Here is a 225,223-nt window from a genome sequence, read left to right on the forward strand (position 1 = left end):
AACCCCTGAAACACCGGCCCATAGCCATAACCCCGCCCGGCCAGCTCCCCATACAGGCCCGACACATCCACCGCCTCAGCCCCCTCCGGCGGCCAGACGTCGAAGGAGTGGCCGGGGGCCGGTGCCTCGCTCGCGAGCTGGCCGCTGGCGTGGCGAGTCCACGGTGTCTCGGACACCGCATCGTCGGGCCGCGAGTACACCGCAACCGAACGCACACCGTCGGCCTCAACCCCGCCGACCGAGACCTGTACGCGTACCGCACCCGAGTCCGGCACCACCAACGGCGCCTCGATCACCAACTCCCGCAAAGACCCCGCGCCCACCTCATCCCCAGCACGGACCGCCAGCTCCACGAGCGCCGCACCCGGCAGCAGCACCACACCCGACACCGCGTGATCAGCCAGCCACGGCTGAACAGCCAACGACAACCGACCACTGCACACCACACCACCGGTGTCCGGTACGGGCATGACCGTGCTCAGCAACGGGTGCTCCGCCGCCAATGCTCCATCGGCCGCCGGGACGCCAGAGGTCAGCCAGAAGCGCTGCCGCTGGAAGGCGTACGTCGGCAGGTCGACGCGACGCGCGCCCATCCCCGCGAACACCTGCTCCCAGTCCACCTCGACCCCGCGGACGTGCAGTCGTCCTACGGCGGTCAGCAGCGCGCGGGGCTCGTCGGTCACATCGCGGCGGAGGGTCGGCACACCGTCCTCCCCCACCATCGCAGTCAGCACACCATCGGGACCCAGCTCCAGGAACGTGGCCACCCCCTCCGCCCGCAGAGCCTCCACCCCATCGGCGAAACGGACCGTGCCACGCACGTGCTCGACCCAGTACTCCGGCGAACACAGACGCGCAGCGTCGGCCACCTCACCGGTCAGGTTCGACACCACCGGCAGCTGTGGCTGGGCATAGGACAGACCAGCCGCGACCTGACGGAAGTCATCCAACATCCCGTCCATCAGCGGCGAGTGGAAGGCGTGCGACACCCGCAGCCGCTTGGTCCGGCGCCCCTCAAAGCGCCCCGTCACCGCAAGAACCGCGTCCTCGGCTCCGGAGAGCACCAGCGACGTCGGCCCATTGATGGCCGCGATGCTCACGCCCTCGGTCAGCAGCGGGACCACTTCGTCCTCGGCAGCCTCGACCGCCACCATGGCCCCGCCCGCCGGGAGCGCCTGCATCAGCTGGCCCCGGGCCACCACCAAAGCCGCCGCATCCTCCAAGGACCACACACCGGCCACATACGCGGCCACGACCTCACCGATCGAATGCCCCGCAACGAAGTCGGGCCGCACACCCCACGACTCCACCAGCCGGAACAGCGCCACCTCCACCGCGAACAAGGCAGGCTGCGCGAAACCCGTCTCGTCCAGCAGCTCGGACTCGCCGAAGACGACCTCCTTCAACGACCGGCCGAGCAACCCATCCACGGCAGCGCACACCGCATCGAACGCCTCCGCGAACACCGGGTACGCCGCGTACAGCTCACGCCCCATACCGATCCGCTGCGACCCCTGACCGGTGAACACCACACCCAACCGGCCGGAGGCCACCTCCTCACCACGCACCGTGGACAGCGCACCTCGCGCCTCATCCACGGAGTCCGCCACCACCACCGCACGGTGATCAAAGTGCGCCCGCGACACCGCCAACGAGTAAGCAACATCCGTAAGGCTCACCGCGTCATGGGCCTCCAGATAGGCCGCCAGCCGCTCCGCCTGCGCACCCACCGCCTCCGCAGACTTCCCCGACACCACCAGCGGCACCGCACCACCGGAAACGACCCGCTCGGCGGCAGGCTCCTCCACCACCTGCTCCAGCACCACGTGCGCGTTCGTCCCGCTGATACCGAACGACGACACCGCCGCACGCCTCGGCCGATCCACATCCGGCCACTCACGCGCCTCCGTCAGCAGCTCCACCGCACCCGCCGACCAATCCACCTTCGGCGACGGCGCATCCACATGCAGCGTCTTCGGCAGCACACCCCGCCGCATCGCCTCGACCATCTTGATCACGCTGGCGACACCCGCCGTCGCCTGGGTGTGGCCGATGTTGGACTTCAACGAGCCCAGCCACAGCGGAGAGTCAACCGGGCGCCCCTGGCCGTACGTGGCCAGCAGCGCCTGCGCCTCGATCGGGTCGCCCAGCGACGTACCCGTACCGTGCGCCTCCACCGCATCGACATCCGTGCCGATGAGACCGGCGTTGGCAAGGGCCTGCCGGATCACCCGCTGCTGCGAAGGACCATTCGGCGCCGTCAGACCATTCGACGCACCGTCCTGGTTCACCGCCGAACCCCGCACCACAGCCAACACCTGGTGACCGTTCGCCCGAGCATCCGACAACCGCTCCAGCAACAACAGACCGACGCCCTCGGCCCACGCCGTACCGTCCGCACCGGCCGCGAATGCCTTGCACCGGGCGTCCATCGCCAGACCGCGCTGCCGGGAGAACGCGACGAACGCGCCCGGGGAGGCCATCACCGCGACACCTCCGGCCAGCGCCAGCGAGCATTCGCCCGAGCGCAGCGCCTGCGCGGCCAGGTGGATGGCCACCAGGGCCGAGGAGCACGCCGTGTCGATGGTGACCGCGGGGCCTTCGAAGCCGAAGCTGTAGGCCACGCGGCCCGAGGTGACGGCGCCCGCGCTGCCCGTGAGCGCATAGCCCTCGGCGCCCTCCTCGCCCTCCTCCAGGCGGGGGATGTAGTCCTGCGGCTTGGCTCCGGCGAAGACGCCCACGCTGCGGCCGCGCAGTGTGGCCGGGTCGATACCGGCCCGTTCGAAGACCTCCCACGACGTCTCCAGCAGCAGCCGCTGCTGCGGATCCATCGCCAGCGCCTCACGCGGGCTGATGCCGAAGAAGGCCGCGTCGAAGTCCGCGGCGTCGGCGACGAAGCCGCCTTCCCTGACGTACGACGTCCCGGAGCGCTCGGGGTCCGGGTCGTAGATGCTCTCCAGGTCCCAGCCCCGGTCCGACGGGAAGGGGCTGATGCCGTCGGTGCCACCGGCGACGAGCCCCCACAGGTCCTCGGGCGACGCCACCCCGCCCGGCAGGCGGCAGCCCATGGCGACGATCGCGATCGGGTCCGTCTTCTCGGACTCGATCTCGCGCAGCCGCGTCCGGGCCTGGGAAAGGTCGGCGAGCGCACGCTTGAGGTAACCGCGGAGCTTGTCGTCGTTCGTCGTCATGGAAGGTCTCCCCATCAGGAGGTTCGGGCGGTGGTGCCGGCGGTCACGAGGAGCCGAGCTCGCTCTCGGCGAAGTCGAAGAGCTCGTCGTCGGAGGCGGAGTCGAAGTCGAACTCCTCGTCGGCCTCGAAGGCGCCGCCGGACGACGCCCACCTGGTGGCCAGGGCCTGGAGGCGCTTGACCACCTGGGATTTCACCGTGTCCTCCAGGGCCGTGGAGCCGAACGCCGCTTCCAGGCGGTCGAGTTCGGACAGCACGGACGCCTCGGGAGTGACCAATTGACCCAACAGATACTCGGCGAGGGCGGCAGGTGTCGGATGGTCGAACACCGCGGAGGCGGGCAGTGCCAGCCCCGTGGCCGCCGTGAGCCGGTTGCGCAGCTCCACCCCGGTGAGGGAGTCGAACCCGATGTCCTTGAAGGCACGGTCCGGCGCGATGACGTCCTTGCCCGGTCGGCCGAGGACGGTCGCCGCGTCGCCGCGTACCAGCTCCACCAGGGTGCGCCGCTGCTCCGCCACCGCCATCGACGCCAGCCGGTCGGCCAGGGACACACCGGCCGCAGTCGGGGTGCCGCCGGGCGCGCCCGCGGTGCGGCGAGGCCGACGCACCAGCCCCCGCAGCATTGGCGGGAGGAGGTCGGCCGCCGCCTGTTCCGTCAGGGCGGCGACGTCGAACTTCACCGGCGCCAGCACCGCCTCCTCACCCCGCAGACCGACGTCGAACAGGGCCATGCCCTCTTCCGAGGAGAGCGGTTCGACACCGGCGCGGCTCAGCCGGGCCAGATCCGCGTCGCTCAACTTCCCTGTCATGGTGCTCGATTCGGCCCACTGGCCCCATGCCAGGGACACCGCGGGCAGCCCTTGCACCCGACGCCACTGCGCGAACGCGTCCAGGAAAGCGTTCGCCGCCGAGTAGTTGCCCTGCCCCGGGCCGCCGATCATTCCGGACGCCGACGAATACAGGACGAACGCGTCCAGGCCCAGATCGGCGGTCAGCTCGTGCAGTACCCGCGCCGCATCGACCTTCGGCCGGAACACCGCGCCCAGCCGGTCCGGGGTCAGGCTCGCGATCACACCGTCGTCCAGCACCCCGGCGGTGTGCACCACACCGGTCAGCGGCCGGTCATCGGGTACGGCGTCCAGCACCGTACGCAGGGAATCCCGATCCGCCACGTCACACGCGACCAGCGCGACACTCGCCCCGAGCCCTTCCAGCTCGGCCTTCAGCTCCTCGGCACCCGCCACCGCCGGTCCACGACGGCTGGCCAGCACCAGATGGCGGACACCGTGGGCGGACACCACATGGCGGGCGACGACGCCGCCCAGTGTTCCGGTGCCACCGGTGATCAGCACCGTGCCCTCGGGGTTCAGCACCCGCTCCGCACCGGCCCGGGCGAACGCCGCGGAGCTCCTGGCCAGCCGCGGTGCGTAGACGTTCCCCGCCCGCACCGCCACCTGCGGCTCACCCGAGGCCAGCACGGTCGCGATCAGCTCATCGGACGGCTCGCCACCGTCCACGTCCAGCACCACCACACGGCCCGGGTTCTCCGCCTGCGCCGAACGCACCAGCCCCCACACCGCGGCACCCGCGGGGTCGGTCACCTCCGCGTCGCCGAACACCCCGACCGCGCCGCGCGTCACCACGACCAGACGGTGCGCGGCGTCTGCGGACGAGCCGAGGAATGCCTGAAGCCCGGTGAGGACGTGTGCGACCAGCGCGTGGGCGCCCTCGGCTCCGTCCTCGGACGACATCGCTTCCAGCGATGTCACTTCTCCCGAACCGGCGGTGCCTACACGATCGTCCGCAGGCCGCATCGCCACCTGCGACCACTCGACGCGGAACAGCGCGTCATGTCCGGCCGTCGTCCTCAGTTCCTCGTTCGCGATCGCCCGCAGTACGAGCGAGTCCACGGACGCGACCGGCGCACCCGCGCCATCGGCGATCTCCAGCGACATCGACGCGGGGCCGGTGGGCGAGATCCGCACCCGCACCTCCGACGCGCCGGTGGCGTGCAGGGTCACGCCAAACCATTCGGCGGCCCGGCCCGGCAGCCCGGCAGCCTGTGCCGCGGCCTCCAGAAGCGCCGGGTGGATGCCGAAACGCCCGGCGGTGGCCGTGTGCTGCTCGCCGAGTCCGATGTCGGCGAAGACATCGGTGCCGCGCGTCCACACCCGCCGCAGGTCTCCGGGGAGGGCATCGACCGGGGCGGGCTCCGCGTCGGCCGGAGGCCATACGTCCACGTTCACCGGCGGGTTCGCCCCGGCGGCCGCCAGCGACCCGGTCGCATGGCGGGTCCAGGGCGCATCGCCCTTCTCGGGCCTGGAGTAGATGTCCACCGGACGCCGACCCGCGTCGTCCGAGGCACCCACCGAGACCTGCACCCGCACCGAGCCCGTTTCCGGCAGCACCAGCGGCGCCTCGCTCACCAGCTCCGGCAGGGAGCCGACGCCGACCTCGTCACCGGCGCGGAGTGCCAGCTCGACCAGCGCCGACCCGGGTACGACGGGCACACCCGACACCACGTGATCGGCGAGCCATGGCTGCGCGGCCAACGACAACCGGCCGGTGCACACCACACCGCCCGTGTCCGGAACGGCCACCACGGCGCCGAGCAGCGGATGGTCCATCGACACGTCGCTCATGGCGGGTGCGGTCGCGGCCAGCCAGAACTTCTCCTGCCGGAAGGCGTACGTCGGCAGGTCGACGCGACGCGCGCCCATACCCGCGAACACCTGCTCCCAGTCCACCTCGATCCCTCGGACGTGCAGTCGTCCTACGGCGGTGAGCAGCGCGCGGCGTTCGTCGGTCACGTCGCGGCGCAGGGTCGGCACCCCGTCCTGTCCGGTCATCGCGGTCAAGACGCCGTCGGGGCCCAGCTCCAGGAAGGTGCCCACTCCCTGCTTCCGCAGGGCCTCCACACCGTCGGCGAAGCGGACCGTGCCACGCACGTGCTCGACCCAGTACTCCGGCGAGCACAAGCGCTCCGAGTCAGCCGGCTCACCGGTCAGGTTCGACACCACCGGCAGCTGCGGCCGGGCATAGGACAGACCGGCCGCGACCTGGCGGAAGTCCTCCAACATCCCGTCCATCAGCGACGAGTGGAAGGCGTGCGACACCCGCAGCTGCTTGGTCCTGCGGTCCTCAAAGTGCTCCGTCACAGCGAGGACCGCGTCCTCGGCTCCGGAGAGCACCAGCGATGTCGGCCCGTTGATCGCTGCGATGCTCACGCCATCGGTCAGCAGCGGGGCCACTTCGTCCTCGGTGGCTTCGACGGCCACCATCACGCCGCCCGCCGGGAGCGCCTGCATCAGGCGGCCCCGAGCCACCACCAATGCCGCCGCGTCCTCAAGGGACCACACACCAGCCACGTACGCGGCCACGACCTCACCGATCGAATGCCCCGCAACGAAGTCAGGCCGCACACCCCACGACTCCATCAGCCGGAACAGCGCCACCTCCACCGCGAACAGAGCAGGCTGCGCGAAACCCGTCTCATCCATCAGCTCGGAGTCGCCGAAGACGACCTCCTTCAACGACCGGCCGAGGAGAACGTCCACGGCCGCACACACTTGGTCGAACGCCTCCGCGAACACCTGGTACGCCGCGTACAGCTCACGCCCCATACCGACCCGCTGCGACCCCTGACCGGTGAACACCACACCCAACCGGCCGGAAGCCGCCTCCTCACCACGCACCGCGACCAGGGCCTCTCGCGCCGCATCGGCGGAGTCCGCCACCACCACCGCACGGTGATCAAAGTGCGCCCGCGACACCGCCAACGAGTAAGCAACATCCGTCAGGCTCACCGCGTCATGGGCCTCCAGATGGGCCGCCAGCCGCTCTGCCTGCGCACTCACCGCCTCCGGCGACTTGCCCGACACCACCAACGGGACCACACCACCGGAAACAACCCGCTCGGCAACGTCCTCCTCAACGGCGGCCTCCAGCACCACGTGCGCGTTCGTCCCGCCGATGCCGAATGCCGACACGCCCGCGCGCCTCGGGCGATTCGCCTCCGGCCACTCGCGCGCCTCCGTCAGCAGCTCCACCGCACCCGCCGACCAATCCACCTTCGACGTCGGCGCGTCCACGTGCAGTGTCTTCGGCAGCACACCCCGCCGCATCGCCTCGACCATCTTGATGACACCGGCGACACCCGCCGTGGCCCCGGTGTGGCCGATGTTGGACTTCAGGGCTCCCAACCACAGGGGGCGGTCGGCCGGGCGTTCCTGGCCGTACGTGGCCAGCAGCGCCTGCGCCTCGATCGGGTCGCCCAGCGACGTACCCGTACCGTGTGCCTCCACCGCATCGACATCGGCGGACGAGACACCCGCGTTGGCGAGGGCCTGGCGGATCACCCGCTGCTGCGAGGGACCGTTGGGAGCCGTAAGACCGTTCGACGCACCGTCCTGGTTCACCGCGCTGCCCCGCACCACAGCCAGCACCTGGTGCCCATTCGCCCGCGCGTCCGACAACCGCTCCAGCAACAGCAATCCGACGCCCTCGGACCACCCCGTACCGTCCGCGCCGTCGGCGAACGCCTTGCAGCGGCCGTCCGGGGCGAGTCCGCGCTGCCGGGAGAACTCCACGAACACACCCGGAGTGGACATCACGGCGACGCCTCCGGCCAGGGCCAGCGAGCATTCGCCGCTGCGCAGGGCCTGGGTCGCGGAGTGCAGCGCCACCAGGGACGACGAGCATGCCGTGTCGATGGTGAGCGCGGGCCCTTCGAGTCCCAGCGTGTAGGAGATGCGCCCGGAGGCGACGCTTCCCGCGCTGCCGGTCAGCGCGTATCCCTCGGTGCCCTCGGCGCCGCCGCCGAGGCGCGGGGTGTAGTCCTGCGATCCCATGCCGGTGAACACGCCGACGTCCTTGCCGCGCAGGGACGTCGGGTCGATACCGGCGCGTTCGAAGACCTCCCAGGAGGTCTCCAGCAGCAGCCGCTGCTGCGGGTCCATCGCCAGCGCCTCGCGCGGGTTGATGCCGAAGAATCCGGCGTCGAAGGCGGCGACGTCGTGCAGGAAGCCACCGCGGCGGACGTACGACGTGCCTGCGGCGTCCGGGGCGTCGGAGAACAGATTGTCCAGGTCCCAGCCCCGGTCGGTCGGGAAGTCGCAGACCGCTTCGCGTCCCTCGGAGAGCAGGGTCCACAGCTCCTCCGGGGACCGCACCCCGCCGGGCAGTCGGCAGCTCATCGCCACGATCGCGATGGGGTCGTGGGCGGACGCGCCCGGCTCGGCCGCGGGCGCGGCGGCGACGGCCGTAGCGGTCGCGGCAGCGGCGTCGGTCGCCTGATCGCCGAGGAGTTCGGTGCGCAGGTGGTCGGCCAGCGCCACCGGGTTCGGGTAGTCGAAGACCAAGGTGGCGGGGAGCCGCAGCCGGGTGGCGCCCACCAGGCGGTTGCGCAGCTCCACGGCCGTGACCGAGTCGAACCCGATCTCCTTGAACGCCCGCTCCGCCACCACGGTCTCGCGGTCCGCATGCCCCAGTACGGAACCCGCTTCCTCGCGCACCAGATCGGTCAGTGTCCGGCGCTGCTCGGCCTCGGGCAGTTCCAGCAGCCGGGCGCGGAGCGCGGAGGCGGCGGCGTCCGGGGTGTCATCGCTGGTGGCGGCCAGCAGGTCGGTGACCTCCGGAAGACCGCGCAGCAGGGGGCGCGGCCGCGCCATGGTGAACGTCGGGGCGAAGCGGTTCCAGTCCATTCCGGCGACGACCAGGTGGGTCCGGTCGTGCTCGACCGCCTGCGCCAGTGCGGAAACGGCGAGGTGCGGGGCCATGAGGGTGACGCCGAGCCGGGTCATCTCGGCGGCCATCGCCTCGTCCACCATGCCACCGCCGTCCCAGGCGCCCCAGGCGATCGAGGTGGCGGTGCGGCCTCGGGCGCGGCGGCGGTGGGCCAGGGCGTCGAGGTAGGCGTTGGCACCGGCGTACGAGGTGAGGCCGGAGCTGCCCCAGGCGGTGGCGCCGGAGGAGAAGAGCACGAACGCGTCCAGCTCGTGATCGGCCAGCAGCTCGTCGAGATGCCGGGCCCCGGCGATCTTGGCGTTGCCCATCTCGACGAATCGCTCCACGTCGAGTTCGGACAGGGGTGCCTCGGTCTGGTTCGCCCCGGCGAGGTGCAGTACGGCGGTCAGGGGGTGTTCGTCGGGGACGAGGCCGAGCAGCGCGGCCACGGCGTCCCGGTCGGCGACGTCGCAGGCGGCGATGGTCACCCGCGCGCCCCGTTCCTCCAGCTCGGCGCGGAGGTCGGCGGCGCCCGGGGCGTCGTCGCCCCGGCGGCTGGTGAGGATCAGATGTGCGGCACCCTGTTCGGCCAGCCACCGGGCCACGTGTGCGCCGGTGCCACCGGTGCCACCGGTGATCAGTACGGTCCCGGACGGTGTCCAGGGGGTGGTGGGCGGGCCGTCCAGGGGTGCGCGCAGCATGCGTCGGGCGTAGAGGCCGTCGGTGCGGATGGCGAGCTGGTCCTCGCCGTCCGCCGCCGCCAGCGCCGCGCAGAGCAGGCCGATCGTGTGGCCGTCAGCGTCGCCGTCGGTGTCGGCGGGCAGGTCGACCAGCCCGCCCCAGGTGTCCGGGTGGTCCAGCGCCAGTACGGTGCCGACCCCCCACATCATGTGCTGGAGTTCGCTGGTCAGCTCGGCGGAGTCGGCCACCGCGACGCCGCCGGAGGTGACGGCCCAGAGGGGTGCGGTGATGCCCGCGTCGCCGAGTGCCTGCACCAGGGTGACGGTGTTGATCGTGCCCCGTGACCAGCTGGAGTGGACGGGGTGGGGGCGGTCGTCGAGCGCGAGGAGGGACAGGACACCGGCCACGGGCTCGTCGGGCAGCAGTTCGGCGAGTTGCTTGCGCTCGCTGTCGTCGGCCTCGACGCGGAGGATGCGTACGCCGCGCTCGGTGAGGCCGTCGAGGATCGCGTCGGTGAACGGGCTCGGCCCGGCGCCGAGCGCCACGAGCCAGGTGCCGGAGGCCGTGTGGGGGCCGGGGTTCACCCGCTCCCAGTCGAGGCGGTATCGCCATCCGTCGACGACGGACTGTTCGTGCTGTCGCCGCCGCCAGGACGACAGCGCGGGCACCACCTGGTCCAGCACCGAGGCGTCCAGGTGCAGATCGTCGGCGAGGGCGCCGGTGTTCCCGGAGTCGATGGCGGCCCAGAACGCCGCGTCGGCCGGGTCGGCTGCCTGCTTCGGCTTGTCGCCCGCGTCCAGCCAGTAGCGCTGGTGCTGGAAGGGGTAGGTGGGCAGGGTGACATGGCGGGTGTTGTCCTGGTCGAACGCGGCCGACCAGTCCACCTCCACCCCGGCCACGTACGCCTCGCCCACCGACCGCAGGAAGCGCTCCAGTCCGCCCTCGCCACGCCGGAGCGATCCGACCGCCGCGCCCTCGACGCCGGCCGCGTCCATCGACTCACCCAGCACGAACCCCAGCACCGGATGCGGGCTCATCTCCACGAACACCCGGCGCCCGCCGTCCAGCAGCGACTGGGTCACGTCCCCCAGCAACACCGTCTGCCGCAAGTTCCGGTACCAGTACGCGGCATCCAGATCGGCGGTGTCCATCACCTCACCGGTCACCGTCGAATGGAACGGAATCCGCGAGGACACCGGACGCACCGCGCCCAGTACCTCCAGCAACTCCGCCTCGACCTGCTCCACCTGAGCCGAATGCGACGCGTAGTCCACCGGAACCCGCCGGACCCGCACCCCCTCCGACTCCAACGCCTCCATCAGCGCGTCCAGTGCACCGGCCTCACCGGCCACCACCGTGGACGACGGACCATTGACCGCCGCCACCGACAGCCCCTCGCCCAAACGCCCCGCCACCACATCCGAGGGCAACGCCACAGACGCCATACCCCCGCCACCGGCCAGCCGCGACGCGATCACCTGACTGCGCCGCGCCACCACCAACGCGCCATCCTCCAAAGACAGCCCGCCCGCCACACACGCCGCCGCGATCTCCCCCTGCGAATGCCCCACCACGCCCACCGGCTCCACGCCGAACGACCGCCACAACCCCGCCAGCGACACCATCACCGCCCACAACACCGGCTGGACGACATCGACCCGCTCCAGCATGGCCTCATCGCCCAGCACATCGCGGAGCGACCAGTCCACGAAGGGCGCCAGCGCCGTTTCACACGCGGCCATGTGCTCCGCGAACACCTCGGACGACGCGATCAGTTCGCTCGCCATACCCACCCACTGCGCCCCCTGCCCCGGGAACACGAACACCACATCCCCGGACCCCGCACCGCCCGCGCCCGTGCCCGTCAACCCCGACAGCCCACCCGCAGCCTCACCACACGAACCCGCGACCACCACACCACGGCAGTCGAACTCCACCCGCGATCGCACCAGCGACGCCGCCACGTCGCGCAGCTCGACCTCAGGGTTCTTGGCCAGGAAGGACGCCAGACGCCCGGCCTGCGCGGTCAGCGCCTCCGGCGACTTCGCGGACAGCACCAGCGGCACCACACCCTCCGGCACCGGCCCCCGTTCGACGACCTCGCTCTCCGCCGCTTCGAGAACCACATGGGCATTGGTGCCACTGAGCCCGAAGGAGGAGACGCCGACGCGGCGCGGCTCCTCGCGCCGCGGCCACGCGCGGGCCTCGGTCAGCAGCTCCACCGCGCCCGCGGACCAGTCCACTTCCGGTGTCGGCGCGTCCACGTGCAGCGTCTTCGGCAGCACACCGTGCCGCATGGCCTCGACCATCTTGATGACCGCGGCCACACCGGCCGCAGACTGAGCGTGGCCGATGTTGGACTTCAGCGACCCCAGCCACAGGGGGCGGTCCTCCGCGCGCTCCTGCCCGTACGTCGCCAGCAGCGCCTGCGCCTCGATCGGATCACCCAGCGACGTACCCGTACCGTGCGCCTCCACCGCATCCACATCCACCGCCGACAACCGCGCATTCGCCAACGCCTGACGAATCACCCGCTGCTGCGCCGGACCATTCGGCGCCGTCAACCCATTCGACGCACCATCCTGATTCACCGCACTGCCCCGCACCACAGCCAACACCTCATGGCCAAGACGCCGCGCATCCGACAACCGCTCCAGCAACAGCAGCCCGACGCCCTCGGAGAAGCCGGTCCCGTTGGCGCCCGCCGCGAACGCCCTGCACCGGCCGTCCGGGGAGAGCCCGCGCTGGCGGGAGAACTCCACGAACATCTGGCTGTCGGACATGACGGCCGCGCCACCGGCGAGCGCCATCTCCGACTCGCCGGAGCGCAGCGACTGCACGGCGAGGTGGATGGCCACCAGCGACGACGAGCAGGCGGTGTCCACGGTCACCGACGGGCCTTCGAGGCCCAGGGTGTACGAAACCCGGCCCGAGGCGAAGCTTCCCGCGCTGCCCCGCCCCAGGTAGGCCTCCAGGTCCTCGGGGACCTCGTGCACCCGGGGGGCGTAGTCGTGGTGCATCACGCCGGTGTAGAAGCCGACGTTCCGCCCGCGCAGCGAGGTCGGGGGGATTCCGGCGCGTTCGAAGACCTCCCACGAGGTTTCCAGCAGCAGCCGCTGCTGCGGGTCCATGGCAAGGGCCTCACGCGGGGAGAGCCCGAAGAACGCCGCGTCGAATCCCGTGGCGTCCTCGATGAAGCCGCCCTCGCGCACGTAGGACTTCCCGGGCACGTCGGGGTCCGGGTCGTACAGCCCCGCCACGTCCCAGCCGCGGTCCGCGGGGAACTCCGAGATGGCGTCCACACCCTCGGACACCAGCCGCCACAGGTCCTCGGGAGAGGCCACCCCGCCCGGCAGACGGCAGGCCATGCCGACGATCGCGATGGGTTCCCACGACTTTTCCTCGATCTCGCGCAGCCGCCGCGTGGCCTGACGCGCGGTGGCGACAGCCTTGTTGAGGTAGTCGCGGTACTTCGTGTTGTCCACCATGGAAGGTCAGCTCCTCGCGGGAATCCAGCGGGCCGGGGCGTCAGGAATCACTGAATTCGTCAGGAAATACTGAATTCGTTGTCGATGATGTCGAAGACCTCGTCGTCACTCACCGAGGCGAGATCGTCGTCGGTCTCGCCGGTGCCGGTGGCGGTGGCGTCCGGGCTCCACTTGGCCGCGAGGGCCTGGAGGATCGTGGTGACCCGGCCGCGTACGGCGGGGTCGTCGGCCACCGAGGCGAGCGAGGCCGCCAGCTTCTCCGCCTCGGTCACCGCGTGGTGGACGGCGGGACCGCTGTCCGGGACCAGTCCTTCCCGCAGGTGGGGCACCAGGACCTCGGGGGTCGGGTGGTCGAAGAGCAGGGTGGCGGGCAGCCGCATCCCGGTGGCCGCGGACAGCTTGTTGCGCAGTTCGACGGCGGTGAGCGAGTCGAGCCCCAGCTCCTGGAAGGCCCGGCCCGGCTCGATGGCCGCCACGCCGGTGTGTCCGAGCACCACCGCCGCCTCGGCCCGCACCAGTTCCAGCAGGACGGCCGTCTGCTCGTTCTCGGCGAGTCCGGCGAGGCGTCGGCGGAGCGAGTCGGCCGTGGCGAGGTCGGTGCGCCGGGCCCTGGCCTCGGCGGCGACGATGCGGCGGGCCTCGGGCAGGCCCTGGAGCAGTGCGCTCGGCCGGGCGGAGGTGAAGGCCGGGACGAACTTCTTCCAGTCGATGCCGGCGATGGTCATCGTGGTCTCGCCGCCGGTCAGCAGCTGCTCCAGCGCGGAGAGCAGCGGCTCGGGCGGTACGGGTCCGATGCCCTGGCGGCGCAGCTGGGGCGCCGAGGTGGCGTCGACCATGCCACCGCCCGCCCAGGCTCCCCAGGCCACCGAGGTGGCGGGCTTGCCGAGGCCGCGCCGGTGCTGGGCCAGGGCGTCCAGGGAGGCGTTGGCGGCGGAGTAGGCGCTCTGGCTGCCGCTCCCCCACACTCCGGCGATCGAGGAGAACAGCACGAACGCGTCGAGGGAAGCCCCGTCGAGCAGTGCGTCGAGGTGTGCGGCCCCGGCGACCTTCGCGGACACGATGTCGGCGAATTCCGCCACGGTGGTGTCGGCGAGGGCGCCGAAGCCGTTGACTCCGGCGGCGTGCACCACCGCACGGACCGGGTCCCCGTCGGCCTCCAGCCGCCGCAGGAGTTCCGCGAGCGCCTGCCGGTCCGCCACATCGCAGGCGCCGAGGGTCACGCGGGCGCCCATCGCGGTGAGTTCGGCTTCGAGTTCGGTGGCACCGGCGCTGTCCGCGCCCCGGCGGCTGACGAGTACGAGGTGTTCGGCGCCCTTCCCCGCGAGCCACCGCGCGACATGGCCGCCGAGCGCTCCCGTACCGCCGGTGATGAGGACCGTGCCCGAGGGCTGCCACGCGGGCTGGTCAGCGGGGATGTCGAGCTGTGCGCGCTCCAGGCGGCGTACGGACGCCCCGTCCTCGCGCAGCGCGAACTGGTCCTCGCCCTCGCAGCCCCCGCCCAGTACGGCGGCCAGCCGCGCACCGGCCGGTGCGTCGAGCTTTTCGGGCAGGTCGACCAGTCCACCCCAGCGCGCGGGGTGTTCCAGTGCGGCCACCTGGCCGAGGCCCCAGTGGGCGGCCTGGGCCGGGCACCGTACGGGGTCAGTGGCATGGGCGGCATCGGTGGTCACCGCGCCCTGGGTGGCCGACCACAGCGGTGCGTCGATCGCGGCGTCGCCCAGCGCCTGGACCAGGGTGAGCGCCGCCGCGAGCCCCCGGGTGACGCCCGGCCGGTCGGGGAGCGCGGTCTCGTCCAGGGCGAGCAGCGACAGTACGCCCGTGACGTCGTGCCCCTCGGCCTGGTCACCGATCCGCCGGGTGAGCGCGGCACGGTCGGCGTCGGCCACCGGCAGCAGCAGGGGCTGTGCGCCGTGCTCGCTCAGGGCGGCGAGGCTCGCCCGTACGACATCGCCGTCCGCGTGCGCGGCGGGCGCCGCGACCAGCCAGGTGCCCGTGAGCGAGGGTGCGTCGGGCAGGTCGGCCGGGACCCAGCTGGTCCGGTACGTCAGGCTGTCGAGGCCGGACGCACGGTTCTGCCGCGCCAGCCGGGCTTCGGCGAGCTGTTCCGGTGTGACCTGCCGCCCGATGAGCGCGTCGATCCGTGCGACGGGCATGCCACCGGCGTCGGTGACGGTCACCTGCCACACGTCGTCGCCCTGGGGGACGAAGTGTGCGCGCAGCCGTGCGGCGCCGTGCGCCCACAGCGTGACCCCGTTCCAGGAGAACGGCAGCCGGGGAAGCCCGGTGCCGTAGATCAGCGGGGCGTGCAGCGACGCGTCGAGGAGCGCGGGGTGCAGGGCGAACCGGGAGGCGTCCTCCCGCTGCTGTTCCGGCAGGGCCACCTCGGCGAAGATCTCCTCGCCGCGGGTCCACACCGCTCGCAGCCCCTGGAACGCGGGCCCGTACTCGTATCCGCGCTCCGCGAGTCGCGCGTACACCGTGTCGACGTCCAGCGGTACGGCGGTGGCCCCGGCCGGTGGCCAGACCGCGGGCGGTTCGGTGGGTTCCGGGGTCTCGGCCACCAGGGTGCCGCTGGCGTGGCAGGTCCACTCCGCGTGGGCGCCCTCCGCCGCCGTCCCGGGCTCGGGCCGGGAGTACACGGACACGGCCCGGCGGCCGGTCCCGTCCGCCCCGCCGACCTCGACGCGCACCTGGATGTCGGTGTCCACCGGCAGGATCAGGGGCGCCTCGATGACCAGTTCCTCGATGACACCGCAGTCGACCTCGTGGCCCGCGCGGAGGACCAGGTCCACGAAGCCGGTGCCGGGCAGCAGAGCCGTGCCCCACACCGCGTGGTCGGCCAGCCAGGGGTGCGTACGGGTGGACCAACGACCGCTGAACACAAGGGCGTTGGAGCCTGGCAGCTCCACTGCCGCGCCGAGCAGCGGGTGGTCCGGCGCGGACAGTCCCGCCGTCGCCACATCGCCCCGCGGACGCTCGGCCCGCAGCCAGTAGCGCTCGTGCTGGAAGGGGTAGGTGGGCAGGGTGACATGGCGGGTGTTGTCCCGGTCGAACGCGGCCGACCAGTCCACGTCCACGCCCGCCGCATACGCCTCACCCAGTGATGACAAGAAGCGCCGCAGACCACCCTCGTCGCGCCGCAGCGAACCCACCACCACGCCGTCGACGCCCGCCGCGTCCATCGATTCACCCAGCACGAACCCCAGCACCGGATGCGGACTCATCTCCGCGAACACCCGACGTCCGCTGTTCAGCAGCGACCCGGTCACCTCACCCAGCAATACCGGCTGCCGCAAATTCCGGTACCAGTACCCCGCATCAAGGTCAGCGGTGTCGATCAATCCGCCCGTCACCGTGGATTGGAAGGGAATCGAGGAGGACACCGGGCGTATCGAGCCCAGCACCTCCAGCAATTCGGTCTCGATCTGCTCCACCTGAGCCGAATGCGACGCGTAATCCACCGGAATCCGCCGGACCCGCACCCCCTCCGACTCCAGCACCGTGGTCAAAGCCTCCAGCGCGGCCACCTCGCCCGCCACCACCGTGGACGACGGACCGTTGACCGCCGCCACCGACAGCCCCTCGCCCAAACGCTCCGCCACCACGTCCGACGGCAACGACACCGATGCCATCCCGCCCCCACCGGCCAGCCGCGACGCGATCACCTGGCTGCGCCGCGCCACCACCAACGCACCATCCTCCAAGGACAGCCCGCCCGCCACGCACGCCGCCGCGATCTCCCCCTGCGAATGCCCCACCACGCCCACCGGCTCCACGCCGAACGACCGCCACAGCCCCGCCAGCGACACCATCACCGCCCACAACACCGGCTGCACCACATCCACCCGCTCCAACGCGAACTCATCGCCCAGCACATCGAACAGAGACCACCCCACATACGGCGCCAACGCCTCACCACACCGCTCCATCCAGCCCGCGAAAACCTCGGACTCCCCCAACAACTCGACCGCCATACCCACCCACTGCGCCCCCTGCCCCGGGAACACGAACACCACATCCCCGGACCCCACACCGCCCGCGCCCGTGGCCACCAACCCCGACAGCCCACCCGCAGCCTCACCACACGAACCCGCCACCACCACACCGCGGCAATCGAATGCCGGACGTGCGGCCAGCGACGCCCCCACATCGGGAAGCGCGACCGTGGGGTTCTCGGCCAGGAAGGACGCCAGACGCCCGGCCTGCGCGGTCAGCGCCTCCGGCGACTTCGCGGACAACACCAGCGGCACCACACCGTCCGGCGCCGCCCCCCGCTCGACGACCTCGCTCTCGACCGCTTCGAGAATCACATGGGCGTTGGTGCCACTGATGCCGAACGAGGACACCCCCGCCCGGCGCGGGCGACCCGTCTCCGGCCACGCACGCGCCTCCGTCAGCAGCTCAACGGCACCCTCGGACCAGTTCACCGCCGATGTCGGCGCGTCCACGTGCAGCGTCTTCGGCAACACACCCCGGCGCATCGCCTCGACCATCTTGATCACACCGGCGACACCCGCCGCAGCCTGCGCATGGCCGATGTTCGACTTCAGCGAGCCCAGCCACAGGGGACGGTCCTCGGCGCGCTCCTGCCCGTACGTCGCCAGCAGCGCCTGCGCCTCGATCGGATCACCCAGCGACGTACCCGTACCGTGCGCCTCCACCGCATCCACATCCACCGCCGACAACCGCGCATTCGCCAACGCCTGACGAATCACCCGCTGCTGCGCCGGACCATTCGGCGCCGTCAACCCATTCGACGCACCATCCTGATTCACCGCACTGCCCCGCACCACAGCCAACACCTCATGGCCAAGACGCCGCGCATCCGACAACCGCTCCAACAACAGCAGCCCGACACCCTCGGCCCACCCCGTGCCGTCGGCGGCCTCCGCGAACGCCTTGCACCGGCCGTCCACCGCCAGACCGCGCTGCCGCGAGAACTCGACGAAGCTCCCCGGCGTGGACATCACGCACACGCCACCGGCCAGCGCCAGCGCGCACTCGCCCGAACGCAGCGCCTGCGCGGCCAGATGCATGGCCACCAGCGACGACGAACACGCGGTGTCCACCGTCACCGCCGGGCCCTCGAAACCGAAGGTGTACGACACCCGGCCGGACACCACGCTGCCCGCACCGCCGGTCAGCACATAGCCTTCGATCTCCTCGGACCCCGTGCCCATGCGGGGCGCGTACTCCTGACCGGCGACACCGGCGAACACCCCGACGTGGCGGTCGGGCAGCTCGGCGGGGTCGATCCCGGCCCGTTCGAAGACCTCCCACGACGTCTCCAGCAGCAGCCGCTGCTGCGGGTCCATGGCCAGCACCTCGCGCGGGCTGATGCCGAAGAATCCCGCGTCGAACCCGGCGACGTCGTCGAGGAAGCCGCCCTCGCGCACGTACGACGTCCCGGACGCGTCCGGATCGGGGTCGTACAGGCCCGCCAGATCCCAGCCACGGTCGGCCGGGAAGTCCGAGATCCCGTCCACGCCCTCGGACACCAGCCGCCACAGCTCCTCGGGATTGCCCACCCCGCCCGGCAGACGACAGGCCATGGCGACGATCGCGATGGGTTCCGTCCGTGCGCTCTCGGCCTCGCGCAGCCGCTCACGGGTCTTCTGGAGCTCGGTCGAGACCCGCTTGAGGTAAGCGAGGGACTTGTCGTCGTTCGTCATGGTTCCTCGTCTCGTATGTCCGGAGGGCGGCGGGTCAGGCGAGCCCGAGTTCGTTGTCGATGAAGGCGTAGACGTCGTCCGCCGTGGCCGAGGCGAGCTGGTCCGCGTCGGTGCCGTTCGTCTCGCCCGTGGCCTCGTCGAGCCGCGCGCCCAGGACGCGCAGACGGGTGCTGATCCGCGCGTCGGTGAGGTCCCGGGTGAGGAGCGCCGCCACCGCGGCCTCCAGCGAGTCGAGCGTGTCCAGGGTGGCCGCGACCGGGTCGGTGTCCTGGGACAGCTCCTGGTGCAGGTATCCGGCGAGCAGGGTGGGGGCCGGGTAGTCGAAGACCGCGGTCGCGGGCAGGCGCAGACCGGAGGCCCGGCCGAGGCGGTTGCGCAGTTCCACCGCGGTCAGCGAGTCGAATCCGGCGTCCTTGAACGCGCGGTCGGGCACGATCAGCTCGGGGTCCCGGTGCCCGAGTACGGTGGCGGCCTCCTTCCGCACCACCTCCAGCACCTGGTCCGCCCACTCCTCGGCGGGGAGGGTGGCCAGCCGCTCGGCGAGGGTCCGGCCGGTGGGCGCGCCCGCGCGCGCCGCGCGCCGCGGGGGGCGTACGAGGCCGCGCAGCAGCGGATGCAGTTCGCCGTGCTCGGCCAGGCCGCGGAGCGCCGTCGGATCGAGCCGGGTGGGCACCACTGCCGCGTCGTCACCGAGGAGCGCCGCGTCGAACAGGGCCGTTCCCTCGTCAGCGGTCAGGCCCACCATGCCGTCGCGCCGGGTGCGCTGGAGGTCGGCCTCGGTCAGCCCGCTGGTCATCTCGCTGGCCAGCGACCAGAAGCCCCAGGCGAGGGAGACGGCGGGCAGGCCCTGGGTGCGGCGCTGCCGGGCAAGGGCGTCGAGAAGGGCGTTCGCGGCGGCGTAGTTGGCCTGGCCGGGGTTGCCGAGGACGCCCGCGGCCGAGGAGAAGAGCACGAAGGCGGCGAGGTCCAGATCGCGGGTCAGCTCGTGCAGGTGGAGCGCGGCGTCGGCCTTCGGCCGGAACACTCCGGCGACACGCTCGGGGGTGAGCGCGGGCACCACTCCGTCGTCGACGACGCCCGCGGTGTGCACCACGCAGGTCAGCGGGGCGTCGGCGGGGACGGACGCCAGCAGGCGGGCCAGCGCGTCGCGGTCGGCGGCGTCGCACGCCTCGATGCGGACGGTGGCGCCGAGGCGGGTCAGTTCGTCGCTGAGGTCCGCGGCGCCGGGTGCGTCGGGGCCGCGCCTGCTGGTGAGCAGCAGGTTTCGGACGCCGTACGAAGTGACCAGGTGGCGGGCGAGCAGGGCGCCCAGGGTGCCGGTGCCGCCGGTGATGAGCGCGGTGCCGTCGGGGTCCGGGCGGCGGGGCACGGTGAGGACCGCCTTGCCGGTGTGGCGCGCCTGGCTGAGGTGGCGGAAGGCTTCGGGGGCGTGGGTCACGTCCCACGCGGTCACGGGGAGCGGGGTCAGGGTGCCGTTCTCGAAGAGTTCCAGCAGCTCGGCGAGCATCTGCCGGGTGCGCTCGGGTCCGGCTTCGGCGAGGTCGAAGGCGCGGTAGGCGACATCGGGGTGGTGTGCGGCGACCTCGTCGGCGTCGCGGATGTCGGTCTTGCCCATTTCCAGGAACCGGCCGCCGCGGGGCAGCAGGCGCAGCGACGCGTCGACGAATTCCCCGGCCAGGGCGTCGAGTACGACGTCCATCCCACGGCCCTGGGTGGCGGTGAGGAATTCCCGCTCGAAGGTGAGGGTGCGGGAGTTGGCGATGTGGCGGTCGTCCAGTCCGGTGGCCCGGAGCGTCCGCCACTTGCCGGGGCTCGCCGTGCCGTACACCTCGGCGCCGAGGTGGCGGGCCACCTGGACGGCCGCCATGCCGACACCGCCGGTGGCGGCGTGGATGAGCACCGCTTCGCCGGGCTGGATGGCGGCGAGGTCGTGGAGTCCGTAGTAGGCGGTGAGGAAGGCGATGGGGGTGGCGGCGGCCTGCGGGAAGGTCCAGCCCTCGGGGATGCGGACGAGGGTGCGGTGGTCGGCGACCGCCTCGGGGCCGAAGGCCCGGCCGGGGAAGAGGCCCATCACGCGGTCGCCTGGGGCCAGTCCGGTCACCCCGGGGCCGGTCTCCAGGACGACTCCGGCGCCCTCGCCGCCGATGGCGGCGCTGCCGGGGTACATGCCGAGCGCGATGAGGACGTCGCGGAAGTTCATGCCCGCGGCGCGGATGCCCACGCGGACGTGGCCTTCGGGGAGGGTTTCCACCGGGTCGGCGGGCACCAGGGCGAGATGGTCGAGCGTGCCGGGTCCGGTGGTGTCCAGGTGCCAGGCGCGGGCGCCGGTGGGGACGGTGAGTCCCTCGGCGGTGGCCCTGACCAGCCTGGGTGTGACGGCAGCGCCCTCGCGGACGGCGAGTTGCGGTTCCGCGGTGGCGAGCGCGCCGGAGAGCGCGCTGTGCGAGGCGGGGTCCTCGTCGAGGTCGGCCAGGACGATCCGGCCCGGGTGCTCGGACTGCGCGGAGCGCACCAGACCCCACACGGCCGCCCCGGCCGGGTCCGCGCTCTCGCCGTCGCGTACGGCGACCGCGCCGCGGGTGAGCACGACCAGTTGGGCCGTGTCGTCGTCCGGCTTGGCGAGGAACGCCTGGAGTTCGGCGAGCACGCGGGAGGTCAGCGCGTGGGCCTGGGCGGCGCCCGGGCCCTCGGCGACGGCTTCGACGACCTGGGCCGCCTCAAGACCGCCGGGCCGCGCTCCGGTGGACCCCACTTCGAGGGCGCCCGCTTCGGTGGACAGGGGGGTCCACGCGGTGCGGAACAGCGCGTCGTGGAGGTGTTCGGCCGCCGGGCGCAGCCGTTCGGCCGCCACGGGGCGCAGCACGAGCGAGTCGACGGTGGCGACCGGGGCGCCGGTACGGTCGGCGATGCGCAGCGACACCGCGTCGCCGCCCACGGGTTCCAGGTGGACGCGGAGGGCGGAGGCGCCGGAGGCGTGCAGCCTCACCCCCGTCCAGGCGAAGGGCAGCAGGCGCTCCCCGCCATCGGGTTCGGCGACGGCGCCGAAGGCGCTGAGGTGCAGCGCGGCGTCGAAGAGGGCGGGGTGGAGGCCGAACAGCCGGGCGTCGTCGTGGTGTTCCTCGTCGAGGGTGACCTCGGCGAACACCTCCTTGCCGCGGGTCCAGACCGCTCGTACGCCCTGGAACACCGGGCCGTACTCGTACCCGGCGGCGAACCGTTCGGAGTAGAAGTCGGTCACCGGGCGGGGCTCGGCGTCCGCCGGTGGCCATGAGGTGAGGCCGGGCCCGGGGTCCGGTGCGGCCGCCATCAGGGTGCCGGTGGCGTGCCGGGTCCACACGGTGTCCGCGGGGTCCGCGTCGGCGGGGCGGGAGTACACGCCCACCGGGCGGTCGCCGGTGTCGTCCGGGCCGCCGACGCAGACGCGCACGTCCACGGCGCCGGTGTCGGGCAGCGGCAGGGGCGCTTCCATGACCAGTTCGCGCAGGCAGTCCGCGCCGACCTCGTCGCCCGCGCGTACGGCGAGTTCGACGAGCCCGGTGCCGGGCAGCAGGACGGTTCCGGAGACGGCGTGGTCGGCGAGCCAGGGGTGGGTGGCCAGGGACAGCCGCCCGGTGCACACCACACCGCCGGAGTCGGGGAGCTGGACGGTGGCGGTGAGCAGCGGGTGCTCGGCGGGGCTGATGCCCGCCGCGCTCATGTCGCCCGCGAAGCCGCCGGTGTCCAGCCAGTAGCGCTGGTGCCGGAAGGCGTAGGTGGGCAGGTCGACGCGGTGTGCGCCGGTGTCCGCGAACATCGCCCGCCAGTCCACGTGGGCGCCGCGTTCGTACGCCCGGGCGACGGCCGTGAGCAGGGCGTGGGGCTCGGTCCTGTCGTCGCGCAGGCTCGCCACGCACTCCGTCCCGGCGGGCAGGTACTCCTGCGCCATGGCGGTCAGCGCCGCGCCGGGGCCGAGTTCCAGGACGGTGGTCACGCCCTGCTCGCCCAGGGCGGCCATTCCGGCGGCGAAGCGCACGGTGGCGCGTACGTGGTCCACCCAGTACGCGGCGGTGCACAGCCGCTCGGGCTCGACGACCGTGCCGGTCAGGTTGGACACGACGGGGAGGGCGGGCGCGGTGTAGCGCAGGCCCCGGGCCACGTCGGCGAACGCGTCCAGCATGGGGTCCATCAGCGGTGAGTGGAACGCGTGGGACACCCGGAGCCGCTTGGTCCTGCGGCCGCGGGCCGCGAACCCGGTCGCGAGGTCGGTCACCGCCCGCTCGTCGCCGGAGATCACCACGGAGTCGGGCCCGTTGACCGCCGCGACGGCCACCAGGTCGGACAGCTCCGGTGTGATCTCCTCCTCGGTGGCCTGGACGGCCACCATGGCCCCACCCGGGGGCAGTTCCTGCATCAGCGTGCCACGGGCCGCCACGAGCGTCGCGGCGTCCTCCAGCGACCACAGGCCCGCCACATGGGCGGCGGCCAGCTCGCCGATGGAGTGTCCGGCGACGAAGTCCGGTCGTACGCCCCAGGATTCGACCAGCCGGTAGAGCGCCACTTCGACGGCGAACAGGGCCGCCTGGGTGAAGCGCGTCTGGTCCAGCAGCGCGGCTTCGGGGGTGTCCGGCCCGGCGAACACCACCTCGCGCAGGGAGTGTCCGAGCCGGGCGTCCAGGGCGGCGCACACCTGGTCGAAGGCGTCGGCGAAGACGGGGTACGCGGCGTGGAGCCGCCGTCCCATGCCCACGCGCTGGGAGCCCTGGCCGGGGAAGACGACGGCGAGCCGCCCGTCGCCGGGGGTGGCGTCGGAGCGCTCCTCTCGGAGCGCGGCGAGCGCGGTCAGCGCCTCGGCCCGGGACGCGGCCACCGCCACACCGCGGTGGCCGAAGCGCGGCCGTGCGGCCAACGAGGCGCCGACGTCGGCGAGTTCGGCGGCCGGGTGGTCGGTCAGGAAGGACGCGAGGCGTTCGGCCTGGGCGGTCAGCGCCTCCGGCGACTTCGCGGACAGCACCAGCGGCACCACACCGTCCGGCGCCGGAGCCCGCTCGGCGACCTCGCCCTCGCTCTCGACCGCTTCGAGGATCACATGGGCGTTGGTGCCGCTGATGCCGAACGAGGACACCCCCGCCCGGCGCGGACGGTCCGTCTCCGGCCACGCACGCGCCTCCGTCAGCAGCTCCACCGCGCCCGCCGACCAGTCCACGGCCGACGTCGGCGCGTCCACGTGCAGCGTCTTCGGCAGCACACCGTGCCGCATGGCCTCGACCATCTTGATGACCCCGGCGACACCCGCAGCCGCCTGCGCGTGGCCGATGTTCGACTTCAGCGAGCCCAGCCACAGGGGGCGGTCCTCGGCGCGCTCCTGGCCGTACGTCGCCAGCAGCGCCTGCGCCTCGATCGGATCACCCAGCGACGTACCCGTACCGTGCGCCTCCACGGCGTCGACGTCGGCGGGGTCCAGCCCGGCGTTGGCGAGGGCCTGCCGGATGACCCGCTGCTGCGAGGGGCCGTTCGGCGCCGTCAGTCCGTTGGAGGCGCCGTCCTGGTTCAGCGCGGACCCCCGTACGACGGCCAGCACCTGGTGGCCGTGGCGCCGGGCGTCCGACAGCCGCTCCAGCAGCAGCAGGCCGACGCCCTCGGACCACCCCGTGCCGTCGGCGGCCTCGGCGAACGCCTTGCACCGGCCGTCCACCGCGAGGCCGCGCTGCCGCGAGAACTCGACGAAGCTCCCCGGTGTGGCCATCACCGCGACGCCACCGGCCAGGGCGAGCGTGCACTCGCCCGAGCGCAGGGACTGCGCCGCCAGGTGGATCGCCACCAGCGAGGACGAACACGCGGTGTCCACCGTCACCGCCGGGCCCTCGAAACCGAAGGTGTACGACACCCGGCCGGACACCACACTGCCCGCGCCGCCGACACCGAGGTAGCCCTCGATCTCCTTGGACGGCCGACGCACACCCGACGTGTAGTCGTGGTACATCACCCCGGCGAACACCCCGGTGTGGCTGCCGCGCAGCGTCCCGGGGTCGATTCCCGCGCGTTCGAAGACCTCCCAGGAGGTCTCCAGCAGCAGCCGCTGCTGCGGGTCCATCGCCACGGCCTCGCGCGGGCTGATCCCGAAGAACTCCGCGTCGAAGCCCGCCGCGTCGTCGAGGAAGCCGCCCTCGCGCACGTACGACGTCCCCGCCGCGTCCGGATCCGGGTCGTACAGCCCCGCCAGATCCCAGCCACGGTCCGCCGGAAACTCCGAGATCCCGTCCGCGCCCTCGGACACCAGCCGCCACAGGTCCTCGGGAGAGCCCACCCCGCCCGGCAGACGGCACCCCATGCCCACGATCGCGATCGGCTCTTCGGCGAGCGGCGTGGCGGCCCGGGTGGCGGCACTCGGCGCGGTGTGTTCGCCGAGCAGCTCCGCGCGCAGGCGGCGGGCCAGGGCGAGGGGGGTGGGGTGGTCGAAGGCGAGGGTGGCGGGCAGGCCGAGTCCGGTGGCCGTCTGGAGCCGGTCGCGCAGCCGGACGGCCGAGGCCGAGGTGAACCCCAGGTCGCTGAAGGCCCGTTCGTCCTCGATCCGGTCCGCCGCCGGGAGTTCGAGCACCACGGCGGCTTCCGCGCGCACCATCGTGAGCAGCGCGGCAGTCCGTTCGGCCTCGGGGAGCGCGGCGATCCGCGCGCGCAGGCCGGACCCGTCGGTGTCGCCGGACGCGCCGGACCGGGCGGGGGTGTCGATCAGGCCGCGCAGGACGGCGGGGACCGGTCCTTCGCGCAGCGCCGCGTGGTCGAGCCGCAGGGCGACGAACGCCGCTTCGTCCCTCGCGCAGGCGGCGTCGAATGCGACGAGCGCCTGCGCTTGCGCGAGCGCGCCCGCGCCGGGCGGTACGGCGCCGCCGGTCGGCCCGCCCTGCCACGGTCCCCAGCCCAGGGACAGCGCGGGCAGGCCGTGGGCGCGGCGGTGGTGTGCCAGGGCGTCGAGCGTGGCGCTCGTGGCGGCGTCCCGGTGGTTTCCGGTGGCGCCGAGGGTGCCGGTGGCGGAGGAGAGCGTCACGAACAGGGACAGGTCGCGGTCGCGGGTCAGCTCGTGCAGGGCGAACGCACCGGCCACGGCGGCCTCGGGCCCGGTGTCCCCGGCGGTGTGCACCACCGCGGCCAGGGGTGGCCGCGCGGCGTCCAGGACGGCGCGCAGGGCGGTGTGGTCCGTCGCGTCGCAGACGGCGACGGCCACGTCGGTGTCGTGGCCGGTCAGCTCGGCACGGAGGGCTTCGGCCACCTCGACCCCGGGTCCGGGGGCGGTGAGGAGCAGCAGGTGGCGTACTCCGTGCGCGGCCACCAGATGGCGCGCGACGGCCGCGCCCGGCGCGGTGTCCGGTCCGCTGACGACCACGGTGCCCTCGGGGTCGAGGGGCGGCGCGGACACCTCGTCGGGGTCCACGGACACCCGGGCGAGCCGGGGCAGCAGCACGACACCGGAGCGCACCGCGAGCTGCGGTTCGTCACAGGCCACGGCAACCGCCAGCGATGCCGCGCCCGTCGGTCCTTCCGCGTCGAGGTCGACCAGTGCGATGCGGCCGGGGTGCCGGGTCTGGAGCGAGCGGACCAGTCCCCACAGGGGCGCGGCCGTGAGGTCGGTGACGTCCTCGTGTCCACCGGTGGCCACCGCGTGGCGGGTGACGACGACCAGCCGCACGGGGTCGAGCCGGTCATCGGCGAGCAACGACTCCAGGTCGGCGGCGGTTTCGGCGGCGCGCCGCATGGCCGGGTGGGGGTGGGCGGGGCTGCCGGTCAGGTCCAGCAGCAGCACCTCGGGCAGCGTGCCGTCCGCGGCCCGCGCCAGCTCGGTGCGCGCGGCCGCGAGATGGGGGTGGACGTCGTACGCCACGCCCTCGGCGTCCAGATGCGCGGCCAGGCCGGCCGGTCCGCCGACCAGGGCCCAGCGGTGGGGCGGTTCCGCCGTGGGCGACAGCGGGGTGCGCGGAATCCAGTCCAGGCGGAACAGGTTGTCGTGGTGGCCGCTGCTGGACGCGCGCAGCCGGGCACGTACCTCCAGCAGCTTATGGCGGGTGATCTTGCCCGACGCGGTCCGCGGGATCGCGTCGATCTCGTACAGCTCCTCGGGCACCTTGAAGTACGACAGCCGGTCGCGCCACGCGGTGAACAGCCGCTGGGTGTCGATCCCCTCGGGCCCGGGCACCACGAACGCCACCGGGACCTCGCCGAGCAGATCGTGCGGCTTCCCGACCACCGCGATGTCGGCCACGCCCGGGATCGCGCGCACGGCCTCCTCCACCTCACCGGGGTGGATGTTCTCGCCCGCGCGGATGATGAGTTCCTTGATGCGGCCGGTGATGGTGAAGTACCCGGCCGCGTCGCGGCGGGCCAGGTCGCCGGTGTGGTACCAGCCGTCCTTCAGGGCGGCGGCGGTGGCCTCGGGCTGGTTGTGGTAGCCCGCCATGACGCTCGGGCCGCGCACCCACACCTCGCCCTCCGCGCCGTCGGCGACGTCCACGCCACGCTCGGGGTCGACGAGCCGTACGCCGAGGCCGGGCACCGGAAGCCCGCACGAGCCCTCCACCCGGGCGCCGACGGGCCAGTTGACGGTGATCGAGCCGCAGGTCTCGGTGGATCCGTAGGCGTCGATCAGCGGAACCCCGAAGACCTCCTCGAACGAGCGGCGGAGCGCGGCGGTGGTCACGGCGCCGCCGACGAGGGCCACCCGCAGGTCGGGCGCGGTGAAGCCGTGGTCGCGGGCGGCGTCGAGCAGATAGTGCAGCAGGGTGGGCACCCCGGCGAGGAGGGTGGCCCGCTCCTCGTTCAGGGCGCGCAGGACGTCCTCGGCGGAGAGCCCGTCGACGATGCGGGCGGTGGCGCCGACGGAGGCCACCGAGAGCACACAGGCGATGTGGGACAGGCTGTGGAACAGGGGCAGCGGCCACACCACGCGGTCCTCGGGGCCGAGCCCCGGCACGGGCACGTAGCAGGCGGCGACCGACCACAGGCAGTTGCGCTGGGTGGACAGCACGCCCTTGGGCTTGCCGGTGGTCCCGGAGGTGTAGAGCATCCACGCCAGGTCGTCCAGGCCGAGGTCGTCCCGGGCGGGGGTGGCGGGGTCGGTGGCCACGAGGGTGCCGTAGGGCACGAAGCCGGACGGGGTGGCGGTCGCGGTCTCGTCGTGGACCATCACCACCGTCAGATGCGGCCGCCGGGGCAGCAGTCGGCCGAGTTGCCCGGCGTGGGCGTGATCGGTGATGACCACGCGGGCGCCGCTGTCGTCGAGCAGATGGGCCAGCTCGGCGTCGGTGCTGCGGGGGTTGATGGGTACGCCGACCGCACCGGCCCTGGCGATGGCGTAGTAGCTCTCCACCGTCTCGACGCGGTTGCCGAGGCAGATCGCGGCCCGGTCGCCGGGCTGGAGGCGCAGTTCGGCGAGGTGTCCGGCCAGGCGGCGGGTGCGCAGCTCCAATTCCCGGTAGCTCACGGTGCTTCGGGAATCGCGGTAGGCGGGTTTGTCGCCGAAGCGCCGGGCCTGCGTAACGAGCAGCTCGTGCAGCGGGCGGATCAGCTCCGTGCGCAACATGTCGTTATCCCTCCGGACGGATAAGAGACGGGCATGCCGCGGTGGCAGAAGGGCGCCTCACCCGTCCCAGTCTCACCACGGCAGGCCCCGAATTACCCCCTGAACACCCCCCTATGTCATCCCTAACTTGATGAGTGGTGCAGGTAATGTCCGGGGTTCTTGGATGGCCCCGGTACACCGGCACTAGATTCGGCCGCGGGGAATTCCCGGCCATCCTCATGGAGGGACTGAGAGCGCATGACGACGCCCGCTCATCCGCATACCCGCGTCACGGTGGAACTCGGTGACCGTTCCTATCCCGTCGAAATCGGGCCGGGTGTCCGGAGTTCGCTGTCCGAAGTGATCGCGGGACTCGGCGCACAGCGCGTGGCAATGGTCTCCGCGCGGCCGCAGGAGTGGCTTCCCGACCCCGGGGTGCCCTCGGTGGTGCTGCCCGCCCGCGACGGCGAAGCGGACAAGACGCTGTCAACGGTGGAAGAACTGTGCCGCGAATTCGTCCGTTTCGGCCTGACCCGGTCGGACGCGGTTGTCTCGTGCGGTGGCGGGACCACGACCGATGTCGTCGGACTGGCCGCGTCCCTGTATCACCGGGGCGTCCCGGTGGTGCATCTGCCGACGTCGCTGCTGGCCCAGGTCGACGCCAGCGTCGGCGGGAAGACGGCGGTGAACCTCCCCGAGGGGAAGAACCTGGTGGGCGCCTACTGGCAGCCCGCCGCCGTGCTGTGCGACACCGACTACCTGCGGACGCTGCCTGCGGCCGAAATGCTCAACGGTTACGGGGAGATCGCCCGCTGCCACTTCATCGGCGCCGGTGACCTGCGCGGACTCACGCTGCCTGAGCAGATAGCGGCGAGCGTGGCGCTCAAGGCGTCGGTGGTTTCCGCTGACGAGCGGGACTCCGGGCTGCGCCATGTGCTCAATTACGGCCACACCCTGGGCCATGCCCTGGAAATCGTCACGGATTTCAGGCTGCGGCACGGTGAGGGGGTGGCGATCGGCACCGTTTTCGCGGGCCGTCTCGCCCTGGCCCTGGGCCGCATCGACGAGGCGCGGGCGGCGGAGCACCTGGAGGTCGTACGGGGGTACGGACTGCCGTACGCGCTGCCCGCCGACATCGATCCGGGGCGGCTGATCGACGTGATGCGGCTGGACAAGAAGGCGACGGACGGGCTCACCTTCGTCCTCGACGGGCCCGGCGGTCCGGAGCTGGTCTCCGGACTCGCCGAGGAGACGGTCACCGCCGCGCTCGCCGCCATGGACCGGGACACCGCGTGAGGCGACACCGTAGAGCGGGACACCGCGTGAGGCGGCGGGCGTCAGCCCGGTAGTCCCCTGGCCAGCAGGACGGCGCCGTGCAGCGAGGACAGCCCGCCGAGCCGCGCCGGGCGGACCGGTGGCAGCGGATGCCCGGGGCGCTGGAGCGCCGTCGTCCGCTCGGCCACCATCGTCACCAGCTCCGGCATCGCCGCCGCGAAGCCCCCGCCGATCAACACCAGCGACGGGTGCAGCAGTTCGGATACGCCGGTCACGGCCGCCGCCAGGGCCGCGCCGCTCTCCCCCAGCGTCGTCACGGCCCACCGCTCCCCTCGCTCCACGGCGCCGCGCAGCCCGGTGAACGTCACCTCGCCGCCCCGCCGCCGGGCCGCCCGGCGCAGGGTGGCCGGGCCCGAGGCCACGGCCTGGAGGCAGCCGCGACGGCCGCAGTCGCACGGCGGCCCGTCGCGGTCCACCACCATGTGGCCGACCTCGCAGGAGCCACGCCCCACCCCGGGGAGGGGCGCGCCGTTCAGCACGATGCCCCCGCCGACGCCGGTGCCGACCCCGAGGTAGAGCAGGTCGGGGCAGCCCGCTTCGTGCGCTTCGGCGAGCGCGGCCAGATCGCCGTCGTCGGCGCAGCCCACCTCGACGCCGTCGCCGAACAGCGCGGACAGCGCGCCGCGCAGGTCCACCCCGGTCCATGCGGGGCGGCCGGGCCAGGCGAGGACCGTGCCGGTGGCGTCGAGGGTGGCGGGCATGGCGACCCCGACGCCGGTGAGCCGCCCGGGGTCGCCGCCGGACATCTCCTTGACGTGGTGCGCCAGCAGATCCAGGTCATGACCGGCGTCGCCGTCGGACCAGCGGAAGCCGGACTCGGCGATGCTCAGGTCTTCGCGTTCGAGGCGCAGCGCCACCTTGGTGCCGCCGACGTCGATTCCCAGGTAACTGATGGTTTCCTCCCGGACGCAGCGCCGGATTGATATCCGGTCAATTCATCGACGGGTGCGGTTGGCCGAATTGCGGCGGCTGAACATGGCCGTGCCATTTGTAGCACGGCGGCCGCGGAGACGACGTCAAAAACCAGCCGAGCAGGATTGTAAGGGGGGATATAGGGGGGTCCTCAGGGGAATGACGATTCCCCTTCGGCCGGTTAGCGTGCTATGGCAACCACCGGGGGCGTCTCCATAACGCAAAAAGGAGCAGGGAAATCATGGGTAATGGTGTGCGACTGGGATCAGAGCTCCCGGCGTGGCCGCAGTTCGGCGACGAAGAGCGCGACGGTCTGATCCGGGCCCTGGACCAGGGGCAGTGGTGGCGCATCGGGGGCGGTGAGGTGGACGCCTTCGAGGCCGAGTTCGCCGAGGCCCACGGCGGCGGGCACGCGCTCGCGGTCACCAACGGAACGCATGCGCTGGAGCTCGCCCTTGAGGTGCTGGGGGTCGGCGCCGACACCGAGGTCATCGTGCCCGCGTTCACCTTCATCTCGTCCTCGCAGGCCGCGCAGCGCCTCGGCGCCGTGGCCGTCCCCGTGGACGTCGACCCGGACACGTACTGCATCGACCCCGCGGCTGTCGAGGCGGCCATCGGGCCGAAGACCCGCGCCATCATGCCGGTGCACATGGCCGGTCAGATGTGCGACATGGACGCGCTGGACAAGCTGTCCGCCGACGCGGGCGTGCCGCTGGTCCAGGACGCGGCCCACGCACACGGCGCCCAGTGGCGCGGCAAGAAGGTCGGTGAGCTGGGCTCGGTCGCGGCGTTCAGTTTCCAGAACGGGAAACTGATGACCGCCGGTGAGGGCGGCGCCGTGCTGTTCCCCACCACCGACCTGTACGAGAAGGGCTTCGTACGGCACAGCTGCGGGCGTCCGCGCACGGACCGCGGCTACTTCCACCGCACCTCGGGCTCCAACTTCCGGATGAACGAGTTCTCCGCGTCGGTGCTGCGCGCCCAACTGGCCCGCCTGGAGGACCAGATCACCACGCGCGAGCAGCGCTGGCCGGTGCTGAGCCGACTGCTCGCCGAGATCCCCGGTGTGGTGCCGCAGGGGCGCGACGACCGTGGCGACCGCAATCCGCACTACATGGCCATGTTCCGGATCCCGGGCATCACCGAGGAGCGGCGCGCCAAGGTGGTGGACACGCTCATCGAGCGCGGGCTGCCCGCGTTCGTCGCCTTCCGCGCCGTCTACCGCACGGACGCCTTCTGGGAGGTCGCGGCCCCTGACCTGTCGGTGGAGGAACTCGCCCGCCGCTGCCCGCACTCCGAGGAGCTGACCCGCGACTGCGTGTGGCTGCACCACCGGGTGCTGCTGGGCAGCGAGGAGCAGATGCACGAAGTGGCCGCAGTCGTCGCCGACGTCGTCGCGAGCGCATGAGCGTCCCTTCTCATCGCGAGCGGCCGATCCGGACCGCGGTGGTCGGGCTGGGCTGGGCGGCCGCGTCGATCTGGCTGCCCCGGCTCACCCGCCACCCCGCGTTCACGGTGACCGCCGCGGTGGATCCCGACGAACGCAGCCGGGCGGCCATCGCCGCGACGGCGGCCGGAGCCGAGGTGCCGCTGCTGGCCGCGGTCCACGACATCGACCCCGCCACGGTGGACCTGGCCGTGGTGGCGGTGCCCAACCATCTGCACTGCACGGTGGCCGCCGAACTGCTGGCCAAGGGCATCCCGGTGTTCCTGGAGAAGCCGGTGTGCCTGACGTCGGATGAGGCCGAGCGGCTGGCCGACGCGGAGCGCTCCGGTGGCGCGGTACTGCTGGCGGGCAGCGCGGCCCGCTACCGCGCCGATGTGCGCGCGCTGTACCAGATCGGCGCCCGGCTGGGCCACATCCGCCACATCGAGCTGGCCTGGGTGCGCTCGCGCGGCGTACCCGACCGGGGCGGCTGGTTCACCCAGCGGGCGCTCGCGGGCGGTGGGGCGCTGGTCGACCTGGGCTGGCACCTGTTCGACATCGCGGTTCCGCTGCTCGGCTCGGCCACGTTCCGGCACGCCGTCGGCACCGTGTCCTCCGACTTCATCACCCAGAACACCTCGGGGGCCGCGTGGCGCGGCGACGACGGCGGTGCACCCCGCTCGGGCGACACCGACGTCGAGGACACCGCGCGCGGATTCCTCATCACCGAGGACGGCCGCTCGGTCGTCCTGCACGCGAGCTGGGCGTCGCACGAGGCGCTCGACACCACCCGCATCACGATCGACGGCAGCGGGGGCAGCGCGACGCTGCACTGCACCTTCGGGTTCAGCCCGAACCGTCTGGAGCGGTCCACCCTGACCCGCACCGTCGACGGCAAGACCCGTCCGGTGGCCGTGCACACCGAGCCGATCGGCGCGGAGTACGACCGGCAGCTCGACGCCCTTCCCGCGCTGCTGGCCGATCCGGCCGAGCGGGGCCGGGCGATCGAGGAGGTCCGGCGGACCATCGGCGCCATCGAGCGGGTCTACACCTCGGCCCGGGTCGCCCGGGAGCCCCGGCAGCGGGAGTACACATGAGCAGCCAACCGACCAGCCACGGCCGTCCACCCTCCGACGTGGCCGCCACCCCGGTCACCTCGGTGGTCTTCGACCTCGACGGAGTGCTCGTCAACAGCTTCGCTGTGATGCGCGAGGCGTTCACCCTCGCCTACGCCGAGGTCGTCGGCGAGGGCGAGCCGCCCTTCGAGGAGTACAACCGGCATCTGGGGCGCTACTTCCCCGACATCATGCGGATCATGGACCTGCCGCTGGAGATGGAGGCCCCGTTCGTCCGCGAGAGCTACCGGCTCGCCCACCGCGTGGAGATGTTCGACGGTGTGCCCGAGCTGCTGTCGGAGCTGCGCGAACGCGGGCTCGGGCTCGCCGTGGCGACGGGCAAGAGCGGGCCCCGGGCGCGTTCGCTGCTCGAACAGCTCGGCATCCTCCCGCTGTTCGACATCGTCCTCGGCTCGGACGAGGTGGCCCACCCCAAACCCGCGCCGGACATCGTGCTGAAGGCGATGGCGGCGATGGGCGCACAGCCCGAACGGACCGTGATGGTCGGCGACGCGGTCACCGACCTGGCCAGCGCGCGCGGCGCCGGGGTCACCGCCGTGGCAGCCCTGTGGGGTGAGACGGAGGAGGAGACCCTGCTCGCGGCGGAGCCCGATGTGGTGCTGCGGAAACCGGCCGAACTGCTGGAGCTGTGCCCGGCGGTGGCGGTGCGTTAAGGCCCGGACTCCCCGTGCCGGGGCGGTGTGCACACACCGCCCCGGTCAGCCGTATCAGGCCCGCGTCAGGCCCGTTTGGCGATGTCGGCCCGCAGGCAGTCCGGCAGTCCCCGCCGGCTCTTGATGTCGAGCTTGCGGTAGACCCGGGTGAGGTGCTGCTCCACCGTGCTGGGGGTGATGAAGAACTTCTCCGCGATCTCGCGGTTGGTGTATCCCATCACCGCCAGGGAGGCGATGCGCCGTTCCGAGTTGGTGAGCGAGGCGATCGCCGACGTCAGCTCAGGCTCGGCACGCTCGTCGTAACCCCGCATGTCGGGAAGGAGTTCCTGGCACAGCGGCACCGCCTTGCACATGTTCGCCACATGCCACGCCCGGCGCATGACCATGCGCGAGCGGCGGTGCTTGCCCAGGGTGTGGTGGGCGCGGCCCAGATCGGCGAGGGTCCTGGCCAGTTCGAAGGTGTCACCCGCCGTCTCGACGATGTCGGCGGCCTCGCTGAGCAGCTTGGGGCGCTGACCGGGCGAGCTGAAGGTGGCCAGCAGCCGCAGCGACAGCGCGCGGGTGACGGTGTCGTTGACGCCCGGCAGCGCGAGCTGGTCCTTGACCAGCCGCTTCGCCTGGTCGCGGTTGTTCTGCCGCAGCCACGCCTCCGCCGCGCTGGTGCGCCACGGCACGATGCCGGGCAGGTCCAGACCCCAGCCGCGCATGAGTTCACCGCAGGTGAGGAAGTCGGCGAGGGCGGCGTGGGTGCGGTCGGTGGCGAGGTAGTAGTGGCCCCGCGCCTGGAGATAGTGCAGTCCGTAGCGGCTTTGGAAGAGCGTCACCGGGAAGGACTGGCTGACCAGTTCGGCGGCCTCGTCCAGGTTGCCCATCCTGGTGTGCGCCAGGATCAGACAGCCGAGCGGAAGCCCGACCGCGGTGCCCCAGCCCCGGGCGGACACCAGATCCAGCGCCGTCCTGGCCTGTTCCGCCGCGGTCGGCAGATCCCCCTTGCGGAGCGCGATCTCCGCCTCCACGGCGGCGTAGATGGCCTGCCGGGTCGGCGCGGCGGTGGCATCGCGCCTGCCGTCGGCGTTTTCGCAGCGGGCCGCGGCGGCGCTCAGTTCGCCGCCGTAGACCAGGCTGAGCAGGGCGAGCAGCGTGGACTCCTCCGCCCAGGGGGAGTCGTGGTGCAGATCGGACTGGCCCAGCGCCCGGGTGGTCCGCTCCCGCGTCTCATGGCTGTGCCGGTGGATGAGGCCGCTGGAGAGGACGGCGACCGTACGCAGCCCCGGATCCGCCCCCTTGGCCGTCGGGGCGCTGTGCGGACCGGCCGGTACGGCGCCGCCGTGGAGTCGGCCCGCGAGCGGCGGATACGAACAGGCCAGCCACATCTCCAGGTCCCGCACCTCGTCCGCGACCTCGCCGGACGGCTCGCGCGCGGTGTCCCGTACCAGGCCCAGGAGGTCGCCCGCCTCCTGGGCGCGGTCCAGCCACAGGAGCTGGCGTATGAGGGAGAGGGTGTCCCGGAGGCCGAGCCCGCCTGCCCGCGCCGCGGCCGTCAGCGCGGTGAGGTGGCGGGCGGAGGCGGACGGGTTGAGCTGCCATTCGGCCTGGGCGAGCTTGGCGCGGATCGCCGTACGGGCCTTCTCGTCCGGGCTCGACCGCCGGGCCAGCTCCAGGCAGTCCACCGTCAGGCGCACCTCGCCGTGGAGCGACGCGTGTCCCGCGGCCTCCAGCAACAGGGCGGCCGCCCACGGGTCCCGGACCTCGCCCGCCCGGAGGAGGTGGCGGGCGACGACGATCGGCGGGGCGCCCTGTCCGTGCAGCAGCCGGGCGCACCGGTGGTGCATGCGCGCCCGCTCCGGTGCGGGCAGGTCGTCCAGTACCGTGCGGACGATGCCGGGGTGCCGGAACCGGCCGTCCCGGAGCATCCCGGTCTCGGCCATGACCTGGAGAGCCCGTGCGACGGTCGTGGTGTCGGTGTCCGCGTCGGCATCGGCATCGGCCTTCGTTTCGGCGTCGCCGCCGAGCAGGGTGACGAGATCCTCGGGCCAGACGTCGTCCCCGTGGACCGCCATGGCCCGGGCCACGGACAGCATCACCGGATCGCTGCGGTACAGACAGGCCAGCACGGCCCGGCCGTACGCCCCCTGAGAGCCGTCGCCGCCTCCGGTCTCGTCCTCGATCAGCGCGTGGAGCAACAGCGGATTGCCACCGCTGAGGTCGTGAAAGCGCTCGACGGTGCTTTCGTCCATCTCCTCGGTGTGCTTCCGCTGGAGCACTTCGCGTACGCCCGCGAAGGTGAGCGGCGCCAGCGGGAGGCGGACAGTATGGGGCTGCCGGACGATTTCCGCGTGAAAGGGCGAATGCGCCGTTGTCGGCTCGGGCTGTTCGGCGAGCACAAGGAGCATGCGCGCCGAGCCGAGTCTGCGGACCAGATGCAGCAGACATTGCCGCGAGGCGTCGTCGGCGTGTCCGATGTCGTCGACCGACGCCACGATCGGGATGTCGGCCGATAAGTCGATGAGCGGGCCCAGCAGGTCGTAGTGGATCTGCGCCCGATTGCGGTCCACGGCCTCCCGCGGGGAATGCACGGCCGCGGAGACCATGAGTTCGCGCAGTACCGATGCCGCCCGTTGACGCAGTCCGGACGGCAGGCCGGGGCTGTCGAACAACTGGCTGAGAACGCCGAAGGGCAGATCACGCTCTCCCGGAGAGCACGTGGCCGACAGCGGGACCATGCCGGTCCCCGCCGCACGATCGGCGACCTCACGCAGGATCGCCGTCTTCCCGAAACCGACGGCCCCCTCCAGCAGGACAACCCGGCCCGTCCCCACGGCGCAGTCCCTGAGCCAGCCATCGACCCGCATGAGCTGCTCATTTCGTTCGACCAGCACCCATAACCTCCTGATTCACTCCGGGCTCGATGATATGAATCCAGTAGGGCCAAATTCCCCTAGTTTCGAGTACCAGACAGTGGGCGCCTTCTTGCGTCATCCGGTCCCATCGGTGCATGACGTGAATGGGACATGGCGGGAATTGAGCCCCGGCATGAATGGCCGAAAAGGGGCTCGCACGAGCCGTATCCGGGAAAATACTGCGGAAGGCGGCGGACGAGTCGGCCATATACGCCGGGTTCTGTCTCCCGTGGGCCTTACGGCCCGCGGGGAGGCGGCCATCCATCTAGGGCCGACGTTGCCGCCGGCCTCGTGCGGTCTACCCGCGAACTCGGGCGGGCAGCCCTCGATCGTCCGCGCAGAGCCACCTCGCGATGGCTCCTCTTGACCTTGCTCCGGGTGGGGTTTACCTAGCTGCCCAGGTCACCCTGGGCACTGGTGGTCTCTTACACCACCGTTTCACCCTTACCGGGCGCCTTGCGGCCCCGGCGGTCTGTTTTCTGTGGCACTGTCCCGCGGGTCACCCCGGGTGGGCGTTACCCACCACCCTGCCGTGTGGAGCCCGGACGTTCCTCGGCGGGATCCCGAAGGACCCCGACGCGACCGCCCGGCCGGCTCGTCCGCCGTAGTGACCATGGTACCGGCCCGGGCGGGGCGCGTCGGACGAAGGCGGTCCGGTCCCACTCTCCCTACCCCCGGCTCTCTCGACAGACCGCGGCGCGGCCGGGGACACTGCCTCGACGGCTGGGCCGCGTACCGCACACCCCACCACCGCGAGGACACCGTGAGCGACGACCCCGTGAACAGCGACCCCGTGAACGGCGACTGGTGGCGGCAGGCCGTCGTCTACCAGGTCTATCCCCGCAGCTTCGCCGACTCCGACGGCGACGGCATCGGCGATCTGCCCGGGTTGACCGATCGGCTGCCGTACCTCGCCGGGCTCGGCGTGGACGCCGTCTGGCTGAGCCCCTTCTATCCGTCCGCGCTCGCCGACGGCGGCTACGACGTGGCCGACTACCGCGACGTCGATCCGCGGCTCGGCACCCTCGACGACTTCGACCGGCTGGTCGCGGAGGCGGACCGGCTCGGCCTCAAGGTGATGGTGGACATCGTCCCCAACCACACATCCGACGGCCACGCGTGGTTCCAGGAGGCCCTGCGCGCGGGCCCCGGCGATCCGGCCCGCGAGCGGTACGTCTTCCGCGAGGGGCGGGGTCCCGGCGGCGGGCTGCCGCCCACCGACTGGATCTCGTGCTTCGGCGGGCCCGCGTGGACCCGGGCCGCCGACGGGCAGTGGTATCTGCACCTCTTCGCCCCCGAACAGCCCGACCTCAACTGGGACCACCCCGAGGTGCGCGCCGACTTCCTCACCACACTGCGCTTCTGGTCCGACCGGGGCGTGGCCGGGTTCCGGGTGGACGTGGCGCACGGGCTGGCCAAGGACCTGGCCGAGCCGCTGCGCGACATCGGCGAGGTGCCCGGCTACGAACCGGAGGACCTGCCGGAGGACGGCAGCCATCCGCTGTGGGACCGCGACGAAGTGCACGGCATCTTCCGCGAGTGGCGCGGGGTGTTCGACGAGTACGACCCGCCGCGGAGCGCGGTCGCCGAGGCGTGGGTACGCGACTCCCGCCGGGTGTCCTACGCCCGCGCGGACGAGTTGGGCCAGGCGTTCAACTTCGACTTCCTGCTCGCCCCGCTCAACGCCCCCGCCCTCCACTCCGTCATCGACGGCGCGCTGTCCACCGCCCGGGAGGCGGGCGCCACGGCCACCTGGGTGCTCTCCAACCACGATGTGATCCGGCACCGCAGCCGGTTCGCCCTGCCGGACGACCTGACGGGCGCGGGCCGGGACGCCTGGCTGCTGGCCGACGGCCGCGAGCCACGCGCCGACCTCGCGCTCGGGCTGCGGCGGGCCCGCGCCGCGACGCTGCTGATGCTGGCGCTGCCCGGTTCGTCGTATCTCTACCAGGGCGAGGAACTGGGACTTCCGGAGGTCGCCGACCTGCCCGCGGACGTGCTCCAGGACCCGACGTGGGAGCGCAGCGGCCACCGCGCCAAGGGCCGCGACGGCTGCCGGGTGCCGCTGCCGTGGACGCGCACCGGCCCGTCGTACGGCTTCGGCCCACGCGGCGGCGCCGCCGCGTGGCTGCCGCAGCCGGAGTCGTTCGGGGAGCTGTCGGTCGAGGCGCAGGACGGGCGGGCCGGTTCGACGCTGGAGCTGTACCGGGAGGCGCTGCGGCTGCGCCGGGAGCGCTTGCGGGCCGGGGCGGACGAGACGGTGGAGTGGCGGGGCTCGGTCGCCGAGCTGAGCGCCGGGCTGCTGCACTTCCGCCGCGCGGGCGGCTGGCACAGCGTCACCAACCTGTCGGCGGCGGCCGTACCGCTGCCCGCCGTGGGCGAGGTGGTGCTGAGCAGCGGGCCCCCGGTCGACGACGCGGCCGGACTGCCGCCGTACACCACGGTGTGGCTGCGGGAGGCGGGCGCATAGGCCGTAGGCTGCGGGCCGGGGCGGCGCCGCCGGTGCCGCCCCGCAGCCGTACCGCCGAAGCTTTCGAGGAGAGAACGTGCTCGTCCTGCTGCCGCCGTCCGAGGGAAAGGCCACGGGAGGCTCCCGATCCCCGCTGGACCTGGGATCGCTGTCGCTGCCGGGCCTCGGCGAGGCCCGGGCCCGGGTCCTGGACGAGCTGGTCACGCTGTGCTCGGGCGACGAGGCGAAGGCGGCCGAGGTGCTGGGGCTCAGCGCGGGGCTGCGCGGCGAGGTCGCCAAGAACGCGGCGCTCCGGTCGGCCGGGACGCGGCCCGCCGGGGAGATCTACACCGGTGTGCTGTACGACGCGCTCGGCCTCGCCACCCTCCCGACCGCCGCCCGGCGCCGCGCCGAACGCTCGCTGCTGGTCTTCTCGGGCCTGTGGGGCGCCGTACGCATCGGCGACCGCATCCCGTCGTACCGCTGCTCGATGGGCGTCAAGCTGCCGGGCCTCGGCGCGCTCGGGGCGTTCTGGCGTACGCCCATGGCCACCGTCCTCCCGGAGGCAGCCGCGAACGGCCTGGTCCTGGACCTGCGGTCGTCGGCGTACACGACGGCGTGGAAGCCGAAGGGGGAGGTCGCGGAGCGCACGGCCACGGTGCGGGTGCTCCAGTCGAAGATCGTGGACGGGGTGGAGAAGCGGTCCGTGGTGAGCCACTTCAACAAGGCGACCAAGGGCCGCATGGTGCGCGACCTGCTGACGTCCGGCGCCGAGCCGAGCGGCCCGGCTGAGCTGGTGGAGGCGCTGCGGGGCTTCGGGTACGTGGTGGAGGCGACGGCTCCGGAGCGGGCGGGGCGGCCGTGGGCGCTGGATGTGGTGGTGACGGAGCTGTAGCCCTCGTCGGTTGGACGTTCGAGGGCGCGGCACGCCCGCAGCATGCATCATTGCACCCTCCGCAACGGTCGTTGCGGGTCATGCCACCCGACCGCAGAATGGTCCCGTGACAGACGACAACGCGCCCTCCCGCTCCCTCCTCGACCTCGCCCCCGTCATCCCCGTCGTCGTCATCGACGACGCGGCCGAGGCGGTGCCGATGGCCCGCGCCCTGGTCGCGGGCGGCCTTCCGGCGATCGAGGTCACCTTCCGGACCCCGGCCGCCGCCGATGCCATCCGGGCCATCGCGGCGGAGGTGCCCGAGGCGGTCGTCGGCGCGGGGACGGTGCTGAACCCCGGGCATGTGGACACCGCCGTCGCGGCCGGGGCGCGGTTCCTGGTCAGCCCGGGCTGGACGGACCGGCTGCTGGGGGCCATGCGGGACTCGGGGATTCCGTCGCTGCCGGGCGTGTCGACCACCTCGGAGGTCGTGGCGCTGCTGGAGCGCGGGGTGACCGAGATGAAGTTCTTCCCGGCGGAGGCGGCCGGCGGGACGGCCTACCTCAAGTCCCTCGCGTCCCCGCTCCCGGACGCCCGCTTCTGCCCCACCGGCGGCGTCGACGCCGCCCGCGCCCCCGGCTACCTCTCGCTCCCCAACGTCGGCTGCGTGGGCGGCACCTGGATGCTTCCGGCGGACGCGGTGGCGGCGGGCGACTGGGCGCGCGTGGAGTCCCTGGCCCGGGAGGCGGCGGCCCTGCGGTAGACACCGCCGCAGGCCGGTAGCCACCCCCGCAGGCCGCCTACCGCAGGTGGGACGTGTCGTTCAGGAGGCGGACGGAGGCGTTGCCGTCCGCGTAGTAGGCCACCGCCGACAGCGAGGCGGCCGAGAGTTCCATGCGGAACAGGGACTCCGGCGGGGCGCCGAGGGCCAGGCGGGTCAGGGTCTTGATCGGCGTGACGTGGGTGACGAGCAGCACCGTGCGGCCCGCGTAGCGGGCGATCAGCTTGTCGCGGGAGACGGCGACGCGCCGGGCGACCGTGGCGAAGGACTCGCCGCCGCCCGTGGGGGCGGCCTTGGCGGAGCCGAGCCAGGTGTCGAGGTCGTCCGGGTAGCGCTCGCGCACCTCGGCGAAGGTCAGGCCCTCCCAGGCCCCGAAGTCCGTTTCGCGCAGCCCCTCGTCGACGCGGACGTCGAGGCCGAGGCGGGCGGCCACCGTGCCGGCGGTCTCGCGGCAGCGCTTCAGGGGCGAGCTGACGACGGTCTGGATGGTGCCGCGCGCGGCGAGTGAAGCGGCGACCAGTTCGGCCTGGCGGTGGCCGATGTCCGAGAGGCCGGGGTCGGTGCCGCCGCTGCCGGAGAAGCGCTTCTCCGGGGTGAGCGGCGTCTCGCCGTGCCGCAGCAGGACGAACGTGGTCGGCGCGCCGAGGTCGGCGGAGCCCCAGCCCACGGCCGGGGCGGCGGGGGCGGCCACGACGGGAGAGTCGGCAGGCTCGGCCGTCGAGAGGGAACCGCCCAGCGGCTCCTTGGGCTGCCACTGCTCGCCCCGCTTGCCCGCGTCCATGGCCTCGTTGGCGAGCCGGTCAGCGTGCTTGTTCTTCTCGCGCGGAATCCAGCCGTACGTCACCTGGCCGGGCGGCACGAGCCCCTTGGCCTCGGCGGCGAGCGGCCGCATGTCCGGGTGCTTGATCTTCCAGCGCCCTGACATCTGCTCGATGACCAGCTTGGAGTCCATCCGGACCTGGACCTCCGCCTCCGGGTCGAGGCCGTGGGCGGCCCGCAGTCCGGCGATCAGGCCCTTGTACTCGGCGACGTTGTTGGTCGCGGTGCCGATGTACTCGGCGACCTCGGCGAGCGGTTCGCCGGTCACCGCGTCGAGGACGACGGCGCCGTAACCGGCGGGCCCCGGGTTGCCCCGGGAGCCGCCGTCGGCCTCGACGATGAAGCGACGCCGTGCCATTGGTCCTACAGCCCCGACTCGGGCGTACGCACCAGGATGCGGCGGCAGTTCTCGCACCGCACGACGGTGTCTGCGGCGGCCGACCGGACCTCGTTCAGCTCGGTGATGGCCAGCTCCTGGCGGCAGCCGTCGCAGCGCCGCTGGTAGAGCCGGGCCGCGCCGACGCCGCCCTGCTGCTCGCGCAGCTTGTCGTAGAGCTTGAGCAGATCGGCGGGGATGGTCCCGGCGATGACCTCGCGCTCCTTGGTGACGGTCGCGACCTCGGCGTCGATCTCCTCCGCCGCCGTGTCGCGCCGCGCCGTGGCGTCGGTGATCTTGGCCGCGAGGGACTCCACCCGCCCGGCCAGCTCGGTGGCGCGCTCCTGGGCGGCCTCGCGGCGCTCCATGACCTCCAGGACGACGTCCTCCAGGTCGCTCTGGCGCCGGGCGAGCGAGGCGATCTCGTGCTGGAGGTTCTCCAGGTCCTTGGGCGAGGTGACGACCCCGGAGTCGAGGCGCTTCTGGTCGCGGGCGGCGCGCTGGCGCACCTGGTCCACGTCCTGCTCCGCCTTCGTCTGCTCGCGGGCGGTGTCGCTCTCCTCGGTCTGGGACGCGACGAGGAGGTCACGCAGCTGGGTGTGGTCGGCGTTCAGGGTGTCGAGCTCGGCGTGCTCGGGCAGCGTCCGGCGCTTGTGCGCGAGCTGCGAGAGCCGTACGTCGAGGCCCTGGACGTCGAGCAGGCGGATCTGGTCTGCGGGCGCGGCGTTCAGCGGGGGGCTCCAGAGGTGGTCGTAGGGGACGGAAGTGGCGGGGCCTAGACCTGCGAGGCCGAGGCGGGGTCGGGCACGAAGGCCCGGAACGGGGCGGCGGCCGCGGCGTGGGCCGTCCACGGGTCGGTGACCTTACGGGACACATGGGTGCGCAGGTCCCAGCCGTGCCGGTCGGAGATCTGGTCGAGCTGCGCCGCGGCCTGCTCGGTCCACGGCCATTCGGTGGCCCAGTGGGCCGCGTCCACCAGCGCGAGGTCGCTGTGTTCGCGCGCCTCGGAGGCCGGGTGGTGGCGCAGGTCGGCGGTGAGGTACGCGTCGACCCCGGCCGCGCGCGCCTCCGCGAACAGGCCGTCCCCGGAGCCGCCGCAGACGGCGACGGTACGGATCGTACGGTCCGGGTCGCCCGAGGCGCGGATGCCCTGCGCGGTGGCGGGCAGCCGGGCGGCGGCGCGCTCGGTGAACTCGCCCAGCGTCTCGGGGCGGTCGAGTTCGCAGATCCGGCCGAGGCCGCGGCGCCCGGCGGGGTCGGTCGCGTCCGGGACGAGCGGGCGGACGGTCCGCAGGCCGAGCGCACCGGCGAGGGCGTCGGAGACGCCGGGGTCGGCGCGGTCGGCGTTGGTGTGCGCGACGTGCAGCGCGACATCGTTCTTGATCAGGGTGTGCACCACCCGCCCCTTGAAGGTGGAGGCGGCGACCGTGGTCGTGCCCCGCAGGTAGAGCGGATGGTGGGTGATCAGCAGATCGGCGCCGAGCGCCACCGCCTCGTCGGCGACCTCCTGCACGGGGTCGACGGCGAACAGCACGCGGCTGACCTGGGCATCGGGGTCCCCGCAGACCGTCCCCACGGCGTCCCACTGCTCCGCCCGCTCGGGCGGCCAGAGGGCGTCGAGGGCGGCGAGGACATCGGTGAGAGCGGGCACGGGGGCAAGGCTACCTCCCGGATCACCGGGAAGCCTTGCCCCCGCCTTCACGCAGCGCGACGGCCCGACGGGTGGTCCTGAGGAGGGATCAGCGGACCAGGTAGCCGCGGAGGTCGTCCAGCACCCGGTCGGCGGCGGTGACGCCGAGGCCCAGGTACCAGGTCTCGTCCTTGACGTTCCTGGCGTGGCCCGCCTTGACCGCCTTCAGCTTCTTCCACAGCGGGTTGGACTCCGCCTGGTCCCGCTTGGTGGCCTTGGGGTCGCCGTAGACCCCGGTGAAGATCCAGTCGGCGTCGGCCTCCTTGATCCGCTCCGGGCCGATCTCCGTGGCCAGGTCGTTCACCTGCTGGTTCTTGGGCCGGGGCAGTCCGACGTCCTGGAGGATCGTGCCGATGAAGGACGCCTTGGCGTAGAGCCGGGTGAACTCCGGCATGAAGCGCAGCATGGTGACGGTCGGCTTCTCCGGGCCGATGTCCTCGCCCAGCCGCTTCGCCTTCTTCTCGTACGCGTCGAGCTTGCGCTCGGCCTCGGCGGTGCGGTCCAGTGCGGCCGCGTTGAGGCGGTAGTTCTCCTTCCAGGTGAAGCCGGGGCGGATGGAGAAGACGGTCGGGGCGATCTGCTTCAGCTCGTCGTACAGCGGCTCGGCGCGCAGCTTGCTGCCGAGGATCAGGTCGGGGTGGAGGGCGTTGATGGCCTCGAGGTTGAGGTTGTTGATGGTGCCGACGTTCTTCGGGTTCCCGGCCTCCTTCTCGAGGTAGCCGGGGATCGCCTGGTCGCCCTCGGAGGGTGCGTAGCCGACCGGCTTGATGCCGAGCGAGACGACGTTGTCCAGCTCGCCGACGTCGAGCACCACGACCCGCTTCGGCTTGCTCTTGATCTCCGTCTTCCCCATGGCCTGGGTGACGGTGCGCGGGAACTGGCCGGGCTTCGCTTCGGTGCCCAGCTTCGCGGTCTGCTCGGCGGCCTCGCCGAAGTCCTTGCCGCCCTGCGCGACGGACTTGCCCCCGCCGCCGTTGCCCTTGGCGCCGTCCTCGCCGCCGTCGGACGCGCCGCAGGCGGCGAGGGTGAGGGCCCCGGCCAGGGCGAGGGCGAGGGCGGCGGGGCCGCGGCGGCGTATGGGCATGGCGCGCTCCAGGGAGTGTCAGATGAGGCTGAGGCACTTAGGCGTGCCTTACTTTAATCGCACCGACGAGCGGACCCTTACAGCACATTCATCCGCGACCTCTCAGGCGAATCGGTCAACAGCCACACGTAAGGGTGGAGTCGACCCCTTATGGGCTGCCGGGAGGCGGTACGAAACCTACGTTCTGTGGCCGGAGGTGACTGAACGATGACCGCCTGTGCCTTCGATGCCACCCTCACCACGGGAGTCAGCACCCGGCCACGAGAAAGGTCCACGGATTTCACCATCACGCCGGACCGTTCGTACGGTGCGCGGCTCGCGCTGAGCGGCGACACCGGCTGCTGGTTCCCCGAGCGCTGGACGCTGGACGGGCCCGAGCCGTACGCCGTGCCGCTGCCGGGCACCCAGCCCGAGGAGCCGGACAGCGACGTGCTGCCGCTGTCCGACGGGCAGGTGCTGATCCACCGCCGGGTGGCCGGGCACCACGCCTTCTCGCTGCTCTACCCCACCGGCCCGGGCACGGGCGAGCGGGTGCTCGGCGGCATCGACCGCGCCGACGTCTCGCTGCTACCGCCCGCGCCCGGCGGCACCTGCGCGTACGCCCTGGGGCGCGGCCCGCGCTCCACCTCCGTGTGGCTGATCCACGGCGGCGCCCGCGGGCTCCAGCACCTGGCCGAGGTGCCGGGGCGCTGCACGGGCGGCGCCTGGCTGGACCGCATGGGGCGGCTGCTCGCCCTCGACCGCGAGCTGGACGGCCGTACGAAGACCGTCGTCGTCGACCTCGGGCGCGGCGGCGAGACCAGCCCGCTGCTCCAGATCACCGAGCGCAGCAACGACCGGCTGCTGCTCGCCGACCCCGACAGCGGTCTGCTGCTCGTACGGTCCGACGCGCCCGGTGACGAGCGGCTGGGCTGGGGCGTCCTGGGCAGCACCCTCCCGGTCCGCTTCCCGGACTGCCTCCGCCCGCCCGCGCACGCGACGGCCACCCCCTTCGCGATCCAGCCGGGGCAGATCCTCACGCCGGAGGCGTGCGCGGTGGCGTTCCGCATCGACACGGCGGCGGGCGGGCGCCCGTGGGTGGGCGTATGGCGGCCGTCCGAGCGGCGGTTGCGCCAGTTCTCGGCCCCGGAGGGCTGGCTGGCAGGGTCCGGCCTGTGGAGCCGCGACGCCGAGCTGTGGCTGCCGTACGCGACGCGGCAGGTGCCGTGCGGGCTGGCGGCGGCGTGGCTGCCGGAAGCGGCGCCCCCGCGGCCGCCCGCCGGTTCCCCCGCGCCGCCGCGGGTGATCCGCCGCGCCCCACGCCACCCGGCCCGCCCGTCCCGCCCGGCGGATGCGGCCGCGATCACCCCGTGGCGTCAGGTGCACGGCGCCGGGGAGGGCGAGGGCCCGGAGGCGATCACGCCCGCCCGCCCGCGCGCGGGCACGAGCTTGGGCATGCCCCCGGATACGGGCTCCCGCGCGGACGCCGGCGCGGGAGCAGGTGTGAACTTGGGCAAGGCCCCGGGTGCGCGCCCGGGCACGGCCCCCGGCACGGGCGAAGGCATGAGCGTGGGTGCCGCCCCGGGCGCGGGCGCGCGCGCAGGCGCGCGCTTGGGCACCGACGGGGGTGCGGCCCTGGGACGGGGCGCGGGTGCCGGCGTGAGCTTGGGCAAGGACCCGCGGGTCAGCCTGGCCACGGGCGCGAGGGGGCGCCACGTGGAGACAGGCAGAGCCCCGGACGCGGGCCCGGACGGGAGCCTGAGCGTGCGCCTGGGCGTGGGCACCGACCCGGGTGCGGACCTGGGCGGAGGCATGCGCCTGGGTGCGGGCCCGGGCGGAGGGACGGACCCGGGGACGGGCTTGAGCGTGGGCGTGCGCTTGGCAGGCCCCGGCGCGGGGGCGAGACCAGGCATGGGCGCGGGCACGGGCATGAGCGCGGGCTCGGGCACGGGTGCGGGGCGGGGGGAGAGCGGGGTTGAGCCTTGGGTGGGGACCGGGTCGTGGCCCGGGGTCGAGCAGGAGACCGGGCAGGAGTCCGGGCTGACCGTGGTCGCGCCACGGCCCGTACCGCTCCAGCAGGCGCCTCTCGCCAGGTCAGCGGAGCCCCGCCCACCCCGCTGGGTACGGGATCACCGCCCTGGTTAGACTCGGTCGCTGGGGCTGCGCCGCCGGTTTCGGGGGGCGCGTATCGACGTTGTGGCGGGCCCCTCGCGCAGAGTACGGAGCGAGCGAACTTACCGGGGTGACTTCCCACATGTCCGAAGCCCGAACCGACATGACCCAGGCACGCCCGCAGGAGGCGGCCGAGGCCGATGCCGCCGCAGGCGCGGGCAAGCACCGGGGTCAGCAGGCCGCGTCCGAGGAGCCGCAGGCTCCGGTGCACGGCCGCCACCGCCGCCCGAGCGAGAACGCCTCGTAAGGCGGTCGGGAACACGCACCATCCCACCCCTCCCTTTCCCGCAGCACCGGCTCAAGGCTGCGAGGAAGGGAGGGGTGGGTCGTGCAGCCCCGGGGCGTTCCGCCCCCGCCCCGTTCAGCCCCGCTTCAGGCTCAGTACCTCCAGCGCCGCGAACCCCTCCCCGCGCCGCTCGTCGAAGTACGGCGTGAGCAGACCGTCCAGCTCCTCGAAGCCGAAGACGTCCCCCGCCGCGTCCAGCTTCGCGGCCACCCGTGGCCGTTCCACGATCGCCACCATGCCCCCGTGGGCCACGAACACCTGGCCGTTCACCGCCGTCGCCTGCGGAGAGGCGAGGTAGCCGACGAGCGGGGCCACGTGCTCGGGGGACAGGGGGTCGAGGTGGTCTTCCGCGAGGTCGACGTCCGGGAAGACGTCCTCGGTCATCCGGGTGCGGGCCCGTGGGCAGATGGCGTTCGCCGTCACGCCGTACTTGGCGAGCGCGCCCGCTGTGGAGAGGGTCAGGCCGACGATGCCGCCCTTCGCGGCCGCGTAGTTCGGCTGGCCGGGCGATCCGGCGAGGAACGCCTCGGACGAGGTGTTCACGATGCGGCCGTGGACCGGCCCGCCCCCCGCCGCCTTGGAACGCTCGCGCCAGTGGGCGGCGGCGAAGCGGGTGGTGTTGAAGTGGCCCTTGAGGTGGACGCGGATGACCGCGTCCCATTCGTCCTCGGACATCGAGAAGACCATCCGGTCGCGGAGGATGCCCGCGTTGTTGACCAGGATGTCCAGCGCGCCGTACGTGTCGACCGCGAGCCGCACCAGTCCGCGCGCCGTCTCGAAGTCGGCCACGTCGCCGCCATGGGCCGTGGCCCGGCCGCCCGCCGCGCGGATCTCCTCGGCCACCTCCTCGGCGGGGCCGGAGGACGCCTCGCCCGAGCCGTCGCGACCGCCCTGCCCGTAGTCATTGACGACGACCGCGGCGCCCAGTCGGCCCAGCTCCAGCGCCTCGGCACGGCCGAGCCCCCGCCCCGCGCCGGTGACGATGGCGGTCTTCCCGGCCAGCGGACGCGTCAGATCTCGATGCATGTGCGCAGCGCCTCCCCCGTCCGCATCTGGCCGAGCGCGTCGTTGATCTCGCCGAGCCGCACCCGGTGGGTGATGAGTCCGGCGAGGTCGATGCGGCCCGCGCGCCACAGCGCGATGGTCCGTTCGTACGAGCGCAGCACATCGCCCCCGCCGTACAGGGACGGCAGGATCCGCTTCTCGTCGAAGAACAGCTCGAACATGCTGAGTTGGAGGAAGTCGTCCACCGCGCCCGCTCCGACGACGCACAGCGTGCCGCCGCGCCGCGTGGTCTCGTACGCGCGGCGCGCGGTGGCGGATTTGCCGACGACCTCGAAGACGTAGTCGAAGCCCTCGCCCGCCGTAACGCTGTTCTTGGCGTCGTCCAGCCCCTCCGGGGCGACCGCCTCGGTGGCGCCGAAGCGCAGCGCCGCCTCGCGCCGCGAGGTGACGGGGTCGACGGCGACGATATGGGCAGCGCCCGCCGCCCGGGCGCCCTGCACCACGCTGATGCCCACGCCTCCGCAGCCGATGACCGCGACCGACGAACCGGCCTCCACCCGGGCCGTGTTGAGGGCGGCGCCGAGCCCGGTGGTCACGCCGCAGCCGATGAGGGCGGCGATGTCGTACGGGACGTCGTCGGGGATCGGCACGGCGCAGGACGCCGGAAGGACGACCTCCTCGGCGAAGGTGCCGGTCCCGGCCATGCCGAAGACCTGGTCGGCGCCGTCGCCCGCGCGCTTGAAGTTGGCCGTTCCGGCGTTCATGAACCCGGACAGGCACAGCTGGGTCTGGCCGCGCTTGCAGGACGGACAGCCGCCGCACGCGGGCAGCCAGCACACCAGCACCCGGTCGCCGGGACTCAGCCCGGTCACCCCGTCGCCGACCTCCATGACCTCGCCCGCGCCCTCGTGGCCGGGCACGAAGGGCACGGGCTGCGGCAGGACGCCGCTCATCGCGGAGAGGTCGGAGTGGCACAGCCCGGTGGCCCGGATGCGCAACCGGACCTTGCCGGGGCCAAAGCCCACCGCCTCGATGCCGTCGAGTACTTCGAGCTTGTCCTGTCCCGTCTCGTGCAGTACGGCTGCGCGCACGGCGCCTCCTCATTGAATAAGTGGGATCACCAGGTCAGGCGTGTTCGACGACCGTGTCGCCGAGGACGGGCGCGTCGTCCCGCTCGACGGCGCTCGCCGTCACCTGGACACGCCCCTCGTCCCGCCACATCCGGATGCGCAGGGTCTCGCCCGGGTACACCACCCCGGCGAAGCGCGTGGTGCACGAGCGCACGCGGGCGACGTCGCCGCCCAGCTCGGTGTCCACGACGGCCTTGAGGACCATGCCGTACGAGCACAGCCCGTGCAGGATCGGCTTCTCGAACCCCGCGACCTTGGCGAACCCGGGGTCGGCGTGCAACGGGTTCCAGTCCCCGGAGAGCCGGTAGAGCAGCGCCTGGTCCTCCCGGATGGCCCGCTCCACGGTGCGGTCGGGCGCGCGGTCGGGGACCGCCGGCCGCTCGGACGGACCGCGCTCGCCGCCGAAGCCGCCCTCGCCGCGCACGAAGATGCGGCTGTCGCAGGTCCACAGCGGCCCGTCCGCGTCGGCCGCCTCGGTGCGCAGCACGATGACCGCGGCCTTGCCCTTGTCGTACACCGCCGCGACCCGGGACGTCTGGGTGGCGTCCCCGGCCACCGGGATCGGCCGGTGCACCTCGACGGTCTGGCCGCCGTGCAGGACGGCGGCCAGGTCGACGTCGATCCCCGGGCCGTTCAGCCCCCCGGCGAGCGCCATGCGGCCGCCGGCGACGGTGGCGAAGCTGGGCAGGACGTGCAGCTCGCTCTCCAGGGTGTAGCGCAGCTCATCGGGGTCGGTGGCCGGGATTCCGGCGCCGATGCCCAGGTGGTAGAGCTGGATGTCCTTGTGTCCCCAGGCGAGGGCGGTGGTCCGGGGCTCGGCCGAGACAGCCCGGGCGGCGTCGATGGGCATAGGCGACAGCACTCCTTGGCGGGAGAGGCCGGGGGACCCCCGGCTGGCGGGAAGACCCCGGCCCGCCCGTCCGCACCGTCGGCCGCGCCGGGGTCGTCACTGGTCGGCAGGGCCGCGCCGCGTTTAGAACGCGTTCTAGCCGATGGCACCCATGTATAGCCCAATCCACCTGACGGGGGAAGACTGCTGACGGTTCGTCAGCTCCAGCCCAGGGGCAACCTTCTGGCGCCCCCGCCGTGGCCGTTCATCACCGCCCCTCGGGACAAATGTCACGGCCATCCCCCGACATCCGCATCTGCCCAGCTCCTCCCGGCCTCCGTAAGGTCGGGGCCATGGACGTCACCGCCGCGGAAATCGAACGGCTCAAGCTACCGGGCCGTGGGGCCTTACTGCCCTGGCTGTTCATGCTCAGCGGCAATGTGCACGCCCTCGTCCGGGGGGAGACGCCGCTGCCCTGGCTCGGCGCCCTCGGCATGCTGGCCTTCACCACGCTCTACATCGCCACCGTCTACACCGGCCTCGACCAGCGCCGACGCCACACCAGGACCCCGCTCCTCCTGCTCGCCGGGCTGGCCTCGGTCACCTACGCCCTGGGCATCGGCTACGCCAAGGACTGGCTGCTGTGCTTCCCGCTGCTCTCGCTGGCCACCGGGGTCGTGCTCCGGGGGCCGGGGCGGCACCTGGGGCCCGTCATCCTCGCCTTCTCCGTGTCAGCCGGGGCCATCGCCGCCCTGCGCGGCGGGGCCTCGGACTCGCTGACGGTCACGTACGGCACCGTCCTGTCCGGTCTGGTCACGGCGGCGATCCTGGGGCTGTTCGAGACCGTCGTCCAGCTCCGCGCGACCCGCCAGGAGCTGGCCCGTACCGCGGTGGAGAAGGAGCGGCTGCGCTTCTCCCGCGATCTGCACGATCTCCTCGGGCACACCATGTCGGTCGTGGTGGTCAAGGCGGAGGCCGTACGACGGCTCGCCCCGCGCGACCTGGAGGCCGCGCTGGGCCAGGCCGCGGACATCGAGGCGGTCGGCCGCCAGGCCCTGACCGAGATCCGCGAGGCCGTCACCGGCTATCGCGAGGGCAGCCTGGACACCGAGCTGGACCGGGCCCGCTCGGCGCTCGACGCCTCCGGCATCGAGGCCGAGATCCACCGCTCGGGACCACCGCTGTCGCCGCAGGCGGAGGCACTGCTGGGCTGGGTGGTGCGCGAGGGCGTCACCAACGTGGTGCGGCACAGCGGGGCGACCCGCTGCGAGATCGACGTCCGCGGGGGCGTCGACCGGGTACGGCTGATGATCAACGACAACGGGCAGGGCGTAGGCTCCGGTCCGGCCCGCGAGGACGGCAGCTGCGGCGGTACGGGCCTCAAGGGGCTGGCCGAACGGCTGTCGGCGGCGGGCGGTTCGCTGGAGCCTGGCCCCGACGGGCGCCGGGGCTTCCGGCTCGTCGCCGAACTGCCCGTGGATACGGAGGATCTCATGGAGACCACGCAGGCCGAGGGGGTCCGCACGGCGTGATCAAGCTGCTGCTCGCCGAGGACCAGGGCATGATGCGGGGCGCGCTGGCCCTGCTGCTCGGCCTGGAGGAGGACTTCGAGATCGTCGCGCAGGTGGGCGACGGCGACGAGATCGTGCCGCACGCGCTGGAGACCGGACCCGACGTCGCGCTGCTGGACATCGAACTGCCGGGCCGCAGCGGGCTGGACGCCGCCGCCGACCTGCGCCGGGCGCTGCCGGGCTGCCAGGTGCTGATCCTCACCACCTTCGGCCGCCCCGGCTATCTGCGCCGGGCGATGGAGGCGGGGGCCGCGGGGTTCCTGGTCAAGGACGGTCCGGTGGAGGAGCTGGCGGTGGCGATCCGCCGGGTGCTGGCCGGTGAGCGGGTGATCGATCCGGGCCTGGCCGCGGCCGCGCTCAGCGCGGGCCCCAACCCGCTGACCCAGCGCGAGCGCGATGTGCTGTCGGCGGCGGTGGACGGCGCGACGGTGGCCGACATCGCGGTCAAGGTGCACCTCTCCCCCGCCACCGTGCGCAACTACCTGTCCTCGGCGATCGGCAAGACCCAGACCCGCAACCGCATGGAGGCCGTCCGGGCCGCCCGCCAGAACGGCTGGCTATGAACCCGTAGGGGGCGCGGCGGGCGTACGCGGCAGGGCCACGGCCATCAGCGCCACCGACGTCGCGATGATCCCGGTGGCCACGACGAACGCATGGCCGTACCCGGCCGCCAGCGCCTCAGGACCGCCCCCGCCGCGGGCCGCGATCCGTTCGGCGGCGATCGTCGCCAGTACGGTCAGGCCGAGCGCGCCGCCGATCTGTCGCGAGGTGTTGACCAGCCCCGACACCAGCCCCGCCTCGGACGGGGCCGCGCCGGAGGTGGCGGAGGCGGCGAGCGGGGTCATCATCAGCCCGGACCCGAACGACATGATGATCGCGGGGCCGAGCACCGTGCCGACGTAGGTGCCGTCCGCCGTCATCCGGCTCTGCCACGCGTAGCCGATGACGGCCAGCGTTCCGCCCACGATGGCCAGCAGCTTTCCGTCGAACCGGGCCATCAGCCGGGGTGCGAGCTTCGAGCCGAGGACGATCGACAGGCTGTGCGGGAGGAAGGCGAGACCGGCCTTGACCGGGCTGAAGTGCAACACGTTCTGCAGGTAGAGCGACATGAAGTACCACATGGCGAACATGCCGCCGCCGCACACCACCATCACCGCGTTCGCCGCCGTGACCGCCCGGACGCGGAACAGCCGCAGCGGCATCAGCGGTTCCTCCGTACGCGCCTCGACGGCCACGAAGACCGCGAGCAGCGCCAGCCCGGCCAGCAGCGGCCCCAGCGAGGCGGCGGCGCCCCAGCCGTGCGGCTCGGTCTGCACGATGCCGTACGCGAGCGCCGTGACGCCCGCCGTGACCAGCACCGCGCCCGGGACGTCGAGCCGTCGTACGACCCCGGAGCGGCCCTCGGTCAGCCACACCACCGCGGCCATCAGCACCACCACGCCCACCGGCACGTTGACCAGCAGCACCCAGCGCCACGACAGGTACTCGGTGAGCACCCCGCCCACCAGGCCGCCCGCCGCTCCCCCGCCCGCGCCGACCGCCGTCCACGTGCCGATGGCGCGGGTGCGGGCCGCGCCGTGCGGGAAGGCGGTGGTGAGGATGGTGAGCGTGGCCGGGGAGAGCACGGCCGCGCCCAGGCCCTGGAGGGCGCGGGCCGCGACCAGTTGCCAGGGCTGCTGGGCGAGGCCACCGGCCAGGCTGGCGGCGGTGAACAGCCCGAGCCCGGTGAGGAAGACCCGCTTGCGTCCGAAGAGGTCGGCCGCGCGGCCCCCGAGCAGCAGGAACCCGGCGAACGTCAGCGCGTAGGCGTTGACCACCCACTGGAGCGCGGTCTCGCCGAGCCCCAGGTCCAGGCGCATGGACGGCAGGGCGACGTTGACCACCGATATGTCGAGGACCACCACGAACTGTCCCGAGCAGGCGGCCAGCAGCACCGCCCACACCGGTGGCGAGGCACGCGGCGGGCGCGTGGCGGAGGCGGCGGTGGAGGGGAGGGCGGACGGAGGGGGTATCGGGGTGGACATGGCGGCGATGCTCGCATTACGTGAGGGCCCCACGCATCGGCAATTCTGCGCATTTGCGGACAGCGCCGAGTCCTAGGACCGCCCTGCCCTTATACGGACGGCCTTACGCGGAGGGCTTTACCCGTTCGGTGCCGGATCGCGGGGCAGCCCGAGCAACCGCTCCGCGACCACGTTCAGCTGCACCTGCGTCGTACCGCCCGCGATGGTCAGACAGCGGGACATCAGGAAGCCGTGCAGCGCCCGCTCCCCCGCGCCCTCGCGCACCGCGCCGCCGGGCCCCAGCAGCTCCAGGGCGAGTTCGGCGGCCTTCTGCTGATGGGCGGTCTGGATGAGTTTGCGGACGCTCGCGCCCGCGCCCGGCTCCACACCGGACACCTGACGCAGAGTGGTGCGCAGCCCGATGCAGGCGAGCGCGTGGGCCTCGGCCATCAGCCCGCCGACGCGTTCGCGCTCCGGGCCGGTGTCCGGGACGTGGGCGATCAGCGCCTCCAGACCGGTGTCGAAGGTCAGCTGGTCGGCCATGTGGACGCGTTCGTTGCCGAGGGTGTTACGGGCGACCGCCCAGCCCGCGTCCGCCTCGCCCACCACGGCGTCCGGCGGCAGCAGCACATCGTCGAGGAACACCTCGTTGAAGAGCGATTCCCCGGTGATCTCGCGCAGCGGGCGGACGGTGATCCCGGCCGTCCGCTTCATGTCGACCAGGAAGTAGCCGAGCCCCTTGTGCTTGGGCGCCCCGGGGTTCGTACGGGCCAGCAGGATGCCGTAGTCCGCCGTCCGGGCCCCCGATGTCCACACCTTCTGCCCGTTGACGCGCCACCAGCCCTCCGTCGTCCGCTCGGCGCGGGTGCGCAGGGCGGCGAGATCGGAGCCCGCTTCGGGCTCGGAGAACAGCTGGCACCAGCGCAGTTCGCCGCGGAGCGTCGGCAGCAGGAAGCGTTCGCGCTGGGCGTCCGTGCCGTACGCGATGAGCGAGGGCACCACCCAAGTGGCGACGCCCAGATCGCTGAGCGCCACGCCCGCGTCGCGCAACTCGTGCGCGACGGCGAGCTGATGCAGCGGGTTCGCGCCGAGGCCGTACGGGGGCGGCAGATGCGGTGCGGCGTACCCGGTGGGCGCGAGCGCGCGCCGGGCGGCGCCCGGGTCCAGCCCGCGCGCCGTCGCGATCACGGCGCGGGCGGCGCGGCGGTGGGTCTCCGCCTCGGGCGGAAGGTCGAACCGCAGCTCGCGGCGGGCGCCGTCGGCGGCGAGGCGGGCGGCCCGCAACCGGTGGTGCGCGCCGCTGCCCAGCAGGGCGCGGGCCGCTGTGGCGCGGCGCAGATGCAGATGGGCGTCGTGTTCCCAGGTGAAGCCGAGGCCGCCGAGGATCTGGACGCAGTCCTTGGCGCAGCCGTACGCGGCGTCGAGCGCGGTGGCGGCGGCGAGGGAGGCGGTGAGCCCGCGTACGTCCCGCGCTGCGTCCTCCGCTTCGTCCTGCGCTTCGTCCGCCGCGCGGGCCGCGTCCCAGGTGAGGGCGCGGGCCTGCTCGACGCGGACGAGCATGTCGGCGCACAGGTGCTTCACGGCCTGGAACTGCCCGATCGGCCGCCCGAACTGCTCCCGCACCCGGGCGTGCCCGGCCGCCGTCTCCAGCGCCCAGCCCGCGGTGCCGCACGCCTCGGCGGCGAGCAGGACGGACGCCAGGTCCGTCACCAACTCGGGGTCGACGTCCAGCACCCGGCCCGCGGGGACGGCCACGCCGGAGGCGCGTACCTCGGCGGTCGGGCGGGTGGGGTCGGCGGCGTCGTGGACGCGGAGGGTGAGGGCCGCGCTATCCACGGCCAGCCAGACGGTGTCCGCGCCGCGGGCCGCGGCGAGGACGATCACATCGGCGTCCCCCGCGCCGAGCACCGGCGGGGCGCATCCGTCGAGGACCAGCCCGCCGTCCGGGCCGGGCGTGGCGGTGAGCGCCCCGGTGCCGAACGCGACGGCGCCCGTGCGGCTGCCGTCGGCCAGGCCCGCGATCAGTTCGTCCCGTCCGGCCCGGTGCAGTGCGGCGGAGGCCAGCACGGTGGGCAGATACGGCCCGGGCAGGGCGGCCCGCCCGGTCTCCTCCAGGACGACGGCGAGGTCCACCAGCCCTCCGCCACCTCCGCCCTGCCCCTCGGGCAGATGCGGCCCGAGCAGCCCCTGCGCGGCCATCGCGGGCCAGTACGCGGACCGGGCGCCGCTGCCGGGTGCGGCGTCGAGCACCTTGCGCACCGCCTCCGGCGGGACCGCCCGCCCCAGCCACCCTCGCACCGCGCGGGCCAGTTCCTCATGGTCTTCCGTGACGGCGATGCCCATGGGCGGATGGTAGAACCTGTTCCAATCTGACGGAAGGTCAGGTGCGCGCCCGGGCTCATTCCCCACCCCGCCCCTCCCCGAACCCGGGGCTCCGCCCCGGCCCCCACTGAGGCTCCGCCCCAGACCCCCGCCGGGGCTCCGCCCCTGGACCCGCGCTCCACCCGGCCCCGCCGGTTTCACGGGCACGACCCCGCCGGTTCACGAGCACCGAACCGGCCGCCTCCCGGGCGCCGCACCCCGCCGGTTTGTGGGCAATCGCTCCGCGGGGCGGAACGGGTGGGCACAAACCGGCCACCGGCCCGCACCCGGCAACGAAACCCCGCCCCCCATACGGCAGGATGACCGCGTGACCCGACCCACCACCGCAGTCCTCGACGCCTTCGAAGCGGCCAAGGGCTTCATGCCCACCGACGAGGGCCTGGCCCTCCACGCGGCCGCCATCGAGGCCGCCAGTCGACTCGGCCTGCCCCTCCTCGAAGTGGGCACCTACTGCGGCCGTTCAACGATCCTCCTCGCCGACGCCGCCCGGGCGACGAACACCGTGGCCATCACCGTCGACCACCACCGCGGCTCCGAGGAACAGCAGCCCGGCTGGGAGTACCACGACCCGGAGGTCGTCGACCCCGAGGTCGGGCGGATGGACACGCTGCCCACCTTCCGCCGCACCCTGCACGCCGCGGGCCTCGAAGAGCACGTCATCGCCGCGGTCGGCCGCTCCCCGCAGGTGGCCGCGGTGTGGGGAAGGCCACTCGGGCTCGTGTTCATCGACGGCGGTCACACGGACGAACACGCGGCAGCCGACTACGAGGGCTGGGCGCCCCACGTCGCGCCCGAGGGGCTGCTCGTCATCCACGACGTGTTCCCCGACCCGGCCGACGGCGGCCAGGCCCCGTACCGGATCTACCGCCGCGCCCTCGCCTCCGGCGCGTTCACCGAGGTGTCACAGACCCGCTCACTGCGCGTCCTGCGCCGTACCGGGACGAACCCACTCAGCTGACCCGCAGCCGCTACCATCGCGGACGTGTCGAACGGCAGCTTCTTCTCCGCATCCGGCCGCCGCGGCGGCACCCTCGCCCTCGTGCTGGCCGCCCTGGCGCCCGTCGGCCTGGGCGGCTGGCTGCTGTGGGACAACCTGGGGCATAACGACACGGAGCAGAACGGCGGCGGCGCACCGGCCTCCTCCTTCCCGACCGTCTCGTCCACTTCCTCACCTCTGCCCCCACAAGCACCACAAGCTCCCCAGGCCCCGTCGGGCTCGCCCAAGAACAAGACCGACGGCAAACCGCTCACCGGCAAGGTCGTCGTGCTCGACCCCGGCCACAACCCGAACAACCGCGATCACACCTCCGAGATCGCCCGCCGCGTCGACATCGGCACCAACAAAAAGGAGTGCGACACCACCGGCACCGCCACCGAGGCGGGCTACTCCGAGGCGTCGTTCACGCTCGACGTCGCCCGCCACGCCCGTACGCTCCTCGAAGCACGCGGCGCCACCGTGAAGTTCACACAGGACGGCGACCGCCCGTTCGGGCCGTGCGTGGACGAGCGCGCGCGGATCGGGAACAACGCGCACGCGGACGCCGTGGTGTCCGTCCACGCGGACGGCGCGCCCGCCGGGGCCCGTGGCTTCCACGTCATCCTGCCCAAGTCCGTACGCGGCGGCGGCGCCGACACCGAGAAGATCGCCGCGCCCTCCCGTCTGCTCGGCGAACGCGTGCGCAGCGAATTCATGGATGCCACCGGCAGTGAGCCCGCCGACTACATCGGCGACGGCAGCGGGTTGAATGTGCGCGGCGATCTCGGCGGCCTCAATCTCTCCACCGTTCCGAAAGTGTTCATCGAGTGCGGCAATATGCGCGACTCCAAAGACGCTGCGGAACTGATCGATCCGAAGTGGCGTGAGCGCGCGGCGCTCGGGATCGCGCAGGGCATTACGGACTTCTTGAACCGCTGAGTCCCCCACTGAGTCTCCAACAACCGAACGCGAGGTCACGACCGGGATACCGATGCCCCACCCCCGGTCTCATCAGCTTGATTCCCCCGTACGATGGGTCCACCCCCGACGCCTTCGCGCCACCGCGCCTGGCGGCAGCGTCCGTATACGAGAAACAACAAAGGACTCACGTTGAACATCCGCTCGCTCACTCGAGGCGACGGAGTGGTGATCGGAGCAGCGGTGTTGCTCTTCATCGCCTCCTTCCTCGACTTCTACTCGGCCGATTGTGACGGCTCGTTGTGCGACAGTATCGACATGCCGAATGGCTGGGACACGGACACGCTCCTGGTTGTCCTTCCGTCGGTGTTCCTGATCGGGCTGATCGGCGCGGGGCTTGTCATCGCCGGGCGTTTCCAGCCCGAGAGCCGTAAGGTCAGCGGGCTCACCCTCGACCAGTGGGGCTCCGGCTTCGTCGTGGTCGCCGCCTGGGACTCGCTGTGGTCGCTCATGGTCACGCCGGACAAGGGCAGCCCGGGCGTCGGCGCCATCCTCGCGCTGCTGGGGACCCTGGCCATGGCCGCGGCGGTCATCGCGACGCCGCGCGTCCCGGCCCTCAAGGCGCCGCTGATGAACGCCTCCGGTCCGGCGGCCCCGTCCCCGTACGGCGCCCAGTCGCCGTACGGTGCGCAGGCCCCGCAGCCGGGCTACGGCTACCCGGGCCCGGGCGGCGCCCAGCCCGGTCAGCCGGGGCAGCCCGGTCAGCCGCAGGGCGGCCAGCCGGGTCAGCCCTCCTTCGGCGGTCAGCCGGGCCAGCCCGGCCCGGCCCCGGCGAAGGTCGGCTCCGACTTCGCGCCGTTCTGGTTCGCGGTGCCGGTGGCCCGGCCGCTGTACGCCGAGGACGGCTCGTCCAGCACCATCGCCGAACTGGCCCCCGGCACCTGGTACCTCGCGGTCGAGCAGCGCGGTCAGGCGCTCGTCGCGCAGACCCAGGACGGGCGTCGCGGCGTCCTCCAGGACACCACGGGCATCCAGCGCGGCTGACACACAGCAAGGCGACGGCCCCCACCCAATACCGGGCGGGGGCCGTCGCCTTTCCCGCCCGTTGCCATGTGCGCACCCGGGCCGTACAGTCCAGGCGGCAAGCAGCCTGACGTCACGTCAGAGAGGGGTTGTCATGCGGCTCGGCCTGGCGCTCGGCTACTGGGGCCGCGGCCCCGACCCCCGCCATCTGGAACTCGCCCGGCAGGCCGAGGACCTGGGCTACCACTCCGTGTGGACGGCCGAGTCCTGGGGTTCGGACGTCTTCACCCCGCTCACCTGGATCGCCGCCCACACCTCCCGCATCAAGCTGGGCACGGCGATCGCGCAGATGGCCGCGCGCACCCCCACCGCCACCGCGATGCAGGCGCTCACCCTCGACCACCTCTCCGGGGGCCGCATGATGCTCGGCCTCGGTCTGTCGGGGCCGCAGGTCGTGGAGGGCTGGTACGGGCGGCCGTTCCCCAAGAGCCCGCTCACCGCCACCCGGGAGTACGTGGACGTCATCCGGCAGGTGCTGCGCCGCGAGGCGCCCGTACGGCTCGACGGGCGCTACCACGCGCATCCGTACGCCGGGCCGGACGCGACCGGCCTCGGCAAGCCGCTGAAGCCGATCGTCCACCCGCTCCGCCCCGACCTTCCGGTGCTGCTCGGCGCCGAGGGGCCGAAGAACATCGCCCAGACCGTGCGCATCGCCGACGGCTGGCTGCCGCTGTACTGGTCGCCGCAGCGCACCCCGCTGTACGAAGCGGCCCTCGCGGAGGCGCCCGAGGGCTTCATGGTGGCGCCGATGGCCCAGGCGCGGGTGTGCGACGACATCGCGGAGGGGCTGCTTCCGGTGAAGGCGATGCTCGGCTTCTACATCGGCGGCATGGGCCACGCGGCCCGCAACTTCCACGCCGATCTGATGGCCCGCATGGGCTACGAGGACGAGGCGCGCCGGGTGCAGGAACTGTTCCTCGCTGGCCGCCGCGAGGAGGCCATCGCGGCGGTGCCGGACGCCTTCGCCGACGAGGTGTCGCTGATCGGCCCGCGCGAGCGCATCGCGGAGCGGCTGGAGCTGTGGCGCACGGGCCCGGTGACGGACCTGCTGGTGATCGCGCCGGACCCGCGGACGCTGCGGGTGCTGGCCGACCACGCAGCGTAAGGCGTTTGGGAACGGTTGCCGGGGCAATCCGTTTCGCATGTCCCGAACTTATCGCTACGGAAACAATCAGGCGGCGGCCGTCGTGATGGTCGTCGCGGACGTCGCGGCCGTGATCCTCGGTCTGTGGATCCTGTTCGCCCTTCTGGACGCCAACCCCGCCAATGACCTCGTGAGCGTGGTCCGCGACGCGGCGGGCTGGCTCGCCGGCTGGTCCCACGACCTGTTCACGATGGACACGGACTGGGTGCGGACGGTCCTCAACTACGGTCTGCCCGCGGTGGTCTACCTGTTCATCGGCCATGCCGTGGCGGGCCGCATCCGCCGGGGCTGAGGCCCCGTACGGCCGCCTAGGTCCTGTCCGGCGGATCTTCGTGGATCAGCCCGCGGCGTCTGGTGCAGGGGGCACCTCCCAGCGGTAGCTGGGGGAACATCGCAAGACGGAGGGTCGTCCTCGTACCGGGTCGTACTCGGACGATCCCGACAACGCAGCGAGGTGCCGTGCCAGGCGTCGCGGGCCCGCGAAGATCCGCCGGACAGGGCCTAGCCGCAGCAGTCCGAGTCCAGCCCGCGCGGCAGGTGCTCCCCGCCGAAGACGGCCGTGGTCGCCTCGTCCCCGCCCAGCGCGGCCACGGCCAGCAGCAGCGAGCCCGCCGTCCAGGCGGTGCGCTCCTCGGGCCAGATGGCGTCGTCCTCGTAGACGTACCCCGTCCAGTACATCCCGTCGTCCGCGCGCAGCCGTGGCTGGATCCAGCGCAGGATCTCCACCGCGCGGTCGGACTCGCCCATCACCCACAGCGCGAGCGCCAGTTCACAGCTCTCGCCGCCGGTGACCCACGGGTTGGGCGCCACGCAGCGGATGCCCTGGCCTGGCACGACGAAGCGGTCCCAGCCCGCCTCGATGCGGGCGGTGGCGGCGGGGCCGGTGAGCGCTCCGGCGAGGACCGGGTAGTACCAGTCCATCGAGTAGCGGTTCTTGTCCAGGAAGCGCTCGGGGTGGTGGCGTATCGCGTGCCCGAGCAGCCCCGCCGACAGCTCCCAGTCCGGCTGCGCCTCCTCGCGGTGTTCGGCGATGGCGAGCGCGCAGCGCAGCGCCTGGTAGATGGAGGAGGAGCCGGTGAGGAGGGCATCCGGGTCGATGCTGCCGTCGGCCTTGCGCCGCCAGCCGATCTGGCCGCCGCTCTGCTGGAGCCGCAGCACGAACTCGACGGCGGCGAAGACGGTCGGCCACATCCGGTCGAGGAACGGGTCGTCGCCGGTGGCCAGATAGTGGTGCCAGACGCCGACGGCGACGTACGCGCAGAAGTTGGTCTCGCGGGCCCGGTCCGTGGGGGCGTCGGCGGCCACCCCGGACGGGGTGTCGGGGTAGGCGGCGTACCAGGAGCCGTCCGGGTTCTGGTGGTCGGCGAGCCAGCGGTAGGCGGCCTCGGCGCGCTCGTGCTCGCCCGCCGCGTCCAGCGCCATCGCCGATTCGACGTGGTCCCACGGGTCGAGGTGGTGGCCGCGGAACCACGGTATGGCGCCGTCCGCGCGCTGCACGGCGGCGATGCCCTCGACGGTGCGCAGCGCCTCGTCGGCGGTGAGGACGCCCGGCAGCGTCAGCCGTTCGGTACGGGGTCCGGGGCGCGGGCCGCGCGCCGTCACGCCTGGTCCTCGCGGGAGGCGTGGGGCTTGGTCGCGTACGCCACGAAGCTCTTCCCGATGAGCGGGTTCAGCGCCTGTTCGGCGAGGCGCGTGGCGAGCGGCTTCTTCATGATGTCCCAGACCAGCAGCTGGTGGTACGCGCGCACCGGCAGCGCCTTGTCGTTGTCGACCCCGAAGGCGCACTTGAGCCACCAGTAGGGGCTGTGCAGGGCGTGCGCGTGGTGGGTGCCGTACGGGCGCAGTCCGGCCTCGCGCATCCGCTCCAGGAGTTCGTCGCCGCGGTAGATGCGGATGTGGCCGCCCTCCACCTCGTGGTACGCGTCGGACAGCGCCCAGCACACCTTCTCGGGCCCGTAGCGCGGCACGGTGACGGCGATCCGGCCGCCGGGGCGCAGCACCCGCACCATCTCGGCGAGCACGCCCTTGTCGTCGGGTATGTGCTCCATCACCTCGGAGATGATGACGACGTCGAAGCTGTCGTCGGGGAACGGCAGGGCCAGCGCGTCGCCCTCCATGGCGGTGGCGGTGGCCCCGGCCGGGGCCTCTCCGGCCTCCTCCATGGCGGCGAACCACTTCGCGACCTCGCGTATCTCGTCGCCGTTGCGGTCGAGCGCGACGACCCGCGCACCGCGCCGGTAGCACTCGAAGGCATGGCGCCCGGCGCCACACCCCAGATCGAGGACGCGATCGCCGGCGGCGAGCGGGAAGCGGGAGAAATCGACGGTCAGCACGGGGGTCTGCTTTCGTCCGGCGGGGGGCGTGGGGTCGTTCCAGATCGGGTCGGGTCGTGGCGGTCAGCGCGCGGCGCGGGTCCGGGCGGCGCGGGCCTGTGCGCCGATCGCCGCGCGGTAGTGCTCGACGGTGCCGCGGGCGGCCTGCTCCCAGGTGAAGCGGCGCAGCACCCGTTCCCGTCCGGCGGCGCCGAGGCGCCCGCGCAGGTCCGCGTCGGCCAGCAGCCGGTTCAGGGCGGCGGCGAGCGCGCCCGCGTCGCCGGGCGGTACGGCGAGGCAGGTCTCGCCGTCGGTGCCCGCGACCTCGGGGATCGCGCCGCCGGTGGTGGCGACCAGCGGGGTGCCGGTGGCCATGGCCTCGGCGGCGGGCAGCGAGAACCCCTCGTACAGGGAGGGCACGCAGGCGATCTGGGCACCGCGGATGAGGTCGACCAGCTCGGGGTCGCTGATGCCCTTGACGAACTCGACGGCGCCCTGGAGCCCGTAGCGGGCCATGGCGGCGGCCACCGGCCCCTCCTCGGGGCGCTTGCCGACGACCACGAGATGGGCGTCGGGGTTCTCGGCGCGGACCTTGGCGAGCGCCTCGACCAGGTGGACCAGCCCCTTGAGCGGCACATCGGCACTGGAGGTGGTGACGATCCGCCCGGGGACCACCGGCACCGCGGGGTCGGGCGAGAACAGCCCGGTGTCCGCGCCGATGTGGACGACGTGGACGCGCCCCGGCCGTACGCCGAGGTGCTGGACGATCTCCCGGCGGGAGGAGCCGGAGACGGTGAGCACCGAGGGCAGCCGCCGGGCCACCCGCTTCTGCATGCGAGTGAAGCCGTACCAGCGCTGCACGGAGAGGCGGCGCTTCCAGCCCTCTGCGGCGTCCAGTTCCAGCTGGCGGTCCACGGTGATGGGGTGGTGGATGGTGGTCACCAGCGGGAAGCCGGTCCGCTCCATGCTGAGCAGCCCGTAGCCGAGGGTCTGGTTGTCGTGGACGACGTCGAACGCGCCGCGCCGGGCGGCCAGATGGCGGCGGGCGCGCAGGCTGAAGGTGAGCGGTTCGGGGAAGCCGCCGGTCCACATGGTGGCGACCTCCAGCGCGTCGACCCAGTCCCGGTACTCCTGGAGCCCGGGGTTACGGAACGGATCGGGCTGGCGGTAGAGGTCGAGGCTGGGCAGCCGGGTGAGGGTGACGCCGTCCTCGGCGTCGAGCACCGGGTACGGCTGGGCGCCGATCACCTCGACGGTGTGGCCGAGCCGGGCGAGTTCGCGGGAGAGATGGCGTACGTAGACGCCCTGGCCTCCGCAGAACGGGTTCCCCTTGTAGCTCAGCAGCGCGATGCGCAGCGGCCGGTCGCCGCCCTGGGCCCGGCCCGCCGCGGCGGCCGCGGGGGGCGCCGTCCGAAGCGGGTCGACTCCGGTCTCCTGCGCGGCCTCTGCGGTCACTCGCGCCCCCTCCTTGATGCACGTCAGCGGGAGCGTAGCCGCTCACGATTATCTAGAACAAGTTTCACTAACGGATAGCCCGAGAAGTCTCGAAGATACCTGGCGAACCCCGCGCCCCCGGCGCCGGGACGGGTGATCCCTACCACTCGGTAGCCCCTTGCGCGCGGCGCCCTGTCGAGGAGACACGGCCATATCCGCGCGAGCCGGGCAAACGCGGCGGACGGCGGGCTCGAGCGACACGCGACCCTAGAACGAGTTTCACTGACTCGCGCCCCTAGGCCGACCCTGCCATCATGCACGGTGTCCGTTTGTCAACCGCAGCGCAGACACTATGCATCCGAAGTGAGACAAATGACCGCAGAAGTCAAGCCGGCCTCCTTGCAGCTGACCGAGCGGCAGGAGGCGCGCCGTCGGCGCATCCTGCACGCGAGTGCCCGGCTGGCCAGCCGCGGCGGCTTCGACGCGGTCCAGATGCGCGAGGTGGCCGAGCAATCCAGCGTGGCGCTCGGCACCCTCTACCGCTACTTCCCGTCCAAGGTCCATCTGCTGGTCGCGACCATGCAGGACCAGCTTCAGCACATGCACGAGACGCTGCGCAAGCGCCCGCCGACCGAGGAGGACCCGGCCACCCGCGTCGCCCAGACGCTGATGCGCGCCTTCCGCGCGCTCCAGCGCGAACCCCATCTGGCGGACGCGATGGTGCGGGCGCTCACCTTCGCCGACCGCTCGGTCAGCCCCGAGGTGGACATGGTCTCCCGGCTCACCACCGCGATCATCCTCGACGCGATGGGCCTGGAGGGCCAGCCGACCCCCGAGCAGCTGTCCGCGGTGCGGGTCATCGAGCACACCTGGCACTCGGCACTGATCACCTGGCTGTCCGGGCGGGCCTCGATCGCCCAGGTCAAAATCGACATCGAGACGGTCTGCCGGCTGATCGACCTGACGGCGCCAACGGCACCTTAGGGGCGCAGACGGCGCACGATGCGCCCAGGGGGCGCGCGACGGCAGCAAGAAGTGCGCCCGCGCGCCCCCCTTTGGCGCAAATTTCGCGTTCACGGGTTGGGCAATCCCGGTATTCATGAACGGCGCGCGACAGAGCGACGACGGCGTGCGACGAATCAACGTCTACAGGGGGTGAAGAACTCCGTGATACGGGTTCTTCTGGTACATGATTCATACCTGCTGCGGTCCGCGTTGGCCGCACTGATACAAGCCGAACCTGAGTTCGAGGTGGATTCCGCCGCCTGGCGTGACGCGCGTAGCAGAGCCCGCTCCTTACGACCGCACGTCTGCGTGGTCGACACGGACTGCCCCGGCTCCGACAAGGCCGCGCGCAAGGGCGAGTTGGGCAAGCTCATGACCGAGGCCCCGGCGGCCGAGAGCAGCCCGGAGTCCGGGCTGCTCGTGCTGGCCAACGCCGGGCGCCCCGGCCAGCTGCGGCGCGCGCACAAGGCGCGGGCCCTCGGCTACATCGACAAGAACGCCCCGCCCCAGCGGCTGCTGGACGGCATCCGGCACGTGGCGAAGCACGAGCGGTTCATCGACGACTCGCTGGGCTACGGCTTCCTCAAGGCGGCCGAGATCCCGCTGACCGAGCGCGAGCTGGGTGTCCTGTCACTGGCGGCCGACGGCGCCTCCATCGCGGAGATCGCCCGGACCCTGCACCTGTCCAACGGGACGATCCGCAACTACCTGGCCGCGATCACCCGGAAGACCGGCGCACGGAACCGAGTGGACGCGATCCGCATCTCACGGTGTGAGGGCTGGGTCTGACGGCCGGTCCGGGGTCTTGACGGCGGCGGCGCCGGTCCCCGTATCGGTGCCGTCGTAGCCGCCGCCGGGACCGATGTCGCGCCGATGGTGGAGGTCGTCGCGGACGGATGCCGGAGAAGCCGTACGCCTTTCAACGGACCCCCTCATAGACGCCCCCCGCAGTCCTGCTCATCACGTGGGCCTACTCATCAGGTGGGAAAACTTGTTCGCCGCTTCCGAGCAGCCGGATGGCGATGGCCTCGACCGGGCACCCCTCGGCCGCCACCAGCACCGCCTCGGACGCGTCCGCCTCCGGCTCGGCCGGATGCGACTGCCGCGCCGCGTCCAGCCGGAACCCTTCGGGCGCGCTGCTCACGCAGAACCCCGAGCCGATGCAGACGCCGCGGTCGACCTCGATCCGCCAGCGGTCCCCCATCAGCCCCGCTCCCCGTCCCACCCCTGCGGCAGGTGGATCATCTTGTGCTCCAGATACGCCGACAGCCCCTCGGGGCCGAACTCCCGCCCCAGGCCGGAGTTCTTGTAGCCGCCGAACGGGCCGAGCATGTCCAGGCTGAAGGTGTTCACCGAGTACGTACCGGTACGGATGCGGCGCGCGAAGTCGATGCCGCGCCCCACGTCCGCCGTCCACACGCTGCCGGACAGCCCGTAGTCGGAGTCGTTGGCGATCCGGGCCGCCTCCTCCTCGTCCCCGTACGGCAGCAGGCAGATGACCGGGCCGAAGATCTCCTCCCGGGCGATCCGCATCGTATTGGTGACGTCCCCGAACAGCGTCGGCTCCACGTACCACCCGGTGTCCTGGGCCTCGGGGCGGCCGCCGCCCGTCAGCACCTTGGCACCCTCACGCTGCCCGAGCGCGATGTAGTCCAGCGACCGCCGCTGCTGCCGCCGCGCCACCAGCGGGCCGACCTGGGTCGCCGGGTCCAGCGGATCGCCGACCACCAGGGCGGATGCGGCGGCCGCGAAGCGCTCGGCCAGCTCGTCGTAATGGCTGCGCGGGGCGAGGATGCGGGTCTGGGCGACGCACGCCTGCCCGTTGTTCATCCACGCGTTGGGCACGATGCCCGCGACCGCCGCCTCCAGATCCGCGTCGGGCAGGATCACCGCGGCCGACTTGCCGCCCAACTCCAGCGTCACCCGGGTCAGATGGCGCGATGCCACCTCCATGACGCGCTTGCCCGCCGTCACCGACCCGGTGAACGACACCTTGTCGACGCCCGGATGCCCGACCAGGTACTCGCTGACGTCCCGGTCCGCCGGAAGGATCGACAGCACCCCCTCCGGCAGCCCCGCCTCGGTCGCGATCTCCGCCAGCAGATACGCGTCCAGCGGCGTCTCGGGCGACGGCTTGAGGATCACCGAACATCCCGCCAGCAGCGCAGGGGCCAGCTTTGCGCCAGCCACGAACTGCGGCACGTTCCACGGCACGACAGCCGCCACCACCCCGACCGGCTCCCGCCGCACCAGCAGCGGCCCGAGCACCCCGGCCCGCGGCTCCTCGAAGGTGAAGTCGCGCGCCACCGTGATCGCCGCGTCCCACACCATCATCGCGCCGAGCGCCTGGGCGAGGACGCTCCAGGAGTACGGGGAGCCGTTCTGCGCGCTGATGACCTTCGCGATCTCCTCGTGCCGTACGGCGATCGCGTCCTTGATGCGCGTGACGACGGCGATCCGCTCCTCCAGCGGGGTACGCGGCCACTCCCCCTCGTCGAACGCCCGCCGCGCCGCCGCGACCGCCCGGTCCACATCGGCCCGCGCGGCGTGCGGCACCCGCCCGATGGCCTGTTCCGTATGCGGCGAGACGACCTCGATGGTCTCCGCCCCGGCCGGGTCGACCAGCGCCCCGCCGATGAAGAGCTGCCCGTACTCGATGAGGTCGCCCATCGCTGATGCCTCCCGCCGATACCTGACGATGCATCAGAACTGATACCAGTTCCAGTTATAGTCGGCAATGCATGCGCTGCCGGTGGTGCGGGCCGGTGATCCGGCCGCACTCGCGGAAAGGGGACCCCGTGCCAGAGGCGACCGATGTCATCGACCACGGCGGCGGGGTGTGGAGCATCCCCGTCCCCATCCCGGACAACCCGCTCGGCCACACCCTCGTCCATCTCCTCGACACCGACCGCGGGCCGGTCCTCATCGACACCGGCTGGGACGATCCGACCGCCTGGGACACCCTCACCGCCGGGCTGACCGCGTGCGGCACCGAGGTCTCCGCGGTCCACGGCGTCCTCGTCACCCACCACCACCCCGACCACCACGGGCTCTCCGGCCAGGTGCGGGAGGCATCGGGCGCGTGGATAGCCATGCACGGCGCCGACGCCCACGTCGTACGCCGCACCCGGGAGGCCGACCCCGCCCTCTGGCTCGACTACCTCGCCGAGAAGCTGGCCGCGGCCGGTGCCCCCGAGGACCATCTCGCCCCGTTGCGCGCCGCCCGAGCCGCGGGCCGTACGGACCTCCCGGGGCAACGGGCCGCCCTTCCCGACCGCGAGATCGCCCCCGGCGAACTCCTCGACCTCCCCGGCCGCCGCCTGCGCGCCATCTGGACCCCGGGCCACACCCCAGGACACGTCTGCCTCCACCTCGAAGAGGCCCATCCCACCGCGACCCACGACGGCTACGGCAGGCTCTTCTCCGGCGACCATCTGCTCCCCGAGATCAGCCCGCACATCGGGCTGTACGAGGACCCGACCGACGCCCACCGCACCGACCCGCTCGGCGACTACCTGACCTCCCTGAAGCGCATCGCCGCCCTCGATCCGGCCGAGGTCCTCCCGGCCCACCAGCACGCCTTCACCGACGCCCCCGGCCGCGTCCGCGCCCTCCTCCAGCACCACGAGGCGCGCCTGGCGAACCTCCGCGCCCTCCTCGCGACCCCGCACACCCCCTGGCAGCTCGCCGAGCGCATGGAGTGGAACCGCCCCTGGCCCGACATCCCCTACGGCTCCCGCAACATCGCCGTATCAGAGGCCGAGGCCCACCTCCGCCGCCTGGTGAACGAGGGCCGCGCCGAGCCCGTCCCCGGCACCGATCCGGTCACCTACCGGGCCCGCTGAGATCATGGGCGGACCGACGAACGAGAGGGCCACGGATGTCCCGTCACCACGGCCGCAAGCACCGCATCGTCACGACCTTCCAGCGCCGCGTCGGCAACCCGCTCCTCTCCCGGTTGCCGTTCCAGACCCTCCTGGAGACCACCGGCCGGGTCTCCGGCCTGCCCCGGCGCACCCCGGTCGGCGGGCGTCGCGTCGGCGACGCGTTCTGGTTCGTGTCGGAGTTCGGCGACAAGTCGCAGTATGTACGGAATCTCCGGGCCGATCCCAGGGTCCGGGTCCGCATCAACGGCACCTGGCACACCGGCACCGCGCACCCGCTCCCCGAGGACGACCCCCGCGCCCGCCTCAGGTCCCTCCCCCGCTACAACAGCGCCGCGGTCCGCGCCCTGGGCAACAACCTGCTGACCGTGCGCGTCGACCTCGACCCCACCGGCTGAGCGGCGCCCTCCGCGCTCTCCGCGCGCGGGCGGTGGCGGGCCCGCGCGCGGAGGGGCGGGGTCAGGGGGTGTTGTCGGTGACGGTGACCGGCTCGTCGTTGTTGAGCTGCTGCACCAGCTGCTTGACCTTGGCCTGGTCCCACTGGAGGTTGCCGCCGACGCTGCCCGCGGTCGGCATGTTCAGCGACTTGCCCCCGTTGCTGGTGACGTCCTTCATGGCGAGGAACATCCGGGCCAGGTAGTAGGGGTTCATGTCCTTGTCGACGATCAGGGTGTCCAGACCGGCCCCCATGGCGGGGTAGAGCTTGAACGGGTTCAGCAGCGTGCCGGGCGAAGCGGTCTGGGAGGCCAGCGCGGACAGGAACTTCTGCTGGTTCTTCGTGCGCTCCAGGTCACTGGCGGCGAACGCGTGCCGGCTGCGGACGAACGCGAGCGCCTGCCGCCCGTTCATCGTCTGCTCGCCCGCCTGGAAGTCGGCGCCGGCCTGCTTGTCCTTGAAGCCCTTGCTGAGGTTCATGTCGACGCCGCCGATGGCGTCCACGATGTTGGCGAAGCCGGAGAAGCCGACCTCCGCGTAGTGGTCGATGTGCAGACCGGTGTTGGCCTCGACGGTGCGGACGAGCAGCTGCGGGCCGTCCATGGCGTACGCGGCGTTCAGCTTGGTGGCACCCAGGGGACCCTTGATCTTCCCGGACTCGGAGCCGCGGAACTTCGGGATGGTGACGTTGGAGTCCCGCGGCAGGGATATGAGCGTCGGACCGGAGGAGCCGTCGTGCAGGATCATCATCGAGTCCGTGCGCTTGCCGTCGGCGGAGCCGGTGTGCAGGTCCTTCTTCTGCTGGTCGGACATGCCCTCGCGGCTGTCGGACCCGACGATCAGGTAGTTGGTGCCGTCGCCCGCCTGGGGGCGGTCGATCACCTGGCTGAGGTCGACTTCCTTGCGGAGCTTGGAGTCGGCCCAGAAGTACGTGGCGACCGAGGCGACCAGCAGGACGACGACCAGGGTGATCAGGACGCGCTTCACGGTCCGGCCGCGGCGGCGTGGGCGCCGGTACGGCTCATCGTGGCCATAGCCGTCGTCGTAGCCGTCGTCGTACTGGGACGGGACGCCGTACTGAGGCTGGAAATCATCGTTTCTGCTGTCGTTCCATTGGCGCATGCCCGGCAGTCTGCATTACCTATGGGGAGTAAATGCAAGTCGCCGGGAAGGCCATCCTCACCAGAACAAGATCAGAACAAGATCAAGGCAAGGAAAATACCGCCGCATCACCCGAGACATCATCTCTGGGTTGCGGTGCGATTCCTTTTCGTGACTACCCAGGGAAGAAATCAGCGTGATCTTCGCCCATCGCGAGCACGCCTGCGATCTTCCGTTCTTCCGCCTGTTCGGTGACCCTCCGGTGGTCATGTGATTACGCTGCCGGATTCCCTTCGGGCAGCCTCATCGTCGTCAGCGCCGACCGGCCGGAAAGTGTTACCCGGGACTACGGGGCATCCCCGCCGGGCGGGGGATGCCCCGGCGGGCGCGGGGTCAGAGCCGACGCACCCACGCCGCGGCTCCATGGCCGATAGCGAGGTAAATCACCGCAGGCAGGGCGTAGTTGAAGAAGACGCGAACACCTTCGGGTTCCATGGTGAAGATGTCCTGCGACCATGCGGCGAGCCAGTTCGCCACGCCGTGCACGAAGTCGACAAAGACATTCGCCTGGTTGGCGTCGAGCAGGTACAGCAGGAGCCACAGCCCCAGGAAAACGGCGGCGATGTCCGCGAGGCTGTGAATGATCAAGGCTGTCCGATCCGCCCCGCGACCACTCGAATTGCCTGCTCGGCGTCGGGGGGCGGAGGGACCGGGATCTCCCTGATAGGGAGCATTCGGGTTGTGCTGGTACGGAGAAGCGTTATCCGCGATGTGGCCATGGGGGTTGCTCATGGGCCTCTCTTTGCCGGGCCGAACCTGCCGAAACGACCTTCACGCTCGTTTCACAACGATGTTTTCGACGCGTTACCAATTCTGTTGGCGAGGCTGGCGGCCCGATTTTTCAACTTGGCCATTCCCCATTGGAGTTGCCACGGCCGGGCCGGGCGGGGCGGACGGGACCGCGGCGTCGTCAGCGGGTGAAGCGTCCGGTTAAAGTGGGCGGGAGAACTTCATCCGCGTTCGATCAGGGGAAGTCGGTGGAAGTCCGGCGCTGACCCGCAACCGTGAGCACGCGCCCGCGCGGGCGAGTGCGAGCCGGAGCACCTGGGCGGGCGCGACGCAGGAGGCTCCCGCCGTCCGGGTGTCCGGCGGCGGCACCGTCGTGGGATGCGGAGCTGAGCCCGGTGCCACCGCGTTCCGATACGTGGGTGGGCGGCCGTGCGTGGCTGCGTCACGCCCCTGATCGAGAGGCACGCCCGCCATGAACGTACGCCGCAGCGTCGCGGCCCTGGCCATCTCCGCCGCCTTGTGCGCGACCGCCGCGCCCGCCGCTCATGGCGACGACGCCAAGCGCCCGGAGGGGCTGTACGGCACCAAGGACCCCAAGTTCGACGGGGTGTGGCGGCAGTCGCTCGCGCTGCTCGCCCAGGACGCGGTCAAGGTGAAACCGGCCAAGTCGGCCATCGACTGGCTCGCCGGGCAGCAGTGCGCGGACGGCGGCTTCGCCGCGTACCGGGCGGACACCGGGAAGGCGTGCGACCCGAAGAAGGGCGAGTTCACGGACGCGACCGGCGCCGCGATACAGGCGCTGGCCGCGGTGGGCGGCCGGTCGGCGGCGGTCGAGAAGGGCATCGGCTGGCTCAAGCGGACCCAGAACGACGACGGCGGCTGGGGCATGAACCCCGGCGGCACGAGCGACGCCAACTCCACCTCGGTCGCGGTCGGCGCGTTCGCCGCGACCGGTCTGGATCCGGTGGAGGTCGCGGCCCCGGCGAGCGGCAAGACCCCGTACGACGCGCTGCTCGGGCTCCAGCTGGACTGCTCGGCGAAGGCCGGGCAGCGGGGCGCGTTCGCGTACACCGCGGGGAAGGGCGCGCCCGCCGCCAACGATCTGGCCACCGTGAGCGCGGCGCTGGCCACCCGGGGCTCGGGCCTCGCCATCGACCCGGTCGGCAAGGACGACGGCAAGAAGCCCGAGCCGCTGGCCTGCGGAGGGAAGGGCGGCGGTGCGGACCGTGCGCCGGAGGACGCCTCCGAGGCCGCGCTCGCCTATCTCTCCACCACCATGTCCGGCAACGGCATGCACCTGAAGTCCGCGACGCCCGGCGCCGCCAAGGCCCAGCCCGACTTCGGCGCCACCGCCGACGCGATCACGGCGCTCGCCGCGGGTCAGCACAGCGCGGCGGCCGCCAGGCCGTTGCAGTGGCTCCAGGGCAAGGACAGCGGCGCGGCGGCCTGGGCGAAGGGCGACCCGGGCGCGCTGGCCAAGCTGGTGCTCGCGGCACACGCGGCAGGTGCGGACCCCCGGCACTTCGGCGACGCCGACCTCGTACAGCAGCTCAACGCCACGGGCCCGAAGCCTGCCGAACAGCAGGGCGCGAAGGACGAAAAGGACGACGACGGCAAGGGCAGCGTCTGGTGGATCGTCGGAAGCTGCGCGGTGGCCGGTATGGGCATAGGTTTCCTGTTCAGCGGCCGTAAGCGGCAGCAGTCCTGATGGTCGGCCGCGCCGTACTGCTGCCGCTCGCGGCCGTACTCACCGTGCTCGCCGTCGCCGCGCCCGCGCAGGCCGAGGGATACCGCTACTGGTCGTTCTGGCAGCGGGGCGGGGACGGCGGCGGCTGGACGTACGCGTCGCAGGGCCCCTCCGCGGCCCGCCCAGGCGACGGCGACATGATCGGCTTCCGCTTCGCCGTCAGCGAGGACTCCCAGGACGCCGCCCGCCCCCGCGGCACGGCCCGCTACGCCGCGATCTGCGACGCGGGCACGCCCGCCAAGGACGGCACGAAACGGATCGCGGTCGTCCTCGACTTCGGCGCCCCGAAGGACGCGCCGGACGGCCGTACGCCCCCGAAGTCCCGCACCGCGTGTGCCCGCGTCGGCGAGGACGCGACCGCCGGGGAGGCCCTGGCGGCGGTGGCGAAGCCGCTGCGCTACAACTCCTCCGCGCTGCTGTGCGCCATCGCGAACTACCCGAAGTCGGGCTGCGGTGAGGCGGTGACCGCGCGGAAGACGGCGGACGGCACGAGCGACGACGGCGGCCCGTCGACCGGCCTGATAGGCGGCGCGGCCGTGGTCGTGGCCCTCGCCGCAGCGGCGGCCTGGCAGACCCGCCGCCGCCGGACGTGAACGGGGTGGGGTCGGCCGCGGTCCGCGCGGTCCAGCGCGCCCCCGGACGGGGGCGCGGCGCGCCCACCCCACGCCGCGGGGGCGCATTGCACGCCGGGGCGTGGTGGGTGTGGGCGCTGGGGCTGGGCACCGCCGCTTCCCGGACCACCAATCCGCTGCTGCTCGGGCTGATCGTCGCCGTCGCGGGCTATGTCGTGGCCGTGCGGCGCACCGACGCGCCCTGGGCGCGCTCGTACGCGGCGTTCCTCAAGCTCGGGCTGGTCGTGCTCGCGATCCGGCTCCTCTTCGCGTTGTTCTTCGGCTCGCCGATCCCCAGCACCCGTGTGCTGTTCACGCTGCCCGAGGTGCCGCTGCCCGACTGGGCGCAGGGAGTGCGGATCGGGGGGCGGGTCACGGCCGAGGGGCTGGTGTTCGCGCTGTACGAGGGGCTGAGGCTGGCCACCCTGCTGGTCTGCGTCGGCGCGGCGAACGCGCTGGCCAGCCCGGCGCGGCTGCTCAAGTCGCTGCCGGGCGCGCTGTACGAGGCGGGCGTGGCGGTGGTCGTGGCATGCACGTTCGCGCCGCATCTGGTGGCGGACGTCCAGCGGCTGCGCGCGGCGCGCAGGCTGCGCGGCCGCCCCGACCGCGGGATGAAGGCGCTGCTCCAGGTGGGACTTCCGGTGCTGGAGGGCGCGCTGGAGCGGTCCGTGGCCCTCGCGGCGGCGATGGACGCGCGCGGTTACGGCCGCACCGCGCAGGTCCCGCCCGCGGTGCGCCGTACGACGGCCGCGCTGACGCTGGGCGGGCTGCTCGGCGTCTGCTGCGGTACGTACGGGCTGCTCACCCCGGAGGGCGCGGCCTACGGGCTGCCGCTGCTGCTCGCCGGGCTCGCCGCCGCGCTGGGCGGGCTGTGGCTGGGCGGGCGCCGCTCGGTCCGCAGCCGCTACCGGCCGGACCGCTGGGGCGTGCGGGCCTGGCTGGTGTCGGGATCGGGGGTGGCGGTCGCGGCGCTGATGGTCCGGGCCGCCTCGTACGCGCCCGGGTCCCTGAACCCGCCCGCCGTCCCGCTCACCGCGCCGGACCTGCCGCTGTGGCCGGCGGCGGGCGTGCTGCTGGGGCTGCTCCCGGCGTTCGTCGCCCCGGCCCCTGCCCCCGACCGCACGACCGAGGAGGTCACGAAGTGATCCGCTTCGAGCAGGTGTCCGTCGTCTACGACGGCGCCGACCGGCCCGCCCTCCACGGGGTGGAACTCACCGTTCCGGAGGGTGAGCTGGCCCTGCTCGTCGGCCCCTCCGGAGTCGGCAAGTCGACACTCCTGGGCGCCGTCTCCGGGCTGGTGCCGCACTTCAGCGGGGGCACCCTGCGCGGCAGGGTCACGGTCGCGGGGCGGGACACCCGTACCCACAAGCCCCGCGAACTGGCCGACGTCGTCGGCACCGTGGGCCAGGACCCGCTCGCCCACTTCGTCACCGACACCGTCGAGGACGAACTCGCCTACGGAATGGAGTCGCTGGGCCTGCCGCCCGACACCATGCGCCGCCGCGTCGAGGAGACCCTCGACCTCCTCGGCCTCGCCGAGCTGCGCGACCGGCCCATCGCGACCCTCTCCGGCGGGCAGCGGCAGCGGGTCGCGATCGGCTCGGTGCTCACCACGCATCCGCGGGTCCTGGTGCTGGACGAGCCCACCTCGGCGCTCGACCCGGCCGCCGCGGAAGAGGTGCTGGCCGTGTTGCAGCGGCTGGTGCACGACCTGGGGACGACCGTGCTGATGGCCGAACACCGGCTGGAGCGGGTGGTGCAGTACGCGGACCTGGTGATCCTGCTGCCCGCCCCCGGCGCGGCCCCGGTCGTCGGCGAACCGGCCGAGATCATGCCGGTCTCGCCCGTGCAGCCGCCGGTGGTGGCGCTCGGCGGCCTCGCGGGGTGGACGGCCCCCGTCCCCCTGTCCGTACGGGACGCGCGCCGCAAGGCGGGGGCGCTGCGCGAGCGGCTGGCCCCGCTCACCCCGTACGCACCGCCCGCACCACAAGAAGCGGCACCCACCGCCCAGACCGACCGGCTCTCCGTACGGCACGGGCGCGTCGAGGCGCTGCACGACGTGGGCCTGTCGGTGCACCCCGGCGAGACGGTGGCGCTGATGGGCCGCAACGGGGCCGGAAAGTCGACGCTCCTCGCCGCGCTCGTCGGGATGCACGAACCGGCCGCCGGAACCGTTCGCGTCGGGCCGGACGGCAGCGCGCCGCACCGCACGCGCCCCGCCGAACTCCTGCGCCACGTGGGCCTCGTACCGCAGGAGCCGCGCGATCTGCTGTACGCGGACACGGTGGCGGCCGAGTGCGCGGCCGCCGACCAGGACGCGGGCGCGGCGCCCGGCACCTGCCGGGAGCTGGTCCGGGGCCTGCTGCCCGAGGTCGCGGACGGCACCCATCCGCGCGATCTGTCCGAGGGGCAGCGGCTCGCCCTCGCGCTGTCCGTCATCCTCACCGCCCGCCCGCCGCTGGTGCTGCTGGACGAGCCGACGCGCGGCCTGGACTACGCGGCGAAGGCCCGGCTGACCCGGGTGCTGCGCGGGCTGGCGGCGGACGGCCACGCAATCGTGCTGGCCACGCACGACGTGGAACTGGCCGCCGAACTCGCCCACCGGGTCGTCATCCTGGCCGACGGCGAGGTGGTCGCGGACGGTCCGACGGCGGAGGTCGTGATGTCCTCCCCCGCGTTCGCCCCGCAGGTCGCGAAGATCCTCGCGCCGCTGCCCTGGCTGACCGTGCCGCAGGTGCGCGACGCGCTGGAGCGGGCGCGATGACCGGGCTTCAGGCACGGGCACACGTACGCGCCGTCCGGCTCGGACCGCGCTCGGTCGTCGCCCTCGCGCTCGTCTCCGCGATCGGCGTCGCCGCGTTCACCTGGCCGCTCCTCGCACCCGCCCACTCCGGGGTGGCCGCCCGCGCCGCCGACGCGCCGTGGCTGTTCGCCGCGCTGCTGCCGCTGCTGCTGGCGGTGGTCGTGGCGACGATCGCCGACACCGGTCTGGACGCGAAGGCCATCGCGATGATCGGGGTGCTGGCGGCGGCGGGCGCCGCGCTGCGGCCGCTGGGCGCGGGCACGGCGGGCATCGAGCCGATGTTCTTCCTGATGGTGCTCTCGGGGCGGGTGCTGGGCCCCGGTTTCGGGTTCGTCCTCGGCTCGGTGACGATGTTCGCGTCGGCGCTGCTCACGGGCGGCGTCGGGCCGTGGATGCCGTATCAGATGCTGGCGATGGGGTGGGTCGCTCTTGGCGCGGGGCTGCTGCCCGGCGCCGGACGGCTGCGCGGCCGCCGCGAGCTGGCGCTGCTCGCTGCGTACGGGGCGGTCGCGTCCGTGGCGTACGGGACGGCCATGAACCTCCAGGGCTGGACGCTGATGCAGGGCATGTCGTCGGGAATCGCTTACGTGCCGGGCGACGCGCTCGGCGCGAACCTGGCCCGCTTCGTCGCGTACTGCCTGGCGACCTCGCTCGGCTGGGACCTGCCGCGCGCGGTGGTGACGGTCGTGCTGACCCTGACCCTCGGCGGGCCGATCCTGGGCGCGCTGCGGCGCGCCACGCGCCGGGCGGCGTTCGAGGCGCCGGTGGCGTTCGAGCGGCCATGACGGCGTAGGGCGTACGACGGGGCGGGCCCGGTGCGCGACGCACCGGGCCCGCCCGTCAAAGGTCCCTTACTGGTGGAAGATCCTGGCCCCCCACTGGGCGGCCCACCTGCCGTCACCGAACTGGAGGTTGGCGGTACACAGGCCGGTGTCGCCGTCGCAGTTCAGGGCCGTCACCGGAACCGGCGCCTTCACCGACTTACCCGCCTCTGCCGACCTCGCCGCCGCCTGGTGGAAGATCCGCGCGTCCCACTGCGCGACCCATCGGCCGTCGCCGAACCGCAGCCCGGCCGTGCACTTGTAGGTGTCACCGTCACAGTTGAGGGTCGTCACCGGGACCGGCGCCTTCACCGACTTCTCCGACTCGGCGGACACCGCCCGGGCCGCGCTCTGGTGGAACACGTTCGCATTCCAGTCCGCGAACCACCTGCCGTCCCCGAACTGGAGCCCGGCCGTGCACTTGTAGGTGTCGCCGTCGCAGGCAAGCGTGGTCACGGGGACCGGCGCCGCGCCGGCCGCCGGGGCGACCGTGGCCGACACCATGAGCAGGGCTCCCAGCCCCAGGAACGTACCGGTGAGCATTCGGCGAGCTGACATGTCGTCGCTTCCCTTCGACTCCGACCGCATGACGTGCCGCATCATGTCGCCCACCGGTCGAAGGTCACTTGAAGCGCAGAAGCCCCAATCCCTAAAGCCGCTGAATGATCGTCCCCGTCGCCAGCGCCCCGCCCGCGCACATCGTGATGAGCGCGAACTCCTTGTCCGCCCGCTCCAGTTCATGCAGCGCCGTGGTGATCAGCCGCGCGCCCGTCGCCCCCACCGGGTGGCCGAGCGCGATGGCGCCGCCGTTGACGTTCACCTTCTCCAGATCCTGCTCGAAGACCTGCGCCCAGGACAGCACGACCGACGCGAACGCCTCGTTGATCTCGATCACGTCGATGTCCTTGAGCGTCATCCCGGCCTTCCCCAGCACCGCCCGGGTCGCGTCGATCGGACCGTCGAGATGGTAGTGCGGATCGGTGCCGACCAGGGCCTGGGCCACGATCCGGGCGCGGGGCCGCAGCTTCAGCGCGCGGGCCATCCGCTTGGACGCCCACAGCACCGCGCACGCGCCGTCCGAGATCTGGGAGGAGTTGCCCGCCGTATGGACGGCGGTCGGCATGATGGGCTTGAGCCCACCCAGCGCCTCCATGCTGGTGTCGCGCAGCCCCCCGTCCCGGTCGACGGCCCGCCACATGCCCTCCCCGGCCGCCTGCTCCTCCTCGGTCGTGGGCACCTGCACCGCGAAGGTCTCGCGCTTGAAGCGCTCCTCGGCCCAGGCGCGGGCGGCGCGCTCCTGGGAGACCAGGCCGAGGGAGTCGACCTTCTCGCGGGTGAGCCCGCGCCGCCGGGCGATCCGCTCGGCGGCCTCGAACTGGTTGGGGAGGTCGACGTTCCACTCCTCGGGGAACGGCTTGCCAGGACCGTGCTTGGAGCCGCTGCCGAGCGGCACCCGCGACATGGCCTCGACGCCGCACCCGATGCCGATGTCGATGACGCCGGTGGCGACCATGGTGGCCACCATGTGGTTGGCCTGCTGGGAGGAGCCGCACTGGCAGTCCACGGTCGTCGCCGCCGTCTCGTACGGAAGCCCCATGGCCAGCCAGGCGGTGCGCGCGGGGTTCATGGACTGCTCTCCCGCGTGGGTGACCGTGCCGCCGACAATCTGTTCGACGCAGTCGGGCTGGATGCCGGTGCGGGCGAGGAGTTCGCGGTAGGTTTCACCGAGGAGATACGCGGGGTGGAGATTGGCGAGCGCGCCTCCGCGCTTTCCGATCGGGGTGCGTACGGCTTCGACGATGACGGGTTCCGCGGCCATGACTCGTCCTCTTCTCCATCGCGTCCGCGGGGGCTCCCGGCAGCGCGCCCGCGTCAGAACTAGTACGCGTTCTAGTTCTTCTCTCAGTCTGCTGAGGCCCGGCCTGACGGCGCAAGGGTTGTGCACAGGGCGAGTTGAGGCGTCCGCCTCAAGAAGACGTGCCGTGGCCCTTGCTACTTGTAGAACCCGTTACTACCTTCTGGACACTTTCTGATAGGCCGTCAGATCCGGAGGTGGCCGATGTCCTGTCCAGCGCTCCCCGAAGGCTTTGACTTCACCGACCCCGACCTCCATCAGCACCGGGTGCCACTCCCCGAGTTCGCCCAGCTGCGACAGACGGCCCCCGTGTCCTGGATTCCCCAGCGGCATGGCATCGCCGGGTACGACGACGACGGCTACTGGGCCGTCACCCGGCACGCCGACGTCAAGGAGGTCTCGACCCGGCCCGAGATCTTCTCCTCCCACCGCAACACCGCGATCATCCGCTTCAACGAGCACATCCAGCGCGACCAGATCGAGGTCCAGAAGCTGATCATGCTCAACATGGACCCGCCCGAGCACACCCGGGTCCGCCAGATCGTCCAGCGCGGCTTCACCCCGCGCGCGATCCGCTCCCTGGAGGACGCCCTCCACGACCGCGCCGTACGCATCGTGGCCGGCGCCAAGGAGAACGGCACCGGCGACTTCGTCACCGACATCGCCTGCGAACTCCCCCTCCAGGCCATCGCCGAACTGATCGGCATCCCCCAGCAGGACCGGTCCAAGATCTTCGACTGGTCAAACAAGATGGTCGCGTACGACGACCCGGAGCTGGCCATCACCGAGGAGATCGGCGCCGAGTCGGCCATGGAGCTGATCTCGTACGCCATGAACCTGGCCTCCGACCGCAAGCAGTGCCCCGCCAAGGACATCGTCAGCGCGCTGGTCGCCGCCGAGGACGAGGGCAACCTGGGCTCCGACGAGTTCGGCTTCTTCGTCCTGCTGCTGGCCGTCGCGGGCAACGAGACCACCCGCAACGCCATCAGCCACGGCATGCACGCCTTCCTCACCCACCCCGAACAGTGGGAGCTGTTCAAGCGCGAGCGCCCGGCCACCGCCGCCGACGAGATCGTCCGGTGGGCCACCCCCGTGATGTCCTTCCAGCGCACCGCCACCCAGGACACCGCCCTCGGCGGCCAGGCCATCCGGGCGGGCCAGCGGGTCGGGGTGTTCTACTCCTCCGCCAACAACGACCCCGAGGTCTTCGACCGCCCCGAGGTCTTCGACATCACCCGCGACCCCAACCCCCACCTCGGCTTCGGCGGCGGCGGACCGCACTTCTGCCTCGGCAAGAGCCTCGCCGAACTGGAGATCCGGCTGATCTTCAACGCGATCGCCGACACCCTTCCCGGCATCCGCCTCACCGGCGCGCCGCGGCGGCTGCGGTCGGCGTGGCTGAACGGGATCAAGGAGCTGCGGGTGAGCTACGCGTAGCCCTCACCGACCGCGCTACTTGAACGGGACGTTGATGCAGGCCACCCGGTTTCCGGCCATGCCCGCCTTGCCCATCTGCGTGGCGGTGCCATGCTCGTGGATCACCACCGAGCGCGCCTCACCGGCCCTGAAGTGCCACTTCACCAGCGACTTGGCGCGGGCGTCACCGCTGCTGTTGGTGGTGGCCCCGAGCCACATCTCGTTGCGCGGGTTGGCGTACTTGGGGTTCGTGGAGGGCTGCTTCGGGTCCTTCACGTTCTGGTAGTGCGGGCCGGACGAATCGGGCTTGGTGCCGCACGACCTGGTGTGCACGTGTATCCCGAAGTGGTGGTTCGGCGCGACCCCGCGCAGGGCCAGGAAGACGAACGTGCCGTTCGGCGGCATCCCGTGCTTCCAGTGCTGCCCGTGCTCACCGTGCTCCTGCATCTCGTGCTCCCCCATCTCGCCGTGCCACTTCCCGTGCGGAATCCGCACCTCCGCGACGAGCACCACCGCGGACGTGGGCACCAGCTTCTTGTCGTACGTCACCGCACCACTGGTGCCGTGAGCCTCCGAAGCCGGCCGGAACTTCTCCAGGACGAACGCCGTGGGGTTCGGCGACGGGTGCGGGTCGGCCGTGGCGCTGGGCGCCGCGACCGCGGGAGAGATGACGGTCATCGATGCGGCCAGCGCTGCGGCTGCCGCCGTTACCAGGGACATCCTCAGATCCCTCCTCGGTCGGGACCCCCGAGACTTCCTGGCGTTTTATACCGCTTTTCCCCACGCTAGACCGGTGCACCGGCCCCTTCAACGCGAGGCGTCGGCCGCTTCCGCGCTCTCCGTCGGATGGGGGATCTCCGCGACCTGCGACGTTGCGTCCGGCTCCCCGGCGCGTGGCCTCCGCAACCGCGCCCGCGCGCGCTCCCGTACGCCCCGGGCGCCCGCCGACAGCATCTCGCCGACTGGGCCGTTCGCCTCCTCGGCGGGCTTCCGGCCGACCCCGAGCAGCACGTACTGAAGGCCGAATCCCGCCGCGACGACCGCCGCGCCGCCGACCGCGTCCAGCACGTAGTGGTTCGCCGTGCCGACGATCACCGCGACCGTGAACAGCGGATACAGCATGCCGAGGATCTTCATCCAGAGGTACGGCGCCACCAGCGCGATCACCACCCCGCACCACAGCGACCAGCCCACGTGCAGCGACGGCATCGCCGCGTACTGGTTGGACAGCTTGGTGAGCGCGCCGAAGTCCGGGTTGTTCAGATCCTGCGGGCCGTGCGCCGTGTCGACGTACCCGAGGCCCATCAGCCGCGGCGGGGCCAGCGGGTAGAGCCAGAAGCCGACCAGCGCGAGCATCGTGCCGAAGGCGAGCGGGGTGCGGGCCCAGCGGTAGGTCGCGGGGCGGCGCAGATACAGCCAGCCCAGCAGGGACAGCGGGACGAGGAAGTGGAAGGTGCTGTAGTACCAGTTCATCCAGTCCCTCAGCCACGGGGTGTCCGCGACCAGCCGGTTGAACCAGTGCTCGATGTCGATGTGCAGGAAGCGCTCGACGGCCAGCACCTCATGGCCGTGGCCCTCGGCGACGCTGCGCTCGTCGGGCGCGTGCGCCCGGATCCACGAGTACGCGAAGTAGCCGACGCGGATGAACATCAGCTCCAGCAGCAGATTCGGCCGGGACAGCGGCCGCCGTACGAAGCGCAGCAGCGGCATCCAGGCGAAGCGGCCGCGGTGCGGCTCCTGGACCGGCGTCGGCTCCGGGCTGTCCCACTGCGGGGAGGTCCGGGAGACGAACGGCACCAGGCAGGCCGCGGCGAGCGCGGCCAGCAGCGGCGCGTTGTAGCCGATGTGCCCGGCGATCTGGAGGTCGGGCAGCAGCGCGGTACGGCTCAGCGTCATCACCAGCACCACCAGCACCGGCCACACCAGCCGGTCGGCGGCCCGGCGGCCCACCCGGCCGACCACCGCGAGCAGGATCCACAGCTGCTGGTACTGCCACGAGGTGGGCGAGACCGCCAGCGCCACACAGCCGGTGATCGCAGCGGCCAGCAGCAGCTGCCCGTCCCGTGCGTACCGCACCGCGCGGCGCAGGCCGACGACCGCGACCGCCACCGCCAGGACCGCGAGCAGCACCAGCTCGACGGGCCCCTCAAGACCGATGCGCAGCAGCAGCCCGTGCAGCGACTGGTTGGCCAGGCTGTCCGCGGGCTCGCCGAGCCCGGCGCCGCCGAGGTGATGGACCCAGTACGACACGGAGTCGCGCGGCATGACCGCCCACGCCAGCGCGGTGCACACGGCGAACGTCGCGCCCGCCAGCCCGGCCGAGCGCCGCCGCCCCAGCAGCCACAGGACGGCGCCGAACAGCAGCAGCGCGGGCTGGAGGGCCGCGGCCACGCCGATCAGCACGCCCGCCTGCCGCCCTGAGGTCCGCGGCAGCACGGTGAGCACGACCAACAGCACCGGAATGATGCTCGTCTGACCGAGCGTGAAGGTGTTGCGGACCGGAAGGGACAGCGTCAGCAGGCAGATCGCCAGCGGCGCGGCCAGCAGCGCGGTGCGGCGGGAGACCGGCCCCGGCAGGGCGCGCGCGGCGGTCAGCCCGAGGACGACGACGAGCAGCAGGGTGCCGAACGTCCAGGCGACGCCCAGGCTCTGCTCGGCGGCCCGGGTCAGCGGCTTGAGCACCAGACCGGAGAACGGAGTGCCGGTGAACGCGTCCCCGTGGTACAGCGAACCGCCCACATGGAGGACACCCTCCTCACCGATCCAGGTCTCCAGGTCGGTCAGCCGCTCGTCCGGAGGCAGCCGCAGCACCGCCGCCGCCTGACGGACGGCGAGCAGACCGGCCAGCAGCCAGAGGGCCCCGAGGCCCATCATCGTCCGCGACGTCCGTGCCCCGAGGGCGCCGGAGCCCGGCCCCGTACCCGAGGTGCTCCCCAGTCCGCCTCGCTCCGCGTTCACCACGCCCTGCCGCTCCCCCACTCGCCCTCTTTACCTGTTCAGCATGCCGGAGACCCTACTGAGCCCCTTACTCAGACGCGCCACATCTCGCCTTCACCTGACTGTCGCCCGTGGTTGTCCGAAAGCTGACACCCTTTGGCGGGAGTGTGTCTGTACGGAGGGGCTCGGCACGATCCCGGCCAATTTCATCAGGGCTGCGGGGTACGCCGCGAATCGGGATCCGCGGCGTGCTGGAACGCCCCCGGGGTGATTCCGAAACACCGTACGAACCAGCGGTGGAAGTGACTCTGGTCGGCGAACCCCGCCGCGGCCGCCGCCTCCGCCGCCGTGACGCCCGCCACCAGCAGCCCGCGCGCCTGACGCAGCCGCAGCTGGCGCTGGAAGTCGCTCGGCGCCATCCCGTACTCCGCCCGGAACGCCCGGTACAGGGCGAACCGGCTGCACCCCGCCGCCTCCGCCAGCCGCTCCGCCGAGATCTCCGTCGCGTACTCCGCCTCCAGCAGCGCCCGCGCCCGGCGCGCAGCCCACGCCTGCGCGCCCCCGGTCGGCAGCGCCGTGGCCCGCACCGGGCGGGTCGCGCTGCGCCGCACCATCGCGCCGACCGCCGCGGTCAGCCGCTCGTCGCGGACGAGCGGACCGGCGCCGCCGATCAGCGCGGTGTGCAGCCGCAGCAGCGCGCGCCCGAGCACCGGGTCGTCCAGCACCGGCTGGTCGAACAGCGGCAGCGCCACCGGCCCGTCCGCGCCGCCCCCCACATCGGCGAGCACGTCCCGCACCACATCCGGCCCCATGTGCATGATGCGGTACTTGTACCCGAGTTCGGCGGCAGCCTCCCCGTCATGCGGATCGTCCGGGTTGAACACCATCACCATCCCCGCCCCGCTGGTCCGCAGCGCGCCCCGGCAGCGGAAGCGCTGCGCGCCGATCTCGGTGACGGCGAAGGAGTACGTGTCGTGGCTGTGCGGATGGAAGCGATGGCTGAAGAAGTGCGCGTGCATGGCTTCCACGGACCGCTCCGGGTCACGCCAATACCGGGCCCAGTCGCCCGAACCCCCACCACTGTGCGTGCCTTCTGCACCCATCACCCCATTCTGCCGTCTCGCACCAGCGTTCAATACGGGGCCTCGGAACCCGGGCGAAGGTGACGGCATGCGATTCGACACCAAGATCGCCGTCATCGTCCGGGACGACCTCGCCGACTGGCAGAAGCTGACCGTGACGGCCTTCCTCTCCAGCGGACTCTCCCGCGTCAGCGACGACATCGTCGGCAAGCCGTACGAGGACGCCTCGGGCAACACCTACCTCCCGATGTTCCGCGAACCGGTCCTCGTCTACGCCGCTGACACCCCCGGCCTCTTCCGCGCCCACACCCGCGCCCTCACCCACGGCCTCCCGATCGCCCTCTACACCGAGGAGCTGTTCGGCACCGACAACGAGGACGACAACCGCGCCGCGGTCCGCCCGGTGGAGGCCCCCGACCTCAACCTGGTCGGCCTCGCCCTCTACGGCCCGCGCGGCCAGGTCGACAAGGTGACACGGGGTTTGCGGCCGCACCGCTGAAACGATTAATTCGGACAACGGTTCCCAGGGTGAACGTGCGGCTCTGGCGCGGCATTCGGGCTCGACGACTGACACCCTGTTTCAGGGGCGCAGGGGCGTGATGGTCGGAGCCGGGGGGCTGGCGTGACAGTTGGGCACACCGCGGGCGACGCGTTCGCCGAAGTCGCTCCCGCTGGTGACCGGTCGCTCAGGGTGCCGCGTCACGTGGCGTGTGTGATGGACGGCAACGGACGGTGGGCGGCCCAGCGGTCGCTGCCGCGTACGTCAGGTCACCGGGCGGCGGAGACGACCGTGATCGACGTCATCGAGGCGGCCCGCGCCGCGGGCGTGGAGTGGCTGAGCCTGTACGCGTTCTCCACCGAGAACTGGAGCCGGCCGAGCGCCGAGGTCGACTACGTCATGCGGTTGATGCGCGGGGCGGTGCGCAAACACGCGCCGCTGCTGCACGCCCGCGGCATCCGCTGCCGCTTCCTCGGGGTGAGCGACCCGAGGATTCCTCGGGCGCTGGCACGCGACGTCGCCGACCTGATGACACTGACCGGCGACAACCGAGGGATGACCTTGACCGTCGCGTTCGATCACGGCGGGCGCGGCGACATCGTCGCGGCCGCGCGGTCACTGATCCGCGCGGGTGTGGCGGCCGATGCGGTGGACGAGCGGACTTTCGCCGCCCATCTGCCCTTCCCCGACACACCCGACGTGGACCTGGTCATCCGCACCTCGGGAGAACAGCGCATCTCCAACTTCATGCTCTGGCAGGTCGCCTACGCGGAATGGGTCTTCCCGACCGTGCTGTGGCCCGACTTCCGCGCGCCGCACTTCCTCGAATGCCTGCACACCTACCGGCGGCGCGATCGCCGTTTCGGTGGTGTGCGTTCCGAGCAGAACGGAGACTCCCCATCGTGACCACCGCAGATGGCGGCGCGGGCGCGCGGTTCCAGGGACTCGTCAACGATCCGCGCTGGGCGCTGGCCCTGGTCCGGGCGACCGTGCTGGAGGCCGCGCACCCGCAGATCGGCGCCGCGCTGATCGACAACTCGACGTTCGTCACCCACCCGTGGCGACGGCTGCGCAACACCTTCCGCAGCTTGCAGCGCATGTTCGGCGACGACGAACAGGTACGGCTCCGGGAGGCGGCGCGGCTGAACCGCCTCCACGCACGGATCAACGGAACCGACCCGCAAGGCCGTCCCTACAGCGCGATGGACCCCGCCGTACGGGCCTGGGTGGTGGCGACCATGTTCGAGAGCACCGTGACCATGTGCCGACTGAGCGGACAGCCTCTCGAACAGCACGCCATGGAGGGGCTGTACGCCGAGTTCCGGGCCTACCTGGCCGCCATGGGAGACGAGCCCGGCCACCTGCCGCCCGCCCTCTCCGAGTTCTGGCCCTACTACGACCATGTGGTGGCCCAGGAACTGGAGAACACCGAGGCGATGCGGATCATCCTCTACAAGCTGTTCGACCATCTGCCCGCTCCGGCCCTGCTGGGCGGGGTTCCCACGCTGTGGGCCACCGGCCGGGCCATCGCCGGCCCGCTCATCGGGGCGATCACCGTCGCCTCGCTCCCGGAGCCCTTCCGCCGACGTGCCGGGCTGCCCGAGATGCCCGGCGCCCAGACCCTGATGCAGGGGTCCTATCTGGCCGTCGGTCTGGCCCGGTTCCTGCCGGACGGCTGGATCCGGGCCGACGCCATCGCCGACCTGCTGGCCCTCTCGCCCGACAGTGACGACCCGCGAGCCCGGGCGGTCACCGCCCTGCACGACAAGGTGCGGCGGGCCGGTGCCCTGATCCGCCTCGTCACGCCGCTCCCTCCGCAGCCGGAGCCCTCCCCCCGCACCGGCACCGAACGCAGTGCGGAGGAGTTCTTCCGCGAGGTACTCGACCAGACCGGCGACGGGTACCTGGACTGGCCGGACCTCGCCGCCATGGCCCGCGAACTGTCCACCCGTCTCGACCTGGAGGAGCCCGAGGAAACCAGGCTCTACGACGCCTACGCCGACTGGTGGCGTGAACTCCAGACGGCACTGGACACCGACGGTGACGGCCGCGTCAGCGCCCGCGAGTACGCGACCGCCGTCCCCTCCCTGGCCGGACCCGCACTGATCAAGGTCGCCGAGGTCCTCTTCGACGCCACGGACAAGGACGGCGACCAGCACATCGACGCGGACGAATACCGGACGCTGTTCCGGACCGCGTTCCACCGCGACACGGTCGGCACCGCCGACGCTGTCGGCACCGACCGCACATACACGCGCGGCGCCTTCATCGGGGACTTCCTGTCCTTCATGTCCGGCCGCCGACGATCGGCAGCCTACGGCCCTCTCCTCACCCAGCCGTGAGCCGCTCAGGAGCAGGGGTCAGGGAGCCGACGCCGTGGCGGCGTCGTAGGTGGCGCGGGCGGCGGTGATGTCGGCTCGGTGGCGTTCCGCCCAGCCGACGAGCCCGGTGAGGGTTGCGTGGAGTTCGCGGGCCATGGGCGTGAGGCTGTATTCCACCTTGGGCGGCACGGTGGGGTAGACGGTCCGGATGAGCAGGCCGTCGCGTTCCAGCTTGCGCAGGTTCAAGGTGAGCATGCGTCGGCTGATGCCCGCGATGGCCCGTTCCAACTCGGTGAAGCGGACCGGTCCGTGTGCGGCGGCGACAAGGATTCCGATGCTCCACTTGCCCGCGACGTGGTCGAGGACCTCGGTGAGTGGGCACGCCTCATTGCTGACCTGGTCGGACACATCTGTGTGACTGCGTGACACGAAAGTGCCTCCTTCCGGCGCGCGTCATGGTTACAGAAGATGACTGCTGTAACAAGTCGTGCACCTTTGGAAGGAACCCCCGTGCGAAGAACCGACGCATCAGCACAAACATCACGTTGGTCGGCACTGGCCGTCCTCTGTGCCGGGCAGTTGATGGTCATCCTCGACGGGACCATCGTGAACGTGGCCCTGCCATCCATCCAGCGGGACCTCGGCTTCTCCTCGCCGGGCCTGGCCTGGGTGGTCAACGCCTATCTGGTCCCCTTCGGTGGTCTGCTGCTGCTCTCCGGGCGGCTCGGTGACCTCATCGGGCGCAAGCGCGTCTTCGTCAGCGGACTGGGCGTTTTCACAGCTGCCTCGCTGCTGTGCGGTGTGTCCCACAATCCGGCGATGCTGCTCGCCTCCCGGTTCGTCCAGGGCATCGGCGGCGCGGTGACCTCTGCTGTCACCCTCGGCATGGTCGTGGCCCTGTTCCCGCAGCCGAAGGAGCGGGCCAAGGCCATCGGCGTCTACAGCTTCGTCCAGTCCGCCGGTGGCTCGATGGGCCTCCTCGCCGGCGGCGTCCTGACGCAGACCATCAGCTGGCATTGGATCTTCTTCGTCAACGTCCCGATCGGCATCGCGGCCGCGCTGCTGGCCGGGCGGGTGCTCGCGCCCGAGCGCGGCGTCGGCCTGCACAAGGGGACCGATGCCGTGGGCGCGCTCCTGATCACATCCGCACTGATGCTCAGTGTCTACACGATCGTCGAGACCGCCCATTACGGCTGGACTTCCGCACACACACTCAGCTCGGGTGCCGCAGCACTCGCCCTGCTCCTCGCGTTCGTCGCCCGCCAGGCGAAGGCGGCTCCCCCACTCCTGCCGCTGCGCCTGTTCCGCTCGCGCAATGTCTCAGCAGCGATGGGCGTCCAGGCCCTCATGGTGGCCGGGATGTTCAGTTTCCAATTCCTGTGCGTGCTCTACCTGCAGAAGGTGCTCCGCTTCGACGAGGTACACACCGGCCTCGGCATCTTCCCCGTCTCGGTCGCGATCGGCGCGCTGTCCCTCGCTCTCTCGCCCAGGCTGATCACGCGCTTCGGCCCCCGTGCCGTACTCCTTCCCGGACTCACGCTCATCACGGCAGGCCTCGCCGCACTCGGCCGCGTACCGGCAGACGGGAGCTACGTGATGGACGTCCTGCCCGCGCTGCTGCCGCTCGGCATCGGCTTCGGCCTCGCGATGCCGTCGCTGGCCACGCTAGCGATGTCAGCAGCCACGCCCCAGGACTCGGGGATCGCCTCCGGCATGTTCAACACCATGCAGCAGATCGGCAGTGCCTTCGGCCTCGCGGCCCTCAGCACACTCGCCACCGCGCGTACGAGGGTTCTGCTGGGCGACGGGGCGAGCACGACCTCAGCACTCACGGGTGGATACCAGCTCGCCTTCCGCATCGGCTCGGGCCTCGTCGCTGTCGCTCTCCTCCTGGCCACCGCCCTGTTGAGATCCCCCACCCCAGCCCAACGCCCAGCGGGCGGCAACAAGCCGGTCACCGAGACCGTCGCTCGCTGACCCTTGGCCCTCTGGCCCCTTGTGATGCGGCAGGATGGGCCCATGAGCATCGTCAAGATCAATGTGCTGACCGTTCCCGAGGAGCAGCGCGAGGTGCTGGAGAAGCGCTTCGCCTCCCGCGCCGGGAGCGTCGAGAACTCCGACGGTTTCGAGTGGTTTGAACTCCTGCGCCCCATCGAAGGGACTGACACCTACCTGGTCTACACAAGGTGGCGCAGCGAAGAGGACTTCCAAGCCTGGATGGAAGGCCCCATGAAGGCGGCCCACCAGCGCGGCGGTGAGGACGCCCCGCAGCAGAAGCCCGCCGCGTCCGGCTCGACGCTGTGGTCGTTCGAGGTCGTCCAGCAGGCCGCGCCGAAGCAGGGCTGAGCCGGGGCATCCGGCAGCCGTCGTCAGCCCTTTGGCCTCGGCCGGAGGGCTGACGGTCACCGGGGCTCGGTGTGGTCGTCGGGCGCCGGGGCATGGCCGTACCGCGGCAGCGCGATGGCCCCGGCCTTGGCGAATTGCGCGGCGAGCAGGTTCCGCATCGGCCAGCGTGTCATCGACCGCATCGAGAGGTCACGCAGGAGGATGCCGAGCCGACCTGAGGGTGCGTAGCCGGAGACACCGCCCGGCGGCAGTTCCTGCGCCTGGGCGACGTACGGGCGCATCACCTCGTCGTAGCGGCGGAAGGCGATGCGGTGGTCGCCGTCGGCGGCGGCGAGTTCGCCGGCCAGGACGTACGCACCGACCAGGGCCAGGCTGGTTCCCAGGCCGGTCAGCGGGGTCGCGCAGTATCCGGCGTCGCCCAGCAGCGCCACCCGTCCGCGCGACCAGTGGTCCAGGCGGACCTGGCCGATGGAGTCGAAGAAGAAGTCCTGGGCGGAGCCCATCGCGCGCAGCAGGCGGGGGGCTTCCCAGCCGACGTCGGCGAAGCGCCGGGCCAGCAGTTCCTTCTGGGCCGCGACGTCGCGGCGGTCGTAGGTGATCGGCGCCGAACAGAAGCTCAGGCCTGCCTTGATCTCCCCGGGGAGGCGGCCGGGCCGTGCGGAGGCGACGAGCCCGCCGGGCGCGTTGTGCATCAGGTACCAGCCGTCGAGTTCCAGGTCGTCGGTGGCGGTGAACCAGGCCGTGTAGAGGCCGATCGGATGGACGAACTCCCGCTCCGGGCCGAAGGCCAGCGCTCGCACCACGGAGTGCGGCCCGTCCGCGCCGACGACCAGGCCGAACCGGCGTGGCGTGGCCTTCTCGAAGGTGACGGTGACCCCGTCCGGGTCCTCGGTGAGCCCGGTGACGGTGTCGTCGAAGAGGTACTCGGTGTCCGGCAGGGTGGCCTCGTACAGCAGACGGGCGAGATCGCCACGGAGGATCTCGATCTCGGAGACGATCCCCTCGCCGCCGAAGCTGTCGGCGGGCAGCCGCGCGGTGATCCGGCCGGAGGCGCCCACCAGTGCGAGGCCGCGCTGGTCCACGCTGTCCGCCCTGGCCCGACCCATCAGGCCCATCCGCTCGATCACGGTGCGGCCGGCGCCGCGCAGATCCACGGTCTGGCCACCCGGCCGGGGGGCCGGGGCGCGTTCGACGACCGTGACGGTGAAGCCTGCTCTGCGTAGCCAGTACGCCAGCGCGGGTCCTGCGACGCCTGCGCCGGAGATCAATACGTCGGTGTTCTGCATGACGCGAAAATACGGCGTACGCATCGCGACCACAAGCGCCAAAAGCCTTCGTTTCCTGCATTGTTGAGTTTTGCTGCACTAGTACACAGGTAGTGCACCGACGCCCACGGCAGCGGGCATCACCCCCGGTCGGTGGCTAGGATGGCGCCCGTCCAGGTGCACTAGTGCGGGAGGGCTCTCGATGGGCGGGCAGGCGGTACCGCGCTACAGCCAGATCGTCGCCGAACTGCGGCGGCGGATCGAGAGCGGCGACCTGCCGCCGGGCGCGCGCGTGCCTTCGACTCGCGAGATCACGCGGCGCTGGGGCGTCGCGATGGCGACCGCGACCAAGGTGCTCACCGAACTGCGCCGCGAGGGCCTGGTCCGCGCCGTCCCCGGCGTCGGGACGGTCGTCGAGACCCGCCCGGAGCCCCCGCGCCGCCCGGTCCCCGCCACCCGCCCCCCGGGCGCGGGCGCCGAGCCGCGATCGGCCCAGGCCCACGCGCTCACCCTCGAACGGATCGTCACCGCCGCCGTCGCGGTCGCCGACGCGGAGGGGCTGGACGCGGTGTCGATGCGCAGGGTCGCCGTCGAACTCGGGGTGGCGACCATGTCCCTCTACCGGCACGTGGCCGACAAGGACGACCTGCTGGCACGGATGATGAACACGGCCTTCGCCGCGCATCCCCTGCCCGCCGACCTGCCGGAGGGCTGGCGCGCCCAGATCGAGTGCGCGGCCCGGGCGCTCTGGGAGCTGTTCCGCCGCCACCCGTGGCTCGCACCGGCCCTGTCCGTGACCCGCCCGCAAATGCTTTCCGCGGCGCTGCCCTTCAGCGAGTGGATGCTCGCCGCCCTGCACGCGCGGGGTCTCGACCTCTCGACCGCCTTCACCGCACATCTCATGCTGCTCAACTACGCCCGCGGCATCGCCGTCAACCTGGAGACGGAGCGGGAAGCGGAGGCGCTCAGCGGCCTCGACAGCGAGGAGTGGATGGGCACCCAGGAACCGGCCCTCCACGAGATCCTGGCCTCCGGCCGCCTCCCGATGCTGTCCCGCCTCGCCACGGATGGTTACGACCTCGACCTCGACGAACTCTACGACTTCGGCCTCCAGCGCCTCCTCGACGGCCTCGCCGCACTCCTCAGCGAGAAGTCTCCCGGCGGCCGGTGAGGGCCGTCTGGAGCAGATCGGCGAGCAGAACCGCGCAGGAGCCGTCGGGGTCGAGGTCGGGGTCGTAGATGGTGAGGTTGAGGCCGACGCAGCGCTCGGACCGCACCAGGACGCGCAGCAGCGGGCCAAGTTCTACGGGCAGCAGTCCGCCGGGGTCGGGGCTGTCGACGGCGGGCATGACGGACGGGTCCAGCACGTCCGCGTCCAGATGCACCCAGAAACCCCGGGTCGCGGATGCCTCGAGGCTCCGTACCACCGTGCCCGCCGCTTCCTCGGGCCCCGGCTTCCGGATCTCCTCGACCGTCATGTTCGCGATCTTCAACGCGGTCAGCTCGGCCCGCTCCGCGTCGTACTCCCGGATTCCGAGGACCTGGATGTCCTCGTCCCTGAGGTAGGGACGAAGCCCCTCGATATCGGCCAGGTCGGCCTGGCCACGGCCGGTCGCGAGGGCCAGTTCCTCGCCGCCCGCGGCGCCGATACGGCCGGAGTTCCCGGGATGCCGGAAGTCCGAGGAGCCGTCGATGACGGCGAGTCCGTACCGCCCGATGCGGCGGAGGGCGACCGAGGCTCCGAGCTGGATGGAGCAGTCCCCGCCCAGCACGACCGGGAAGTCCCCTGCCCGGACATGGTGTTCGATGCGGTCGGCGAGCCTGCGGGTGTAGCCGGCGATGGCATCGGCGTTGAACACGCCGTCGCCCTCCCGCCAGTCGCCACGGTCATAGCGGGGCGGCACGACGACCCCGCCCTCGAACGCCCCGAGCCGCCGCACCAGCCCCTGCTCCCGCAGCGCACCCGCCAGCTTGTAGCACCCGGGCACGGTGCCTTCGGAAGGCGGCCGGAGGCCGAGGTTGGACGGGGCGTCGATGACCACGATGCGGCGCATCCGGCCATTCTGGCCGTGCGGTCCCACCCGGGCCAACACGGTCCAACGGCCCTGTCCTGATCTCATCGGTCGGGGTCAGGGCCCCGGTGCCGTGGGGCGGGGGGTTCATCTAGGGTCTTCTCGTGTACGGGAGCGTCAGCGAGAAGCCGGGGCCCGCCCGCGGGGGCGGGGAACGCATTCTGGTCGTGGACGACGAGTCCAGGATCGCCGAACTGCTCTCGACCACCCTGGAGCTGGCCGGTTATCAGGTCGGCACCGCGGCCACCGGGGGTGAGGCGCTGGACCGGGTGGGGCGGGAGCGGCCGGATCTGGTGATCCTGGATGTGATGCTGCCCGATGTGGACGGGTTCACGGTGTGCCGACGGCTGGTGGCCGCGGACGAGGATCATCCGCCCGTTCTCTTCCTCACCGCACGCGACTCGCTGGATTCACTGGTCACGGGGCTGGGCATCGGCGCGAACGACTATGTCACCAAGCCGTTCCGGATCGCCGAGGTGCTGGCCCGGGTGCAGGTGCTGCTGCGCGGGCGGCGGCGCGGGGTGGCGGAGGAGGCGCCTCCGCGGTACGCGGATCTGGTGCTGGACGATACGACCCGGCAGGCCCGGCGGGGCCGCCGCGCGCTGGAGCTGACCCCGGCCGAGTACCGGCTGTTGCGCTATCTGCTGGTCAACGCCGGGCGGGTGGTGTCCAAGGAGCAGATCGGCGAGCACCTGTGGTTCAAGGACCACCGGGCTTACGGGGACAACGCCATCGAGAAGCTGATCTCCCGGCTGCGGCACAAGGTCGACGAGGGCGGCCCGTCGCTCATTCACACCCGCCGTGGCTTCGGCTACTGGCTCGGCCGGCTCACCGCCGTATGAGCGGCCACATGAACGGCCGCATGAACGACGGCCTGTACGGCGACGAGCGCCAGCAGTTGGTGGAGGTGCTGCTGCACGAGCTGCGCACCTCCCTGACGACCATCCGCGGCTGGGCCGAACTGCCGCTCCAGGGGCTCAGCGACGACCCCGCGCTGATGGTGCGCGCCCTGCGGCGTATCCAGGACGAGGCCGACCACATGTACGAGGGCCTGCAGCGGGTGTTTCCCCGTTCGGACGTCTCGTGGGAGCGGCCGCCGCGCCTGGGGCCGGTGGACCTGCGGGACGTGGCGGACGAGGCGGTCGCCGACCTGGGGCTGCTCGATCCGGAACGCCCCATCACCCGGGAGGACTCCGGCCGGACGACGCTGGTCGCGGATGCCCGGATGCTGCGGCACGCCGTCCGCAATCTGCTGGGCAACGCGCTCCAGCACACCCCCGCGGGCTCCCCGGTGACGGTGGCCGTGCGCGGTCCGGTGAGCGGGCCCGGCGGGGAGCCGCGGGTCGAGCTGTCGGTCAGTGACCGGGGCCCGGGCATGGGCCCGCGGGCGGTCGCCCGGCTGACCGCACCGTTCAACAAGGACGGCCGCGAGGACGACTGTGAGGAGGACGGCCTCGGCGAGCCGGGCGGCGGCCTCGGGCTGACCATCGTGCGGCGGGTCGTCGAACGGCACCGCGGCGAGGTGACCGTGAGCAGCCCGCCCGGCGGCGGTACGACGGTCACTGTGGCCTTGCCCACAGTCAGCGTTTCGTCAGGCAACTGACCGGGCGGCGTCAGGTCGGGGAGGTTCGCTGGTCATCACGTCCCCGCTGCACACAGGTTCACGCTCCGCTCTGTCGGAATCCCCCACCCGAGGAGAGACATGACCGAGACGCTGGCAGAGAACACCACGATCCCGGCGTACCCGATGCCGCGGGCCGCCGGTTGCCCCTTCGACCCGCCGCCCACCGCGCAGGCGCTGCACGCCGAACGGCCGGTCGCCAAGGTGCGGATGTGGGACGGCAGCACCCCGTGGCTGGTGACCCGGTACGCCGACGCCCGCGCCCTGCTCGCCGACCCGCGCGTCAGCTCCGAGTCCACCCGGCCCGGCTTTCCGCACCCGAACGCGGGCTTCCGCGCGAACGCCTCGCGGCGGCGTTCGTTCATCGCCATGGACGACCCCGAGCACGCGCGGATCCGCCGCATGGTCACCGCCCCGTTCGCCATCAAGCGGGTCGAGGCGATGCGGCCCGCCATCCAGAAGATCACCGACGATCTGATCGACGCGATGCTGGCCGGGCCGACCCCGGCCGATCTGGTGCGCTCGTTCGCGCTGCCGCTGCCGTCGCTGGTGATCTGCTCCCTGCTCGGGGTGCCTTATGAGGACCACGAGTTCTTCCAGCAGAACAGCTCGCTCATGATCAACCGCACGTCGTCGGCCGAGGACGTGATCGGCGCCAGTGACGCGCTGACGGACTATCTGGACGGGCTGGTCGGGGCCAAACTCGCCGAACCCGGCGACGACATGCTCTCCGAGCTGGCCGCCCGCGTCAGGTCCGGTGAGCTGACCCAGCGCGACGCCGCCAGCATGGGCCTCCTGCTGCTGGTCGCGGGCCATGAGACCACCGCCAACATGATCGCCCTCGGCACCGTCGCCCTGCTGGAGAACCCCGGCCAGCTCGCCGTCCTGCGGGAGACCGACGACCCCAAGGTGGTCGCCAAGGCCGTGGAGGAGCTGCTGCGCTATCTGACGATCGTGCACAACGGCCGCAGCCGGGTCGCGCTGGAGGACATCGAGGTCGGCGGCGAGACGATCCGCGCCGGGGACGGCATCATCGTCTACACCGGCACCGGCAACCGGGACGCGGAGGTCTTCCCCGACCCCGACCGGCTGGACATCGGCCGCGACGCCCGCCGCCACATGGCGTTCGGCTTCGGCGTCCACCAGTGCCTCGGGCAGCCGCTGGCCCGGGTGGAGCTCCAGGTCGTCTACAGCACCCTGTACCGCCGCATCCCCACCCTGCGGCTGGCCACCGGCGTCGACCAGCTGTCTTTCAAGCACGACGGATTGGTGTACGGCGTCTACGAGTTGCCCGTCACCTGGACCTCGTGAACGGAGGAGGAATCACCATGCGAGTGGAAGTCGATGTTCCCAAGTGTGTCGCGTCCGGGCAGTGCGTGATGATCGCGCCCGACGTCTTCGACCAGCGGGACGAGGACGGCGTCGTCGTACTGCTGGAGGAGCGGCCCGGCGCCGAACTCCACGAGGACGTGCGGGAGTCCGCGATGATCTGCCCGGCCGCCGCGATCCGGGTGGTGGAGCAGGAGTGAGGCGTGTCGTCGTGGTCGGCGCCTCCGCCGCCGGACTCGCGGCGGCGGAGACGCTGCGCCGGGAGGGGTACGACGGCGCCGTCACCCTCGTCGGCGACGAGCCGCACGCCCCGTACGACCGGCCGCCGCTGTCCAAGCAGATCCTCGAAGAGCGGTGGGACGCCGGACGGCTCCCGCTGCGCGGCCGGGACGAGCTGGACGCGCTGGGGCTCGATCTGCGGCTCGGCACCGCGGCGACCGGGCTCGACCCGGCCGGGCGTACGGTCGCGCTCGCCGATGGGGCTGAGGTGCCGTACGACGGGCTGGTCGTCGCCACCGGCGTACGTCCGCGGCGGCTGCCCGGCGGCCACAAGGGCGCCCATGTGCTGCGCACCCTGGACGACGCGCTGGCGCTCAAGGAGCGGCTGGCGGCGGGGACGCGGCTGGTGGTGGTCGGCGCCGGGTTCCTCGGCGCCGAGGCGGCCGCCGTCGCGCGCGGGCTGGGCGCGGAGGTGACCGTACTGGAACCGGCGCCGGTGCCGCTGGCGCCCGCGGTCGGCGAGGACGTCGGCCGGGTGCTGTCGCGGGCGCACCTCGACCACGGCGTGGACCTGCGCACCGGCGTGACGGTGACCGAGGTGACCGGCGACGGGGTGCGGCTGGCGGACGGCGGCCGGGTCGCGGCGGACGAGGTGCTGGTCGCGGTCGGTTCGGTGCCCAACACCGAGTGGCTGGAGGGCAGCGGCCTGACCTTGGGCAACGGGCTGGAGTGCGACGAGTTCAGCGCCGCCGCGCCCGGTGTGTACGGCGCGGGGGACGTCGCGTGCTGGCACAACCCGCTGTTCGGCACGGCGATGCGGATCGAGCACCGTACGAACGCCACCGAGCAGGGCATGGCGGCGGCCCGCAATCTGCTCGCCCCGGCGCCGGAGGCGCGGCGGCCGTATCAGCCGGTGCCCTACTTCTGGTCGGACCAGTACGGGATGCGCATCCAGGCGTACGGCTATCTGCGCGGCCACGAGGAGGTGGCCGTGGTCGAAGGCTCCCTGGACGAGGGGGCGTTCCTGGCCGCGTACCGCCGGGGCGACCGGCTGACCGGCGTCCTGGCCGTGGGTATGTCGCCCCGGGTGCTGCGCGGCTGGCGGCGGGAGCTCGCCGCCGGGGCGCGATGGACGGACGCGGTGCGGCAGGCCACGACGGCGGCGTGACGACCGCGGGGTGCCGGGCGCGGGTCAGACCGCGTCCGGCCCCCGCTCCCCCGTGCGGACGCGTACGAAGTCGTCCACCGGGACGGCCCACACCTTGCCGTCGCCGATCCGCCCGGTGCGGGCGGCGTTCACGATGGCGTCCATGACGGCGTCGGCCTCGGCGTCCTCCACGACCACCTCGATGCGCGCCTTGGGCACGTAGTCGATGCGGTACTCGGCGCCGCGGTAGACCTCGGTGTGGCCGCGCTGGCGGCCGAAGCCGCTGGCCTCGGTGACGGTGAGGCCCTGCACACCGATCTCCAGCAGCGCCGTCTTCACATCGTCCAGCTTGAACGGCTTGACGATCGCCGTGATCAGCTTCATGGGGTGGGGGTCCTGTCGGGGTGATGCGGCGGGCGATGGGTGGCGTTCTGCGGCACGCCATGGCCCAGAACCCCGTGATCATAGGCGCTCTCGGCGTGGACGGCGAGGTCGAGTCCCGACCGCTCGTCCTCCTCGGCCGCGCGGAAGCCCATGACCTTGTCGATGGCCTTCCCGATGCCGTACGTCATGACGAACGCGTACGCGCCCACCGCCAGCACCGCCACGATCTGCTTGCCCAGCTGTCCCGCGCCGCCGCCGGACAGCAGCCCGGCCGGGCCGTCGGTCATGGCGGAGGTGGCGAACACGCCGATCAGCACGGTGCCGACGATCCCGGCCACCAGGTGGACGCCGACGACGTCGAGGGAATCGTCGTAGCCGAATCGGAACTTCCAGCTCACCGCGTACGAGCAGAGCACCCCGGCCGCGAGCCCGATCAGCAGCGCCCCGGCGACGCCCACCGAACCGCACGACGGGGTGATCGCGACCAGCCCGGCCACCGCGCCGGACGCGGCGCCGAGGGTGGTGGCGTGGCCGTCGCGGACCTTCTCGATCACCAGCCAGCCCAGCAGCCCGGTGCAGCCCGCCGCCTGGGTGTTGAGGAACGCGGCGGCCGCCAGGCCGTTCGCCCCCATCGCCGACCCGGCGTTGAACCCGAACCACCCGAACCACAGCAGCCCGGCGCCGAGCAGCACCAGCGGCAGGTTGTGCGGCCGCATGGCCTCCTTCTTGAAGCCGATACGCGGCCCGAGCAGCAGCGCCAGCGCCAGCCCGGAGGCCCCGCAGTTGACCTCCACGACGGTGCCGCCCGCGAAGTCCAGCGCCCCCAGCTTGTCCAGGATCCAGCCACCCGGCGCGAACACCCAGTGCGCCACCGGAACGTATACGAGCAGCGTCCACACGGCGACGAACGCCACCCACGCCCCGAACCGGGCCCGGTCCGCGATCGCCCCGCTGATCAGCGCGGCCGTGATGATCGCGAAGGTGAGCTGGAAGGCGGCGTGGAGGAACGTCGGAACGCTGCCGGTCAGATCCGTCGGCCCGATCCCGCGCATCCCCACGTGGTCGAGCCCGCCGAGCAGCCCGGCGCCGCCGAGGTCCTTGCCGAAGGCGAGGCTGTAGCCGGCGAGCAGCCAGACCACGGTGACGACGGCGATGGAGACGAAGCTCATCATCAGCATGTTCAGCGCGCTCTTGGCCCGCACCATGCCGCCGTAGAACAGGGCGAGCCCCGGCGTCATGAGCAGCACGAGCGCGGTGCTGGCCAGCAGCCATGCGGTGTCCCCGGCATCAAATCCGGTCGGCATGTCGATATGTCACCTTCCCAGTCGGCATGGCACGCGCCGACAGGTGCTCGACGGGCCACCAGGGAAGGTTCACCTTCGGTCGTTACCGCTTGCGCACGGACGTGTTTCCCCGATGTTTCATGTTGCGTCGGCGTTTCCCTCCGCTCACCGCCCGGATCTCACCTTCTACGCGCGCCGGGCCCGCCGGGCGGCGATCCGGCCCGCCGCGATGTCCACGGCCAGGAAGGCGGCCAGCGGGATGCCCAGCAGCGGCAGGTAGTAGCCCACCACGGCGGTGCCGACGGCCAGCGCGGCCAGGACGTACGGCGGCACCTGCCGCCAGGCGCCGCGCGGGAGGGGGCGGCCGAAGGCGCCGGTGCGGCCGCGCTGCCACCACATGCGGTAGCCCCACACGATGAGCAGGATCAGGGAGAGGGCGAGCGCCGCGAGGGCGAGCTGGTTGACGATGCCGAAGAGGATTCCGGTGTGCAGGTCGATGCCCCACCGGCTCAGCTTGGCCAGCAGCGGATAGTCGGCGAACCGCACGGTGTCGGTGACCTCGCCGGTGGCCGGGGCGACGGCGACCGCGTCCTGCTTCTCCGGCCAGCTGCGCTGGATCTGGCTGACCGTGTACGCGTCGCTCGGGCCGGACGGCGGCACGATCTCCACCGGGTCGCCGAGCCCCTTCGCCCGGGCGGCCCGCAGCACGGCGTCGTAGCCGACGTCGGTGGCGTGCCGCCCGCCGTCCGCACCGCCCATGTCCATTCCCGGCATGCTGCCGTGGCCCGCGTGTTCCCCGGTGAGCCCGGAGGCCACGGCCGGGGTGGACTGGCCGGCCGCGGCGCGCAGGTCGGTGACGTTCGCCCCGGCGTACGTGGACCAGGTGAGCCCGGTGGCGGACAGGAAGAACAGCCCGGCGGCCACCCAGACGCCGAGGCCGCCGTGCAGGGCGAGGGCGCGGCGGCGGCCGGTGGCGGTCTTCGCGGCGCCCTCGGCGGTGGCTTTGGCGGTGGCGCGGCGGTTACGGCGGCGGGCGAACCAGAGCAGCAGTCCGCCGCCGGTGATCACCCACAGCCAGCTGGCGGCGAGTTCGCTGTAGAGGCGGCCGCTCTCGCCGAGGTGCAGATCGCGGTGGAACTCGTCGATCCAGGTGCGCAGCGGCAGGGCGCCGGTGCTGCCGTAACTCTCCAGCGCGCCGCGCACCTTCGCGGTGTACGGGTCGACGAAGACGGCACGGGTGTGGCCCTCGGCGACCCCCTGCACGCCGGAGAGCAGCACCCGGGTGGTCGCGGTGTCGTCCGGTGACGGGCGCACCGCGCTGATCGTGCCCTCCGGGTATGCCTCGCGGGCGGCGTCGATCTGCCGGGAGAGGGGCAGCTTGGTGTCCCCGGCAGGGACGCGCAGCTCATGGTCGTACACGAGCTTCTCGGCCTGATAGGAGCCCGCGTACAGCAGTCCGGTGGTGGCCGCGATCAGCAGGAACGGGGCGACGAGGACACCGGCGTAGAAGTGCAGCCGCAGCACCAGGGGGCGCAGCACGGACCAGGCCGGGCGTGCGGGGGCGTCCCGGTCGGCCACGTCGGCGGCGGCTTCGGCGTCAGCGGTGCCGTCGGCCGGGGCGACGTGTTCGTCGGTGGACATGGCGGCCCTCCTGGCTCGGGGGTGGTGCGAGGCGTGCTCGTCCAGTAGTCGGGGCGGAGGGGAGCCGAGTTCCGGCGACTTCTGTGGCCTGCGTCACATGGCTGCGCGTTTTATCAACTTGATACGAGTTCGCACCATCACCCGAGGTGGGTGGCACGATGACCGGCATGACACCCGGCCCAGCCCTGCGCACCACACGTGCCGCGATCTTCGCGGTGGTGTGCGTGGTGATGGCGGCCCTGGGCCATGCGGTGATGTCCGGCGGAACCGTGCCGGGCTGGATGCTGGGCGCGGCGCTCCTCGCCACCGCCTCCGCGGCATGGTGGCTGACCGGGCGCCAGCGCGGGGCCGCGGTCGTGACCGGGGCGACGGTGGGGGCGCAGCTCGTGCTGCACCTGCTGTTCCACTACTCACAGTCCGCGCGGCTCACGCACCCGTCCATGGGGCACGGCGCCCATGGTGCGCACGGCGGGGGCATGCACGGCGGCTCCGGCATGGACGGCATGGCCGGGATGGCCGACGCGCACATGGCGTCGGCGGCGGACGGCATCAGCCCCGGCATGCTGCTGGCCCACGCGCTGGCCGCGCTGGTGTGCGGGCTGTGGCTGTGGTGCGGCGAGGCCGCCGCGTTCCGGCTGGGCCGTACGCTCGCGGCCGCCGTCTTCGTACCGCTGCGCCTGGTCCTGCGGCTGCTGGGCGCGGACGCCCTGCCGCTGCCCGCCCGCCGCCTTCCGGCGCGGCCGGGAGCCGTGCGGGCGCTGCGCGCGGCGCTGCTGCACTACGTGGTCGCCCGCAGAGGTCCTCCGATGAGCGCGGTGCCCATCTGACCCGCCTGTCCCGACCGGTGACGGGCGGAAGCCCGTCACTTCCGGAGGACATCAGGCGATGGCTCCTGCCCTCGTACAGGATCGCGATCAGCAGATCACCGCATGGGCGCTGGCCGCCCGCGACGGCGACTCGGACGCGATCGAGCACTTCATCCGCGCCACCCATCTCGACGTCTGGCGCTTCGTCGTCCATCTGAGCGCCGATGTGCACGGCGCCGACGACCTGACCCAGGAGACGTATCTGCGGGCGCTGGCCGGGCTGCCCCGGTTCGCCGGACGCTCGTGCGCGCGCACCTGGCTGCTGTCGATCGCCCGCCGCGCGGTCGCCGACCGCTACCGCGCGGCGGCGGCCCGCCCCCGTATCGCCGACACGACCGACTGGCGGACGGTCGCCGAACGGGCGCAACCCGCCGGGCTGCCCGGCTTCGAGGAGGGCGTGGCCCTGCTCGAACTGCTGGCGACGCTGGACGCCCCGCGCCGGGAGGCGTTCGTCCTCACCCAGCTCCTCGGGTTCCCCTACGCCGATGCCGCCTCGGCCACGGGCTGCCCCGTGGGGACCGTACGGTCCCGGGTGTCCCGCGCCCGCGAGCACATGACGGCGCTGCTGCGCGACAGCTGACGGCTGACGGCTGACGGCTGACGGCTGACGGCTGACGGCTGACGGCTGACAATCGTCAACTGACAGCCACCCGCTGACACATTTCACTATCTGTTATCTGTTCTGAGGAGTCTCGCTGATGTCAACCCTCCGTACGCTGCGCCGACTCGGTGCGGTGAGCGCCACCGCGATCGCCGCGACGATCGCCTTCGCCGGTCCCGCGTCCGCCCATGCGGAGGTCACGGCCTCCAACCCCCGGGCGCTGGCCAAGGACGTCACCCTCACCTTCGAGGGCGAGGCCGAGTCGGAGTCCGCGGGCTTCACCGAGGTGCGCGTGGTGCTGCCCGAGGGCATCGCACCGGGGGACGTCACCCTCGACGAGGCGCCCAAGGGCTGGAAGATGAAGCCCACGAAGGACGGCTACACCGTCAGCGGGCCGAAGCTGGCCGTGGGGACGAACGCCGTCCACAAGGTCACGGTGCGGCAGCTGCCCGACGCCAAGTCGCTGGCGTTCAAGACCATCGAGACCTACAGCGACGGCAAGGTCTCACGGTGGATCGAACTGCCCGGCGACGGCCCGGAGCCGGAGGAGCCCGCCCCGGTCCTCGAACTGAAGGCGGCGGCCGCGGGCTCCAAGCCGTCGGCCTCCTCGGCCCCTCCGTCGAAGGACGCCGACAGGACGTCCGACAAGGCGTCCGGCGAGAGCGGCAAGAGCGAGAAGAAGGCGGACGAGGAGGAGAACAGCAACGCGGGCGCCGCCACCGCGATCGGCATCAGCATCGGCGTCCTGATCGTCGCGGGCGCGGGCCTGTGGGTGTTCAAACAGCGCCGCTCGTCCTGACGGAACAGCGCCCGGGGCGGCTTCGGGCTACGTGTTCTTCTTGAAGCAGATGACGAACGACTCGGCGCCGACCTGGGTGAGGGAGCCCGTCGCACCGGGCGCGTCCTGACACGCGAAGGTGTCGACGACCGCGTCCTTGTCCATCTTCACCACCTGGTACCCGGCGTCCGAGTCGCCGCAGTCGAGCTTCTCCACGGTCTGATCGTCCTTGGAGCCGGTCTTCTTGAAGCAGTCGCCCGCCTTCAGGGTGCTGGGATCGCTGTCGGAGGAGTGCGGCCCGAAGACGCTGACCGCCACCGCGCCCGTCAGGGCGATGACCATCGCCAGGAAGAGCCGACGGTTGCGCTTGATGCGGCGCTCGTCCGCTTCCGTCTGGGGGAGATGGGACAGGTGCGAAAGAGCGGGCACGGGTGAGAAACCTCGGGGCGAAGGGACGGAGGGACGCGCCACGCGGGGCGCGGCCGCATGACCTTAGCAACCAGGCTCGTCAGCCGCTTGTGTTCGTCAGCCGCTTGTGTTCGTCAGCCGCCCGCCTCCGCCTCCAGTCGCTTGTAGAAGAAGCTGCAATCCTCCAGGGCGCCTCCCGGGGCGGCGGCGTAGTCGGGGACGATGCCGTAGCGCGTCCAGCCGTCGGCGAGGTAGACGCGCTCGGCCGGGCTGGCCGTGACGGTGTCCAGCATCAGGAGGGTGACCCCGGCGGCGCGGGCGGCCGCTTCCGCGGTGGCCAGCAGCTCCCGCGCCAGCCCCCGGCCGCGGGCGGTGCGGTGGACGGCCAGCTTGATGAGCTCGGCGCGATGCCGGGCGTTGGGTTTGCGGGACAGGGCCAGGCTGACGGTGCCGACGATGCCGCCCGCGCTCTCCGGGTCGCGGCAGACCCAGACGAGCAGGCTGCCGTCGGTCACCGCCGGGGCCTGCGCGTGCCACCACGCGGCGGCGGCCTCGTGGCCGAAGGGGGCGAGGAAGCTCATGGAGGCGCCGTCGTCGACGGCGTCGGCCAGGACCTCGGCGAGGCCCTTGACGCTGTCGGGGAACGTCTCGGCGGACAGGAGGTCTATCGGGGGCACGCGAGCTTCCTCTCCCGGAACCGGCGAACGGTGACCGCCGCATCATCGCAGGCCAGCCCGCGCGCGAAGAAGGCCGCCGCCCGGAGCGAGGGCCGGGCGGCGGCCGGGGAGGGGAGGCGGAGGGCTCAGACGCTGAGCAGCCGCTCCAGAACGTTGCGGTAGCCGCGCATGGCCAGGCGCAGCTCCTCCGTCTCCTCGGTGCCCACGGCGCCGTCGTGCCAGGCGTCGCGGAGGGTTCGGCGGCGTTCGGCGAGGAGGTCGACCAGCCGGGCGGAGACCTCTTCGAGGAGGGCGTCCGCCTCTTCCACCGAGCCGCGCGGGGCGTCCACGAAGCTGCTGACCGCGTACCGCAGGCGCTGGTTCAGCTTGTCGTGCTCGCTCGTCGGCAGGACGGGGAAGCTGGGCCCGTCCGGGGTGGTCGTCTGCTCCAGGCCGCCGTCCCTCGGTTGCGGCACACCGCCCATGCCGCCGCCCATCGGCTCGCCGCTGGGCGGCGGTGGCACTTCGTGCTTCTCCAGGCCGTGCCCACGGTGCCCGTTGGCGTGCTCGGGGCCGTGGTCCGCGTCGAGTCCGTGCTTCCGCTCGGGTCCGAAGTCCGTCATCACGCACCAGCCTTCCCGATGTGCCAGGAGTGGCCCTTCCCGCCGGCCCTCCCGGTGTGTCCCTGGTGCCCCTCGGACGCGTGATGGGGTGGCTTCACCAGGTCCTCGAAGAAGGGCCGGGCGTGCACCACGGCCTCGCGCAGCTCCTCGGTGTCGGCCCGGCCCTCACGGGCGCGGGCGGCCGCGACGTGGAGCTGCCGGTAGCCCTGCACACAGTCCGCGTGGTGCACGGACAGGGCCGCGACCTGCTCCTCGTAGCGGTCGGACGGATAGCCGCGGTCCCGCGCCAGGCGGGCGAGCAGCTGGTCCGCCCCGGCCGCCGCGCGCTCCGGGGACTCGATGAACAGCTCCTGGGTGCTCACCCATTCGGCCAGATAGCGCTCGCGCAGCTCCCCGGGGAGGGGTTCGGTCTTGAGGTCCCGGTAGCTCCGCAGCCGCATCTCCAGTTCGCGCTCCGCCGCCTTCGTGTCGCCCGCGTGCTCGGCGACGTTCAGGTCGTACTCGGGTCCGAAGTGGCGTCGCAGAGCATTCTTCCTGCCGCCCCCACGCGCACGTACGACGACCGCGGCGAGCAGGGTCACCAGGACGACCGCAGCGGCAACCACGATGATGATCGCGCCAGTTGACATGGTCTGCTTCTGCCTTCCCGCAGGTGTCCCCCTGTTCGGGGACTCTGGGGCGCCGGGTAGCCCGCTCCCCCGCGCTCAAACTGCGTCATATTCCGATGCGGCCGGTCGCGGGCGGATGCCAGGATGCCGCCCATGCCCGTCACCCCGTCCTGGGCCGTCGCCGCGCGGCCGGTCACCGACCCGGTCGCGGCCGCCCTGCTGCGCGAGTACATGACCGATGTGGCCGACCGCTATTACCGGCTGCGCGAAGGGCGCGACGCGACGTCCGAGGAGGTCGAGCGGGCGCTGCGGGAGATGCCCAGCGACGATCTGGCCCCGCCGGACGGGGTGCTGCTGGTGGCGCACCACGACGGCGACGTGGCGGGCTGCGCGGGGCTGCGGCGGCGGGGCGTCCGCGGCGACCGCACCGGGGAGCTGAAGCGGGTGTTCCTGCGCCCCGGCAAGCGCGGGCTCGGCGGGGGCGCCGCGCTGCTGGCGGCCGTCGAGGGCGCCGCGGGCGAGCTGGGCGTCGTACGGATCGTGCTGGACACCCGGCGCGATCTGGTCGAGGCGCGGGCGCTGTACGCACGCCACGGCTACCGGGACGTACCGGCGTTCAGCGAGGGGCCGTACGCCGAAGTGTGGATGGCCAAGGACTTCGTATGACCCCGGTGACCCCAGCGCGCTCACCGCGGCGGCGGCTCCCGGCGCCAGGGCCGCTCGGCGTCGGAGCCGCACATCTCCCGCGTCAGCTCGTCCACCAGCTCGACCAGATCCGTCGGCCGGTCAGGTGACCACCAGTCGCCCAGCAGCTCGGCCAGCGACGCCTCGCGGGCCTTGAAGAGGCGGTCCGCGACCTCCCGGCCCTGCGGGGTCAGGGTCAGATCGAGCCCGTAGCGCGCGCCGAGCCCGCGTTCCTCGATCTGGCGCGCCGCGCCGGTGATGGCGCGCAGCGGTACGGGGGTGCGCTCGGCCAGCACCGCGGGCTCGACCGAGCCGTAGTGGCGGATGCGCAGCAGCATCCAGCTGGCGGCCGGGAGCAGGTCGAGCCCGGCGCGCCGGGTGATGTCGACGTAGATCTTCCGGCGCCCCTCGCGGCAGCCCAGCAGCGACAGGGCGCGCGCGCATTCGTCGTACGAGGAGCGTTCGACGGGGTTGCTGGCCAGCACCTCGCTGGCCTCGGGGGCGGTGACGCTGCCCCGCAGCGGCTCCTCCCGCAGGAACCAGGCGAGGACGAAGGCGAGCAGCACGACGGGGACCGCGTAGAGGAACACCTCGGTGATGGACAGGGCGTACGCGTGCGTCACCGCGGCCCGGTCGCCCGGTGGCAGCCGCCCGAGGGTGTGGTGGTCGGCGGCGAGCCCGGCGGGGGTGACGCCGGGCGGCAGTGTCCGCCCGGTGAGCGCGTCGGCGATCTTGGGGGTGAGGCTGCCCGCGAAGATCGAGCCGAAGACGGACACGCCGAAGGAGGCGCCGATGGAGCGGAAGAAGGTCGCGCCGGAGGTGGCGACGCCCAGGTCCTGGTAGCTCACCGAGTTCTGCACGATCAGCACCAGCACCTGGATGACGAGTCCGAGCCCGCAGCCGAAGACGAAGAAGTAGGCGCTGGTCTCGGCTGCCCCGCTGGTCTCGCGCAGCTGGTGCAGGAGCAGCAGCCCGATGCCGGTGACGGCGGTGCCGAGGATCGGGAAGACCTTGTAGCGGCCGGTGCGGCTGACCAGTTCGCCGGAGACCGTGGAGCACAGCAGCATGCCGAGGACCATCGGCAGCATGTGGACGCCGGAGAGGGTCGGCGAGACGCCCTGGACGACCTGGAGGAAGGTCGGCAGGTAGATCATGCTGCCGAACATCGCGAAGCCGACGACGAAGCCGATGACCGCGCAGAGCGTGAAGGTGCGGCTGTGGAAGAGCTTCAGCGGCAGCACCGGTTCGGCGGCCCGCCGCTCCACGCGCACGAAGGCGATCAGCAGGACGGCACCGAGCACCGCGAGCCCGAGGACCTGCCAGGACGCCCAGCCGAAGCTGACGCCGCCGAGCGAGGCCATCAGCACCAGGGTGGCGGCCACCCCGGCGATCAGGCCGGTGCCGAGGTAGTCGATGGTGTGCGGGGTGCGGCTGACCGGGATGTGCAGGACGGAGGCGATGACGAGGAGCGCGACGACGCCGACGGGGAGGTTGATGTAGAACACCCAGCGCCAGCTGAGCTGGTCCACGAACAGCCCGCCGAGCAGCGGCCCCAGCACGCTGGCGCAGCTGAAGACGGCGCCGAAGAGCCCCTGGTAGCGGCCGCGTTCACGGGGCGGCACGATATCGCCGACGATGGCCATCGACAGCACGATCAGCCCGCCGCCGCCCAGCCCCTGGAGCCCGCGGAAGCCGATCAGCTGCCCCATGTTCTGGGCGAGTCCGCACAGCGCGGACCCGGCCAGGAAGAGGACGATCGCGGCCTGGAAGAGCCGCTTGCGCCCGTACTGGTCGCCGAGCTTGCCCCACAGCGGGGTGGCGGCGGTGGAGGCGAGCAGATACGCGGTCACCACCCAGGACAGATGGTCGAGACCGCCGAGGTCGCTGACGATGGTCGGCAGCGCGGTGGAGACGATGGTCTGGTCGAGTGCCGCGAGCAGCATGCCGAGCAGCAGCGCGCCGATGGCCACCAGGACCGTGCGCTGCGGCCGCCCCTCCTCGGGGCCCGGAACCACGGGGTCCGGGGCCGGAGTCGGGCGGCCGGCGTCCCTAGCCATGACGACTCCTCGTAACCGCTCGGCTGCTCGCCCTCCCATCCTCTCCCCAACGCGCCCTTTATGCCCTGTTACGGTCGGCCGTGCCGGGTCCGTCCGTGACGCACCCGGCACGCCTCCTGACGACGAACGCATGCGCGGAAGCCGATCAGATGCGCATAATCGCTGCGTATTACAGGGAGGGAAATTCACGTGACGGCAGATTCCTGCCCGCACTGCTACGCGCCGCTCCGCGCGAACGGCCTGCCCAGTTGTGCGTGCGTCCAGCAGCGCGCCACCGCCACGGGCCCGGCGACGCCCGGACCCGTACGCGGCTCGGCCACCGGGCCCGTAAGCGGCTCGGCGACCGGCCCGGCACCCGGCTCCGTGACCGGCTCGGCGACCGGCGACCCCAGTGCGCAGACCACCGACGACCAGACGACCGACGCCCGGGCGGCCGACGCCCGGCAGACGGGCGACCAGCCGCGCGCCGTCCGTCCGTACCTCAGGCTCTCCGGCGACAAACGCTCCGGCGGCGGCTCAAAGGGCCCCCGGCCGCGCGATGTCGGGAAGTTCTTCCGCAAGGCGCAGCCCGAGGCGGAACCCGGACCGCGACCCGGCCAGGAGCCCGCGCCGGAGCCCGGCGCGGCGCCCGGCGGGTACGGGGACGCCGCCGACGAGACCCAGGTGATCGACCGCATCGCGCCCATCACCCCGGTCGACCGCATCACCCCCGGCGGTCCCGTCGACCGCACCCGGGTGATCGACCGCATCACCGCGGCGGGCCGCCGCGACAGCCAGGGAGCCCCGCAGGGCGCCCCCCAGGGCGGCGCCGGTGGAGAGGGGCCCGGCAGCGAGACCGTCAGCAGCGCCGACGGCGGCGGGGGCCGCCGCCGCAAGAACCGCCGCAAGCCCGTCGCCACGGCGGTCGCGGGGGCCGCCGCGGTGGTCGTGGCCGGAACGCTGGCCGTGACGACCGGTCTGTTCGGCGGCAACAGGGACAGCGACGGCAAGCGGAGCGACCGCGCGATCGCCGATACGCAGACCAGCGCCCCGGACCTGCCGCCGGCCGAGGACGAGGGCGCCACCCCGTCCCACCGCTCCACGCCGAGCAAGAAGCCCAAGCCCTCGCAGTCCCCGGCGACGCCGCCGGGCACGAGCCGGAGCCAGGACCGCGTGGCACCACCGGCGCCCCGTACGCCCGCGGCGCCGCCCACGTCCCGCCCGGCCACCCAACCGGAGACGCCGGACAAGCCCAGCACGCCCAGCACGCCCCGGCAGCCGACCAAGCCGCCGACCACCGACCCGCCGAAGAGCCCCGAGCCCACCGGCCCGCCCGTGCTGCGCGAGGGCGACAGCGGGGCCGAGGTCGTCGAGCTCCAGAAGCGGCTGACCCAGCTGCTGATGTTCATCGGCGCCGCGGACGGCGAGTACGACGACGGGGTGAAGGACGCGGTCGCGTCGTACCAGGACCGGTTCGACATCAAGGGGGACCCGGAGGGGGTCTACGGCGAGAACACCCGCCGCGACCTCGAATCCCGGACCGACGAGCCGTAGGGCTGTCGAAAACAACAGGCAGACGCAGGGGCCGGGTGCGAAAGGACGCACCCGGCCCCTGGCGCATCGGCGCCCCTCTTTGTATCGTGGAGGAACAAAGTGGTTCCGCCCGTTTTCCCTGACCGGCGGGCGGAGCCGCTTGTGTCTCTTTCGGCCTGCCCGTCTCCTGCCGCACCCCGGAGTCCCCATGCCGCTCACCGCCCGCGCCCTGCTGCTCGACATGGACGGCACGCTGGTGAACTCCGACGCCGTGGTCGAGCGCTACTGGCGGATCTGGGCCACCGAGCAGGGACTGGACCCCGAGAGCGTGCTGAAGGTGGTCCACGGCCGCCAGGCGCACGCCACCATGGCGGCGCTGCTGCCGGACCGGCCGGTGGAGCGGAACCTGGCCGACAACCAGTGGATGCTCGAACGGGAGACCACCGACCTCGACGGCGTCGTGCCGATCCCCGGCGCGCCCGCCTTCATGGCCGCGCTCGCCGGTCTGCCGCACGCCCTCGTGACCTCCGCCGACGACGGCCTGGCCCGGGCCAGGATGGGGGCCGCCGGGCTGCCGCTGCCCGCCGTCCTGGTGACCGCGGAGCGGGTCGGGGCGAGCAAGCCGGACCCGGAGGGCTTTCTGAAGGGCGCCGCCGAACTGGGCTTCGCGCCCCGCGACTGCGTGGTCTTCGAGGACTCGGAGGTCGGCATCGCGGCGGGCCGGGCGGCCGGGATGCGCGTGGTCGGCGTCGGCCCGCGGGCCGCGGCCCACGCCCCGGACGCCCACGTGGCGGATCTGGCGCGGGTGCGGGTCGAGGCGCTGCCCGGCGAGGACGGCCTGCGGCTGCACCTCGCGGACCTCGCGGGCTGAACGCCCCGACACCCCGTGCTCCGTAGAGCTCAGCGGCTCACGCCGACACCGCCTCGTACAGGCTGAACGCGCCCAGCGCCAGCATCACCAGCGCCGCGACCTTCGTGATCAGCCGCAGCGGTACGTACTTCATCAGGGTGCGGCCGCCCAGGATGCCGAGACCCGCGACCGCCCACAGCGCCAGCACCGCGCCCACGCCGACCGACAGCGGATCGTCGTAGCGGGCGGCGAGGTTGGCGGTCATGATCTGGGTGAGATCGCCGAACTCGGCGACCAGGATCAGCGAGAAGCCCGCCCCGGCGACCTTCCAGAACGACTGGTCGGCGGGCTTGCTGACCTCCTCCTCGCCGTCGTCCTTCTTCAGCAGCAGCACCGCGGCGCCGCCGAGGAAGAGCACACCGACGACCGTCTGGAGCAGGCGGTGCGGCAGCAGGCCGAGCACGCTGCCCGCCGCGATGGCGAGGCCGACGTGGACGGCGAAGGCGGCGGCGACGCCCGCGAAGACGTACGAGGCGCGGTAGCGGGTGCCGAGCATCAGCCCGGCCAGGGCGGTCTTGTCGGGCAGCTCGGCGAGGAAGACGACGCCGAAGACCACGGCGGCGACGGTGAAGCTGAACACGGAACTGGATACCTCATCGGGTCGGGCCGCACCGAGGGGCCCGGGAAAGGGGTCGCTTCGGCACGGCAGCGTCGGACACTGCGGCCGAAGGTCTCGCTGGCGCACGCACCCGCACACCGGCGGATTCGTACGCTCCGGGCGCCGGCCCGCACCTCTGGGGGCGGGCAGTATGTCGACGGTCCGGCGAGGAGCTACTCCCCTTCTGCTGCACACCACCCTACGGGACGCCTCCGGCGCGCATCCCCCGCCCCCTCGCCCTCCAAAGCCCCGCGTACTTTCCGAAGCCCCTTGCGTTGACATGACCGCGTCGCCACTCTGTTACCTGGCGCCTGCCCCACGTCCATCCGGCGCCACCACGATGGCCGCGTTGCCGTGGCCAACAACCCCCCACTCCTAGGGAGTTCGCATGTCGCACATGCACGACCGCCGGCGCTTCTACGCGCGTCGCGCCGCCGTCTTCGGCGGGTTCGCCGGGTTGCTGGGCACGCTGGTGCTCAGCGGGCCGACCGCGCAGGCCGCCCCGCCCACCCCGCCGAGCGCCGCCACCGCGCGTACCCAGCTGGCCGCGCTGACGGTCAAGGCCGAGGGGTCGTCCGACGGCTACAGCCGGGACAAGTTCCCGCACTGGATCACCCAGAGCGGCTCCTGCAACACCCGTGAGGAGGTCCTCAAGCGCGACGGTACGAACGTCCAGACCGACTCCAGCTGCGCGGCCACCAGCGGCACCTGGAAGTCCGCGTACGACGGCGAGACCTGGACCGCCGCCTCCGACGTGGACATCGACCACGTCATCCCGCTCTCCGAGGCGTGGAAGTCCGGCGCCAGCAGCTGGACCACCGCGCAGCGCCAGGCCCTCGCCAACGACCTGACCCACTCGCAGCTCATAGCCGTGACGGACAACGTCAACCAGGCCAAGGGCGACAAGGACCCGGCCAAGTGGCTGCCGCCGCTGGCCTCGTACCACTGCATGTACGCGCGCATGTGGGTCTCGGTGAAGTCCACGTACAAGCTCAGCGTCGACTCGGCGGAGAAGTCCGCGCTGAGCGGCATCCTGAACGGCTGCTGATCACCCACCGGAACCGCGACGCCGCTTCCGACGTTCCGTACCGTACGACGCGTAGCCGTACGACGCGTACGGTACGGAACGCGGAGCGACGGAGGAGGGCCGGATGGCCGGGCTGCGCCTGGGACCACTGCTGCGGCACGTGGACTGGGAGACGGGGACGGACGCGACCGTCTGGGTGGAGGCCGACCGGCCCTGTGAAGCCGAGGTGCGCTGCGCCGACGGCGCGGGCGGCACGGCCCGCACCTGGCAGATCGCCGGACACCACTACGCCCTGATCCCGGTCGGCGGGCTGCGGCCGGGCGCCGAGACGGCGTACGAAGTGCTGCTGGACGGTGAGCGGGTGTGGCCGCTGCCGGACTCCCGCTTCCCGGATTCCACCATCCGCACCCCCGACGTGTCCGGGGCCGCCGCCGCGGGGCCCGTCCGGGTCGCCTTCGGCTCCTGCCGGTGGGCCGCGCCGCCGTCCGACGCCTCGCACGACCCGGTGGGACCCGACGCGCTGGACACCCTCGCGCACACCCTCGCCACCTCGCCCGGGGCCGCGCGCCCCGATGTGCTCGTGCTGCTCGGCGACCAGGTGTACGCGGACGAGACGTCCGCCGAGACCCGCCGCTGGCTCGGCGAGCGCCGCGATCTGTCGGAGCCGCCGGGCGACCAGGTCGCGGACTACGAGGAATACACGCGGCTGTACTACGAGTCCTGGCTCGACCCCGAGGTGCGCTGGCTGCTGTCCACCGTGCCCAGCCTGATGATCTTCGACGATCACGACCTGATAGACGACTGGAACACCAGCGAGGCGTGGCTGAACCGGATGCGCGCCACCCCGTGGTGGCGCGAGCGCATCCTGAGCGGTCTGATGTCGTACTGGGTGTACCAGCACCTGGGCAACCTCTCCCCCGCCGAACTCGCCGCCGACGGCCTGTTCGCGGCGGTGCGGGACGCCGAGGACGGTACGGAGGCGCTGCGGGCCTTCGCCGAACGGGCCGACGCCGACCCCGCGTACACCCGGTGGAGCTACCGCCGCGACTTCGGCCCGGTGCGACTGCTGATGGTCGACACCCGCGGCGCCCGGGTGCTGGGCGAGGGCGCGCGGGCCATGGTGGAGCCCAAGGAGCTGGCCTGGGTGCGGCAGCAGGCCCTGGACGGGGCCGGGAGCTACGACCACCTCCTCATCGGCTCCTCCCTGCCCTGGCTGCTGCCGCACTTCGTGCACGACGTGGAGGCGTGGAACGCCTCGGTGTGCGGCGGGCGGCGCGGAGCGCGCTGGGCGCGCATCGGCGAGGACCTGCGGCAGCGCGGCGACTTGGAGCACTGGGCCGCGTTCCCCGAGTCCTTCGACGCCCTGACCGATCTGATCGCCGAGGTCGGCGAGGGCCCCGGCGCGCCCGCCACGATCAGCGTGCTGTCGGGCGACGTCCACCACGCGTACATCGCCGAACCGGACTGGTCCCGCTGGCCGCGCCGCCCGGTCAGCGAGGTCCGCCAGCTGACCTGTTCCCCGGTGCACAACAGCATCCACGCCTCGATCCGCCTCGGCTTCCGCTTCGGCTGGAGCCGGGCGGGCCGCGCGCTGGGCCGGTTCTTCACCCGCCACGGCCGGGTCCCGGCACCGCGGCTGCGCTGGCGCAAGACGGGCGGCCCCTGGTTCGGCAACCAGCTGATGACGCTGACGCTGGAGGGCCGCCACGCGCGCCTGCGCCTGGACCAGGCCGTCCAGGACCCCGAGACACGCCTGACGACCGCCCTGCGTGTCTCCTGGCCGGAAGACTAGAACCTCACCTGACGACCTCCTCCTTGACGACGATGTGACCCGAGTCGGGGTTGAGGACGCCACCGAGCCGCCCGTAGGCGCCGTCGGTCAGGTCGAGACACTTGGGCACGGACGGCGTCCAGCCGAAGGTGCCGCGGTCGTTGATGCGCACGACCAGCGATTTGCCGTTCGCGACATTGGTGACCTTCACCTTGGTGCCGAACGGGAGCTGCGGGCTGCGGCTCAGCGAGGTGGCCGCCGTGTCCTTGTTGTTGTCGAAGATCTCACCGCTGGCGGTGTACGAACCCGGGGGGATGTACCCGTAGTGGGTGGCCCAGCAGTTCTGACCCGCCGGCGGGGTGTCGCTCGTCGCGGCGGTGGACGACGTGGCCATACCCAGCACGGCGGAGAGCGCGACGGCTCCGGCCGCCACTCGGGCGATCAGCGTTCCCTTGCGCATGGCAATGACCTTTCGGATGGTCGATGACGTAACTGACGCGGGCCGCATATCAACCGGCGGCGCGATACGCGGTGCCCATCTGGTTGGGCGTCGCCCCGTTGTAGAGACCGGTGCCGCCACGGTCGGCGGACAGCGTGAACCACGCGTACCGTTCGACGAAGGAGAGTCCCTGGAGCATGGCGGTCGACTTCTTCACGAACGCGGCCTGTTGCGCGGGAGTGGGGTACCTCGGGGTGCCGCTCGAGAAATCGATCAGTGCGTACTCGGTGAGCCAGATCGGTTTCCGGTAGCGGTTGTGGGTGGCCTGGAGATAGCCGCGCAACTGGTCGGTCGAGCGGGCGGCGTCGAAATCGGCGCCGTACCAGTGCAGGGGGATGAAATCCACCCTGTGCCCACGGTTGGCGACACCCGTCATGAACCGGTCGAGCCAGCCACCGGCCACATCGGCGCCGTAGGCCACCGCGGGCGCGCCGAGCCGCATTCCGGTGGACTGGAGCCGGGGCCACAGGTCGAGCGCTTTGGCCACGGTCATGTTCGCCTGCCCGGCCAGGTCCGGTTCGTTGAATCCGAGCAGGACCTTTCCCTGGCTCTTCGCCCGGTTCAGCTCCGTGTCGGTCACCGAGCCCGGCCCCCAGATCATGGGGACGAATTCGACTCCGGCCGGAGGATTGATCTGCTCCTTGCCCGAGGCCCAGGTGTAGAACCAGCCGACCCCGGCATCGGCCATCGCGGCGGTCACGCCGTTGAATTTCCAGGCGCTGACGCCCTTCTTCTTCACCGCCGCGACGGGGGTCCCGGCGCTCGCCCGGCCTCCCGCGGTCAGCGCGGCCGGCACCGCCACCAGCGCGGCGAGAACGCGTCTCCTGCGCACGGTCATGAGACGGCGTGGAAGGTGACGGTGAATCCGCTGCACTTGCCGCAGTTCTGCATCACCTGGTTGCCGGGCTCCGTGTCCTGCTTGGACCAGGCGTACGCCCGGGGGCAGCGCGAGGAGATCGCGTTGCTGTACGGGGTCTTGGCGTCCCGGTTGGGGTTGGTGCACAGCATCGGCTTGCCGTCCGCCCAGCGCGTGAGGTTGGCGGCCGGGCAGTACGGCAGCAGGTTCTCCGTACAGCCCTGTGTGGCGCACCCGCCGCCCCCGGCGGCGTTGTTGGGGGCGATGGTGATCGGCTGGGAGAACGCGTTCACGTAGCTCACGTTGTACCAGGGAGCCAGCGTGTCCTTGGTGTCGAAATTGAACTCCGCGAGGCTGGTGGGCTGCTCGCCCAATTCACACCGCTGGGCGTACTTTCCGCAGTCCCCCACCTGACAGTGGAAGGTGCTGCCCGAGTTCCCGGTGCACCCCATGCGGGCGAAGAACTTTCCGCGCCAGTGCCCGGCGGCCGAGTTCTCGGGAATCGTCACGGTCGCCGACTGCCCGGATTCCAGGATGGGCAGACCGCTCATTTGCTCGGATCCATCGGCGTTGACCGCGCTGCCGATCCACACCTTTCTTCCCGTGCGGTTGACGAAGGTGACCGTGTGATTGGCCGCTTTCGCGGTGTCGGCCTTCGCTGCCGCAACCGGTGCGGTACGGTCCGTCTTCGCCGCGGTCGCGACCGCACCCGATCCCGCGTTCGGTAACAGCGCGGTCAATACCACCAGTGCCGCGGTGGCCAGACCGATCAGAAATCTTCGCATGAACCCTCCGTCGGAATGCGCTCAGCAGGTCAGGTTGGCACCAGGGGCGACGCCCAGCATTCCGGTGAACTTCTTGTAGAGGTTCACCCGGTTCTGCATCTGGGCGGGGTTGTTCCCGTTGCATTCCACGGCGCCGTTGATGGCGCGTATCGTCTGACCGAATCCGGCGCCGGTGGTCATCGCCTTGTGGGCGGGCATGGAGCCGGGGCCGGACTGGGTGCTCCAGTACCAGAGCGCGGTCTTCCAGGAGATCGCGGCGTCCGTCTGCACCAGGCCCGGCTTGCGCAGCAAATCGACGCCGAGCGCGTCACCCGCCGCCTTGTAGTTGAAGTTCCAGCTCAGCTGTATCGGCCCGCGCCCGTAGTACATCGCGTTGCCCGCCGGACAGCCGTAGGGCTTCGACGTGTCGCAGTAGTGGGGGTAGTTCGCGGTGTTCTGCTCCACGATGTGGAGCAGACCGCCGGTCTCGTGGCTGACGTTGGCCAGGAAGGCCGCCGCCTCCTGCTTCTTGACCACGTCGGTGCCGGTCTTGGCGAAGCCGGGGAACTTGTCCATCGCTTTGACCAGCGCGTCGTACGTATAGAACGCGTTCTTGCTCGGGAACATCTGCTGGAACTGCGCCCTGGTCACGATGAATCCCGCCTGCTCCTGCGCATGGGCGGAGGAAACGGGGACCAGGAGGGTCGACGCGCCCGCCACCGTCGCCGCGGCGGCGGCCACGATGGTGCGCATGCGCACCCGCATGCCTGAATTTGACATGACAAACAAACCCTTTCGCATCGTCGTAACGGCGTACCGGGCTGTTCTCCGAGAGGGACCTGACCTCGACGTGTCCGCGCTGCGGCCGGTCCCGGGGTGACGGTCGCCCCTGAGAGCGCTCTCAGAGGCCGACGGCCACTCATCACAGCGGTCGCGACCGCGACCTGTCAATGGTCTGGACCAAGGAGTGGTTCGAACCACACGCCGTCACCGCGTGATACGGGACACATCGGAGGGAGACGTTCCGCTCCGCTGGCGGAAACCCCCGGAGCGAACGGCATGATGGGCGAAATCCTGCGTCATCCTGCGTCACATCTGCCCCGGGAGTAACACCTTGGCCGGAGTCCCTCACGCCATAGCCATCGTCGGGGCCGGTCCCCGCGGCACCAGCGTGCTGGAGCGCCTCTGCGCCTCCGCGCCGGAGCTGACGCCGGGGACCAGGCTGACCGTGCACCTCGTGGACCCGTCGCCACCGGGCGCCGGGCGGGTGTGGCGGACGGCGCAGCCGGTCGAGCTGCTGATGAACACCGTCGCCTCGCAGGTGACCCTGTTCACCGACGAGAGCGTCGAATGCGACGGCCCGATACGCACCGGGCCGAGCCTTTACGAATGGGCCACCGGCAGCCACGAGGCCGACGCCCCTGCCCCCGCTCCCGCCCCGTCCCTCGGCCCGGACGACTATCCGAGCCGCGCCCTCTACGGCCGCTACCTGGAGTGGGTGTTCGCCGAGGTCGTCCGCACCGCCCCCGGCACCGTCACCGTCCGCCCGCATCCGGCCCGCGCGATCGGCCTGGAGGAGGCGTCGGACGGCACCCAGACCCTGGCCCTCGACGACGGCACGCACCTGGACGGGCTGCGCGCCGTCGTTCTGGCCCAGGGCCATCTGCCCCGTACGCCCGACGAGGCGGAGCGACGGCTCAGCGCCCACGCCGCGGGGCACGGGCTGCGCTACTACCCGCCCGCCAACCCCGCCGATGTCGACTTGTCGCCCATCGCACCCGGGGAGCCCGTGCTGCTGCGCGGCCTCGGCCTCAACTTCTTCGACCACATGGCGCTGCTCACCGAGGGCCGCGGCGGTGGGTACACCACCACGGCCGATGGACTGGTCTACCACCCCTCGGGCCGCGAGCCGCGGCTGTACGCGGGCTCGCGGCGCGGCATTCCGTACCACGCCCGGGGCGACAACGCGAAGGGCGCGCACGGCCGCCACACCCCGATGCTGCTGACCCCGGACGTCCTCGAAGGCTTCCGCAAGCGGGCGGACTCCGGCGATCCGCCGGACTTTCTGGCGGAGGTGTGGCCGCTGGTGGCCAAGGAGGCCGAAACCGTCTACTACGAGGCTCTGCTGTCCCGCCGGGCCCCGGGCACCCCAGGGCACTTCCGGCGTCACTTTTTGGCCACTCCGCACGGCTCCCCGGAAGAGGCCGACGTCCTCTTGGAATTCGGCATTCCGGCAGTCGGCCGCTGGTGCTGGGAAACGATCTCCCAGCCGCACCGCGAACAAAACTTCACCACGCGTGACGCCTTCCGGCAGTGGCTGCTGACGTACGCGCGCACGGACGCGGCCCACGCCCGGCTCGGCAATGTGGCCGGTCCGGTCAAGGCCGCGCTCGACGTCCTGCGCGACCTCCGCAACGAAGTGCGGCTGATCGTCGACCACGGCGGGCTCAGCGGGGTCTCGCGCCGGGCCCATCTGGACTGCTGGTACACCCCGCTGAACGCGTTCCTGTCGATCGGCCCGCCGCGCCGCCGGATCGAGGAGATGGCCGCACTGATCGAGGCGGGAGTGCTGGAGGTCCTCGGTCCAGGACTGGACGTCACGGCCAAAACACCTGATGGGCCGTCAGATCAATCCGGCTTCGTCGCCCGCTCGGCCTGCGTCCCCGGCCCCGCGGTGATCGCCCGGACGCTGATCGAGGCGCGACTGCCGGAGCCGGATCTGCGCCGTACCGCCGACCCCTTGCTGAGCGGACTGCTGCGCGCCGGGCAGTGCCGACCGCACCGGGTGGACGGCTACGAGACCGGCGGACTCGACGTCACCCCCGCGCCGTTCCGGATCGTGGACGGGCGGGGGCGGCCGCATCCGCGCCGGTTCGCGGTCGGGGTGCCGACGGAGGGCGTCCACTGGGTGACCGCGGCGGGGGCGCGCCCCGGCGTGAATTCCGTCACCCTGTGCGACACGGACGCCGTGGCACGGGCGGTGCTGCGCCTCGCGACGGACCCCGAGCCCCACCGGAAAACCGCGCCGATGTGCGCCGCGGGGCTCTGAGGAGCGGCCCCGGACACGCCCCCGAACCCCCTACGGACCCCCTACATTGGCAGGAACTTGAACTTGCAACAAAAGGTGAGGGGAACCTAACCTGGCGCTCCGTTGTTTCTCCGTCCCCAGGAACAAGGAGCAATCCCCCATGTCTCCCGACACCTCTCCCCGCTCGCTCGACGGCCTGCTGGACAGCGGCAGACCGTACGCCCTCTCCCTCTTCCGGATCGTCGTCGGCCTGCTCTTCTTCTGCCACGGCGCCTCGTCGCTGCTCGGCTGGATGGGCGGCGCGATGGGCACCGGCAAGACCCTCGAGGCGGGCACCTGGCCCGGCTGGTACGCCGCGGTGATCCAGCTCGTCGGCGGCGCCCTGGTGATGCTGGGCCTCGGCACCCGCACCGCCGCGTTCATCAGCTCGGGCTCGATGGCCTACGCGTACTTCCACGAGCACCAGCCGGAAAAGCTGTGGCCGCTCCAGAACGGCGGCGAGGCCGCGGCCATGTTCTGCTGGGCGTTCTTCCTCCTCGTCTTCACCGGCCCTGGCCCCTGGGCGCTGGACCGGATATTCGGCTCGACCCGCGCGTCCTCGGCGGCGGCCGAACCGCGGCGCCAGCCGAGCGCGGTCTGACGCCGGGGACGTCATCCCTGTGAACGTGCGGTGAATCACGCCATGCGGGACCACGTGTCCCGCATGGCGTGATTCGAGCACATCGTCACCCCCTACCAGTACCCTCGGCCGTCACAGGCGTACGCTGTATGGCTGTACAGGTCGCTCCCGCCCGCCCCGCGCGGACGGGAAGCGGCGGCGGGGGAACGGGATCGGGAGTAGAACGTTGTTGGAACATTTGGGGTCGCTGACCAACACCCCATGGATCTACGCAGTCATCGCGGTCTCGGTCCTGCTCGACGTTTTCCTGCCCGTCCTGCCGAGCGGCTTCATCGTCATCACGGCCGCCACCGCCGCCGCGGGCACCACGGTCGACGCGGTCGGCGTGGTGCGCCAGGCCGACGCGGCCGACTTCCCCGCGATGTTCGCGCTGCTGCTGTGCGCCGCGACCGCCTCCGTCCTCGGCGACATGGTCGCCTACCGGCTGGCCTGGCGCGGCAGCGACCGGCTCGACCGGGCCATCGCCCGCTCCCGCCGACTCACCTCCGCGCAGGAGAAGTTGGGCACCGCGCTGATGCGCGGCGGCGGCGCGCTCGTCGTCATAGCGCGCTTCGCCCCGGCCGGGCGCTCGGTCGTCAGCCTGAGCGCGGGCGCGGCACACCGTCGGGTGACGGAATTCCTGCCCTGGTCGATGGTGGCCGGGCTGGCCTGGGCCGCGTACAGCGTGGCACTCGGCTACGTCGGCGGCCAGTGGCTCGGCGCCAGCTGGCTGGGCACGGCGGTGTCGGTCCTCGCGCTGTTCGCCGCGGGCGCGGGCGCGGCGTATGTGATGCGGCGTCCGGCCGCCGCGTAGGGTCGCCTCCGCGCCCGCCCGGACGGTGTGCCCGGGACCTCCCGGACGGTGTGCCCGCGCCCGCCCGGACGGTGTGCCCGCGCCCACCCGGACGCTGTGTTGGCGGCCGATTACGGATCGCCCCGGGATTGCGGTTACGGTCCTCCCCATGCGACTCATGCGTCCCATGCGTCACTCCGGCCCCCCGGCCCCCGTGTCCCCCGTCCCCGTTCCCCCGGTCGCGGCATGCTGAGCCGTGCCGCCGGGATGGTCGCGGCGTTCGTCGCGGGCCTCGCGATCGTCGTCGCCGCCATCCTGGTCGTACGGCAGATCATGACGTCCTCCGAGCCCAAGCTGCCCGTCATCCCGGACGCGCGGCGTCCGATCGTGGAGCGGGCCGCGAAGGTCTGCTCCGCGCTGAGCGTGCCGCTGCTGGCCGCACAGATCCACGCGGAGAGCGACTGGCGGCCGGACGCGGACTCCGGACACGCCCAGGGCATCTCGCAGTTCGCCCCGGACACCTGGAAGGAGTGGGGGCGGGACGGCAACGGCGACGGCAAGGCCGACGTCTGGGAACCACGGGACGCGATCCCCTCCCAGGCCCACTACATGTGCCATCTGTACGACGTGGTCGAGGACATCCCCGGCAACCGGATGCGGCTCGCCCTGGCCGCGTACAACGCCGGACCGGGAGCGGTGCTCAGGGCGCGCGGCATCCCCACCATCCACGAGACCCGCGGCTATGTGAACCGGATCATGGGCACGCTGCTGCCCCAGTACCGCAAGAGCGAGGCGCGCTACCAGCAGAGCGAGGCGAAGCGCAATCGCGCGCGCAGCGCCTCGCCGTCCGCCTCCGCCTCGCCCACTCCCTCCCCCGATCCTCCGTCGCCCCTGTCCGCACGGGCTGTCCGCCCGCGGCTATGAGCCCGCGGCTATGAAGTCCTCCACCGTCCGGACGAGTTCCAGCGGCGTCTCGTCGGCCGGGTAGTGCCCCGCCGACGCCAACTCGACCAGGTCGGCGTTGGCGTACCAGCGCAGCCAGGTCCGGCGCATCACCTCAGCGGTGAGCGCCGGATCATGTGCGCCGACCACCACCCGCACCGGCAGCTGGGCACCGTCCACGTCCTCGTGGAAGTCCTCCAGCGCCCAGGAGTCCAGCCACGCCCGGAACGCCTTGGCGTCGCTGTGCTCCAGCGAATGCCGCACCATCAGATCGAGCCAGGCGTCCGGATGACGGCCGCCGGTGGTGAGGTCGATGATCGCCCGGCGGCACTCGGGCCGGTCGGCGGCCGACGTGAACAGCTCCCACTGCTCACCCTCCATCGGCACCCCGCTCGCCGGTACGGGAGCCACCCCGACCAGCCGCTGGACGCGGTGCGGGGCCGCCGCCAGCACCCGCTGCACGACGGCGCCGCCCATCGAGTGCCCGAGCAGCGAGAACCGCTCCCACTCCAGATGGTCGGCGAGCGCGAGCAGATCCCGGCCCGCCTCGCTGGTGGTGTACGCGCCGGGGACGTCACGCGCCTCCCCGTAGCCGCGCAGATCGGGCAGTACGTAGGTGAACGCGCGCCGGTCGATGTGCGGCAGCATCGCGGCGTAGGCGGCGCGGTCCGAGAACCAGCCGTGCACCGCCATGACATGGTGCGGCCCTTCGCCGACGGTCTCATACGGTGGAACGAGGGGTGGAACGAGCGGTCCCATGGCACCTCCGGTCCCAGTCGAATGCGGACACGCGGCGCGCGCCCGCTGGTGGACAACGGTGGCGTCTCGCGCGGAAGTGGGCAAGCCCGGTGCGCATATGCGCTGGGCGTCACCCGTACGGGTCACCCATACGGCCCACCGTGACGGCTCACCCGTACGGCGGGCCGCCCCCGCCGGTCCGCGTGTCCGGCCGTGGCCGCCGGGCCGTCCGTAGTGTCATGGCCGCTGTGGCAGCCGATGTCGGGGACGACGAACACAGCACACTCCGGCCCCGGACCGCCGCGCGCCGGCGCACCGCCGTCACCACCTGTGCCGTATCCCTCGCCGTGGCCGCCCTCTACTACGCGGGCGCCCGGCTCGGCCTGCTGCAGGAGCTGGTACGCGGTCAGGTCACCCCGCTGTGGCCGCCGACCGGAATCGCGCTGGCCTGCCTGCTCCTGCTGGGCCCGCGCAGCTGGCCCGGCATCACCCTCGGCGCCCTCGCGGTCAACGCCCCCATCGGCCCCGCGCCCCTCGCCGTCCTCGCGATCGTCGCCGGCAACACCCTGGCCCCGCTGTGCGCGTATCTGCTGCTGCGGCGGGCGGGTTTCCGTACGGAGCTGAACCGGCTGCGGGACGCGCTGGCCCTGGTCTTCCTCGGCGCCCTGGCCGGAATGCTGATCAGCTCCACGCTGGGCACCGCCGTCCTCGTCCTCGCCGGCGCCCTCCCCGCGAGCGCCTTCTGGCCCACCTGGTCGGTGTGGTGGACCGGCGACGCCATGGGCGTCCTGGTCGTCACGCCCCTGCTGCTCGCCGCCCGCCGGGCCCGGCTCCCGCGCGGCGTCACCCCGTACCGCTGGCTGGAGGCGGCCGCGCTGCCGCTGGGCACGGCGGCCGTCATGCTGGTGGCCACCCGTACCGCCGCCAGCCTGCTCTTCCTCGTCTTCCCCTTCCTCATCTGGGCCGCCCTCCGCTTCCAGCTCCCCGGCGCCGCGCCCTGCTCGCTCATCGTCACCGTCCTCGCGATCCAGGCCACGGCCGAGGGCGTGGGCCCCTTCGCGGGCCACTCGCTGCTGACCCGGATGGTCACCCTCCAGGCGTTCAACGGCTCCACGACCCTGACCGCCCTGCTCCTCGCGGCGATCATCGCCGAGCGGGACCACACACGGCGGCAGATCGAGCAGGTGTGCGCCCAACTCGCCGAGACGGTGGTGCGGTTGAGCCCGGGCCGACCGGAACCGGGCCGCTAGGAACGGCATCTACCCATCCGTACGCCGTTGCTCCGCACCCGACCGCGAGGGGACGACCCATGCCAGAGCAGGCAATCCGCCACCTCTACCTCACCCGGCACGGCCAGGCGACCGAGGACGAGCACGCGCTGACGGACGACGGCCGCCGCCAGGCAGTCCTGCTCGGCAAGCGGCTCCGCGACGTCCCGCTGACCACGATCCACCACGGCCCGCTCCCCCGCGCCGCCCAGACGGCACACCTGATCGCCGCCCAGCTCGACGGCGTCCCCGCGCACGCCTGCGAACCGGCCGGGGACTACGTCCCGCACATACCGGAGCGCGCCGAACTCCCGCCCGACTCCGCCGATGTGCTCCTCGACTTCCTCCACCGCGTCCCGGCGGATGAGCGCGCCCACGGCCCACGGCTGGCCCAGGAGGCGCTGGAACGCTTCACCGGCCCGGTGCCCGGCACCGAGGACCGCCACGAGCTGGTCGTCACCCACGCCTTCCTCGTCGCCTGGCTCGTCCGCGCCGCACTCGACGCACCGGCCTGGCGCTGGATGGGCCTCAACCACGACAACGCGGCCCTGACGGTCCTCCGCTACCGCCCGGGCTTCCCCGTCTCCCTGGTCCGCTACAACGACACGTCCCATCTGCCGGTGGTGTAACCGGCCGCCCAGGGGACCGGGCAGGGCGAGGCATGCCCGGGATCCGGGCAGATGACCCGGGTCAGCGCCTCCCTCACCTCATCCATCCGCGGACGGTCGGCCCGCACCCCGACCCGGACCTCATGCACCCGCCGCTCCCCTGGGCCGGCCCCCGGATACTGGCACCGCCACTGCTGCGGCAGCTCCTCGTACAGCTCCCCCTGATCCGCCGCGACCGCCAACTCGTAGCCTTCCGGCCCCTCGTCCAGCAGCCTGCGGAACCCGTCGACGACCCGCGCGAGGTCGTCCTCGGCCGCGTACACCCCGATCCGGATGACGAAGTCCTCCTCCGCGCCCCCGCTCAGTAGTACCCCCTCCCCCCGTCGACCAGCTCCCGCATCGCGTCCATGTGACCGGCGTGCCGGGCGGTCTCCTCGATCATGTGGAACAAGATCCACCGCAGCGAGGGGGCGGCACCGGTGGGGTTCGGGCGCCGGGCGACGTCGTCCAGGGCGTGGTCGGCGATGAGCGCGTCCGACACCGCGCACTGCTGCTCGTACTCGGTGAGCAGCCGGTCGAGCGGTACGCCCTCGACCCGCATGTCCGCGTCCTCGACCCCCTCCTCGAACCGCGGCCCCTCCTTGGGCCCTCCCCTCAGAACGACCTCGAACCAGAGGTGCTCGACCCACCGCATATGGGACACCACACCGGCCATCGTCATCAGCGGCGATCCGGGCAGCACCGCCCGGTGGGCGTCCTCGGGGGACAGCCCCTCACACTTCCAGTGGACGACCGACCGCTGCATGTCCAGCCAGCCGAGCAACTGCGTCCGCTCATCGGCCCCGTACTCGGGCCGTACCCGTGCAGGAATCATGCCCGCCGACGCTACTCCCGTCCCCCTTCCCCCGCACCGGAGTTTCCGTGCAGACCAAATGCATAACGGACGACCGGACGAAGGCCGGACCCGTGCTGTAGGGCCCGGCCTCCCGCATCCGAGTCACGTGCAGCCCAGCAACGTGAATATGGACAGGCATCACGGTAAGGCCCCCCACCGACAACCGCCGGAGCCTGTGGATAACCCACCCCCACGGGTGCCGCTTCGGCTCATACGGCTGCCGACAATTCCTCGCGCAACCCCTCCAGAGCCGTGTGGTCGTCTTCCGTACCGGCGTGCTCGGCGGCGAACCAGCGCGCGTACTCGTCGATCTCGGACAGCCGCCAGTCGAGGGCGAACAGCTCGACCATCGCCGGGTCGGCGTGCAGCCGGTCGCCCGCGCCCGCGGCGAGCAGGTCGGCGTAGTCGCGCTCGCGCGGCGCGAGGGCCAGCGACTCCCAGTCGACCAGCCGCAGCCCGTGGGCGGCCACGACCTGGTTGTCGTTGTGCGGCTCGCCGTGCGTGGGCACCCACGAGTCCTGGCACGAGAGCGCTGTCTCCGCCAGTTCGTGGTACCGGCCCGTCCATCGCGTGATCGCGTCGGCGTGGTCGGCGAGCACGGCCCGGGCCTCCTCCGCCAGCGGGCCGGACGCCCAGGGCCGGGCGGCGGTACGGGCCCGCAGCTCGTCGGCGAAACCGGGGCCGACACGCGGCGCCCAGCGCCGCAGACCCTCCGGTGGGGCGGCGCCGTGCAGCGCCGCCAGCGCGGCGACGACCGCCCGGACATGGCCGGGCTCGCCCGCCTCCGCCTCCGTCGGGGTCCGCCCCTCCAGCCACGGCGTCACGCTGAGCATCCCGGCCCCGACGTCGACGGTGAACCGCCCGGACCGTGCGGCCAGCGGCGCGCACACCATGTCCAAGTCGCTGTCGGCCAGCGCCGAGGCCCCCGCGTACGCGGCCTCCAACGACGCCGCGGTGTGCCGCGGCTCCAGCTGATCCAGCGTGACGAACAGCGTCACCCCACCACCGGCCACCCGCCAGTGGTACGCGCCGAACCCCCAGGGCAGATGGCCCACCTCGGAAACCTCGGGCAGCCAGTGCGCGGCGACCGCACGCGCGACCGTCTCATCACTGATGAAAGAGGGACGTGAAAGCACAAGCCCCCACCCTAGAAACCGCCCGGCCCCTCGTCACCGGAATTTCCGCGGCTCGCGAGGGGGAGAGAGACGTGGTGATGACACGACGAGGACGTAAGCGGCCGTTACGCCGCCGGGCCTGGCTCCCCGGCGCCGCACTCCTGCTCATCCTGGCGGCGCTGGCCTGGGACACGACATGGCCGTACATCGTCGTCGCAACCCTCGTAGCGCTGCTCGGCGGCGCCGCCTGGTGGCTCCGCACAACACACCGCACAACGGTCGCCGGACATCGCGCCTGGCAAGCCGAGGAGGAGAACAAAGCGCGCGAGCGCTCCATGGCCGATGTCGACGCCATGACATGGCAGCGGTTCGAGCTGTACGTCGCGGAGCTGTGCCGCCGCGACGGCTGCACCCAGGTCATCGTCTCCGGCAAGTCGGGCGACCTCGGCGCCGACGTCATCGGCCTGATGCCGGACGGCAGGCGGCTGGTGATCCAGTGCAAGCACTACGCGGCACACCGCACCGTATCGAGCGGCGACATGCAGAAGTTCCTGGGCACGGCCAAGGCCGAACACGACGCGGACGTCGCGGTCTTCGTCACCACGGCCCACTTCACCCGCGCCGCCCAGGCCCTGGCCATGAAGCACGGCATTCTCGCCCTGCACCGCAACCTGCTCGGCGCCTGGGTGCGCGGGTCCACCCTGGAGTCCCTGATCCCGCTCAACGGAGCGGGCAGCGGCCCACCCCGCGCCCGCCGGGCGTTGTCAACACGCAGAAAACACCCCTAGGTTGGCGATCAGCCGATGCCGACTGCTCAAGGGCGAGGAGGAATCCGTTTCACATGGCCAGCAAGCGATGGCATCCGCCGGAGCGCTTCTTCAACGCCGCGAACCGCGTGGTCCGGCCGCTTCTCCGGTCCCGGCTGCATCCGCTCGTGAGCCGTCGGCTCATGCTGCTCACCTACGAAGGCGCCAAGTCGGGCCGCTCCTTCGCGATCCCGGTGGCCTACTACCGCTGGGACCCCGACGAGGTGTGGGCTTTCGGCGCGCGAACCGGCTGGATGAGCAACTTCCGGAACCGTCGCACCGTACGCCTGCGGCTGCGCGGCCGGGAGGTACGCGCCGATGCCACGGCCGTCGAGGACCGCGAGCAAGTGGCGCGCTTGCTGGAGGAACTCGTCCAGCGCAAGGGCCCCGGGGCGGTCCGGGACCCGTTCGTCGGCTTCCCGCGCGACCGCCACCCGACGCACGAGGAAGCCCTGGCCGCGGCGGACCGGATACGCATCGCGCGCTTCCACCTGTCGGCCAAGCCCTGAACTCAGGCCCGGTCGAGCCGAAGGCGCTCGGCCCTCGGCAGCCCCGCCACCACCAGATCGTACGAGTCCTCGATCAGCTCCCGGACCAACTGGTCCGGGAGCCCACCGTCCACCGTCACGGTGTTCCAGTGGCGCTTGTTCATGTGCCACCCCGGCACGATCAGCCCCGGGTGGTCCTCACGCAGCCGTACCGCGGCCTCGGGCTCGCACTTCAGGTTCACCGTGAGCGGCCGCGCGTCGAGCGTCGACAGCGCGAAGATCTTGCCGCACACCTTGAAGGCCGAGACCTCCGGCACGCGGGGGAAGGGGAACTCCTCCGCAGCCGCGTTGAAGGACACGCAAAAGGACCGCAGCTGCTCGGGGGTCACTCCAGCTCTCCTCGATCTCGGCTGATGGGGATGGCACCACAGCTCTACCAGGCCCGCGGCGGACTCTGCCACATTGCCGCGTCCCTCGCCGCTCTGCCCTCAGCGAAGGACCGGACGACCGTGCGAGTGGTCGTGCAGGCTGCGTCGTATGGAGGCCATCGAGGTACTACCGAGACTGCGCATGCTCCGCTCCCCCGTGGGGGCGGCCTACCTGTGGCGGGACGGCGACGAGCTGACCCTCATCGACACCGGCACGGCTGACTGCGCGGCGGAAATCGAAGGAGCACTGGACGGTGCATTGCGGCGGATCGTGCTGACGCACTGGCACGAGGACCACACCGGCTCGGCAGCGGAGCTTGCCGACCGGCACGGAGCGGAGGTGGTCGCGCATCGCCTGGAGGCTCCGGTGATCCGGGGAGACTCGGTCGGGGCGCCACCGGTGCTGGAGCCGTTCGAGGTACCGATCAAGGCGGCGCTTCCCCCACTGCCGCCCGCTCCGCCCTGCCCAGTGGACCGCGAGGTCGAGGACGGCGATGTGCTGCCGTTCGGCGGCGGCGCGGTGGTCGTCGCGGTGCCCGGCCACACAGACGGCTCGATCGCGCTCCACCTGCCCGGGCCAAGGGTGCTGTTCACCGGCGACGCGGTCGCCAACGTCGGCCGAACGATGCTGGGCGTCTTCAACACCGACCGCGCCCGGGCCATCGAGTCACTGCACCGCCTGGCCACGCTCGACGTCGACACGGCGGCCTTCGGCCACGGTGACCCGATCGCCCACGGAGCCGCGGCCGCCCTGCAAGCAGCATCCGCCGCGGCCAAGTGACGCTCGCGGACGGCCGGGTCGCCTGACTCCGAGGAAGCACTCGGTCAAGAGTGCGATCGCCCTCCCGCGCCTCATTCGCTTGATTTTAGGCAGCGATCGGTGGGTTGGAGGCTTCTGCCAGATTCTCCTGAACCTGGGCGTCCCACGGTCGGTGGAGCGGCTTTGGGCGGTGGCTGCGGGAGTCCCGGTCACCCAGGTCGCGGCGCGTTACGGGGTTTCCCGGCAGTCGGTGCATACGTGGGTGAGCAGGTACAAGCAGGCGGATCTGCCGGGCCTGGCCGATCGGTCTCACCGGCCGGCGTCCTGCCCGCACCGGATCGCGTCCGCGGTGGAGGCGCTGGTGTGTGACCTGCGGCGAGTCGGCGCTTGGCGCCGTGCCCTCTCGTCTGGTCCTCGGGCCGGGCGTGGGGCGTCGTGTCAAGTACGTGCGACGGTCCCCACCGGATGTGGGTCGTTGAGCCATATGCGCCGGGTCGGCCGCGGGTACCGTTCTGAGTGTCTAGGGCAGAACGGAGTTCAGCATGCCGCAGAGCATTGAGGAACACACCGGTGCACGGATCGCCCGCACTCGTCGCGAGCGTGGTCTGACCCAGCAGGGACTGGCGATGCGCGCCAACGTTTCGAAGTCGCTGCTGTCCAAGGTCGAATGCGGCCAGAAGCCCGCCTCGCCATCGCTGATCGCCGCCTGCGCACGCGCGCTCAGCGTCACGACCTCGGATCTTCTCGGCCAGCCCTACACCCAGGAACTCCGGCGGGAGCGGCTTGATGAGGTGATACAGCCCATCCGGGTCAGCATGGAGAACTGGGACATCCCCCTCGACTGGCAGGTGCCGGCTCGTCCCGTCGCGCTGATCCGGGCTGACATGGAGAAGGTCCTGGTCCAGCGGCGGCAAGCCGAGTACCTGCCGATGGCCGTCGATCTGCCCGCGCTCATCGACGAGTGCGTCCAAGCCATCCACACCACCAGCGGCGAGGAGCAGCGGCAGGGGCATGAGTGTCTGGCGTGGGCGTTCCGGTGTGTGTTCACGCTGGCCTGGTCCTTTGGGTACGTGGACCTGGCCACGATCGCGTTGCAGCGCCTGGCGTGGACGGCGCCTCGGGCCGACGAGCCGGGGCTGGCCGCCATGTACGGCTATCTGCGGGCCCAGACCACTCTGTCGTCCAGCCGGTACGACTTGGGGATGCGGGTGGTGGACGGCGCGTTGCGGGACATGGCCGGGCAAGACTCCCGGAACGCGACGGGGCTGGACGCGATGACCGGTGTGCTTCAGCTGCGAGCGGCGGTGATCGCCGGGCGGATGGGGGACGCCGACGCCGTGGAGGCGCGGGTGTCCGAGGCCCGCGCACTCGCGGAGCGGACCGGGGAGACCCCTGCTTATGGCGTGGGGTGGGGCCCGACGAACGTGGGCGTTCACGCTGTCGCGATCGCTTGCGATCTGGACGAGTACGGGCAGGCTGTACAGCTGGCGCAGGGCGTTCGGTTCCCCAAGGGGTGGGATCGGGCGCGGGCCGGGCATCACTGGTTGGACCTGGGCAGGGCCAACGTATGGACGGAGGATTCGGAGGAGGCGCTGCGCTGTCTCCAGCGGGCTCGCCGTACGGCCCCTCAGCAGACGCGCTATCACCCCACCGTGCGGGAAGCCGTGGTGACGCTACGGTCGCGCGATCGGTCGCGCAGCAGTGAGCTTGCCGAGTTCGCGCACTGGATCGGCCTGTAGCACGTGCCGTTGCTGTCGAGTTGCACTCTTCTGTGCAACTCGGCGCAGGGACCGGTCGCCACGATGTAACGGTCAGTGAACCGTACGTTGCATGGAGTCGACCATGACCACCAGAGCCGACCAGTGGACACCGCCGAGCGGCCCCGAGCCCGAAGCCTTACCGACAGGCCGATGGTGGGACGCGGTCCGCGCTGCGGAGGATGTCGGCGAACGCGCCCTTGATGTGCTCGGCGATCAGTCCGGCGCCGTCATCAAGGACCGCTGCAACACCCTCTATTGGCTCATCGCCCCCGACGCAGCCGCCGCCTGGAACCTGCGCGGAGTCACCGTCCTCACCCAGACCGAAGGTGTCGCCACCTACCTCGGCGTGCCCCCGGGCGACCGGCTGGCCCGCCCCGGCTCGTACTGGCGGGTCCCGTTCGTCCGCGGCCGGTACCTCACCGACCCGCACCTGCTGTACAAGGCATTGGTCAGCGTCCTGCTCGCCCAGTCCGGTGAGGGCCAGGAGGGCGACCGGTGATGCCCCGGGGTGTGCGCCCGCTGCCAGACGACCACCAGGCAGCCGGTCGTCGTCGCGGTCGGGCATGGTGCGAGTGCTGGTGGTGGCACCGTCTACGCCTGCCCCGGCTGCACACCCACCTTCCCCAAGCAGCGCGACCCATTTCCCACCGGGCGGCAGCGATGACGCCCCGCCAGCAGCTCGCCACGACCGCGGCTGACCTCGACCCAGTCACGCTCACCCGCGACCAACTCCAAGGCTGGACCTGCGCACTCTGCGGCGCCCACCTCATCGCCGACCGCTCGCTCGGTCCCGTCACGATCGTCCAGGGGACGGCTCGGATGACGTACGAGGTGTGGGCCTGCGAGCCCGCATGCGGCGTACGCCCCGCCCAGCCCGGTCCGACTCCCTGGGGCCGGTTTCTCGACCACGCCGTGGACTGTGCCGACTGCCGGGCAGGACAGCGCTGCCCCGCTGGGGACCGGCTGCACCACGCGGTGCGGGTTGCCGTCGCCGCTGCGGCCCCATGACCGGCCAGCCAAGCCCCGCCCCGATCGCGCGCTTGGACGGCTGGCGACCGGGACGGAAACCGTGCACCACCCCACTCGGAGAGGCAGACACATGCGAGACGTTACTGCGGAGCCGGAGCGGCGCGACCCCGGGGCGCTGACACGGACCCAACGGCGCGTTGTCGAGGCGGGATTCCCCGTGGACGACGCGCTGTGGCTGGCGCCCACCGACCCGAGCATCCCGGTCGCGGCCGGTTGCCAGCACTCGGACGACAGCGGACCGATCGTCATCATCCCCAAGCCCAAGGGCTGACCCGCGTAGGCTGCGGGCCGGAAGGAGGTCACTGATGGAGTGGATCGACCCGAAGTACGCCGAGCTGGTCGCGGCCATGCGTCGGGCTCAGGCGGACGCCTCCGAGCAGGATCCGTCCGAGGCCCGGCCGGTTCGGGGGTTCATCGTCCCCGACACCGGTCCCGGCGCGCTGCCGCGCTGAGCCGAGCCACGCCCTGCTGACAGCGATCTTCAGAAGCCCGTGGCATCAGCGGCAGATGTCAAAGACCCCCAGCCGGGACCGGCTGGGGGTCTTCGTGGTGGTGGGCGCAGACGGATTCGAACCGCCGACATCTGCCTTGTAAGGGCAGCGCTCTACCGCTGAGCTATGCGCCCTGGGGGAGCTGTCAGCCTACCTTGTTCGCGGGGTGGCGCCGCAATCCGCTCGCGGTGGGAAGAAAGCCGGGGACGCGAACCGTACCGACCTCTGTGTTCGTCCCTGGTGGGTGGGAGAATGACATCCGGGCCCGGGCGATCCAATGGGAGAGGTAAGTGGCGGCGACACCTGCGCGGCGGTGGTTCGGGGGACGCGGGGAGAGCCAGCGGGCGGAGGCGCAGGCGGCGAAGGATGCCGCGGCGGCCGCGTTCTACGAGCTGGACACCGCGCAGCGGGATCTGCGGATCTCGATCGAGACGATCACGGCGGTGGACGACTCCCCCGCCGCCCGGCGGGCCGCCGCCGACTTCGCGGCGCTCGGACAGCGGATCGACCAGGTCAGCCACGAGTACATCACCGCCGTGGACGCGCATGACCTGGACCGGGACGGGCTGGACGGGGCGGCGGCCGGGCGGGCGCGGGCGGAGCTGACGCGGGCCAGGGACGAGCTGCGGCGGACCAAGGCGGATCTGGACCGGTTCGGGCAGGGGCTCGGGTCGCTGCTCCAGCAGGCCGAGACACAGCTCGCGCGGCTCGCGCCGGCGGTGGAGCGGGCGCGGCAGGCGCTGCTGGCGGCCACCAACGCGCTGGACGAGGTGCGCGGCTCCGGGCTGCGGGCGGACGACCTCGCGGCGCGGCTGGCGGCGCTTTCGCCGGAGCTGACCAAGCTGAACCAGGGCGCCGGGCAGCACGGCGTGCAGGAGACCATCCGGCGCGCGGACGATGTGCTGCGGCGGGCGGAGGCCGTGCGCGGGGAGGCGGAGCGGCTGCCGGAGCGGGCGGCCGAGATAGACCGGCGGCTGGTGTCGCTGCGTACCCGCGCCCAGGCGATCACCACCCGGGCCGCCGGGGTGGAGCCGGTGCTCAGCGAGCTGCGCCGCCGCTACAGCGCGGCCTGCTGGCAGGATCTCCAGTCGGTGCCCGGGCAGGCGGCGCGGGACGTGGCGCAGGCCGAGGCGAAGCTGGGCGAGGCGCGGACGGCGCGCGAGGAGCAGCGCTGGCCGGACGCCACGGCCCTGCTCGGTACGGTACGGGCGCTGCTGAACACCACGGACGAGGCGGTGTCGGCGGCCGGGGACCGGCTGCGGCGGCTGGACGAGGTGTCGTACAACCAGGACCACGAGGTCGAACGCACCCGTTTCGCGATCCGCGACGCACAGCGGCTGGCGATGGCCGGGCGCAGCACGCCCGATCCGCGCCACGCCCGCCCGCTGGACGACGCGGTGGCGCGGCTGGAGCGGGCGATCGCGGGGCTGGAGGGGCGGCATCCGGACTGGTGGCACTTCCTGACCGAGACGGAGTCGGTCCGGCAGACGGCCGCCCGGGTCGTGCAGGAGATCCGCGACGAGCGTGGCGGCGGGGCGACGGCGGGGCACTGAGCGGCAGGGCACTGAATCGGGTATCGGGGGCGGTCGGGATGGTTATGCTCCTGACATGCCTCGCTACGAATACCGCTGCCGCGCCTGCGGGACCACCTTCGAGCTCAACCGGCCCATGGCCGAGTCCTCGGCGCCCGCCTCGTGCCCGGAGGGGCATGACGACACGGTGAAGCTGCTGTCGGCCGTCGCCGTCACGGGCGGCTCGGCGTCCTCCTCCGCACCGGCGGCGCCCGCCGGTGGTGGGGGCGGGTGTTGCGGGGGCGGGTGCTGCGGCTGATCCTGGGAGGTACGTCATCGGGGGTGCGTAATACGGAACGTACCCCCGCGTACCCAGCGCGGGTACGGCCTCGCCGGTTAGGAGGCCGACATGGCTACCGGCCGTCCCTCCCCCATCGGTCCTCACCCCGCGGGCACCGCCCGGTACTTTCCGGAGCGGATCGGCGGGCACACCAAGCTGGATGAGCACCTGCCGGTCGACCACCGGCTGAGCCGGGTCTACCGCATCGGTGCGGGGCTGATGGGCCTGGTCCTGGTCGCCTTCGGAGTCCTCGGGCTGACCCACAACATCGGGTTCTTCGACACCGGCGGCGCGACGGTGGCCGGGCTGAACACCGACGGCGCGCTGAGCGTGCTGTCGATCGCCATCGGCGGGCTGCTGTTCATCGGCATGGTCATCGGCGGCAATTTCGCCTCGACACTCAACATCGTGCTCGGGCTGCTCTTCCTGCTGAGCGGATTCGTCAATCTCGCGCTGCTGGAGACCAGCTTCAACTTCCTGGCCTTCCGGCTTCAGAACGTGCTGTTCAGCTTTGTGGTGGGCCTGATGCTGATGTGGTTCGGGATGTACGGGAGGGTGAGCAGCAAGCTGCCGCATGACAACCCGTACTGGATCTCCCGCCACCCAGAGCAGGCCGAGCGCGAGGCCCGGGCGCGCGAGGTCATGGCCGCCCGGCGGCTGGCCGCGGAGGGCGGTGCGGAGCAGGGCCTACGCCCCGGCGAACCCGTACACCCCGGCGAGCCCGCACAGCACGTCGAGCCCGCGCAGCCGCCGGGCAAGTGGGGGAAGCTGGACCGGGGGCCCGGGGAAGGGGCCCCGGCCGAGGCGGCCCCGCCCGGGCGGCACCGCCACCGGCCCCGTCTGCCCCGCCGCCACCGCAGCGCTTAGCGGCAGGTCAGCGGCGGCGAGCCAGGGTCAGGCCGTCGGCGATCGTGAGCATGACCGCCTCCATGCGGTCATCGGCCGCCACATGGTCGTTGAACGCCTTGATCGCGGCGCCGCCCCCGGTGGCCTCCGGGTCGACGACATCCCCGTGGTAGAAGACGTTGTCCGCGACGATCAGCCCGCCCGGGTTCAGCCGCGGCACCAGCTCCTCCCAGTACGGAATGTAGTTGCCCTTGTCCGCGTCGAGGTAGGCCAGGTCGATGTGCGGTTCGGCGGGCATCGCGCGCAGGGAGTCCAGGGCGGGCGCGATGCGCAGGTCGATGCGGTCGGTGACGCCCGCCTCGGCCCACGCCCGACGCCCGTACGCGGTCCACTCGTCCGATACGTCGAGGGCGACCAGCGTGCCGTCGGCGGGCAGGGCCTGCGCCATGGACAGCGCGGAGAAGCCGGTGAAGGTGCCGACCTCGACGATGTGGCGGGCGCCGGTCAGCCGCACCAGGAACGCCAGCAGCGGGCCCTGCTCCTCGGCGGACTGCATCCCGGCGTACTCCGGCAGCTTCGCGTGGGTCACCTCGACCAGGTCGCGCTGTACGGGGTCGAGCGGCGGGTTGTGGGCCAGCATGTAGCCGTACAGCTCGCTGGTGATCGGGGTGCTCTTGGTCTCGGCCATGGTTCAGTCTCTCCCCATCCGGGTCCGGACCGCTTCCCTATTTCAGCTTCCCAGGTAGCGCAGTACCGCCAGAACGCGGCGGGAGTATCCCGAGCTGCCGGGGAGTTCGAGCTTGTCGAAGATCGCGTTGATGTGCTTCTCGACGGCGCTGCGCGACACGTGCAGCCGCTCCGCGATGGTGGCGTTGGCGTGGCCCTGGGCCATCGCGTCGAGCACGTCGCGCTCGCGCGGGGTGAGCCGGGCGAGCGGATCGGTGTGGGTGCTGCGGGAGAGCAGCCGCCGGACGACCTCGGGGTCGAACGCGGCGCGGCCCGCAGCGACCCGCTCCAGGGCGTCCAGGAACTCGTCGACCTGGACGACCCGGTCCTTGAGGAGATAGCCGACGCCCTCACCCGGGCCGCTCAGCAGCTCGGTCGCGTACCGCTTCTCGACGTACTGCGACAGGACGAGCACCCCGACCGCCGGGTGGCGGCTCCGGATCTCCAGGGCCGCCCGCAGCCCCTCGTCGGTGTGGGTGGGCGGCATGCGGACGTCCACGACGACGGCGTCCACGTCCGGGGTCCGGTCCACGGCCTCGATCAGCGCGGTACCGTCGCCGACCGCGGTCACCACCTCGTGGCCCTCGTCGGCGAGCAGCCGCACCAGGCCCTCGCGCAGCAGGGTCGAGTCGTCGGCCAGGATTACGCGCAAGGGGGCAGGCATGGCAGCTCCGCGGTGATGGTGGTGGGGCCGCCGGGCGGGCTGACCACCCGGAGCCGGCCGTCGAGCGCTGCGGCCCGGCGCGCCAGCCCGAGCAGACCGCCGCCCGCCGGGTCGGCGCCGCCGGTGCCGTCGTCGGTGATCCGTACGAGGAGGCTGTCGGCAGGGTCGTGCGTCAGCGCGACGTCGACGCGGGACGCGCCCGAGTGCTTGACCGCGTTCGTCACGGCCTCGGAGACGACGAAGTACGCGACCGTACGGACCGTCGTCCCCGGCTCGGCCGTCAGCCCGTACTCCAGCCGCACCGGGATCGCCGACCGCTCCGCCACCCCCTCCAGCGCCACCCGCAGCCCGGCCTCGTCCAGTGCGGCCGGGTAGACGCGCCACGCCACCTCGCGCAGATCGCTGAGGGCCTGGCGGCTCTCCTCATGGGCCTGCACGAGCAGCGTGTGCGCCCGGTCCGCGTCCTGGCTGCGGCGCGCCCGCCCCAGCAGCATGCCGAGCGCGACGAGCCGCTGCTGCACCCCGTCGTGCAGGTCGCGTTCGATGCGCCGCCGCTCCTCATCCACGGCGTCCACGACCCCGGCGCGGCTGGTGGCCAGCTCCTCGATCCGGTGGTGCAGGGCGTCCTGCGGGCTGGGGCCGAGCAGTTGCCGGGCGAGCAGCCCCTCCCAGGACGCGACCGCCACGACGCCCTGGGCGGCGAGGATGAACAGGACCACGCCGCCGATCCCGGTCATGACCAGGTCGAACCAGTGGTCGCCGCCGAGCACCGGCACGCCCCACAGCAGCAGCGAGCCGGATCCGGCGCCGATCGCGGCCAGCACCGGGACCACGCCGCCGAGCAGGCCCAGCGCCCAGCGCGTGGCGAGGTAGCGCAGCGCCTGCTCGCCGCCGTGGTCAGGGGTGATGTCGGCGTCGAGGAAGCGGGCCAGCCTGCGGCGTTCCGCCTCGGTGAGCCACCGGGCGGTCGCCGTCAGCGGGCGCAGCGCGCGGGTGCGGGCGCGCGGGCGGGTGGTGACGCACAGCAGGGTCAGCCCGGCGGCCACGGTGAACAGCAGCTCGGCCACGGCGGTGCCCGCGCCGATCAGCAGCCCGGCCACCAGCCGCAGCCCGTGCCGTAACCACGTCGACCGCGCCTTCCCCATGGACCGCAACGCTAGCCGTCGCCGCCCGCCCGCACACTGAGGATTTCCGCAGGGTGCGGGTGCGGTGCGGGCCCGTACGAGCGGGCGGGCCGCCTCATGGTCCGGCGGGCGTGCCGATTCCTAGCGTTCGGTGGCATGACCGATCGCATCACCGACTGGGCCACCGGCCTCATGGACGCTCTCGGGGCGCCGGGCGCGGGCGCCGCCATCGCACTGGAGAACCTGTTCCCGCCGCTGCCCAGCGAGGTGATCCTGCCGCTCGCCGGGTTCGCGGCGGGTCAGGGGCGGATGAGCCTGTACGCGGCGCTGCTGTGGACCACGGCCGGTTCTGTCGTCGGCGCGCTCGCCCTGTACGGGGCGGGCGCGCTGCTCGGCCGGGACCGGACCCGCGCGATCGCGGCGCGGCTGCCGCTGGTCAAGGCCGCCGACGTCGACCGGACCGAGCGGTGGTTCCAGCGGCACGGCACCAAGGCGGTCTTCTTCGGCCGCATGGTCCCGATCTTCCGCAGCATGATCTCGGTACCGGCCGGGATCGAGCGGATGCCGGTGCCGGTCTTCCTCGCCCTCACCACCCTCGGCAGTCTGATCTGGAACGCGGCCTTCGTGCTGGCCGGTTACGCGCTCGGCGACAACTGGCACCGGGTGACGGACTACGTCTCGGTGTACTCCAAGGCCGTGCTGGGCGCCGCCGTGCTCGCGGCGCTCGGCTTCGCCGCCACCCGGTTCGTACGGCGGCTGGTCAGCCCCGGCCGCGGGAAACGGCGCGGATGACCTCGCGGCGGGCCTTCGCCCGGTGCAGGGCGGCCTGTTCGGACAGGGCGCGGGCGATCGCCTCGCCCGCCGCGACGCCCTGCTCCTCGACCGCCGTGACGTGCGGTGCCGTCCAGCCCTCGGTGGCCAGTTCGCCGTGGCCCGGGCGCCAGGCGTGGTCGGCGGCCTCCAGCAGGTCGGCGTCGAGGAGCGAGTCGCCCGCGGTGAGCACCTCGTCCGCGCCGGTGCGGCGCTTGACCTCGGCGACGGCCGCGCTCTTGGTGAGCGGCTTCGGGACGGCGTAGATCTTGCGGCCCTGGAGCGAGACGGTCCAGCCACGCGGCTCGGCCCACGCCGCCAGCTCCTTGACGTACTCGTCGGGCAGCAGCTTCCGCTCCACGACCAGGTACGCGAACAGGTCCTCCGCGATCCGCTCCTTGAGCAGCCAGGACGGGTCGGCGGTGGCGGTCAGGTGGGCGCGGACCTCCTCCAGGGGCGCGCAGGCGTCGGCCAGCGCGCCGCGCACGCCCGCGTGCCACTCGGGGTCGGACTCGCCGTCGACCAGCAGATGGCCGCCGTTCGCGCAGATCGCGAAGCGGGGTTCAGGGCCGGGGAGGTGGATGCGGCGGTACTGCTCGCGGGTGCGGGTGGTCGTGGGGACGAAGACGGCGGTACGGGCCAGCTCCGCGACCAGCCCGGCCGCGGTCTCCGTCAGGTACGACAGCGGCTTGCCCTCGTACACCTCGACGCACAGCAGCCGGGGGGCCTCCGCGTCGGGCATCTCAAGGCCGAGCGCCGCCGCCGAGTAGATCAGCGTACGGTCGAGGTCGCTTGCCACCAGAACGGTCATCGGGCCGCCTCCACCGCATATACCGACATGGTCATCTCGCCGCCACCGCCTTGCCGTCCGCGCCCGTGGCGCCTCGTGTGTAGCGCGGGTGGATCAGCCCCACGCAGGTGTACGGCAGGTCGCCGGTCTCCTCGACCGGCACCCCGCGCTGCTCGGCGAGCAGCCGTACGTGGTCCAGGTCCGCGCCCGCGCCCCGCTTCGCGAGGATCTTCCACGGGACGCGGCGCAGCAGTACGCGTGTCGTCTCGCCGACGCCCGGCTTGACGAGGTTGACGTCGTGGATGCCGTACTCCTCGCTGATCCGCTCGACGGCCCGCCAGCCCTCCCAGGTCGGGGCGCGGTCGGCGGCGGCCAGCTCCTTCGCGTCGGCCGCCACGCCGTCGGCGACCTCCTCGAAGCGGGCCTCGATGGCGTCGAGGAACTCGCCGGAGAGGTCCACACCGGTCAGCTCGCGGTAGAACTTCGCGCCGTGGAAGTCGTCAGGGCCGACGAGGTCGGCGCGGAGCACGGTGCGCGATATCAGCCCGGAGACGGTCGAGTTGAGGCACGCGGAGGGGACGAGGAAGTCGTCGCGGGTGCCGTAGGTCTCCACGCAGCGGCCCGGATCGGCGAGGACGGCGATCCGCGGGTCGAAGTCCGGGTACGGGGCGAGGGCGTCCGACAGCTCGCGGGTGATCGCCCCCTTGCCCGTCCAGCCGTCGACGAAGACGACATCGGCCGGGTCGTGGTGGTCGGCCAGCCAGCGCAGCGCGGCGGTGTCGATGCCGCGGCCGCGCACGATGGAGATCGCGTAGTGCGGCAGGTCGAGCCCGTGCGCGTGGCGCGCCCAGCGGCGCATCAGCACCCCGACGGGGGTGCCGGCGCGGGCGAGCGAGACGAGGACGGGGCGCGGGGAGCGCTCGGCGAGCACGGTCTCGGTGACGGCGCCGACCGCGCGGGCGATCCGGCCGGCGGAGGCCGCGAGCGCGGCCCGGAACAGCTCCTGGTACTCCTCGCTGGGCTGGTACTCGACGGGCAGCGACTCGGCGTAGTGCGCCCCGCCGCTCTGGATCGCCTCCTCGCGCTCCTCGGTGGGGGCCTCGAGGGTGACGTGGGAGAAGTCCTGGAGCAGCCAGCCGACGTCGTCGGCGGCGTATGACGAGAACGCGGGGCCGCGCAGGGGCTCGGGCGGCGGTCGGTGCATGGAGGAAGCCTGCCGTTCGGGGACGGGAGCGGGGGCGGGGGCTGCGGGGGGTGGTGGTACGTGGGAGGGGACCACGGCCAGCAGGAGCCGGTCGGTGTGCGCGGCCAGCCGCGCGAGCAGCCCGTCGGGGGCGTGCAGCGCGGGGCTGTCGGCGGCCGAGTCGACGACGGCGACGACCGCGTCGAAGCGGCGCGCGGGGTCGGCGCCGGGCGCCACGTTGTACGCGTAGCGCGGCCCGGGCCCGTCGGCGGGGGCGTCATGGGCGGGGAAGGTGAGCCCGGTACGGATCGCATAGCCGGGGTCGTCCACGGCCAGCACGGGCGACCGCGTGGTGGTCGAATACCGCACCTCGGCGCCGTCGGCCCCGCCGAGCGCGTCGTCCAGCGCCCCGGCGAGCCGCAGCGGCGCGTACATCAGCTCCTCGAACCCGAGCACGAGCACGCGCCGGGGCGCGGCGCCGGGGGCGGCGGTCAGCGCCTGCGCGAGGCGTGCCGCCATGGCCGGGAGCGCGGCCTCCAGGCGGGCGCGGTGGGCGGGCGTGAAGCCGTGCCGCCCACCGTCCGGCAGCCCCCCGGGCCAGCCCAGCTCGACCCGCACGGGCGCGGGGACGGCCCCCGGGACGGCCGAGGCACCGTCGGCCCGGTCCGCTCCCGCGTCCGGCGCGGAGGGCTCGTGGGCGGCCACCAGGGCGCGGCCGCGGGTGAGGACGTCGGCCGGGAGGTGGACCGTGCCGGTGGCGGCGGAGACGAGGTCCACTCGGGCGCCCAGGTCGGAGGCGAAGGCGTCCAGGTGGGCGCGGTCCTCGGGGGAGCGCATGTCGACCAGGGCGACCACCACGTAGCGGTCGCGGGGGAAGCGTCGGTGGAGGGCGGCGATGGTGTTGAGGACGGTGCGGCCGGTCGAGAACTCGTCGTCCACCAGGACCAGCGGGCCGTCCGTGGCCAGCAGCCGGGAGTCCTCCGGGAGCAGCAGGTGGGACGTGGCGTGGCTGTGCTCCTCCTCGAAGCCGCCCACCGTGGGCACGCCCGCGACCGGGCGGCGGGTCGAGTGCAGATACGGGGCGAGGGCCAGGCCGTCCGCGACGCTGTGGCCGAGGCCGGTGGCCGTCTCGGCGTAGCCGAGGACGACGGCGTGGGCGGCCGCCTCGTCGCCCAGCAGGGCGCGCACCCGCTGCCCGAGCCGCACGCCCACGCCGTGGACGGCGGCGGGACGCTGGGGGACGTGCTTGCCGAGCACGTTGGACACGAGCAGATGCGCCCGCTTGGGGTTGCGCCGCAGCGCGAGCCCGAGCAGCTCGGGCAGCCGCCCGTCGCCGTCGAGCCGTACGCCGAGCCGGTCCGCGACCCACTGTCCCGACCACACCACGCTGATCTGCCTCGTTTCCTCTCGTAGGGCTCACGCGGTCCGCAGGCCGGCGGCCAGCAGTTCCACGAAGCTCACGTCCTCCCGGGCGACGCCGAAGACCTCGGCGCGCTGGAGGGTCCGCTCGGCCCAGGCCCGATGCGGTTTCACCTCGTTCATTTTGTTGGTGTACGACGAGCGCAGCACACCGCCCCCGCCCCGCTCGGGTTCGAGGATGTCCACCGCGTCGCTGAACTCCTCGTGGCTGACGACGGACAGGGCGTGCACCGGGGCGACATGGGTGGGGTGGATGCAGGTCTTGCCCAGCAGCCCGTTGGCCCGGTCGAGTTCGATCTCGCGCAGCAGCCCGTCCATGTCGTGCTCGATGAGCGCGGCGCGCAGCGATTCGGCGCGCCCGGAGAAGGGGCTGAGCCGCAACTGCGGTTTGAACATGCGCTCGTGCTGCTTGAAGTACTCCCACACAGGGCCGGTGACGGTGAATCCGGTGCCGTCGGCCCGGCCCAGCATGTTCACCACGTCGCCGATGACGGAGGCGACGAGCTGGACGTCGTACGCGGTCATGTCGGGCGCCCGGCGCAGCCCGTACGCGGAGCACAGGTCGGTCACCCCGAGCCGCAGCGCGAGCACCCGCTCCCGGTACTTGTCGACGATCCGGCCGATCCCGGCGAGGGTTTCGGTGCGGGTCTCGCGGTGCATCAGCTCGGGCGATTCCAGGACCGGCATCGCATACAGCCGCCGGTCCCCCAACACCTCGGCCACCTCACGGTTTTCGGCCGATATCAGCGCCTCCAGGAACGGAACGCCCCGCTCCTCGGTGAACTTGGGGAGTACGAATCCGGACAGCAGCCGAACGGCCGGTCCGAGCCGCCGGACAAGATCGACGATCTGCTCGGGGGCGCGGACCCGAATGAAGAGCAGCGGCAGATCGGCGTCCGTGCCGCGCCCGGCGAGGGCGGTGAACTGCCGCACGAGGTTCTCCTCGGCGCCCGGCACCTCGGCGTCATCGATCGAGTCCTCCAGGCACAGCACCATGGAGACAACGCCCCGACCTGCCTGTTTGACGATGTCCTCGGCGAGGCCCGCCCGGGTGGCGGGGCTGTAGAGCGTGGCGCCGAGGGCGACGGCGAGAATCCGGGCCGGTGAGTCGACCGAGAATTCGACGGGCTGCTGATGGAAGAGGCGTGTCCGCGCCTCGTCCGGCAGATGTCCAAAATGCCGCATGTTTCTCCCCGCACTGCCGCTTCCCCACCCGGGCCACACGACCCTCGGGTGGCCGATTATCGTACGTCCGAGCCCGGGTCAAAAGTTCCCCAAGGCCGTGAAAATCACGTAACTCCTGTGCGTCGCTCCGGTATCCGGCATGCCCGTCCTGCCACATCCCCTCAAGCCCGCCACGCCCCCTGCGTTGTCGCGGCACCCGGCGGGAGGGCAGGATTACGGCCATGACGCACGCGATGCTGAAGGGATCGAACATCCCGCTCGACGCCACGGCCATACGCGCGGTGCTGCGCTGGACCCCCGGCACGGACGTGCCGGACGTCGACGCCTCGGCGCTGCTGCTGGGCGGGGACGACCGCGTGCGCTCGGACGAGGACTTCGTCTTCTACAACCAGCCACGGCACCCCTCCGGCCTGGTCCGGCACCTGCCCAAGAAGCGGACGCCCGAGGGGCTGACGGACACCATCGAGGCCGATCTGACCGGTCTGGAGACCCAGGTGAACCGGGTGGTGCTGGCGGCGTCCGCGGACGGCGGCACCTTCGGTCAGGTACGGGATCTGAGCCTCCTGCTGTACGACGCGTCGCCGTCGGCCTCCGAGGAGCCCTTGGCGATCTTCGCGGTGCTTCCGGAGACCGGCAAGGAAGCCGCGCTGGTCTGCGGCGAGCTGTACCGGCGGGGGGACAGCTGGAAGTTCCGCGCGCTGGGGCAGGGCTATGAGTCCGGGCTGGTCGGGCTGGCCACGGAGTACGGCATCTCGGTGGACGACGGCGAGGCCGCGGACAACGGCGGTACGGGCCAGGGCACCGGAGCGGGCGCCGAGGAGCCGGAGGCCGCCGAACCGCCCGCCGCGCCGACCCCGAGCCAGGCCGAGACGGCGGCCCTGCCGCCGCAGCAGCCGCAGCCCGACCCCTGGGACCCGCAGGCGACCCAGCCGCTCTCCGCCACCCAGGCCGCCGCCGCGATCGCCGCGACGGGCGCGACGGACGACGGCGACTACTACCTGCCGCCGCAGGCGCCCGTACCGCCGCAGGCGCAGCCGCACGCCCCGGCACCCGCCTATCCGCAGCCGCCCGCCCAGCCCCCGGCGCAGCCCGCTTACGGCTACCCCCAGCAGCCGAGTTACGGCTACCCGCAGCCGCCCGCGTACGGCTATCCGCAGCAGGTGCAGCGGACCGATCCGCCGCCCCCGCCGCCGCTGCCGATGCCCTTCCCCGACCCGAACTTCACGCTGCCGCCGCAGGGGCCGCAGTTCCAGAACCGCTAGGGGCAACAGAGGCGGCAGGGTCGGCGGCTACACCTTGGACTTGTAGCCGCGGCCCCACTGGAGACCCCATCCGTACAGCCGGTCCAGCTCGGCCTGGAAGCCGTACACGTACTTCACCTCGCGCCGCACGACGATCTCGCCCTTGATGTTCTCCAGCATGACCACGGCGCACGAGCGGGCCTGCGGGGCCCGCTCGTCGAGCGCGATCTCCACCCGCGGACCGTTGCTGGGGTAGAGCGTGACCATGCCGTGCGTACGGTCGAAGGCGGGGGTGCCGTCGTAGATGTAGACGAAGACGAGCAGACGCTTGATGTCGTCCTTGTGGTCCAGATTGATGTAGATCGTCTCGCCCATGCCGGAGCCGAACCGGTCATCCCCGCTGAGCTTGACGTACGGCGCCTCGTTGAGGTTGCCGAAGAAGTCGCCGAGTGGCTGGACCACGCCCTTGGAGCCGCTCTTCAGCTCGTACATGACCGCCAGGTCCAGGTCGACGTTGACCATGGCGGGTCCCTGGGCCTGCACCACCTGCGGCTTGAACATCTGGAGCGGGTGGCGCAGCAGGCTGGGCCCCTTGCTGTTGAAGTCCGAGGTGCGCATCTGCCAGGACAGATTGATCCGCAGGTTGCCGCTGGCGGCGCCCTGTTTGGTCAAGGAGATGGCCGAGTTCCGCTTGGTCAGCTCGACCGCGCCGCTCGCGTCGCCGCTTTCGAACTCGCGCCACGCGGACCGCCCCCAGTTGCTCCAGAACGCCATCGTGCGCACCCCCACCCTTCGTGGCTCCCACTGCCTCAAAGCTGCTCAACCGCGACGGGGCGGCCGGAAGGTCGGAAGACCTCGGCCGCCCCGCTTCAGAGCGTTCCTCAAACGCCGGTGCGTCACACCCCGGAGGTCAGACTCCGGACGTGACTTCCGTTTTCTCCTCTGATCCGGCTCCGCCGCCGGCTGCCTCGCGGCGGTTGCGGATGACCGAGGACCAGTACGAGGCGCCGATGAGGGCGACGCCCACCACGCCGGTGATGACCTCGTTGATCTCGTACTTGATGGTGACCAGCAGGATCACGGCCAGCGCGCCGATCGCGTAGTGCGCGCCGTGCTCCAGGTAGACGTAGTCGTCCAGGGTCCCCTGGCGGACCAGGTAGACGGTCAGCGAACGGATGTACATCGCGCCGATGCCCAGACCCAGCGCCATCTCGAAGATGTCGTTGGTGATCGCGAAGGCGCCGATCACGCCGTCGAAGGAGAACGAGGCGTCGATGACCTCGAGGTAGAGGAACATGAAGAACGCGGCCTTGCCCGCCAGGCCGACCACCGTGGCGCCGCTGCTGCCGCGCTCGGGCTTCTTCTCGTCGGCCTCGGCCTCGCCCGCTTCCTCGTCCTCTTCCTCGTCCTCTTCGAGCTTGTCCTCGAAGAAGGCGGACACGCCGGCGACGATCAGGTACGTCATCAGACCGGCGACCCCGGACAGCAGCACGGTCGCGCTCTTGTCGCCGCCGCCGTGGGCCACGTCGGTGGCGAGGGTGGTGGCGGTGACCAGCAGCACGGCCAGCGCGATGACGACCGAGAAGGTGTCCAGCTTGCCGAGCTTGGACAGCGGCTTCTCCAGGAAGCCCAGCCAGCGGATGTCGCGCTCCTCGAAGATGAAGTCGAGGAAGATCATCAGCAGGAACATCCCGCCGAAGGCCGCGATCGCCGGGTGGGCGCCCGTCACCAGGTGTTCGTACTTTTCCTTGTCGTTGATCGCGAGGTCCACGGCCTCGATCGGCCCGAGCTTCGCCGTGATCGCGACGATGACCACCGGGAAGACCAGACGCATGCCGAAGACGGCGATGAGAATGCCGATGGTCAGGAAGATCTTCTGCCAGAAGGCATTCATCTTCCGCAGGATGCCCGCGTTGATGACCGCGTTGTCGAATGAGAGCGAGATCTCCAGGATCGAGAGGATCCCGACGATCGCGAGCCCCTTCCACCCCCAGAGCACGCCGGCCAAGGCCAGACCGATCGCCGTGACGGCGAACGACCAACCAAAGGTTTTGAGGAGCACTGGCAACCCAATCCTTCTACGTACGGTCTCCCCCGCGCCTTGTACGCGGCTTTACGAAACGTTGACCCCGAAGTCTAGAGCGATGCCCCGGAGCCCCGACGCGTACCCCTGCCCCACCGCACGGAACTTCCATTCACCGTTGTACCGGTAGACCTCACCGAAGATCATCGCAGTCTCGCCCGAGGCGTCCTCGGAGAGGTCGTAGCGGGCCAGCTCCTGGCCGTCCGCCTGGTTCACCACCCGGATGAACGCGTTGCTGACCTGTCCGAACGTCTGGCGCCTGGCGTCGGCGTCATGGATCGAGACCGGGAAGACGATCTTGTCGACCCGCTGCGGGACCTTGGTGAGGTCGATCAGCAGCGACTCGTCGTCGCCGTCGCCCTCGCCCGTGAGGTTGTCGCCGGTGTGCTCCACCGAGCCCTCGGGGCTCTTGAGGTTGTTGTAGAAGATGAAGTACTCATCGCCGAGCACCCGGCCCGACTCGCACAGCAGCGCGCTGGCGTCGAGGTCGAACGGTGCTCCGGTGGTGGAGCGCGCGTCCCAGCCCAGGCCGACGAGCACCTGGGTGAGATTCGGCGCGGCCTTGGAAAGGGAGACATTGCCTCCCTTGGCGAGCGTGACGCCCATGATCCTGGTCCCTCCCCGGGGTAGTACGTGGTGCGACGCGCATCCGGCGCCGCACTCCCGCCTGTCGAACGTGCCGAGTGCAGGGGTGCGGCGCCGGACGAGACGGCCTCGGCGGGCCCGGCCGGCGGCTCTCACCGCCCGGCCGGGCCCCACCAGGGCCGGTTCAGACGTTGACGCCGAAGTCCTGCGCGATGCCACGCAGCCCCGAGGCGTACCCCTGACCGATGGCGCGGAACTTCCACTCCGCCCCGTTCCGGTACAGCTCACCGAAGACCATGGCGGTCTCGGTGGAGGCGTCCTCGGAGAGGTCGTACCGGGCCAGCTCGTTGCCGTCGGCCTGGTTCACCACGCGGATGAACGCGTTCCGCACCTGGCCGAAGCTCTGCTGACGGGTCTCGGCGTCGTAGATCGACACCGGGAAGACGATCTTGGCGACATCGGCCGGGACCCCGGCCAGGTTCACCTTGATCTGCTCGTCATCGCCCTCGCCCTCACCGGTGATGTTGTCACCGGTGTGCTCGACGGAGCCGTCGGGGCTCTTGAGGTTGTTGAAGAACACGAAGTTCTGGTCGGTGCCGACCTTGCCCTCGGCGTTGGTCAGCAGGGCACTGGCGTCGAGGTCGAAGTCAGTGCCCGTGGTGGTACGGGCGTCCCAGCCCAGACCGACGACGACCGCGGTCAGGTTAGGGGCTTCCTTGGTCAGCGAGACGTTGCCGCCCTTGCTGAGGCTGACTCCCACGAGTCCTCCCAATTAAGGTTCGTCAGGAGCACTGCGTGCCCCTATCTCCATGAGTTCCCACCTGGATCAACGCGTCGATCCTAGTGAGCGGTTCCCGTCCGATACAGGGCTTGCGCCCGCCGGACTCACAGGCTCTTGAGGGCCTTGGCGTAGTCGTTGAGGTCCCGGGCGTCGGGCAGGCCGTTGACGACCGTCCAGCGGACCACGCCCTCCTTGTCGATCACGAAGGTGCCGCGCACCGCGCAGCCCTTCTCCTCGTCGAAGACGCCGTAGGCGCGGCTGGCCTCGCCGTGCGGCCAGAAGTCCGACAGCAGCGGGTACTCCAGACCCTCCTGCTCGGCGAAGACCCGCAGGCTGAAGGGCGAGTCGTTGGAGACCGCCAGCAGCTGCACGTCGTCGTTGACGAAGGTCGGCAGCTCGTCGCGGAGGGCGCACAGCTCGCCGGTGCACACGCCGGTGAAGGCGAACGGGTAGAAGAGGAGCACGACGTTCTTCTCACCGCGGAAGTCGGAGAGCCGGACCGACTCGCCGTGCTGGTTCTTCAGCTCGAAGTCCGGGGCCTTCGTACCGACCTCTATGGCCATGGGAGCCATCCCTTCACATCTGGGTCTCGACTGATCACGGCCCACCCTACGCGCCGAGCCCCCCGCCGAAAGGGAACGGCGGGGGGCTCGGTTGTGTAGGTCCTTCGGCCTCAGCGCTTGCCCGAACGGGCGGCCTTCGGAGTGACCAGGCGGCTGCCGGTCCAGTCCTTGCCCGCGTTGAAGCTCTTCGTCTGGGACAGGCCCGCGGTGGTCGCGGCCTCATTGATGTCGCTCGGCTCGACATAGCCGTCACGGCCGGTCTTGGGCGTCAGGAGCCAGACCGGTGCGCCGTCGTCGATCATCTGGATGGCGTCCACCAGCGCGTCCGTCAGATCGCCGTCGTCCTCCCGGAACCACAGCACAACGGCGTCGGCCACATCGTCGTACTCCTCGTCGACGAGCTCCTGGCCGGTGATCTCCTCGATGGCCTCGCGGAGCTCCTGGTCGACATCGTCGTCGTAGCCGATCTCCTGGACCACCTGCTCGGGCTGGAAACCCAGCCTCGCGGCAGGGTTGGTCCGCTCCTCCGCGTGGTCCGCGGTCGCGCTCACGGATTGCCTCCTGTCATCTTTCGTTCACTCTTCGAGTCTGGCAGCGCCCCGCGCGCGTACGCGAGGCATGGGGCGTAGTCCACACGGGCCGGGCGGATCGCGCAAGTACCCGGCCAGCGATCCCGCCCAAACGTTGACGTGTCGACGCAACTCCCATCAGGGAGGAACGGCACGGAACGGCGCGCGGCTGCCCGGATTGCTCCGTTATGCCCAGCTTACGTGTGTGTATCGACACCCTACGCCGACCGGAGCCGAACGGCCGTACGCAGGTGCCCCCGGACGTGGGCGTAAGGTTGCGATTTGGCCGTCGCGACGCCGATCGCACGCCGACCGGTACCGTCCGGCCCGCTGAGCGCCCGTCTCACCAGGTCTGGGTTACCCCTCGGTAGAGGTGACGTATCCCGCACCCGAGGTACACGATGGAGAGCGGCGCGACAGCAGCAGAGCACGAATCCATGTCCGTGCACAGCACGACCGAAAAGCGAAGGAACAGCGTGGCTTCCGGATCAGATCGCAACCCGATCATCATTGGCGGCCTTCCCAGCCAGGTCCCGGACTTCGATCCCGAAGAGACCCAGGAGTGGCTCGACTCGCTCGACGCAGCCGTCGATGAGCGAGGCCGGGAACGTGCCCGCTACCTCATGCTTCGACTGATCGAGCGCGCCCGCGAGAAGCGAGTGGCCGTGCCCGAGATGCGCAGCACGGACTACGTCAACACCATCGCCACCAAGGACGAGCCGTTCTTCCCCGGCAACGAGGAGATCGAGCGCAAGGTCCTGAACGCGACCCGCTGGAACGCGGCGGTGATGGTCTCCCGTGCGCAGCGCCCGGGCATCGGCGTCGGCGGCCACATCGCCACCTTCGCCTCGTCCGCCTCGCTGTACGACGTGGGCTTCAACCACTTCTTCCGCGGCAAGGACCAGGACAGCGGCGACCAGATCTTCTTCCAGGGTCACGCCTCCCCCGGTATCTACGCCCGCGCGTTTCTGCTCGACCGGCTCTCCGAGGACCACCTGGACGGATTCCGTCAGGAGAAGTCCAAGCTCGGTCACGCGCTGTCCAGCTACCCGCACCCGCGGTCGATGCCGGACTTCTGGGAGTTCCCGACCGTCTCGATGGGCCTCGGCCCGCTCGGCGCGATCTTCCAGGCGCGGATGAACCGCTACATGGAGGCGCGCGGCATCGCCGACACCTCCAACTCCCACGTGTGGGCCTTCCTCGGCGACGGCGAGATGGACGAGCCCGAGTCGCTGGGCCAGCTGTCCCTGGCCGCCCGCGAGGGTCTGGACAACCTCACCTTCGTCGTCAACTGCAACCTGCAGCGGCTCGACGGCCCGGTGCGCGGCAACGGCAAGATCATGCAGGAGCTGGAGTCGCAGTTCCGCGGCGCCGGCTGGAACGTGATCAAGCTGGTGTGGGACCGCTCCTGGGACCCGCTGCTCGCCCAGGACCGCGACGGCGTGCTGGTCAACCGGCTCAACACGACGCCCGACGGCCAGTTCCAGACGTACGCCACCGAGACCGGCGCGTACATCCGCGACCACTTCTTCGGTGACGACCAGCGGCTGCGCAAGATGGTCGAGGGCATGACCGACGACCAGATCCTGCACCTGGGCCGCGGCGGTCACGACCACAAGAAGATCTACGCGGCGTACGCGGCGGCCAAGGCCCACAAGGGCCAGCCGACCGTGATCCTCGCCCAGACCGTCAAGGGCTGGACGCTCGGCCCGAACTTCGAGGGCCGCAACGCGACCCACCAGATGAAGAAGCTGACGGTCGACGACCTCAAGGGCTTCCGCGACCGGCTGCACCTGCCGATCCCGGACAAGGAGCTGGAGTCCGGCGTTCCGCCGTACTACCACCCGGGTCCGGAGTCCGAGGAGATCCAGTACATGCACGACCGCCGCAAGGCGCTGGGCGGCTACGCGCCGACCCGCGTCGTGCGCGCGCAGCCGCTCCAGCTCCCCGGCGACAAGGCGTACGCGGCGGTCAGGAAGGGCTCCGGCCAGCAGCAGATCGCCACCACCATGGCCTTCGTGCGGCTGCTGAAGGACCTCATGCGGGACAAGGAGATCGGCAAGCGCTTCGTGCCGATCGCGCCCGACGAGTACCGCACCTTCGGCATGGACTCGCTCTTCCCGTCGGCCAAGATCTACAACCCGCTGGGCCAGCAGTACGAGTCCGTCGACCGTGAGCTGCTGCTCGCCTACAAGGAGTCGCCGACCGGGCAGATGCTGCACGACGGCATCTCCGAGGCGGGCTGTACGGCCTCGCTGATCGCCGCCGGTTCGGCGTACGCCACGCACGGCGAGCCGCTGATCCCGGTCTACGTCTTCTACTCGATGTTCGGCTTCCAGCGCACGGGTGACCAGTTCTGGCAGATGGCCGACCAGCTGGCGCGCGGCTTCGTACTGGGCGCGACCGCCGGTCGTACGACCCTGACCGGTGAGGGCCTCCAGCACGCGGACGGCCACTCCCAGCTGCTGGCCTCGACCAACCCCGCGGTCGTCGCGTACGACCCGGCGTTCGGCTTCGAGATCGCCCACATCGTGCAGGACGGCCTGCGCCGGATGTACGGCGAGAACAGTGAGGACATCTTCTACTACCTCACCGTCTACAACGAGCCGATCCGGCACCCGGCCGAGCCCGAGAACGTCGACCGCGAGGGCATCCTCAAGGGCCTGCACCGCTTCAAGCAGGGCGAGTCCGGCACCCACCGGGCCCAGATCCTCGCCTCCGGCGTCGCGGTCCCGTGGGCCCTGGAGGCCCAGCGGATGCTGGCCGAGGACTGGGACGTCCGCGCCGACGTCTGGTCCGCCACCTCCTGGAACGAGCTGCGCCGCGACGCGGTCGAGGCCGAGGAGCACAACCTGCTCCACCCGGAGGAGGAGCAGCGCGTCCCCTTCGTCACCCGCAAGCTCGCGGATGCCGAGGGCCCGAAGGTGGCCGTCTCCGACTGGATGCGCGCCGTCCCGGACCAGATCGCCCGCTGGGTCCCCGGCACGTACCAGTCGCTGGGCGCCGACGGCTTCGGCTTCGCCGACACCCGCGGCGCGGCGCGGCGCTTCTTCCACATCGACGCCGAGTCGATCGTGCTGGGCGTGCTGACGGAGCTGGCGAAGGACGGCAAGATCGACCGTTCGGTCCTGAAGCAGGCCATCGACCGCTACCAGCTCCTCGACGTAGCAGCCGCCGACCCCGGCCCCGCGGGCGGCGACGCGTAAGCGTCTCGCGACGGCGGTGAGCGAAGCGCCGGGCGGGCTGGGAGACCAGCCCGCCCGGCGCTTCGCCGTGCACACCAGGCCAGGGCCGGACCCGGTCCCGGAGCCGCGAGGCCCGCGGCCTGAAGCCTCCACGGCCCCAGCCGCCCGGGGCACCGTCCGCCCGGGGTCCAGGGACTTGCCCCTGGTTCGGGATCGGAAGGGGCGGGGGGAAAGCCCCCCGGCCCCGCCCCCGCGCACGGCTGACTCGCGCCGGGCAGTCCCGGGGTCCGGGGCGGAGCCCCGGTTACGGGAAGGGGCGGGGTGGGGAAAGCCTCCGGCCCCGCCCCCGCGCGTCACCGCTCCCAGATCTTGAAGGCCCGTACCTGGTAGGCCGTTTCGGGGCTCCAGGAGCCGGTGGGGTAGGTGCGGAATTCACCGGTCTCGGCGCATTCCGCGCTCTGGTACGCCGTCACCGGGCGCCCCGTGCGGTTGGCCAGGGACGCGGCCGAGGCGCCACTCGGCAGGGGGACGCAGCTTTCGATGTCGGTGTCGGCCAGCTCATGGACCTGGCGCGCCCCCGTGAACGCCGCCTTGTGCCAGAGGCACAGCTGCCCCGTGGCGCAGCTGCCGAGCCGGGGCCCGGGCGCCACCGCGGAGGCGGCGGGCGTCAGGGCGCAGGCCAGGGCGAGGGTCACCGCGGCCAGGATGGTCGTGCGCATATGGATCACTCCCCGTGTCGTCATACGAACGGGAGCCAGCCTGTCGGCCGGCTCCCGTCCCCACCACGGGGTCGGTCGAGGACCACCCGGATAGGGGGCTTGACCCTGAGACGTCAGATGTGGACGCCCCCGCCACCCGCCTCCGCGTTGTCACCGCGCTTGGTGAACGCCGCGACCAGCGCCGCGACGACCGAGACGACGGCGGCGACGGAGAAGGCGAGCCCCATCCCCGACACGAACGTGTCATGCGTGACGCTCGTGATCTTCGCGAGGATCTCCGGCGGGGTCCCCTTGGGCGCGGGCGGCATGCCGACCGCGACGGCGTCGGACGCCTTGGACGCCTGCTCGGGCTTCAGCGGCGGAAGCCCGGCCTTGGCCCATTTGTCCGGCAGGGTGTCGTCCACCTTGCCCGCCATGACCGCGCCGAGGACGGCCGTACCGAGGCTGCCGCCGACCTGCATGGCGGCCTGCTGGAGGCCGCCCGCGACACCGGCGTGCTCGATGGGCGCGTTGCCGACGATGACCTCGGTGGCGCCGACCATCACCGGGCCGAGACCGAAGCCGAGGAGGGCGAACCATATGGACATCTCGAGCGTGCCGGTGCCGACCTCCAGCCGGGACAGCCCGAACATGGAGACGGCGGTGAGCGCCATGGCCCCCACCAGCGGCACCCGCGGTCCGAGCTTGGTGATCAGCGCGCCGGCGATCGGCGAGGAGACGATCATCGTGGCGGTCAGCGGCAGCAGGTGCAGCCCGCTGTTGACCGGCGTCATGCCGTGCACGTTCTGGAGATAGAAGGTGACGAAGAACAGCCCGCCCATGAAGCCGAAGGCCATGAGCACCATCAGCACGGTCCCGGCGCTCAGCGGCACCGAGCGGAAGATGGACAGCGGCAGCAGCGGCTCGCGGGTCTTGTTCTCCCAGAACACGAAGACGGCGAAGAGGACGATCGCGAGGCCGAGGAACCCGAGCGTCCTGGAGCTTCCCCAACCCCAGTCGGTGGCCTTGATGAGCGCCCAGATCAGGCAGAACATGGCGCCGGACAGCAGCACGATGCCGGGCAGGTCGAAGGACCGCGGCGCTTTCTCGGCCCGGTGGTCCACGAGGATGATCAGGCCGAGGACGAGGGCGAGGATGCCCACGGGCAGGTTGATGAAGAAGACGGACTGCCAGTTGACGTGCTCGACGAGCAGCCCGCCGACGATGGGCCCGGCGGCGGTGGAGGCGCCGATCACGGCGCCCCAGATGCCGATCGCCATGTTGAGTTTCTCGGCGGGGAAGGTCGCGCGCAGCAGGCCCAGTGCCGCGGGCATCAGCAGCGCCCCGCACAGGCCCTGGAGCACCCGGAAGCCCACGACCAGCGCCACATCGCTGGAGAAGCCGATGGCGGCGGAGGCGGCGGCGAAGCCGACGACGCCGATGAGGAAGGTCTGCCGGTGGCCGAAGCGGTCACCCAGCTTGCCCGCGGTGATCAGCGCGACCGCGAGGGCCAGCAGATAGCCGTTGGTGATCCATTGGACGTCGGCGAGCGAGGCACCGAGGTCCTTCTGGATGGCCGGGTTCGCGATGGCGACGATCGTGCCGTCGAGGGCGACCATCGTCACACCGATCGCGACGGTGAAGAGCGTCAGCCAGGGATGGCCCCGCAGCCCCTTCGGGGGATCCGATATGGGAGGTTCCGGCGCCGTATCGGCGACGGTGGTCTCAGACGTCATGCTCGGAGGCTAATGTCAGCGTCTGACAATTGACAAACTGATTCATCAGCTGGTCTCTGTCGTATTGGCCACAGGTATGGTGGCCTGCCGAAACGCGACAGAAAGCGAGCACGAGCGGTGACAGCGGACGAGGCGGTGGCACCGCCACCGACCGGACTGCGCGAGCGCAAGAAGCAGCGGACCCGCGGCGCCCTGGTGCGCTCGGCGCTGGATCTGTTCACCTGTCAGGGGTACGACCACACGACGGTGGACGAGATCGCGGAGTCGGTGGACGTCTCGCAGCGCACCTTCTTCCGCTACTTCGCCAACAAGGAGCAAGTGGCCTTCGCCACCCAGGACTCGGCGGAGTCGCACTTCTTCGCGGCGCTGTGCGCGCGCCCCGCCCACGAGGCGCCGCTGGCCGCCCTGCGGGGCGCGGTGCTCGACGCGTGGAGCACCATGGGTGACTCCGTGGAGCAGCTGGTTCCGGCCGAACTCCACATGCGGATGTACCGGGTGATCGAGTCGACGCCCGCGCTGCTCGCCGTCCATCTGCGCCGCACCGCCGAGCTGGAGGAGCGGATCGCCTCGGAGATCGCCCGCCGCGAGGGCCTCGACGCCTCCGTCGACCCGCGGCCGCGGCTGCTGACCGCGATGTTCGGCGGTGTGATTCAGATCGCAGGGAAGCTGTGGGGAGCGGGCGACGACGACTCCACGGACGCGCTGCGCGACATCACCGCGTTTCACCTGGACCATGTCGGTCCGGCCCTCGCCGAGAACTGGCGCACCGAGCTGTAAAACCGACAAGAGCCCTGAAAGCCATCAAATCCGACATAAGCTTCCGCCAAATCACCGCCCCCAAACGTGAGCTAGGTCACGGTATTTGGCACCTGCGGGCGCGGTTCTCCTAGGGTGTCCCGCGGTGACTTCCTTCTCGGAGCTCGGTTCTCCCTCCCCCGGTTCCACCGCCTCGCGTGCTCTGCTCGCCCTGGCGGTGGTGTTCGTCCTGCTCGCCACCACCGGCTGGACGGCCATACGGAGCCACAGAGGAGCGTCGGACCCGCTCTCCGCGTCGGTCAGCGCCTGGCGCCACGGCAGCCTCGACGGTCACGCCCTGCCCGACCCGTACGCGTCGCCGCGCCTCCTCGGCCGCTGGCTGGACTCGCTGACCAAGGTCCAGCGCGACCGCCTGGTCCACCGCTATCCGCTGGTGGTCGGCAACCTCAACGGCGCTCCGGCGGCGCTGCGCTACCGCGCCAACCGGATCGCGCTGACCCAGGCCCGGGACACCGAGCGCCACCGCATGCACAACAACGAGCTGACCCCGCTCGGGCGCCATGACGCCGGGCGGCGCATGCACCGGTACGAGGACCTGCTGAGCGGGAAGCGGCAGATCCTGTCGTTCGACCCGTCGGGCGCCGGGCGGGCAGCGGAGGTCTTCGGCGACCTCGCCCACGCCCGCCGTGTCTCGGTCGTGGTGCCCGGTGTGGACACCAACATCCTGACCTTCCAGAAGTCCGACCGCCCGTACACCGCCACCGTCGGCATGGCCCGCGCCCTCTACGACGACGAGCGCGCCCAGGCCCCGGACACCAAGACCGCCGTGATCGCCTGGGCCGACTACACCTCCCCGGCCGGGATCGGCATGGACGCGGCCACCGGCAAGCTCGCCGCCCAGGGCGCGCTGCGGCTGCGCGCGCTGGTGGGCGGGCTGCCCAAGTCCGCCCACGTCTCGCTGATGTGCCACAGCTACGGCTCGGTGGTGTGCGGGGTCGCCGCCCGCGATCTGCCGTCCAAGGTCACCGACATCGCGGTGGCGGGCAGCCCCGGCATGCGCGCCGACCGCGCCTCGGAGCTGGGCAGCGGCCGCCGGGTGTGGGCGATGCGGGACTCCGGCGACTGGATCCAGGACATCCCGCATCTGGAGGTCGGCGGACTCGGCCACGGCGCCGACCCGCTCTCCTCCGGCTTCGGGGCCCGCGTACTGTCCGCCTCCGGTGCCCAGGGACACGCCGGGTACTTCACCCCGGGCACCACCAGCCTCGACAACTTCGCCCGGGTCGGGGTCGGCCGCGTCAAGGCCGTGAGCTGCGGGGACGGCGCCGCATGCACCGACGGGCTGAGCTGACCGCGGGTGACCTGGCTGACCTGGGCCGACCCGAGGACGTTTGACGCGCGTAGCGCTCAAGGGGGGACGGGCGGGCCACCGCCGCATACGATGAGCCGCATGGGTGATGTGCTGGCCGGTTTTCAGACCGTCTGGGAGTTCGACACCGACTCCGTGCTCATCCGCTTCGAACGGGGGATCCGCACGCCGAAGCTGTTCCAGGCGCTCGGCGAACGGCATATCCCCTACGAGGCGCTGTCCGCGGTCGATCTCGCTCCCGGTAAACGCGGAACAGTGGTGCTGCGCGCGGTGCCCAGACCCGGCGCCGATCCGCTGATGGACGTCGCCGACGGGCAGCTCAGAGAGGGGTACGACCCGTACCGTCTGGTGCTGCCCGCCGAGCGCGCGTCCCTCGCCGAGTACTACGCCGAGGAGATACGGGCCGCGCTCGGGCCCGGCGCCGGCACAGCCGCCGAGTCCCATCTGGTGGCGGCGCCCGCTGCGCCGCGGTCCTTCAAGGCGTACGACGGCAAGGCGTCCTTCGACGGCAAGGCGGTGTCGTTCCGCTGGTTCTGGACGGGCGCGTCGTCGGCGAAGTGGAAGGCCGGGGACCAGCGGTTCCGGATCGACGAGCTGGCCGGGGTGGAGTGGCGCTCGCCCGAGAACCGGGGCTCGGGCGGCGCGGCCGCGAAGGCGGCGGCTCCGGCGGACGATCCGGAGGCACCGGATCAGAAGGCCACCGCCGGGAAGACCACCGCCACCAAGACCTCAGGCGCGAAGACCTCGGGCTCCAAGGGCTCGACCACCAAGAGCGGCGGGTACGGCCATCTGCGGCTGGTGCCGCGCGGCGCCGAGGACCAGCCCGCGGGCCGCCCCGACCACGACCCGGCGGCCGTGGTGTTCGGGATGGGGTACGGGCTGGTCCACGAGTCGCTGCCGTTCGCCGCCGCCGTCCTGGAGGCCGTACAGGCGTCCGCCCCCGCACCGTGCGCCGAGGGCGCCCCCGCGCCCGCCCGCACCCCGGCCCAGGCGCGGCGCGACCCGGCCGACATCGCCGAGCGCATCCGCCACCTCGGCGAGCTGCACACGGCGGGGCTGCTGACGGACGAGGAGTTCAGCGCGAAGAAGGCCGAGCTGCTGGCCGAGCTGTAGAGCGAGGCCGCAGGGCGGGGCCGTGAACCGGGTGCCGGGAGGGGGAGCCGGGGGCGCGCCCCCTACCCAGGTATGAGCCATAAATCGACTCCCAGGTATGACGTGCGCCGGGAAAGCCGACCCTACGCTGAGGCGACCATGTCCTCCTCGCCCGCCTCGTCGACCGCCGCCCCGACCGGCTACTCCAGCGCGCACGAGAGCCTGCCCGCGGCCGCCCGGCGGCAGGCGGGCGGCCTGGCCCGGGCCCTGGTGACCCCCAGCTATCCGGCGACCCCGCTGCTCGCGCGGTCCTCCCGGCCCTGGCGGCGCAGGGCGCCGTACGCCGTCGCGATGCTCCTCACCGCGATCCTGGTCCCGGTCGGCGCCCAACTCCTGACCAACGACTACGGGGTGAGCGGGGGCATCGCCACCCTGCTGAGCCTGGTCCAGGCCACGCCGCTGCTGCTGGCGGTCACCCGCCCGCTCCAGGCGTGGTGGATCGTCGTCCTCGCCGATGTGACGACCGCGCTGGTGGTGCTCGGCACCTCCGACCTCCAGCACCGCGTCTGGCCCTGGCAGCCGCCCGCCATCGTCGGCTACCTCTTCCTCCTGCTCGCCCTCGCGCTGCGCGAACCGCGCCGCACCCTGGTGGCGGTGTGGCTGGTCACCGGGGGCGCCGGGCTCGCCCTCGGCATGGCGTTCCAGACCAAGAGCGACGGCAGCAACGTGCTGCTGTTCGTGCTCAGCGGCGTGGTGCTGCTGGTCGGCGGCGCGCTGCGGGAGCGCGGCGACGTGCAGCGGCGGCTGGCCGAGCAGGAGACCATCAGCGAGGCCGAGCGGGCCCACCGCACGCTACTGGAGGAGCGCGCCCGTATCGCCCGCGAGCTGCACGACGTCGTCGCCCACCACATGTCGGTGATCACGGTCCAGGCGGACAGCGCCCCGTACCGGATCGGCGGGCTGCCGCCCGAGGCGGAGCGGGAGTTCGGCACCATCGCCGCCACCGCCCGCGAATCCCTCGCCGAGATGCGACGGCTGCTGGGCGTGCTGCGCAGCGAGGAGACGCGCGGCGAGCGCACCCCGCAGCCCGGGCTGCGCCAGGTGCCGCAGCTGGTCGAGGCGACGGTACGGGCCGGGATACCCACCGAGCTGTCCATCGGCGACGAGGTGGCCGGCCTCGGCGCGGTGCCGCAGGCCGTGGACCTGTCCGCGTACCGGATCGTGCAGGAGGCGCTGGCCAACGTCGTGCGCCACGCCCCCGGCGCCGCCACCCGCGTCTCGGTCTCGGCGGCCGAGGACGGCTCCGGGCTGACCCTCCTCATCGTCAACGGCCCCCCGGCCGAGGGCCCCGCCAAACCCCTGGAGACCAGCGGCACCGGCCACGGTCTCGTCGGCATGGTCGAGCGCGTCCGCCTCGTCGGCGGCTCGCTCGACACCGGCCCGCTGCCGGACGGCGGCTTCCGGGTCGCCGCCCGGCTCCCCCTCGTCGATCCCGAAGAAACGGACACATGACCATCCGCGTGATCATCGTTGACGACCAGGCCATGGTCCGGGCGGGCTTCGCCGCGCTGCTCGCCGCGCAGAGCGACATCGACGTGGTCGGCGAGGCCCCGGACGGACGCCAGGGGGTGGACGTCAGCCGCAACACCCACCCGGACGTCGTCCTCATGGACGTCCGCATGCCCGAGATGGACGGCCTGGAGGCCGCCCGCCAGCTCCTCGAACCGCCCCGCGGCGTCACCCACCGCCCCAAAGTGCTCATGCTCACCACCTTCGACGTGGACGACTACGTCTACGAGGCGCTGCGCGCCGGTGCCAGCGGCTTCCTCCTCAAGGACGCGCCACCGGCGGATCTGATCTCGGCGGTCCGCGTCGTCGCCGCGGGCGAAGCGCTCCTCGCGCCGTCCGTGACCCGCCGCCTGATCGCCGAATTCGCCCGCCAGCGGCCCGCCCCCCGGCGCAACGCCTCCCTCCTGCGCCGCAGCAGCCTCACCCCGCGGGAGACGGAGGTCCTGGAGCTGATCGCGCGCGGCCTGTCCAACCAGGAGATAGCGGAGGCGCTGGTCCTCGCCGAACAGACCGTCAAGACCCACATAGGCCGCGTCCTCGCCAAACTCGGCCTCCGCGACCGCGCCCAAGCGGTGATCTTCGCCTACGAGTCGGGCCTGGTCACCCCGGGCAGCGGCGGTTAGGAGGCAGCCCGGACCATGCCCGAGAACGGCGCCTGCCCCGGTGTCAGAGGGATGCGGGACGATGCCCGCACGGATCGACACAGCGCTCAACCGGGGGACCGATCATGGGAATGTCCAGTTTCTGGGCGATGGGGGCGTACGGCGATGAGGACGTCGCGGAGTTGGCGCCCCGCGCGCTCCCGGCGATCGAGGCCACGGCGGCCCGCGCGCTTGCGGTGGGCGCCTGGAAACGCTGGGAGCGGGACGTCGCCCGCGGCGGCGGGGCAGTGCCGTTGAACAGGCCCGACGGCTACGGCACCGAGGAGGCGCTGCATCTGTTCCGCATGGTCGACGACTCCGCCTTCGACGCCATGGATTCGACCGGCGAGCTGCACGTGATGGAGTGGTGGGACCGTTTCGACGACGGCGTCGATCCGTACGTCACGTCCGTCCGCAAGGGCAACCCGGTCGCGGCCCTCTTCCACGGCCTCGGCCCCGTCCGTGCGGCGGCGCTGCCCGGGTGGGCGGGCGACGCGGTGTTCACGTCCGCCGAGGTACGCCGCTTGCTGCCCACGGTCGAGGGGGTGCTGGCCCTCACGGGGGCCGAGCGCGTCCAAGTAGTGGCCCGGATCGACGAGTGGCTGTGCGACGAGGAACCGGAAGAACTCCTCGACGAACCGCTGCGGGTGTGGCGGGACGCGGCCGGGGCCGAGTTGGGGCTGCTGGCGTCCCGCATCTGGTTCTGAGGACGGGGCGGCGCACCCCCTACCCCGGTATGACATCCGATGTGGCACCGGGGGGTGACGCTTCGCCACCCGTCCGCTCCCTAGCTTTCCCTCCGCCACCGAGGGGAAGAGGGAAACCGCGGCCATGTCCCAGACGCTACGCACCAGGCACTACGCGCGACGCCTGATCACAGCGGCGCTCACCATCACCGTCATGGCGGGGACGGCCGGGTGGACCGTGGCGCACGAGGAGCAGGCCGTCACGGGGCCGCCGCCGGGGACCGGGCGGTGGCTGGCCGATCACTCGGTGGGCGGGCGGGAGCTGCCGGATCCGGAGAAGGCGTCGCCCGACCGCGTCGCGCGGTTCTTCGACGGGCTCGGCCGGGCGCAGCGGCAGGCGCTGGTGATCCGGCATCCCGATGTCGTGGGCAACCTCGACGGGGCGCCGCTCGCGCTGCGTTACGCGGCGAACGCGCGGGCCGTCCGGGCGGCGCGGGACGCGGAGCGGGCGGCGGATCCGGACAGCGCGCTGGCCGAGCGGTACGACGCGCTGCTCGCGCCCGGGCGGCAGATCCTGGCCTTCGATCCGCGCGGCCGCGGACAGGTCGCCGAGGTGTACGGGGACCTGGCGACGGCGCGGCGTACGGCGGTCGTCGTACCGGGGTCGGACATCGACCTGTCCACCTTCGACCGCACGCACGACCGGTACGGCGCCCCCGCCGGGATGGCGCGGTCGCTGCGGGCGCAGCTCGCGCGGGACGAGCCGGGGACCCGTACGGCCGTGGTCGCGTGGGTCGGGTACACCACCCCGGTCGGGCTCGGCCCTGACGCGGCGACCGATCGGCTGGCCAGGGCGGGGGCGCCGCGGCTTGACCGCTTTCTGGCGGGTCTCGCGGTGACCACGGCGGGGACAGCGGACGCGCCGCCCACCGTGTTCTGCCACAGCTACGGCTCGGTGGTGTGCGGGGCGGCCGCGGCCGCGATGGACCGCACCCGGGTGTCCGATCTGGTGGCCCTCGGCAGCCCCGGCATGGGCGTGGACGACGCCGATGACCTGGGTACGGAGGCCCGGGTGTGGGCGGCGCGGGACGGCTCCGACTGGATACGCCGGGTGACCGGCTACGACTTCATGGGGCTGGGCCACGGCAAGGACCCGACGGCCGCCGCCTTCGGGGCCCGCGTGGTCTCCGCGGACCACGCCGACGGCCACACCGGCTACTTCGCCCCGGGCACGGACTCGTTGCGCAACTTCGCGCGGATCGTCCTCGGCGACTTCGGGGCGGTGCGCTGCGGACACGCCGCCGCCCAGGACTGCCGCCATGACCTCGTATGACGCCGCCTGACGCCAACGATGCGGCCTACTGAGCCTCCGGCCTCCGGGCGTTGGCATAGATGCTGATCTTGAAGTCGAGGACGTCGAGGGTGCTCTCCAGCTCGGCGATCCGCTCCCGGACGTTCGCGCGGTGCGCGGTCAGCAGCTCCTCGCGTTCGGCGTAGGTGTGCTGGCCCTCCCGTACCAGCTCGGCGTAGCGGACCATGTCCGCCACCGGCATTCCGGTCAGCCGCAGCTTGCCGACGAGGTCGAGCCAGTCCAGGTCGCGGTTGGTGAAGCGGCGCTGGCCGGTGTGGGTGCGGTCCACGTGCGGCATCAGCCCGATCCGCTCGTACCAGCGCAGGGTGTGCGCCGTGAGCCCGGTGTGCTCGGCGACCTCGCTGATCGTGTACCGGTCCTGGCCGGTCGGCCGGGGGTGCGGGCGGCGTCCCACGCATGAGCGCGGCCGCGCCGAGGCCGGAGCCCGCTCCTGGTCCTGATCGAGTTCCTGCTCCATCACGGTCATGCCGTTCACCCTCTCGCCGTCGCCGAGCCGTCGCCGAAGCGCGAAGCCCTCGACGGTCTCAACGCTATGGGCTTCGAGTGCACTCCAAGCAAGCGCGGATTTGGCGGAATCTTGGTCGGCGATAGGCTCGGGCCCCATGGAGAGCCTGCGGATGATCGAGAACTGGCCGGTCCCGACGGCGGCGGCCGCCGTCGTACGCGCGGACGGCACCGTGGCCGGATCGTACGGCCCGGTCGGCCACAGATTCCCGCTGGCCTCGGTGACCAAGCCGCTCGCCGCGTACGCCGCGCTGGTCGCGGTCGAGGAGGGCGCGGTCGAGCTGGACGAGGCGGCCGGGCCCGAGGGCGCCACGGTGCGCCATCTGCTCGCCCACACCTCGGGGCTCGCCTTCGACGAGCACCGGACGGTCGCCGCGCCCGGCGACCGGCGGCTGTACTCCAACGCCGGTTTCGAGGTGCTCGGCGATCACATCGCCAAGGCGACGGACATCCCCTTCGGCGAGTATCTGCGGCAGGCGGTGCTGGAGCCGCTGGGCATGACCGCGACCGAGCTGACCGGCTCGCCCGCCAAGGACGCCGTCTCGACCGTCGAGGACCTGGTGCGCTTCGCCGCCGAGCTCCAGGCGCCGCGGCTGCTGGCGGCCGGGACGGTGGCGGAGGCGACGTCCGTGGTGTACCCGGGGCTGACCGGGGTGCTGCCGGGGTACGGGCACCAGAAGCCGAACGACTGGGGGCTCGGCTTCGAGATACGCGACGGGAAGTCGCCGCACTGGACGGGCGCCTCGTCCTCGCCGCGCACCTTCGGCCACTTCGGCCAGTCCGGGACGTTCCTGTGGGTGGACCCGGACGCGCGGGCGGCCTGCGTCGCCCTGACGGACCGGGCCTTCGGCCCGTGGGCGATCGAGGTCTGGCCCGTGCTCACCGACTCGGTGCTGGCCGAGCTGCGATAGCCCGCCGCCCGCTGTGATGCTGCTTCCTGGCAGCTCAGGCCAGGAAGCGCCGCGGCGGCACCTGGGGAGCACTCGCCGCATGAGGGTCGGCGAACGCCCTCGCGAACCTCTCGAACGAACTCCTGATGTGATCGGCCATGGCCTCCTCGGCCGCGTCCGGCTCGCATCCGCTGATCGCCGCGCTGATCCGCCGGTGCTCGACGACGGTGTTGGCCGTGTCGATCTCCTCGGGGTACAGCCGGAAGGTGTGCAGATGGCAGTGGGTCTGCTCGTACGCCTGCGCCACCACTGAGTTGTCCGACGCCGCGATGACGGCCGCGTGGAACGCGGCGTCGTGCGCCACCAGCTCCTGCCGGACATCCCTGACGTCCGGATCGGGCTCCCCCTTCTCCCGCCCGGCCAGCGCGCCCTCGAAGGCGTCCAGCTGACGGCCGAGCGCGGCCCCCGGGTTGGTCAGCCGGTCCACCGCCACGGCCCGCGCCGCCCACGGCTCGACCAGCAGCCGGAACTCGAACAGCGCGCGCAGCCCTGGCAGGTCGAGCAGCGGTGTCGTGCTGTAGCCCCGCCCCGGCTGGTACGTGATCAGGTTGTCGCCCTCCAGGCGCTGAAGCGCCTCGCGCACCGGCGTCTGGGAGACGCCCAGGTCCCGCGCCAGAGCCACGATATTGATCTTGGTGTCGGGCGGGACCTCCCCTCCGATGATCAAGGAGCGCAGCCGGGCGTACACCTCGGTCGTCGGGGTTGACTTCATATAACATCCATCCTCAATCTATAGATATATGCAAGATTCTATAGAGAGCAGGGGCCGATGACCACGATCACCGCCGTGGACGTCCTCGACGTCCGCTTCCCCACCTCGGAGACGGCCGACGGATCCGACGCGATGAACAAGGACGGCGACTACTCGGCGACATACGTCGTCCTGCGCACCAGCGACCCCGAGCTGTCGGGGTTCGGGCTCACGTTCACCATCGGCCGCGGCAACGACCTGTGCGTGGCCGCCGCCGAGCAGCGCGCCCGCCCGCTGCTGGGGCGCGACGTCGAGGACCTCACCTCCGACCTCGGCGGCATCTACCGCGAGCTCCAGTCCGACTCGCAGCTGCGCTGGCTCGGCCCCGAGAAAGGCGTCGTGCACCTCGCCCTCGCGGCGGTCATGAACGCGGTCTGGGACCTCGCCGCCCGCCGGGCCGGGCTTCCGCTGTGGAAGCTCCTGGCGACGATGACGCCCGCCGAACTCGTCGACGCCGCCGACCTGCGCTACCTGTCCGACGTCCTGCCCCGCGAGGAGGCGATCGCCCTCCTCACCCGGCAGGCCGGTACCCGCGAGGAGCGCATCGCGCGGCTGGAGAAGACCGGATACCCCTCGTACACCACGTCCGCCGGGTGGCTCGGCTACTCCGACGACAAGCTGCGCAGGCTGTGCCAGGAGGCCGTCGACGCGGGATACCGCCACGTCAAGCTGAAGGTGGGCGGGAACCTGGAGGACGATGTGCGGCGGTGCGCCATCGCCCGGGAGGTCATCGGCGGCGACGCCCATCTGATGATCGACGCCAACCAGGTCTGGGACGTGCCCGAAGCCATCGACTGGGTCCGCGCGCTCGCCGAGTTCACACCGTTGTGGATCGAGGAGCCCACCAGCCCCGACGACATCCTCGGGCACGCCCGGGTGCGTGAGGCGGTGGCCCCGATCGGGGTGGCCACCGGGGAGCACGGCATGAACCGGGTGCTGTTCAAGCAGCTCTTCCAGGCCGAGGCGCTGGACTACTGCCAGCTGGACGCCTGCCGCCTGGGCAGCGTCAACGAGGTGCTGGCCGTGCTGTTCATGGCGGCGAAGTTCGGCGTTCCGGTGTGCCCGCACGCGGGCGGGGTGGGGCTGTGCGAACTCGTGCAGCACCTCTCGGTGTTCGACTTCGTGGCCGTCTCGGGGAGCCTCGACGGCCGGGTCACGGAGTTCGTGGACCACCTCCACGAGCACTTCACCGACCCCTGCGTCGTCCTCGACGGCGCGTACGTCCTGCCGCGGCAGCCCGGCTACAGCGCCCGCATGCACGACGCCTCGCTGGCCGAGTACGCCTTCCCCGACGGCACGTACTGGGCCGGGCGCTCCCGGTCCTGAAACGCGCGGTCGGCCCCAGCCGTCTAGCCGTACACCGGCTCCGCGCGCATCTCCCACACCAGCAGCTCCGCCGCCGCCCCCACCGCGCACGCCTCCGCGTCCCGCGCGTCCGTGAGGCGGGCCGCGTCGCCCGCCGCCAGGGTCTCGTCCCCGATCCGCACCGCACCGCGCACCACATGCGCGTACACCCACGGCGCGTCCGGCAGCGCGGTGCGCTCGCCATCGCCGAGGCGCCGTACGTGGAGCACCGCCTCGGCGCGGGCCAGGGCGTACGGGGTGCCGTCGGCGATGCCGCGGACGACCTCGTACTCCGGCTCGGCGCCGACCGCGCCCGACGCCAGCCACATCTGAACGAAGGTGAGCGGCGCCGCGGACTCGTTGCGCTCCGAGTGGCGTACGCCGCCGCCCGCGCTCAGCCGCTGGACGTCGCCGGGGCGGACCACGGTCCGGTGGCCGGTGGAGTCCTCATGGGTGAGTTCGCCCTCGACGACCCAGGTCACGATCTCCAGATCGCGGTGCGGGTGTTCGGCGAAGCCCGCGCCGGGGGCGAGATGCTCCTCGTTGCACGCGACGAGGAGCCCGAACCGCACGTTGTCCGGGTCGTAGTGTCCAGAGAAGGAAAAGGCGTGGCGCGTCTCGACGCCCGCTCCGTCCCCGCCCGGATACCGTGCACCGGACCGCTGTACCCACATCATCCGGTCCACGGTAGTGCGCCCCTGACCGGCCCGTCCCGCCCCCGTCCCTACCTGCGCGTAGCCTCCCGCCCCCAGCGTTCACCCTCCGATAAGGCAGTCTTGTCCTCGTGCCTGAACCAGCCGCGAACACCCCGCATCCGCACAGTGCCACCCTGCGACGTCTGGAGAAGTCGTCCGGGAAGCTCGCCGCCGCCGCCATCGCGCGGATGGACGAGCAGCTGCCGTGGTACAGGGCGATGCCACCGGAGAACCGCTCCTGGATCGGGCTGGTGGCGCAGGCGGGTATCGCGGCCTTCACGGAGTGGTTCCGGCATCCGGAGGCACCGCAGGCGATCAGCACCGATGTGTTCGGTACGGCGCCGCGCGAGCTGACCCGGGCGATCACGCTGCGGCAGACGGTGGAGATGGTCCGTACGACCATCGAGGTCATGGAGTCGGCCATCGACGAGGTGGCGGCTCCCGGCGACGAGGCGGTGCTGCGCGAGGCGCTGCTGGTGTACGCGCGGGAAATCGCCTTCGCCACCGCCCAGGTGTACGCGCAGGCCGCCGAGGCACGCGGCGCCTGGGACGCCCGGCTGGAGTCGCTGGTGGTGAACGCGGTGCTGTCCGGGGAGGCCGACGAGGGCGCGCTGTCCCGGGCGGCGGCGCTCGGCTGGAACTCGCCCGAGCATGTGTGCGTACTGCTGGGCACCGCGCCCGACGGGGACAGCGAGCTGACGGTGGAGGCGATCCGGCGGGCCTCCCGCCACGCCAAGCTCCAGGTGCTCACCGGAGTGCTCGGCAACCGGCTGGTGGTGGTGGCGGGCGGTTCGGACAATCCGCTCCAGGCGGCGAAGGCGCTGATCGGGCCGTTCGCCGCGGGCCCGGTGGTGGCCGGTCCCGTGGTGTCGGATCTGCTGGCGGCCACCCGCTCGGCGGCGGCCGCCGCGGCCGGTCTGAAGGCGTGCACGGCCTGGCCGGACGCCCCGCGTCCGGTGCTGGCGGACGACCTTCTTCCGGAACGCGCGATGGCCGGGGACCCGGCCGCCCGCGCCCAGCTGGTGGAGGAGATCTACAGACCGCTGGAGGAGGCGGGCTCGGCGCTGCTGGAAACGCTGAGTGTGTACCTGGAGCAGGCGAGCAGTCTCGAAGGCGCCGCCCGGATGCTTTTTGTTCACCCCAACACCGTGCGCTACCGGCTACGACGTGTGACCGACGTCACCGGATGGTCACCATCCGACGTGCGGTCGGCGTTCACACTACGGATAGCCCTGATCCTCGGGCGTCTTGCCGACGGGGACATATTTCCGTAGCCCTTTGTTGGACCTCGACAATTCCCTTGACCGTTCTTCGTCCTTGTCCCCACGGGCGGGCGGGACCACCCACAAGAGAGAGTGTGAGAGTGCTCGTACTCGTCGCTCCCGGCCAGGGCGCCCAAAAGCCCGGCTTCCTGACCCCCTGGCTCGACCTCCCCGGCGTCACCGAACGCCTGCGGTGGTGGTCGGCCGTCTCCGGCCTGGATCTGGTCCACTACGGGACCGAGGCCGATGAGGAGGAGATCCGCGACACCGCGGTGGCCCAGCCGCTGCTGGTGGCCGCCGGACTCGTCTCCACCCGGGCGCTGTTCGCCGACGTCCCGCACCGCCTCCAGGACGTGGTCGGCGCCGCCGCGGGCCACAGCGTCGGCGAGATCACCGCGGCCGCGGCCACCGGTGTCCTGAACGACGAGGCCGCCATGGTGCTGGTGCGCCGGCGCGGACTGGCGATGGCCGAGGCCGCGGGCCGCGCCGAGACCGGGATGGCCGCCATACTGGGTGGTGAACAGGAGACGGTCGTCGCGCACCTCGACAAGCTCGGGCTGACCCCGGCCAACGTCAACGGCGCCGGGCAGATCGTCGCCGCGGGCACCGCCGAGCAGTTGGCGGCGCTGGCCGAGGACAAGCCGGAGGGCGTGCGCCGCGTCGTACCGCTCAAGGTGGCGGGAGCGTTCCACACCGACCACATGGCCCCGGCTGTGGCCACGCTGGAGTCCCTGGTCGCGGGCGTGCCGATCGCCGACCCGGGTACGGCGTACGTGTCCAACCGGGACGGCGGGGTCGTGGCGTCCGGCGCCGAGGTGATCCAGCGCATGGTCGCCCAGGTGTCCAACCCGGTCCGCTGGGACCTGTGCATGGAGACGTTCCAGAAGCTGGGCGTCACCGCGATGATCGAGGTGGCTCCGGGCGGGACCCTCACCGGCATTGCCAAGCGGGCCCTGCCGGGCGTGGCGACGCTGGCACTCAAGACTCCGGAGGACCTCGACGCGGCACGCGCGCTGATCGCCGAGCACGCCGTACCCGCCGCCGACACCCCGGCCGTATAGCCGAATAGGAGTTCCGAGAGCATGACCGCGAAGATCAGGCCCAGCAAGGGCGCCCCGTACGCGCGCATTCTCGGCGTCGGCGGCTACCGCCCCACCCGGGTGGTGCCGAACGAGGAGATCCTGAAGCACATCGACTCCTCGGACGAGTGGATCCGTTCCCGCTCGGGCATCGCCACCCGCCACTGGGCCGGTCCGGACGAGACGGTCGCCCAGATGTCCGTCGAGGCGGGCGGGAAGGCCATCGCCGACGCGGGGCTGACGCCCGAGCAGATCGGCGGCGTGGTCGTCTCGACCGTCTCGCACATGAAGCAGACCCCGGCGGTCGCCACCGAGATCGCCCATCTGCTGGGCACCGGCAAGCCCGCCGCGTTCGACATCTCCGCGGGCTGTGCGGGCTTCGGCTACGGGCTGACCGTAGCCAAGGGCATGGTCACCGACGGCACGGCGGAGTACGTCCTGGTCATCGGCGTGGAGCGGCTCTCGGACCTGACCGACCTGGAGGACCGGGCGACGGCGTTCCTGTTCGGCGACGGCGCGGGCGCCGTGGTCGTCGGCCCGTCCAAGGAGCCCGCGATCGGCCCGACCATCTGGGGCTCGGAGGGCGACAAGTCCGACACCATCAGCCAGACGCTGCCCTGGGACGTCTACCGCGACCACTCCACCGACGAGGTGCGCTTCCCGGCGCTGCGCCAGGAGGGCCAGGCGGTCTTCCGCTGGGCGGTGTACGAGATGGCGAAGGTCGCCCAGCAGGCCCTGGACGAGGCGGGAATCAGCGCGGACGACCTCGACGCGTTCATCCCCCACCAGGCCAACATGCGGATCATCGACTCGATGATCAAAACCCTCAAGCTGCCGGAGCACGTCACGGTCGCCCGTGACGTGGAGACCACCGGCAACACCTCCGCCGCCTCCATTCCGCTCGCCATGGAGCGGCTGCTGGCGACGGGGCAGGCGAAGAGCGGCGACACCGCGCTCGTCATCGGCTTCGGGGCGGGTCTCGTCTACGCAGCGACGGTCGTTACCCTCCCATAGGCTCTCTAGCCCAGATCCACGCAGTCCCGGACGAGTCGGGCGCTGCACACCCACCGCAACACATCGAAGAAGGAGCGCCGCAATGGCCGCCACGCAGGAGCAGATCCTCGAAGGTCTCGCCGAGATCGTCAACGAGATCGCCGGTATCCCGGCCGAGGACGTCGCGCTGGACAAGTCCTTCACCGACGACCTGGACGTCGACTCGCTGTCCATGGTCGAGGTCGTCGTCGCCGCCGAAGAGCGCTTCGACGTGAAGATCCCGGACGACGACGTCAAGAACCTGAAGACCGTCGGCGACGCCGTCGACTACATCCTGAAGCACCAGGGCTGAGCCGAGCGTCCGTCGCCACCCACGCGGTGGCAGAGGTCCAGCACCTCCTACGTAGGAGTGAAGAATTCCTGTGAACTCGACCAATCACACCGTGGTCGTCACCGGTGTTGGTGCCACGACGCCGCTGGGTGGCGACGCCTCGTCGACCTGGGAAGGACTGATCGCCGGTCGATCCGGCATCAGCCTGATGGAGCAGGACTGGGCGGCCGACCTGCCGGTCCGCATCGCCGCGAGCATCGCGGTGGACCCCGGCACCGTCCTGCCGCGCCCGCAGGCGCGCAAGCTCGACCGGTCGGCGCAGTTCGCGCTGATCGCGGCCCGTGAGGCATGGGCCGACGCGGGCTTCACCGGCAAGGCCGGCGAGGACCCGTCGGTCGACCCGGACCGGCTGGGCGCGGTCGTCGCCTCCGGCATCGGCGGCGTGACCACCCTGCTCGACCAGTACGACGTGCTGCGCGAGAAGGGCGTCCGCAAGGTGTCCCCGCACACCGTGCCGATGCTGATGCCCAACGGCCCGGCGGCCAACGTCGGACTGGAGGTCGGCGCCCGCGCCGGTGTCCACACCCCGGTCAGCGCGTGTGCGTCCGGCGCCGAGGCCATCGGCTACGCCATCGAGATGATCCGCAGCGGCCGCGCCGATGTGGTCGTCGCGGGCGGCACCGAGGCGTCCATCCACCCGCTGCCCATCGTCGCCTTCGGCAACATGATGGCGATGTCCAAGAACAACGACGACCCGCAGGGCGCCTCGCGTCCCTTCGACGTCAACCGCAACGGCTTCGTCATGGGCGAGGGGTCGGGCGTCATCGTCCTGGAGTCGGCGGAGCACGCCGCCGCGCGCGGCGCCCGGGTGTACGCGGAGGCGGTCGGCCAGGGCATCTCGGCCGACTCCCACCACATCACCCAGCCGGAGCCGTCCGGCAACGGCATCGCGCACGCGCTCCAGAACCTGATGGACAGCACCGACCTGAAGCCCGTCGAGATCGCGCACATCAACGCGCACGCGACCTCGACGCCGCAGGGCGACGTGGCCGAGATCAAGGCGCTGCGCAAGATCTTCGGTGACGACGTGGACCACATGGCGATCTCCGCCACCAAGTCCATGACGGGACATCTGCTGGGCGGCACCGGCGGTGTGGAGACGGTGGCCAGCGTGCTCGCGCTGCACCACCGGCTCGCCCCGCCGACGATCAACCTCGATGAGCTGGACCCCGAGGTGGACGCGGACGTCGTGCGCGCCGAGGCGCGGGCGCTGCCGGGCGAGGGCCCGATCGTGGCGCTGAACGACTCGTTCGGCTTCGGCGGCCACAACGTGGTGCTGGCCTTCCGCACCGTCTGAGGCGGCGATACGGACGAAGGGCGCGCCTCCGGCTCCGGCCGGGGGCGCGCCCTTGCGCGTATCAGCCCTGGTCGCCGTCCCGGTCGCCGTCCTGGTCGCCGTCCTCGAAGCTGGCGAAGTACGAGGCGATCATGTCCTCGTCGCCGTGGCCCTGGCCGACGGCGCGCCGGAACCGCTCCGCGCCCGCGGCCGCCAGGTCCAGCCGTACGCCGGACCGCTGCCCCGCCTCGACGATCAGCCGGGCGTCCTTCTCGGCGGTCCTGACCGCGAAGCTGGGCGCGAGGTCGCCGCCCAGCAACTGGCCCGCCTTGGCGTGCAGATAGCCGTTGTCCAGCGGGCCGCCCGCGATGGCGTCGAAGAAGCCCTGCGGCTCCACACCGAGCCCCTTGGCGAGGGCGAGCGCCTCGGCGGTGCCGTGGGTGATGGCGAGGATCCAGCTGTTGATGACGAGCTTGAGCCGGGTGGCCGCGCCCTCCTCGCCGGTGTCGCCGATCCACACCGTACGGCTGCCGATCGCGTCGAAGACCGGCGCCGCGGCGGCGCGGGCGGCGGGCGGACCGGCGGCGAGGACGACGAGCTGGCCGTTCTCGGCGGGCTGCTTGGTGCCGAGGACGGGCGAGTCGAGGAGGATCAGATCGTGCTCACGGGCGAACGCGGCGAGCGAGTCGAGCCCGTCGAGCCCCGCGGTGGTGGCCTGGACCCACACCGTGCCGGGGCGCAGCGCGGGGGCGGCCTGGCGCATCGCCTCCAGGGCGGCCGGGCCGTCGTGCAGGATCGTCAGAACGGCGTCGGCGCCGTCCACGGCCTGCGCGGGGGTGTCGGTGACGCGTACACCGTCGGGGATGAGCGGTTCGGCCTTGGCACGGGTGCGGTTCCACGCGCGGACGTCGAGTCCGGCGCGGGCGAGGTTGCGGGCCATGCCGGAGCCCATGATGCCGGTGCCGAGCACCGCGACGGAGGTCGCGGCCGGGAGTTGTTCGGTCATCTCCTCACGCTAGGGCGTGGAGTGCGCTCGAAGCGAAGACCGAGGGGTCAGACGACCTGGTGCAGCCAGCGGACGGGGGCGCCCTCACCCGCGTAGCGGAACGGCTCCAGTTCGTCGTCCCACGGCTTGCCGAGCAGCTTGGCGATCTCCGCCTGGAGGTCGCCCTCGCCCCGGGCGGAGCGGCCCAGCGCGGCGCGCAGCCGGTCCTCGGGGATCAGGATGTCGCCGTGCATGCCGGTGACGGCGTGGAAGATGCCCAGTTCGGGGGTGGCGCTGTAGCGCTCGCCCTCGGCGGTGGCGCAGGGCTCGGCGGTCACCTCGAAGCGCAGCAGATGCCAGCCGCGCAGCGCGGAGGCCAGCTTGGAGGCCGTACCGACCTCACCCTGCCAGGAGAACTCGGCGCGCCAGGTGCCGTTGGCGGCGGGCTGCTTGATCCAGTCGAGGGTGACGCGCACACCGAGTACGCCCGCGATGGCCCATTCGACGTGCGGGCACAGCGCGCGCGGAGCGGAGTGCACATACAGAACTCCACGTGTCGTCACCGGGGCCTCCTGTGCGGTTCGAGGTGCGCCTTCCCCAGCGGCCTCGCGCCCGTACCGGTCACGCCCGGGACAGCACACGACATTCTGCCCTAATGATCACCCTCGCACCAGTCCCGAGGTTACCTGCGGTGAAATTTATCGGGCAGAATTCTCTAGAAAAGGGACAGGATGTGACGCAGCGTAATGTGACGGTATCGCAATGCTCTTTCTGGTGCTGGGCTGATGCCCAACTGCCACAAGAAAAACGTACCGCGCGGACCGGCCAGAGGAGTGACGTACCGTCGGTCCAGGATAGTTATCACCCAACAGTCGGAGGGGGAACAGTCATGCGGGCCAGCGCACCACGCGGGAAGCAGCGGACCACCGTGCGTACCGGTGTCGTCCTGCTCACGACGGCGGCCATCCTGAGCACGGCGGGCTGTTTCGGCAGCTCCGACGATCCCTCCCGGAACGGGCCGAGCCGGGGCGGCAAGCATGCCGCCGAGGGCCCCGTGTGGAACACCCGCCCCAGCTCCATCGCCTCCCTGGGCGACTCCGTCACCCGGGGCTTCGACGCCTGCTCGGTGCTCTCCGACTGTCCCCGGGTCTCCTGGTCCACCGGCACCGACGTGGACAGCCTCGCCCAGCGGCTGCGGTCGGGCGCGCGCAGCTGGAACTACGCCAAGACCGGCGCGGTCATGGCCGATCTGCCGGGCCAGATGCAGGCGGCCGCGGTGCGCAAGCCGCAGCTGGTGACCGTGATGATCGGCGCCAATGACGCCTGCCGGGACTCGGTCGACGCCATGACCCCGACGGATGAGTTCCGCTCGACCTTCACCTCGGCCCTCACCCGGCTGCGCCGCGAGGTGCCGAAGACGCAGGTGTACGTCGCGAGCGTCCCGGATCTGAAGCGGCTGTGGTCGCAGGGGCGGAAGAACGTGCTGGGGCGGCAGATCTGGAAGCTGGGCATCTGCCCGTCGATGCTGAAGGACTCCGACGCGATGGACGCGGCGTCGACGGAGCGGCGGCAGCGGGTGGACAAGCAGGTGGACGACTACAACAAGGCGCTGAAGGACGTCTGCGGGAAGGACCCGCTGTGCCGCTACGACAGCGCCGTGCACAAATACCGCTTCACGGAGCGCGAGTTGAGCAAGTGGGACTGGTTCCACCCCAGCAAGGTGGGTCAGCAGCAGCTGGCCGCGATGGCCTACCGCCGCATCACCAGCCCCTAGACCTCCTCAGTCCCCTCAGGACACCACCACCCGTGCCGTGAGGCGGAGGTCGGCCACGCTGCGGCCCGCCGCCGCCGTGTACGGGCCGGGGACCAGGCGCCAGGCGTCCGCCGCCTCGTCCCAGATCTCCGCCGCGCGGCGCCGCACCGGGATCGCCACCTCGACCGTCTCCCCCGGCCCTGCCTCCGCGGTCGCGAAGCCCGCAAGGCACCGGGCGGGGCGGTCCTCCGGGTCGCCGGACGGCGGGGCCAGATAGAGCTGGACCACTTCCCGGCCGGGCCGGGAGCCCACGTTGCGCACCCGGACCGTGACCGTGCCCAGATCGCCCGGTCGGCCGCCCACGGAATCGCCCATGTGGGTGTCCGCCGCGGCGCCGGTGGGGTCGCCCGCGGGGGTGAAGTCCACCGCCTCGTACGCCCAGTCGGTGTAGCCGAGGCCGTGGCCGAACCAGTACGCCGGGGCGGCCGCCTCGTGCCGCTCCCACGCCCGGTAGCCGATGAAGACGCCCTCGTCGTAGGAGAGTTGGCCGTCACTCGGGGTCACCTGGCTGACGGGCGCGTCCGTCAGCCGTACCGGCCAGGTCGTCGGGAGGCGGCCGCCCGGCTCCTCGGCGCCGAGGAGGACGTCCGCGAGGGCGGCGCCCGCCTCCTGGCCAGGGAACCAGCCGAGGAGGACCGCGGCGACGTCCTCACGCCAGGGCATCTCCACCGGTGAGCCCGCGTTGACGACCACCACGGTCGGGGTGCCGGTGGCGGCGACGCGGCGCACCAGCTCGTCCTGGCGGCCCGGCAGCCGCAGATCCTTGCGGTCGAAGCCCTCGCTCTCGACGCTCTCCGTGGTGGCGACCACGACCACGGCGGTCTCGGCGGCGGCCGCCGCGGCGACGGCCTCCTCGATCAGCTCCTGCGGATCGCGCTCGGGGGCGCGGTGCACCAGGCTGAAGCAGACGGCCGGCCAGTTCGACTCCTCCGACTTGGCGATCGTGCTCATGAGGCTGACCTCGACCGGCTCACCCTCGGTCAGCTCGGCCCGTCCGCGCGGCACGGGCGAGCCGAAGAACGCCTCGAACGGGTCCTCGGCCTCCTCCATCGCCTGGTGCCCGTCGAACAGCACCTCACCGCCGACGACCAGCCGGAAGCCGCCGAGCCCACGGGTGCCGAAGGAGTGCGCCCCGCTCTCGCGCGGGGTGAAGGTGCCGGTGACCTCGACGGTGTGCAGCTCCTCGTACGCGACGCCGTCGGGGAAGTCGCCGAGCCACTGCACCTGCCCGCTGGGCAGCCGGGATTCGCCCAGCACCCGCCCGTCCTCGGCGCGGACGACGGCGCGCAGCGCGAAGCCCTGCCCGGCGGGGGCGAGTTCATCGGTGGGGTCGGCCCCCACGGCGTAGCTCAGCGAGACGTCGGCGGGCAGCGCGGCGCGCAGCCCGTCCAGCGGGGAGACCACATGCTCGGGGAAGACCAGCGCCGAGCCGCCGCCGAGCACCCGGGCATCCCGGGCGGCGGCGCCGATGAGCGCCAGGGACCGGAGGCCGGAGGGCCCGCCCGGGCTGAGCGGCAGCACCCGCGTCTCGTTGCGCAGCAGCACGAAGGACCGCCGGGCGATCTCGCGGGCGAGCGCGTCGCCGTCGATCGGGCCCGGCCGGTCGGCGGGGGCGACGGCGGGCTCCGCGCCGTCGAGGGCGCCGACCCGGGCGGCCAGGGTCAGCACCCGCCGCACCGCGTCGTCCACGTCCGACTCGGCCACCAGGCCGTCGCGCACGGCGGCGGCCAGCGCCTCCCCGTAGACGGTCCGCGGGCCGGGCATGGCGACGTCGAGCCCGCCCGTCAGCGCCCCGGTGGTGTCCCTGGCGGCCGTCCAGTCGGAGACGATGAAGCCGTCGAACCCCCACTCGCCGCGCAGCACGCCCCGCTGGAGGGCGCGGTGCTCGGTCATCGTGGCGCCGTTGACCCCGTTGTAGGCGGCCATCACGCCCCAGGGGCGGGCGTCCTTGACGATGGCTTCGAAGGGCGCGAGATACAGCTCGCGCAGCGCCCGCGCGCCCACCCGGTTGTCGACGGTGAAGCGCTCGGTCTCCGCGTCGTTGGCCACGAAGTGCTTGACGGTGGTGCCCACCCCGCCGTCCTGGACGCCGCGCACATAGCCGGTGCCGATCGCGCCGGTGAGATACGGATCCTCGCTGTACGCCTCGAAGTGACGGCCACCCAGCGGCGAACGGTGCAGATTCACGGTCGGGGCCAGCAGCACGTGCACCCCCTTGCGCCGCGCCTCCTGGGCCAGCAGCCGCCCCGCGCGGCGGGCCAGGGCCGGGTCCCAGGTGGCGGCGAGGGCGGTGGGGCTGGGCAGGGCTATGGAGGGGTCGTCGGCGGTCCAGCGCACGCCCCGTACGCCGATCGGACCGTCCGACATCACCAGGGAGCGCAGCCCGATGGCGGGGACGGCGGGAAGGGACCACATGTCCTGCCCGGCGAGCAGCCGGGCCTTGGTCTCCAGATCGAGCGCGCCGAGCGCCTTTTCGACGACACCGCTCACGCCCGCACTGATCGCATCTGCCACGGTCGGCCTCCTCAGGTCGCCCATATCGTGGACCCGATTCCCTGTAACCCGGTAGGTACCGTTATCATTTCGTTATCAAACCTGCCCTACGGTACTCCCATGGAGAAGGTGGAGAAGCCAGGGAAGCCGGAGAAGCCGGACGACGACGCGCCGACCCGGCGCGGTCAGGAGCGGCGCGCGGAGATCGTCCGCTGCGCCCTCGACGTCATCGCCGAGCGCGGCTACCGGGGCGCCACGCTGAGCGCGGTGGCCGAGCGCGCCGGGCTCACCCAGCAGGGGCTGCTGCACTACTTCCCCACCAAGGAAGCGCTGCTCATCGCCGTGCTGGCCGAGCGCGACCAGTGGGACACCGGCGCCGCCCGCCGCGACGGCGGCGGCAGCTGGCCGCTGGAACTGCTCGCCTCCCTGGTGGAGTACAACGCGATGCGCCCCGGCGTCGTGCAGACCTTCTCCGCGCTGCTGGGCGAGAGCGTCACCGAAGACCACCCCGCGCGCGACTGGTTCGCCCGCCGCTACGAGCGGGTGCGCGCCGACATGGCGGACAGCCTGCGCGGCGAGTTCGGCGACCGGCTGCCCGGCGGGCTCACCCCGGAGGGCGCGGCGCCGCTGCTGGTCGCGATGTTGGACGGGCTCCAGTTCCAGTGGCTGCACGACCCGGACGCGGTGGACATGCCCGCCCTCTTCCGCGCCTTCGTCGCCCTGTTGCGGCAGGGCGACGAAGGCGCGGCCGACTAGCGCTTCACGGGGTGGGCGCCGGGCAGTCGTACCGCTCCTCCGGCCCCCACTTCTTGCGGATGTCGGTCGCCGTGACCGCCCCGCACAGCAGCGCTGACCGCGGCACGCCCTCGGGCTCGCCGTGCAGGACGGCCACCAGCTTGTCGGCGGTCAGCCGCCCGCCCCCGGCCACCCCGTGGGCGTCGATCCGGCCGGTCGCCCCGTTGAAACCACTGCTGCCCAGGCCCTGGTAGAGCACGGCCTGCACCAGCGCCCGGTCGAGCCGCCCGTCCCGCTTCCCGCTGCCCACCCATGCCTCGTCGATGGCCTGGGACAGATAGCACAGGGCGTCCCAGGCCAGCGGGGAGTGCCCACACCTGCTCAGTCCCCAGGAACGGTTCTGGCCCAGCAGCAGAACGAACGGGCCGGCCCGGAGCTGTACGGATCCTTCGGATCGGCGACCAGCATCACCCGGCGCGCCTTCGCCGGGGCGCGACCGGGCCGGGTCACCATCGCCGCCCCCCGGACGAAGGCCGCCATGATCTCTGGCCGGCGCGGGAGTCGACGGGCGCGAGCTGGTAGTAGTGCGGGCCCTGGGAGAGCAGGGAGCCGGCCGTGCCCGAGGTGCCGATCACGGGGATGCCCGCCGCGTCCAGCCTGCGGATCGCGGAGTACGTGGAGCCGCGGCTCTGGCCGAGGCCGACGGCGCCGACGATCGACGGGTCGCGCCGGGCGAGCTGGACGATGGAGTCGGCGACGGCCGGGGCGTCCTCGAAGAGACGGCCCGCGTTGGCCACCAGCACCCGCACCGGAACCCGGTCGTCCGACGTCAGCGCCAGGGCGTTGACATGGGCCTGGGCGAGCGCGATCCCGCGCAGCTCGGGCAGGATGCCGCCGCGCACCGGATCGTCGGCGCCCGCGCCACCGCTGAACGGGCCGATGTAGACGACGGTGCGATAGCGCGGCGCCGCCTCCCCGCGCCGGCCCATCGCGGCGTCGACGTCGCTGTTCTGCCCGTCGATCTGTTCCAGCACCTCGCGGAGCTGCCGCTCGTTGGTGCCCCGGGCGAACTGCTTGCCCGTCGTCACCCCGACGCACTGGCCGTCCTTGCCCAGGAAGGTCTGGCCCGCGCAGCTGTCACCGTCCCCGCCCCACAGGGGCCGGTAGATGCCGCCTGCCACCAGCCCCAGGGCGATCAGCGCGGCGACCGCCACCCCCGCGATCTCGGTGCGCGGGCCCCAGCGGCGGGACGGCGCGAGCAGGGTGGGACGGCGGCCGAGCCAGTACGACGCCCGCTCGTCGTCCTCCGGGCCCTCGCTCACCGGCACCACGATCCCGGTGGGCTGGCCCGCGCGCATGCCCTGCCGCTCGACCAGCTCCAGCTCGGCGCCCGCGTGGGCCAGGTCGGCCGCCTCGATGTCCGGGATGCGGGACGCCAGCGAGCGCGCCCCGGCCGCGATCGCGATCACCGACGTACAGCGCAAGTCCTCGACGGCGGAGCGCAGTTCGCGCAAGAAGCGCTGCACCCGCGAGTCCAGCGCCCCGGCCTCATCGAAGAGCAGCACGAACCGGGTGGTGCGGCGCATCCGCCACGGGTTGTAGCGGCGGCGGATCGGCGGCGGGCGGGAGCGCAGGTACGTACGCGTGCGGCGCCAGCACCTCGCTGCGGCCGCGCAGCCGCGACCGCAGCCCTCCCACGATCCTCCGGCCGGCCCGCCCGGCGCCCTCCTCCGTCAACAGCACCACCGGCACCCCGGCTGCGGCTGCGCCGTGGCTGGATGACCAGCTTGTCGAGCGCCTCGACGAAGCGCTCGACACCCGGATACGCCGGGATGCGGTCCTGCGGTTCCCCCGTCGCCATCGTCCCCGTTCCCCCTCTTTCTGCCCGCCTCTGAACAAAGGCGGTGGAAACCAGGGATATCCCCCGTGGGAAAGGGGCTCAAGCGCGGCGACAGGGGGCGGGTGTCACATCTCGCGCGCCTCCAGCGTGATCTCGCGCTCCCCCGTGGCCACGGCCCGCGGAAGCGGAAGCTGCTGCTGGAGCTCGAACCTCAGCAGGCTGCTCTCCACATACGCCGGGCCCGGTACGAACCCCCCGCCCGCGGGCTCCTGCACCGACCAGCGGTGCGTCAGGCCGTCGCAGATCGCCGATCCGCCGCCGATCCCTTCCCGCACCGTGCCCTGGGTGAGCGTGACGAGGATGTCGGCGCGCGGCATGACCGCGCCGTCCCGCAGACAGCGGTACGTGCCCGACAGGGCGACGAGCCCGGCGCCGCCCACGTACCCGATGCGGTCCACGGTGACGTTGTTGCCCCACGGCAGCGGCAGGCCCTGCCGCCCCATCCCCGGCACCCCGGAGAGCCCGGCCCCGGCCCCGGCTCCGGCCTCGGCCCCGGCACCGACGGACGGGGCGGCGGGGGCCGGGGCGGGCGACGGGGCGGGAGCCGGGGCCGCGTGGGCGGCGGGGGTGAGGGGCGCGGCGAGGAGCAGGCCGGTGACGGCACCGAGGAAGCGGCGGCGGTTGGGCATGGGGTACGGACCTCCGTGAGCGGGGGCGGATTCCCTGTGGGGGACGAAGTCCCTGTACAGCTATCGGGCGCGCGATGCGGCCCGCGGGAACCTCACCCCCGTGCGGCGTGTCCGATACCGCTGGGCGGGTGCCGTCCGCGGCGGCACGTTGACCTCCGCCCCCGCTCACCGCGACCGGAGCTATCCGGTGATGTTGCGGCAGCCCAGGCCGGTGCCGCCCAGCGCGGATCCGGGAGCGGCCGCACCGCTGAGGGCGGAGGCGCTGAGGGCCATCGGGCCACCGCCGTCGCCGGTCCCGCTGCTCGTGCCCCCGAATCCGCCTTCGCAGTGGTTCCGCTGCGTCGGACCGCCCCCGATGGCGATGCGCACCGCCTCGCCGAGGTCCGGACCCTGCGCCCGGGTGGCGTGGCCGGTCCCGTCCTCGTTGCCGTTGCCGCCCGCGTGGACGCCGCCGACGGCAACGGCCGCGGCAACGCACGCGCCCAGAACGACCGTTCGCAGTACTCTCTTCATCTGACCGCCTCTCTCGATGTCTTTTCATCACCCTCAGCGGCGCAGCCTGCCGGGCGGCGGAACACGATCGTCGTACCGACACGTCCGCGTCCGCCAAATGGCCCGGAGCGGGGAGGTCAGCGTTCGATAACCATTCGACGCAGGGCCATTGACACCCCTGACGCCCGGTGATTACCGTCACGCCAGGATTTCGAACGTGTGACGAAATATCGAACATCGCGAAGGGTCATAGCCTTGCGCATCACCGGAATCAGCACGCATGTCGTCGGCACTCCCTGGCGCAATCTCACCTATGTGCAGGTCCACACCGATGAGGGCATCACCGGCGTCGGCGAAACCCGCATGCTCGGCCACACCGATGCGCTCCTCGGCTATCTCCACGAGGCCGAGAAGAACCACATCGCCGGATCGGACCCGTTCGCGGTCGAGGACCTGGTGCGCCGCATGAAGTACGGCGACTACGGCCGCGCGGGCGAGATCGTGATGTCCGGGATCGCCTGCGTCGAGATGGCCTGCTGGGACATCAAGGGCAAGGCGCTCGGGGTGCCGGTCTGGCAGCTGCTCGGCGGCAAGGTGACCGACCGGGTCAAGGCGTACGCGAACGGCTGGTACACGGTCGAGCGCACCCCCGAGGCGTTCCACAAGGCGGCCACCACGGTGGTCGAGCGCGGCTACCGGGCGCTGAAGCTGGACCCGTTCGGCACCGGCCACTTCGAGCTGGACCACGCCGAGACGCTGCACTCGATCTCGCTGGTCGAGGCGGTGCGGGGCGCGATCGGGCCGGACGCGGAGCTGCTGGTGGAGATGCACGGGCGGTTCAGCCCGTCGACCGCCGTGCGGGTCGCGGGCGAGCTGGAGCGGTTCCGGCCGTCGTGGCTTGAGGAGCCGGTGCCGCCGGAGAACCTGAAGGCGCTCGCGAAGGTCACGGAGAAGACGAACCTGCCGATCGCGACGGGCGAGCGCATCCACGACCGGATCGAGTTCCGCGAGCTGTTCGAGTCGCAGGCCGCCGACATCATCCAGCCGGACGTCGGCCACATCGGCGGCATCCTGGAGACCCGCAAGCTGGCCGCGACCGCCGAGACCCACTACGTGCTGGTCGCGCCGCACAACGTCGGCGGTTCGGTGCTGACCGCCGCGTCGCTCCAAGTCGCTGGCTGCACGCCGAACTTCAAGATCCTGGAGCACTTCAACGACTTCGCCGACGCGGAGATCAAGAAGGTGGTCAAGGGCGCGCCGCAGGTCGTGGACGGCTACTTCGAGCTGTCGCACGAGCCGGGCCTCGGCGTGGAGCTGGACACGGACGCGGCCGCCGAATTCCCGCAGCAGCAGGCGCACTTCGACCTGTGGGCCGAGGGCTGGGAGAAGCGGGACCCCAAGGGCGGCAAGCAGTGACCGCGCTCGTCCTCGACGCCCCCGGCGCGTTCCACCTGACCGAGACCGCCCCGGTCCCGCCCGGCGCCGGGGACGCGCTGGTGCGCGTCCACGCGTCCGGGATCTGCGGCAGCGACCGGGAGGTGTACGAGGGCAACCGGCCCGAGGGGTACGTCCGTTACCCCGTCACCCCCGGCCATGAGTGGTCCGGGACGGTCGAGGCGGTCGGCGCCGGTGTCCCCGACGCGCTGGTGGGCCGCAAGGTCGTCGGCGAGGGGTTCCGCAACTGCCAGGTGTGCGACCGCTGTCACGCCGGGGAGACCACGCTGTGCACGGCGGGGTACGAGGAGACCGGCTTCACCCAGCCGGGCGCGATGGCCACCACCCTGACCCTGCCCGCCCGGCTGCTGCACCCGCTGTCCGACGACGCCGACCTGACCGCGGCCGCCCTGCTGGAGCCCGCCGCGTGCATCGCGGCCGCCGCGCTCAAGGCGAACGCGCAGCCCGGGCAGCGGGTCGCGGTGGTGGGCACCGGGACGCTCGGCATGATCGCCGTGCAGTTCCTGGCCGCCGTCTCCCCCGCCGAACTGCTGGTGGTCGGGACCCGGCCGGACCGGGAGCAGCTGTCGCTGTCCTTCGGGGCCACGTCGTTCGTCACGAAGGACCGGCTGGAGGACGTCCGGGGCGGCTACGACATCGTCATCGAGACCGCCGGGTCCGCCTCGGCCGCCCGTACCTCGGCGGCCCTGCTGCGGCGCGGCGGACGGCTGGTGCTCACCGGCATCCCGGCGGCGGACACGGCGGACGGGCTCGACCCGACCGACCTGGTCGTCCGGCAGCTGGAGGTGCAGACCGTGTTCGGGGCCGCGCCTGACGCGTGGGCGCACGCGGTGCGGGTCTTCGACGCGGGGCTGCTGACGCTGCTGCCGCTGGTGACGCACGAACTGCCGCTCATCGACTTCGCCACCGCCATCGAGCTGGTGGGGAGCGGCGATCCGAAGGTGGGCAAGGTGCTGCTGCGCCCCGCATGATCCGTTCCCGCCCCGGCCGGGGCGCCGACAAAAACGCCCCGGCCCCAACGGTCCTCGACATTCGAGGGCTTCACCTAGTCCTTACGGCGATACAAGGAGCACCGTGACGACCGCCGCCTCTGCCCTTCCCTCCGGCCCCCGCCGTCCCGCCGACGCCGCCCTCGCCCCGCTCGGCCACGCGGCGCCCGCGCCCGACCCCGCCGACGCCTCCGCGCACTCCTTCCCCGACGGCGGCACCTGGCGCACCGAGATCCCCTCCGTCGAGGGTCCGGAGGCGCTGGCCACCGTGTTCAAGGAGGCCGGGCGGCTCGACGTACCGATCCACCGGATCAGCCAGGGCAGCGGCGTGTGGATGCTCACCGACGCCGAGATCACCGAGATGGTGGAGTCCTGCGCGGAGCGCAACGCCGAGCTGTGCCTGTTCACCGGGCCGCGCGGCACCTGGGACATCGGCGGCGCCACCCGCTCCGACTCCGGCGGCGGCGGCCTGCGGGCCCGCGGCCACGACGCGGTCGCCGGATGCGTGGAGGACGCCCTGCGGGCCGCCTCGCTCGGCGTGAAGTGCCTGCTGGTCGCCGACGAGGGCGTGCTGTGGCTGCTGCACCAGCTCCGCGAGCGAGGGGACCTGCCCGCGGACACCACCTTCAAGCTGTCCGCGCTGGTCGGCCCGGTCAACCCGGCCTCGTTCGCGGTGTACGAGCGGCTGGGCGCCGACTCGATCAACATCCCCTCGGACCTGACGCTGGAACACCTCACCGAGATCCGCCGGGTCTCCCGCGCCCCGATGGACTTCTACATCGAGGCCCCGGACGACCTCGGTGGCTACGTACGGCTCTATGACGCGGCCGAGCTGATCCGCCGCGGCGCCCCCATCTATCTGAAGTTCGGGCTCAGCAAGTCTCCGGGGATCTACCCCTACGGCGCGCAACTGCGGGACGTGGCGCTGAACAGCGCGCGCGAGCGGGTGCGCCGCGGCCGGCTCGTACTCGATCTGCTCGCCCGGCTGGGCGCGGACGGCGGGCTGTCGCCGCTGGGCTCCCGGCTGCCGGGGCCGCTGCGGCGCTTCCCCGTCACGGACGCGTCCGATGCCGCCACCGGCGCGGCCCCCCAGAACTCCTGAGCAATGACGCCCCAGGGAAGGACCCCATCACCATGCGTACGGTAAGAGGCGCACGAGCCGCGGCGATAGGCGCCGGCCTCCTCGCGCTCTCGCTGACCGCCACGGCCTGTGGCCAGGAGGCGGTCGGCGGCAGTCGGTACAAGAGCAAGGAAAAGGGAGGGACGATCGGCATCGCGATGCCGACCAAGTCCTCCGAGCGGTGGATCACCGACGGCCGCAACGTGGCCAAGCAGTTCCAGGCGGCGGGCTACAAGACGGACTTGCAGTTCGGCGAGGACGACGTCCGCACCCAGGTGGCCCAGCTCGAAAACATGATCACCAAGGGTCACCGGCTGCTGGTGATCGCGCCGATCAACGGCGGGGCGCTCAACGACGTCCTGAAGCAGGCCCATGACGCCAACATCCCGGTGATCTCCTACGACCGGCTGCTCCTGGGCACGAAGAACGTCGACTACTACGCGACCTTCGACAACGAGAAGGTCGGCAGGCTCCAGGGCCAGTACATCGTCGACAAGCTGGGGCTGGCCAAGGGCCGCAAGGGCCCGTTCTCCATCGAGCTGTTCGCCGGCTCCTCGGACGACAACAACACCCGGTACTTCTACAACGGCGCGATGAGCGTGCTCAAGCCGTACATGGACAAGGGCGAGCTGGTCGTCCGCTCCAAGCAGACCAAGCTGAACCAGCTCTACACCGAGAAGTGGAGCGGAAGCGCCGCCCAGGACCGCATGGAGGACCTGCTCAACAAGTCGTACAGCACCGACGACGTCGACGCCGTCCTCTCGCCGTACGACGGCATGTCCATCGGCATCCTGTCGGCGCTCAAGAGCGCCGGCTACGGCACGAAGGCCAAGCCGTTCCCGGTGGTGACCGGGCAGGACGCGGAGCTGGCCTCCGTGAAGTCCATCATCCGGGGCCAGCAGACGCAGACCATCTACAAGGACCTGCGCAAGCTGGCGAAGGCGACCGTGCGGATAGCCAAGGCGGAGCTGACCGGCGGCAAGGCCCCGATCAACGACACCAAGTCGTACGACAACGGCAAGAAGGTCGTGCCGACCTATCTGCTCAACCCGGTCAGCATCGACAAGTCCAACACCCAGGTGCTGGTGGACCAGGGTTACTACACCGCGTCGCAGCTGAAGTAGGGCGGGGTACCGGACTATGAGCACCATTCTCGAACTGCGCTCCATCACCAAGACCTTCCCCGGTGTCAAAGCCCTCTCCGACGTCAACCTCCGCGTGCGTCAGGGCGAGATCCACGCCCTGTGCGGGGAGAACGGCGCGGGCAAGTCCACCCTGATGAAGGTGGTCAGCGGGGTACACCCGCACGGCTCCTACGACGGCGAGATCCTCTTCGACGGCGAGAGCTGCTCCTTCAAGGACATCCGCGCGAGCGAGCAGCGCGGCATCGTCATCATCCACCAGGAACTCGCGCTGATCCCGTACCTGTCCATCGCCGAGAACATCTTCCTCGGCAATGAACACGCCACCCGCGGTCTGATCAGCTGGAACGAAACCCTCAAGCACGCCAACGCGCTGCTGAAGCGGGTCGGTCTGACGGATTCGCCGCAGACCCGGGTCGCCGACATCGGCGTGGGCAAGCAGCAGCTCGTGGAGATCGCCAAGGCGCTCTCCAAGGAGGTGAAGCTGCTCATCCTGGACGAGCCGACCGCGGCGCTCAACGACGAGGACAGCGGCAAACTCCTCGATCTGCTGCTGGAGTTCAAGGCGCAGGGCATCTCCTCGATCATCATCTCGCACAAGCTGAACGAGATCCGCAAGGTGGCCGACTCCGTCACCATCCTGCGCGACGGCCAGTCCATCGAGACCCTGACGGTGCGGGAGACCCCCGAGTCCACGCCGGAGGTCTCCGAGGACCGCATCATCCGCGGCATGGTCGGCCGCGACCTCGACCACCGCTTCCCCGAGCGCACCCCGTACGAGGGGGAGGACGCCGCCGAGGTGGCCATGGCCATCGAGGACTGGACCGTGCACCACCCCATCGACCAGCAGCGCAAGGTCGTGGACGGGGTGTCGCTGAACGTCCGGCGCGGCGAGATCGTGGGCATCGCCGGGCTGATGGGCGCGGGCCGCACCGAGCTGGCGATGAGCGTGTTCGGCCGGACGTACGGCCGCTACGCGGGCGGCCGGGTCCTCCGCGACGGCCAGGAGGTCCGTACCCGTACCGTGCCGGAGGCCATCGACCACGGCATCGCGTACGTCACCGAGGACCGCAAGACCTTCGGCCTCAACCTCGAGGACACCATCAGCCGCAACGTCTCGCTCTCCTCGCTCAGCAAGGTGGCGCGCCGCGGTCTGGTCAACGAGCACGAGGAGTCCCGGGTCGCCGAGCGGTTCCGCAAGACGATGAACATCAAGGCACCCACGGTCTTCGAGCGGGTCGGCCGGCTCAGCGGCGGCAACCAGCAGAAGGTCGTGCTCAGTAAGTGGATCTTCGCAGGTCCCGAGGTGCTCATCCTCGACGAGCCGACCCGCGGCATCGACGTCGGGGCCAAGTACGAGATCTACACGGTCATCAATGACCTGGCGGCGCAGGGCAAGGCCGTCGTCTTCATCTCCTCCGAGCTGGGCGAGCTGCTGGGGATGTGCGACCGGATCTACACGATGGCGGCCGGACGGCTGACCGGGGAGGTTCCCCGGGCCGAGGCGACCCAGGAAGTACTGATGCGCCACATGACCAGGGACAGGGACAGAGGAGACGAAGGATGAGCACGGCCACCCAGAAGACCGAGAGCCCGGCCCCACCGCCGGCCGAGGGCTCCAAGAGCCTCGGGACGCTGCTGCTCGAGGGCATGCGGACCAACATGCGGCAGTACGGGATGCTGGTCGCGCTCGCCCTGATCATCGTCATCTTCCAGATCTGGTCGGACGACATCCTGCTGCGGCCGGGCAACGTCACCAGCCTGGTGCAGCAGAACGGCTACATCCTCATCCTCGCGATCGGCATGATGATCGTGATCATCGCGGGTCACATCGACCTGTCGGTCGGATCACTCGTCGCCTTCGTCGGCGCGGCCGCCGGCGCGATGATGATCAAACACGATATGCCGTGGGGCCTCGCGGTCGTCCTCTGCCTGCTCCTCGGCGCCGCCGCCGGTGCGTGGCAGGGCTTCTGGATCGCGTACATCGGCATCCCGTCCTTCATCGTCACCCTGGCCGGAATGCTGGCCTTCCGCGGTGGCACCCAGATCCTGCTGGACGGGCAGTCCCTGTCGCCGTTCCCCGACGGCTTCGAGAAGCTGAGCACCGGGTTCATCCCGGAGATGGGCCCGTACACGCAGTACCACAACCCCACCATGGTGATCGGCCTCATCGTCTGCGCCGCCGCCGTCTGGCAGGAGTGGCGCGGCCGGCAGCAGCGCGCGGCCTATGAGCTGGACGTGGTGCCGCTCGGGCTGTTCTTCGTCAAGTGCGCCGCGATCGTGGCCGCCGTGATGGCCTTCACCATGACGCTGTCCAGCTGGCACGGGGCGCCGTACGGGCTGCTGATCCTGGCCGGCCTCTTCGTGATCTTCAGCTTCGTGATGCGCAACACCGTCATCGGGCGCCATGTGTACGCCCTGGGCGGCAACCAGCCGGCGGCCAAGCTGTCGGGCGTCCGGGACAAGCGCGTCACCTTCATGGTGTTCGTCAACATGGGCATCCTGTCCGCCCTCGCCGGTCTGGTCTTCGCCGCCCGGCTGGGCTCCGCCACCCCGAGCGCGGGCCTCAACTTCGAACTCGAGGCCATCGCCGCGGCGTTCATCGGCGGCGCCTCGGCCAGCGGCGGTGTCGGCACCGTACTCGGCGCGATCATCGGTGGTCTGGTGCTCGGCGTGCTGAACAACGGCATGTCGCTGGTGGGCATCGGCACCGACTACCAGCAGGTCATCAAGGGACTGGTGCTGCTGGCGGCGGTCGGCTTCGATGTCTGGAACAAGCGCCGGGTCGGTTCGTAAGTCGTCATCCAACTACTTCTTGTGGAGCCGCACATGACTGACCGATCCCCCCTGAACACGAGCAGACGCACGGTGCTCACCGCCGCCGCGGCCACCGCCGCGGTGGCGGCCACCGGCACCGGCACCGCCTTCGCGAAGGACGCATCGAACGGTGAGGGGCACGCGGTGAAGGAACACTTCGGCACCCTGGCGGACGGCACGAAGGTCGAGCGCTGGACCATCGAGAACGGCCGTACCCGGCTGCGGGTGCTGAGCTACGGCGGCGTCGTCCAGAGCCTGGAGATCCCCGACCGGCACGGCCGCCGCGCCAACGTCTCGCTGGGCTTCGACGACCTGGACGCGTACGTGGCGAGCAGCCCGTACTTCGGCGCCCTCATCGGCCGCTACGGCAACCGCATCGCCCGCGGTACGTTCACCCTCGACGGCACGAAGTACCAGCTGCCCGTCAACGACGGCCCGAACAGCCTGCACGGCGGCGACAAGGGCTTCGACAAGCGCGTCTGGTCCGTCGAGCCCTTCCGCGAGGGCTCGGACGTCGGCCTCACCCTCCGCCGGGTCAGCCCGGACGCCGAGATGGGCTACCCGGGCGCCCTCACCGTGCGCGTCGACTACACCCTGACCGCCGCGGGCGACTTCCGCATCGACTACGAGGCCACCACCGACAAGGCCACCGTCGTCAACCTCACCAACCACACCTACTACAACCTGGCCGGTGAGGGCTCGGGGTCCGTCTACGACCACCGGCTCCAGATCGCCGCGTCCCGCTACACCCCGGTCGACAAGACCCTCATCCCCACCGGCGAACTGGCCAAGGTCGCCGGGACCCCGTTCGACTTCCGCCGCGCCAAGGAGATCGGCCGGGACATCCGGGAGGCCCACCAGCAGGTGCTGTACGGCCAGGGCATCGACCACAACTTCGTGCTCGACAAGGGCATCACCCGCCGCCCCGAGCACATCGTGACGGTCACCGAGCCGGAGTCGGGGCGCGTGATGAAGATCGCGACGACCGAGCCGGGCGTGCAGTTCTACACGGGTAACTTCCTCACCGGCACCTTCGCCGGTACGTCCGGCCAGGTCTACCGGCAGGGCGACGGTTTCTGCCTGGAGACCCAGCACTTCCCGGACTCCCCCAACCAGCCCGGCTTCCCCACCACCGTGCTCCGCCCGGGCGACACCTACCGCTCCACGACGGTGCACTCCTTCTCCACCCGCTGAACCCCGGCTCGTCGCCCCTCCCGCCCCGCGTCCGCGCGGGGCGGGAGGGTTCGTCGTTTCCCCCTTTCGAGAGGTCCCGTATGCGCCCGATACGCACGCTCCTCACCCTCACCGCCCTCCCCCTGGCCGTCGCCACCCCGGCAACCGCCCAGGAACGCACCCCCACCGTCGAGGAACAGCGCCTCGAGCAGGCCGCGCCCCAGGAGATCCTGCGCCGCAGCGGCTTCGACGACGTGGCGCCGGACTTCGTCCGCGATCTGGCCCACGTACGCTCCGCCCCGCAGGCCGAGCGCGTCGTACGCCGGGACGGCCAGCGGCTGTGGCGCCGGGCGGTGGACCGGGTGCAGGGCCGGGGACCCGCGGGTGGCGACCTCAGCCGGGACGACGACCGCCCCCTGTACTGGGCGCGGCTCGGGATGACCCGTGCCCTCGGCGAGTGGCGGCCGGACTTCCCGCTGCCCGAGCCCCGCCGCGCCGCGCTCCTGGCCGCTCTGGAGCACAGCTCCCGCGGGCAGGACTCCCTCGACCTCCCCACCGGCAAGCACATCAAGCGCATCGTCGTGACCGGCTTCGACCCGTTCCAGCTGGACGCCGACGTACGCCGCTCCAATCCCTCCGGCGCGGCCGCCCTCGCGCTGGACGGCATGACGCTCCGTACGGCTGACGGCCCGGCACGCGTCGAAACCGCCGTCTTCCCCGTCCGCTGGGCCGACTTCGCCGACGGCACGGTCGAGCGCGCCCTGCTCCCCGCCTTCCGCTCCGGGCCACGGCAGGTCGACGCGTTCATGACGGTGAGCCAGGGCCGGGTGGGCCGCTTCGACGTCGAGCGCACCAACGGCGCGTGGCGCGGTGGCGTTCTGGACAACGCCAACGTCTCCCGCACCGAGACGGTCCCCGTCCCGCCCGGTGTTCCGACCCCGCACCCGCAGCCCCAGTGGACCACCACGACCCTCCCCTACCAGCGGATCGTCGCGGCGGACACCGGCCCCGTCCCCGTGTACGACAACACCACCGTCACCGAGATCCCCGCGGGCGCCACCGCCCCGGTGGTCCGCCCCGACGGCCCGACGCCCGGCTCGACGGCCCGCGCGGGCGGTGGCGGCGACTACCTCTCCAACGAGATCGCCTACCGCGCCACGCTCCTGCGCGACGCGCTCGGGCTCAAGGTCCCCGGCGGCCATCTCCACACCCCCGTCCTCCAGTTCGGCCCGGACAACACCGATCCCTCGACGGGCCGGATCACCGACCCGGACTTCGTCCGCAACCGCCAGGCCATCACCGCCCAGGTCCGCTCGGTCCTCACCGTGGTCGCGACGGAGGACCGCTGACGCCCGCAAGACGAGAGATGTCCTCAGTTTTCCGTGAGTACCGCAACCATTCACCTCCCGGTTCCCTCTCCCTGCACGACCCTTCGGCGTAACTCGATGGAGGATTTGTGCGTAAAAGGACCAGAGGCGTGGTGGGCGTAGCAGTAGGCGCCGCCGTGACCGCCACCATGGCCGCCGCGGCCAATGCCGTGGCACCCGACGGGCCTGACCTGAACCAGCCCTCCGCCACGGCCGCTTCGGCGGCGAAGACCCCGGGCGACATCGACCACGACGGCTACGCCGACCTCGGCGTGGGCGCACCCGACGGCACCGTCTCCGGGAAGTCCAAGGCGGGCTATGTGGGCGTGACCTACGGAGCCCGGGCCGGTGTCGACACATCTCGGCACAGCACGCTGTCGCAGGCCAGCCCGGGGGTTCCCGGCACCCCCGAGGCCGGGGACCACTTCGGCTCGGCCGTCGTACGCGGCGATGTGGACGGCGACGGCTACACGGACCTGATCGTCGCCGCGAACTACGAGGCCATCGGCACCACCAAGCGGGCCGGTTCCGTCACGGTCGTCTTCGGCGCCAAGGGCGGCCTCTCCGGCGACGCCATCGCCTTCCACGCGCCGAGGGCCACCGCCAACGGGCTGTTCGGCGACCAGATGGCCGTGGGCGACTACAACCACGACGGCCGCGACGACATCGCCATCTCCGACGGCACCAAGGTCCAGCTCGTGGCCGGCGCGGCGAACCTGCGCAAGACGGCCACCCCGAAGATGACGGCCGTCACCCCGCCCGGCGGCGGGGCGGGCGTCGAGCACCTGTCCTCCGGCGACATCAACGGCGACGGCTACGCCGACCTGGTCACCGTCGCCTACCAGGACGACCCCGCCGACGAGGGCACGCTCGGCGTGCTCCCCGGCTCGTCAGGTGGCCTGAAGAGCACACCGCTGGGCGAGGACGTCCCGCTGCCGTTCGCCTCGTACCGGGCCGTGGTGGGCGACATCAACGGGGACGGCAAGGACGACGTCCTCACGGACACCGGCTTCACCGACGGCCCGGACGACGCGCGCCTGCGCACGTACCCGGGCACCGCCGCGGGGCTCGACACCGCCAACCCGGTGGTCTGGAAGGGCAAGCCGCAGAACGGCATCGCCTCCCGGCTCACCGACATCAACGGCGACGGCCACGACGACCTCGTGATCGGCGACACCGGCGCCGAGACCCCCGACGGCTACAACGACGCCGGCGCCATCACCGTGCTCAAGGGCGCCAAGGACTGGCTGACCGACGCGGGCGCGCAGACCTTCTCCCTCGACACCGAGGGCGTCCCCGGCGAGATGACGGGCAACGACAAGTTCGGGGACTCCGTCTCACCGGCCGACTACAACGGCGACGGCAAGCCCGACCTGGCCATCGGAGTCCCCAACCGCACCGAGGGCGCGGGCGCGACAGCCCTCCTGTACGCGGGCCCCGACGGCCTCACCGCCAAGGGCTCCGCCCTCATCGGCCCGGGCGACCTCGGCGCCCCGGCCACCGACGCCGCCTTCGGCAAGGAACTGTCCGCCCCCGCGACGAAGTAACACCACGCCGCGACCGGACACCGGCGGCCCGGCCCACCAGGGCCGGGCCGCCCACGCCGACGTCGCTACGAGCCGTTGAAGACGCCCGGGGCGTGGCCGGGAGCACCGTCGGATGACTCGCCCTGCGGGGCGGGCTCCGTCTCGCCCGTCAGGTCGCGGACCAGGAGCGTCGCGCCCGCTACCGCGCCCGGCATGAGGAAGACCGCGATCAGGGGGAGCAGGAAGAGGACGGCGAGGGGGAGGCCGAAGCCTATGGTGAGGAGGCGGCGGCCGCGGAGCATGCGGCGGCGCTCCTTGAGGAGGATGCCGCGGCGCAGGAGGGCGACCGAGGTCAGCTCCTCGGCGAGGAAGAAGCCGGTCACGCAGAGGGCGAGGGCGGGGATCACGGTCTGGCCGACGACCGGGATGAAGCCGAGCGCGAAGAAGAGGACGCTCCACAGGGTGACGCGGATGAGCAGGGCGATGGCCTCGCGGATGCCGATCCACACCTCCTGTGCGGTGGACAGGCCGGAGTCGGGGGCCTCGCCGCCTTCGGAGCGGTCGACCTCCTTGGAGAGGGATTCGTAGAAGGGCTGGCCGACCAGGAGCGTGACCGCGGTGAATGTGATCACCGCGAGGAAGAGGCAGGCGGCGGCGAAGAGGATCGCGAGGGTGCCGCGGAAGGCGGCGAGCCAGGGTGAGGACCAGTCGTCGGCGAAGGGGGTGGCCCAGGCGATGACGTCGTCGGTCCAGTAGAAGAGGACGACGAGCGCCGCCGCGTAGCCGACGAGGGTGATGAGGGCCGGGAGCATCCCGATCCCCCACCACCTGCCGTGCTGGGCCACCCAGCGTTGGCCCTTCACCAGATAGCCGATGCCCACTCCAAGATCACGCATGGGCGAAAGCCTACTTGGCTAACGTGGCGCGTAAATGACCCCCAGCTTGTCGATCTCGTCGCCCGCGCGGCCGGTGAAGCCCACGATCTGCCAGCCGGTGGGGGCGGTGTAGGTGGCGGTGTCGGCGGTGGGGGTTCCGGCGGAGACGGTGCGGCCGCTGTCGGTGGTGAAGGCCGCGGAGAAGAGGCGGGTGCGGTTGTCCTTCTGGCCCCGGGTGAGGGTGACGGAGGTGAGGTGTTCGGCGGGGCCGAGGGTGAGGGTGGCGGGGGTGCCGCCGCTGCCGCCGTGGGAGAGGGTCGTGCCGCCGCTCAGGGTCAGGGACACCGCGTCGAGGCGGGAGCCGCCGCGCAGGGTGAGGGTGCGGGGCGCGGGGGTGGCGGGCAGGTCGTCGGCGTCGTTGAACGCGGTGCCGTGCGGCCCGCCGAACTGGTCCCCGGCGCGGAGCGAATCGGCGGCCTTCCAGGAGAAGTCCACGGTGTGCGGGTAGTGGTCGGACAGCGGTTTGCCCTCGGCGTCGAGGAAGGCGGTGTTCTCGTTGTTGTAGCGGGTGGCGGAGAGGGAGAGGAGCGGTCCTGAACGGTAGAGGACCTTGTCGACGACCTCGCAGGTGTTGGTGACGTTTTCCGGGTCGCACACGAGCGCGTCGGACCCGGCGGGCGGGGCCGAGCCGCCGCGGACGAGGTTCACCCAGGCGTCGGTGAGGCCGTTGCGGGTGGCGAGGTCGCGGATGTTGTCGGCGGCGCGGGTGTAGCGGGTGTTGGTGTCGCCCATGACGAGCACGGCGTTTCCGGCCGAGTTGGCGGCGATGTAGTCGGAGAGCTGGGTGACGTTGGCGCGGCGGGCGGCGAGGTCGGCGTCGGTGGTCCCGGCGTTGGTGTGCACGTTGTAGAGGTCGAGGTACGCGCCTTCGGCGAGCCGCACCCGGGCCAGGGTGAAGCCCTTGGGGGTGAGGCAGTCGGTGCCGTTGCACTTGGCCCACTTGACCCGCTCGAAGTCGTCGTAGGGCAGGTCGGAGAGGGTGTTGAGGCCGTCGCCGAAGGCCGCGCCACCGCTGGTGGGGGTGCGGTACGGGTGGTCGTCCCCGGCGTAGAGCGCGGCGTGGTAGTTGAAGTCCTCCTGGACGTTGACGATGTCGTACGGGCCGAGGCGGGGCGAGATCAGCGGGGTGTTCTTCGCGGGGTGGCCGGAGGACAGGCCCTCGGGGAGTCCGGCCACGTTGTAGGTGAGGACGTCGAACGAGCCGGAGGGGGCGGCGGCCCCGTCCGCCACGCGGCCGGTGGCGTCCGCGTCCTGCGCCGAGACGAGGGACAGGCCCCCGAGCACGAGGGTCGCCACCACGCCCGCGACGACGGCCGTCAGACGGCGCCGGTGCTGGCCGGTGCCGGTGCCGATGTCCGTCGTGAAATGTTCACCTGCGGAGTTCATGAAGGAGCCCTCTCGGTCGGAGGATCCCCACCCGCAGTCCGCCCGGGGGCAATCGCTTGTGGGGCGCGCTGGCCACGGGGTCGGTGGAGATCGTCAAAAGTGCGGCTCTGACGGTGGCGGAATGCGCTGCCCGGGCGCGGTGTGGTCAGGACCGCCCCAGCAGACGACAGCCATCACAGAAGAAGCTAGTAAGCGCTTGTCGAGGATGTCAACACCGCTGCCCCATAAGGGAGTTGGCGATAAGAAGAGTTGACGCGCGGAGACTTTGCCGAATTGACAGGCGCCCCACAGCTACCCTCCCTACTTTCCATGCCCATGACAGATTCATCCCCCGCCCCCCTCGGGCGGCGCAGAGTGCTCATCGCCGGAAGCGCCGCCGCGGCGGCCATCGGAATCGGCGCCGGAACCGCCGCCACGCGCCATGAGGCGGCCGCCGCCGGCGCCGCCGACATGGCCCCGGCCGCCAACGCCGTCTGCACGCTCACCAAGCAGCTCACCGAAGGCCCGTACTACCTCGACCGCGCCCTCGTACGGGCCGATGTCACCGAGGACAAGCAGGGCGTACCGCTGGAGCTCGTCCTCCCCGTCGTCGACAAGGACACCTGCGCACCGCTCAACAAGGCGCTCGTGGAGATCTGGTACTGCGACGCGCTCGGCGAGTACTCCGGCTTCGTCGGCAACAACGGACACCAGGAGCCGGACAACGGGAAGTTCCTGCGCGGCGGTGTGCTCACCGGCACCGACGGCGTGGCCAAGCTGAAGGGCATCTACCCCGGCTGGTACCGCGGCCGCTGCATCCACATCCACGTCAAGGTGCACACGGGCGTCACCCTCACCTCCGACGGCTCGTTCACCGGCGGCAACGAGATCCACACCGGCCAGCTCTTCTTCAGCGAGACGATCACCCAGGCGGTCGCCAAGCTGACCCCGTACTCCACCAACACCGTCCCCCGCACCCCGCTGTCGTCCGACGGCATCTACGGCAACGGCGGCGCCGCCGCCGGGCTGATGGCCGTGACGGCGCTGGGCAGCACCCCGTCCGCCGGATACCGCGGCACCCTCACCCTGGGCATCGACGCGGACGCCTGACCAGCACCTGGCACCCCTGAGCCCCTGGAAGCGCGCCCTGCCTCGGACGGGGCAGGGCGCGCTTCCTCACTGCTCGTCCTCGTCCGCGTCTTCCGGGATCGCGAAGGCCGAGGTGTCGATGTCACAGTCGAACGGGGCGGGGATGTGCACCTTCTCGCCGAACGGCAGGGTGAGGTGGGAGACATAGCCGTTCTGAGACGGGGTCCAGAAAACCGTCGTCGTCTCCTCCTGCATGTCGAGCAGCAGGTAGACGGGGACTCCGTTCTGGGCATACATCTTGAGCTTGTCGCCCCAGTCGTTGTCGCGCGTCGACGCCGAGGTCAGTTCGGCGACGAGGGAAAGGGCATCCCCTGGAACGTAGCGACCTCGTGCGTGAAAGGCCGCTTCGTCCACCACATAGACATCCGGTGCGTAGCTGCGCTCGGACGCGGGGAACGTGAAGAGATAGGGAGCGTAGTCCGCAAGGTGGCCCTGCGGGGCATGTGGCTCCAGTTCCCGACGAAGCAACCGCATGATCGGCAGGTGATACCGCTCAGACCACGGCCACACGACGATCTTCCCCCCGATAATCTCCGCCCGGTAGCCATCGGGCACGCGCAATTCAGGCAGCAGCCTGCACAGTTCCTCGAAGCTCCCCCCGCTCGATGCCCTTATGGTCTTCGGCCGATCGGTCATGATGGTCACCGCGCGCCTCCTGCTGAGGACTCATGTCCATCACTCAACGTAGCCACCCGAACCGACAATCCCCTACGCATTCACCCATTCGGGTGACACTCTGGTTCCCGGAACCCTAACGCCGCCGGTCCCCTCGTCCGGGGCGAGGCAGGCGGTGAACGTGTCGACGGCCAGGGCCGTGCGCAGGCAGAGGGTCAGGGCGCGGGCCCGGGCGTGGGCGATGCCGTCCGGGGAGCGGTGGTCGGCGAGGTCGGTGAGGCCGCCGCGGCGGGCCGACTCGTCGAAGGACGTCCGCAGGGTGGCGGGCGGGATCGGGGCGCCGCTGTCGAGGGCGTCGGCGAGGGCGGTCAGCCGGGCGTCGAAGAGGGCCGCGATCTCGGCGGCCTCCGGCACCGCGTCGGTGTCCCGGCGCGGCTGTGCGGCGTACAGCTGGGACGCACACCGGTTGAGGTCCGCGATGGACCGCTGGACGGCCTCGACCCCGGTGGCGTTCCAGTGGGCGCGGTGGCCGCGCGGTTCGTGGCGGAGCGCGGCGACCGCGGCCTCCAGCCGCTCGCGGGTGTGGCGGTTGCGGGCGCGCAGGGCGTCGATGTCCTCGTGCCGCACCACCCCGGGTTCGGTGAGCCCGCCGACCAGTACGTTCAGCAACTGCCGCTGTGCGTCCGTCCACTCCGCGACCAGCGAGGACAGCCGGTCGTGGTGGTACGTGGGCAGGACGACGAAGACCAGCAGCCCGATCATCGCGCCGAGGAGGGTGTCCGCGGGACGGCCCCAGGCGACGAGGTCGGGGGCCTTGCCCAGGCGGGCGATGAGGACGACGAGCCAGGCGGTGATGAAGAAGTTCAGCACCAACTGGCCGACGCGCAGGGTGAGGAAGACGCACGCGGTGAGCAGCACCGCGGCGACGACCAGCCGGTCCGGTGTCCACCAGGCGGGCCGCAGGGCGGCCCAGGCGGCGAGGCCTCCGAGGATCGAGCCGATGGGACGGGCCCAGCCGCGGGCGAAGGTGTGTCCGTAGTCGGGGAACAGCACCAGCAGGGTGGTGAGCGCCGCCCAGAAGCCGTGTCCTGGCAGGCCGTGGCCCCAGAAGTCGCCGAGTGCGCGGCCCGCCGCCTCCCCCGCCGTGGTGCCGACGGCGACGCGGAGGGCGTGCGGGAACAGCGGATCGCCGGGGCGTGCCGCGGCCCCCAGCCGCCGGAGCCCGGCGCGGGCGGGGTGTTCGGCGGGGAACAGGGCCAGGACCGAGCCGTCCGGGTTCTCCCGGTCGGCCCAGAGGCCGACGAGCCGCCCGGCCTCGTCCAGCGACGGCAGCAGCTCCTCCGCCATCGGGCCGCGCCAGTTCTCCAGGGCCCGTGCGCTGTCCGGTGCGAGGGGCTGGCGGCGGGAGGTGCGCAGGGCGCGCGCCACGGAGTCCAGCCCCTCGGCGATCGCCTCGCGGGGCGCCTTCGGGGCGCCGGATACGAGCAGCAGGGCGCGCCGGACGCGTTCGGCCTCGACGAGCAGTCCGTAGAGCGGCGCCGCGCCGGGGCGGGCGAAGCGCGGCAGCAGGTCGAGCGCCCGGCGGGCGGCGGTGAAGGGCGCCGGGGCGGGATAACCGGCCTGCTCGGTGCGTGCGTACGCGGCCAGCGCGGCGTACAGCGCGGCGAGCGCCTTGCGCTGCGCGGGGTGGCGCCGCCCGTACGGGGGCAGCAGCTGCGCGGCGACGGTCAGGGCGGCGCCCGCGGCCATCCAGCGCACCATGATCAGCCCCGCCTCGACCGTGGCGGCGAGATCGGCGGTGATCATGCAGCCGATGACGACGAGACAGGCGCGGATGCCGGGCGCCACACCCAGCGCCCGCCACAGTCCGGCCAGATACGCGAGGACCGCGAGGACGATCAGGAAGTACCAGCCGGCCTGGTGCAGCCAGACGCCGGCGAGGGCGGCGAGGGTGAAGGCCGCGCCGAGTGCGAACGCGTTCACGACCCGGTGCCGGACCGGCGCCAGCAGGGTGCCGATGCCGCAGATGAACGTGCCGACCGACAGCATGGCCCAGGCCAGCGGATCGCCGGTCAGCCCGCCGAGCACCGCCGCGGCGACGACCGCCAGGACCGCCCGTGCGATCGCACCGGGCTCCGAGACGACGCGTTCCATGGTCAGCGCCGCCCGGAAGCTGCGGCCGACCGCCGATGTCCACCCCTGTATCTCGTCCTGTATCTCGCGCACCGCACTCATATAGGTGCACTATACAAGTTATTCGGTGCTCACCCCAAACGGATCACGTTCCACGACATCGGCTCCAGCGTGGCGGTCAGCACGCCGTCCGCGAGCGCCGTGCCCTCCCCCGCGTGCGGGGTGACGCGCTCCGGCTCGGCGAGGGTGTTACGAGCCTCTGGATCGGCGTCGGCGAGCACGCTGTGCTCGACCACGCGGCCGGGCGCCATCCCGTGCAGCGCCACCTCCAGCGGGAGCGACCGGTGCTGGTCGCGGTTGACGGCGAAGACGGTGACGGCGCCCGTCTCCTCGTTCCGTACGGCCGTGGCGTGCAGCAGCGGAACCTCGCCGTACGTCGCCGTCTCGTGCGCGGGGCTGTCGACCGCGACCTGGAGCACCCGGCCACGGCCGTACGCCGACGCCTGGGCGAAGGGGAAGAACGTGGTCTGGCGCCAGGCCGGGCCGCCCGGCTCGGTCATGATCGGGGCGATGACGTTGACGAGCTGGGCGAGACAGGCGACCGTCACGCGGTCGGCGTGGCGCAGCAGCGCGATGAGGAGCGAGCCGAAGACGACGGCGTCGGTGACGGTGTAGTTGTCCTCCAGCAGCCGTGGCGCCTCCTCCCAGTTGAGCGGCTCGGCGTTCGCGAAGTGGCTCTGGTACCAGACGTTCCACTCGTCGAAGGAGAGATTGATCTTCTTCTTCGACTTCAGCCGGGCGCCCACGTGGTCGCAGGTCGCGATCACGTTCTCGATGAAGGACTCCATGTCGACGGCGGAGGCGAGGAAGGAGTCGCGGTCGCCGTCGCGCTCCTCGTAGTAGGCGTGCAGGGAGATGTAGTCGACCAGGTCGTAGGAGTGCTGGAGGACCGTGGCCTCCCAGGCGGCGAAGGTCTCCATGCCCTGGTTGGAGCTGCCGCAGGCGACGAGTTCGACGTCCGGGTCGATCTGCCGCATGGCGCGGGCGGTCTCGGCGGCCAGCCGCCCGTACTCCTCCGCGGTCTTGTGGCCGGTCTGCCAGGGGCCGTCCATCTCGTTGCCCAGGCACCACAGCCGGATGGCGTACGGGTCCTTGTCGCCGTGGCCGATGCGGCGGTCGGACAGCGCGGTGCCGGACGGGTGGTTGGCGTATTCCTGGAGCTCAAGGGCCTCGGCGACGCCGCGCGTGCCGAGGTTGAGCGCCATCATGGGCTCGCCGCCGACCTTGCGGACGAAGTCAATGTACTCGGAGATCCCGAAGCGGTTGGTCTCGGTCGAGCGCCATGCGAGGTCCAGGCGGCGGGGGCGCTCGCCGACGGGGCCCGTGCCGTCCTCCCACTTGTAGCCGGAGACGAAGTTGCCGCCCGGGTAGCGGAGGGCGGTGACCCCGAGTTCACGGATCAGACCGAGGACGTCGGTGCGCAGCCCGGCCTCGTCGGCGGCGGGGTGGCCGGGCTCGTAGATCCCGGTGTAGACGCAGCGGCCGAGGTGTTCGACGAACGAGCCGAAGAGACGGTCGTCGACATCACCGACGACGAAGGCGGGGTCGAGGGTGAACCGGGCGGGGGCGGTCGACGGCATGGCGCGCCTCTCTGCTGCTCTGTTCGATATGCCATGTGTTCGATATGCCGGATGGGGATCGCATATACGAACGAGACGGTAAGAGCTGGCCGCCCCTGCGTCAACGCCCCCGCCACGGGCCGTACCGCACGGGTCAGTACGCGGTCGGCCAGCCGCCACTCCAGCTCAGCAGGTTGACGCCGAGCTTGGCGGTGCCGTTGTCCTGGCCGTCGTAGTAGTGGTAGACGAGCAGGTCACCGTCGCTGTCGCTCATGATCGACTGCCCGCCGGGGCCGATGTAGCGGCCGTGGGACTCCAGGACCGGGGAGCCCCCGTTGTTCATCAGGTTCACCCCGTTCTTGTCGTAGTACGGCCCGGTGGGGCTGGTGGCACGGCCGACCTTGATCTTGTACGTGGAGCTGGCGCCCGCGCAGCAGGTGTCGTACGACGCGAACAGGTAGTAGTAGCCGTTGCGCTTGACGACTGACGGGCCCTCGACCGCCTTGGTGCCGGTGGGCCGGGAGGCGATGCCGTACACGGTCTTGTCGCCCGCGTAACTCTTGCCGGTGGAGGGGTCGAGGCGGATCATCTTCAGCCCCGACCACCACGAACCGAAGGCCAGCCACCACTTCCCGTCGTCGTCCACGAAGAGGTTGGGGTCGATGGCGTTGTAGTTGCTGCTGCCGGTGGTGGAGTGGACGATGCCGTAGTCGGTCCAGGTCCCGGCCCGGCCGCTGGGCGAGGTGGCGAAGCCGATGGCGGAGTTGCTGGAGCCGAAGGACGAGACGGCGTAGTACATCAGGTACTTGCCGCCGTGGTACGAGATGTCAGGCGCCCAGGGATCGTTGCCCGAGGAGTACGTCTTCCACCAGGACGGCGGGGAGTTGAAGGCGTTCCCGGAGCGGCTGAAGGCGATCCGGTCGGTGGAGGTGCGGGCCTCCAGACCGCCGTGGGTGGAGTACAGCAGATACGTGCCGTCGGTGGCGCGGAGCATCGTCGGATCGTGGACGGCGATGTCGCCCGTCACCCGGCCCGGATTCGGGTAGGCGGAGGCGCTGGTGGGGAGCAGGGCGAGCAGGAGCGCGGCGGGCAGGGCCAGCCATCTGGTGCGGTGACGCGTGGTCATGCGGCGTTTCTCCTCTCGGTGTCGCGGTCTGGGTGCTCTCTCTTGACCGGGGTGGGGGTCGCCTCTAGCGTGCGGCCGACGTTACGGAAACGTTCCGGAAGTTTTCGGAGCCTGGGAAGGGAAGTTTTCGTGATCAAGACGGTCCGTACCGCTCTCGTCGGCGCACTCGCCGCCGCCCTGATCCCTCTGGCCACGCCGTCCGCCGCCGCTGAGCAACCTTCCACCCCCACGGCGGATTTCGGAAGACCTCTCCAGCCGATCGACGGCTTCGGATTCTCGGAAGCCTTCCAGCGCGCCGATCTGATGCGGGGCGCGGGCGGGCTCACCCCCGAACACCGGCGGGATGTGCTGGACCTGCTGCTGAACCGGCGCACCGGCGCGGGGCTCAGCATCCTGCGGCTCGGCATCGGCTCGTCCTCGGACGAGGTCTACGACCACATGAAGTCCATCCAGCCCACCGACCCGGGCGGCCCGGACGCCCCGCCGCGCTATCAGTGGGACGGCGAGGACGGCGGCCAGGTGTGGCTGGCCAAGGAGGCGAAACGGTACGGCGTGCAGCGCTTCTACGCCGACGCCTGGAGCGCGCCCGGCTACATGAAGACCAACGGGACGGATGCGAACGGCGGCACCCTGAAGCCGGAATGGCGGCGCGCCTACGCCGACTACCTCGTGCGGTACGCGAAGTTCTACCGCCAGGAGGGCGTCCGGATCACCGACCTCGGCTTCACCAACGAGCCGGATCTCGCCACGTCGTACGCCTCCATGCGGTTCACCCCCGAGGAGGCCGCCGAGACCGTCAAGGCGCTCGGTCCGGCGGTCCGGCGCGCCGGACTGAACCTGGTGTGCTGCGACGCGGCCGGATGGGACCAGCAGGCCGCGTACAGCGCGGCGATCGAGGCGGACCCGGCGGCGTCCCGGTACGTGGGCACCCACACCGGCCATCCGTATGTCACGCCCTCCGACCAGCCGCTGCCGACGACACGTCGCACCTGGATGTCGGAGTGGAGCCCCAACGGCACGACGTGGAACGAGGCGTGGGACGACGCGGACAAGGCAGCAGCGCGCAGCGCTTCGGTTGAGGGTGGTGGTGGGAGACGGGAGGGCGGCTACGACGGGCTCGCCGTCGCCGAGGCGATCCACACCACCCTCGCGGACGCCCGGGCGAGCGCGTACGTGTACTGGTTCGGTGCCTCGGTGGGGGCGACGCGGGGGCTGATCCAGCTCGACGGCGCGGACTACCGCGTCTCGAAGCGGCTGTGGGCGCTCGCCGCGTACAGCCGCTTCATACGGCCCGGGGCGGTGCGGGTCGAGGCGTCGGCCGGGTCGGCCGCGGCGGACGGCGTGAAGGTGACGGCCTTCCGGAACCGGGACGGGGGCCGGGTGCTGGAGATCCTGAACACGGGCCGCCAGGCGGTCCGTACGGACTTCGCGGTGAGCGGCGGCCGGGGACGCGGCTCGGTGTACCGCACGGACGAGACCCACTCCCTCGCCCGGGTCGGCGGGGCGGATGTGCGGGGCGGCGCGCTGGATGTGGAGCTGCCGCCGCGCGCCCTGACGACGGTGGTCCTCCCGTAGGACACACCGGTGCCCCGGCCGCGGCGGCCGGGGCACCGAAGATTCCGTGCTCAGTCCTCGAAGGCGACGATCATCTTGCCGATGTTCTCGCCGCGCAGCATGCCGAGGAACGCGTCCGCGGCGTTGTCCACGCCCTTGACGACGGTCTCGCGGTAGCGCAGCTTGCCCTCGCGGACCCAGGCGCCGACCTCCTCGAAGAACTGCGGCTGGAGGTGGTTGTGGTCGTTGACCAGCATGCCCTGCATGCGCAGCCGCTTGCCGATGAGGAGCGCGAGGTTGCGCGGGGCGGCGGGCGGCTCGGTCTCGTTGTAGAGCGAGATCATTCCGCAGACGGCGATGCGGCCGTGCACCTTGAGGCTGCTGAGGGCGGCCTCCAGGTGCTCGCCACCGACGTTGTCGAAGTAGACGTCGATGCCGTCGGGGGCGGCCTCCTTCAGCTGCTCGGCGACGGGTCCGTTCTTGTAGTTGAACGCCGCGTCGAAGCCGTACTCCTCGGTCAGCAGCCGCACCTTCTCGTCCGAGCCCGCGCTGCCGACGACCCGCGAGGCGCCCTTGAGCTTGGCGATCTGGCCGACCTCACTGCCGACCGCGCCCGCCGCGCCGGAGACGAACACCGCGTCGCCCTCCTTGAACGACGCGACCTCCAGCAGCCCCGAGTAGGCGGTGAGCCCGGTCATCCCGAGCACCCCGAGGTACGAGGTCAGCGGGGCGACCTCCGGGTCCACCTTCACCGCGCGCTTGCCGTCCACCACCGCGTACTCGCGCCAGCCGGCGAAGTGCAGGACGTGGTCGCCGACCGCGAGGCCGTCCGCGTTCGAGGCGATCACGATGCCGACCGCGCCGCCCTCCATCGGCTGGTCCAGCTGGAACGGCGGCACGTACGACTTCACGTCGTTCATCCGCCCGCGCATGTACGGGTCCACCGACATGTACAGGTTGCGGACCAGCACCTGCCCCTCGCCCGGCTCGGCCACCGGGACCTCGCGCAGCGCGAAGTCCTCCGGCTTCGGCCAGCCCTGGGGGCGGGCGACGAGGTGCCATTCACGGCCGGTGGCGGGGATCGCGGACATCGGGGTGCCTCCTCATCATTACTTCACTACCTGAAACAATCATGGGCCTCGATATTTCATGTTGTCAAGTAAACGGGTAGCCTGAGGGGCATGACGTCGCCCATGGACCCCCTGACCCTCGAGGTCGTCGAGCTGATCGGCACCATCGTGGTCCGCTATCACGAGGAGTACGAGGAAGCCGCCGCCAAGCACGCCCTCACCGGCGCCCAGGCCCGCGTCCTGGGCCTGCTCTCCCGGGGGCCGACACCGATGCGGCGGATAGCGCAGCAGCTCAAGTGCGAGCCGTCGAACGTCACCGGCATCGTGGACCGCCTGGAGTCCCGCGGCCTCGCCGAGCGCCGCCTCGACCCCGCCGACCGCCGCGTGAAGCTCGCCGCCGCGACGGAGGAGGGCCGCGAGACCGCCGAACGCCTGCGCGGCTCCCTGGACTTCGCCCGCGAGCCGCTGGCCGGTCTGTCGGCGGACGAGCGGACGGTGCTGCGGGACCTGCTGCAACGGATGCTGGGCGTGACGCCGTAGCCCCTTCGGACGCCCAAGGGCGGCACGTTCCCCCACCGAGTGGACCCGAGGGCCGTCCTCACCGCTTCGGTCAGGTGATTCGCGGGCTCCGCCGCTCGATGAGGACCACGTCGCGCCACACGCCATAGTGGCGGCCGATGCGTTCGCGGGTGCCGATGACGCGGAAGCCGGCGCGCCGGTGCAGGGCGAGGCTGGCGGTGTTCTCGGGGAAGATGCCGGACTGGATCGTCCAGATGCCCGCCGCTTCGGTCGAGCTGATCAGTGCGGCCAGGAGCGCGCGGCCCACTCCCCGGTTGCGGGCGGCGGGATGGACGTAGACGGAGTGCTCGACAACACCCGCGTACGCGCAGCGATCGGACACCTTCGTGGCGGCGGCCCAGCCGAGCGCGCGCCCCTCGTGGTCCACGGCCACATGTCTGTGGTCCGCGAGTTTGGCGGTGTCGAAGTCCTCCCAGCGGGGTGCGGTGGTCTCGAAGGTGGCGTTCCCCTCGTCGATGCCGAGTTGGTAGATCGCCATGACCTCATGGGCATGCTCGGCCGTCAGGTCGGTGATCCGAACCAGACCGGCGCGCGTGGTCACCCGCGGCCTCCGGCGGTGAGTTCGCCGACGAGGCTTTGGACGCGCGTGCGGATCTCGTCGCGGATCGGCCGCACCGCCGCGACACCCTGACCGGCCGGGTCGTCGAGCTTCCAGTCCAGGTACGTCGTGCCGGGGAAGTACGGGCAGGCGTCGCCGCAGCCCATGGTGATGACGACATCGGAGGCTTGGACCGCATCGGCGGTCAGGACCTTCGGGATCTCTGCCGCGATGTCGATGCCGACTTCCGCCATCGCCTCCACCACGGCGGGGTTGACGTGCTCGGCCGGCGCCGAACCAGCGGAGCGGACCTCGACGCGGTCGCCCGCGAGGTGGGTGAGGAAGGCGGCGGCCATCTGGGAGCGGCCCGCGTTGTGGACGCAGACGAAGAGCACGGACGGCTGCTGGCGGTCAGACACGGGCGGAACCTTCCTGGGCGGGCGTGCGCTCGGCGGCCACGGCCGACGGCGGTGGGAAGTAGCGGCGGGCGGCCAGGGCCACGTAGACGAGGCCGATCAGCACGGGAACCTCGATGAGCGGGCCGACAACTCCGGCCAGGGCCTGCCCGGAGGAGGCGCCGAAGGTCGCGATGGCGACGGCGATGGCGAGTTCGAAGTTGTTGCCCGCGGCGGTGAAGGCCAGCGTGGTCGAGCGGGGGTGGTCCATGCCGACGGCCCTGCCCAGCGCCATGGACCCGGCCCACATCACGGCGAAGTAGATCAGGAGCGGTACCGCGATCCGGACCACGTCCATCGGCTGCGAGGTGATCGCGTCCCCCTGGAGGGCGAACAGGACGACGATCGTGAACAGCAGCCCGTAGAGCGCGAAGGGGCCGATCCTGGGGATGAGCTCGGACTCGTACCAGGCGCGGCCCTTGGCCTTCTCGCCGAGACGACGGGTGAGGAACCCGGCCACCAGGGGGATGCCGAGGAAGATCAGCACACTGCGGGCGATCTCCCACACGCTGACGTCGAGCCCGGTCTGCTCCAGGCCGAGCCAGCCCGGCAGCACGGTGAGGTAGAACCAGCCGAGCGCGGAGAAGGCGATCACCTGGAAGACGGAGTTCAGGGCGACGAGGACGGCGGCGGCTTCACGGTCGCCGCAGGCCAGGTCGTTCCAGATGATGACCATGGCGATGCAGCGGGCCAGGCCGACGATGATCAGTCCCGTCCGGTACTCCGGCAGGTCGGGCAGGAGCAGCCAGGCGAGCGCGAACATGAACGCGGGGCCGAGGACCCAGTTCAGCACGAGCGAGGGGATCAGCAGGCGTCGGTCACGGGTGACCGTGTCGAGACGGTCGTAGCGGACCTTGGCCAGGACCGGATACATCATCACCAGCAGGCCGAGCGCGATCGGCAGGGAGACGCCGGTGACGGTCACCTTCGCCAGGGCGTCGCCGAGTCCGGGCACGAGCCGCCCCAGGCCGAGTCCGGCGGCCATCGCCAGCAGGATCCACACCGCGAGGAAGCGGTCCACGAACGACAGGCGCGCGGCGACCGGCGCGGTCACGGATTCGGTGGTCATCAGGCGTCCACCGCCGTCCCGGAACGGTCGGGCAGTGGCTGCCCGGCGGGGCGGGTGAGAATCCCGGCGAGCCGGTCGGTCATCTCCGGCAGCAGCCAGTAGTAGACCCAGGTGCCACGTCGCTCACAGTCGATCAGCCCGGCCTGTCGCAGCAGCTTCAGGTGGTGGGAGATCGTCGGCTGCGAGAGGTCGAAGGCGGGGGTGAGGTCACAGACGCAGACCTCGCCCCCGGCCCGGGAAGCGATCATCGACAGCAGCCGCAGCCGGATCGGATCACCCAGCGCCTTGAACACCTTCGCCAGCTCGGCCGACTGCGCTTCGTCCAGCGGGGCGGTCAGCAGGCCCGGACAGCAGCCGTCGGCGCCGTCCCGGCCCACCACGGCGAGTTCTTGTTTCGACATGCTTCTATGTTGACGTCTTTCGATCCAGGGCGCAATCTTGAATTGAAGAACATCGATGTAACGAGATGGGAGACCGCCATGTCCCGTGTTCAGGTCGCCCTCAACGTGCCCGATCTCGACGCTTCGGTGGAGTTCTACTCGAAGCTCTTCGGCGTCGAGCCCGCCAAGCGCCGCCCCGGCTACGCCAACTTCGCGATCACCGAACCGCCGCTGAAGCTCGTCCTCATCGAAGGAGGGGCGGGGCAGGAGACGCGGCTGGATCACCTCGGGGTGGAGGTCGCGGGCACCGACCAGGTCACGGCCGCCACCGGCCGCCTCAAGGACGCCGGGCTCGCCACCTTCGAGGAGAACGACACCTCGTGCTGCTACGCCGTCCAGGACAAGGTCTGGGTCCACGGACCCGGCAAGGAGCCCTGGGAGGTCTACGTCGTCAAGGGCGATGCCGACCAGATGGGCAAGAGCGCAGCTCTCGACGCCGCCGACGCCTGCTGCAAGATCTGAACCGCCGACGGCGACACCCTCAGGTGCACCACCACAGGAAGCGCGTGCAGGTCGGTGACGGGGCGGGGGTCGGGGCCGCCGGGGAGGGCGGGGGCGGGTGGGTGGGGTCCGGGCCCTGGGCCGGGGTGTTCTCGGCGGCGGGGGCGCGAGGGGTGTTCGGGGACGGCTCGGTCGCGGCGGCGGACGTGGGCGCGTCGTCGTCGGAGGTGGGCGCGTCCTCGGACGCGCGGGTGGCGTCGCCGGACGGGCGGGCCGTGCGCTCGCCGCTCGGCTCCGGGCCGGAGGACGACGTACGGTCCGAGGCCGGGCGGTCCGGGGAATCGGGGGACGAGGACGTGGGCGACGGGGTGCGCCAGTAGCCCTCGGTGGCCAGCTCCGCCACGAAGACCGCGGCGAGGACGGGGCCCAGCACCGAGGCCAGGATCAGCACCCGGCGGCCGCGCCCCCGGCGGGCGCGGCGGCCGCGGGGCTTGGGCTTTCGGCGGGAGGTGCGCGGATCGTTCATTTCGCCGGGCAGGTTATGTGCCCGGCGCAGGGCGTGGGGGCGGCCCGGTGTGAGGATCTTGTGGGGAGAGGGGGCGGGTCCGCCGGGGTACGGGTCCGCTCAGCCCGCGAACGCCGGTTGCGCCAGCCCCCGCCCCGCGTCCGGGATGACCAGCACCGAACCCGCCAGCGGCGGGGCCGCGGCGCCGAGGCCGACGCGGGCCGAGGAGACGTACAGATCGCTGAGGCCGGGGCCGCCGAAGGCGCAGGCGGTGGGGCGGGGGAAGGGCAGCGGGATCACCCGATCGAGTGTGCCGTCCGGGGCGTAGCGGCGGATGGCGGCGCCGTCCCAGAGGGCGACCCAGACGCAGCCGTCGGCGTCCACGCACAGCCCGTCCGGGAAGCCCGCGCCGTCCTCGATGTGGGCGAGGGGGCGGCGGCCGGTGACGCCCTCCTCCGTCACGTCGAAGACGTCGACGCGGCGGGTCGGGGAGTCGACGTAGTACATGAGGCGGCCGTCCGGGCTCCAGCCGGTGCCGTTGCTGACCGCCACGTCCGGCAGGATCTGCGCTGCGGAGCCGTCGGGGCCGATACGGGACAGGGTGCCGCCGCCCGCCGCCTCGTCGTAGCGCATCGTGCCCGCCCACAGCGAACCGTCAGGGGCGACGGCCGCGTCGTTGCCGCGGCGGCCGGGGACGGGGTCCCGGACCAGCCAGCGGAAGCCGTCCCCGGGGGAGTCGTACAGGCCGATGCCGTCGCGCAGGTTGACCACCAGACCGCCGCCCGCCCGCGGCTTCGCCGCGCCGACGTGCTGCTCGGTGGCCAGGGTGGTGTTCCGGCCGGTGGCCGGGTCGTGGGTGTGGACGCGGGCGGACAGGATGTCCACCCAGATCAGCCGCCCGGCCGTGGCGTCCCAGGTCGGGCCCTCGCCCAGTTCGGCGGTCGCCCGGACCGCCACGTCCCATCCCCGCCCGCTCATATGCCGCGTCCCCTCCGGTGCCCCAGGCGTACGGACAGCTCGCCCGCGCCCTTGGCCGCCAGTTCCTCCAGCTCCGCCTGGCGCTCCTCGCTCCAGCGGATCGTCGGCACCGAGATCGACAGCGCCGCCACCACCTTGCCCGCCGAATCCCGCACCGGCGCGGCCACGCAGCTCACATCGGGGTTGGACTCCTGCCGCTCGACCGCGACACCGCGCTCCCGCACGGTGACCAGGTGGCGGTGCAGCTCGGCAGCGGACGTGATGCTGTTCTCCGTCATGGCGACCAGCGGCCGGTCCTCGGGGAACCGGGCGGTCAGCTCGTCCTCCGGGAGGGAGGCGAGCAGCATCTTGCCGACCGAGGTGCAGTGGGCGGGCAGCTTGCGGCCCGCGGCGGAGACCATGCGTACGGCATGGGTGGAGTCGACCTTGGCTATGTAGATGACGTCCGCGCCCTCCAGAATGGCGACATGGACGGTCTCGTCACAGGTCTCGGCGACGCTCCGGGCCACCTGCTGGCCCTCGGCGGCCAGGTCGAGCTGTTCCGCGTACCGGCTGCCGAGCTGGTACGGGCGCACTCCCAGCCGGTAGCGGCCGGGCTGGTCGGGCACATGGACCAGGTAGGAGCGGGCGGCCAGCGTGGTCACCAGCTCGTGCACGGTGGTCCGGGGCAGTCCGAGGCGCCGGGTGATCTCGGGGGCGGAGAGCGTACCGTCGCCGTCGAGGAACAGCTCGAGAATGTCCAGAGCCCGGGTCACCGCGGGCACGAGGCGTCCCATGTGGTTCGCCCACCCCTTCTGGTCCAGATGGCAAGTGTTCGAGATCCCGGCCGATGGCCGGTATCGCGAACACAGATTACGCGCACGCCACTTCTCACGGCAATGGTTGCGCAAAGGCCCTGAGGGACACTGACAAGACTGCCAGGGACCGGTCCCTACGGCATCGGCAGCAGGAGGTCACCGCGAAGGCGCCGCGCCCGCAGCACCAGCTCCAGTTCGAAGCGGCGGTCCGGGTCCTCCACCTCGTCGCCCCACAGCTCCCTGATCTGCCGGAGCCGATAGCGCACGGTCTGCGGATGCACCCCCAGCCGGTCCGCGATCTCCGGCGCCCCGCCCCGGGTCTCCAGCCACGCCAGCAGCGTCTCGGCGAGCCGGCGGCCCTGCGCGGGGCCGCATCCGGCGAGCGGGGCGAGGCGGCGCCTGGCCAGGGCGTCGATCAGTTCCTCCGGGGGCAGCAGCACCAGCGCCTCGGTGTGCTCGGTGCAGTGCAGCACCTCCCCGGCGGGCAGCAGCCGCCGCTCCATCAGCCGGACCGCGGCCGCCGCCCAGCGCAGCGACTTGGCGGCCTCGGCGAGCGGTACGGGCGGGCCGACCGCGCCCGACCACCCGGCGGTGGCGCGGCGCAGCAGCTCGGGGCGGCCCGCCTCCTCGGGGTCGGGGACGACCATGCGCGGCTGTTCGCACTCCATGTCGAGGAGGACGTCCCGGCCCACGGCGGGGGCCAGCGCCTCGCGCGCGGGGCGCAGCAGTACGGCGACGGCGACCCGTTCGGGCAGCGGCCAGCCGATGCGGGCCGCCCGTTCGGCGAGGGCGTCGGCGTCGGCGGGGTTCTTGCGGGGGTGTTCGGTGAGGAGCAGGTCGAGCAGCCGCCGCTGGAGCCGCAGCCGCTCCCCCGCCTGGCGCGCGGCGGCCTCGGCGTAGCCGCGCATGGACTCGGCGACCAGCCCGTCCAGGTACTCGAAGCCGGACTCGGCGAGTTCGTACATGGCGGGCGCGGGGATCTCGACCTGCTGGCCGATCTCGGCGAGGCGGCGCCAGGCGAGCCGTACGCCGAGCCGGTACATGGCCTGGAGCGAGTCGAGGCTGCGGCCGTGCTGCACCTGGCCGCGGCCGAACTGCTGGAACACCTCGGGGTGTTCGCGGGGGCCGCCGGAGCCGTCCGACACGTAACTCACGAAGTGTTCGAGGGCGCGCCGGATGCCCACCAGCGCCACCGGCTCGCCACTTTCGTCCGGGACGATGACCAGGTTCGGATACTCGCGGCGGATCTCGCGGAAGATGTCCTCGGCGAGGACCGGCACCTCGTCCAGGGCGAGGCGGGCGAAGTGGCGCACCCGCGACCGGGGCACCTCGCGCCAGGCCGAACGCAACGGCGATGCCATGGCCGGATCAGTGCTTCCCTGCCGGGGTCGCGGTGGGGACGGGATCCGTGGAGGTCGGGAAGGTGACGAGGGGGACGTTCGGCTGGTCGGGGGTGACGCCCAGCAGGGCGACGATGCCGAACGCGGCACCGAACGCGAGGGCGGCGGAGAGGACGCAGGTCACGGCGGCGGCAAGCAGTCTGGGCATGGTGCGGTGAGCCCCTTCCGTATGGCGTGCGCACCGGCCCGGTCCGGCAACTCACCAGCATGGAAGGAGGATTGACACTCCGTCAACCCTCCGCTTACGGTCCCGGCTCAAGACTCGCCGGTAATGTCCGGCCGCATCGAGACGGAGTGCCTGCCATGCGCCGCTCGGTACCATCCACGTCATCCATTTTCTGGCCGCTGTCGCTGATCCCGCTGGGGCTCGGCGTCTTCCTGCTCGTCCTCGCACCCCTGCTGACCTGGTACGTCGAGCCGCGTGCGAAACGCACACCGATCGACACCGACGTGACCACGGTGTTCACCGGCCCCGGCAGCTACTTCGACACCGACAAGGTCAAGGAGGAGCGGGACCAGCGGCTGACCATCACCCGCCGGGTACTGGGCGACGTCCACGACAGCGACCGCACCGGGCGCGCCGTCTGGGACGTGTCCACGACGGTCGACACCCCGCACACCCTGCGGCTGCGGGACCCGCGCCGGGCCTTCCAGTGGAAGACCGAGCGCTGGGTCACCGACCGCCGCACCAATGAGCCGGTGCACTGCTGCGGCGAGTCGCCGGTGCCGTTCCAGGGGGACGCGTACCTGAAGTTCCCGTTCGATGTGAAGAAGCAGACGTACCGCTGGTGGGACAGCACGCTGGGCGACACCGTCCCGCTCCGCTTCGCCGGGACCGCGAAGATCCAGGGGTACGAGGGCTACCGCTTCACCGGCACCGTACGGCCCACCCGCACCGGCACCCGCCAGGTGCCAGGGCGGCTGGTCGGCCGGGGCAAGCAGGGCCAGGTGCAGGCCGAGGAGTGGTACGCCAACACCCGCATCGAGCTGGTGGCCGACCGCCGCACCGGCCGGATCATCTACGCCGGGATCTCGCCCAAGGTCACGCTGCGCGCGCCCGGTGGCAGCCGGGACCGGGTGACGCTGCTGCGCGGCCAGGGGCTGGCGTTCACGGAGGCCACGCAGCGCGGCCAGGTGAAGCTGGCCCGGGACGACAACCGCAGGCTGGAGCTGGTCGGCGAGACGGCGCCACTGGCCGCCGGGATCGCCGGGGCGGCGCTGACGGCGGCGGGAGCGGTGCTGGTGGTGCGGGGGAGGCGGCGGGTGGAGTGATACTGCGCGATGTGATGAAGCGTCAGCTCACAGGGGCGGGCAATTTGTCACGCCGGTGAGTAGCCGGGGCGAAAGATGAAGCGAAAACTGACCACCCCACGAGCATCACCCCATCGCACACCCCCGGTTCGGCACGTCTCCTCCCGCAGTCTTCCCACGAAGTCTCCGCACCCTGAGACGAGTTGGAGCACCCCGCCATGCCCCAGCACGTACGAACGTCCCCCGCCCCGATCCCTGAAGCCACCTCGGAAGCCACCGCGCCGCTGCCGCGCCGGATCGTCTTCCTCGCCCGCCGCGACCTCGGCAATCCGGCGGCCGGTGGCTCCGAGCTGCTGGTGGACCGGATCGCCGAGGGGCTGACCGCCCACGGCCACCAGGTCACCCTGGTGTGCGGCGGGCCCGCCGACGCCCGCGGCTACCAGGTGGTGTCAGCGGGCGGCCACGGACGCACCCTCGGCGAGCTGGGCCACTTCCTGCGCACCCCGCACACCCTGGCCCATCGGGTCGGCCCCTGCGATCTGCTGGTCGAGGTGTGCAACGGGCTGCCCTATCTGGCCCCGCTGTGGCATCGCGGCCCCACCCTGTGCCTGGTCAACCACGTGCACACGGATCTGTGGAAACTGCGGTTCCGGGGCCCGGCGGCCCGGCTCGGCAGGCGCCTCGAACACTGGGCGCTCACCGGCACCCACCGCGGCAACCTCATGGTGGCCGTCTCCGACTCCACCGCCGCCGGTTTGCGTTCCCTCGGCGTCGACCGGACCCGCATCCGGGTGGTGCACAACGGCGTCGAGGAACCGGGGCCGCTGCTGCCCGCCTCCCGTGAGCCGCTGTTCCTCGCGATGGGGCGGCTGGTCGAGTACAAGCGCGTCGACCTGCTGCTGCGGCTGTGGGAACGGGTGCGGCCGGTCACCGGTGGACGGCTCGTCATCGTCGGCGACGGCCCGGAGCGGGCCCGGCTGGAGGCGGTGGCCGGTCCCGGCGTCACCTTCACCGGCCATGTCACCGAGGAGGAGAAACACCGGCTGCTGTGCCAGGCGTGGCTGCTGCTGCACCCCTCCCTGATCGAGGGCTGGGGCCTGGTGGTGATGGAGGCGGCCACCCGTGGCACGCCCACGCTCGGCTTCGACGTCCCCGGGCTGCGCGACTCCGTCGACGACGGGGTGACGGGTGTGCTGGCGCGCGGCGAGAGCGCGTTCGCCGCCGCGTGGTGCGCGCTCGCGCTCGGCGCTGAGCGGCGCGAGGCGCTGGGCCGGGCGGCGCGGCTGCGTGCGGAGCGGTTCCGGTGGAGCGCGACGGTACGGGGCTTCCGGGCCGTCGCCGCGGAGGCGTACCTGTCGGCGCCACCGCCCCCGCTCCCGCCCGTATCGTCCTCGCTCAGACCGAGGCGGTGAACGGTCCCGTGCGCGACCCGTCGATCCGCCGCTCCGTCGCTCTCTTCCGCGCCTTCCTGCGGGAGCAGACCGACCCCGAACACTGCTACCGGCTCCTCGCGCAGGACGCCGCGCGGCAAGTGGCGCGGTACGCCGGGCCGCTGCGCGGGCAGGTGGTGGTCGACGTGGGCGGTGGCAGCGGCCACTTCACCGAGGAGTTCCGCCGCCACGGCGCGGACGCGTACCTCTTCGAGCCGGACACCGTTGAGCTGACCGCCCGGGGGCACGCACCAGCCGGGGCCGTCCTCGCCGACGGATATCTCCTGCCGCTCGCGGACCGCGTGGCGGACGTCGCGTTCTCCTCCAATGTGCTGGAGCACGTGGCCGATCCGTACACCTTCCTCAGCGAGCTGGCACGCGTCACCCGCCCCGGCGGGCTGATCTACGTCTCGTACACCAACTGGCTCTCCCCCTGGGGCGGCCACGAGTGGGCACCCTGGCACTACCTGGGCGCCGAGCGGGCCCGCGCCCGCTACCGGCGCCGCACCGGGCGGCCCGCCAAGCACACGCTCGGCGAAAACCTCTTCCCCCTCCACATCGGCCCCGTCCTGCGCCACGTCCGCGGTCGCGCGGACGTGACCGTGGTCTCGGCGCGTTCCCGCTACTGGCCGTTCCTCACCGAGGCGGTCACGCGGGTGCCGGGGCTGCGGGAGGTCGCGACGTGGAACCTCCTCCTGATCCTTAGGCGGTCGCCATGACCCAGACCCAGGTCGTCCCGTCCCCGCCCCGGGTGCGCACCCCGGCCGCCCCGCCGCCGCCCGCCCCCGGTGAACGGCCGCGCGGGCGGCGGTGGCTGTTCGGGTTCTGGGCCGCCGTCCTGGTCGCGTTCCTCGCGCCCTCGCCCGGCAAGATGTCCTTCGACACCAAACTGCCGGTCGTCCTCGACCCGTTCGGCTTCCTCGCCGACCTCGGCGGGCTGTGGCACGACCGGGCGGGCTTCGGCGGGATCGCGGACCAGTACGTCGGCTACGCGTTCCCGATGCTGCCGTACTACGCCCTGGCCCACCTCGCCCATGTGCCGGTGTGGTTCGCCGAGCGGCTGTGGATGTCCCTCATCGTCACGGTGGCGTTCTGGGGCGCGCTGCGGCTCGCGGAACGGCTGCGCGTCGGCAGCCCGGCGACGCGGCTGCTGGGCGCGGCCGGGTACGCGCTGTGGCCGGTGTTCACCATCGTCGTCGGCTCCACCTCCGCCGCCGCGCTGCCCGGCGCGCTGCTGCCTTGGGTCGTGCTGCCGCTCACCAACCCGGCGAGCCTCCCCCGTATCGCCGCCGCCCGCTCCGCGCTGCTCGTCCCGTGCATGGGCGGCGTCAACGCCGCGTCCACGCTCGCCTCGCTGCTGCCGGTCGCGCTGTACCTGCTCAGCCGCCCCGCCGGGCGGCGCCGGTGGGCGCTGCTGGGGTGGTGGCTGCCGGGGGTGGTGCTGGCCACGCTGTGGTGGGTCGTACCGCTGCTGCTGCTCGGGGTGTACGGCGAGAACTTCCTGCCGTACATCGAGCAGGCCGACACCACCACCGCCACCATGTCCGCCACCGAGGCGCTGCGCGGCGCGGGCAACTGGGTGGCGTACCTGCACTTCGGCGAGGCGTGGCTGCCGGGCGGCTGGACGGTGGCCGCGTCCGCCGTCGCCATCCTCGGCTCCGGTGTGGCCGCCGCCCTGGGCCTGGCCGGTCTGGCGCGCCGCGACCTGCCGGAGCGGCGGTGGCTGCTGCTGGTCGTGCTGTCCGTCGCGCTGATCACCCTGGCCGGGTACGGGGGGACGCTCGGCGGGCCGTTCCACGAGACGGTGCAGGGGTGGCTGGACGGCTGGCTGCGGCCGTTCCGCAACGTGTACAAGTTCCAGACCGGGCTGGCGTTGGCGCTCTCCTTCGGCCTCATGCATGTGCTGACGGCCGGACGCCGCTTCCGTGGCCGCCGGTTCCTTCCCGGTGTCCTGGCCCTGCTGCTGCTCCCCGCGCTCGCCTGGCCGTACCTCAACGGCAGCGTCCTCCAGCCGGGCCGCTTCACCGCGCTCCCCTCCCACTGGGAGAAGGCCGCCGACTGGCTCGACGCACACTCCCCCCGCAGCCGCGCCCTCGTCGTGCCCGCCACCGCGCACGGCCTCTACACCTGGGGCAGCCCCATCGACCAGCCGCTCGACGTGCTCGCGAAATCCCGCTGGGCGCAGCGCGACTTCGTGCCCTTCGGCACCGCCGGATCGCGGCGGGCGATGGACGCCGTCGAGCAGGCGCTGATGAGCGGCGGCGAGGTGCCCGGGCTGCGGGACTTCCTCGCCCGGGCCGGGCTGTACGAGGTGGTCGTACGCAACGACCTCGACCCCGACCAGATCGGCTACGTACCGCCGCAGACCGTCGCCCGCACCCTGGAGGCCTCCGGCTATCGCAAGGTGGCCGGGTTCGGGCCGCTCATGACCGGTGGCCGGATCGCGGCGAACACCCCCGTGCAGGTGCAGGGGCTGTTCCCGCGCCGCCAGGCCGTCGAGATCTACCGGCCACTCGATACGGAACGCCCCGGCGAGGTGGCCGCCAAGCCGGTGTCCGCGACCGCCGCCATCAGCGGCGGCCCGGAATCGCTGCTCCAGCTCTCCGCCGACCCCGCGATGGCCGACCGTCCCACCGTCCTCACCGGCGACCGCCACCCCGGCACGAACACCCCCGCCCTCCAGGCGGTCGGCGACGGCATGCGGCGCGCCGACACCCGCTTCGGGCTCGTCAACTCGGGCACCTCGTACACGTACACCGCCGACGAACGGAACCCGTCCGGCAGCCTCACCGACCCCGGCGACCCCCCGCGCCAGATCCTGCCGACGACGGGCGCCGCACACCAGACGACCGCCGCGCTGCGCGGAGCGCTCTCCGTGACCGCCTCCAGCAGCGGCAACTGGCTGTTCCAGCTGCCGCAGTACGACCCCGTCGGCGCCTTCGACGGCAACCCGGACACGGCGTGGGCCGAGGGCAGCGCGGGCAAGCCGGTGGGGCAGTGGCTGCGCATCGAGTTCGCCCAAGAGCTGCGCCTGCCGGAGTCGATCCAGCTGACCCCGCTGCCCGGCGACGGCATGCGCGCCGCGCCCACCTCCGTACGAATCGAGACCGACAACGGGTCGGCGGACAGCCCGCTCCAGCCGCACGGCACCCCACAGTCCGTCAAGGTCCCGGCCGGTCCGGCGAAGTGGTTGAAGATCACGATCACCGGGTCGCAGGCGCCCAAGCCGGGCCTCTCGGGGGCCGGGTTCTCTGAGGTGTCCGTACCCGGCGTACAGGTCACCCGGCTGCTGGCGCTCCCGGCGGACGCCGAACGGAGCGACGCCCCCGCCGAGGTGGTCTCGCTGCACCGGTCCGCCGACCCGGGCGGCCTCTCGCCCGCGTCCGCGGAGGTCGGGCTGCACCGCCAGTTCCGTACCGGGAGCGGGGTGAAGTACGCCGTCACGGGCCAGGCCCTGGCCGTACCCGGTGACGCGCTCGACACCCTGCTCGCCCAGGTGGCGCCGGGCCAGCGGCCCCGGGTGCGGATCACCGCCGACTCCACCAGCCGCACCGGCACCGCGCTCGGCGCCCGCAACCTCATCGACGGCGATGTCACCACGGCGTGGATCGCGGGCGACTCCCCCGTCCTGCATCTGCGGTGGCCGGGCAAGAAGCGCGTCAGCGAAATCGTCCTCGCGGCGGCGGGCGGGCTCTCCACCCGGCCCGAGGAAGTGCTCATCAACTCCCCCGACGGCGCCGCCACCGCCGGAGTCGACGCCAACGGCTGGGCCCGCTTCCCCGCCATCACCACTGACCGGCTCGACATCACCATCAGCAAGACCGCGCCGCTGACCCTGCACAACCCGGTCGCCGGGCAGGATTTGCAGCTGCCGGTGGGGCTGAGCGAGCTGTACCTGCCCGAGCTGGGCAGCATGCTCCGCACCACCCCGCCCTCGCCGCGGGCCCGCTTCTCCCTGCCCTGCGGCCAGGGCCCGGCCCTCGCCGTGGACGGCACCCTGCACGCGACCAAGGCGTCGGGCCGGATACGGGACCTGACGGAACGCCGTCCGGTGAAGGTCGAGCTGTGCGGCGACGAGGCCAAGCGCGGCACACTGCGGCTCGACGCGGGCCGCCACACGGTGGAGGCGGGCGACACGGGCCCGCTGGCCCTGACCGACGCCACGCTGACCCGCGGGAAGCCCGCCACCCCCGCGCTCGATGTGCGCACCGTCCAGGCCGAGGACTGGTCGGGCGACCGCAGAACGGTCAAGGTGGCCGCAGGCCAGGCCGTCTACCTCCAGACGTACGAGAACCACAACGACGGCTGGAAGGCCACGCTGAACGGCCACGACCTCACGCCGCTGCGCATCGACGGCTGGCAGCAGGCGTTCCTGGTCCCGGCGGGCGCGGGCGGCACGGTGACGCTCCGTTACGAACCCGCGACGACGTACCACGCGGGCCTCATCGGCGGCGCGGCCGCGCTGCTGGTGCTCGCCGCGCTGGCGTTCGTCCGCCGCCGCTCGGCTGAGCCCACGGAAGCCGCCTCGCCTCCGGCGCCGGGCTGGGTGCTCGGCACGGTCGCCCTCACGGCGGTGATGATCGCCGCAGCGGGCTGGCCGGCCCTGGCCGTCCCCGTCCTGGCCCTCCTGGCCTGGTACCGCCCGGTGTGGCTGGCCCCGACGGCGTTCGCGGCGATGGCCGCGGCGGCGGTGGTGGCCGCCACGGGCGGCGGTGAACCGGCGGCGGCGGACGAGGGCGCGTTCAGCGGCCTGGCCCAGGTCCTGGCGATCGTGGCGCTGACGGCAGCGGTGGTGACGGCACCGCCCCGCCGCGCGGCCGGGGACACCGGCGGCGACGGGCAGACCGCACCCCGCACACCCGACGGGCCCGGTGCCTCACGGCCGGAGGAGGGCGGGGGCCGGTGACCGCGGTCGAGCGTGGCGCGGGCGGCCACTCCGCCCCGGCCACGGCGGCACCGCACCGCGCGCGGCGCATCCCCTTCCCCACCGTCGACGAGATCTCCCGTCACTGCTTCCAGGACGACGAGCCCGAGACCGTGCACATCGAGGTGCATCTGCCCGGGCGGCCCGAGCCCGAGCGGTTGCGGGACGCCTTCCGGCACGCCCTGTCGCGGCATCCGCGGATTCTGGTGCGGGAGGCGCCGGGGCGGTGGTGGCGGCGGCGGTACGAGTGGGAGGTGACCGACGGGCCGGACGTCGAGCCGGTGAGCTTTCCGCCGTGCGCCCCCGGCGCCCTCACCCGGGCCCGGGAGCGGGCACTCGCGGAGTGCCCGCCACTGACCGCATCGCCCCCGGTGCGGATGGAGGTCGTGACCGAGCCGGACCGTACCGGGTGCGTGCTCGTCCTCACCGTCAACCACACCGCCCTCGACGGGCCGTCCTGCCTGCGGGTGTTCGCCACCGCCGCCGCCCTGTACAGCGGCGGTGGCGGTGGCGGCGCCACCCCGGCCGCGCCACCCGCGGCGCCCCCTCCGCCCGCGCCGCCCGCGCCGCCCGCGGCCGTGCCCGGCCGGGGGCTCGCCCGGCCCGTGCGGATCGCCATGGACACCCACACGCCCCGCACCGGCAACGCCATGTCGCTCTTCGAGCTGCCCGTACCGCAACGCACACCCGGCGCTCCCGGCGATGGCCCGCGCCCCACCGTCAACGACCAACTCCTCGTCGCCACCTGTCTGATGGCCGCCCGCTGGAACGCGTTGCACGACCGTCCGCCCACCCCCGTACGGATCACCATGCCCGTGGACGACCGCCCGCGTGGCGCGTCCGGGATGGCCATCGGCAACGGCACCCGGCTCGTGGAGGTCGGTTTCGGACCCGAGGAGCGGGCGGACGCGGAACTGCTGACCCGGGAGACGCCCGATCCGGCGGCGGTGGCGCGGCTGCTGCACCGCACCGCGGCGCGCACACGGGCGCTGAAGGCCGCGCCGGGGGCGCAGTTGGGCGTGGGCGGGACACTGCTCACGGTGCCCGCCGTGCCCGTGGGGCTGCGGGCCGCGGTGACCCGCGGGCTGCGACGGGCGGCCGGGCCGTGGACCTCGACCACGTTGCTGAGCAACATCGGCCGCATCCCGTACACGTTCGACTTCGGCGAGGCGGGCGAGGCCACCGCCGTCTGGGTCTCGGCCCCGGCCCGTATGCCACGCGGGCTGACGGTGACGACGGCCTCGACCGGCGGTCGGCTGCATGTGACGGTGCGCTGGTCGCGGGCGCTGCTGGACGACGCGGCGGGGGCGGGGCTCGCGGGCCTGTTCCAGCGCGCGCTGGCCGCGACCACACAAGCCACCGCGCAAGCACACACGGAAGGCACGGCATGAGCCCCGCGCTCCGGGACTTCTACGAGAACCCGGCCGTCCCCGTGGCGTCCGGCCCGGACCGCAGCCGCCGCCAGGCGCGGATGCTCGCCCACGCGCTCAACGTCGACGCCGCCGAGGGCTACGACCACGCCGCCACCGTCCTCGACATCGGCTGCGGCGACGGCACCGCGGCCGCCACCGCCCTCCCCTTCCTCCGTGGCCACCGCCTCATCGGCGTCGACTGGTCGCAGGACGCGCTGCGCCGCGCAGCGCACCGGCTGCCCGCCGTCGTACGCGGCGAACTCGACCACGGCGGGCTGCCGTTCGCCGACGGCAGCGCCGACGCGTGCGTGTTCAGCGAGGTGGTCGAGCACCTGGTCGACCCGGACACGGCGCTGGACGAGCTGCGCCGCGTCCTGCGCCCCGGCGGCCATCTGCTGCTGTCCACGCCCAACCTGGCGGCCTGGTACAACCGCGGGCTGCTGCTGGCCGGGGTGCAGCCGGTGTTCTCGGAGGTCAGCCTGCGCGGCATCCACGGCCGCCCCGGCCGCGACGTCGTCGGCCATCTGCGGCTGTACACGGCACGGGCGCTGCGCGGTTTCCTCACCGCGTCCGGTTTCGAGGTGGTACGGCTCGTGGGGGCACCCTTCCACGGCGTACCGCGGGGCTTTCGGCCACTGGACCGGGCCATGTGCCGGGTGCCGTCGCTGGCGTCGATCCTGCTGGTGCACGCGCGGCGGAAGGAGGGCGCATGGGCTGGGGGGTGATGGCGGCGCTGCTCGCGAACGTCGCGTACAGCACCGGCTTCGTACTGGAGAAACGCGCCCTTTCCGCGCTGCCACCGCTCAGCACGACCCGCCCCGCGCGGCTGCTGCGGCTGCTGCTGGGGAGCCCGCTGTGGCTGGCCGGTTCGGCGGCGCTCGCGGCGGGGTTCGGGGCGCAGCTGGTGGTGTACCGCACGTTGCCGATCGCGGCCGCGCAGGGGCTGTTCGTGTCCGGGCTGGTGCTGCTCCTGCTGCTCTCCTCCCGGGTGCTGGGCGAACGGACCAGTGGCCGCGAACGGGCCGGGATCGGGCTGATCCTGTGCGCCCTGGTGATGGTGGTGGCCTCGCTGAAGGGCAGTGGCGGCGTCAGCCGCACCGCCACCAGCAATGCCACGCTGCTCGCCATCTGCGTCCCCTCCCTCGTGGCGGGAGTGTGGCTGTACGGCGCCACCGAGTGGCGCGCCCGCCATTCCGGCCGGCGGCCACCGACCGGCGTGGAGTACGGGGTGGCGGTCGGCCTGCTGTACGGGGTCAGCTCGCTCGCCATCAAGGGCGTGTCCGGGCTGCTGACCACGGACGGCATCGGCACCCTCGCTCTCACGCTGCTGCGCGGCCCGTACCCGTATCTGCTGCTGTTCACCGGCGCGGCGGGCCTGGTGCTGTCGCAGACGGCGCTGCAACGCTGCCGCGCGTCGCTCATCGTGCCGGTGTGCACGACGGTGACGTGCGTGTTCACGGTGGTGTGCGGAACGGTCGCGTTCGGCGAGCCACTGCCCCACGAGCCGTGGCGGCTCGCCCTGCGGCTCGGCGGGACGGCGCTGGCGGTGTGCGTCCTGCTGACCCTCCCCCGCCACGACGCCGCCCGCCCCGATCCGGTACGCGAAGGAAGTGAGCGATGACATGACCCCCGACGACCCGATCCTGACGATCCTGGCCTGCCCCCTCGACAAGGGCCCGCTGACCCTGCTGCTGCCCGAGGACGTCCTGTACAACCCGCGGCTGCGCCGCCGCTACCCGATCGTGGACGGCGTCCCGCAGCTGCTGCCGTCGTCCGGGGAAAGCGTCCCCGACGAGGAACACGAACGGCTGGCGCAGCGCCTCACGCCCTGACCCGGCCGTACCCGTACGCCACGATGGACACCATGGACTCCGCACTCGACCCGTCAGCCGACGTGTTCCCCACCCCCTTCCCCTTCGTCCTCGTGCTGCTGCGCCGCATGGCGGACTACCAGCCGGGCCTGGTCGAGGACGCGCTGCGCGAGCTGGGCCACGGGCGCGCCGTGATGCGCGAGGCCAACCGCCGCTGGCAGGCGATGCAGCGCTCGCCGCGGCGGCGCCCGGCCGTCGCCCGCTACCGCTCGGTGCTGGGCCCGCCCGAGACCACCGCGCGGCGCCGGATCGGCGATCTGACGTGCGACGCGCTGAGCTGGCCGGTCCCGCTGTGGCCGGACCTGCGGTTCGAGGTGCTGACCGCGCCGGGCGGGGCGGTGTGGAACGAGTGGCTGGTACGCGCCCCCGGCGCCCCCGCGCCCGCCCTGCGCTCGGCCGCCGACCTCACCCCCTGGTCCTGCACGGTGGACGACGTGGCGCGTGCCTTCCCGCCCGCGCGGCCGATGGAGGGCTCGGCGCCGACCCGCTCCCGGCTGGCCTTCGACGCCCCGGCCGACCCCGAAAGCGGTGAACTCCGCCACTACGTGGCGGAGTTCACCTGGGGACTGCTTCAGCGGGTGGAGGACGTCAGGCCAGCTTCGCCGTCAGCGTGATCTCCGTACCGGCGAGCGCCTGGCTCACCGGGCAGTTCTTCTTGGCGTCCTCGGCGGCCGCCGTGAACCCGGCCTCGTCCAGACCCTCGACCGAACCCTCCACGGTGATGTGGATACCGGTGATGCCGGTGCCCGGCTGGAAGGTGACGTCGGCCTGGGTGGTGAGCTGGGTGGGCGGGTTACCGGCCTGGGTCAGCCCGTGCGACAGCGCCATGGAGAAGCAGCTGGAGTGGGCGGCGGCGATCAGCTCCTCGGGGCTGGTCTTGCCGTTCGCCTGCTCGGCACGCGACGGCCAGGAGACGGGCTGCTCGCCGATCCCGGACGAGTCGAAGGTGACCGTCCCCTTGCCCTCGGCCAGATTGCCCTGCCAGACGGTGTGCGCGGTGCGCGTCGTAGCCATGCTCGCTGTTCCCTGCTTCCTCTGCTCGGTGGCGTACGGAATCTCGTACGGAACTTACGGGACCTGCGACCCCGAGCCTACGTTCCACGCCATGAGGGCCGGACGCCCGTGCTCGGTTCCCAGTCGACTGATGGTCGCGGTCTCCAGCCGGAAGAGCGCCCCCGCGGACGGCGGCAGCCCGAGGCGGCGGGCGGTCAGCACCCGCAGCACATGCCCGTGCGCCACGAGGACGACGTCCCCGCCGTCCGCCCGCAGCTCGGGCTCGATCCTGGCCAGCACCCGGTCGACCCGCGCCCCGACCTCCCCGGGCGACTCCCCGGGGTGGTCGGCGTCGCCTGCGGCGCCCCCGTCGGTCCACAGGTCCCAGCCGGGCCGGGTCTCATGGATCTCGGCGGTGGTGACCCCCTCGTACCCCCCATAACCCCATTCGCGCAGGTCAGGCTCGGTGGTCGCACCGTCGAGCCCGGCGAGACTGGCGGTCCGCACGGCCCGCCCGAGCGGGCTGACCAGGGTGAGCCCGACCTTCCGCCCCGCCAGCAGCGGACGCAGCGCGCGAGCCTGCTCCTCACCGCGCGCCGTCAGCGGCAGATCGGTCCAGCTCGTGTGCTTGCCGGTCCGGCTCCACTCGGTCTCGCCGTGCCGGATCAGTACCAGCTCAGCCACGGCCGTCGGAGGGCGCCGGAGTGGCGACGGACGCACGTACGGCATCCATGTCGAGGTCCCTGGCCTGCCCGATGACGTCCTCCAGGGCCTGTTCGGGCAGGGCGCCGGGCTGGGAGAAGACAGCGATGTTGTCGCGCACGATCATCAGCGTGGGGATGGACTGGATGTCGAAGGCGGCGGCCAGCTCGGGCTGGGCCTCCGTGTCGACCTTCGCGAAGATCAGGTCCGAGTGGCGCTCCGCGGCCTTCTCGTACACCGGTGCGAACATCCGGCACGGGCCGCACCAGGAGGCCCAGAAGTCGATGAGGACGAAGTCGCTGCCCGAGACGATCTCGTCGAAGTTGTCCTTGGTGAGTTCCACAGTGCTCGTGCTCATGCGTCCGTAACCCCGAGCCCCGCCCCGGATATTCCTGCCCGCCACGATGCCGCAGGTCAGCGCCCCCGCCCCAGCACTTCGCGCCGGAAGCGGGACGTCCAGCAACAGGTCACGCTGCTCGGCTCCGGGCAGCCCGGCGAGCCGCCCGCGCAGCGAGGCGTTCCGGCCGGTGTCACCCGTGTCGCCCTCCCGGTCGGCGGCCGCTGCCTGAGCGGGAACCAGGTCGGCGAGCAGGGGCGACGGGCAGGGGCGACGGGCAGGGGCGCAGCCCGGAAGCGTGGCCTCGGCGCGCGCCACGCGTCGCGGCGGGGGCAGCGCGCCGCCGCTGACCCCGGCAGCCGCCACCCCACCCCATCCCGTGCCCGCACCCCGCGGTGCGGGGTCCGGGGCGCAGCCCCGGTTTCGGGAAGGGGCGGGGTGGGGGAAACGGCCCGCCCCGACCCGAAATCGCTTGTCCCGCAACCCACCCACCGCTGATCGTGGTCCCACACGCACACCCGCCCCCGGAGGACCCATCACCATGCCCACCGAAAGACCCGTCCCACCCCTCATCGCGGGGGAACGCGAGACACTGCGCGGCTTCCTCGACTTCCACCGCGCCACGCTCGCCATGAAGTGCGACGGCCTCTCCGACGAGGAGTTACGGCAACGCTCGATGCCGCCCTCATCCCTCTCCCTCCTCGGCCTTGTCCGCCACATGGCCGAGGTGGAGCGCACCTGGTTCCGCATCGTCGTGAACGGCGAGGACCTTCCGCTCGTCTGGTCCGACCAGCGCGACTACCAGGTGGCGTACGACGCCACGACGGCCACCCGCGCGGAGGCGTTCGACGCGTGGCAGCGCGAGGTGGAGCACGCGCGCCGGATCGAGGCGGAGGCGGAGTCGCTGGACGTCGTCGTGCACAGCGAGCGCTGGGGCAAGGACGTGACGCTGCGGCTGATCATGACCCACGTCCTGCTGGAGTACGGCCGCCACAACGGCCACGCCGACTTCCTCCGCGAGGCCATCGACGGAACGACGGGAGCCTGACATGACCGACCAGAACCCCACCGGACAGCCCCCCGCCGACCCGACCGCCCTCCACCCCATGCCGGACCAGCCACGCGTCGTGCTGCTCAAGCCGCTGATCACCTCGCCGCTCATCGAGGTCGGCGACTTCTCGTACTACGACGACCCGGACGACCCGACCGCCTTCGAGACCCGCAACGTGCTGTACCACTACGGCCCGGAGCGGCTGGTCATCGGGAAGTTCTGCGCGCTGGGCGAAGGCGTGCGGTTCATCATGAACGGCGCCAACCACCGCATGGACGGCCCCTCGACCTTCCCGTTCCCCATCATGGGCGGCTCGTGGGCCGACCACTTCGACCTGATCACCGGCCTGCCCGGCCGGGGCGACACCGTGATCGGGCACGACGTGTGGTTCGGCTACCGGACCACTGTGATGCCCGGTGTCCGCATCGGCCACGGCGCGATCATCGCCTCGGGCTCCGTCGTGGTGGACGACGTACCGGACTACGGAATCGTCGGCGGCAACCCGGCGCGGCTGATCCGCCGCCGTTACGACGAGGCGGACATCGCCCGGCTGTTGGCCCTCGCCTGGTGGGACTGGCCGCTCCCGCATCTCACCGCACACCTCCGCACGGTGATGTCCGGCTCCATCGACGACCTGGAGGCCGCGGCCCCGCGGAACCTGTGACCCCCCTCCTCCGTTCCGGCCCCCGACGCCTGCGTTAACGTAACCGGCGATCGGAAAGGGAACACGGGGGTCCACGTGGAACTGGTGGAGCATATAGCGGCGGTACGGGACGGATCGGGTGATCCCGCCGCGATGGTGGGTGAGTTCCGGCGCACCCCCGTCCTGGTGCCGGTGGTCGACGACGACTTCATGACGGCGACCTACGGCGGAATCCACTGGATCTACGCCTTCACGGACGAATTCGCCCTGGCCCGCTTCGCCGAGGCCCGCGGCGCGGCGCGAGAGGAGTGGGAGTTCGCGACTGTGCTGGGGGCCCGGCTGCTGGATGTGCTGGTCCCCGCGGTGGACGGTCCCGCGGGCGTCGCGCTGGACGTGGCCAACGAGGACGGCTCGATGATGTTCCCGCCGGTGAAGGGCATCGTGCCGGACGAGGTGGCGGTGGACCTCAGCGACTCCGAGGCCGCCGAGATCAGGGCCGGGGCCGAAGCGGAGACCCGCCGATGAGCGGGGCGGCGGCAACGCCGACTTCAAGGTCACCCAGGAGTCCGTCAGCCTCATCGCCAAGGGCCTCCGCTCCGCGATCGGCGAGCTGAAGGACGTGGGCAGCTCGACCGGAGCGCAAGGTGGCCGTGAACACCCTCTCCCCCACCGGCAGTCCGCACGCCACCGAGGACGAGATCGCCAAGCAGAGCTGGGGCGACGTCCTGATGCCCGACGCCCCCGGCTACAGCGCCAAGTCCTTCGAGCAGGCGGGCACCGAGATGGGCCGGGGCGTGGAAGGACACCGGTCGCAGCCTGGTGACCGGTCGGGGACTGGGTCGAGGACCGCGTCGAGGA

196 protein-coding genes, 1 tRNA gene, 1 other RNA gene, 2 pseudogenes and 1 riboswitch are annotated in these 225,223 nt (G+C 72.1%); of the genes and pseudogenes, 107 read left to right on the plus strand and 93 right to left on the minus strand.

What is annotated here, in order from left to right; translation table 11 throughout:
* From ACH4TL_RS28790 to ACH4TL_RS28805, 4 genes and pseudogenes are all read right to left on the minus strand, one after another.
* A partial coding sequence (locus tag ACH4TL_RS28790; RefSeq protein ID WP_398322130.1) for a type I polyketide synthase occupies window positions 1-3,209 on the minus strand: 3,209 nt, incomplete at its 3' end.
* Between the two features lie 25 nt (window positions 3,210-3,234).
* Window positions 3,235-13,083, minus strand: coding sequence for a type I polyketide synthase (locus ACH4TL_RS28795; RefSeq protein ID WP_398321390.1), 9,849 nt, complete (start codon window positions 13,081-13,083; stop codon window positions 3,235-3,237).
* A gap of 59 nt (window positions 13,084-13,142) precedes the next feature.
* Window positions 13,143-18,755, minus strand: a pseudogene (locus ACH4TL_RS28800) (type I polyketide synthase); the annotation flags it as partial.
* Window positions 18,756-18,789: 34 nt separating this feature from the next.
* Window positions 18,790-28,302 (minus strand): SDR family NAD(P)-dependent oxidoreductase, encoded by a 9,513-nt coding sequence (locus ACH4TL_RS28805; RefSeq protein ID WP_398321393.1) that lies wholly within the window; start codon window positions 28,300-28,302, stop codon window positions 18,790-18,792.
* A 237-nt stretch (window positions 28,303-28,539) separates the two neighbouring features.
* On the opposite strand from ACH4TL_RS28805, the gene ACH4TL_RS28810 reads away from it, so the two are divergent.
* Window positions 28,540-29,577, plus strand: a complete 1,038-nt coding sequence (locus ACH4TL_RS28810; RefSeq protein WP_398321396.1) for a 3-dehydroquinate synthase family protein — start codon at window positions 28,540-28,542, stop codon at window positions 29,575-29,577.
* 41 nt (window positions 29,578-29,618) lie between these two features.
* On the opposite strand, the gene ACH4TL_RS28815 is transcribed toward ACH4TL_RS28810, so the two are convergent.
* Window positions 29,619-30,551 carry an ROK family protein gene (locus ACH4TL_RS28815; protein WP_398322133.1) on the minus strand — a complete coding sequence of 311 codons (933 nt, stop codon included), beginning with the start codon at window positions 30,549-30,551 and terminating at the stop codon, window positions 29,619-29,621.
* A 218-nt stretch (window positions 30,552-30,769) separates the two neighbouring features.
* Between ACH4TL_RS28815 and ACH4TL_RS28820 the strand changes: the two genes are divergently transcribed.
* From ACH4TL_RS28820 to ACH4TL_RS28830, 3 genes are read left to right on the plus strand one after another with little or no spacing between them, the layout of a single operon-like run.
* On the plus strand, window positions 30,770-31,936 hold the full coding sequence (locus ACH4TL_RS28820; protein ID WP_398321399.1) for a DegT/DnrJ/EryC1/StrS family aminotransferase: 1,167 nt from the start codon (window positions 30,770-30,772) through the stop codon (window positions 31,934-31,936).
* Window positions 31,933-33,051, plus strand: a complete 1,119-nt coding sequence (locus ACH4TL_RS28825; RefSeq protein WP_398321402.1) for a Gfo/Idh/MocA family protein — start codon at window positions 31,933-31,935, stop codon at window positions 33,049-33,051. The genes ACH4TL_RS28820 and ACH4TL_RS28825 overlap by 4 nt, the downstream gene beginning before the upstream one ends.
* On the plus strand, window positions 33,048-33,743 hold the full coding sequence (locus ACH4TL_RS28830; protein ID WP_398321405.1) for an HAD-IA family hydrolase: 696 nt from the start codon (window positions 33,048-33,050) through the stop codon (window positions 33,741-33,743). Before ACH4TL_RS28825 ends, ACH4TL_RS28830 begins: the two co-directional genes overlap by 4 nt.
* A 65-nt stretch (window positions 33,744-33,808) precedes the next feature.
* Here the strand turns inward: ACH4TL_RS28830 and ACH4TL_RS28835 are convergent, their stop codons facing one another.
* Together ACH4TL_RS28835 and rnpB are read right to left on the minus strand one after the other, a co-directional pair.
* Window positions 33,809-36,622, minus strand: coding sequence for an AAA family ATPase (locus ACH4TL_RS28835; RefSeq protein ID WP_398321408.1), 2,814 nt, complete (start codon window positions 36,620-36,622; stop codon window positions 33,809-33,811).
* Window positions 36,623-36,835: 213 nt separating this feature from the next.
* Window positions 36,836-37,241: RNase P RNA component class A (gene rnpB, locus ACH4TL_RS28840), an RNA gene on the minus strand.
* Between the two features lie 165 nt (window positions 37,242-37,406).
* On the opposite strand from rnpB, the gene ACH4TL_RS28845 reads away from it, so the two are divergent.
* The 3 genes from ACH4TL_RS28845 to eda all read left to right on the plus strand — a co-directional run bounded on the left by ACH4TL_RS28845 (window position 37,407) and on the right by eda (window position 40,729).
* Window positions 37,407-39,113 (plus strand): glycoside hydrolase family 13 protein, encoded by a 1,707-nt coding sequence (locus ACH4TL_RS28845; RefSeq protein WP_398321411.1) that lies wholly within the window; start codon window positions 37,407-37,409, stop codon window positions 39,111-39,113.
* 76 nt (window positions 39,114-39,189) lie between these two features.
* A complete protein-coding gene (gene yaaA, locus ACH4TL_RS28850) occupies window positions 39,190-39,987 on the plus strand; it encodes a peroxide stress protein YaaA (protein WP_398321414.1) in 798 nt (265 codons plus the stop codon).
* A 106-nt stretch (window positions 39,988-40,093) separates the two neighbouring features.
* Window positions 40,094-40,729, plus strand: coding sequence for a bifunctional 4-hydroxy-2-oxoglutarate aldolase/2-dehydro-3-deoxy-phosphogluconate aldolase (eda, locus tag ACH4TL_RS28855; protein ID WP_398321417.1), 636 nt, complete (start codon window positions 40,094-40,096; stop codon window positions 40,727-40,729).
* A gap of 37 nt (window positions 40,730-40,766) precedes the next feature.
* On the opposite strand, the gene ACH4TL_RS28860 is transcribed toward eda, so the two are convergent.
* From ACH4TL_RS28860 to ACH4TL_RS28875, 4 genes are all read right to left on the minus strand, one after another.
* Window positions 40,767-41,924 carry a bifunctional RNase H/acid phosphatase gene (locus ACH4TL_RS28860; RefSeq protein WP_398321420.1) on the minus strand — a complete coding sequence of 386 codons (1,158 nt, stop codon included), beginning with the start codon at window positions 41,922-41,924 and terminating at the stop codon, window positions 40,767-40,769.
* A gap of 5 nt (window positions 41,925-41,929) precedes the next feature.
* Entirely contained in the window at window positions 41,930-42,673 is a 744-nt protein-coding gene (locus ACH4TL_RS28865) for a zinc ribbon domain-containing protein (protein ID WP_398322136.1), read from the minus strand.
* A 44-nt stretch (window positions 42,674-42,717) separates the two neighbouring features.
* Window positions 42,718-43,593 (minus strand): Nif3-like dinuclear metal center hexameric protein, encoded by an 876-nt coding sequence (locus ACH4TL_RS28870; protein WP_398321424.1) that lies wholly within the window; start codon window positions 43,591-43,593, stop codon window positions 42,718-42,720.
* An 88-nt stretch (window positions 43,594-43,681) separates the two neighbouring features.
* A complete protein-coding gene (locus ACH4TL_RS28875; protein WP_398321427.1) occupies window positions 43,682-44,716 on the minus strand; it encodes an ABC transporter substrate-binding protein in 1,035 nt (344 codons plus the stop codon).
* A gap of 207 nt (window positions 44,717-44,923) precedes the next feature.
* Between ACH4TL_RS28875 and ACH4TL_RS28880 the strand changes: the two genes are divergently transcribed.
* Window positions 44,924-46,840 (plus strand): hypothetical protein, encoded by a 1,917-nt coding sequence (locus ACH4TL_RS28880; RefSeq protein ID WP_398321430.1) that lies wholly within the window; start codon window positions 44,924-44,926, stop codon window positions 46,838-46,840.
* Window positions 46,841-46,949: 109 nt separating this feature from the next.
* Window positions 46,950-47,114, plus strand: coding sequence for a hypothetical protein (locus tag ACH4TL_RS28885; protein ID WP_398321432.1), 165 nt, complete (start codon window positions 46,950-46,952; stop codon window positions 47,112-47,114).
* 114 nt (window positions 47,115-47,228) lie between these two features.
* Here the strand turns inward: ACH4TL_RS28885 and ACH4TL_RS28890 are convergent, their stop codons facing one another.
* The 3 genes from ACH4TL_RS28890 to ACH4TL_RS28900 are packed head-to-tail and all read right to left on the minus strand — an operon-like array spanning window position 47,229 to window position 50,138.
* Complete coding sequence (locus ACH4TL_RS28890; protein ID WP_398321435.1) at window positions 47,229-48,179, minus strand: 3-oxoacyl-ACP reductase; 951 nt, start codon at window positions 48,177-48,179, stop codon at window positions 47,229-47,231.
* Entirely contained in the window at window positions 48,164-49,249 is a 1,086-nt protein-coding gene (locus ACH4TL_RS28895; RefSeq protein WP_398321438.1) for a Zn-dependent alcohol dehydrogenase, read from the minus strand. The genes ACH4TL_RS28890 and ACH4TL_RS28895 overlap by 16 nt, the downstream gene beginning before the upstream one ends.
* A 34-nt stretch (window positions 49,250-49,283) precedes the next feature.
* Window positions 49,284-50,138, minus strand: coding sequence for a MaoC/PaaZ C-terminal domain-containing protein (locus ACH4TL_RS28900; RefSeq protein WP_398321441.1), 855 nt, complete (start codon window positions 50,136-50,138; stop codon window positions 49,284-49,286).
* Window positions 50,139-50,470: 332 nt separating this feature from the next.
* On the opposite strand from ACH4TL_RS28900, the gene ACH4TL_RS28905 reads away from it, so the two are divergent.
* Together ACH4TL_RS28905 and ACH4TL_RS28910 are read left to right on the plus strand one after the other, a co-directional pair.
* A complete protein-coding gene (locus tag ACH4TL_RS28905) occupies window positions 50,471-51,649 on the plus strand; it encodes a histidine kinase (RefSeq protein ID WP_398321444.1) in 1,179 nt (392 codons plus the stop codon).
* A complete protein-coding gene (locus ACH4TL_RS28910) occupies window positions 51,646-52,251 on the plus strand; it encodes a DNA-binding response regulator (RefSeq protein WP_398321447.1) in 606 nt (201 codons plus the stop codon). Before ACH4TL_RS28905 ends, ACH4TL_RS28910 begins: the two co-directional genes overlap by 4 nt.
* Here the strand turns inward: ACH4TL_RS28910 and ACH4TL_RS28915 are convergent.
* Window positions 52,246-53,712 (minus strand): MFS transporter, encoded by a 1,467-nt coding sequence (locus ACH4TL_RS28915; protein WP_398321450.1) that lies wholly within the window; start codon window positions 53,710-53,712, stop codon window positions 52,246-52,248. The two genes, ACH4TL_RS28910 and ACH4TL_RS28915, sit on opposite strands and share 6 nt — an antisense overlap.
* Window positions 53,713-53,829: 117 nt before the next feature.
* Window positions 53,830-56,034 carry an acyl-CoA dehydrogenase gene (locus tag ACH4TL_RS28920; protein WP_398321453.1) on the minus strand — a complete coding sequence of 735 codons (2,205 nt, stop codon included), beginning with the start codon at window positions 56,032-56,034 and terminating at the stop codon, window positions 53,830-53,832.
* A 400-nt stretch (window positions 56,035-56,434) separates the two neighbouring features.
* Here ACH4TL_RS28920 and ACH4TL_RS28925 point away from each other — a divergent pair, with 400 nt between their 5' ends.
* The 5 genes from ACH4TL_RS28925 (at window position 56,435) to ACH4TL_RS28945 (ending at window position 60,486) form a co-directional block, all read left to right on the plus strand.
* Window positions 56,435-57,031 (plus strand): class I SAM-dependent methyltransferase, encoded by a 597-nt coding sequence (locus tag ACH4TL_RS28925; protein WP_398322139.1) that lies wholly within the window; start codon window positions 56,435-56,437, stop codon window positions 57,029-57,031.
* A gap of 24 nt (window positions 57,032-57,055) precedes the next feature.
* A complete protein-coding gene (locus ACH4TL_RS28930; RefSeq protein WP_398321456.1) occupies window positions 57,056-57,988 on the plus strand; it encodes an N-acetylmuramoyl-L-alanine amidase in 933 nt (310 codons plus the stop codon).
* Window positions 57,989-58,159: 171 nt separating this feature from the next.
* Window positions 58,160-59,011 carry a hypothetical protein gene (locus ACH4TL_RS28935; RefSeq protein ID WP_398321459.1) on the plus strand — a complete coding sequence of 284 codons (852 nt, stop codon included), beginning with the start codon at window positions 58,160-58,162 and terminating at the stop codon, window positions 59,009-59,011.
* 133 nt (window positions 59,012-59,144) lie between these two features.
* Window positions 59,145-60,155: an LLM class F420-dependent oxidoreductase gene (locus ACH4TL_RS28940; protein ID WP_398321462.1), complete on the plus strand. Its 1,011-nt coding sequence runs from the start codon at window positions 59,145-59,147 to the stop codon at window positions 60,153-60,155.
* Window positions 60,156-60,192: 37 nt separating this feature from the next.
* Window positions 60,193-60,486: a hypothetical protein gene (locus ACH4TL_RS28945; protein WP_398321465.1), complete on the plus strand. Its 294-nt coding sequence runs from the start codon at window positions 60,193-60,195 to the stop codon at window positions 60,484-60,486.
* A 209-nt stretch (window positions 60,487-60,695) separates the two neighbouring features.
* Here the strand turns inward: ACH4TL_RS28945 and ACH4TL_RS28950 are convergent, their stop codons facing one another.
* The 3 genes from ACH4TL_RS28950 to ACH4TL_RS28960 form a co-directional block, all read right to left on the minus strand.
* On the minus strand, window positions 60,696-61,796 hold the full coding sequence (locus ACH4TL_RS28950; protein WP_398321468.1) for a prenyltransferase: 1,101 nt from the start codon (window positions 61,794-61,796) through the stop codon (window positions 60,696-60,698).
* Window positions 61,793-62,527 (minus strand): methyltransferase domain-containing protein, encoded by a 735-nt coding sequence (locus ACH4TL_RS28955; protein ID WP_398321471.1) that lies wholly within the window; start codon window positions 62,525-62,527, stop codon window positions 61,793-61,795. The genes ACH4TL_RS28950 and ACH4TL_RS28955 overlap by 4 nt, the downstream gene beginning before the upstream one ends.
* Before the next feature lie 63 nt (window positions 62,528-62,590).
* Window positions 62,591-63,961, minus strand: coding sequence for a glycosyltransferase family 4 protein (locus ACH4TL_RS28960; protein WP_398321473.1), 1,371 nt, complete (start codon window positions 63,959-63,961; stop codon window positions 62,591-62,593).
* 351 nt (window positions 63,962-64,312) lie between these two features.
* Here ACH4TL_RS28960 and ACH4TL_RS28965 point away from each other — a divergent pair, with 351 nt between their 5' ends.
* Together ACH4TL_RS28965 and ACH4TL_RS28970 are read left to right on the plus strand one after the other, a co-directional pair.
* Window positions 64,313-64,924 carry a TetR family transcriptional regulator gene (locus ACH4TL_RS28965; RefSeq protein WP_398321476.1) on the plus strand — a complete coding sequence of 204 codons (612 nt, stop codon included), beginning with the start codon at window positions 64,313-64,315 and terminating at the stop codon, window positions 64,922-64,924.
* Between the two features lie 183 nt (window positions 64,925-65,107).
* Entirely contained in the window at window positions 65,108-65,734 is a 627-nt protein-coding gene (locus tag ACH4TL_RS28970; protein ID WP_398321479.1) for a response regulator transcription factor, read from the plus strand.
* Window positions 65,735-65,915: 181 nt separating this feature from the next.
* Here the strand turns inward: ACH4TL_RS28970 and ACH4TL_RS28975 are convergent, their stop codons facing one another.
* Window positions 65,916-66,149, minus strand: coding sequence for a ferredoxin (locus ACH4TL_RS28975; protein ID WP_398321482.1), 234 nt, complete (start codon window positions 66,147-66,149; stop codon window positions 65,916-65,918).
* The gene (locus tag ACH4TL_RS28980) at window positions 66,149-67,615 is read right to left on the minus strand and encodes an aldehyde dehydrogenase (protein ID WP_398321485.1); all 1,467 of its coding nucleotides are present in this window, start codon (window positions 67,613-67,615) and stop codon (window positions 66,149-66,151) included. The genes ACH4TL_RS28975 and ACH4TL_RS28980 overlap by 1 nt, the downstream gene beginning before the upstream one ends.
* 128 nt (window positions 67,616-67,743) lie before the next feature.
* Here ACH4TL_RS28980 and ACH4TL_RS28985 point away from each other — a divergent pair, with 128 nt between their 5' ends.
* Both ACH4TL_RS28985 and ACH4TL_RS28990 read left to right on the plus strand, forming a co-directional pair.
* On the plus strand, window positions 67,744-68,790 hold the full coding sequence (locus ACH4TL_RS28985; protein WP_398321488.1) for an MBL fold metallo-hydrolase: 1,047 nt from the start codon (window positions 67,744-67,746) through the stop codon (window positions 68,788-68,790).
* Window positions 68,791-68,825: 35 nt separating this feature from the next.
* Window positions 68,826-69,227: a nitroreductase/quinone reductase family protein gene (locus ACH4TL_RS28990; RefSeq protein WP_398321491.1), complete on the plus strand. Its 402-nt coding sequence runs from the start codon at window positions 68,826-68,828 to the stop codon at window positions 69,225-69,227.
* Between the two features lie 61 nt (window positions 69,228-69,288).
* On the opposite strand, the gene ACH4TL_RS28995 is transcribed toward ACH4TL_RS28990, so the two are convergent.
* Window positions 69,289-70,386 (minus strand): LCP family protein, encoded by a 1,098-nt coding sequence (locus ACH4TL_RS28995; RefSeq protein ID WP_398321494.1) that lies wholly within the window; start codon window positions 70,384-70,386, stop codon window positions 69,289-69,291.
* Window positions 70,387-70,758: 372 nt separating this feature from the next.
* A complete protein-coding gene (locus tag ACH4TL_RS29000; protein WP_398321497.1) occupies window positions 70,759-71,157 on the minus strand; it encodes a hypothetical protein in 399 nt (132 codons plus the stop codon).
* A 234-nt stretch (window positions 71,158-71,391) separates the two neighbouring features.
* Window positions 71,392-71,471: riboswitch (cobalamin riboswitch) on the plus strand.
* 155 nt (window positions 71,472-71,626) lie between these two features.
* Here ACH4TL_RS29000 and ACH4TL_RS29005 point away from each other — a divergent pair.
* The 5 genes from ACH4TL_RS29005 (at window position 71,627) to ACH4TL_RS29025 (ending at window position 77,100) form a co-directional block, all read left to right on the plus strand.
* On the plus strand, window positions 71,627-72,862 hold the full coding sequence (locus tag ACH4TL_RS29005; RefSeq protein ID WP_398321500.1) for a prenyltransferase/squalene oxidase repeat-containing protein: 1,236 nt from the start codon (window positions 71,627-71,629) through the stop codon (window positions 72,860-72,862).
* Window positions 72,862-73,494, plus strand: a complete 633-nt coding sequence (locus tag ACH4TL_RS29010) for an SCO2322 family protein (protein ID WP_398321503.1) — start codon at window positions 72,862-72,864, stop codon at window positions 73,492-73,494. Before ACH4TL_RS29005 ends, ACH4TL_RS29010 begins: the two co-directional genes overlap by 1 nt.
* 86 nt (window positions 73,495-73,580) lie before the next feature.
* Entirely contained in the window at window positions 73,581-74,657 is a 1,077-nt protein-coding gene (locus ACH4TL_RS29015) for a CbiQ family ECF transporter T component (protein ID WP_398322142.1), read from the plus strand.
* Window positions 74,654-76,276 carry an ABC transporter ATP-binding protein gene (locus ACH4TL_RS29020; protein ID WP_398321506.1) on the plus strand — a complete coding sequence of 541 codons (1,623 nt, stop codon included), beginning with the start codon at window positions 74,654-74,656 and terminating at the stop codon, window positions 76,274-76,276. Before ACH4TL_RS29015 ends, ACH4TL_RS29020 begins: the two co-directional genes overlap by 4 nt.
* Complete coding sequence (locus tag ACH4TL_RS29025) at window positions 76,273-77,100, plus strand: ECF transporter S component (RefSeq protein ID WP_398321509.1); 828 nt, start codon at window positions 76,273-76,275, stop codon at window positions 77,098-77,100. The genes ACH4TL_RS29020 and ACH4TL_RS29025 overlap by 4 nt, the downstream gene beginning before the upstream one ends.
* Before the next feature lie 66 nt (window positions 77,101-77,166).
* On the opposite strand, the gene ACH4TL_RS29030 is transcribed toward ACH4TL_RS29025, so the two are convergent.
* Together ACH4TL_RS29030 and ACH4TL_RS29035 are read right to left on the minus strand one after the other, a co-directional pair.
* Window positions 77,167-77,694 carry a hypothetical protein gene (locus tag ACH4TL_RS29030; protein WP_398321512.1) on the minus strand — a complete coding sequence of 176 codons (528 nt, stop codon included), beginning with the start codon at window positions 77,692-77,694 and terminating at the stop codon, window positions 77,167-77,169.
* A 91-nt stretch (window positions 77,695-77,785) separates the two neighbouring features.
* Entirely contained in the window at window positions 77,786-78,955 is a 1,170-nt protein-coding gene (locus tag ACH4TL_RS29035; protein WP_398321515.1) for a steroid 3-ketoacyl-CoA thiolase, read from the minus strand.
* A 240-nt stretch (window positions 78,956-79,195) separates the two neighbouring features.
* On the opposite strand from ACH4TL_RS29035, the gene ACH4TL_RS29040 reads away from it, so the two are divergent.
* Window positions 79,196-80,428: a cytochrome P450 gene (locus ACH4TL_RS29040; protein WP_398321518.1), complete on the plus strand. Its 1,233-nt coding sequence runs from the start codon at window positions 79,196-79,198 to the stop codon at window positions 80,426-80,428.
* 15 nt (window positions 80,429-80,443) lie between these two features.
* On the opposite strand, the gene ACH4TL_RS29045 is transcribed toward ACH4TL_RS29040, so the two are convergent.
* The 3 genes from ACH4TL_RS29045 to ACH4TL_RS29055 form a co-directional block, all read right to left on the minus strand.
* Window positions 80,444-81,127: a superoxide dismutase family protein gene (locus tag ACH4TL_RS29045; protein ID WP_398321521.1), complete on the minus strand. Its 684-nt coding sequence runs from the start codon at window positions 81,125-81,127 to the stop codon at window positions 80,444-80,446.
* Between the two features lie 87 nt (window positions 81,128-81,214).
* The gene (locus tag ACH4TL_RS29050) at window positions 81,215-83,278 is read right to left on the minus strand and encodes a bifunctional glycosyltransferase 87/phosphatase PAP2 family protein (protein ID WP_398322145.1); all 2,064 of its coding nucleotides are present in this window, start codon (window positions 83,276-83,278) and stop codon (window positions 81,215-81,217) included.
* Window positions 83,279-83,553: 275 nt separating this feature from the next.
* Window positions 83,554-84,447 (minus strand): AraC family transcriptional regulator, encoded by an 894-nt coding sequence (locus ACH4TL_RS29055; RefSeq protein WP_398321524.1) that lies wholly within the window; start codon window positions 84,445-84,447, stop codon window positions 83,554-83,556.
* A 67-nt stretch (window positions 84,448-84,514) separates the two neighbouring features.
* Between ACH4TL_RS29055 and ACH4TL_RS29060 the strand changes: the two genes are divergently transcribed.
* The 3 genes from ACH4TL_RS29060 (at window position 84,515) to ACH4TL_RS29070 (ending at window position 87,267) form a co-directional block, all read left to right on the plus strand.
* The gene (locus tag ACH4TL_RS29060) at window positions 84,515-84,925 is read left to right on the plus strand and encodes a DUF2000 family protein (RefSeq protein ID WP_398321527.1); all 411 of its coding nucleotides are present in this window, start codon (window positions 84,515-84,517) and stop codon (window positions 84,923-84,925) included.
* A 192-nt stretch (window positions 84,926-85,117) separates the two neighbouring features.
* Window positions 85,118-85,831, plus strand: a complete 714-nt coding sequence (gene uppS, locus ACH4TL_RS29065; protein ID WP_398322148.1) for a polyprenyl diphosphate synthase — start codon at window positions 85,118-85,120, stop codon at window positions 85,829-85,831.
* The gene (locus ACH4TL_RS29070) at window positions 85,828-87,267 is read left to right on the plus strand and encodes an oxygenase MpaB family protein (protein ID WP_398321530.1); all 1,440 of its coding nucleotides are present in this window, start codon (window positions 85,828-85,830) and stop codon (window positions 87,265-87,267) included. Before uppS ends, ACH4TL_RS29070 begins: the two co-directional genes overlap by 4 nt.
* 18 nt (window positions 87,268-87,285) lie before the next feature.
* Here ACH4TL_RS29070 and ACH4TL_RS29075 read toward each other — a convergent pair whose 3' ends face one another.
* Window positions 87,286-87,675 (minus strand): helix-turn-helix domain-containing protein, encoded by a 390-nt coding sequence (locus ACH4TL_RS29075; RefSeq protein WP_361489357.1) that lies wholly within the window; start codon window positions 87,673-87,675, stop codon window positions 87,286-87,288.
* 39 nt (window positions 87,676-87,714) lie between these two features.
* Here ACH4TL_RS29075 and ACH4TL_RS29080 point away from each other — a divergent pair, with 39 nt between their 5' ends.
* Both ACH4TL_RS29080 and ACH4TL_RS29085 read left to right on the plus strand, forming a co-directional pair.
* Window positions 87,715-89,223: an MFS transporter gene (locus tag ACH4TL_RS29080; protein ID WP_398321534.1), complete on the plus strand. Its 1,509-nt coding sequence runs from the start codon at window positions 87,715-87,717 to the stop codon at window positions 89,221-89,223.
* A gap of 42 nt (window positions 89,224-89,265) precedes the next feature.
* Window positions 89,266-89,592, plus strand: coding sequence for an antibiotic biosynthesis monooxygenase family protein (locus tag ACH4TL_RS29085; protein ID WP_398321537.1), 327 nt, complete (start codon window positions 89,266-89,268; stop codon window positions 89,590-89,592).
* Between the two features lie 56 nt (window positions 89,593-89,648).
* Here the strand turns inward: ACH4TL_RS29085 and ACH4TL_RS29090 are convergent, their stop codons facing one another.
* The gene (locus ACH4TL_RS29090; protein WP_398321540.1) at window positions 89,649-90,878 is read right to left on the minus strand and encodes an FAD-dependent monooxygenase; all 1,230 of its coding nucleotides are present in this window, start codon (window positions 90,876-90,878) and stop codon (window positions 89,649-89,651) included.
* Between the two features lie 181 nt (window positions 90,879-91,059).
* On the opposite strand from ACH4TL_RS29090, the gene ACH4TL_RS29095 reads away from it, so the two are divergent.
* Window positions 91,060-92,028, plus strand: a complete 969-nt coding sequence (locus ACH4TL_RS29095) for a TetR/AcrR family transcriptional regulator C-terminal domain-containing protein (RefSeq protein WP_398321543.1) — start codon at window positions 91,060-91,062, stop codon at window positions 92,026-92,028.
* Here ACH4TL_RS29095 and ACH4TL_RS29100 read toward each other — a convergent pair.
* Window positions 92,000-92,911, minus strand: a complete 912-nt coding sequence (locus ACH4TL_RS29100; RefSeq protein ID WP_398321546.1) for an arginase family protein — start codon at window positions 92,909-92,911, stop codon at window positions 92,000-92,002. The two genes, ACH4TL_RS29095 and ACH4TL_RS29100, sit on opposite strands and share 29 nt — an antisense overlap.
* A 122-nt stretch (window positions 92,912-93,033) precedes the next feature.
* On the opposite strand from ACH4TL_RS29100, the gene ACH4TL_RS29105 reads away from it, so the two are divergent.
* The 5 genes from ACH4TL_RS29105 to ACH4TL_RS29125 all read left to right on the plus strand — a co-directional run bounded on the left by ACH4TL_RS29105 (window position 93,034) and on the right by ACH4TL_RS29125 (window position 97,266).
* Window positions 93,034-93,771: a response regulator transcription factor gene (locus tag ACH4TL_RS29105; RefSeq protein ID WP_398321549.1), complete on the plus strand. Its 738-nt coding sequence runs from the start codon at window positions 93,034-93,036 to the stop codon at window positions 93,769-93,771.
* Between the two features lie 8 nt (window positions 93,772-93,779).
* Entirely contained in the window at window positions 93,780-94,532 is a 753-nt protein-coding gene (locus ACH4TL_RS29110) for a sensor histidine kinase (RefSeq protein ID WP_398321552.1), read from the plus strand.
* A gap of 99 nt (window positions 94,533-94,631) precedes the next feature.
* Entirely contained in the window at window positions 94,632-95,861 is a 1,230-nt protein-coding gene (locus ACH4TL_RS29115; protein WP_398321555.1) for a cytochrome P450, read from the plus strand.
* 17 nt (window positions 95,862-95,878) lie between these two features.
* On the plus strand, window positions 95,879-96,079 hold the full coding sequence (locus tag ACH4TL_RS29120) for a ferredoxin (RefSeq protein ID WP_398321558.1): 201 nt from the start codon (window positions 95,879-95,881) through the stop codon (window positions 96,077-96,079).
* The gene (locus ACH4TL_RS29125; protein ID WP_398321561.1) at window positions 96,076-97,266 is read left to right on the plus strand and encodes an NAD(P)/FAD-dependent oxidoreductase; all 1,191 of its coding nucleotides are present in this window, start codon (window positions 96,076-96,078) and stop codon (window positions 97,264-97,266) included. Before ACH4TL_RS29120 ends, ACH4TL_RS29125 begins: the two co-directional genes overlap by 4 nt.
* Window positions 97,267-97,290: 24 nt before the next feature.
* Here ACH4TL_RS29125 and ACH4TL_RS29130 read toward each other — a convergent pair whose 3' ends face one another.
* From ACH4TL_RS29130 to ACH4TL_RS29140, 3 genes are all read right to left on the minus strand, one after another.
* Window positions 97,291-97,629, minus strand: coding sequence for a P-II family nitrogen regulator (locus ACH4TL_RS29130; protein ID WP_398321563.1), 339 nt, complete (start codon window positions 97,627-97,629; stop codon window positions 97,291-97,293).
* The gene (locus ACH4TL_RS29135) at window positions 97,626-98,933 is read right to left on the minus strand and encodes an ammonium transporter (RefSeq protein ID WP_398321566.1); all 1,308 of its coding nucleotides are present in this window, start codon (window positions 98,931-98,933) and stop codon (window positions 97,626-97,628) included. Before ACH4TL_RS29135 ends, ACH4TL_RS29130 begins: the two co-directional genes overlap by 4 nt.
* Window positions 98,934-99,098: 165 nt before the next feature.
* Window positions 99,099-100,553, minus strand: a complete 1,455-nt coding sequence (locus tag ACH4TL_RS29140; RefSeq protein ID WP_398321569.1) for a PepSY-associated TM helix domain-containing protein — start codon at window positions 100,551-100,553, stop codon at window positions 99,099-99,101.
* Between the two features lie 167 nt (window positions 100,554-100,720).
* Between ACH4TL_RS29140 and ACH4TL_RS29145 the strand changes: the two genes are divergently transcribed.
* The 3 genes from ACH4TL_RS29145 to ACH4TL_RS29155 all read left to right on the plus strand — a co-directional run bounded on the left by ACH4TL_RS29145 (window position 100,721) and on the right by ACH4TL_RS29155 (window position 102,819).
* A complete protein-coding gene (locus ACH4TL_RS29145; RefSeq protein ID WP_398321572.1) occupies window positions 100,721-101,380 on the plus strand; it encodes a hypothetical protein in 660 nt (219 codons plus the stop codon).
* A 58-nt stretch (window positions 101,381-101,438) separates the two neighbouring features.
* Window positions 101,439-101,999, plus strand: a complete 561-nt coding sequence (locus tag ACH4TL_RS29150) for a sigma-70 family RNA polymerase sigma factor (protein WP_398321574.1) — start codon at window positions 101,439-101,441, stop codon at window positions 101,997-101,999.
* A gap of 118 nt (window positions 102,000-102,117) precedes the next feature.
* Window positions 102,118-102,819 carry a DUF1775 domain-containing protein gene (locus ACH4TL_RS29155; protein WP_398321577.1) on the plus strand — a complete coding sequence of 234 codons (702 nt, stop codon included), beginning with the start codon at window positions 102,118-102,120 and terminating at the stop codon, window positions 102,817-102,819.
* 27 nt (window positions 102,820-102,846) lie between these two features.
* Here the strand turns inward: ACH4TL_RS29155 and ACH4TL_RS29160 are convergent, their stop codons facing one another.
* The 4 genes from ACH4TL_RS29160 to ACH4TL_RS29175 all read right to left on the minus strand — a co-directional run bounded on the left by ACH4TL_RS29160 (window position 102,847) and on the right by ACH4TL_RS29175 (window position 105,114).
* Window positions 102,847-103,227 carry a hypothetical protein gene (locus ACH4TL_RS29160; RefSeq protein ID WP_398321580.1) on the minus strand — a complete coding sequence of 127 codons (381 nt, stop codon included), beginning with the start codon at window positions 103,225-103,227 and terminating at the stop codon, window positions 102,847-102,849.
* A 113-nt stretch (window positions 103,228-103,340) separates the two neighbouring features.
* Entirely contained in the window at window positions 103,341-103,883 is a 543-nt protein-coding gene (locus ACH4TL_RS29165; protein ID WP_398321583.1) for a GNAT family N-acetyltransferase, read from the minus strand.
* A 125-nt stretch (window positions 103,884-104,008) separates the two neighbouring features.
* Entirely contained in the window at window positions 104,009-104,485 is a 477-nt protein-coding gene (locus ACH4TL_RS29170; protein WP_398321586.1) for a hypothetical protein, read from the minus strand.
* Window positions 104,485-105,114: a hypothetical protein gene (locus ACH4TL_RS29175; protein ID WP_398321588.1), complete on the minus strand. Its 630-nt coding sequence runs from the start codon at window positions 105,112-105,114 to the stop codon at window positions 104,485-104,487. Before ACH4TL_RS29175 ends, ACH4TL_RS29170 begins: the two co-directional genes overlap by 1 nt.
* A 123-nt stretch (window positions 105,115-105,237) precedes the next feature.
* Between ACH4TL_RS29175 and ACH4TL_RS29180 the strand changes: the two genes are divergently transcribed.
* The gene (locus ACH4TL_RS29180) at window positions 105,238-105,759 is read left to right on the plus strand and encodes a GNAT family N-acetyltransferase (protein WP_398321591.1); all 522 of its coding nucleotides are present in this window, start codon (window positions 105,238-105,240) and stop codon (window positions 105,757-105,759) included.
* A 20-nt stretch (window positions 105,760-105,779) separates the two neighbouring features.
* Here ACH4TL_RS29180 and ACH4TL_RS29185 read toward each other — a convergent pair whose 3' ends face one another.
* Entirely contained in the window at window positions 105,780-107,834 is a 2,055-nt protein-coding gene (locus ACH4TL_RS29185) for a DHA2 family efflux MFS transporter permease subunit (protein ID WP_398321594.1), read from the minus strand.
* 189 nt (window positions 107,835-108,023) lie between these two features.
* Between ACH4TL_RS29185 and ACH4TL_RS29190 the strand changes: the two genes are divergently transcribed.
* Entirely contained in the window at window positions 108,024-109,367 is a 1,344-nt protein-coding gene (locus ACH4TL_RS29190) for a peptidoglycan-binding protein (RefSeq protein ID WP_398321597.1), read from the plus strand.
* 187 nt (window positions 109,368-109,554) lie between these two features.
* Window positions 109,555-110,217, plus strand: a complete 663-nt coding sequence (locus ACH4TL_RS29195) for an HAD-IA family hydrolase (RefSeq protein ID WP_398321600.1) — start codon at window positions 109,555-109,557, stop codon at window positions 110,215-110,217.
* A gap of 37 nt (window positions 110,218-110,254) precedes the next feature.
* Here the strand turns inward: ACH4TL_RS29195 and ACH4TL_RS29200 are convergent, their stop codons facing one another.
* Window positions 110,255-110,836 carry a TMEM165/GDT1 family protein gene (locus ACH4TL_RS29200; RefSeq protein WP_398321603.1) on the minus strand — a complete coding sequence of 194 codons (582 nt, stop codon included), beginning with the start codon at window positions 110,834-110,836 and terminating at the stop codon, window positions 110,255-110,257.
* A gap of 406 nt (window positions 110,837-111,242) precedes the next feature.
* Between ACH4TL_RS29200 and ACH4TL_RS29205 the strand changes: the two genes are divergently transcribed.
* Window positions 111,243-111,902, plus strand: a complete 660-nt coding sequence (locus ACH4TL_RS29205; protein ID WP_398321606.1) for an HNH endonuclease family protein — start codon at window positions 111,243-111,245, stop codon at window positions 111,900-111,902.
* Between the two features lie 103 nt (window positions 111,903-112,005).
* Entirely contained in the window at window positions 112,006-113,673 is a 1,668-nt protein-coding gene (locus ACH4TL_RS29210) for an alkaline phosphatase D family protein (protein ID WP_398321609.1), read from the plus strand.
* A gap of 4 nt (window positions 113,674-113,677) precedes the next feature.
* Here ACH4TL_RS29210 and ACH4TL_RS29215 read toward each other — a convergent pair whose 3' ends face one another.
* Genes ACH4TL_RS29215 through ACH4TL_RS29230 form a run of 4 tightly spaced genes read right to left on the minus strand, consistent with a single transcriptional unit; the run spans window position 113,678 to window position 116,536 of the window.
* Window positions 113,678-114,112 (minus strand): septal ring lytic transglycosylase RlpA family protein, encoded by a 435-nt coding sequence (locus ACH4TL_RS29215; RefSeq protein ID WP_398321612.1) that lies wholly within the window; start codon window positions 114,110-114,112, stop codon window positions 113,678-113,680.
* 49 nt (window positions 114,113-114,161) lie between these two features.
* Window positions 114,162-114,989: a glycoside hydrolase family protein gene (locus tag ACH4TL_RS29220; protein WP_398321615.1), complete on the minus strand. Its 828-nt coding sequence runs from the start codon at window positions 114,987-114,989 to the stop codon at window positions 114,162-114,164.
* On the minus strand, window positions 114,986-115,792 hold the full coding sequence (locus ACH4TL_RS29225; RefSeq protein ID WP_398321618.1) for a thaumatin family protein: 807 nt from the start codon (window positions 115,790-115,792) through the stop codon (window positions 114,986-114,988). Before ACH4TL_RS29225 ends, ACH4TL_RS29220 begins: the two co-directional genes overlap by 4 nt.
* 21 nt (window positions 115,793-115,813) lie before the next feature.
* Window positions 115,814-116,536, minus strand: coding sequence for a chitinase (locus tag ACH4TL_RS29230; protein WP_398322152.1), 723 nt, complete (start codon window positions 116,534-116,536; stop codon window positions 115,814-115,816).
* A 349-nt stretch (window positions 116,537-116,885) separates the two neighbouring features.
* Between ACH4TL_RS29230 and ACH4TL_RS29235 the strand changes: the two genes are divergently transcribed.
* The 4 genes from ACH4TL_RS29235 to ACH4TL_RS29250 all read left to right on the plus strand — a co-directional run bounded on the left by ACH4TL_RS29235 (window position 116,886) and on the right by ACH4TL_RS29250 (window position 121,174).
* Complete coding sequence (locus tag ACH4TL_RS29235; protein WP_398321621.1) at window positions 116,886-118,820, plus strand: FAD/NAD(P)-binding protein; 1,935 nt, start codon at window positions 116,886-116,888, stop codon at window positions 118,818-118,820.
* A gap of 139 nt (window positions 118,821-118,959) precedes the next feature.
* A complete protein-coding gene (locus ACH4TL_RS29240; protein ID WP_398321624.1) occupies window positions 118,960-119,439 on the plus strand; it encodes a DoxX family protein in 480 nt (159 codons plus the stop codon).
* Between the two features lie 205 nt (window positions 119,440-119,644).
* Window positions 119,645-120,271 (plus strand): DedA family protein, encoded by a 627-nt coding sequence (locus tag ACH4TL_RS29245; RefSeq protein ID WP_398321627.1) that lies wholly within the window; start codon window positions 119,645-119,647, stop codon window positions 120,269-120,271.
* Window positions 120,272-120,496: 225 nt separating this feature from the next.
* Window positions 120,497-121,174: a lytic transglycosylase domain-containing protein gene (locus ACH4TL_RS29250; protein WP_398321630.1), complete on the plus strand. Its 678-nt coding sequence runs from the start codon at window positions 120,497-120,499 to the stop codon at window positions 121,172-121,174.
* On the opposite strand, the gene ACH4TL_RS29255 is transcribed toward ACH4TL_RS29250, so the two are convergent.
* On the minus strand, window positions 121,169-121,951 hold the full coding sequence (locus ACH4TL_RS29255; RefSeq protein ID WP_398321633.1) for an alpha/beta fold hydrolase: 783 nt from the start codon (window positions 121,949-121,951) through the stop codon (window positions 121,169-121,171). The two genes, ACH4TL_RS29250 and ACH4TL_RS29255, sit on opposite strands and share 6 nt — an antisense overlap.
* A 218-nt stretch (window positions 121,952-122,169) precedes the next feature.
* On the opposite strand from ACH4TL_RS29255, the gene ACH4TL_RS29260 reads away from it, so the two are divergent.
* Complete coding sequence (locus tag ACH4TL_RS29260; RefSeq protein ID WP_398321636.1) at window positions 122,170-123,180, plus strand: MASE1 domain-containing protein; 1,011 nt, start codon at window positions 122,170-122,172, stop codon at window positions 123,178-123,180.
* 59 nt (window positions 123,181-123,239) lie between these two features.
* Entirely contained in the window at window positions 123,240-123,827 is a 588-nt protein-coding gene (locus ACH4TL_RS29265) for a histidine phosphatase family protein (RefSeq protein ID WP_398321639.1), read from the plus strand.
* On the opposite strand, the gene ACH4TL_RS29270 is transcribed toward ACH4TL_RS29265, so the two are convergent.
* The 3 genes from ACH4TL_RS29270 to ACH4TL_RS29280 all read right to left on the minus strand — a co-directional run bounded on the left by ACH4TL_RS29270 (window position 123,794) and on the right by ACH4TL_RS29280 (window position 125,837).
* Window positions 123,794-124,129, minus strand: a complete 336-nt coding sequence (locus ACH4TL_RS29270; RefSeq protein WP_398321642.1) for a hypothetical protein — start codon at window positions 124,127-124,129, stop codon at window positions 123,794-123,796. The two genes, ACH4TL_RS29265 and ACH4TL_RS29270, sit on opposite strands and share 34 nt — an antisense overlap.
* A gap of 38 nt (window positions 124,130-124,167) precedes the next feature.
* Window positions 124,168-124,680 (minus strand): DinB family protein, encoded by a 513-nt coding sequence (locus ACH4TL_RS29275; protein ID WP_398321645.1) that lies wholly within the window; start codon window positions 124,678-124,680, stop codon window positions 124,168-124,170.
* A 230-nt stretch (window positions 124,681-124,910) separates the two neighbouring features.
* Complete coding sequence (locus ACH4TL_RS29280) at window positions 124,911-125,837, minus strand: phosphotransferase family protein (protein WP_398321648.1); 927 nt, start codon at window positions 125,835-125,837, stop codon at window positions 124,911-124,913.
* 77 nt (window positions 125,838-125,914) lie between these two features.
* On the opposite strand from ACH4TL_RS29280, the gene ACH4TL_RS29285 reads away from it, so the two are divergent.
* Window positions 125,915-126,604 (plus strand): restriction endonuclease, encoded by a 690-nt coding sequence (locus tag ACH4TL_RS29285; protein ID WP_398321651.1) that lies wholly within the window; start codon window positions 125,915-125,917, stop codon window positions 126,602-126,604.
* Window positions 126,605-126,657: 53 nt separating this feature from the next.
* A complete protein-coding gene (locus ACH4TL_RS29290) occupies window positions 126,658-127,131 on the plus strand; it encodes a nitroreductase/quinone reductase family protein (protein ID WP_398321654.1) in 474 nt (157 codons plus the stop codon).
* Between the two features lie 2 nt (window positions 127,132-127,133).
* Here ACH4TL_RS29290 and ACH4TL_RS29295 read toward each other — a convergent pair whose 3' ends face one another.
* The gene (locus ACH4TL_RS29295; protein ID WP_398321657.1) at window positions 127,134-127,499 is read right to left on the minus strand and encodes an MmcQ/YjbR family DNA-binding protein; all 366 of its coding nucleotides are present in this window, start codon (window positions 127,497-127,499) and stop codon (window positions 127,134-127,136) included.
* Between the two features lie 148 nt (window positions 127,500-127,647).
* Here ACH4TL_RS29295 and ACH4TL_RS29300 point away from each other — a divergent pair, with 148 nt between their 5' ends.
* The 7 genes and pseudogenes from ACH4TL_RS29300 to ACH4TL_RS29330 all read left to right on the plus strand — a co-directional run bounded on the left by ACH4TL_RS29300 (window position 127,648) and on the right by ACH4TL_RS29330 (window position 131,539).
* Entirely contained in the window at window positions 127,648-128,319 is a 672-nt protein-coding gene (locus ACH4TL_RS29300) for an MBL fold metallo-hydrolase (RefSeq protein WP_398321660.1), read from the plus strand.
* Between the two features lie 133 nt (window positions 128,320-128,452).
* Window positions 128,453-128,677: pseudogene (locus tag ACH4TL_RS29305) on the plus strand (helix-turn-helix domain-containing protein); the annotation flags it as partial.
* A 163-nt stretch (window positions 128,678-128,840) separates the two neighbouring features.
* Window positions 128,841-130,037, plus strand: a complete 1,197-nt coding sequence (locus ACH4TL_RS29310; RefSeq protein WP_398321663.1) for a helix-turn-helix domain-containing protein — start codon at window positions 128,841-128,843, stop codon at window positions 130,035-130,037.
* Window positions 130,038-130,140: 103 nt separating this feature from the next.
* Window positions 130,141-130,557: a hypothetical protein gene (locus ACH4TL_RS29315; protein ID WP_398321666.1), complete on the plus strand. Its 417-nt coding sequence runs from the start codon at window positions 130,141-130,143 to the stop codon at window positions 130,555-130,557.
* A 161-nt stretch (window positions 130,558-130,718) separates the two neighbouring features.
* Entirely contained in the window at window positions 130,719-131,066 is a 348-nt protein-coding gene (locus ACH4TL_RS29320) for a hypothetical protein (protein ID WP_398321669.1), read from the plus strand.
* Between the two features lie 91 nt (window positions 131,067-131,157).
* Window positions 131,158-131,358 (plus strand): hypothetical protein, encoded by a 201-nt coding sequence (locus tag ACH4TL_RS29325; RefSeq protein WP_398321672.1) that lies wholly within the window; start codon window positions 131,158-131,160, stop codon window positions 131,356-131,358.
* A 34-nt stretch (window positions 131,359-131,392) separates the two neighbouring features.
* Entirely contained in the window at window positions 131,393-131,539 is a 147-nt protein-coding gene (locus tag ACH4TL_RS29330) for a hypothetical protein (protein WP_398321674.1), read from the plus strand.
* 98 nt (window positions 131,540-131,637) lie between these two features.
* On the opposite strand, the gene ACH4TL_RS29335 is transcribed toward ACH4TL_RS29330, so the two are convergent.
* Window positions 131,638-131,712: transfer RNA gene (locus tag ACH4TL_RS29335), tRNA-Val, on the minus strand.
* A gap of 156 nt (window positions 131,713-131,868) precedes the next feature.
* Between ACH4TL_RS29335 and ACH4TL_RS29340 the strand changes: the two genes are divergently transcribed.
* From ACH4TL_RS29340 to ACH4TL_RS29350, 3 genes are all read left to right on the plus strand, one after another.
* Window positions 131,869-133,131, plus strand: coding sequence for a hypothetical protein (locus tag ACH4TL_RS29340; RefSeq protein ID WP_398321677.1), 1,263 nt, complete (start codon window positions 131,869-131,871; stop codon window positions 133,129-133,131).
* Between the two features lie 55 nt (window positions 133,132-133,186).
* A complete protein-coding gene (locus tag ACH4TL_RS29345) occupies window positions 133,187-133,408 on the plus strand; it encodes a zinc ribbon domain-containing protein (RefSeq protein ID WP_398321680.1) in 222 nt (73 codons plus the stop codon).
* A 90-nt stretch (window positions 133,409-133,498) separates the two neighbouring features.
* Entirely contained in the window at window positions 133,499-134,296 is a 798-nt protein-coding gene (locus tag ACH4TL_RS29350) for a DUF4383 domain-containing protein (RefSeq protein ID WP_398321683.1), read from the plus strand.
* Between the two features lie 7 nt (window positions 134,297-134,303).
* Here ACH4TL_RS29350 and ACH4TL_RS29355 read toward each other — a convergent pair whose 3' ends face one another.
* The 3 genes from ACH4TL_RS29355 to ACH4TL_RS29365 are packed head-to-tail and all read right to left on the minus strand — an operon-like array spanning window position 134,304 to window position 136,810.
* Window positions 134,304-134,963 (minus strand): O-methyltransferase, encoded by a 660-nt coding sequence (locus tag ACH4TL_RS29355; protein ID WP_398321686.1) that lies wholly within the window; start codon window positions 134,961-134,963, stop codon window positions 134,304-134,306.
* Between the two features lie 42 nt (window positions 134,964-135,005).
* On the minus strand, window positions 135,006-135,665 hold the full coding sequence (locus tag ACH4TL_RS29360; protein WP_398321689.1) for a response regulator: 660 nt from the start codon (window positions 135,663-135,665) through the stop codon (window positions 135,006-135,008).
* Entirely contained in the window at window positions 135,644-136,810 is a 1,167-nt protein-coding gene (locus tag ACH4TL_RS29365; protein WP_398321692.1) for a sensor histidine kinase, read from the minus strand. Before ACH4TL_RS29365 ends, ACH4TL_RS29360 begins: the two co-directional genes overlap by 22 nt.
* 135 nt (window positions 136,811-136,945) lie before the next feature.
* Between ACH4TL_RS29365 and ACH4TL_RS29370 the strand changes: the two genes are divergently transcribed.
* Entirely contained in the window at window positions 136,946-137,581 is a 636-nt protein-coding gene (locus ACH4TL_RS29370; RefSeq protein ID WP_398321695.1) for a DedA family protein, read from the plus strand.
* Here ACH4TL_RS29370 and ACH4TL_RS29375 read toward each other — a convergent pair.
* Genes ACH4TL_RS29375 through ACH4TL_RS29385 form a run of 3 tightly spaced genes read right to left on the minus strand, consistent with a single transcriptional unit; the run spans window position 137,550 to window position 142,176 of the window.
* Window positions 137,550-138,410 (minus strand): HAD family hydrolase, encoded by an 861-nt coding sequence (locus ACH4TL_RS29375; RefSeq protein ID WP_398321698.1) that lies wholly within the window; start codon window positions 138,408-138,410, stop codon window positions 137,550-137,552. The two genes, ACH4TL_RS29370 and ACH4TL_RS29375, sit on opposite strands and share 32 nt — an antisense overlap.
* Window positions 138,411-138,441: 31 nt before the next feature.
* Entirely contained in the window at window positions 138,442-140,958 is a 2,517-nt protein-coding gene (locus ACH4TL_RS29380) for a phosphoribosyltransferase (RefSeq protein WP_398321701.1), read from the minus strand.
* A 30-nt stretch (window positions 140,959-140,988) separates the two neighbouring features.
* The gene (locus ACH4TL_RS29385) at window positions 140,989-142,176 is read right to left on the minus strand and encodes an HpcH/HpaI aldolase/citrate lyase family protein (RefSeq protein ID WP_398321704.1); all 1,188 of its coding nucleotides are present in this window, start codon (window positions 142,174-142,176) and stop codon (window positions 140,989-140,991) included.
* 221 nt (window positions 142,177-142,397) lie between these two features.
* Here ACH4TL_RS29385 and ACH4TL_RS29390 point away from each other — a divergent pair, with 221 nt between their 5' ends.
* Window positions 142,398-143,438 (plus strand): TerD family protein, encoded by a 1,041-nt coding sequence (locus ACH4TL_RS29390; RefSeq protein WP_398321707.1) that lies wholly within the window; start codon window positions 142,398-142,400, stop codon window positions 143,436-143,438.
* Between the two features lie 27 nt (window positions 143,439-143,465).
* Here the strand turns inward: ACH4TL_RS29390 and ACH4TL_RS29395 are convergent, their stop codons facing one another.
* The 6 genes from ACH4TL_RS29395 to ACH4TL_RS29420 form a co-directional block, all read right to left on the minus strand.
* Window positions 143,466-144,191 (minus strand): Tellurium resistance, encoded by a 726-nt coding sequence (locus tag ACH4TL_RS29395; protein WP_398321710.1) that lies wholly within the window; start codon window positions 144,189-144,191, stop codon window positions 143,466-143,468.
* A 136-nt stretch (window positions 144,192-144,327) separates the two neighbouring features.
* Window positions 144,328-145,479, minus strand: a complete 1,152-nt coding sequence (locus tag ACH4TL_RS29400; protein ID WP_398321713.1) for a DUF475 domain-containing protein — start codon at window positions 145,477-145,479, stop codon at window positions 144,328-144,330.
* A gap of 51 nt (window positions 145,480-145,530) precedes the next feature.
* Complete coding sequence (locus ACH4TL_RS29405) at window positions 145,531-146,106, minus strand: TerD family protein (RefSeq protein WP_398321716.1); 576 nt, start codon at window positions 146,104-146,106, stop codon at window positions 145,531-145,533.
* Window positions 146,107-146,269: 163 nt separating this feature from the next.
* Window positions 146,270-146,845 (minus strand): TerD family protein, encoded by a 576-nt coding sequence (locus ACH4TL_RS29410; protein WP_398321719.1) that lies wholly within the window; start codon window positions 146,843-146,845, stop codon window positions 146,270-146,272.
* Between the two features lie 125 nt (window positions 146,846-146,970).
* Complete coding sequence (locus tag ACH4TL_RS29415) at window positions 146,971-147,429, minus strand: peroxiredoxin (protein ID WP_398321722.1); 459 nt, start codon at window positions 147,427-147,429, stop codon at window positions 146,971-146,973.
* 110 nt (window positions 147,430-147,539) lie between these two features.
* A complete protein-coding gene (locus tag ACH4TL_RS29420; RefSeq protein WP_009718270.1) occupies window positions 147,540-147,980 on the minus strand; it encodes a DUF3052 domain-containing protein in 441 nt (146 codons plus the stop codon).
* A 494-nt stretch (window positions 147,981-148,474) separates the two neighbouring features.
* On the opposite strand from ACH4TL_RS29420, the gene aceE reads away from it, so the two are divergent.
* Entirely contained in the window at window positions 148,475-151,204 is a 2,730-nt protein-coding gene (gene aceE, locus ACH4TL_RS29425) for a pyruvate dehydrogenase (acetyl-transferring), homodimeric type (protein ID WP_398321725.1), read from the plus strand.
* Between the two features lie 332 nt (window positions 151,205-151,536).
* Here the strand turns inward: aceE and ACH4TL_RS29430 are convergent, their stop codons facing one another.
* Together ACH4TL_RS29430 and ACH4TL_RS29435 are read right to left on the minus strand one after the other, a co-directional pair.
* Window positions 151,537-151,902: a peptidase inhibitor family I36 protein gene (locus ACH4TL_RS29430; protein ID WP_398321728.1), complete on the minus strand. Its 366-nt coding sequence runs from the start codon at window positions 151,900-151,902 to the stop codon at window positions 151,537-151,539.
* A gap of 113 nt (window positions 151,903-152,015) precedes the next feature.
* Window positions 152,016-153,617: an MFS transporter gene (locus ACH4TL_RS29435; protein ID WP_398321731.1), complete on the minus strand. Its 1,602-nt coding sequence runs from the start codon at window positions 153,615-153,617 to the stop codon at window positions 152,016-152,018.
* 117 nt (window positions 153,618-153,734) lie between these two features.
* Here ACH4TL_RS29435 and ACH4TL_RS29440 point away from each other — a divergent pair, with 117 nt between their 5' ends.
* The 7 genes from ACH4TL_RS29440 to ACH4TL_RS29470 all read left to right on the plus strand — a co-directional run bounded on the left by ACH4TL_RS29440 (window position 153,735) and on the right by ACH4TL_RS29470 (window position 161,063).
* Complete coding sequence (locus ACH4TL_RS29440; RefSeq protein WP_398321734.1) at window positions 153,735-154,394, plus strand: TetR family transcriptional regulator; 660 nt, start codon at window positions 153,735-153,737, stop codon at window positions 154,392-154,394.
* A gap of 124 nt (window positions 154,395-154,518) precedes the next feature.
* On the plus strand, window positions 154,519-155,724 hold the full coding sequence (locus ACH4TL_RS29445; RefSeq protein ID WP_398321736.1) for an alpha/beta hydrolase: 1,206 nt from the start codon (window positions 154,519-154,521) through the stop codon (window positions 155,722-155,724).
* Between the two features lie 99 nt (window positions 155,725-155,823).
* Window positions 155,824-156,855: a DUF4429 domain-containing protein gene (locus ACH4TL_RS29450; RefSeq protein ID WP_398321739.1), complete on the plus strand. Its 1,032-nt coding sequence runs from the start codon at window positions 155,824-155,826 to the stop codon at window positions 156,853-156,855.
* Window positions 156,856-156,993: 138 nt separating this feature from the next.
* On the plus strand, window positions 156,994-158,346 hold the full coding sequence (locus ACH4TL_RS29455; protein WP_398321742.1) for a sensor histidine kinase: 1,353 nt from the start codon (window positions 156,994-156,996) through the stop codon (window positions 158,344-158,346).
* Window positions 158,343-159,026, plus strand: coding sequence for a response regulator (locus ACH4TL_RS29460; RefSeq protein ID WP_398321745.1), 684 nt, complete (start codon window positions 158,343-158,345; stop codon window positions 159,024-159,026). The genes ACH4TL_RS29455 and ACH4TL_RS29460 overlap by 4 nt, the downstream gene beginning before the upstream one ends.
* A gap of 104 nt (window positions 159,027-159,130) precedes the next feature.
* A complete protein-coding gene (locus tag ACH4TL_RS29465; protein ID WP_398321748.1) occupies window positions 159,131-159,751 on the plus strand; it encodes a hypothetical protein in 621 nt (206 codons plus the stop codon).
* Between the two features lie 124 nt (window positions 159,752-159,875).
* The gene (locus tag ACH4TL_RS29470; RefSeq protein WP_398321751.1) at window positions 159,876-161,063 is read left to right on the plus strand and encodes an alpha/beta hydrolase; all 1,188 of its coding nucleotides are present in this window, start codon (window positions 159,876-159,878) and stop codon (window positions 161,061-161,063) included.
* Between the two features lie 25 nt (window positions 161,064-161,088).
* Here the strand turns inward: ACH4TL_RS29470 and ACH4TL_RS29475 are convergent, their stop codons facing one another.
* Entirely contained in the window at window positions 161,089-161,568 is a 480-nt protein-coding gene (locus ACH4TL_RS29475) for a MerR family transcriptional regulator (protein ID WP_398321754.1), read from the minus strand.
* A 136-nt stretch (window positions 161,569-161,704) separates the two neighbouring features.
* On the opposite strand from ACH4TL_RS29475, the gene ACH4TL_RS29480 reads away from it, so the two are divergent.
* Window positions 161,705-162,517 carry a serine hydrolase domain-containing protein gene (locus tag ACH4TL_RS29480; protein WP_398321757.1) on the plus strand — a complete coding sequence of 271 codons (813 nt, stop codon included), beginning with the start codon at window positions 161,705-161,707 and terminating at the stop codon, window positions 162,515-162,517.
* Between the two features lie 34 nt (window positions 162,518-162,551).
* Here the strand turns inward: ACH4TL_RS29480 and ACH4TL_RS29485 are convergent, their stop codons facing one another.
* A complete protein-coding gene (locus ACH4TL_RS29485) occupies window positions 162,552-163,268 on the minus strand; it encodes a GntR family transcriptional regulator (RefSeq protein ID WP_398321760.1) in 717 nt (238 codons plus the stop codon).
* Window positions 163,269-163,325: 57 nt separating this feature from the next.
* On the opposite strand from ACH4TL_RS29485, the gene ACH4TL_RS29490 reads away from it, so the two are divergent.
* Entirely contained in the window at window positions 163,326-164,633 is a 1,308-nt protein-coding gene (locus ACH4TL_RS29490; protein WP_398321763.1) for an L-fuconate dehydratase, read from the plus strand.
* A 23-nt stretch (window positions 164,634-164,656) separates the two neighbouring features.
* Here the strand turns inward: ACH4TL_RS29490 and ACH4TL_RS29495 are convergent, their stop codons facing one another.
* On the minus strand, window positions 164,657-165,325 hold the full coding sequence (locus ACH4TL_RS29495) for a pirin family protein (protein ID WP_398322155.1): 669 nt from the start codon (window positions 165,323-165,325) through the stop codon (window positions 164,657-164,659).
* 110 nt (window positions 165,326-165,435) lie between these two features.
* On the opposite strand from ACH4TL_RS29495, the gene ACH4TL_RS29500 reads away from it, so the two are divergent.
* The 5 genes from ACH4TL_RS29500 to fabF all read left to right on the plus strand — a co-directional run bounded on the left by ACH4TL_RS29500 (window position 165,436) and on the right by fabF (window position 170,368).
* Window positions 165,436-166,620, plus strand: coding sequence for a PucR family transcriptional regulator (locus ACH4TL_RS29500; protein ID WP_398321766.1), 1,185 nt, complete (start codon window positions 165,436-165,438; stop codon window positions 166,618-166,620).
* Between the two features lie 89 nt (window positions 166,621-166,709).
* Window positions 166,710-167,669, plus strand: coding sequence for an ACP S-malonyltransferase (locus tag ACH4TL_RS29505; RefSeq protein WP_398321769.1), 960 nt, complete (start codon window positions 166,710-166,712; stop codon window positions 167,667-167,669).
* Between the two features lie 21 nt (window positions 167,670-167,690).
* Window positions 167,691-168,701 (plus strand): ketoacyl-ACP synthase III, encoded by a 1,011-nt coding sequence (locus ACH4TL_RS29510; RefSeq protein WP_398321772.1) that lies wholly within the window; start codon window positions 167,691-167,693, stop codon window positions 168,699-168,701.
* Window positions 168,702-168,783: 82 nt separating this feature from the next.
* Window positions 168,784-169,032, plus strand: coding sequence for an acyl carrier protein (locus ACH4TL_RS29515; RefSeq protein WP_009718247.1), 249 nt, complete (start codon window positions 168,784-168,786; stop codon window positions 169,030-169,032).
* Between the two features lie 70 nt (window positions 169,033-169,102).
* Window positions 169,103-170,368: a beta-ketoacyl-ACP synthase II gene (gene fabF / locus ACH4TL_RS29520; RefSeq protein WP_398321776.1), complete on the plus strand. Its 1,266-nt coding sequence runs from the start codon at window positions 169,103-169,105 to the stop codon at window positions 170,366-170,368.
* A gap of 61 nt (window positions 170,369-170,429) precedes the next feature.
* On the opposite strand, the gene ACH4TL_RS29525 is transcribed toward fabF, so the two are convergent.
* On the minus strand, window positions 170,430-171,353 hold the full coding sequence (locus ACH4TL_RS29525) for an NAD(P)-dependent oxidoreductase (RefSeq protein WP_398321779.1): 924 nt from the start codon (window positions 171,351-171,353) through the stop codon (window positions 170,430-170,432).
* A gap of 47 nt (window positions 171,354-171,400) precedes the next feature.
* On the minus strand, window positions 171,401-171,895 hold the full coding sequence (locus tag ACH4TL_RS29530; protein WP_398321782.1) for a DUF3145 domain-containing protein: 495 nt from the start codon (window positions 171,893-171,895) through the stop codon (window positions 171,401-171,403).
* Between the two features lie 326 nt (window positions 171,896-172,221).
* On the opposite strand from ACH4TL_RS29530, the gene ACH4TL_RS29535 reads away from it, so the two are divergent.
* Window positions 172,222-173,106: an SGNH/GDSL hydrolase family protein gene (locus ACH4TL_RS29535; RefSeq protein ID WP_398321785.1), complete on the plus strand. Its 885-nt coding sequence runs from the start codon at window positions 172,222-172,224 to the stop codon at window positions 173,104-173,106.
* Between the two features lie 15 nt (window positions 173,107-173,121).
* Here the strand turns inward: ACH4TL_RS29535 and ACH4TL_RS29540 are convergent, their stop codons facing one another.
* Window positions 173,122-175,683: a beta-glucosidase gene (locus ACH4TL_RS29540; protein WP_398321788.1), complete on the minus strand. Its 2,562-nt coding sequence runs from the start codon at window positions 175,681-175,683 to the stop codon at window positions 173,122-173,124.
* Window positions 175,684-175,758: 75 nt separating this feature from the next.
* On the opposite strand from ACH4TL_RS29540, the gene ACH4TL_RS29545 reads away from it, so the two are divergent.
* Window positions 175,759-176,394, plus strand: a complete 636-nt coding sequence (locus tag ACH4TL_RS29545; protein ID WP_398321791.1) for a TetR/AcrR family transcriptional regulator — start codon at window positions 175,759-175,761, stop codon at window positions 176,392-176,394.
* 4 nt (window positions 176,395-176,398) lie between these two features.
* Here the strand turns inward: ACH4TL_RS29545 and ACH4TL_RS29550 are convergent, their stop codons facing one another.
* From ACH4TL_RS29550 to ACH4TL_RS29565, 4 genes are all read right to left on the minus strand, one after another.
* Complete coding sequence (locus tag ACH4TL_RS29550) at window positions 176,399-176,683, minus strand: hypothetical protein (RefSeq protein WP_398321794.1); 285 nt, start codon at window positions 176,681-176,683, stop codon at window positions 176,399-176,401.
* 196 nt (window positions 176,684-176,879) lie between these two features.
* Window positions 176,880-177,959, minus strand: a complete 1,080-nt coding sequence (locus tag ACH4TL_RS29555; RefSeq protein ID WP_398321797.1) for a hypothetical protein — start codon at window positions 177,957-177,959, stop codon at window positions 176,880-176,882.
* 379 nt (window positions 177,960-178,338) lie between these two features.
* Entirely contained in the window at window positions 178,339-178,902 is a 564-nt protein-coding gene (locus ACH4TL_RS29560; RefSeq protein ID WP_398321800.1) for a DUF6299 family protein, read from the minus strand.
* A 180-nt stretch (window positions 178,903-179,082) separates the two neighbouring features.
* Window positions 179,083-179,415, minus strand: a complete 333-nt coding sequence (locus ACH4TL_RS29565; RefSeq protein WP_398321803.1) for a hypothetical protein — start codon at window positions 179,413-179,415, stop codon at window positions 179,083-179,085.
* A gap of 234 nt (window positions 179,416-179,649) precedes the next feature.
* Between ACH4TL_RS29565 and ACH4TL_RS29570 the strand changes: the two genes are divergently transcribed.
* The 9 genes from ACH4TL_RS29570 to ACH4TL_RS29610 all read left to right on the plus strand — a co-directional run bounded on the left by ACH4TL_RS29570 (window position 179,650) and on the right by ACH4TL_RS29610 (window position 191,004).
* Window positions 179,650-180,810, plus strand: coding sequence for a mandelate racemase/muconate lactonizing enzyme family protein (locus ACH4TL_RS29570; protein WP_398321806.1), 1,161 nt, complete (start codon window positions 179,650-179,652; stop codon window positions 180,808-180,810).
* Window positions 180,807-181,820, plus strand: coding sequence for a zinc-binding dehydrogenase (locus ACH4TL_RS29575; RefSeq protein WP_398321808.1), 1,014 nt, complete (start codon window positions 180,807-180,809; stop codon window positions 181,818-181,820). The genes ACH4TL_RS29570 and ACH4TL_RS29575 overlap by 4 nt, the downstream gene beginning before the upstream one ends.
* A 103-nt stretch (window positions 181,821-181,923) precedes the next feature.
* The gene (locus ACH4TL_RS29580; protein ID WP_398321811.1) at window positions 181,924-182,940 is read left to right on the plus strand and encodes a hypothetical protein; all 1,017 of its coding nucleotides are present in this window, start codon (window positions 181,924-181,926) and stop codon (window positions 182,938-182,940) included.
* Window positions 182,941-182,972: 32 nt separating this feature from the next.
* Window positions 182,973-184,082 (plus strand): multiple monosaccharide ABC transporter substrate-binding protein, encoded by a 1,110-nt coding sequence (gene chvE / locus ACH4TL_RS29585; protein WP_398321814.1) that lies wholly within the window; start codon window positions 182,973-182,975, stop codon window positions 184,080-184,082.
* Window positions 184,083-184,098: 16 nt separating this feature from the next.
* The gene (gene mmsA / locus ACH4TL_RS29590) at window positions 184,099-185,667 is read left to right on the plus strand and encodes a multiple monosaccharide ABC transporter ATP-binding protein (RefSeq protein WP_398321817.1); all 1,569 of its coding nucleotides are present in this window, start codon (window positions 184,099-184,101) and stop codon (window positions 185,665-185,667) included.
* Complete coding sequence (mmsB, locus tag ACH4TL_RS29595) at window positions 185,664-186,896, plus strand: multiple monosaccharide ABC transporter permease (protein ID WP_398321820.1); 1,233 nt, start codon at window positions 185,664-185,666, stop codon at window positions 186,894-186,896. Before mmsA ends, mmsB begins: the two co-directional genes overlap by 4 nt.
* Window positions 186,897-186,947: 51 nt before the next feature.
* Window positions 186,948-188,111 carry an aldose epimerase family protein gene (locus tag ACH4TL_RS29600; protein ID WP_398322158.1) on the plus strand — a complete coding sequence of 388 codons (1,164 nt, stop codon included), beginning with the start codon at window positions 186,948-186,950 and terminating at the stop codon, window positions 188,109-188,111.
* A gap of 80 nt (window positions 188,112-188,191) precedes the next feature.
* A complete protein-coding gene (locus tag ACH4TL_RS29605) occupies window positions 188,192-189,439 on the plus strand; it encodes a pyroglutamyl peptidase (protein ID WP_398321823.1) in 1,248 nt (415 codons plus the stop codon).
* 131 nt (window positions 189,440-189,570) lie between these two features.
* Window positions 189,571-191,004, plus strand: a complete 1,434-nt coding sequence (locus ACH4TL_RS29610) for an FG-GAP-like repeat-containing protein (RefSeq protein ID WP_398321826.1) — start codon at window positions 189,571-189,573, stop codon at window positions 191,002-191,004.
* A 65-nt stretch (window positions 191,005-191,069) separates the two neighbouring features.
* Here ACH4TL_RS29610 and ACH4TL_RS29615 read toward each other — a convergent pair whose 3' ends face one another.
* Both ACH4TL_RS29615 and ACH4TL_RS29620 read right to left on the minus strand, forming a co-directional pair.
* Window positions 191,070-191,879, minus strand: coding sequence for an EI24 domain-containing protein (locus ACH4TL_RS29615; RefSeq protein WP_398321829.1), 810 nt, complete (start codon window positions 191,877-191,879; stop codon window positions 191,070-191,072).
* A gap of 18 nt (window positions 191,880-191,897) precedes the next feature.
* Entirely contained in the window at window positions 191,898-193,304 is a 1,407-nt protein-coding gene (locus ACH4TL_RS29620) for a jacalin-like lectin (protein ID WP_398321832.1), read from the minus strand.
* Between the two features lie 309 nt (window positions 193,305-193,613).
* Between ACH4TL_RS29620 and ACH4TL_RS29625 the strand changes: the two genes are divergently transcribed.
* Entirely contained in the window at window positions 193,614-194,393 is a 780-nt protein-coding gene (locus ACH4TL_RS29625) for an intradiol ring-cleavage dioxygenase (RefSeq protein WP_398321835.1), read from the plus strand.
* A gap of 66 nt (window positions 194,394-194,459) precedes the next feature.
* Here the strand turns inward: ACH4TL_RS29625 and ACH4TL_RS29630 are convergent, their stop codons facing one another.
* From ACH4TL_RS29630 to ACH4TL_RS29645, 4 genes are all read right to left on the minus strand, one after another.
* Window positions 194,460-195,068 (minus strand): Uma2 family endonuclease, encoded by a 609-nt coding sequence (locus tag ACH4TL_RS29630; protein WP_398322160.1) that lies wholly within the window; start codon window positions 195,066-195,068, stop codon window positions 194,460-194,462.
* Window positions 195,069-195,140: 72 nt separating this feature from the next.
* Window positions 195,141-197,282 carry an FUSC family protein gene (locus ACH4TL_RS29635; RefSeq protein ID WP_398321838.1) on the minus strand — a complete coding sequence of 714 codons (2,142 nt, stop codon included), beginning with the start codon at window positions 197,280-197,282 and terminating at the stop codon, window positions 195,141-195,143.
* Between the two features lie 29 nt (window positions 197,283-197,311).
* On the minus strand, window positions 197,312-198,820 hold the full coding sequence (locus tag ACH4TL_RS29640; protein WP_398321841.1) for an alpha-N-arabinofuranosidase: 1,509 nt from the start codon (window positions 198,818-198,820) through the stop codon (window positions 197,312-197,314).
* A 133-nt stretch (window positions 198,821-198,953) separates the two neighbouring features.
* Window positions 198,954-199,925, minus strand: a complete 972-nt coding sequence (locus ACH4TL_RS29645; protein WP_398321845.1) for an arabinan endo-1,5-alpha-L-arabinosidase — start codon at window positions 199,923-199,925, stop codon at window positions 198,954-198,956.
* A 129-nt stretch (window positions 199,926-200,054) separates the two neighbouring features.
* On the opposite strand from ACH4TL_RS29645, the gene ACH4TL_RS29650 reads away from it, so the two are divergent.
* The gene (locus ACH4TL_RS29650; RefSeq protein ID WP_398321848.1) at window positions 200,055-201,500 is read left to right on the plus strand and encodes a glycoside hydrolase; all 1,446 of its coding nucleotides are present in this window, start codon (window positions 200,055-200,057) and stop codon (window positions 201,498-201,500) included.
* Window positions 201,501-201,550: 50 nt separating this feature from the next.
* Here the strand turns inward: ACH4TL_RS29650 and ACH4TL_RS29655 are convergent, their stop codons facing one another.
* A complete protein-coding gene (locus ACH4TL_RS29655) occupies window positions 201,551-202,570 on the minus strand; it encodes an NADP-dependent oxidoreductase (protein WP_398321851.1) in 1,020 nt (339 codons plus the stop codon).
* 90 nt (window positions 202,571-202,660) lie between these two features.
* Between ACH4TL_RS29655 and ACH4TL_RS29660 the strand changes: the two genes are divergently transcribed.
* A complete protein-coding gene (locus tag ACH4TL_RS29660) occupies window positions 202,661-203,089 on the plus strand; it encodes a MarR family winged helix-turn-helix transcriptional regulator (protein WP_398321854.1) in 429 nt (142 codons plus the stop codon).
* 70 nt (window positions 203,090-203,159) lie between these two features.
* On the opposite strand, the gene ACH4TL_RS29665 is transcribed toward ACH4TL_RS29660, so the two are convergent.
* Genes ACH4TL_RS29665 through ACH4TL_RS29680 form a run of 4 tightly spaced genes read right to left on the minus strand, consistent with a single transcriptional unit; the run spans window position 203,160 to window position 205,591 of the window.
* Window positions 203,160-203,606: a GNAT family N-acetyltransferase gene (locus ACH4TL_RS29665; protein WP_398322163.1), complete on the minus strand. Its 447-nt coding sequence runs from the start codon at window positions 203,604-203,606 to the stop codon at window positions 203,160-203,162.
* A 59-nt stretch (window positions 203,607-203,665) separates the two neighbouring features.
* Window positions 203,666-204,085, minus strand: a complete 420-nt coding sequence (locus ACH4TL_RS29670) for an arsenate reductase ArsC (RefSeq protein ID WP_398321857.1) — start codon at window positions 204,083-204,085, stop codon at window positions 203,666-203,668.
* Window positions 204,078-205,190 carry an ACR3 family arsenite efflux transporter gene (arsB, locus tag ACH4TL_RS29675; RefSeq protein ID WP_398321860.1) on the minus strand — a complete coding sequence of 371 codons (1,113 nt, stop codon included), beginning with the start codon at window positions 205,188-205,190 and terminating at the stop codon, window positions 204,078-204,080. The genes ACH4TL_RS29670 and arsB overlap by 8 nt, the downstream gene beginning before the upstream one ends.
* Complete coding sequence (locus tag ACH4TL_RS29680) at window positions 205,190-205,591, minus strand: ArsR/SmtB family transcription factor (protein ID WP_398321863.1); 402 nt, start codon at window positions 205,589-205,591, stop codon at window positions 205,190-205,192. The genes arsB and ACH4TL_RS29680 overlap by 1 nt, the downstream gene beginning before the upstream one ends.
* Window positions 205,592-205,669: 78 nt before the next feature.
* Here ACH4TL_RS29680 and ACH4TL_RS29685 point away from each other — a divergent pair, with 78 nt between their 5' ends.
* Window positions 205,670-206,092: an ArsI/CadI family heavy metal resistance metalloenzyme gene (locus tag ACH4TL_RS29685; RefSeq protein ID WP_398321866.1), complete on the plus strand. Its 423-nt coding sequence runs from the start codon at window positions 205,670-205,672 to the stop codon at window positions 206,090-206,092.
* A gap of 19 nt (window positions 206,093-206,111) precedes the next feature.
* Here ACH4TL_RS29685 and ACH4TL_RS29690 read toward each other — a convergent pair whose 3' ends face one another.
* The 5 genes from ACH4TL_RS29690 to ACH4TL_RS29710 all read right to left on the minus strand — a co-directional run bounded on the left by ACH4TL_RS29690 (window position 206,112) and on the right by ACH4TL_RS29710 (window position 209,899).
* Window positions 206,112-206,597 carry a hypothetical protein gene (locus ACH4TL_RS29690; protein WP_398321869.1) on the minus strand — a complete coding sequence of 162 codons (486 nt, stop codon included), beginning with the start codon at window positions 206,595-206,597 and terminating at the stop codon, window positions 206,112-206,114.
* Window positions 206,598-206,696: 99 nt separating this feature from the next.
* Window positions 206,697-207,554 carry an SMP-30/gluconolactonase/LRE family protein gene (locus tag ACH4TL_RS29695; RefSeq protein ID WP_398321872.1) on the minus strand — a complete coding sequence of 286 codons (858 nt, stop codon included), beginning with the start codon at window positions 207,552-207,554 and terminating at the stop codon, window positions 206,697-206,699.
* Window positions 207,551-208,330: an IclR family transcriptional regulator gene (locus ACH4TL_RS29700; RefSeq protein WP_398321875.1), complete on the minus strand. Its 780-nt coding sequence runs from the start codon at window positions 208,328-208,330 to the stop codon at window positions 207,551-207,553. Before ACH4TL_RS29700 ends, ACH4TL_RS29695 begins: the two co-directional genes overlap by 4 nt.
* Window positions 208,331-208,485: 155 nt before the next feature.
* Window positions 208,486-209,712 carry a helix-turn-helix domain-containing protein gene (locus ACH4TL_RS29705; RefSeq protein ID WP_398321877.1) on the minus strand — a complete coding sequence of 409 codons (1,227 nt, stop codon included), beginning with the start codon at window positions 209,710-209,712 and terminating at the stop codon, window positions 208,486-208,488.
* Window positions 209,713-209,719: 7 nt separating this feature from the next.
* Window positions 209,720-209,899: a hypothetical protein gene (locus ACH4TL_RS29710; protein ID WP_398321880.1), complete on the minus strand. Its 180-nt coding sequence runs from the start codon at window positions 209,897-209,899 to the stop codon at window positions 209,720-209,722.
* 155 nt (window positions 209,900-210,054) lie between these two features.
* On the opposite strand from ACH4TL_RS29710, the gene ACH4TL_RS29715 reads away from it, so the two are divergent.
* The 9 genes from ACH4TL_RS29715 to ACH4TL_RS29755 all read left to right on the plus strand — a co-directional run bounded on the left by ACH4TL_RS29715 (window position 210,055) and on the right by ACH4TL_RS29755 (window position 221,253).
* The gene (locus ACH4TL_RS29715; protein WP_398321883.1) at window positions 210,055-211,023 is read left to right on the plus strand and encodes a DUF3068 domain-containing protein; all 969 of its coding nucleotides are present in this window, start codon (window positions 210,055-210,057) and stop codon (window positions 211,021-211,023) included.
* A gap of 197 nt (window positions 211,024-211,220) precedes the next feature.
* Window positions 211,221-212,414: a glycosyltransferase family 4 protein gene (locus ACH4TL_RS29720; protein ID WP_398321886.1), complete on the plus strand. Its 1,194-nt coding sequence runs from the start codon at window positions 211,221-211,223 to the stop codon at window positions 212,412-212,414.
* An 8-nt stretch (window positions 212,415-212,422) separates the two neighbouring features.
* Window positions 212,423-213,151, plus strand: coding sequence for a class I SAM-dependent methyltransferase (locus tag ACH4TL_RS29725; RefSeq protein ID WP_398322166.1), 729 nt, complete (start codon window positions 212,423-212,425; stop codon window positions 213,149-213,151).
* Window positions 213,148-217,338, plus strand: coding sequence for an alpha-(1->3)-arabinofuranosyltransferase family protein (locus tag ACH4TL_RS29730; RefSeq protein ID WP_398321889.1), 4,191 nt, complete (start codon window positions 213,148-213,150; stop codon window positions 217,336-217,338). Before ACH4TL_RS29725 ends, ACH4TL_RS29730 begins: the two co-directional genes overlap by 4 nt.
* Window positions 217,335-218,747: a condensation protein gene (locus tag ACH4TL_RS29735; RefSeq protein ID WP_398321892.1), complete on the plus strand. Its 1,413-nt coding sequence runs from the start codon at window positions 217,335-217,337 to the stop codon at window positions 218,745-218,747. Before ACH4TL_RS29730 ends, ACH4TL_RS29735 begins: the two co-directional genes overlap by 4 nt.
* Window positions 218,744-219,493, plus strand: a complete 750-nt coding sequence (locus tag ACH4TL_RS29740; protein ID WP_398321895.1) for a class I SAM-dependent methyltransferase — start codon at window positions 218,744-218,746, stop codon at window positions 219,491-219,493. The genes ACH4TL_RS29735 and ACH4TL_RS29740 overlap by 4 nt, the downstream gene beginning before the upstream one ends.
* The gene (locus ACH4TL_RS29745; RefSeq protein WP_398321898.1) at window positions 219,478-220,389 is read left to right on the plus strand and encodes a hypothetical protein; all 912 of its coding nucleotides are present in this window, start codon (window positions 219,478-219,480) and stop codon (window positions 220,387-220,389) included. The genes ACH4TL_RS29740 and ACH4TL_RS29745 overlap by 16 nt, the downstream gene beginning before the upstream one ends.
* Before the next feature lies 1 nt (window position 220,390).
* A complete protein-coding gene (locus tag ACH4TL_RS29750; RefSeq protein ID WP_398321901.1) occupies window positions 220,391-220,600 on the plus strand; it encodes a Trm112 family protein in 210 nt (69 codons plus the stop codon).
* 32 nt (window positions 220,601-220,632) lie between these two features.
* Entirely contained in the window at window positions 220,633-221,253 is a 621-nt protein-coding gene (locus tag ACH4TL_RS29755) for a hypothetical protein (RefSeq protein ID WP_398321904.1), read from the plus strand.
* Here ACH4TL_RS29755 and ACH4TL_RS29760 read toward each other — a convergent pair.
* From ACH4TL_RS29760 to trxA, 3 genes are read right to left on the minus strand one after another with little or no spacing between them, the layout of a single operon-like run.
* Entirely contained in the window at window positions 221,228-221,653 is a 426-nt protein-coding gene (locus ACH4TL_RS29760; RefSeq protein WP_398321907.1) for an OsmC family protein, read from the minus strand. The genes ACH4TL_RS29755 and ACH4TL_RS29760 overlap by 26 nt on opposite strands.
* Before the next feature lie 54 nt (window positions 221,654-221,707).
* Window positions 221,708-222,316, minus strand: a complete 609-nt coding sequence (locus ACH4TL_RS29765) for a histidine phosphatase family protein (RefSeq protein WP_398321910.1) — start codon at window positions 222,314-222,316, stop codon at window positions 221,708-221,710.
* Window positions 222,309-222,692, minus strand: a complete 384-nt coding sequence (trxA, locus tag ACH4TL_RS29770) for a thioredoxin (RefSeq protein WP_398322169.1) — start codon at window positions 222,690-222,692, stop codon at window positions 222,309-222,311. The genes ACH4TL_RS29765 and trxA overlap by 8 nt, the downstream gene beginning before the upstream one ends.
* A gap of 520 nt (window positions 222,693-223,212) precedes the next feature.
* On the opposite strand from trxA, the gene ACH4TL_RS29775 reads away from it, so the two are divergent.
* The 3 genes from ACH4TL_RS29775 to ACH4TL_RS29785 all read left to right on the plus strand — a co-directional run bounded on the left by ACH4TL_RS29775 (window position 223,213) and on the right by ACH4TL_RS29785 (window position 224,890).
* Window positions 223,213-223,719 carry a DinB family protein gene (locus tag ACH4TL_RS29775; RefSeq protein WP_398321913.1) on the plus strand — a complete coding sequence of 169 codons (507 nt, stop codon included), beginning with the start codon at window positions 223,213-223,215 and terminating at the stop codon, window positions 223,717-223,719.
* Between the two features lies 1 nt (window position 223,720).
* Window positions 223,721-224,386, plus strand: coding sequence for a CatB-related O-acetyltransferase (locus ACH4TL_RS29780; RefSeq protein ID WP_398321916.1), 666 nt, complete (start codon window positions 223,721-223,723; stop codon window positions 224,384-224,386).
* Between the two features lie 75 nt (window positions 224,387-224,461).
* A complete protein-coding gene (locus ACH4TL_RS29785) occupies window positions 224,462-224,890 on the plus strand; it encodes an SseB family protein (protein ID WP_398321919.1) in 429 nt (142 codons plus the stop codon).
* Window positions 224,891-225,223 lie beyond the last annotated feature (333 nt).

The sequence above is a fragment of the Streptomyces sp. NPDC021115 genome, from assembly GCF_044333065.1.
GTDB lineage: Bacteria > Actinomycetota > Actinomycetes > Streptomycetales > Streptomycetaceae > Streptomyces.

What these genes read in the sequence shown, in the direction of transcription:
- ACH4TL_RS28795 (WP_398321390.1), bottom strand. Translation starts at nt 13,083, where the DNA reads ATGGTGGACAACACGAAGTACCGCGACTACCTCAACAAGGCTGTCGCC.
- ACH4TL_RS28805 (WP_398321393.1), bottom strand. Translation starts at nt 28,302, where the DNA reads ATGTTGCGCACGGAGCTGATCCGCCCGCTGCACGAGCTGCTCGTTACG.
- ACH4TL_RS28810 (WP_398321396.1), top strand. Translation starts at nt 28,540, where the DNA reads ATGACGACGCCCGCTCATCCGCATACCCGCGTCACGGTGGAACTCGGT.
- ACH4TL_RS28820 (WP_398321399.1), top strand. Translation starts at nt 30,770, where the DNA reads ATGGGTAATGGTGTGCGACTGGGATCAGAGCTCCCGGCGTGGCCGCAG.
- ACH4TL_RS28825 (WP_398321402.1), top strand. Translation starts at nt 31,933, where the DNA reads ATGAGCGTCCCTTCTCATCGCGAGCGGCCGATCCGGACCGCGGTGGTC.
- ACH4TL_RS28830 (WP_398321405.1), top strand. Translation starts at nt 33,048, where the DNA reads ATGAGCAGCCAACCGACCAGCCACGGCCGTCCACCCTCCGACGTGGCC.
- ACH4TL_RS28860 (WP_398321420.1), bottom strand. Translation starts at nt 41,924, where the DNA reads ATGGCACGGCGTCGCTTCATCGTCGAGGCCGACGGCGGCTCCCGGGGC.
- ACH4TL_RS28875 (WP_398321427.1), bottom strand. Translation starts at nt 44,716, where the DNA reads ATGCCCATACGCCGCCGCGGCCCCGCCGCCCTCGCCCTCGCCCTGGCC.
- ACH4TL_RS28880 (WP_398321430.1), top strand. Translation starts at nt 44,924, where the DNA reads ATGACCGCCTGTGCCTTCGATGCCACCCTCACCACGGGAGTCAGCACC.
- ACH4TL_RS28885 (WP_398321432.1), top strand. Translation starts at nt 46,950, where the DNA reads ATGTCCGAAGCCCGAACCGACATGACCCAGGCACGCCCGCAGGAGGCG.
- ACH4TL_RS28890 (WP_398321435.1), bottom strand. Translation starts at nt 48,179, where the DNA reads ATGCATCGAGATCTGACGCGTCCGCTGGCCGGGAAGACCGCCATCGTC.
- ACH4TL_RS28900 (WP_398321441.1), bottom strand. Translation starts at nt 50,138, where the DNA reads ATGCCCATCGACGCCGCCCGGGCTGTCTCGGCCGAGCCCCGGACCACC.
- ACH4TL_RS28905 (WP_398321444.1), top strand. Translation starts at nt 50,471, where the DNA reads ATGGACGTCACCGCCGCGGAAATCGAACGGCTCAAGCTACCGGGCCGT.
- ACH4TL_RS28915 (WP_398321450.1), bottom strand. Translation starts at nt 53,712, where the DNA reads ATGTCCACCCCGATACCCCCTCCGTCCGCCCTCCCCTCCACCGCCGCC.
- ACH4TL_RS28920 (WP_398321453.1), bottom strand. Translation starts at nt 56,034, where the DNA reads ATGGGCATCGCCGTCACGGAAGACCATGAGGAACTGGCCCGCGCGGTG.
- ACH4TL_RS28925 (WP_398322139.1), top strand. Translation starts at nt 56,435, where the DNA reads ATGCCCACCGACGAGGGCCTGGCCCTCCACGCGGCCGCCATCGAGGCC.
- ACH4TL_RS28940 (WP_398321462.1), top strand. Translation starts at nt 59,145, where the DNA reads ATGCGGCTCGGCCTGGCGCTCGGCTACTGGGGCCGCGGCCCCGACCCC.
- ACH4TL_RS28945 (WP_398321465.1), top strand. Translation starts at nt 60,193, where the DNA reads ATGTCCCGAACTTATCGCTACGGAAACAATCAGGCGGCGGCCGTCGTG.
- ACH4TL_RS28965 (WP_398321476.1), top strand. Translation starts at nt 64,313, where the DNA reads ATGACCGCAGAAGTCAAGCCGGCCTCCTTGCAGCTGACCGAGCGGCAG.
- ACH4TL_RS28975 (WP_398321482.1), bottom strand. Translation starts at nt 66,149, where the DNA reads ATGGGGGACCGCTGGCGGATCGAGGTCGACCGCGGCGTCTGCATCGGC.
- ACH4TL_RS28980 (WP_398321485.1), bottom strand. Translation starts at nt 67,615, where the DNA reads ATGGGCGACCTCATCGAGTACGGGCAGCTCTTCATCGGCGGGGCGCTG.
- ACH4TL_RS28990 (WP_398321491.1), top strand. Translation starts at nt 68,826, where the DNA reads ATGTCCCGTCACCACGGCCGCAAGCACCGCATCGTCACGACCTTCCAG.
- ACH4TL_RS28995 (WP_398321494.1), bottom strand. Translation starts at nt 70,386, where the DNA reads ATGCGCCAATGGAACGACAGCAGAAACGATGATTTCCAGCCTCAGTAC.
- ACH4TL_RS29000 (WP_398321497.1), bottom strand. Translation starts at nt 71,157, where the DNA reads ATGAGCAACCCCCATGGCCACATCGCGGATAACGCTTCTCCGTACCAG.
- ACH4TL_RS29005 (WP_398321500.1), top strand. Translation starts at nt 71,627, where the DNA reads ATGAACGTACGCCGCAGCGTCGCGGCCCTGGCCATCTCCGCCGCCTTG.
- ACH4TL_RS29010 (WP_398321503.1), top strand. Translation starts at nt 72,862, where the DNA reads ATGGTCGGCCGCGCCGTACTGCTGCCGCTCGCGGCCGTACTCACCGTG.
- ACH4TL_RS29025 (WP_398321509.1), top strand. Translation starts at nt 76,273, where the DNA reads ATGACCGGGCTTCAGGCACGGGCACACGTACGCGCCGTCCGGCTCGGA.
- ACH4TL_RS29030 (WP_398321512.1), bottom strand. Translation starts at nt 77,694, where the DNA reads ATGTCAGCTCGCCGAATGCTCACCGGTACGTTCCTGGGGCTGGGAGCC.
- ACH4TL_RS29035 (WP_398321515.1), bottom strand. Translation starts at nt 78,955, where the DNA reads ATGGCCGCGGAACCCGTCATCGTCGAAGCCGTACGCACCCCGATCGGA.
- ACH4TL_RS29040 (WP_398321518.1), top strand. Translation starts at nt 79,196, where the DNA reads ATGTCCTGTCCAGCGCTCCCCGAAGGCTTTGACTTCACCGACCCCGAC.
- ACH4TL_RS29045 (WP_398321521.1), bottom strand. Translation starts at nt 81,127, where the DNA reads ATGTCCCTGGTAACGGCGGCAGCCGCAGCGCTGGCCGCATCGATGACC.
- ACH4TL_RS29050 (WP_398322145.1), bottom strand. Translation starts at nt 83,278, where the DNA reads ATGGGCCTCGGGGCCCTCTGGCTGCTGGCCGGTCTGCTCGCCGTCCGT.
- ACH4TL_RS29055 (WP_398321524.1), bottom strand. Translation starts at nt 84,447, where the DNA reads ATGGGTGCAGAAGGCACGCACAGTGGTGGGGGTTCGGGCGACTGGGCC.
- ACH4TL_RS29060 (WP_398321527.1), top strand. Translation starts at nt 84,515, where the DNA reads ATGCGATTCGACACCAAGATCGCCGTCATCGTCCGGGACGACCTCGCC.
- ACH4TL_RS29080 (WP_398321534.1), top strand. Translation starts at nt 87,715, where the DNA reads ATGACTGCTGTAACAAGTCGTGCACCTTTGGAAGGAACCCCCGTGCGA.
- ACH4TL_RS29085 (WP_398321537.1), top strand. Translation starts at nt 89,266, where the DNA reads ATGAGCATCGTCAAGATCAATGTGCTGACCGTTCCCGAGGAGCAGCGC.
- ACH4TL_RS29090 (WP_398321540.1), bottom strand. Translation starts at nt 90,878, where the DNA reads ATGCAGAACACCGACGTATTGATCTCCGGCGCAGGCGTCGCAGGACCC.
- ACH4TL_RS29095 (WP_398321543.1), top strand. Translation starts at nt 91,060, where the DNA reads ATGGGCGGGCAGGCGGTACCGCGCTACAGCCAGATCGTCGCCGAACTG.
- ACH4TL_RS29100 (WP_398321546.1), bottom strand. Translation starts at nt 92,911, where the DNA reads ATGCGCCGCATCGTGGTCATCGACGCCCCGTCCAACCTCGGCCTCCGG.
- ACH4TL_RS29110 (WP_398321552.1), top strand. Translation starts at nt 93,780, where the DNA reads ATGAACGGCCGCATGAACGACGGCCTGTACGGCGACGAGCGCCAGCAG.
- ACH4TL_RS29115 (WP_398321555.1), top strand. Translation starts at nt 94,632, where the DNA reads ATGACCGAGACGCTGGCAGAGAACACCACGATCCCGGCGTACCCGATG.
- ACH4TL_RS29120 (WP_398321558.1), top strand. Translation starts at nt 95,879, where the DNA reads ATGCGAGTGGAAGTCGATGTTCCCAAGTGTGTCGCGTCCGGGCAGTGC.
- ACH4TL_RS29130 (WP_398321563.1), bottom strand. Translation starts at nt 97,629, where the DNA reads ATGAAGCTGATCACGGCGATCGTCAAGCCGTTCAAGCTGGACGATGTG.
- ACH4TL_RS29135 (WP_398321566.1), bottom strand. Translation starts at nt 98,933, where the DNA reads ATGCCGACCGGATTTGATGCCGGGGACACCGCATGGCTGCTGGCCAGC.
- ACH4TL_RS29140 (WP_398321569.1), bottom strand. Translation starts at nt 100,553, where the DNA reads ATGTCCACCGACGAACACGTCGCCCCGGCCGACGGCACCGCTGACGCC.
- ACH4TL_RS29145 (WP_398321572.1), top strand. Translation starts at nt 100,721, where the DNA reads ATGACACCCGGCCCAGCCCTGCGCACCACACGTGCCGCGATCTTCGCG.
- ACH4TL_RS29150 (WP_398321574.1), top strand. Translation starts at nt 101,439, where the DNA reads ATGGCTCCTGCCCTCGTACAGGATCGCGATCAGCAGATCACCGCATGG.
- ACH4TL_RS29155 (WP_398321577.1), top strand. Translation starts at nt 102,118, where the DNA reads ATGTCAACCCTCCGTACGCTGCGCCGACTCGGTGCGGTGAGCGCCACC.
- ACH4TL_RS29170 (WP_398321586.1), bottom strand. Translation starts at nt 104,485, where the DNA reads ATGACGGACTTCGGACCCGAGCGGAAGCACGGACTCGACGCGGACCAC.
- ACH4TL_RS29175 (WP_398321588.1), bottom strand. Translation starts at nt 105,114, where the DNA reads ATGTCAACTGGCGCGATCATCATCGTGGTTGCCGCTGCGGTCGTCCTG.
- ACH4TL_RS29180 (WP_398321591.1), top strand. Translation starts at nt 105,238, where the DNA reads ATGCCGCCCATGCCCGTCACCCCGTCCTGGGCCGTCGCCGCGCGGCCG.
- ACH4TL_RS29185 (WP_398321594.1), bottom strand. Translation starts at nt 107,834, where the DNA reads ATGGCTAGGGACGCCGGCCGCCCGACTCCGGCCCCGGACCCCGTGGTT.
- ACH4TL_RS29195 (WP_398321600.1), top strand. Translation starts at nt 109,555, where the DNA reads ATGCCGCTCACCGCCCGCGCCCTGCTGCTCGACATGGACGGCACGCTG.
- ACH4TL_RS29205 (WP_398321606.1), top strand. Translation starts at nt 111,243, where the DNA reads ATGTCGCACATGCACGACCGCCGGCGCTTCTACGCGCGTCGCGCCGCC.
- ACH4TL_RS29210 (WP_398321609.1), top strand. Translation starts at nt 112,006, where the DNA reads ATGGCCGGGCTGCGCCTGGGACCACTGCTGCGGCACGTGGACTGGGAG.
- ACH4TL_RS29215 (WP_398321612.1), bottom strand. Translation starts at nt 114,112, where the DNA reads ATGCGCAAGGGAACGCTGATCGCCCGAGTGGCGGCCGGAGCCGTCGCG.
- ACH4TL_RS29220 (WP_398321615.1), bottom strand. Translation starts at nt 114,989, where the DNA reads ATGACCGTGCGCAGGAGACGCGTTCTCGCCGCGCTGGTGGCGGTGCCG.
- ACH4TL_RS29225 (WP_398321618.1), bottom strand. Translation starts at nt 115,792, where the DNA reads ATGCGAAGATTTCTGATCGGTCTGGCCACCGCGGCACTGGTGGTATTG.
- ACH4TL_RS29230 (WP_398322152.1), bottom strand. Translation starts at nt 116,536, where the DNA reads ATGCGGGTGCGCATGCGCACCATCGTGGCCGCCGCCGCGGCGACGGTG.
- ACH4TL_RS29240 (WP_398321624.1), top strand. Translation starts at nt 118,960, where the DNA reads ATGTCTCCCGACACCTCTCCCCGCTCGCTCGACGGCCTGCTGGACAGC.
- ACH4TL_RS29250 (WP_398321630.1), top strand. Translation starts at nt 120,497, where the DNA reads ATGCTGAGCCGTGCCGCCGGGATGGTCGCGGCGTTCGTCGCGGGCCTC.
- ACH4TL_RS29255 (WP_398321633.1), bottom strand. Translation starts at nt 121,951, where the DNA reads ATGGGACCGCTCGTTCCACCCCTCGTTCCACCGTATGAGACCGTCGGC.
- ACH4TL_RS29260 (WP_398321636.1), top strand. Translation starts at nt 122,170, where the DNA reads ATGGCCGCTGTGGCAGCCGATGTCGGGGACGACGAACACAGCACACTC.
- ACH4TL_RS29265 (WP_398321639.1), top strand. Translation starts at nt 123,240, where the DNA reads ATGCCAGAGCAGGCAATCCGCCACCTCTACCTCACCCGGCACGGCCAG.
- ACH4TL_RS29275 (WP_398321645.1), bottom strand. Translation starts at nt 124,680, where the DNA reads ATGATTCCTGCACGGGTACGGCCCGAGTACGGGGCCGATGAGCGGACG.
- ACH4TL_RS29285 (WP_398321651.1), top strand. Translation starts at nt 125,915, where the DNA reads ATGACACGACGAGGACGTAAGCGGCCGTTACGCCGCCGGGCCTGGCTC.
- ACH4TL_RS29290 (WP_398321654.1), top strand. Translation starts at nt 126,658, where the DNA reads ATGGCCAGCAAGCGATGGCATCCGCCGGAGCGCTTCTTCAACGCCGCG.
- ACH4TL_RS29300 (WP_398321660.1), top strand. Translation starts at nt 127,648, where the DNA reads ATGGAGGCCATCGAGGTACTACCGAGACTGCGCATGCTCCGCTCCCCC.
- ACH4TL_RS29310 (WP_398321663.1), top strand. Translation starts at nt 128,841, where the DNA reads ATGCCGCAGAGCATTGAGGAACACACCGGTGCACGGATCGCCCGCACT.
- ACH4TL_RS29315 (WP_398321666.1), top strand. Translation starts at nt 130,141, where the DNA reads ATGACCACCAGAGCCGACCAGTGGACACCGCCGAGCGGCCCCGAGCCC.
- ACH4TL_RS29320 (WP_398321669.1), top strand. Translation starts at nt 130,719, where the DNA reads ATGACGCCCCGCCAGCAGCTCGCCACGACCGCGGCTGACCTCGACCCA.
- ACH4TL_RS29325 (WP_398321672.1), top strand. Translation starts at nt 131,158, where the DNA reads ATGCGAGACGTTACTGCGGAGCCGGAGCGGCGCGACCCCGGGGCGCTG.
- ACH4TL_RS29330 (WP_398321674.1), top strand. Translation starts at nt 131,393, where the DNA reads ATGGAGTGGATCGACCCGAAGTACGCCGAGCTGGTCGCGGCCATGCGT.
- ACH4TL_RS29345 (WP_398321680.1), top strand. Translation starts at nt 133,187, where the DNA reads ATGCCTCGCTACGAATACCGCTGCCGCGCCTGCGGGACCACCTTCGAG.
- ACH4TL_RS29350 (WP_398321683.1), top strand. Translation starts at nt 133,499, where the DNA reads ATGGCTACCGGCCGTCCCTCCCCCATCGGTCCTCACCCCGCGGGCACC.
- ACH4TL_RS29355 (WP_398321686.1), bottom strand. Translation starts at nt 134,963, where the DNA reads ATGGCCGAGACCAAGAGCACCCCGATCACCAGCGAGCTGTACGGCTAC.
- ACH4TL_RS29360 (WP_398321689.1), bottom strand. Translation starts at nt 135,665, where the DNA reads ATGCCTGCCCCCTTGCGCGTAATCCTGGCCGACGACTCGACCCTGCTG.
- ACH4TL_RS29365 (WP_398321692.1), bottom strand. Translation starts at nt 136,810, where the DNA reads ATGGGGAAGGCGCGGTCGACGTGGTTACGGCACGGGCTGCGGCTGGTG.
- ACH4TL_RS29370 (WP_398321695.1), top strand. Translation starts at nt 136,946, where the DNA reads ATGACCGATCGCATCACCGACTGGGCCACCGGCCTCATGGACGCTCTC.
- ACH4TL_RS29375 (WP_398321698.1), bottom strand. Translation starts at nt 138,410, where the DNA reads ATGACCGTTCTGGTGGCAAGCGACCTCGACCGTACGCTGATCTACTCG.
- ACH4TL_RS29385 (WP_398321704.1), bottom strand. Translation starts at nt 142,176, where the DNA reads ATGCGGCATTTTGGACATCTGCCGGACGAGGCGCGGACACGCCTCTTC.
- ACH4TL_RS29390 (WP_398321707.1), top strand. Translation starts at nt 142,398, where the DNA reads ATGACGCACGCGATGCTGAAGGGATCGAACATCCCGCTCGACGCCACG.
- ACH4TL_RS29395 (WP_398321710.1), bottom strand. Translation starts at nt 144,191, where the DNA reads ATGGCGTTCTGGAGCAACTGGGGGCGGTCCGCGTGGCGCGAGTTCGAA.
- ACH4TL_RS29405 (WP_398321716.1), bottom strand. Translation starts at nt 146,106, where the DNA reads ATGGGCGTCACGCTCGCCAAGGGAGGCAATGTCTCCCTTTCCAAGGCC.
- ACH4TL_RS29415 (WP_398321722.1), bottom strand. Translation starts at nt 147,429, where the DNA reads ATGGCCATAGAGGTCGGTACGAAGGCCCCGGACTTCGAGCTGAAGAAC.
- ACH4TL_RS29430 (WP_398321728.1), bottom strand. Translation starts at nt 151,902, where the DNA reads ATGCGCACGACCATCCTGGCCGCGGTGACCCTCGCCCTGGCCTGCGCC.
- ACH4TL_RS29435 (WP_398321731.1), bottom strand. Translation starts at nt 153,617, where the DNA reads ATGACGTCTGAGACCACCGTCGCCGATACGGCGCCGGAACCTCCCATA.
- ACH4TL_RS29450 (WP_398321739.1), top strand. Translation starts at nt 155,824, where the DNA reads ATGGGTGATGTGCTGGCCGGTTTTCAGACCGTCTGGGAGTTCGACACC.
- ACH4TL_RS29455 (WP_398321742.1), top strand. Translation starts at nt 156,994, where the DNA reads ATGTCCTCCTCGCCCGCCTCGTCGACCGCCGCCCCGACCGGCTACTCC.
- ACH4TL_RS29460 (WP_398321745.1), top strand. Translation starts at nt 158,343, where the DNA reads ATGACCATCCGCGTGATCATCGTTGACGACCAGGCCATGGTCCGGGCG.
- ACH4TL_RS29465 (WP_398321748.1), top strand. Translation starts at nt 159,131, where the DNA reads ATGGGAATGTCCAGTTTCTGGGCGATGGGGGCGTACGGCGATGAGGAC.
- ACH4TL_RS29470 (WP_398321751.1), top strand. Translation starts at nt 159,876, where the DNA reads ATGTCCCAGACGCTACGCACCAGGCACTACGCGCGACGCCTGATCACA.
- ACH4TL_RS29475 (WP_398321754.1), bottom strand. Translation starts at nt 161,568, where the DNA reads ATGACCGTGATGGAGCAGGAACTCGATCAGGACCAGGAGCGGGCTCCG.
- ACH4TL_RS29480 (WP_398321757.1), top strand. Translation starts at nt 161,705, where the DNA reads ATGGAGAGCCTGCGGATGATCGAGAACTGGCCGGTCCCGACGGCGGCG.
- ACH4TL_RS29485 (WP_398321760.1), bottom strand. Translation starts at nt 163,268, where the DNA reads ATGAAGTCAACCCCGACGACCGAGGTGTACGCCCGGCTGCGCTCCTTG.
- ACH4TL_RS29490 (WP_398321763.1), top strand. Translation starts at nt 163,326, where the DNA reads ATGACCACGATCACCGCCGTGGACGTCCTCGACGTCCGCTTCCCCACC.
- ACH4TL_RS29495 (WP_398322155.1), bottom strand. Translation starts at nt 165,325, where the DNA reads ATGTGGGTACAGCGGTCCGGTGCACGGTATCCGGGCGGGGACGGAGCG.
- ACH4TL_RS29510 (WP_398321772.1), top strand. Translation starts at nt 167,691, where the DNA reads ATGACCGCGAAGATCAGGCCCAGCAAGGGCGCCCCGTACGCGCGCATT.
- ACH4TL_RS29515 (WP_009718247.1), top strand. Translation starts at nt 168,784, where the DNA reads ATGGCCGCCACGCAGGAGCAGATCCTCGAAGGTCTCGCCGAGATCGTC.
- ACH4TL_RS29525 (WP_398321779.1), bottom strand. Translation starts at nt 171,353, where the DNA reads ATGACCGAACAACTCCCGGCCGCGACCTCCGTCGCGGTGCTCGGCACC.
- ACH4TL_RS29535 (WP_398321785.1), top strand. Translation starts at nt 172,222, where the DNA reads ATGCGGGCCAGCGCACCACGCGGGAAGCAGCGGACCACCGTGCGTACC.
- ACH4TL_RS29540 (WP_398321788.1), bottom strand. Translation starts at nt 175,683, where the DNA reads ATGGGCGACCTGAGGAGGCCGACCGTGGCAGATGCGATCAGTGCGGGC.
- ACH4TL_RS29545 (WP_398321791.1), top strand. Translation starts at nt 175,759, where the DNA reads ATGGAGAAGGTGGAGAAGCCAGGGAAGCCGGAGAAGCCGGACGACGAC.
- ACH4TL_RS29555 (WP_398321797.1), bottom strand. Translation starts at nt 177,959, where the DNA reads ATGCGCCGCACCACCCGGTTCGTGCTGCTCTTCGATGAGGCCGGGGCG.
- ACH4TL_RS29560 (WP_398321800.1), bottom strand. Translation starts at nt 178,902, where the DNA reads ATGCCCAACCGCCGCCGCTTCCTCGGTGCCGTCACCGGCCTGCTCCTC.
- ACH4TL_RS29565 (WP_398321803.1), bottom strand. Translation starts at nt 179,415, where the DNA reads ATGAAGAGAGTACTGCGAACGGTCGTTCTGGGCGCGTGCGTTGCCGCG.
- chvE (WP_398321814.1), top strand. Translation starts at nt 182,973, where the DNA reads ATGCGTACGGTAAGAGGCGCACGAGCCGCGGCGATAGGCGCCGGCCTC.
- mmsA (WP_398321817.1), top strand. Translation starts at nt 184,099, where the DNA reads ATGAGCACCATTCTCGAACTGCGCTCCATCACCAAGACCTTCCCCGGT.
- mmsB (WP_398321820.1), top strand. Translation starts at nt 185,664, where the DNA reads ATGAGCACGGCCACCCAGAAGACCGAGAGCCCGGCCCCACCGCCGGCC.
- ACH4TL_RS29605 (WP_398321823.1), top strand. Translation starts at nt 188,192, where the DNA reads ATGCGCCCGATACGCACGCTCCTCACCCTCACCGCCCTCCCCCTGGCC.
- ACH4TL_RS29615 (WP_398321829.1), bottom strand. Translation starts at nt 191,879, where the DNA reads ATGCGTGATCTTGGAGTGGGCATCGGCTATCTGGTGAAGGGCCAACGC.
- ACH4TL_RS29620 (WP_398321832.1), bottom strand. Translation starts at nt 193,304, where the DNA reads ATGAACTCCGCAGGTGAACATTTCACGACGGACATCGGCACCGGCACC.
- ACH4TL_RS29625 (WP_398321835.1), top strand. Translation starts at nt 193,614, where the DNA reads ATGCCCATGACAGATTCATCCCCCGCCCCCCTCGGGCGGCGCAGAGTG.
- ACH4TL_RS29630 (WP_398322160.1), bottom strand. Translation starts at nt 195,068, where the DNA reads ATGACCGATCGGCCGAAGACCATAAGGGCATCGAGCGGGGGGAGCTTC.
- ACH4TL_RS29635 (WP_398321838.1), bottom strand. Translation starts at nt 197,282, where the DNA reads ATGAGTGCGGTGCGCGAGATACAGGACGAGATACAGGGGTGGACATCG.
- ACH4TL_RS29640 (WP_398321841.1), bottom strand. Translation starts at nt 198,820, where the DNA reads ATGCCGTCGACCGCCCCCGCCCGGTTCACCCTCGACCCCGCCTTCGTC.
- ACH4TL_RS29645 (WP_398321845.1), bottom strand. Translation starts at nt 199,925, where the DNA reads ATGACCACGCGTCACCGCACCAGATGGCTGGCCCTGCCCGCCGCGCTC.
- ACH4TL_RS29655 (WP_398321851.1), bottom strand. Translation starts at nt 202,570, where the DNA reads ATGTCCGCGATCCCCGCCACCGGCCGTGAATGGCACCTCGTCGCCCGC.
- ACH4TL_RS29660 (WP_398321854.1), top strand. Translation starts at nt 202,661, where the DNA reads ATGACGTCGCCCATGGACCCCCTGACCCTCGAGGTCGTCGAGCTGATC.
- ACH4TL_RS29665 (WP_398322163.1), bottom strand. Translation starts at nt 203,606, where the DNA reads ATGGCGATCTACCAACTCGGCATCGACGAGGGGAACGCCACCTTCGAG.
- arsB (WP_398321860.1), bottom strand. Translation starts at nt 205,190, where the DNA reads ATGACCACCGAATCCGTGACCGCGCCGGTCGCCGCGCGCCTGTCGTTC.
- ACH4TL_RS29680 (WP_398321863.1), bottom strand. Translation starts at nt 205,591, where the DNA reads ATGTCGAAACAAGAACTCGCCGTGGTGGGCCGGGACGGCGCCGACGGC.
- ACH4TL_RS29685 (WP_398321866.1), top strand. Translation starts at nt 205,670, where the DNA reads ATGTCCCGTGTTCAGGTCGCCCTCAACGTGCCCGATCTCGACGCTTCG.
- ACH4TL_RS29690 (WP_398321869.1), bottom strand. Translation starts at nt 206,597, where the DNA reads ATGAACGATCCGCGCACCTCCCGCCGAAAGCCCAAGCCCCGCGGCCGC.
- ACH4TL_RS29695 (WP_398321872.1), bottom strand. Translation starts at nt 207,554, where the DNA reads ATGAGCGGGCGGGGATGGGACGTGGCGGTCCGGGCGACCGCCGAACTG.
- ACH4TL_RS29700 (WP_398321875.1), bottom strand. Translation starts at nt 208,330, where the DNA reads ATGGGACGCCTCGTGCCCGCGGTGACCCGGGCTCTGGACATTCTCGAG.
- ACH4TL_RS29705 (WP_398321877.1), bottom strand. Translation starts at nt 209,712, where the DNA reads ATGGCATCGCCGTTGCGTTCGGCCTGGCGCGAGGTGCCCCGGTCGCGG.
- ACH4TL_RS29710 (WP_398321880.1), bottom strand. Translation starts at nt 209,899, where the DNA reads ATGCCCAGACTGCTTGCCGCCGCCGTGACCTGCGTCCTCTCCGCCGCC.
- ACH4TL_RS29715 (WP_398321883.1), top strand. Translation starts at nt 210,055, where the DNA reads ATGCGCCGCTCGGTACCATCCACGTCATCCATTTTCTGGCCGCTGTCG.
- ACH4TL_RS29720 (WP_398321886.1), top strand. Translation starts at nt 211,221, where the DNA reads ATGCCCCAGCACGTACGAACGTCCCCCGCCCCGATCCCTGAAGCCACC.
- ACH4TL_RS29730 (WP_398321889.1), top strand. Translation starts at nt 213,148, where the DNA reads ATGACCCAGACCCAGGTCGTCCCGTCCCCGCCCCGGGTGCGCACCCCG.
- ACH4TL_RS29740 (WP_398321895.1), top strand. Translation starts at nt 218,744, where the DNA reads ATGAGCCCCGCGCTCCGGGACTTCTACGAGAACCCGGCCGTCCCCGTG.
- ACH4TL_RS29745 (WP_398321898.1), top strand. Translation starts at nt 219,478, where the DNA reads ATGGGCTGGGGGGTGATGGCGGCGCTGCTCGCGAACGTCGCGTACAGC.
- ACH4TL_RS29750 (WP_398321901.1), top strand. Translation starts at nt 220,391, where the DNA reads ATGACCCCCGACGACCCGATCCTGACGATCCTGGCCTGCCCCCTCGAC.
- ACH4TL_RS29755 (WP_398321904.1), top strand. Translation starts at nt 220,633, where the DNA reads ATGGACTCCGCACTCGACCCGTCAGCCGACGTGTTCCCCACCCCCTTC.
- ACH4TL_RS29760 (WP_398321907.1), bottom strand. Translation starts at nt 221,653, where the DNA reads ATGGCTACGACGCGCACCGCGCACACCGTCTGGCAGGGCAATCTGGCC.
- trxA (WP_398322169.1), bottom strand. Translation starts at nt 222,692, where the DNA reads ATGAGCACGAGCACTGTGGAACTCACCAAGGACAACTTCGACGAGATC.
- ACH4TL_RS29775 (WP_398321913.1), top strand. Translation starts at nt 223,213, where the DNA reads ATGCCCACCGAAAGACCCGTCCCACCCCTCATCGCGGGGGAACGCGAG.
- ACH4TL_RS29780 (WP_398321916.1), top strand. Translation starts at nt 223,721, where the DNA reads ATGACCGACCAGAACCCCACCGGACAGCCCCCCGCCGACCCGACCGCC.